Origin of the sequence: Streptomyces sp. DT190 (assembly GCF_049846985.1) — a bacterium.
Classification (GTDB): domain Bacteria; phylum Actinomycetota; class Actinomycetes; order Streptomycetales; family Streptomycetaceae; genus Streptomyces.
The window spans coordinates 92,994-308,590 of the sequence record NZ_JBNCNM010000008.1; the positions used below are offsets into that span (position 1 = coordinate 92,994).

General features: G+C 73.4%; 194 protein-coding genes and 3 pseudogenes (1 of these 197 only partly in view). 97 read left to right on the forward strand and 100 right to left on the reverse strand.

Features of this window, described 5'->3' with window-relative positions; all coding sequences use genetic code 11:
- Positions 1–987 (reverse strand): annotated as a pseudogene (locus tag ACPXCS_RS16545) (type III polyketide synthase); its annotated part reaches 81 nt to the left of the window's first position; the annotation flags it as partial.
- Positions 988–1,157: 170 nt separating this feature from the next.
- Between ACPXCS_RS16545 and ACPXCS_RS16550 the strand changes: the two are divergent.
- The gene (locus ACPXCS_RS16550) at positions 1,158–1,814 is read left to right on the forward strand and encodes a transcriptional regulator (protein WP_425950350.1); all 657 of its coding nucleotides are present in this window, start codon (positions 1,158–1,160) and stop codon (positions 1,812–1,814) included.
- A 10-nt stretch (positions 1,815–1,824) separates the two neighbouring features.
- On the opposite strand, the gene ACPXCS_RS16555 is transcribed toward ACPXCS_RS16550, so the two are convergent.
- The 5 genes from ACPXCS_RS16555 to ACPXCS_RS16575 form a co-directional block, all read right to left on the reverse strand.
- Entirely contained in the window at positions 1,825–2,061 is a 237-nt protein-coding gene (locus ACPXCS_RS16555; RefSeq protein WP_425950352.1) for a DUF6213 family protein, read from the reverse strand.
- A gap of 25 nt (positions 2,062–2,086) precedes the next feature.
- On the reverse strand, positions 2,087–3,472 hold the full coding sequence (locus ACPXCS_RS16560; protein WP_425950354.1) for an NADP-dependent succinic semialdehyde dehydrogenase: 1,386 nt from the start codon (positions 3,470–3,472) through the stop codon (positions 2,087–2,089).
- A 76-nt stretch (positions 3,473–3,548) separates the two neighbouring features.
- Positions 3,549–4,007, reverse strand: a complete 459-nt coding sequence (locus ACPXCS_RS16565; protein ID WP_425950356.1) for an NUDIX domain-containing protein — start codon at positions 4,005–4,007, stop codon at positions 3,549–3,551.
- The gene (locus tag ACPXCS_RS16570; RefSeq protein ID WP_425950357.1) at positions 4,004–5,542 is read right to left on the reverse strand and encodes an ATP-dependent DNA ligase; all 1,539 of its coding nucleotides are present in this window, start codon (positions 5,540–5,542) and stop codon (positions 4,004–4,006) included. The genes ACPXCS_RS16565 and ACPXCS_RS16570 overlap by 4 nt, the downstream gene beginning before the upstream one ends.
- 29 nt (positions 5,543–5,571) lie before the next feature.
- Entirely contained in the window at positions 5,572–6,501 is a 930-nt protein-coding gene (locus ACPXCS_RS16575; RefSeq protein WP_425950359.1) for an NAD(P)/FAD-dependent oxidoreductase, read from the reverse strand.
- A gap of 77 nt (positions 6,502–6,578) precedes the next feature.
- On the opposite strand from ACPXCS_RS16575, the gene ACPXCS_RS16580 reads away from it, so the two are divergent.
- From ACPXCS_RS16580 to ACPXCS_RS16605, 6 genes are all read left to right on the forward strand, one after another.
- Positions 6,579–7,151 carry a helix-turn-helix domain-containing protein gene (locus ACPXCS_RS16580; protein ID WP_425950361.1) on the forward strand — a complete coding sequence of 191 codons (573 nt, stop codon included), beginning with the start codon at positions 6,579–6,581 and terminating at the stop codon, positions 7,149–7,151.
- A 119-nt stretch (positions 7,152–7,270) separates the two neighbouring features.
- Complete coding sequence (locus ACPXCS_RS16585) at positions 7,271–8,236, forward strand: NADPH:quinone oxidoreductase family protein (RefSeq protein WP_425950363.1); 966 nt, start codon at positions 7,271–7,273, stop codon at positions 8,234–8,236.
- Positions 8,233–9,414, forward strand: coding sequence for an acyl-CoA dehydrogenase family protein (locus ACPXCS_RS16590; protein WP_425950364.1), 1,182 nt, complete (start codon positions 8,233–8,235; stop codon positions 9,412–9,414). Before ACPXCS_RS16585 ends, ACPXCS_RS16590 begins: the two co-directional genes overlap by 4 nt.
- Positions 9,411–10,484 (forward strand): acyl-CoA dehydrogenase family protein, encoded by a 1,074-nt coding sequence (locus tag ACPXCS_RS16595; protein WP_425950366.1) that lies wholly within the window; start codon positions 9,411–9,413, stop codon positions 10,482–10,484. The genes ACPXCS_RS16590 and ACPXCS_RS16595 overlap by 4 nt, the downstream gene beginning before the upstream one ends.
- A gap of 220 nt (positions 10,485–10,704) precedes the next feature.
- A complete protein-coding gene (locus ACPXCS_RS16600; protein WP_425950367.1) occupies positions 10,705–11,580 on the forward strand; it encodes a phosphatidylinositol-specific phospholipase C/glycerophosphodiester phosphodiesterase family protein in 876 nt (291 codons plus the stop codon).
- Positions 11,581–11,701: 121 nt separating this feature from the next.
- Positions 11,702–11,896: a hypothetical protein gene (locus tag ACPXCS_RS16605; RefSeq protein ID WP_425950368.1), complete on the forward strand. Its 195-nt coding sequence runs from the start codon at positions 11,702–11,704 to the stop codon at positions 11,894–11,896.
- A 121-nt stretch (positions 11,897–12,017) separates the two neighbouring features.
- Here ACPXCS_RS16605 and ACPXCS_RS16610 read toward each other — a convergent pair whose 3' ends face one another.
- The 6 genes from ACPXCS_RS16610 to xylB form a co-directional block, all read right to left on the reverse strand.
- Positions 12,018–13,253, reverse strand: a complete 1,236-nt coding sequence (locus ACPXCS_RS16610) for a phosphodiester glycosidase family protein (protein ID WP_425950370.1) — start codon at positions 13,251–13,253, stop codon at positions 12,018–12,020.
- 294 nt (positions 13,254–13,547) lie between these two features.
- A complete protein-coding gene (locus ACPXCS_RS16615; RefSeq protein ID WP_425950371.1) occupies positions 13,548–14,723 on the reverse strand; it encodes a bifunctional class I SAM-dependent methyltransferase/NUDIX hydrolase in 1,176 nt (391 codons plus the stop codon).
- Positions 14,724–14,726: 3 nt separating this feature from the next.
- Positions 14,727–15,122, reverse strand: coding sequence for a luciferase family protein (locus ACPXCS_RS16620; RefSeq protein WP_425950373.1), 396 nt, complete (start codon positions 15,120–15,122; stop codon positions 14,727–14,729).
- 95 nt (positions 15,123–15,217) lie between these two features.
- Positions 15,218–15,817: an N-acetylmuramoyl-L-alanine amidase gene (locus ACPXCS_RS16625; RefSeq protein WP_425950375.1), complete on the reverse strand. Its 600-nt coding sequence runs from the start codon at positions 15,815–15,817 to the stop codon at positions 15,218–15,220.
- A 236-nt stretch (positions 15,818–16,053) separates the two neighbouring features.
- Positions 16,054–17,193 carry an ROK family protein gene (locus tag ACPXCS_RS16630; protein WP_425950376.1) on the reverse strand — a complete coding sequence of 380 codons (1,140 nt, stop codon included), beginning with the start codon at positions 17,191–17,193 and terminating at the stop codon, positions 16,054–16,056.
- Positions 17,194–17,457: 264 nt separating this feature from the next.
- Positions 17,458–18,903 carry a xylulokinase gene (gene xylB / locus ACPXCS_RS16635; protein WP_425950378.1) on the reverse strand — a complete coding sequence of 482 codons (1,446 nt, stop codon included), beginning with the start codon at positions 18,901–18,903 and terminating at the stop codon, positions 17,458–17,460.
- A 129-nt stretch (positions 18,904–19,032) separates the two neighbouring features.
- Here xylB and xylA point away from each other — a divergent pair, with 129 nt between their 5' ends.
- Together xylA and ACPXCS_RS16645 are read left to right on the forward strand one after the other, a co-directional pair.
- A complete protein-coding gene (gene xylA / locus ACPXCS_RS16640; protein WP_425950379.1) occupies positions 19,033–20,199 on the forward strand; it encodes a xylose isomerase in 1,167 nt (388 codons plus the stop codon).
- Between the two features lie 218 nt (positions 20,200–20,417).
- Positions 20,418–20,783, forward strand: coding sequence for a hypothetical protein (locus ACPXCS_RS16645; protein WP_425950381.1), 366 nt, complete (start codon positions 20,418–20,420; stop codon positions 20,781–20,783).
- A gap of 1 nt (position 20,784) precedes the next feature.
- Here the strand turns inward: ACPXCS_RS16645 and ACPXCS_RS16650 are convergent, their stop codons facing one another.
- Entirely contained in the window at positions 20,785–22,200 is a 1,416-nt protein-coding gene (locus tag ACPXCS_RS16650; protein WP_425950382.1) for an SWF or SNF family helicase, read from the reverse strand.
- A complete protein-coding gene (locus tag ACPXCS_RS16655; protein ID WP_425950479.1) occupies positions 22,197–25,118 on the reverse strand; it encodes a DEAD/DEAH box helicase in 2,922 nt (973 codons plus the stop codon). The genes ACPXCS_RS16650 and ACPXCS_RS16655 overlap by 4 nt, the downstream gene beginning before the upstream one ends.
- A gap of 304 nt (positions 25,119–25,422) precedes the next feature.
- Here ACPXCS_RS16655 and ACPXCS_RS16660 point away from each other — a divergent pair, with 304 nt between their 5' ends.
- Complete coding sequence (locus ACPXCS_RS16660; RefSeq protein ID WP_425950384.1) at positions 25,423–25,605, forward strand: hypothetical protein; 183 nt, start codon at positions 25,423–25,425, stop codon at positions 25,603–25,605.
- A gap of 13 nt (positions 25,606–25,618) precedes the next feature.
- Here ACPXCS_RS16660 and ACPXCS_RS16665 read toward each other — a convergent pair whose 3' ends face one another.
- Both ACPXCS_RS16665 and ACPXCS_RS16670 read right to left on the reverse strand, forming a co-directional pair.
- The gene (locus tag ACPXCS_RS16665) at positions 25,619–26,476 is read right to left on the reverse strand and encodes a hypothetical protein (RefSeq protein ID WP_425950385.1); all 858 of its coding nucleotides are present in this window, start codon (positions 26,474–26,476) and stop codon (positions 25,619–25,621) included.
- 136 nt (positions 26,477–26,612) lie between these two features.
- The gene (locus tag ACPXCS_RS16670) at positions 26,613–26,909 is read right to left on the reverse strand and encodes a hypothetical protein (protein WP_425950386.1); all 297 of its coding nucleotides are present in this window, start codon (positions 26,907–26,909) and stop codon (positions 26,613–26,615) included.
- 98 nt (positions 26,910–27,007) lie between these two features.
- On the opposite strand from ACPXCS_RS16670, the gene ACPXCS_RS16675 reads away from it, so the two are divergent.
- Entirely contained in the window at positions 27,008–27,910 is a 903-nt protein-coding gene (locus tag ACPXCS_RS16675; RefSeq protein ID WP_425950388.1) for an oxygenase MpaB family protein, read from the forward strand.
- A 149-nt stretch (positions 27,911–28,059) separates the two neighbouring features.
- Here ACPXCS_RS16675 and ACPXCS_RS16680 read toward each other — a convergent pair whose 3' ends face one another.
- The gene (locus ACPXCS_RS16680) at positions 28,060–28,659 is read right to left on the reverse strand and encodes a class I SAM-dependent methyltransferase (protein WP_425950390.1); all 600 of its coding nucleotides are present in this window, start codon (positions 28,657–28,659) and stop codon (positions 28,060–28,062) included.
- A gap of 152 nt (positions 28,660–28,811) precedes the next feature.
- Here ACPXCS_RS16680 and ACPXCS_RS16685 point away from each other — a divergent pair, with 152 nt between their 5' ends.
- From ACPXCS_RS16685 to ACPXCS_RS16705, 5 genes are all read left to right on the forward strand, one after another.
- Positions 28,812–29,585 (forward strand): MHYT domain-containing protein, encoded by a 774-nt coding sequence (locus tag ACPXCS_RS16685; RefSeq protein WP_425950392.1) that lies wholly within the window; start codon positions 28,812–28,814, stop codon positions 29,583–29,585.
- 160 nt (positions 29,586–29,745) lie between these two features.
- The gene (locus tag ACPXCS_RS16690) at positions 29,746–32,298 is read left to right on the forward strand and encodes a nitrate- and nitrite sensing domain-containing protein (protein ID WP_425950394.1); all 2,553 of its coding nucleotides are present in this window, start codon (positions 29,746–29,748) and stop codon (positions 32,296–32,298) included.
- The gene (locus ACPXCS_RS16695) at positions 32,295–32,732 is read left to right on the forward strand and encodes a roadblock/LC7 domain-containing protein (protein WP_425950395.1); all 438 of its coding nucleotides are present in this window, start codon (positions 32,295–32,297) and stop codon (positions 32,730–32,732) included. Before ACPXCS_RS16690 ends, ACPXCS_RS16695 begins: the two co-directional genes overlap by 4 nt.
- 22 nt (positions 32,733–32,754) lie before the next feature.
- A complete protein-coding gene (locus ACPXCS_RS16700; RefSeq protein ID WP_425950397.1) occupies positions 32,755–33,165 on the forward strand; it encodes a DUF742 domain-containing protein in 411 nt (136 codons plus the stop codon).
- A 251-nt stretch (positions 33,166–33,416) separates the two neighbouring features.
- Positions 33,417–34,022, forward strand: a complete 606-nt coding sequence (locus ACPXCS_RS16705; RefSeq protein WP_425950398.1) for a GTP-binding protein — start codon at positions 33,417–33,419, stop codon at positions 34,020–34,022.
- Positions 34,023–34,038: 16 nt separating this feature from the next.
- Here ACPXCS_RS16705 and ACPXCS_RS16710 read toward each other — a convergent pair whose 3' ends face one another.
- Complete coding sequence (locus tag ACPXCS_RS16710) at positions 34,039–34,467, reverse strand: PPOX class F420-dependent oxidoreductase (RefSeq protein ID WP_425950399.1); 429 nt, start codon at positions 34,465–34,467, stop codon at positions 34,039–34,041.
- A gap of 104 nt (positions 34,468–34,571) precedes the next feature.
- Here ACPXCS_RS16710 and ACPXCS_RS16715 point away from each other — a divergent pair, with 104 nt between their 5' ends.
- From ACPXCS_RS16715 to ACPXCS_RS16725, 3 genes are all read left to right on the forward strand, one after another.
- Positions 34,572–34,985, forward strand: coding sequence for a roadblock/LC7 domain-containing protein (locus ACPXCS_RS16715; RefSeq protein WP_425950400.1), 414 nt, complete (start codon positions 34,572–34,574; stop codon positions 34,983–34,985).
- A gap of 272 nt (positions 34,986–35,257) precedes the next feature.
- Positions 35,258–36,277, forward strand: coding sequence for a DUF6397 family protein (locus tag ACPXCS_RS16720; protein WP_425950402.1), 1,020 nt, complete (start codon positions 35,258–35,260; stop codon positions 36,275–36,277).
- A gap of 255 nt (positions 36,278–36,532) precedes the next feature.
- Entirely contained in the window at positions 36,533–37,318 is a 786-nt protein-coding gene (locus ACPXCS_RS16725; protein WP_425950404.1) for an Fpg/Nei family DNA glycosylase, read from the forward strand.
- Between the two features lie 77 nt (positions 37,319–37,395).
- Here the strand turns inward: ACPXCS_RS16725 and ACPXCS_RS16730 are convergent, their stop codons facing one another.
- The 3 genes from ACPXCS_RS16730 to ACPXCS_RS16740 form a co-directional block, all read right to left on the reverse strand.
- A complete protein-coding gene (locus tag ACPXCS_RS16730; protein WP_425950481.1) occupies positions 37,396–38,292 on the reverse strand; it encodes a DMT family transporter in 897 nt (298 codons plus the stop codon).
- A 129-nt stretch (positions 38,293–38,421) separates the two neighbouring features.
- The gene (locus ACPXCS_RS16735) at positions 38,422–39,294 is read right to left on the reverse strand and encodes an acyl-CoA thioesterase (protein WP_425950406.1); all 873 of its coding nucleotides are present in this window, start codon (positions 39,292–39,294) and stop codon (positions 38,422–38,424) included.
- A 37-nt stretch (positions 39,295–39,331) separates the two neighbouring features.
- On the reverse strand, positions 39,332–41,845 hold the full coding sequence (locus ACPXCS_RS16740; protein WP_425950408.1) for a DEAD/DEAH box helicase: 2,514 nt from the start codon (positions 41,843–41,845) through the stop codon (positions 39,332–39,334).
- Between the two features lie 145 nt (positions 41,846–41,990).
- On the opposite strand from ACPXCS_RS16740, the gene ACPXCS_RS16745 reads away from it, so the two are divergent.
- Positions 41,991–42,785 (forward strand): metal-dependent hydrolase, encoded by a 795-nt coding sequence (locus tag ACPXCS_RS16745; RefSeq protein ID WP_425950409.1) that lies wholly within the window; start codon positions 41,991–41,993, stop codon positions 42,783–42,785.
- A gap of 124 nt (positions 42,786–42,909) precedes the next feature.
- On the opposite strand, the gene ACPXCS_RS16750 is transcribed toward ACPXCS_RS16745, so the two are convergent.
- From ACPXCS_RS16750 to ACPXCS_RS16765, 4 genes are all read right to left on the reverse strand, one after another.
- Positions 42,910–43,155 carry a type B 50S ribosomal protein L31 gene (locus ACPXCS_RS16750; RefSeq protein ID WP_010040933.1) on the reverse strand — a complete coding sequence of 82 codons (246 nt, stop codon included), beginning with the start codon at positions 43,153–43,155 and terminating at the stop codon, positions 42,910–42,912.
- A 35-nt stretch (positions 43,156–43,190) separates the two neighbouring features.
- On the reverse strand, positions 43,191–43,661 hold the full coding sequence (locus ACPXCS_RS16755) for a DUF5709 domain-containing protein (protein ID WP_425950411.1): 471 nt from the start codon (positions 43,659–43,661) through the stop codon (positions 43,191–43,193).
- Positions 43,662–43,854: 193 nt separating this feature from the next.
- The gene (locus tag ACPXCS_RS16760; protein WP_425950413.1) at positions 43,855–45,636 is read right to left on the reverse strand and encodes an ABC transporter ATP-binding protein; all 1,782 of its coding nucleotides are present in this window, start codon (positions 45,634–45,636) and stop codon (positions 43,855–43,857) included.
- Positions 45,633–47,438, reverse strand: a complete 1,806-nt coding sequence (locus tag ACPXCS_RS16765) for an ABC transporter ATP-binding protein (protein WP_425950415.1) — start codon at positions 47,436–47,438, stop codon at positions 45,633–45,635. Before ACPXCS_RS16765 ends, ACPXCS_RS16760 begins: the two co-directional genes overlap by 4 nt.
- Before the next feature lie 199 nt (positions 47,439–47,637).
- On the opposite strand from ACPXCS_RS16765, the gene ACPXCS_RS16770 reads away from it, so the two are divergent.
- Positions 47,638–49,242 (forward strand): peptide-N4-asparagine amidase, encoded by a 1,605-nt coding sequence (locus tag ACPXCS_RS16770; RefSeq protein ID WP_425950417.1) that lies wholly within the window; start codon positions 47,638–47,640, stop codon positions 49,240–49,242.
- 129 nt (positions 49,243–49,371) lie between these two features.
- Here ACPXCS_RS16770 and ACPXCS_RS16775 read toward each other — a convergent pair whose 3' ends face one another.
- On the reverse strand, positions 49,372–49,821 hold the full coding sequence (locus ACPXCS_RS16775; protein ID WP_425950419.1) for a MarR family winged helix-turn-helix transcriptional regulator: 450 nt from the start codon (positions 49,819–49,821) through the stop codon (positions 49,372–49,374).
- A 126-nt stretch (positions 49,822–49,947) separates the two neighbouring features.
- On the opposite strand from ACPXCS_RS16775, the gene ACPXCS_RS16780 reads away from it, so the two are divergent.
- Positions 49,948–51,750: an ABC transporter ATP-binding protein gene (locus ACPXCS_RS16780; protein ID WP_425950421.1), complete on the forward strand. Its 1,803-nt coding sequence runs from the start codon at positions 49,948–49,950 to the stop codon at positions 51,748–51,750.
- 43 nt (positions 51,751–51,793) lie between these two features.
- Positions 51,794–52,636, forward strand: coding sequence for an endolytic transglycosylase MltG (gene mltG / locus ACPXCS_RS16785; protein WP_425950423.1), 843 nt, complete (start codon positions 51,794–51,796; stop codon positions 52,634–52,636).
- A 52-nt stretch (positions 52,637–52,688) separates the two neighbouring features.
- Here mltG and ACPXCS_RS16790 read toward each other — a convergent pair whose 3' ends face one another.
- The 5 genes from ACPXCS_RS16790 to ACPXCS_RS16810 form a co-directional block, all read right to left on the reverse strand.
- Positions 52,689–53,765 carry an NAD(P)-binding domain-containing protein gene (locus ACPXCS_RS16790; RefSeq protein WP_425950425.1) on the reverse strand — a complete coding sequence of 359 codons (1,077 nt, stop codon included), beginning with the start codon at positions 53,763–53,765 and terminating at the stop codon, positions 52,689–52,691.
- A 40-nt stretch (positions 53,766–53,805) separates the two neighbouring features.
- Positions 53,806–54,834, reverse strand: coding sequence for an ABC transporter substrate-binding protein (locus tag ACPXCS_RS16795; RefSeq protein ID WP_425950427.1), 1,029 nt, complete (start codon positions 54,832–54,834; stop codon positions 53,806–53,808).
- 70 nt (positions 54,835–54,904) lie between these two features.
- Positions 54,905–55,645, reverse strand: a complete 741-nt coding sequence (locus tag ACPXCS_RS16800; protein ID WP_425950428.1) for an ABC transporter ATP-binding protein — start codon at positions 55,643–55,645, stop codon at positions 54,905–54,907.
- A complete protein-coding gene (locus ACPXCS_RS16805) occupies positions 55,618–56,487 on the reverse strand; it encodes an ABC transporter permease (protein WP_425950430.1) in 870 nt (289 codons plus the stop codon). The genes ACPXCS_RS16800 and ACPXCS_RS16805 overlap by 28 nt, the downstream gene beginning before the upstream one ends.
- A gap of 150 nt (positions 56,488–56,637) precedes the next feature.
- A complete protein-coding gene (locus tag ACPXCS_RS16810) occupies positions 56,638–56,721 on the reverse strand; it encodes a putative leader peptide (RefSeq protein ID WP_313884353.1) in 84 nt (27 codons plus the stop codon).
- A gap of 165 nt (positions 56,722–56,886) precedes the next feature.
- Between ACPXCS_RS16810 and ACPXCS_RS16815 the strand changes: the two genes are divergently transcribed.
- From ACPXCS_RS16815 to ACPXCS_RS16825, 3 genes and pseudogenes are all read left to right on the forward strand, one after another.
- Positions 56,887–57,309: a secondary thiamine-phosphate synthase enzyme YjbQ gene (locus tag ACPXCS_RS16815; protein ID WP_425950431.1), complete on the forward strand. Its 423-nt coding sequence runs from the start codon at positions 56,887–56,889 to the stop codon at positions 57,307–57,309.
- Between the two features lie 70 nt (positions 57,310–57,379).
- Positions 57,380–57,502, forward strand: a pseudogene (locus ACPXCS_RS16820) (substrate-binding domain-containing protein); the annotation flags it as partial.
- A gap of 278 nt (positions 57,503–57,780) precedes the next feature.
- A complete protein-coding gene (locus tag ACPXCS_RS16825; protein WP_425950483.1) occupies positions 57,781–59,187 on the forward strand; it encodes a cytochrome in 1,407 nt (468 codons plus the stop codon).
- 210 nt (positions 59,188–59,397) lie between these two features.
- On the opposite strand, the gene ACPXCS_RS16830 is transcribed toward ACPXCS_RS16825, so the two are convergent.
- Positions 59,398–60,003, reverse strand: coding sequence for a LuxR C-terminal-related transcriptional regulator (locus ACPXCS_RS16830; RefSeq protein ID WP_425950433.1), 606 nt, complete (start codon positions 60,001–60,003; stop codon positions 59,398–59,400).
- Positions 60,004–60,226: 223 nt separating this feature from the next.
- Between ACPXCS_RS16830 and ACPXCS_RS16835 the strand changes: the two genes are divergently transcribed.
- Positions 60,227–61,708, forward strand: coding sequence for an MFS transporter (locus tag ACPXCS_RS16835; protein WP_425950485.1), 1,482 nt, complete (start codon positions 60,227–60,229; stop codon positions 61,706–61,708).
- Positions 61,709–61,828: 120 nt separating this feature from the next.
- Here ACPXCS_RS16835 and ACPXCS_RS16840 read toward each other — a convergent pair whose 3' ends face one another.
- From ACPXCS_RS16840 to ACPXCS_RS16875, 8 genes are all read right to left on the reverse strand, one after another.
- The gene (locus tag ACPXCS_RS16840; RefSeq protein WP_425950434.1) at positions 61,829–64,735 is read right to left on the reverse strand and encodes an ATP-binding protein; all 2,907 of its coding nucleotides are present in this window, start codon (positions 64,733–64,735) and stop codon (positions 61,829–61,831) included.
- Between the two features lie 234 nt (positions 64,736–64,969).
- Positions 64,970–65,977: a (-)-alpha-amorphene synthase gene (locus ACPXCS_RS16845; RefSeq protein WP_425950436.1), complete on the reverse strand. Its 1,008-nt coding sequence runs from the start codon at positions 65,975–65,977 to the stop codon at positions 64,970–64,972.
- Positions 65,961–67,349 (reverse strand): cytochrome P450, encoded by a 1,389-nt coding sequence (locus ACPXCS_RS16850; protein WP_425950438.1) that lies wholly within the window; start codon positions 67,347–67,349, stop codon positions 65,961–65,963. Before ACPXCS_RS16850 ends, ACPXCS_RS16845 begins: the two co-directional genes overlap by 17 nt.
- 355 nt (positions 67,350–67,704) lie before the next feature.
- Positions 67,705–68,115 (reverse strand): DUF779 domain-containing protein, encoded by a 411-nt coding sequence (locus ACPXCS_RS16855; protein WP_425950440.1) that lies wholly within the window; start codon positions 68,113–68,115, stop codon positions 67,705–67,707.
- A 132-nt stretch (positions 68,116–68,247) separates the two neighbouring features.
- A complete protein-coding gene (locus ACPXCS_RS16860; RefSeq protein WP_425950442.1) occupies positions 68,248–70,323 on the reverse strand; it encodes a CocE/NonD family hydrolase in 2,076 nt (691 codons plus the stop codon).
- Between the two features lie 16 nt (positions 70,324–70,339).
- Positions 70,340–71,668 (reverse strand): ATP-grasp domain-containing protein, encoded by a 1,329-nt coding sequence (locus ACPXCS_RS16865; protein ID WP_425950444.1) that lies wholly within the window; start codon positions 71,666–71,668, stop codon positions 70,340–70,342.
- Positions 71,669–71,979: 311 nt separating this feature from the next.
- A complete protein-coding gene (locus ACPXCS_RS16870) occupies positions 71,980–74,400 on the reverse strand; it encodes a SpoIIE family protein phosphatase (RefSeq protein WP_425950445.1) in 2,421 nt (806 codons plus the stop codon).
- 119 nt (positions 74,401–74,519) lie between these two features.
- Positions 74,520–75,197 (reverse strand): GntR family transcriptional regulator, encoded by a 678-nt coding sequence (locus ACPXCS_RS16875; RefSeq protein WP_425950447.1) that lies wholly within the window; start codon positions 75,195–75,197, stop codon positions 74,520–74,522.
- Positions 75,198–75,294: 97 nt separating this feature from the next.
- On the opposite strand from ACPXCS_RS16875, the gene ACPXCS_RS16880 reads away from it, so the two are divergent.
- The 4 genes from ACPXCS_RS16880 to ACPXCS_RS16895 are packed head-to-tail and all read left to right on the forward strand — an operon-like array spanning position 75,295 to position 80,242.
- Complete coding sequence (locus ACPXCS_RS16880) at positions 75,295–76,515, forward strand: sarcosine oxidase subunit beta family protein (protein ID WP_425950449.1); 1,221 nt, start codon at positions 75,295–75,297, stop codon at positions 76,513–76,515.
- A gap of 13 nt (positions 76,516–76,528) precedes the next feature.
- Complete coding sequence (locus ACPXCS_RS16885) at positions 76,529–76,810, forward strand: sarcosine oxidase subunit delta (protein WP_425950450.1); 282 nt, start codon at positions 76,529–76,531, stop codon at positions 76,808–76,810.
- Positions 76,807–79,641 (forward strand): sarcosine oxidase subunit alpha family protein, encoded by a 2,835-nt coding sequence (locus ACPXCS_RS16890; protein WP_425950451.1) that lies wholly within the window; start codon positions 76,807–76,809, stop codon positions 79,639–79,641. The genes ACPXCS_RS16885 and ACPXCS_RS16890 overlap by 4 nt, the downstream gene beginning before the upstream one ends.
- A complete protein-coding gene (locus tag ACPXCS_RS16895) occupies positions 79,634–80,242 on the forward strand; it encodes a sarcosine oxidase subunit gamma (protein WP_425950452.1) in 609 nt (202 codons plus the stop codon). Before ACPXCS_RS16890 ends, ACPXCS_RS16895 begins: the two co-directional genes overlap by 8 nt.
- A 36-nt stretch (positions 80,243–80,278) precedes the next feature.
- Here the strand turns inward: ACPXCS_RS16895 and ACPXCS_RS16900 are convergent, their stop codons facing one another.
- Positions 80,279–80,941, reverse strand: coding sequence for a LysE family translocator (locus ACPXCS_RS16900; RefSeq protein ID WP_425950453.1), 663 nt, complete (start codon positions 80,939–80,941; stop codon positions 80,279–80,281).
- Positions 80,942–81,052: 111 nt separating this feature from the next.
- Between ACPXCS_RS16900 and ACPXCS_RS16905 the strand changes: the two genes are divergently transcribed.
- The 4 genes from ACPXCS_RS16905 (at position 81,053) to ACPXCS_RS16920 (ending at position 85,296) form a co-directional block, all read left to right on the forward strand.
- A complete protein-coding gene (locus tag ACPXCS_RS16905) occupies positions 81,053–81,505 on the forward strand; it encodes an Lrp/AsnC family transcriptional regulator (protein WP_425950455.1) in 453 nt (150 codons plus the stop codon).
- Between the two features lie 65 nt (positions 81,506–81,570).
- Complete coding sequence (locus ACPXCS_RS16910) at positions 81,571–82,227, forward strand: DUF5701 family protein (protein WP_425950456.1); 657 nt, start codon at positions 81,571–81,573, stop codon at positions 82,225–82,227.
- Between the two features lie 252 nt (positions 82,228–82,479).
- A complete protein-coding gene (locus ACPXCS_RS16915; RefSeq protein WP_425950458.1) occupies positions 82,480–83,994 on the forward strand; it encodes an MFS transporter in 1,515 nt (504 codons plus the stop codon).
- A gap of 324 nt (positions 83,995–84,318) precedes the next feature.
- Complete coding sequence (locus ACPXCS_RS16920) at positions 84,319–85,296, forward strand: pirin family protein (protein ID WP_425950459.1); 978 nt, start codon at positions 84,319–84,321, stop codon at positions 85,294–85,296.
- Positions 85,297–85,311: 15 nt separating this feature from the next.
- On the opposite strand, the gene ACPXCS_RS16925 is transcribed toward ACPXCS_RS16920, so the two are convergent.
- Positions 85,312–86,205, reverse strand: a complete 894-nt coding sequence (locus ACPXCS_RS16925) for an NAD(P)-dependent oxidoreductase (protein WP_425950461.1) — start codon at positions 86,203–86,205, stop codon at positions 85,312–85,314.
- A gap of 140 nt (positions 86,206–86,345) precedes the next feature.
- On the opposite strand from ACPXCS_RS16925, the gene ACPXCS_RS16930 reads away from it, so the two are divergent.
- The gene (locus ACPXCS_RS16930) at positions 86,346–86,942 is read left to right on the forward strand and encodes a TetR/AcrR family transcriptional regulator (protein ID WP_425950463.1); all 597 of its coding nucleotides are present in this window, start codon (positions 86,346–86,348) and stop codon (positions 86,940–86,942) included.
- Between the two features lie 10 nt (positions 86,943–86,952).
- Here the strand turns inward: ACPXCS_RS16930 and ACPXCS_RS16935 are convergent, their stop codons facing one another.
- The 3 genes from ACPXCS_RS16935 to ACPXCS_RS16945 all read right to left on the reverse strand — a co-directional run bounded on the left by ACPXCS_RS16935 (position 86,953) and on the right by ACPXCS_RS16945 (position 94,529).
- Positions 86,953–89,472, reverse strand: a complete 2,520-nt coding sequence (locus ACPXCS_RS16935; RefSeq protein WP_425950464.1) for a SpoIIE family protein phosphatase — start codon at positions 89,470–89,472, stop codon at positions 86,953–86,955.
- Between the two features lie 97 nt (positions 89,473–89,569).
- Entirely contained in the window at positions 89,570–93,838 is a 4,269-nt protein-coding gene (locus tag ACPXCS_RS16940) for a HAMP domain-containing protein (RefSeq protein WP_425970980.1), read from the reverse strand.
- Positions 93,839–94,139: 301 nt separating this feature from the next.
- A complete protein-coding gene (locus ACPXCS_RS16945) occupies positions 94,140–94,529 on the reverse strand; it encodes a VOC family protein (protein WP_425949257.1) in 390 nt (129 codons plus the stop codon).
- Between the two features lie 134 nt (positions 94,530–94,663).
- Between ACPXCS_RS16945 and ACPXCS_RS16950 the strand changes: the two genes are divergently transcribed.
- The 3 genes from ACPXCS_RS16950 (at position 94,664) to ACPXCS_RS16960 (ending at position 97,215) form a co-directional block, all read left to right on the forward strand.
- Positions 94,664–95,374 carry a VanZ family protein gene (locus ACPXCS_RS16950; RefSeq protein ID WP_425949255.1) on the forward strand — a complete coding sequence of 237 codons (711 nt, stop codon included), beginning with the start codon at positions 94,664–94,666 and terminating at the stop codon, positions 95,372–95,374.
- Between the two features lie 70 nt (positions 95,375–95,444).
- Positions 95,445–96,140 (forward strand): response regulator transcription factor, encoded by a 696-nt coding sequence (locus ACPXCS_RS16955; RefSeq protein WP_425949253.1) that lies wholly within the window; start codon positions 95,445–95,447, stop codon positions 96,138–96,140.
- Positions 96,133–97,215 (forward strand): sensor histidine kinase, encoded by a 1,083-nt coding sequence (locus ACPXCS_RS16960; protein ID WP_425949251.1) that lies wholly within the window; start codon positions 96,133–96,135, stop codon positions 97,213–97,215. Before ACPXCS_RS16955 ends, ACPXCS_RS16960 begins: the two co-directional genes overlap by 8 nt.
- Positions 97,216–97,239: 24 nt before the next feature.
- Here the strand turns inward: ACPXCS_RS16960 and ACPXCS_RS16965 are convergent, their stop codons facing one another.
- The 7 genes from ACPXCS_RS16965 to ACPXCS_RS16995 all read right to left on the reverse strand — a co-directional run bounded on the left by ACPXCS_RS16965 (position 97,240) and on the right by ACPXCS_RS16995 (position 105,035).
- Entirely contained in the window at positions 97,240–98,097 is an 858-nt protein-coding gene (locus tag ACPXCS_RS16965) for a hypothetical protein (protein WP_425949250.1), read from the reverse strand.
- A 322-nt stretch (positions 98,098–98,419) separates the two neighbouring features.
- A complete protein-coding gene (locus ACPXCS_RS16970) occupies positions 98,420–100,033 on the reverse strand; it encodes an MFS transporter (RefSeq protein ID WP_425949248.1) in 1,614 nt (537 codons plus the stop codon).
- A 252-nt stretch (positions 100,034–100,285) separates the two neighbouring features.
- Positions 100,286–100,765: a MarR family winged helix-turn-helix transcriptional regulator gene (locus ACPXCS_RS16975; protein WP_425949247.1), complete on the reverse strand. Its 480-nt coding sequence runs from the start codon at positions 100,763–100,765 to the stop codon at positions 100,286–100,288.
- A 201-nt stretch (positions 100,766–100,966) separates the two neighbouring features.
- Positions 100,967–102,478 (reverse strand): ATP-binding protein, encoded by a 1,512-nt coding sequence (locus ACPXCS_RS16980; protein ID WP_425949245.1) that lies wholly within the window; start codon positions 102,476–102,478, stop codon positions 100,967–100,969.
- Positions 102,475–103,179 carry a response regulator transcription factor gene (locus tag ACPXCS_RS16985; protein ID WP_425949243.1) on the reverse strand — a complete coding sequence of 235 codons (705 nt, stop codon included), beginning with the start codon at positions 103,177–103,179 and terminating at the stop codon, positions 102,475–102,477. The genes ACPXCS_RS16980 and ACPXCS_RS16985 overlap by 4 nt, the downstream gene beginning before the upstream one ends.
- Before the next feature lie 48 nt (positions 103,180–103,227).
- Complete coding sequence (locus tag ACPXCS_RS16990) at positions 103,228–104,124, reverse strand: ABC transporter permease (RefSeq protein WP_425949241.1); 897 nt, start codon at positions 104,122–104,124, stop codon at positions 103,228–103,230.
- Positions 104,121–105,035, reverse strand: a complete 915-nt coding sequence (locus ACPXCS_RS16995; protein ID WP_425949239.1) for an ABC transporter ATP-binding protein — start codon at positions 105,033–105,035, stop codon at positions 104,121–104,123. The genes ACPXCS_RS16990 and ACPXCS_RS16995 overlap by 4 nt, the downstream gene beginning before the upstream one ends.
- Before the next feature lie 349 nt (positions 105,036–105,384).
- Here ACPXCS_RS16995 and ACPXCS_RS17000 point away from each other — a divergent pair, with 349 nt between their 5' ends.
- Positions 105,385–106,767 (forward strand): DEAD/DEAH box helicase, encoded by a 1,383-nt coding sequence (locus ACPXCS_RS17000; RefSeq protein WP_425949237.1) that lies wholly within the window; start codon positions 105,385–105,387, stop codon positions 106,765–106,767.
- A 170-nt stretch (positions 106,768–106,937) separates the two neighbouring features.
- Here ACPXCS_RS17000 and adh read toward each other — a convergent pair whose 3' ends face one another.
- Together adh and ACPXCS_RS17010 are read right to left on the reverse strand one after the other, a co-directional pair.
- On the reverse strand, positions 106,938–108,455 hold the full coding sequence (gene adh, locus ACPXCS_RS17005) for an aldehyde dehydrogenase (protein WP_425949235.1): 1,518 nt from the start codon (positions 108,453–108,455) through the stop codon (positions 106,938–106,940).
- Between the two features lie 106 nt (positions 108,456–108,561).
- Positions 108,562–109,791 carry a GAF domain-containing protein gene (locus ACPXCS_RS17010; RefSeq protein ID WP_425949233.1) on the reverse strand — a complete coding sequence of 410 codons (1,230 nt, stop codon included), beginning with the start codon at positions 109,789–109,791 and terminating at the stop codon, positions 108,562–108,564.
- A gap of 282 nt (positions 109,792–110,073) precedes the next feature.
- On the opposite strand from ACPXCS_RS17010, the gene ACPXCS_RS17015 reads away from it, so the two are divergent.
- On the forward strand, positions 110,074–110,376 hold the full coding sequence (locus tag ACPXCS_RS17015) for a hypothetical protein (RefSeq protein ID WP_425949231.1): 303 nt from the start codon (positions 110,074–110,076) through the stop codon (positions 110,374–110,376).
- A gap of 328 nt (positions 110,377–110,704) precedes the next feature.
- On the opposite strand, the gene ACPXCS_RS17020 is transcribed toward ACPXCS_RS17015, so the two are convergent.
- On the reverse strand, positions 110,705–111,268 hold the full coding sequence (locus ACPXCS_RS17020; RefSeq protein WP_425949229.1) for a TetR/AcrR family transcriptional regulator: 564 nt from the start codon (positions 111,266–111,268) through the stop codon (positions 110,705–110,707).
- Positions 111,269–111,406: 138 nt separating this feature from the next.
- Here ACPXCS_RS17020 and ACPXCS_RS17025 point away from each other — a divergent pair, with 138 nt between their 5' ends.
- From ACPXCS_RS17025 to ACPXCS_RS17035, 3 genes are all read left to right on the forward strand, one after another.
- On the forward strand, positions 111,407–112,132 hold the full coding sequence (locus tag ACPXCS_RS17025; protein ID WP_425949228.1) for an SDR family oxidoreductase: 726 nt from the start codon (positions 111,407–111,409) through the stop codon (positions 112,130–112,132).
- 71 nt (positions 112,133–112,203) lie between these two features.
- Entirely contained in the window at positions 112,204–113,286 is a 1,083-nt protein-coding gene (locus ACPXCS_RS17030; RefSeq protein WP_425949226.1) for an aldo/keto reductase, read from the forward strand.
- 57 nt (positions 113,287–113,343) lie between these two features.
- Complete coding sequence (locus ACPXCS_RS17035; RefSeq protein WP_425949278.1) at positions 113,344–114,090, forward strand: SDR family oxidoreductase; 747 nt, start codon at positions 113,344–113,346, stop codon at positions 114,088–114,090.
- A 154-nt stretch (positions 114,091–114,244) separates the two neighbouring features.
- On the opposite strand, the gene ACPXCS_RS17040 is transcribed toward ACPXCS_RS17035, so the two are convergent.
- Both ACPXCS_RS17040 and ACPXCS_RS17045 read right to left on the reverse strand, forming a co-directional pair.
- Positions 114,245–114,733, reverse strand: coding sequence for a hypothetical protein (locus ACPXCS_RS17040; protein ID WP_425949277.1), 489 nt, complete (start codon positions 114,731–114,733; stop codon positions 114,245–114,247).
- Between the two features lie 312 nt (positions 114,734–115,045).
- On the reverse strand, positions 115,046–115,429 hold the full coding sequence (locus ACPXCS_RS17045; RefSeq protein ID WP_425949224.1) for a DUF5997 family protein: 384 nt from the start codon (positions 115,427–115,429) through the stop codon (positions 115,046–115,048).
- Positions 115,430–115,487: 58 nt separating this feature from the next.
- Here ACPXCS_RS17045 and ACPXCS_RS17050 point away from each other — a divergent pair, with 58 nt between their 5' ends.
- Complete coding sequence (locus tag ACPXCS_RS17050) at positions 115,488–116,339, forward strand: LysR substrate-binding domain-containing protein (RefSeq protein WP_425949222.1); 852 nt, start codon at positions 115,488–115,490, stop codon at positions 116,337–116,339.
- 123 nt (positions 116,340–116,462) lie between these two features.
- Here ACPXCS_RS17050 and ACPXCS_RS17055 read toward each other — a convergent pair whose 3' ends face one another.
- The 3 genes from ACPXCS_RS17055 to ACPXCS_RS17065 form a co-directional block, all read right to left on the reverse strand.
- Positions 116,463–117,230, reverse strand: coding sequence for a DUF4142 domain-containing protein (locus tag ACPXCS_RS17055; RefSeq protein WP_425949221.1), 768 nt, complete (start codon positions 117,228–117,230; stop codon positions 116,463–116,465).
- Between the two features lie 295 nt (positions 117,231–117,525).
- A complete protein-coding gene (locus ACPXCS_RS17060) occupies positions 117,526–118,212 on the reverse strand; it encodes an HAD family hydrolase (RefSeq protein ID WP_425949219.1) in 687 nt (228 codons plus the stop codon).
- 19 nt (positions 118,213–118,231) lie between these two features.
- Positions 118,232–118,708 (reverse strand): Lrp/AsnC family transcriptional regulator, encoded by a 477-nt coding sequence (locus ACPXCS_RS17065; protein ID WP_425949217.1) that lies wholly within the window; start codon positions 118,706–118,708, stop codon positions 118,232–118,234.
- A 197-nt stretch (positions 118,709–118,905) separates the two neighbouring features.
- Here ACPXCS_RS17065 and ACPXCS_RS17070 point away from each other — a divergent pair, with 197 nt between their 5' ends.
- Positions 118,906–120,396, forward strand: a complete 1,491-nt coding sequence (locus ACPXCS_RS17070) for an FUSC family protein (RefSeq protein WP_425949216.1) — start codon at positions 118,906–118,908, stop codon at positions 120,394–120,396.
- A gap of 427 nt (positions 120,397–120,823) precedes the next feature.
- On the forward strand, positions 120,824–121,849 hold the full coding sequence (locus ACPXCS_RS17075; RefSeq protein ID WP_425970983.1) for a lactonase family protein: 1,026 nt from the start codon (positions 120,824–120,826) through the stop codon (positions 121,847–121,849).
- A 390-nt stretch (positions 121,850–122,239) separates the two neighbouring features.
- Here the strand turns inward: ACPXCS_RS17075 and ACPXCS_RS17080 are convergent, their stop codons facing one another.
- From ACPXCS_RS17080 to ACPXCS_RS17095, 4 genes are all read right to left on the reverse strand, one after another.
- On the reverse strand, positions 122,240–123,163 hold the full coding sequence (locus ACPXCS_RS17080) for a sirohydrochlorin chelatase (protein ID WP_425949212.1): 924 nt from the start codon (positions 123,161–123,163) through the stop codon (positions 122,240–122,242).
- 110 nt (positions 123,164–123,273) lie between these two features.
- Complete coding sequence (locus tag ACPXCS_RS17085) at positions 123,274–124,275, reverse strand: N-acetylglucosamine kinase (protein WP_425949210.1); 1,002 nt, start codon at positions 124,273–124,275, stop codon at positions 123,274–123,276.
- Positions 124,272–124,949, reverse strand: coding sequence for a uracil-DNA glycosylase (locus ACPXCS_RS17090; RefSeq protein ID WP_425949209.1), 678 nt, complete (start codon positions 124,947–124,949; stop codon positions 124,272–124,274). The genes ACPXCS_RS17085 and ACPXCS_RS17090 overlap by 4 nt, the downstream gene beginning before the upstream one ends.
- A gap of 87 nt (positions 124,950–125,036) precedes the next feature.
- Entirely contained in the window at positions 125,037–126,194 is a 1,158-nt protein-coding gene (locus ACPXCS_RS17095; RefSeq protein ID WP_425949207.1) for a WD40/YVTN/BNR-like repeat-containing protein, read from the reverse strand.
- Positions 126,195–126,370: 176 nt separating this feature from the next.
- Between ACPXCS_RS17095 and ACPXCS_RS17100 the strand changes: the two genes are divergently transcribed.
- Entirely contained in the window at positions 126,371–126,955 is a 585-nt protein-coding gene (locus tag ACPXCS_RS17100; protein ID WP_425949205.1) for an Rv1733c family protein, read from the forward strand.
- 96 nt (positions 126,956–127,051) lie between these two features.
- Positions 127,052–128,410, forward strand: coding sequence for a cytochrome P450 (locus ACPXCS_RS17105; protein ID WP_425949203.1), 1,359 nt, complete (start codon positions 127,052–127,054; stop codon positions 128,408–128,410).
- 1 nt (position 128,411) lies between these two features.
- Here the strand turns inward: ACPXCS_RS17105 and ACPXCS_RS17110 are convergent, their stop codons facing one another.
- From ACPXCS_RS17110 to ACPXCS_RS17125, 4 genes are all read right to left on the reverse strand, one after another.
- The gene (locus tag ACPXCS_RS17110; protein ID WP_425949202.1) at positions 128,412–128,957 is read right to left on the reverse strand and encodes a hypothetical protein; all 546 of its coding nucleotides are present in this window, start codon (positions 128,955–128,957) and stop codon (positions 128,412–128,414) included.
- Positions 128,945–129,166, reverse strand: a complete 222-nt coding sequence (locus ACPXCS_RS17115) for a hypothetical protein (RefSeq protein ID WP_425949200.1) — start codon at positions 129,164–129,166, stop codon at positions 128,945–128,947. Before ACPXCS_RS17115 ends, ACPXCS_RS17110 begins: the two co-directional genes overlap by 13 nt.
- 335 nt (positions 129,167–129,501) lie before the next feature.
- A complete protein-coding gene (locus ACPXCS_RS17120; RefSeq protein WP_425949199.1) occupies positions 129,502–131,583 on the reverse strand; it encodes a HEAT repeat domain-containing protein in 2,082 nt (693 codons plus the stop codon).
- Positions 131,584–131,668: 85 nt separating this feature from the next.
- Positions 131,669–133,366 carry an acyl-CoA dehydrogenase family protein gene (locus ACPXCS_RS17125; protein ID WP_425949197.1) on the reverse strand — a complete coding sequence of 566 codons (1,698 nt, stop codon included), beginning with the start codon at positions 133,364–133,366 and terminating at the stop codon, positions 131,669–131,671.
- 76 nt (positions 133,367–133,442) lie between these two features.
- Here ACPXCS_RS17125 and ACPXCS_RS17130 point away from each other — a divergent pair, with 76 nt between their 5' ends.
- Complete coding sequence (locus ACPXCS_RS17130) at positions 133,443–134,201, forward strand: PaaX family transcriptional regulator C-terminal domain-containing protein (RefSeq protein WP_425949195.1); 759 nt, start codon at positions 133,443–133,445, stop codon at positions 134,199–134,201.
- Positions 134,202–134,273: 72 nt separating this feature from the next.
- On the opposite strand, the gene ACPXCS_RS17135 is transcribed toward ACPXCS_RS17130, so the two are convergent.
- Complete coding sequence (locus ACPXCS_RS17135) at positions 134,274–135,062, reverse strand: pectate lyase (protein ID WP_425949193.1); 789 nt, start codon at positions 135,060–135,062, stop codon at positions 134,274–134,276.
- A gap of 726 nt (positions 135,063–135,788) precedes the next feature.
- Between ACPXCS_RS17135 and ACPXCS_RS17140 the strand changes: the two genes are divergently transcribed.
- Positions 135,789–137,057, forward strand: coding sequence for an extracellular catalytic domain type 1 short-chain-length polyhydroxyalkanoate depolymerase (locus tag ACPXCS_RS17140; RefSeq protein WP_425949275.1), 1,269 nt, complete (start codon positions 135,789–135,791; stop codon positions 137,055–137,057).
- A gap of 72 nt (positions 137,058–137,129) precedes the next feature.
- On the opposite strand, the gene ACPXCS_RS17145 is transcribed toward ACPXCS_RS17140, so the two are convergent.
- Positions 137,130–138,209, reverse strand: coding sequence for an NADH:flavin oxidoreductase/NADH oxidase (locus tag ACPXCS_RS17145; RefSeq protein WP_425949191.1), 1,080 nt, complete (start codon positions 138,207–138,209; stop codon positions 137,130–137,132).
- Between the two features lie 90 nt (positions 138,210–138,299).
- Between ACPXCS_RS17145 and ACPXCS_RS17150 the strand changes: the two genes are divergently transcribed.
- A complete protein-coding gene (locus ACPXCS_RS17150) occupies positions 138,300–138,680 on the forward strand; it encodes an ArsR/SmtB family transcription factor (protein WP_425949189.1) in 381 nt (126 codons plus the stop codon).
- Positions 138,681–138,685: 5 nt separating this feature from the next.
- Here ACPXCS_RS17150 and ACPXCS_RS17155 read toward each other — a convergent pair whose 3' ends face one another.
- Complete coding sequence (locus ACPXCS_RS17155; protein ID WP_425949187.1) at positions 138,686–140,020, reverse strand: FAD-dependent oxidoreductase; 1,335 nt, start codon at positions 140,018–140,020, stop codon at positions 138,686–138,688.
- Between the two features lie 210 nt (positions 140,021–140,230).
- On the opposite strand from ACPXCS_RS17155, the gene ACPXCS_RS17160 reads away from it, so the two are divergent.
- Entirely contained in the window at positions 140,231–140,689 is a 459-nt protein-coding gene (locus ACPXCS_RS17160; protein ID WP_425949186.1) for a DUF6214 family protein, read from the forward strand.
- A gap of 520 nt (positions 140,690–141,209) precedes the next feature.
- Here the strand turns inward: ACPXCS_RS17160 and ACPXCS_RS17165 are convergent.
- From ACPXCS_RS17165 to ACPXCS_RS17180, 4 genes and pseudogenes are all read right to left on the reverse strand, one after another.
- Positions 141,210–141,857: pseudogene (locus ACPXCS_RS17165) on the reverse strand (TetR/AcrR family transcriptional regulator); the annotation flags it as partial.
- Positions 141,858–142,035: 178 nt separating this feature from the next.
- Entirely contained in the window at positions 142,036–142,731 is a 696-nt protein-coding gene (locus ACPXCS_RS17170) for a phosphatase PAP2 family protein (protein ID WP_425949184.1), read from the reverse strand.
- 77 nt (positions 142,732–142,808) lie between these two features.
- The gene (locus ACPXCS_RS17175) at positions 142,809–143,744 is read right to left on the reverse strand and encodes a M56 family metallopeptidase (protein ID WP_425949182.1); all 936 of its coding nucleotides are present in this window, start codon (positions 143,742–143,744) and stop codon (positions 142,809–142,811) included.
- A gap of 100 nt (positions 143,745–143,844) precedes the next feature.
- The gene (locus ACPXCS_RS17180; RefSeq protein WP_425949180.1) at positions 143,845–144,405 is read right to left on the reverse strand and encodes a DUF5134 domain-containing protein; all 561 of its coding nucleotides are present in this window, start codon (positions 144,403–144,405) and stop codon (positions 143,845–143,847) included.
- A gap of 150 nt (positions 144,406–144,555) precedes the next feature.
- Here ACPXCS_RS17180 and ACPXCS_RS17185 point away from each other — a divergent pair, with 150 nt between their 5' ends.
- Both ACPXCS_RS17185 and ACPXCS_RS17190 read left to right on the forward strand, forming a co-directional pair.
- Complete coding sequence (locus ACPXCS_RS17185; protein ID WP_425949178.1) at positions 144,556–146,220, forward strand: FUSC family protein; 1,665 nt, start codon at positions 144,556–144,558, stop codon at positions 146,218–146,220.
- Between the two features lie 209 nt (positions 146,221–146,429).
- Positions 146,430–146,909, forward strand: coding sequence for a MarR family winged helix-turn-helix transcriptional regulator (locus ACPXCS_RS17190; protein WP_425949274.1), 480 nt, complete (start codon positions 146,430–146,432; stop codon positions 146,907–146,909).
- Between the two features lie 37 nt (positions 146,910–146,946).
- Here ACPXCS_RS17190 and ACPXCS_RS17195 read toward each other — a convergent pair whose 3' ends face one another.
- The gene (locus ACPXCS_RS17195) at positions 146,947–147,708 is read right to left on the reverse strand and encodes a VOC family protein (protein WP_425949176.1); all 762 of its coding nucleotides are present in this window, start codon (positions 147,706–147,708) and stop codon (positions 146,947–146,949) included.
- 112 nt (positions 147,709–147,820) lie between these two features.
- Between ACPXCS_RS17195 and ACPXCS_RS17200 the strand changes: the two genes are divergently transcribed.
- Positions 147,821–148,153, forward strand: coding sequence for a hypothetical protein (locus ACPXCS_RS17200; RefSeq protein WP_425949174.1), 333 nt, complete (start codon positions 147,821–147,823; stop codon positions 148,151–148,153).
- Positions 148,154–148,524: 371 nt separating this feature from the next.
- Here ACPXCS_RS17200 and ACPXCS_RS17205 read toward each other — a convergent pair whose 3' ends face one another.
- Complete coding sequence (locus tag ACPXCS_RS17205; protein WP_425949172.1) at positions 148,525–148,917, reverse strand: VOC family protein; 393 nt, start codon at positions 148,915–148,917, stop codon at positions 148,525–148,527.
- Between the two features lie 72 nt (positions 148,918–148,989).
- Here ACPXCS_RS17205 and ACPXCS_RS17210 point away from each other — a divergent pair, with 72 nt between their 5' ends.
- Positions 148,990–149,529 carry a GNAT family N-acetyltransferase gene (locus tag ACPXCS_RS17210; protein WP_425949170.1) on the forward strand — a complete coding sequence of 180 codons (540 nt, stop codon included), beginning with the start codon at positions 148,990–148,992 and terminating at the stop codon, positions 149,527–149,529.
- Positions 149,530–149,532: 3 nt separating this feature from the next.
- Here ACPXCS_RS17210 and ACPXCS_RS17215 read toward each other — a convergent pair whose 3' ends face one another.
- Positions 149,533–150,216: a glycerophosphodiester phosphodiesterase gene (locus ACPXCS_RS17215; RefSeq protein WP_425949168.1), complete on the reverse strand. Its 684-nt coding sequence runs from the start codon at positions 150,214–150,216 to the stop codon at positions 149,533–149,535.
- A gap of 251 nt (positions 150,217–150,467) precedes the next feature.
- On the opposite strand from ACPXCS_RS17215, the gene ACPXCS_RS17220 reads away from it, so the two are divergent.
- From ACPXCS_RS17220 to ACPXCS_RS17240, 5 genes are all read left to right on the forward strand, one after another.
- Positions 150,468–151,865 (forward strand): DUF6421 family protein, encoded by a 1,398-nt coding sequence (locus tag ACPXCS_RS17220; RefSeq protein WP_425949167.1) that lies wholly within the window; start codon positions 150,468–150,470, stop codon positions 151,863–151,865.
- 41 nt (positions 151,866–151,906) lie between these two features.
- The gene (locus tag ACPXCS_RS17225) at positions 151,907–152,656 is read left to right on the forward strand and encodes an SDR family NAD(P)-dependent oxidoreductase (RefSeq protein WP_425949272.1); all 750 of its coding nucleotides are present in this window, start codon (positions 151,907–151,909) and stop codon (positions 152,654–152,656) included.
- Entirely contained in the window at positions 152,653–153,723 is a 1,071-nt protein-coding gene (locus tag ACPXCS_RS17230; protein WP_425949165.1) for a threonine aldolase family protein, read from the forward strand. Before ACPXCS_RS17225 ends, ACPXCS_RS17230 begins: the two co-directional genes overlap by 4 nt.
- A 123-nt stretch (positions 153,724–153,846) precedes the next feature.
- Positions 153,847–154,419 (forward strand): transglutaminase domain-containing protein, encoded by a 573-nt coding sequence (locus tag ACPXCS_RS17235; RefSeq protein ID WP_425949164.1) that lies wholly within the window; start codon positions 153,847–153,849, stop codon positions 154,417–154,419.
- A gap of 9 nt (positions 154,420–154,428) precedes the next feature.
- Complete coding sequence (locus ACPXCS_RS17240; protein ID WP_425949162.1) at positions 154,429–155,130, forward strand: B3/B4 domain-containing protein; 702 nt, start codon at positions 154,429–154,431, stop codon at positions 155,128–155,130.
- A gap of 19 nt (positions 155,131–155,149) precedes the next feature.
- Here the strand turns inward: ACPXCS_RS17240 and ACPXCS_RS17245 are convergent, their stop codons facing one another.
- Positions 155,150–155,878 carry a lysophospholipid acyltransferase family protein gene (locus tag ACPXCS_RS17245; RefSeq protein WP_425949160.1) on the reverse strand — a complete coding sequence of 243 codons (729 nt, stop codon included), beginning with the start codon at positions 155,876–155,878 and terminating at the stop codon, positions 155,150–155,152.
- A gap of 190 nt (positions 155,879–156,068) precedes the next feature.
- Positions 156,069–156,485 carry a DUF4395 domain-containing protein gene (locus ACPXCS_RS17250; protein ID WP_425949159.1) on the reverse strand — a complete coding sequence of 139 codons (417 nt, stop codon included), beginning with the start codon at positions 156,483–156,485 and terminating at the stop codon, positions 156,069–156,071.
- Between the two features lie 78 nt (positions 156,486–156,563).
- On the opposite strand from ACPXCS_RS17250, the gene ACPXCS_RS17255 reads away from it, so the two are divergent.
- The 4 genes from ACPXCS_RS17255 to ACPXCS_RS17270 all read left to right on the forward strand — a co-directional run bounded on the left by ACPXCS_RS17255 (position 156,564) and on the right by ACPXCS_RS17270 (position 159,578).
- Positions 156,564–156,977 carry a thioredoxin family protein gene (locus ACPXCS_RS17255; protein ID WP_425949271.1) on the forward strand — a complete coding sequence of 138 codons (414 nt, stop codon included), beginning with the start codon at positions 156,564–156,566 and terminating at the stop codon, positions 156,975–156,977.
- An 83-nt stretch (positions 156,978–157,060) separates the two neighbouring features.
- The gene (locus ACPXCS_RS17260; protein WP_425949157.1) at positions 157,061–157,552 is read left to right on the forward strand and encodes a flavin reductase family protein; all 492 of its coding nucleotides are present in this window, start codon (positions 157,061–157,063) and stop codon (positions 157,550–157,552) included.
- A gap of 219 nt (positions 157,553–157,771) precedes the next feature.
- Complete coding sequence (locus tag ACPXCS_RS17265; protein ID WP_425949156.1) at positions 157,772–158,560, forward strand: electron transfer flavoprotein subunit beta/FixA family protein; 789 nt, start codon at positions 157,772–157,774, stop codon at positions 158,558–158,560.
- Between the two features lie 55 nt (positions 158,561–158,615).
- A complete protein-coding gene (locus tag ACPXCS_RS17270; protein WP_425949154.1) occupies positions 158,616–159,578 on the forward strand; it encodes an electron transfer flavoprotein subunit alpha/FixB family protein in 963 nt (320 codons plus the stop codon).
- 57 nt (positions 159,579–159,635) lie between these two features.
- Here the strand turns inward: ACPXCS_RS17270 and ACPXCS_RS17275 are convergent, their stop codons facing one another.
- The gene (locus tag ACPXCS_RS17275) at positions 159,636–160,541 is read right to left on the reverse strand and encodes an endonuclease/exonuclease/phosphatase family protein (RefSeq protein WP_425949152.1); all 906 of its coding nucleotides are present in this window, start codon (positions 160,539–160,541) and stop codon (positions 159,636–159,638) included.
- 194 nt (positions 160,542–160,735) lie between these two features.
- On the opposite strand from ACPXCS_RS17275, the gene ACPXCS_RS17280 reads away from it, so the two are divergent.
- Entirely contained in the window at positions 160,736–162,037 is a 1,302-nt protein-coding gene (locus ACPXCS_RS17280) for a DUF6986 family protein (RefSeq protein WP_425949150.1), read from the forward strand.
- A 134-nt stretch (positions 162,038–162,171) separates the two neighbouring features.
- Positions 162,172–164,109: a protein kinase domain-containing protein gene (locus tag ACPXCS_RS17285; RefSeq protein ID WP_425949148.1), complete on the forward strand. Its 1,938-nt coding sequence runs from the start codon at positions 162,172–162,174 to the stop codon at positions 164,107–164,109.
- On the opposite strand, the gene ACPXCS_RS17290 is transcribed toward ACPXCS_RS17285, so the two are convergent.
- Complete coding sequence (locus ACPXCS_RS17290; protein ID WP_425949147.1) at positions 164,055–164,870, reverse strand: hypothetical protein; 816 nt, start codon at positions 164,868–164,870, stop codon at positions 164,055–164,057. The two genes, ACPXCS_RS17285 and ACPXCS_RS17290, sit on opposite strands and share 55 nt — an antisense overlap.
- 7 nt (positions 164,871–164,877) lie before the next feature.
- Positions 164,878–165,864, reverse strand: a complete 987-nt coding sequence (locus ACPXCS_RS17295) for a LacI family DNA-binding transcriptional regulator (RefSeq protein WP_425949270.1) — start codon at positions 165,862–165,864, stop codon at positions 164,878–164,880.
- Positions 165,865–166,137: 273 nt separating this feature from the next.
- On the opposite strand from ACPXCS_RS17295, the gene ACPXCS_RS17300 reads away from it, so the two are divergent.
- The 12 genes from ACPXCS_RS17300 (at position 166,138) to ACPXCS_RS17355 (ending at position 178,790) form a co-directional block, all read left to right on the forward strand.
- Positions 166,138–167,091, forward strand: a complete 954-nt coding sequence (locus tag ACPXCS_RS17300; protein ID WP_425949146.1) for an ROK family protein — start codon at positions 166,138–166,140, stop codon at positions 167,089–167,091.
- 56 nt (positions 167,092–167,147) lie between these two features.
- Complete coding sequence (locus ACPXCS_RS17305) at positions 167,148–167,624, forward strand: helix-turn-helix transcriptional regulator (protein WP_425949145.1); 477 nt, start codon at positions 167,148–167,150, stop codon at positions 167,622–167,624.
- 10 nt (positions 167,625–167,634) lie between these two features.
- Complete coding sequence (locus tag ACPXCS_RS17310) at positions 167,635–168,051, forward strand: VOC family protein (protein ID WP_425949143.1); 417 nt, start codon at positions 167,635–167,637, stop codon at positions 168,049–168,051.
- A gap of 102 nt (positions 168,052–168,153) precedes the next feature.
- Positions 168,154–170,550, forward strand: a complete 2,397-nt coding sequence (locus ACPXCS_RS17315; protein ID WP_425949141.1) for an ATP-binding cassette domain-containing protein — start codon at positions 168,154–168,156, stop codon at positions 170,548–170,550.
- 129 nt (positions 170,551–170,679) lie between these two features.
- The gene (locus ACPXCS_RS17320; protein ID WP_425949140.1) at positions 170,680–170,916 is read left to right on the forward strand and encodes a hypothetical protein; all 237 of its coding nucleotides are present in this window, start codon (positions 170,680–170,682) and stop codon (positions 170,914–170,916) included.
- A 66-nt stretch (positions 170,917–170,982) separates the two neighbouring features.
- Entirely contained in the window at positions 170,983–171,183 is a 201-nt protein-coding gene (locus tag ACPXCS_RS17325) for a hypothetical protein (protein ID WP_425949138.1), read from the forward strand.
- 144 nt (positions 171,184–171,327) lie between these two features.
- Positions 171,328–172,371 carry an NUDIX hydrolase gene (locus tag ACPXCS_RS17330; RefSeq protein WP_425949136.1) on the forward strand — a complete coding sequence of 348 codons (1,044 nt, stop codon included), beginning with the start codon at positions 171,328–171,330 and terminating at the stop codon, positions 172,369–172,371.
- Between the two features lie 306 nt (positions 172,372–172,677).
- Positions 172,678–173,709, forward strand: a complete 1,032-nt coding sequence (locus ACPXCS_RS17335) for an ABC transporter permease (RefSeq protein WP_425949135.1) — start codon at positions 172,678–172,680, stop codon at positions 173,707–173,709.
- 75 nt (positions 173,710–173,784) lie between these two features.
- Entirely contained in the window at positions 173,785–175,479 is a 1,695-nt protein-coding gene (locus ACPXCS_RS17340; protein ID WP_425949133.1) for an ABC transporter substrate-binding protein, read from the forward strand.
- A gap of 78 nt (positions 175,480–175,557) precedes the next feature.
- Positions 175,558–176,550, forward strand: coding sequence for an ABC transporter permease (locus ACPXCS_RS17345; RefSeq protein WP_425949131.1), 993 nt, complete (start codon positions 175,558–175,560; stop codon positions 176,548–176,550).
- Positions 176,551–176,577: 27 nt separating this feature from the next.
- The gene (locus ACPXCS_RS17350) at positions 176,578–177,678 is read left to right on the forward strand and encodes an ABC transporter ATP-binding protein (RefSeq protein ID WP_425949129.1); all 1,101 of its coding nucleotides are present in this window, start codon (positions 176,578–176,580) and stop codon (positions 177,676–177,678) included.
- A 26-nt stretch (positions 177,679–177,704) separates the two neighbouring features.
- Positions 177,705–178,790: an ABC transporter ATP-binding protein gene (locus ACPXCS_RS17355; RefSeq protein ID WP_425949128.1), complete on the forward strand. Its 1,086-nt coding sequence runs from the start codon at positions 177,705–177,707 to the stop codon at positions 178,788–178,790.
- A gap of 7 nt (positions 178,791–178,797) precedes the next feature.
- Here the strand turns inward: ACPXCS_RS17355 and ACPXCS_RS17360 are convergent, their stop codons facing one another.
- Both ACPXCS_RS17360 and ACPXCS_RS17365 read right to left on the reverse strand, forming a co-directional pair.
- Positions 178,798–179,499 carry an MBL fold metallo-hydrolase gene (locus ACPXCS_RS17360; RefSeq protein WP_425949126.1) on the reverse strand — a complete coding sequence of 234 codons (702 nt, stop codon included), beginning with the start codon at positions 179,497–179,499 and terminating at the stop codon, positions 178,798–178,800.
- A 61-nt stretch (positions 179,500–179,560) separates the two neighbouring features.
- A complete protein-coding gene (locus ACPXCS_RS17365) occupies positions 179,561–180,916 on the reverse strand; it encodes a dipeptidase (RefSeq protein WP_425949125.1) in 1,356 nt (451 codons plus the stop codon).
- 134 nt (positions 180,917–181,050) lie between these two features.
- On the opposite strand from ACPXCS_RS17365, the gene ACPXCS_RS17370 reads away from it, so the two are divergent.
- Positions 181,051–182,292, forward strand: a complete 1,242-nt coding sequence (locus tag ACPXCS_RS17370) for a geranylgeranyl reductase family protein (RefSeq protein WP_425949123.1) — start codon at positions 181,051–181,053, stop codon at positions 182,290–182,292.
- Here the strand turns inward: ACPXCS_RS17370 and ACPXCS_RS17375 are convergent.
- Entirely contained in the window at positions 182,276–182,725 is a 450-nt protein-coding gene (locus tag ACPXCS_RS17375; protein WP_425949122.1) for a nitroreductase family deazaflavin-dependent oxidoreductase, read from the reverse strand. The two genes, ACPXCS_RS17370 and ACPXCS_RS17375, sit on opposite strands and share 17 nt — an antisense overlap.
- A 316-nt stretch (positions 182,726–183,041) precedes the next feature.
- Here ACPXCS_RS17375 and ACPXCS_RS17380 point away from each other — a divergent pair, with 316 nt between their 5' ends.
- The 3 genes from ACPXCS_RS17380 to ACPXCS_RS17390 all read left to right on the forward strand — a co-directional run bounded on the left by ACPXCS_RS17380 (position 183,042) and on the right by ACPXCS_RS17390 (position 185,921).
- Positions 183,042–183,752: a TetR/AcrR family transcriptional regulator gene (locus ACPXCS_RS17380; RefSeq protein ID WP_425949120.1), complete on the forward strand. Its 711-nt coding sequence runs from the start codon at positions 183,042–183,044 to the stop codon at positions 183,750–183,752.
- 232 nt (positions 183,753–183,984) lie between these two features.
- Positions 183,985–185,208, forward strand: coding sequence for a sensor histidine kinase (locus tag ACPXCS_RS17385; RefSeq protein ID WP_425949118.1), 1,224 nt, complete (start codon positions 183,985–183,987; stop codon positions 185,206–185,208).
- Between the two features lie 47 nt (positions 185,209–185,255).
- The gene (locus tag ACPXCS_RS17390) at positions 185,256–185,921 is read left to right on the forward strand and encodes a response regulator (protein ID WP_425949116.1); all 666 of its coding nucleotides are present in this window, start codon (positions 185,256–185,258) and stop codon (positions 185,919–185,921) included.
- Here ACPXCS_RS17390 and ACPXCS_RS17395 read toward each other — a convergent pair.
- On the reverse strand, positions 185,882–186,166 hold the full coding sequence (locus ACPXCS_RS17395; RefSeq protein ID WP_425949114.1) for a DUF6332 family protein: 285 nt from the start codon (positions 186,164–186,166) through the stop codon (positions 185,882–185,884). The genes ACPXCS_RS17390 and ACPXCS_RS17395 overlap by 40 nt on opposite strands.
- Positions 186,167–186,235: 69 nt before the next feature.
- Positions 186,236–187,732, reverse strand: a complete 1,497-nt coding sequence (locus ACPXCS_RS17400; RefSeq protein ID WP_425949112.1) for an MFS transporter — start codon at positions 187,730–187,732, stop codon at positions 186,236–186,238.
- Between the two features lie 86 nt (positions 187,733–187,818).
- Between ACPXCS_RS17400 and ACPXCS_RS17405 the strand changes: the two genes are divergently transcribed.
- Positions 187,819–188,223, forward strand: a complete 405-nt coding sequence (locus ACPXCS_RS17405; protein ID WP_425949110.1) for a MarR family winged helix-turn-helix transcriptional regulator — start codon at positions 187,819–187,821, stop codon at positions 188,221–188,223.
- Between the two features lie 49 nt (positions 188,224–188,272).
- On the opposite strand, the gene ACPXCS_RS17410 is transcribed toward ACPXCS_RS17405, so the two are convergent.
- From ACPXCS_RS17410 to ACPXCS_RS17420, 3 genes are all read right to left on the reverse strand, one after another.
- Positions 188,273–189,001 carry a maleylpyruvate isomerase family mycothiol-dependent enzyme gene (locus tag ACPXCS_RS17410; RefSeq protein ID WP_425949108.1) on the reverse strand — a complete coding sequence of 243 codons (729 nt, stop codon included), beginning with the start codon at positions 188,999–189,001 and terminating at the stop codon, positions 188,273–188,275.
- Positions 189,002–189,044: 43 nt separating this feature from the next.
- Positions 189,045–189,923, reverse strand: coding sequence for an SDR family oxidoreductase (locus ACPXCS_RS17415; protein ID WP_425949106.1), 879 nt, complete (start codon positions 189,921–189,923; stop codon positions 189,045–189,047).
- 143 nt (positions 189,924–190,066) lie between these two features.
- Positions 190,067–191,287 carry an MFS transporter gene (locus tag ACPXCS_RS17420; protein WP_425949105.1) on the reverse strand — a complete coding sequence of 407 codons (1,221 nt, stop codon included), beginning with the start codon at positions 191,285–191,287 and terminating at the stop codon, positions 190,067–190,069.
- 86 nt (positions 191,288–191,373) lie between these two features.
- Here ACPXCS_RS17420 and ACPXCS_RS17425 point away from each other — a divergent pair, with 86 nt between their 5' ends.
- Entirely contained in the window at positions 191,374–192,852 is a 1,479-nt protein-coding gene (locus ACPXCS_RS17425) for a glutamate--cysteine ligase (RefSeq protein ID WP_425949104.1), read from the forward strand.
- Between the two features lie 5 nt (positions 192,853–192,857).
- On the opposite strand, the gene ACPXCS_RS17430 is transcribed toward ACPXCS_RS17425, so the two are convergent.
- From ACPXCS_RS17430 to ACPXCS_RS17440, 3 genes are read right to left on the reverse strand one after another with little or no spacing between them, the layout of a single operon-like run.
- The gene (locus ACPXCS_RS17430) at positions 192,858–193,970 is read right to left on the reverse strand and encodes a Gfo/Idh/MocA family protein (RefSeq protein ID WP_425949103.1); all 1,113 of its coding nucleotides are present in this window, start codon (positions 193,968–193,970) and stop codon (positions 192,858–192,860) included.
- Entirely contained in the window at positions 193,940–194,650 is a 711-nt protein-coding gene (locus ACPXCS_RS17435; RefSeq protein ID WP_425949101.1) for a ThuA domain-containing protein, read from the reverse strand. Before ACPXCS_RS17435 ends, ACPXCS_RS17430 begins: the two co-directional genes overlap by 31 nt.
- 51 nt (positions 194,651–194,701) lie before the next feature.
- Entirely contained in the window at positions 194,702–195,556 is an 855-nt protein-coding gene (locus tag ACPXCS_RS17440) for a class I SAM-dependent methyltransferase (RefSeq protein WP_425949099.1), read from the reverse strand.
- A gap of 74 nt (positions 195,557–195,630) precedes the next feature.
- On the opposite strand from ACPXCS_RS17440, the gene ACPXCS_RS17445 reads away from it, so the two are divergent.
- On the forward strand, positions 195,631–196,044 hold the full coding sequence (locus ACPXCS_RS17445; protein WP_425949098.1) for a helix-turn-helix domain-containing protein: 414 nt from the start codon (positions 195,631–195,633) through the stop codon (positions 196,042–196,044).
- Between the two features lie 176 nt (positions 196,045–196,220).
- Positions 196,221–197,243, forward strand: coding sequence for a LacI family DNA-binding transcriptional regulator (locus ACPXCS_RS17450; protein WP_425949096.1), 1,023 nt, complete (start codon positions 196,221–196,223; stop codon positions 197,241–197,243).
- On the opposite strand, the gene ACPXCS_RS17455 is transcribed toward ACPXCS_RS17450, so the two are convergent.
- Positions 197,240–201,271, reverse strand: coding sequence for a glycosyl hydrolase (locus ACPXCS_RS17455; protein ID WP_425949094.1), 4,032 nt, complete (start codon positions 201,269–201,271; stop codon positions 197,240–197,242). The two genes, ACPXCS_RS17450 and ACPXCS_RS17455, sit on opposite strands and share 4 nt — an antisense overlap.
- A gap of 208 nt (positions 201,272–201,479) precedes the next feature.
- On the opposite strand from ACPXCS_RS17455, the gene ACPXCS_RS17460 reads away from it, so the two are divergent.
- The 4 genes from ACPXCS_RS17460 (at position 201,480) to ACPXCS_RS17475 (ending at position 206,462) form a co-directional block, all read left to right on the forward strand.
- On the forward strand, positions 201,480–202,742 hold the full coding sequence (locus tag ACPXCS_RS17460) for an MFS transporter (protein ID WP_425949092.1): 1,263 nt from the start codon (positions 201,480–201,482) through the stop codon (positions 202,740–202,742).
- 35 nt (positions 202,743–202,777) lie between these two features.
- Positions 202,778–204,241 (forward strand): arabinose isomerase, encoded by a 1,464-nt coding sequence (locus ACPXCS_RS17465; RefSeq protein ID WP_425949090.1) that lies wholly within the window; start codon positions 202,778–202,780, stop codon positions 204,239–204,241.
- Positions 204,242–204,536: 295 nt separating this feature from the next.
- The gene (locus ACPXCS_RS17470) at positions 204,537–205,814 is read left to right on the forward strand and encodes a cation:proton antiporter (RefSeq protein ID WP_425949088.1); all 1,278 of its coding nucleotides are present in this window, start codon (positions 204,537–204,539) and stop codon (positions 205,812–205,814) included.
- 366 nt (positions 205,815–206,180) lie between these two features.
- Entirely contained in the window at positions 206,181–206,462 is a 282-nt protein-coding gene (locus ACPXCS_RS17475) for a DUF3040 domain-containing protein (protein WP_425949086.1), read from the forward strand.
- Positions 206,463–206,478: 16 nt separating this feature from the next.
- Here the strand turns inward: ACPXCS_RS17475 and ACPXCS_RS17480 are convergent, their stop codons facing one another.
- A complete protein-coding gene (locus tag ACPXCS_RS17480) occupies positions 206,479–206,979 on the reverse strand; it encodes a hypothetical protein (protein ID WP_425949085.1) in 501 nt (166 codons plus the stop codon).
- 261 nt (positions 206,980–207,240) lie between these two features.
- Between ACPXCS_RS17480 and ACPXCS_RS17485 the strand changes: the two genes are divergently transcribed.
- The 3 genes from ACPXCS_RS17485 (at position 207,241) to htpG (ending at position 210,901) form a co-directional block, all read left to right on the forward strand.
- The gene (locus tag ACPXCS_RS17485) at positions 207,241–208,086 is read left to right on the forward strand and encodes a hypothetical protein (protein ID WP_425949084.1); all 846 of its coding nucleotides are present in this window, start codon (positions 207,241–207,243) and stop codon (positions 208,084–208,086) included.
- Positions 208,087–208,217: 131 nt separating this feature from the next.
- Positions 208,218–208,919, forward strand: coding sequence for a class F sortase (locus ACPXCS_RS17490; protein WP_425949083.1), 702 nt, complete (start codon positions 208,218–208,220; stop codon positions 208,917–208,919).
- 86 nt (positions 208,920–209,005) lie between these two features.
- Positions 209,006–210,901 carry a molecular chaperone HtpG gene (gene htpG, locus ACPXCS_RS17495; protein WP_425949081.1) on the forward strand — a complete coding sequence of 632 codons (1,896 nt, stop codon included), beginning with the start codon at positions 209,006–209,008 and terminating at the stop codon, positions 210,899–210,901.
- A 20-nt stretch (positions 210,902–210,921) separates the two neighbouring features.
- Here htpG and ACPXCS_RS17500 read toward each other — a convergent pair whose 3' ends face one another.
- The 3 genes from ACPXCS_RS17500 to ACPXCS_RS17510 all read right to left on the reverse strand — a co-directional run bounded on the left by ACPXCS_RS17500 (position 210,922) and on the right by ACPXCS_RS17510 (position 212,527).
- Positions 210,922–211,173, reverse strand: a complete 252-nt coding sequence (locus ACPXCS_RS17500) for a twin-arginine translocase TatA/TatE family subunit (RefSeq protein WP_425949080.1) — start codon at positions 211,171–211,173, stop codon at positions 210,922–210,924.
- Positions 211,161–211,865 carry a hypothetical protein gene (locus ACPXCS_RS17505; protein WP_425949078.1) on the reverse strand — a complete coding sequence of 235 codons (705 nt, stop codon included), beginning with the start codon at positions 211,863–211,865 and terminating at the stop codon, positions 211,161–211,163. Before ACPXCS_RS17505 ends, ACPXCS_RS17500 begins: the two co-directional genes overlap by 13 nt.
- An 86-nt stretch (positions 211,866–211,951) precedes the next feature.
- A complete protein-coding gene (locus ACPXCS_RS17510) occupies positions 211,952–212,527 on the reverse strand; it encodes a TerD family protein (RefSeq protein ID WP_425949076.1) in 576 nt (191 codons plus the stop codon).
- 149 nt (positions 212,528–212,676) lie between these two features.
- On the opposite strand from ACPXCS_RS17510, the gene ACPXCS_RS17515 reads away from it, so the two are divergent.
- Complete coding sequence (locus tag ACPXCS_RS17515; protein WP_425949075.1) at positions 212,677–213,063, forward strand: BlaI/MecI/CopY family transcriptional regulator; 387 nt, start codon at positions 212,677–212,679, stop codon at positions 213,061–213,063.
- A gap of 6 nt (positions 213,064–213,069) precedes the next feature.
- Positions 213,070–214,017 (forward strand): M56 family metallopeptidase, encoded by a 948-nt coding sequence (locus tag ACPXCS_RS17520; RefSeq protein ID WP_425949073.1) that lies wholly within the window; start codon positions 213,070–213,072, stop codon positions 214,015–214,017.
- Between the two features lie 19 nt (positions 214,018–214,036).
- On the opposite strand, the gene ACPXCS_RS17525 is transcribed toward ACPXCS_RS17520, so the two are convergent.
- On the reverse strand, positions 214,037–215,044 hold the full coding sequence (locus ACPXCS_RS17525) for a sporulation protein (protein WP_425949071.1): 1,008 nt from the start codon (positions 215,042–215,044) through the stop codon (positions 214,037–214,039).
- Between the last annotated feature and the right edge of the window lie 553 nt (positions 215,045–215,597).

Here is a 215,597-nt window from a genome sequence, read left to right on the forward strand (position 1 = left end):
GCGCGCCCCGTGCTCGGGGCCGCCCTCGTCGAACAGCCGGCGCAGCGCGTCCAGGACGACGGCGCTGGCGATGTTGCCGTACTCGGTGAGCGTGGCCCGGCTGAAGCGGAAGGCGTGCGGGTCGACGTGCAGGAAGGTGCTGAGGTCGTCGAGGATGCGGGGCCCACCCGCGTGGACTATGTAGAAGTCCAGGTCGGTGGCGTCCCAGCGGTGGTCGGCGGCCAGGTCCTTCAGCGCCGGCGCGAGCGGCTCCATGGTGGCAGGCACCCGCTTGTCCAGCAGGAAGTGGAAGCCGGTCGCCTTCACGTCGTACATGATCCACTCTTCGGTCTTGGGGATCAGGTACGAACCGTTGCGCTCCAGGCTGACGCCCTCGCCGCCCCGGCCGCGGACCGCGGCGGCGGCGATGCCGTCGCCGAACAGGCCGTTGGACAGCAGCGAGCCGACCCCGATGTCGGTGGGCTGGTAGCACAGCGAGCAGAACTCGCAGGCCACGATCAGCGCGTTGGCCTCGGGGTAGGCCGTGCAGAAGTCGTGCGCCCGGTTGATCGCCGCGCCGCCGGCCGCGCAGCCCAGCTGGGCTATCGGCAGCTGCCGGGTGGTCGGGTCGAAGCCCATCTCGTTGATCAGCCACGCCGTGAGCGAGGGCATCATGAAGCCCGTGCACGACACGTAGATGATCAGGTCGACGTCGGTGGGCAGCAGCTCCGCGTCGTCGAGCGCCCGCTGGATGACCGCGGGCACCCGCGCCTTGGCCTCGGCCGCGTAGAGTTTGTTGCGGTCCTCGAACCCGGGGTGCTTGAGGGTTTCCTCGATGGGCTGCACGATGCGCCGCGTGCGCACGCCGGTGTTCTCGATCAGCCGGAGGGCCAGCGGCAGTTGGGGGTGGTCGGCGTGGCGCTCACGCGCCAGCTCAAGCGTCTCCTCCATCGTGATCACGTGCTCTGGAACGGACACCGAAGGTCTGCACAAAGTCGCCATGAACCGTGCCTGCTTTCGCCTCCCGGAAGGCCCTTCGCCCCCCGGTCAGAAGGTGGTTCACCTCTAGGGGTGGTCCACCCACGATCACCCCTCGGCAGGCCGACTTCGCGCGGGACTACTCCGTCTCGGGGACGCCGTGCCACCCTCGACCCGACCCCCTCACGACGGAGGAAGCGATGACGCACCCGGCCCAGGACCTCCTGCGGACCACCACGGCGGCCCTCGCCCCGGACCCCGGCGCCAACCCCCTCGTCCCCCGGATCGCCGACGGCACGGCCCCCCGCTCCACCCTCGCCGCGCTCGCCCTGGAACAGACCTGGGTGATCCCCGCGGACCGCCGCGCGTTCGAGCACCTGGCCCTGCGCTGCGAGGCCACCGATCCGCAGGCCGCGGCCTTCTTCACGGCGCTCGCGCAGGGCGAGGCGCTGGCGGGCGAGCGACTGGAGGCCTTCGCACGGGCCTGCGGCGCGCAGGAGGCGTCGTACGAACCGCTCCCGGGATGCCAGGCCTACCCCGCGTACGTCGCCTGGCTGGCCCTCAACGCCGCACCGGCGGACGTCGTCCTGGCCCTGACGGCCAACTTCTCGGCGTGGGGCGGCTACTGCGCGACCATCGCCGCCGCCCTGCGCGAGCACTACGGCTTCACCGACGAGGCGTGCGGGTTCTTCGACTTCTTCGCCGAGCCCGCACCCGACCTGGACCGGCTGGCGGAGGCGGCGGTGGGGGCGGCCCTGGACGCCGGGCGCCTCGACGAGCGGCGCGCACGCACCCACGGCCGCCTGCTCCAGACGTACGAGGCGATGTTCTGGACCGCCCTGGGCGAGACGTCCTAGGGACGCCCGGCTACGTCCCGCTCCCGCTGCTGTGCGCGATACAGGCCACATCGATGCGGTCGGCCAGCTTCGCCAGCTCGATGGTCAGAGCCGCCACCGTGTCCTCGTCGAGTCCCGACTCCCCGCCCTCCACCAGCCGCACCCACCGACCCCCCACGGTCCGCAAGAGCTTGCTCACATCCGCCGCAGCCACCTGCAGGGTCCCGCGGTCGTCGACGATCAGAGGCAGAGTCACTTCGCGGTTCACAGACGGGATCGTAGCCCCGCAACACTCACGCACCATGCCAAACAGTGGTGATGTTGCAGAACTCGCGGATTCCGTGCCCGGACAGCTCACGCCCGTACCCGGACCGCTTCACCCCGCCGAACGGGAACGCCGGATGCGAGGCCGTCATCCCGTTGAAGAACACGCCCCCGGCCTCCAGGTCCCGGACGAAGCGGTCCACCTCTGCCTCGTCCCGGGTCCACACGTTGGAACTCAGGCCGAAGGGCGAGTCGTTCGCGACCAGCACCGCCTCGTCCAGGTCGGCCACCCGGTACAGCGTGGCGACCGGTCCGAACGCCTCCTCCCGGTGGATCCGCATCTCGCGCGTGATGCCGGCGAGCACGGTCGGCGCGTAGTACCAGCCCGGACCCTCGGGCCGTTCGCCGCCGCACAGCACCTGGGCCCCGCCGCGCACCGCGTCGTCGACCAGCTCCTCGACATCGCGCAGGCCCTGCTCGCTGGAGAGCGGCCCCACCTCGGTGTCGTCGGACAGGGGGTCGCCGACCTTCAGCGCCCGCATGCCCGCGGCGAACCGCTCCGCGAAGGCGTCGTAGACGTCCGCGTGCACGATGAACCGCTTCGCCGCGATGCAGGACTGCCCGGTGTTCTGCACCCGCGCCGTCACCGCCACCTCGGCGGCCCGGTCCACGTCGGCGGAGGGCATCACGACGAACGGGTCGCTGCCGCCCAGCTCCAGCACCGTCTTCTTGATCATCTCTCCGGCGGTGGAGGCGACCGCGCGGCCCGCGGGCTCGCTGCCGGTGAGCGTGGCCGCCTTGACCCGCTCGTCGCGCAGGATCTCGTCCACGGCGGCGGAGCCGATCAGCAGCGTCTGGAAGCAGCCCTCGGTGAAGCCCGCCCGGTGGAACAGGTCCTCCAGGTACAGGGCGGTCTGCGGGACGTTCGAGGCGTGCTTGAGCAGACCGACGTTCCCCGCCATCAGCGCGGGCGCCGCGAAGCGCACCACCTGCCACAGCGGGAAGTTCCACGGCATGACCGCCAGCACCGGGCCGAGCGGGCGGTAGCGGACCCGGACGCGCGAGGCGCCGGAGTCCTTCACGTCGGAGTCGGCCGGTTCCTCGTCGGCGAGCAGCTCCTCGGCGTGGTCGGCGTACCAGCGCATCGCCTTGGCGCACTTCGCCGCCTCGGCCCGGGCCTGCCGGATCGGCTTGCCCATCTCGGTGGTCATCACGCGGGCGATGTCCTGCTGGTCCTCGTCCAGGAGGTCCGCGGCCCGGTGCAGCAGCCGGGCCCGCTCGCCGAAGGTCGTCGTCCGGTAGGTGCGGAACGTGGCCTCGGCGAGCCGGAGCCGGCGCTCGATCTCCTCCTCGCCCATGGCCTCGTACGTCTTGAGCGTCTCGCCGTTCGCCGGGTTGACCGTCGCGATGGGCATGGCTGACCTCCCTGGGAGCGGGCTGTGTCTCGACCCTCCCGCGCGGCGCGGCGGACCGCAACGCGGGAGCGTCTCCTCAGGGCGAGTGCTCCGCCAGGCGGTCGAGAAACGCCGCCTGGGCCGTGACGATCACCTCGCGGGCCCGGTCCAGCCCGAACCACGCCACCCGGTCCAGCTCGGGGAACTCCTGCAGGCGCCCGGAGCGCGGCGGCCACTCCATCCGGAACGTGCCGGGCACGATCGTCGCCGGGTCGAGGTCCGCCTCGACCGCCCAGGCCGTGACGATCTTGCCGTTGGTCTGCCGGACCTCCCCGAGGTCGAGGGCCCGCCCGTCGGGCGGGGGCAGCCCCAGTTCCTCCCGGAACTCCCGGCGGGCGGCGTCCCAGGCGGACTCGCCGGGCTCGTACTCGCCCTTGGGGACCGTCCACGCCCCCGCGTCGCGCCGGGCGAAGAACGGGCCGCCCATGTGGCCGAGCAGGACCTCGGGGCCGTGGTCCGAGGGGCGGAAGAGCAGCAGTCCCGCGCTGCGCTTCACGGCCTGACCTCCGGGTGGGCGGCCAGCAGCGTCTCGACGGTGTCGGCGTCCTCGGGGCGCTTGTCCTCGCGGTAGCGGATCACACGGGCGAAGCGGAGGGTGACGCCGGCCGGATAGCGGGTGGAGCGCTGCAGGCCGTCGTAGGCGATCTCGACGACGAGTTCCGGGCGGACCGTCACGACGTGGTCGCCGCTGGCGACGGCGAGCTGCTGGAGCCGCTCGGTCTGCCAGGTCAGCATCGCGTCGGTCATGCCCTTGAAGGTCTTGCCGAGCATCACGAGGTCGCCGTCGGCGGTGCGGGCGCCGAGGTGGAGGTTGGAGAGCTTGCCGGTGCGGCGGCCGTGGCCCCACTCCGCGGCCAGGACGACCAGGTCCAGGGTGTGCACGGGCTTGACCTTCAGCCAGGACGCGCCGCGCCGGCCCGCGCTGTAGGGGGCGTCGAGGGCCTTGGCGACGACGCCCTCGTGACCGCGCGAGAGGGTGTCGGCGAGGAACGCCTCCGCGGTGTGCGTGTCGTCCGGCCCGGACACCAGCGTGCGCCGCACCCGCATCGGCTCGGGGACGAGCCGGGCCAGCTCGGCGTGCCGCTCGGTGAACGGCAGGTCGAGCAGGTCGCGGCCGTCGACGGAGAGCGCGTCGAAGAAGACGGGCGAGACCGGGACCGCGCGGGCGGCCGTCGCCACGTCCGTGCGGGAACCGACCCGTCCGGCCGTCTCCTGGAACGAGCGGGGGCGCCCCTCCGCGTCGAAGGAGATCACCTCGCCGTCCAGGATGAACCGCTCCCCGCGCAACCCCAGCACCGCCGCCGTCACCTCGGGCAGCCGGCCGGTGATGTCGTCGAGGGTGCGGGTGTACAGCCGTACGGTGTCGCCGTCGCGGTGCACCTGGACGCGGATGCCGTCCAGCTTCTCCTCCACCGCGCAGGCGCCGAGCTTGTCCACCGCCTCCGCCACCGAGGAGGCGCTGTGCGCGAGCATCGGCAGCACCGGGCGGCCGACGGTGAGGCGGAACCGGTCGAGGGCGGCCGGGCCGTCCCTGAGCAGGGCCTCGGCGACCGCCTGGAGGGAACCGGCGAGCATCACGGCCCGCCGCACGTCCGCGCCCGGCGCCCCGGTCGCCTGGGCCAGGCCCTCGACCGCGACCGCGTCCAGCGCGCCCTGCCGGACCTCGCCGGTGAGCAGCCCGAGCAGGAACCGCTGCTCGTCCGCGGTGGCCGCGCCCATCAACTCCCCGACCAGCCGGGTGCGTTCGCCTTGCGATCCGGGGCCGGACACCTTGGCGAGCTCCGACAGCCGCGCGTCCACCTCCCGCACGGTCAGGCCCGGCTCCGCGGCCGGGTCGACCGCGCGGCCGAGCACCTTCCAGCCCACCCCGATCCGGCCCTGCGGCAGCCGCCCCGCCAGATACGGGATGACGATCGGCACGTCCTCCGCCTCGGCGTCCCGGAAGAGCTCCGCGAGCAGAGCCGTCTTCCGGGACCGCGCCGAGGTGGCGGCGACCTCCTGGGACACTCGGGCCAGCCGGTGCAGCAGCATGCAGTCATGGTGCACCGCGGGCGGTGCCTCTACACCTGGACCGCCGCGTCCAGGTCGCTCATCAGCAGGTCCCCGACGATCGCCGACGCCGCCCGGTACCCGCCGCTCGCCGCGTGCACGACCTGCTCGGCGAAGCCGATGGCGTTGCCCGCGGCCCACACGCCCGGCACGGTCGTCAGGCCGGTCGCGTCGACCACCGGGTAGGCGCCGAACGGCGTCTCGTGCAGGTCGGCGCCGAGCCGCTCCAGCAGACCCGTCTGCGGCACCGCACGCGGGGCGGTGAACAGCACCGAGCGGGCGTGCGTCGTACCGTCCGCGAGCCGGACCCCGGTGAGCCGGTCGTCCTCGACCACCAGCCCCGCGACCTCCCCGGGCACCACGTCGACCCCGGCGGCGGCGAGGCGGCGCAGATCGTCGTCGGACAGCTCCGCCTCGGCGACCGTGTGCAGGAAGAGCCGCACGTCCTTCGACCACTGCGACACCATCAGCGCCTGGTGCACGCTCGCCGGGCTCGTGGCGAGCACCCCGAACGGCTGGTCGCGCACCTCCCAGCCGTGGCAGAACGGGCAGTGCAGCACGTCCCGGCCGAACCGCTCGGCGACCCCGGGGACCGCGGGCAGCTCGTCCTTCAGCCCCGTCGCGACGACCAGCCGCCGGGCCCGCACGGTCCGGCCGCCGGCCAGCACCACGGTGAAGTCCTCGCCCCGCTCGACCCGCACCACCCGGTCCCGTTCCAGCTCGACGCCGTAGCGCGCGATCTCCTCCCGGCCGATCGCGAGGAACTCGGCGGGCGGCATGCCGTCCCGCGACAGGTAGCCCTGCATGTGCGCGGCGGGCGCGTTGCGCGGTTCGCCCGCGTCGACGACCAGCGTGCTGTGCCGGGCCCGCCCCAGCACCAGCGCCGCGGACAGACCCGCCGCGCCCCCGCCGACGACCACCACTGCGTACTTCTCGGTCATGTGACCACCTCCGCTGCCGAGCGTCGCTCCGGCGGTACGGTATTGACAAACGTGTTTGCCGAATCTGCAATACATCCATGACTACGGACGAGGTACTCGCGGGCGTCGGTCCCCGGCTGCGGCAGATGCGCAAGGACCGGGAGGTGACCCTGGCGGCGCTGTCCGAGTCCACCGGCATCTCCGTCAGCACCCTCTCCCGGCTGGAGTCCGGCCTGCGCAAACCCAGTCTGGAACTGCTGCTGCCGATCGCGCGCGCCCACCAGGTGGCGCTCGACGACCTGGTCGGGGCCCCGCCGGCCGGCGATCCCCGCGTGCGCGCGAAGCCGATCGTGATGTTCGGCCGCACCCACTGGCCGCTCACCCGCCAGCCCGGCGGCCTCCAGGCGTACAAGGTGCTCGAACCCCAGCGCAGCCTGGAGCCCGAACCGCGCACGCACGAGGGCTACGAGTGGCTGTACGTGCTGTCCGGGAAACTGCGCCTGGTGCTGGGCGAGCACGACGTGGTGCTCACCGCGGGGGAGGCCGCCGAGTTCGACACCCGGGTGCCGCACTGGTTCGGGTCGACGGGGGAGGGGCCCGTGGAGTTCCTCAGCCTGTTCGGGCCGCAGGGGGAGCGGATGCACGTACGGGCGCGGCCCAGGCAGTCGTGACGCACGCGATACCGGCGGGCCGGACTCTTCCGCGGAAGACGGTTCCCTGATCTGCAAGCGACCGCTTAGTATGCGAACCGACCCCGGTCAGACGAGGCAGTCCCCCGTGGAGGCACCGCATGCAGGCATGGCACGTGCACGAGAACGGCGAGCCGAGCGAGGTGATGCGGCTCGAGGAGGCGGAGCCGCCCACGCCCGGCGAGGGCCAGGTGCTGCTGAAGGTGCGCGCCGCGAACGTCAACTTCCCCGACGCCCTGCTCTGCCGCGGCCAGTACCAGGTCAGGCCGCCGCTGCCGTTCACACCGGGCGTCGAGATCTGCGGCGAGACCGAGGACGGCCGCCGGGTGATCGCCAACCCGGTGCTGCCCCACGGCGGCTTCGCCGAGTACGCCGTCGTCGACTCCGCCGCCCTGCTGCCCGCGCCGGACGCCCTCGACGACGCCGAGGCCGCCGCCCTGCACATCGGCTACCAGACCGGCTGGTTCGGCCTGCACCGCCGCGCCGCCCTGCAGTCCGGGGAGACCCTGCTCGTCCACGCTGCCGCAGGAGGGGTCGGCAGCGCGGCCGTGCAGCTCGGGAAGGCCGCCGGCGCCACCGTCATCGGTGTCGTCGGCGGCTCCCGGAAGGCGGCCGTCGCCAAGGAACTGGGCTGCGACCTGGTCGTCGACCGGCGCGCCGAGGACGTCGTCGCCGCCGTCAAGGAGGCCACCGGCGGCCGGGGCGCCGACGTGATCTACGACCCGGTCGGCGGCGAGGCCTACACCCAGTCCGCCAAGACCGTCGCCTTCGAGGGCCGGATCGTCGTCGTCGGCTTCGCCAGCGGCACCATCCCCAGCCCCGCCCTGAACCACGCCCTGGTGAAGAACTACTCGATCCTCGGCCTGCACTGGGGTCTGTACAACACCAAGAACCCCGCCCTCGTCCGGCGCTGCCACGAGGAGCTCACCGAACTGGCCGCACGCGGCGCGATCAAGCCGCTGGTCAGCGAGCGCGTGCCGCTCGACGGCGCCGCCGACGCCGTGCAGAGGGTCGCGGACGGCCGCACCACCGGCCGCGTCGCCGTCGTCCTGGAGGGAGCGGCATGACCGACGCCGAGGAACTGCGCCGCCGCACCCGCGCGTTGCTGGCCGCCCACCCGCCGGCCGGCACCGACCGGCTGGACTTCCTGCGGGCCCGCTTCGACGCCGGACTCGCCTGGGTGCACTACCCCGAGGGCCTCGGCGGACTGGGCGCGCCCCGCTCCCTGCAGGCCGTCGTGGACGCCGAGCTGGAGGCCGCCGGAGCCCCCGACAACGACCCGCGGCGCATCGGCATCGGCCTCGGCATGGCCGCGCCGACGATCCTCCAGTACGGCACCGAGGAGCAGAAGCGGCGCTACCTGCGGCCGCTGTGGACGGGGGAGGAGGTCTGGTGCCAGTTGTTCAGCGAGCCGGGGGCCGGATCCGACCTGGCCGCACTGCGCACCCGGGCCGTGCGGGAGGGCGGCCACTGGGTGGTCAACGGGCAGAAGGTGTGGACGTCCAGCGCGCACGTCGCCCGCTGGGCCATCCTCATCGCCCGCACCGACCCGGACGTGCCCAAGCACCGCGGCATCACCTACTTCGTCTGCGACATGACCGACCCGGGCGTCGAGGTCCGCCCGCTGCGGCAGATCACCGGCGAGGCCGAGTTCAACGAGGTCTTCCTCACCGACGTCCGCATCCCGGACGAACGGCGCCTGGGCGAGGTCGGCGACGGCTGGAAGGTCGCGCAGACCACGCTGAACAACGAGCGCGTGGCCATCGGCGGCATGCGGCTGCCCCGCGAGGGCGGCATGATCGGCCCCGTCTCCCGGACCTGGCGCGAGCGGCCCGAGCTGCGCACCCACGACCTGCACCAGCGGCTGCTGAAGCTCTGGGTGGAGTCCGAGGTCTCCCGCCTCACCGCCGAGCGGCTGCGCCAGCAGCTCGTCGCGGGCCAGCCCGGCCCCGAGGGCGCCGGCATGAAGCTGGCCTTCGCCCGCCTCAACCAGGAGATCAGCGGCCTGGAGGTGGAACTCCTCGGCGAGGAGGGCCTGCTCTACGACGACTGGACCATGCGGCGCCCGGAACTGGTCGACTTCACCGGCCGCGAGGCCGGCTACCGCTACCTGCGCTCCAAGGGCAACAGCATCGAGGGCGGGACCACCGAGGTCCTGCTCAACATCGTCGCCGAGCGCGTCCTCGGCCTGCCCCCCGAGCCGCGCACCGACAAGGACGTCGCCTGGAAGGACCTCGCCCGATGAGCGACCTGCTGTACGCGGAAGAGGAGGAGGCGCTGCGCGCCGCCGTCCGCGACCTGCTCACCGACCACTGCGACGCGCCCGGCGTCATCGCCCGCACCGAGTCGGACGCCCCGCACCACCGGGCCCTGTGGAAGGCCCTCACCGACGGCATGGGCCTGGCCGGACTGCTGGTGCCCGAGGCGCTCGACGGCCAGGGCGCCACCCACCGCGAGGCCGCCGTGGTGCTGGAGGAACTGGGCCGCGCGGTCGCCCCCGTGCCCTATCTGACGAGCGCGGTCGTCGCCACCGAGGCCCTGCTGGCCTGCGGCGCCGACGACCTGCTGCGCGACCTCGCGGCCGGGACGACGATCGGCGCCCTCGCGGTGGCCCTGAACGTCGCGCCGGGCGCCGCCCACCGCACCGCCCGGCACGAGGACGGCCTGCTGCACGGCGAACTGACCGGCATCGCCGACGCGGCCGTCGCGGACGTCCTGCTCGTCCCCGCCGACGACGGCGGCCTGTACGCGGTCGACGCCGCCGCCGCGACCGTCACCCCGCAGACCTCCCTGGACCTGACCCGGCCCCTGGCCACCGTCACCCTCGACGCGGTCCCGGGCCGGCTGCTGGGCGAGGCCGGACCCGCCGTCCACCGTGCCCTGCGCGCCGGAGCCGGACTGCTCGCCTCCGAACAACTGGGCCTCGCCGACTGGACGCTGACGGAGACCGTCCGCTACCTGAAGGAACGCAAGCAGTTCAACCGGCCCGTCGGCGGCTTCCAGGCGCTCAAGCACCGCCTCGCCCAGCTCTGGCTGGAGGTCGTCAACCTCCGCGCCGCCGCCCGCAACGCCGCCGACGCCCTGACGACCGGCGAGGACGTCGAGGTGGCGGTCACCGTCGCCCAGGCCTACGCGGCCACGGTGGCCGTCCACGCCGCCGAGGAGGCCCTGCAACTGCACGGCGGCATCGGCATGACGTGGGAGCACCCGGTGCACCTGTACCTGAAGCGGGCCAAGGCCGACTCGATCGCCTACGGCACCGCGGGCGCCCACCGGGAGGCACTGGCCCGGCTGGTGGACCTCCAGGCTCCCTGAACTCCACCCGGCCGCCTCACGGACACATCCGGCCGACACCGTACGCGGAAGCCCGCCCCACCCGGGGCGGGCTTTCCGCGTATGCGTCCGCCCCGGTGCGGCGAGGTGAAGTGAACGGACGGCGGCGGTCCGGCCAACTCCGCTCCCGGGCCTGCCTCTTGACGCTGCCGCGCGCCCATACTCACAGGGTTCCCGTACGGCACCTCCAGGGAGGCAGAGCATGGCCCTCACCACCCGCCGCAGAGCCCTCACCACCCTCGGCGCGGCCCTCGCGGGCTCGATCGCCCTTCCCGCGACTCCCGCGGGGGCCGGTGAACGAGGGCACCGGCCCCGCCCCTTGTGGCGCGCCCACGCCCACAACGACTACGAGCACCCGCGCCCGCTGCTCGACGCCCTCGACCACCGCTTCGGCAGCGTCGAGGCCGACATCCACCTCGTGGGCGACCAACTCCTGGTCGCCCACGACCCGGAGGACCTCGACCCGTCCCGCACCCTGGAGTCCCTCTACCTCGACCCGCTCGCGGCCCGCGTCCGGGCCAACCACGGCCGGGTTCACCGCGGCCACCGCGGACCGCTGCAACTGCTGATCGACATCAAGACCGAGGGCTCCTCGACCTACCTCGAACTCGACCGCCACCTGCGGCGCTACCGGCACCTGTTCACCACCTACGCCCACGGCCGCGTCCACCGCGGCCCGGTCACCGCCGTGATCTCCGGCGACCGCGCCGCCCGCGCCCCGATGGAGGCCCAGACCGTCCGGCGGGCCTTCTACGACGGCCGCCTCGCCGACCTCGGCAGCCAGGCCCCGGCCTCCTTCGTCCCGCTCATCAGCGACAACTGGACGCTCAACTTCACCTGGCGGGGCGTGGGCGCGTTCCCCGACGCCGAACGGCACAAGCTGCGGAGCATCGTCGACTCCGCCCACCGGCGGGGACAGCGGGTGCGCTTCTGGGCGACCCCGGACCTGCCCGGGCCCGCCCGTGACGCGCTGTGGGGCGAACTGCTCGCCGCCGACGTCGACCACCTCAACACCGACGACCTCGCCGGACTCGAGGCCTTCCTGGACGCCCGCCGGGCGGCTCCGGCGCGCACGTAGGTACGGGCCGGACACCACACGTTCGGCGGACAGGTCAGCCGCCCGGACGAACCCTCCGCTACGCCACACTTGCCGCCGAACGCCGTGAACCGGACAAGGCGGCGTGGCGGAGGAGTCGACGATGGCCATTTCCATCTCTGTGGTGCTGCTGCTGGTGATCCTGGCGGTGATCTTCCTGCGCACCGGCGGGCTGAAGGTCTCCCATGCGCTGGTGTGCCTGCTGCTCGGCTTCTACCTGGCGAGCACCAGCATCGCCCCCACCATCCACAGCGGCATCACGGCGACGGCGGAGATCGTCAGCAGCCTGCGGCCCTGACGCCATACCCCCTCGGGGCCCTTGGGAGCCTCGGGGGCCTTCATGGTCCCGCAGGACCCTCACGGTGCTCAGGGTCCTGCGGGGCCTCAGGTTGCTGTGGGGCCTCAGGTCCTGCGCGGCCTCACGGCCCCGAGAACACGCCGATGCCGTTCGCAACGGCCCGTTCGGCACCGCCGCTGGGATGGTTGCGCACCGTGACCGCGCTCGCGCCCGGCTTGCGGGCCACCAGCGTCGACGAGCCGCCGCCGTCCAGGCTGAACGCGTCGTCCGCGCCCAGTTTCCGCATGGTGTCCGCCACTTCGGCGATCGTGAGGCCGCTGCGGTAGGCGGCGGCCCCGTCCACCGCGAACAGCAGCACGCGCCGCCCGCCCTCGGCGATCCCCACGGCCGTGCGCACGGCCGACGCCGTGTCGTCCAGCCCCGCCAGCGGCTGCCCGCCCGCGAGGACCGGGTAACCGCCGAGCGCGGCGCGGTACGCCGCGCCGTCCGTGGCCGCCACGAGACGGTGCTCGACCTCGACCGCGGCCCCGGTGGAGAGCTTGCGCAGCTGCTGGGCGCCCGCCTCCCGGCCGACCAGCACCGTCGTCCCCGCGGCGATCGCTCCGCTGCCCGGGGCGTCGGCCGCCGCGACGACCTTGCCGTCGCGGACCGTCACCTCGTACGTGTCCGTGCTGCAGGGCGCGGCCCGGTCCGTGTCCGTACCGCAGGTGGCACGCACCCGGGAGACGGCACCCCACTCGGACGTGAACGCCCCGACCGAACCCACCGGCAGCGCGTACTGGTTGAGCCCGCCCAGCGGCAGCTGCCCCTCGGCCGTACGGACCGAGCCGTCCAGGGCCAGCCGGTCCAGCCGCGCCACTCCGTCCGTGCCGACGCCGAAGACGTCCTCGGTGGTCGTGCCGGGTGGCAGCGCCGGGCCGAAACGCTGGCCCTTCGGCACGGCCGCCTTGAGCGTCCGCCCGGCCGCGATCGCCGGGCCCACACTCGCCCCCGTCACCTCCACGCCCGGGTGCTGCGCCTCGCTGATGTTGAAGAAGTCGCCGTTGACACCGGCGACCGCTCCCTGGGCATCGGCCATCCGCGAGACCTGCGCCCGGGAGGCCACCGCCCCGGGATACAGCAGATCCACCTTCACCTGCGGGTTGCTCAGGTCGACCCGCACCACGTGCGCGTGCGTCACCCCCTTCGCCGCCTTGATGTCGAACTGCTCGTACGTGACGCCCGGCGCGACCCGCACGGCCTTCTGGACGGCGCCGGCCGGTGCCGCCCCCGCCAGGGCCGCACCGGCCAGCGCGCCGAACGCCGTGAGGAACGCCAGCACCGCTCTGCCCGCTCCGCGTCTGTGACGGCCTGTCATCGTGCCCCCTGATGTCTCGTCAGATGTCCGACACTCAGGGGCAGTGCACCAGACCGCGCCGGCCGGCGGGGTGGCCGAGCGCCGACAACGCGGGAACGGCTGAAAAAACGCACCCCTCCGGGTGCTTCAGCGGTCGCCCGTTCCGGTGCCGGCCGGGGAGCTTCAGCGCTCTCCTGTCCGCGTGCCGTACGGGAGGGAGGGATGCTCGGCGGTGGCGGTGGAGGTGGAGGTGGCGGTGGCGGTGGCGGTGGCGGTGCCGGTGGAGGTGGTCCGTGCCGGTGCCGGCCGGGGTGCTCAGTGGTGGTCTGTTCCCGTGCCGAACGGGGTGAAGAACGCCGGAGTGTGGTCGATCGGCGAAGCGGGGCGCCAGGTGGTGAGGGCCTGCGCGCTGCACACGAAGAGCTGCTCCGGCGGCCGGTCCAGGGCGAACCAGCGCCAGCGGCCCACGCTCTCCCCGGGCTGGTCCGAGGGCTCGCCCCGCCAGGCGGTGACCAGGGCGGGCACGGTCACCCGGACGACACCGCCCGCGTCGTCCAGGAGCGTCCCGAGCAGCCGGACGTCCTCGGGCCGGGCCGCCAGGCCGGTCTCCTCGCCGAGCTCGCGCACCACCGTCTCCTGCAATGACTCCCCGGGCTCCACCGTCCCGCCGGGCAGCTCCCACGTCCCGCGCCGGTGCCGCCCGAGCAGCAGACCGCGCGGCCCGTGCAGGATCGCGCCCACCCCGAGCGCCGCGTGCGCGACCGGTGGCTTGGCGACACGCGGCCGGGAGGAGACCCGGACCGGCCGCGTCACCCGGAAGAGCCGGTAGGACGCCCGGTTGCCCGGCTGGGGCGTGTCCAGCGTGTCGACCTGCTCCACCCGCAGCCCGTACTCGGTCAGCAGGTCCGTCCACACCTCGGTCGTGAGGACCCACATGTGCACCGTGACGTCCGGGCCGCCGGCCAGCCGCAGGGTCTCGGGCCGGGCGGCGACCCGGTCCGACGGCCCGTCACCCCGCGCGTTGGTGTGCAGCACCGTGAAGCAGAGCCTGCCCCCCGGCCTGAGCGCTCCCGCCAGGGCGGGCAGCAGCCGGTGCGGATCGATGTACGGGACGGCGTTCACGGAGTAGACGACGTCGTACGGCTCCGCCGTGCGCAGGTGCTCCACCGCGTCGGCCAGGACCAGCCGCAGCCCGGGCAGGGAGCCGTACCGGGCAAGGGCCCGCTCGTACTGGCCGGCCGAGGCGTCGACCGCGTCCACCAGCGCGCCGTGTGCCCTGACCAGATGGGCGGCCTGCCGGGCCGGACCGCACCCGAGGTCCAGCACCCGCCGCCCCGCCAGCTCCCCGAGCACCTCGACCCCGGGCCCCGCGCCCTCGAAGCCCCAGTCGACGCGGGCCGCCTCGGGCAGCACCGTGCCGCGTTGAAGGTGGTGGACGCCGTACCTGTGCCAGGCCTCGGCGTTGACGGCCTCGGGTGATCCGGTCGCCACCGCTCAGCCGCCCGCCACGGCGTCGCGCGGCAGCACCGTGACCCGGTGGAAGTTGCAGCCGGTGCCCTTCGGCTCGTCGGCCGCCGGGCGGGTCTGGTGGGCCTTGAGGGCGCTGCTGACCAGGGTGAGCAGCAGGTCGACGTCCGCCTCGCAGTCCAGGTGGACCGTCAGCCAGCACGAGCCGGGAACCAGGTGGATCGCGCTCGATCCGGACAGGTCGTAGTGGAAGCGCTGGATGGCCCGGCGGGTGAGGTGGAGGTCCACGTCCCGGTCCGAGTGGAAGTGGACGATCTCGTCGCGGACGGAACGGAGCGCCCGTCCGGTGCCGCAACTCGCCGGGCCCGCCGTCAGGTCGGGCCAGGCCTGCAGACGCTCCAGGGCGCGTCGGGCCAGAGTCATGACCCCATCGTCGCCTGCTCACCGCGCCGCAACCAGTGGTTGAGCGATTTGTAACCGGGACGTGAGGCACGAAGGCGGGGTCATCGCCCCGGCGCTCAAGCCGATTTGACCAGTCTGAGGTAGCGCTTCCAGTCCCAGTGCCGGCCCGGATCCGTGTGGTCGCTGCCCGGCACCTCGTGGTGGCCGATGATGTGCGCGCGGTTGCGGGGGATGTCGTACCGCGCGCAGATCGCCGCGGTGAGCCGGGCCGACCGCTCGTACATGGCGTCGGTGAAGTACCCGGGCCGGTCCACCCAGCCCTCGTGCTCGATACCGATGCTGCGGGTGTTGTAGTCCCAGTTCCCCGCGTGCCAGGCGATGTCGGCCTCGCGCACGCACTGCGCCACGTGCCCGTCGGAGGAGCGCACCACGTAGTGCGCGGACACCTTCTTGGCCGGATCGCGGAAGACGGACAGCGTGCCGGCGTAGGTCGTCTGCGCCACGTGGATGACCACGTAGTGCAGCGGGTGGGCGCGGGGGCGGTGCGACGGCGTGTAGTTGGCGCGCGTCGCCGGATGCCATGCCGCTCCGGGGTGGTCGACGGGCCGGGAGCGGGCCGCGGCGTGCGTGTCGGGAAGCAGGGCGAAGGGGACGGCGGCGAGGGCGGCTCCGGCGAGGAGGCCGCGCCTGCTGGGGAGGGAGGGTGTCCGGTCCATGATGGTGCCTTCCGGGTCCGGCGGTCAGGGCGTCAGGTGCTCGACTGCGGAGCGGCGGCCGGTGTGGTCGCGGCCCGCACGCATCAAGTTACGGCGCGTGACGGCCGGTCCGAAGGACACGATGCGTTTCGGTGGACGGGCGCGGGCTTGTGGACAACTCGCTCACCCGGCCGGGTGATTCCACCCACGTGACCCGGACTGCGTCCCGGTTTCCGGCCGTTGGCCGGCCGCTGTCGTCAGGCTCGCCCGGCGACGCCCGCCGGGTCGTCCAGCACCGCACGCACGACCGAGTGGGCCGCGCCGAGCAGCGGCCCCTCGGGGCCCAGCCGGGACACGGACACGGGACAGGCCGGGCCCGCGGTGCGCCGGGCCAACTCGTCCCGCAGGGCGGGCAGCAGCCAGGGCGCCAGCCCGGACAGCTCTCCGCCCAGCACCACACTCTCGGGGTCGAGGAGATTGACCGCGCCGGTCAGGGCGACGCCGAGCGCGGTGCCCGCGTTGCGCAGGGCCCGGCGGACGTCCTCGTCGCCCTCCGCCGCGCGTCCCGCGAGCAGCCCGACCCGGTCCTCGTCCGGCTCCAGGCCGGCGGCGCGCAGCACCGCCTCCTCACCGGCGTACTGCTCCAGGCAGCCGCGCCCTCCGCACCCGCACTCCGGTCCGTCCGGCCGGACCGGGACGTGGCCCAACTCGCCCGCGAAGCCGCGCGTTCCACGCAGCAGCCCGCCGTCCACCACGACCGCCGCGCCGATGCCGATCTCCGCCGACACGTGCAGGAAGTCGCGGGGGGTGGCCTCGCCGAGCCAGAGTTCCGCCAGGGCACCGAAGTTGGCTTCGTTGTCCACGGTCAGCGGGAGGTCCGCCGGCAGCAGCGCGCCCAGGTCGGTGTCGTGCCATTCGAGGTTCGGGGCGCGCACCACGGTCCGGGCGTCTCGCGCCACCAGGCCCGGTACGGCCACGGCGAGCCCGGCGGGCCACAGCCCTTCACCCTCCACCTCGGCGACGACCCGGTGGATCAGTTCGGTGAGCTCGGCGAGCACCGGTTCGGGGGCGCGGCCGCGGTTCGCGCCCTGGCGTATCACCCGTGCCCGGGTCGTGCCGCGCAGGTCGACGGCGCAGACCGCGAGGTGGTCGACGCCGACCTCCGCGCCGATCCCGGCCGGGCCGCGTCCGCTGACCGCGAGCGCGGAGCCCGGGCGGCCCACCCGGCCCGGCCGCTCGGGCCCGAGCTCCTCCAGCAGCCCCGAGCGGATCAACTCGTCGACGAGCGTGGACACCGCCGCCCGGGTCAGGCCGATCCGCGAGGCGACGGCGGCCCGGGACAGCGGACCCTCGGCGCGCACGGTGTGCAGGACACGGGCCAGATTGCGGCGGCGCATGCCCCGCTGGGTGTCGGGCAGCGCGCGCCCCGGCCCGGCGGGGTGGGTCTCGTGCGGCGAGCGTCCCGGGCCGGTGGGAGGGGGCTCGTGCGGCGAGCGTCCCGGGCCGGTGGGAGGGGTCTCGTGCGGCGAGTGTCCCGGGCCGGCGGGAGGGGTCTCGTGCGGCGAGCGTTCCGCCCCGTGGGGAGGGGTCTCGTGCGTCGAGTGTCCCGCCCCGTCGGGACGGGTCTCGTGCGGCGGTGCGGTCATGCCTGACGCCAGTCCTCAGTGGGTGTCGGTGGGCCGCTCCAGCAGCGGAGCCGCGTCGGAGAGTACCCCGGCGATCCTGTCCAGCGTCTCCTCGTCCCGCTCCACGGCGTCGAGCACCGGCCCGGCGGCCGTGTCCCACCGTCGGGCGACCGCCGCCGGGTCCTCGCCGGTCAGCAGCCCGGCAGCCTGCGCGGCGGCGCCCAGCGCCACCAGTTCCCTGGCCTCGGGCACCTGCACGGGACGACCCGACAGCCGCCGTACGGTGTCCTGCCACGCCCTGCCCCGGGCTCCGCCGCCGATCAGCAGCAGGGGTGCCGAGGGGTCGGCGTCCTCGTCGAGGACCAGGTCGAGCGCGCCCAGCAGGGAGTGGACGGCGCCGTCGTAGGCGGCCTGGAGCAGCTGGCCGGCGGTGGTGTCGTGGCGCAGGCCGTGCAGCAGGCCCGAGGCGTTCGGCAGGTTCGGGGTGCGTTCGCCGTCCAGGAAGGGCAGCAGGGTGACGGCCGTGCCCGGTTCGACGGCCTCGCGGTCCAGGCCCAGCAGCGTGGCGACGCGGTCGACGGCGAGCGTGCAGTTCAGCGTGCAGGCCAGCGGCAGCCAGTCGCCGCGGGCGTCGGCGAAGCCCGCCACCGTGCCGCTCGGGTCGGCCGGCCTGTGCCGCGACACGGCGTACACCGTGCCCGAGGTGCCCAGGCTCATCACCGGAGTACCCGGGCGGACGCCCAGGCCCAGCGCCGCCGCGGCGTTGTCGCCGGTGCCGGGCGCGACCAGGGTTCCCTTGGAGAACGGCAGGTCATGGCCGTCGCGCACGGTGCCCGCCACCTCGCCGGGCCGGACCACGCGGGGCAGCAGCGCCGGGTCGAGCCCCACGTGCGCCAGGATCTCCTCGTCGTACGCCTCCGTGCCCGAGGCCCACCAGCCCGTCCCCGAGGCGTCGCCGCGGTCGGTCGTGCCCTGACCCGTGAGCCGCTCGGTCAGGTAGTCGTGGGGCAGGCGCACCGCCCTCGTGGCGCGAACCGCCTCCGGCTCGTGCTCGGCCAGCCACGCCCACTTGGTGACGGTGAAGGAGGCGGCCGGGACGCTCCCGGTCCGCTCGGCCCAGAACTTCGCTCCGCCCAGCTCCTCCGTGAGGCGGCGGGCCTGCGGCGCCGAGCGCACGTCGTTCCAGAGCAGGGCCGGGCGCACCGGCTCGCCCCGGCCGTCCAGGGTGACCAAGCCGTGCTGCTGGCCGCCCACCGACACCGCGGCGGCCTCGTGTGCCGCCTCACCGCACTGGCGCAAGGCCTCGCGGAGCGCGTCCCACCACTGGCGCGGGTCGCTCTCGCGCCCGGCCCCGGAGGAGACCGTGTGCGACGCCTGGCCGCTCGCGACGACCCGGCCGGTGGCCGCGTCGACGACCAGCGCCTTCGTGGACTGGGTGGACGAGTCCACACCGACGACGAGCGGACCCTCGGCTGCTGACATCGGGCTTCTCCCTACTGCGCGTGGCACGTGTCTCCGTTCGGAGGCACGTTGTCTCTTCCCAGAGCGGTCCTCGCATACTAATTTGTAAATCGGCATGACGAATAGCCCCAACGAGCAAGGAGCCGCGGCATGAGCTACCAGCCCACCCCCGATGACAGGTTCACCTTCGGCCTGTGGACCGTCGGCTGGCAGGGACGGGACCCCTTCGGTGACGCCACGCGGCGTGCCCTGGACCCGGTCGAGACGGTGCAGCGCCTGGCCGAGCTCGGCGCCCACGGCGTCACCTTCCACGACGACGACCTGATCCCCTTCGGCTCGAGCGACACCGAGCGCGAGGCCCACGTCAAGCGCTTCCGGCAGGCGCTGGACGCCACGGGCATGAAGGTCCCGATGGCCACCACCAACCTCTTCACGCACCCGGTCTTCAAGGACGGCGCGTTCACCGCCAACGACCGCGACGTGCGCCGCTACGCGCTGCGCAAGACCATTCGCAACATCGACCTCGCCGCCGAGCTCGGTGCCCAGGTGTACGTGGCCTGGGGCGGCCGGGAGGGTGCCGAGTCGGGTGCCGCGAAGGACGTCCGCGCGGCCCTGGACCGGATGAAGGAGGCCTTCGACCTGCTCGGCGAGTACGTCACCTCCCAGGGCTACGACCTGCGCTTCGCGATCGAGCCCAAGCCGAACGAGCCGCGCGGCGACATCCTGCTGCCGACGGTCGGCCACGCCCTGGCGTTCATCGAGCGCCTGGAGCGCCCGGAGCTGTACGGCGTGAACCCCGAGGTCGGGCACGAGCAGATGGCCGGGCTGAACTTCCCGCACGGCATCGCGCAGGCGCTGTGGGCGGGCAAGCTCTTCCACATCGACCTCAACGGCCAGTCCGGCATCAAGTACGACCAGGACCTGCGCTTCGGCGCCGGTGACCTGCGAGCGGCGTTCTGGCTGGTCGACCTGCTGGAGTCGGCGGGCTACACCGGGCCCCGCCACTTCGACTTCAAGCCGCCGCGGACCGAGGACCTGGACGGCGTGTGGGCCTCGGCGGCGGGCTGCATGCGCAACTACCTCATCCTCAAGGAGCGCGCCGCCGCCTTCCGGGCCGACCCGGAGGTCCAGGAGGCCCTGCGCGCGGCCCGTCTGGACGAGTTGGCCCAGCCCACCGCGGCGGACGGCCTGCAGGCCCTGCTCGCCGACCGTTCGGCCTTCGAGGCGTTCGACGTCGAGGCGGCCGCGGCCCGCGGCATGGCCTTCGAGCGCCTGGACCAGCTGGCCATGGACCACCTGCTGGGCGCGCGCGGCTGAAGCGGCTCCGGTGGCCCTGTACGCGCGTTCGTGGTCCCCGGTGGGCCCGCACGCGCGCGTGCGGGCCCCGACCGGTCACGACGCCGGGCCGGCGGACGGGCCATTCCGGTGCATGGCGGTCCCGCCATGCACCGGAACCGTGCGGTCCGTGCCATGAGCGCGTATCAGCTTCCGCGCGCCCCTCCCGCGGCGGTCGGTACGCGGCGACTGTGGTCCGTATGGCCATGCCGCCCGTACCGCCTCACCCGCCCCGGTCTCCCCGGCGCCGGAATCCGCTGCTCCTGCTGCTGGCCGTGCTCGTGGCCGTCGCTGCCGTGTCCGTCGTGGTGCTGATGGCCTCGGGGCGGGACGACCCGCCGGACGACGAGCCGCCCGGAGCCGGTACGAGCAGCACGCCCGCGCCGTCCATCGGCATCCCCACGAAGTTGCCCAGCGAGCTGCCGACTCGTCTGCCCTCGGGCTTTCCGACGCGGCTGCCCAGCGAGCTGCCGAGTGATCTGCCGAGCGCGTTGCCGAGTGATCTGCCGAGCAATCTGCCCAGTGGGCTGGAGTCGCTCCTTCCGTCCCTGGGCCTCGGCGAGTGAGCTACTGCCCCGGAGCCGGAGCGGCCCCGTCACCGGCGGACTCCGCCGACGCCAGTGCCGTCGCCGGATCCTGGGCGGCGGCCCCCACGGGCTGCCAGCGGCCGCGCTCCTTGCGGTAGGGCCACCACCGGCCGTCCCGGCCCAGGCGCAGCTGCACCGGTGCGCCGACGGCCGTCCACCGGTTGGCCCGGGCCCGCAACTCGGGCCGTTCGTCCGGGTCCCAGGCCGTCTCCAGGGCGGCACGCGCGCGTGCCAGGGCTTCGCCCTCGACCCGCCACTCCTCGTCGAGGACGGACAGGGCGTCCACGCCGCCGTGGTGCCAGGCGCGCACGGCCGCCGCCAGTCCCTCCCGGCCGCGTCCCGAGCCGTCGGCGAGCCGGTCCGTCATCTCCCGGCCGGGAGGGGCCTGGTGCCCCACCGCCTGCTGCCCGGCGGCCGCCTGTGTCCCGGCGGCCGTCTCCTGTGCCTGTCCGGCGGTCGCCTTCTCCCTGCCGGTCGCCTTCTCCCTGCCGGTCGCCTTCTCCCTGTCGGTCGCCTCCTGCCCGGCTTCGCCCGCGGCCAGTCGTACGGCGTCCTGTGCGGGCGTCAACTCGGGCTCCCAGGCGCCCCGCAGCGCCTGGGCGAGCAGCCGATGGGCCCGTCCCGCGGTCCGCGCTGCCAGGAACTCCAGCGCGGCCGGATCGACGCCGGGCGCCGGCGCCGTCTCGGCGTCCAGTGAGGGCGGCGCCCCGGGTCCGTCGGGCAGGGCGGGCAGCCCGGGCAACGGCGGCAAAATGTCACCGGCGGCGTACGCCTCGGCGGCGTCCACGCCCTCCGCCCCGGGGGACTCCGCGGCCGACGCGCCGCCGCTGCGCCGGTGCAGGTCGCCCAGCACCCCGTCCTCGGGGCGTCCCCGCATCAGCAGCAGGACGAACGGGTCCTGGTCGAGCAGCCGCGCCACCTGGTAGCAGAGCGCCGCCGTGTGCCTGCAGTGGTCCCACGCCCCGCAGTCGCACTCCGGCTCCAGGTCGCCCAGGCCCGGCAGCAGGTCGACGCCCGCCGCCGCCGCGTCCTCGACCAGTTGCGGTGGCATCTCCCGGTCCAGCAGCGCCGCCACGTGCCCGGCCCGCTCCACCGTCATGTCCAGGAAGCGGTCCCACTGCCCGGGCGACAACTGCTCCAGCAGGACGTCGGCCCGGTGCGCCGTGTGGTCGCGGTCCTGGACGACCGCCGTCAGCCGGCCCGGACGTACCGACACCGCGCCGACCGCCCCCGCGCGGGCGAGCCTGCGGCCCGCCTTGAGCTGAGCGGAGTCCAGCGCCGTGTCCTCCAGCGCCTTCAGCCACGTCTGTCCCCACCAGGACTGCGCGAAACCACGCCCGCGCGCGGGCGGCAGCGCCGCGAACGTGCGCTCCGTGTCACCGTCGTACCGAGTCATCGCAGGTCCCCTCGCAGTGCGACCAGATCGGCCAGTTCCGCGTCCGTCAGCTCCGTGAGCGCCGCCTCGCCGGAGCCGAGGACCGCGTCCGCCAGCTCCCGCTTGCGGTGCAGCAGTTCCGCGATGCGGTCCTCGATGGTGCCCTCCGCGATGATCCGGTGCACCTGCACGGGCCGGGTCTGCCCGATGCGGTAGGCGCGGTCGGTCGCCTGCGCCTCGACGGCCGGGTTCCACCAGCGGTCGTAGTGCACCACGTGTTCGGCCCGGGTGAGGTTCAGGCCGGTGCCGGCCGCCTTCAGCGACAGCAGGAACACGGGCACCTCACCGTCCTGGAAGCGCTGGACCATGGCCTCCCGCTCGGCGACGGGCGTCCCGCCGTGCAAGAACTGCGAGGGCGTGCCGCGGGCGGCCAGGTGCCGTTCCAGGAGGCGGGCCGTCCGCACGTACTGCGTGAAGACCAGCACGCCCGCCCCCTCGGCGAGGATCGTGTCGAGCAGTTCGTCCAGCAGCTCCAGCTTCCCGGAGCGTCCGGCGACCACCGGCCGCTCCTCCTTGAGGTACTGCGCCGGGTGGTTGCAGATCTGCTTGAGGCCGGTCAGCAGCTTCACGATCATGCCGCGCCGGGCCATGCTGTCGGCGCCGGAGATGTCCGCGAGCGCCTCGCGCACCACGGCCTCGTACAGCGCCGTCTGCTCCGGCGTGAGCGACACGGCGTGGTCGGTCTCCGTCTTCGGCGGCAGTTCGGGGGCGATGCCCGGATCCGATTTGCGGCGGCGCAGCAGGAACGGCCGTACGAGCCGGGCCAGACGGTCCGCGGCGACCGGGTCCCGGCCGCCCTCCACGGCCTCCGCGTACCGCCTGCGGAAGGTGCCGAGCCGGCCCAGCAGCCCCGGCGTCGCCCAGTCGAGGATGGCCCACAGCTCCGACAGGTTGTTCTCCACCGGGGTGCCCGTGAGCGCCACGCGCGCGCGTGCCCCGATGGAACGCAGTTGCCGCGCGGTGGAGGAGTACGGGTTCTTCACGTGCTGCGCCTCGTCCGCCACGAGCATGCCCCAGGGCACCTCGGCCAGCCGGGCCGCGTCCAGACGCATCGTGCCGTACGTGGTGAGCACGAACTCCCCGTCGGCGAGGTCCTCCAGAGCGCGCCGAGGCCCGTGGAAGCGCCGCACGGGCGTGCCGGGCGCGAACCGCTCGATCTCCCGCTGCCAGTTGCCCATCAGGGACGTGGGGCAGACCACCAGGGTGGGCCCGGCGGACCGCGCGTCGGTCTGCCGGTGCAGGTGCAGCGCGATCAGCGTGACCGTCTTGCCCAGACCCATGTCGTCGGCGAGACAGCAGCCGAGGCCCAGCGACGTCATGCCCACCAGCCAGTTCAGGCCGCGCCGCTGGTAGTCCCGCAGTGTGGCCGCGAGGGCGGCCGGCTGGGCCACGGGCTGCTGTGCCTCGGGATCCGCGAGCCGCTCGCGCAGTGCCGCCAGCCAGCCGGTGGGCCGTACCTCGACCCGGTGGCCGTCCACCTCGGTCCAGCCCGTGAGGGCGGCGCTCAGGGCGTCCACCGGGGTGACCTTGCGGTCCTGCCGGGAGCGGGCGAGTGCCACCTCCCGGGGGTCGATCAGGACCCACTGGTCGCGCAGCCGTACCACCGGGCGCTTGGCCTCGGCGAGCCGGTCGAGCTCCGCGCGGCTCAGTCTCCGGTCGCCGAGTGCGAAGGACCAGTCGAAGGCGAGCAGCGCGTCGGCGGACAGGAACGACGGCACGGTGTCCGAGGAGCGGCCGGAACCCCGCTCGTCGCCGGAAGGGCCCACCTCCGCGCGCGTGGTGAACTCACGGGTCAGCTCCCTGGGCCAGTGCACGTCCACGCCGGCCGTCGCCAGGGCGCGGGCACCCGCGCCGAGGAGTTCGGTGACCTCGTCGTCGGCGAGGTCCACCGCGTCCGGCACCGTCGCCGACAGCAGGGGAGTGAGCGGGGCCCAGGCCCGGGCGGCCCGGCGCAGGGCGAGCAGGGCGTCCATCCGCGCGCGGGGGCCGAGGGCCTCGTCCGCGCTGCCTGCCCAGACGTCCGCGGCGTCCGCGACGAGTGCCGGATCGCTCACGCCGTGCACCTGCAGCACGGCCCGGAACGTCACGTCGGCGTCGAAGTCCTCGCCGACGTCGTCGGCCGTTCCCGTCAGGCCGTGCGCCTCGACGCGCAGCGACAGCCGCACGCCCGCGTCGAGACCCGCGGCGACGTCGGCGGCCCAGGGGCGCTGCCGGGGCAGATGCACCGGCTCCCGCGACGCGTAGGCGGGCCCGGCCGTCACCAGGGGCGCGGCGGGGGAGCGGGGCAGGGTGTCGGCCACGGCGTCGAGGAAGGCGCGCAGGAGCCGCTCCGGCTCGGGCAGCAGCAGAGGCCCGGCGCCGGGCAGTGGTGCGGCGCCGGGCAGCGGTACGGCGTGCGCCTCGGGAGGCATCGCGGCGGCGAGGTGGCGCAGGGCCTCGACGTCCTGGGCGCACAGCGGGCCCACGCGCCAGGCGTCGTGGTCGCCCGGCGACAGCCCCGGCAGCAGCAGTCCGCGTGCCACGAGGTGCAGGGCCTGCAGGGCGGCCGCGCCCCAGAAGACGGTGGAGCGGTGCCCCTGGCCGGTCACCCGCGCGCGGGTGAGGAGCGGCAGGGCCGCACCCACCGGCATCAGCAGGGCGGGCACGTCCAGCGCCTCGGCTCCGTCGCTGCCGGGCACGGCGACGGTGAGGTCCGTGACGGTGAGGTCCGTGACGGACGCCGGCGCGGCGCCCGCAGGGGGAGCGCCGTCGGGCCGCCAGAAGGCGACGGTGCCGGTACGGGCCGGGTCGCCGGGCACGAAGACAGCTCGGCAATCGGGCAACTCGGAGAGGTGGGAGTGAGCGGAGGAGGGTGCCGGGGGAGTCGACTGCTCGGCTATGGCTGATTCCTCAAATTTGACTAGTTGGCGGAGCGGCCGAGAGTACAGCACTTCGGGGTCGCGCGGGTAGGGAGTTGCTGTGAGGTGGGTCACTATGGATGCGCAGCGGTGTGTGCCGCGGCATCCCGCCGCGGTGGTGCGTGCGCGTTCCCGGCCGCCTGGGAGGGCGCCTCTCAGGGGTGCCTGTCAGGGTCGTCTTGGGGTCGCGCCTCAGGGATGTCTCAGGGGTGGCGCCGGAACCGCCGGAGTCGCGGGCCCGTTTTCATGGCAGAGAGCGGCGAGGGCCGCGAAGGAGGCGACAGTCATGTCGAAGAACGCCAAGATCGCCGCGGGTGGTGTGGCGGTCGGGCTCATCCTGATGATCTGGCTGCCCTGGTGGGCCGCGCTTCTGATCGTCCTGGGAGTCCCGGCCGCCGCCTACCTCACGCTGGATCCCGCACAGCGGCGCAGGCTGCGCCGCCTCAACCGCAAGGAGCTGGGCCGCTGACCGCCCGGTCCGTTCAGTTCGGCCGCACGGCCATCTTGTCGAGGGCGGCGAGCAGGCCCGGCAGCTCCGGCCCCCGGCCCACGGGCAGCACCTCGCCGGGCTCCTCGTCCAGGAGCACGAAGGCGATGTCGTCGGTCCTGGCCACCAGCGACCAGCCGGGGCCGTCCGCCCGCAGGGTCCGCGCGTCACCCGGCGCGAACGACGAGCGGACCCGGCCCAGAGGCGGGGGCGAGTCGATGTAGGTGCGGGCCTCCGCCAGGACACGCCGGATGCCGCTGTGACCGGGCTGCCCGCTCTCCCCTGCGCGGTCCGGGCCGCCGGCGGCCTCGCTCCCGTCGCCCGGAGTCGCCGCCGGCCCCGGCTGCGGAAAGGCGGCGTCGTCGACCTGGTCCCGCCAGGTCGCCCACTGCAGAGCGATCTCGTCCGCGCCCAGACGCCGCTGGGCCGGACCCCACACGCCGGTGTCCGGCGGAGTCAGCGGCGGCCGGTCGTCGGCCTCCGGGCCGGGATCGTGCGGCGCGGGCACGCCGGGAGCCGCGACGGCGACCGCGAGGGGCCAGCCGGGCAGAGCCGCGACCACCGTGCGCTCGTCGGGTGACAGCTCGTACTCCATGCCGCAGTCCCACGACGCGATCGCGACGGCCACCAGGGAGACGTCGTCGATGACCACGGTCCACCGGGCACCTTCGCCGTCCTGGCCGAGCACCAGCCCATAGCCGTCGGCGAGCGGCGCCAGGCCGAGCGCCGCGCACGCCTCCGGATAGTCGTCGCCCAGCACACTCGGGAACTTCGCCGGCGTCAGCAGCACCGCCGTGAGCACGTAGAGCGCATCGTCCGCGGCGGCGACGGCGTCCTCGTCCGTCCCGGCCATCCCAGCCTCCCCATCATTGGTCCATCGGCGCGCACCCTAGTGCGAGCGGAAGCCGCTTGTCACGACCTCGCAAGCGCACCCGGAGCTGCAGTTTTCCGGCGGACGGGGGCGAAACGGCCGTCCGGTGCCGGGCCCGTCAGGCCGCCGGCAGCCCCAGCAGCCCGCGCGCCACCGTCCCGGGCGCCTGGCCGCGCTCGCGCGCCAGAGCGACCACGGCCCGGCAGGCCAGCTCGTTCACGCCGAACGACAGCGCCTCCGGCGACACCCAGCCGGCCGCCTCGTCGGCCCGCTCCTGGTCGTCCTCCACGCTCGCCGTGACATAGACGGCAGCGGCCTCGAACAGGTTGTGCGGACGTCCGCCGTCACCGGCCTTCGGCTCCGTACGCAGTGCCTGAGCGACCCTTCCCCCGGCCTTGCGGAACCTGTCCCACATGCTGACCACCTTCCCCCAGCGCACCGTCCCCGCTCACCGTTCATCTCCCGGTCACCAACGTAGGGTTGGAGCTCCGCAGGCAGAAGGGGGACGGCACGGTGAAGCGTTTCGAACGGCTCGAACAGATCCGGAGGATGGACCCGTACCGCGAGGCCACGGAGATCTACCGGCTCAGTGTGGCGTACGAGTTCCCCTGGGACTTCGCCCGCTCCCTGGAACTGGCCCTCTACCGCACCTACGCCGTCCCGAGCATCGGCCGGCTGCTCGCCCGGACCGCGGAGCTCACGGACCGCACCCAGAAGCGCTACGACGACACCTCGCTGCTCCTGGACGCCGTCGTCGAGCACGGCTTCGGCAGCGAGCAGGGCAGGACCGCGATCCGCCGCATCAACCAGATGCACCGCAGCTACGACATCAGCGACGCGGACATGCGCTACGTGCTCTGCACCTTCGTCGTGATGCCGAAACGGTGGATCGACGCCTACGGCTGGCGCAGGATGTCACGCCACGAGACCGTCGCCGGTGTCGTCCACTACCGCACACTCGGGCAGCACATGGGCATCAAGGAGATCCCCGGGACGTACGAGGAGTTCGAGGCCTGCCTCGACGCCTACGAAGCGGCCCACTTCGCCTGGGACGAGGACGCCCGCCGCGTCTCGGACGCCACGCTCGCCCTGATGGCCTCCTGGTACCCGCGCCCGCTGCCGCCGCTGGTGCGCGCCACGACTCTCGCGCTGCTCGACGACTCGCTCCTCGAGGCCTTCCGCTACACCCCGCCCAGTGCCGGCACGCGTGCGTGGGTGCGCCGCGCGGTACGCCTGCGGGGGCGTGCCGTCCGTTTGCTGCCGCCCCGGCGCGCTCCGCACTTCGCCCGCCAGAACTGGGAGATCAAGGGCTACCCGAACGGCTACGAACTCGCCGAGCTGGGAACGCGGCCGGTCCCGGGCCTACGGGGCTGCCCGGTGCGGCACACGGGGGCGCCGGACGCCGGGGTGGGGTGAGAGGACGCTCGGTCTCGCGGAGGACAGAAGCTCGGTCTCGCGGACGGCTGGGGCCGGGCGCTCGGGGACGGCGGGGGCTCAGTCCTCACGGAGGGCCAGGGCTGAGCCCGGTGGACGGCGAGGGCTCGGTCCTCGCGGACGGCAGGGGCTCAATCTTCGCGCACGGCCAGGGCCAGGAAGCGGGACTCCTCGTCGACGTACGACGTCAGGCGCCACCCGGAACCGGCCAGCAGAGGACGGAGGTTGGGTTCCGCCCGCAGGTCTTCCGGGGTGAGCGGTCGGCCGTGGCGCGCCGCGAGGGCGGCCCTGCCGATCGGGTGGAACAGCGCCAGCACACCACCGGGACGCACCACACGCGCCAGCTCGCGCAGGTTCTCCGCCGGGCTCGCCAGATGCGAGACGAGCCCCGCCCCGAACACCGCGTCCAGCGACTGCGCGCGCAGCGGCAGTGCGGCGACGTCCGTGAGCAGCAGCGTCCCCTCCCGGTCCCGTCCGGCCCGTACGGCCTCCCGCAGCATGGCCGGAGTGAGATCGGCGCCCAGCACCACGCCCGAGGGCCCCACGGCGGCGCGCAGGGGCGGCAGGGCGCGGCCGGTGCCGCATCCGGCGTCGAGCACACGGTCTCCCGCCCGCAGGCCGAGCTCGGCGACCGCGGCGGCGTAGGCCGGGCCGTCGTCGGGGAACCGGCTGTCCCAGTCGGCGGCGCGGGCGGTGAAGAACTCCTGGACACGCGTCTGGTCGTCGCTCATGCACCGCATGATTCCTCACCGGCGCGGAGGACGCCTCAGTGCACACGTTCGAGCGTGACCCGATCGTTCCGATGCATCGCCGCGTCAGATTGCAACAGCTTTCGAAACACGCCCCCTTTGTGTGCCTCCGCCGGGTCTAGCGTCCCGGGGCCATGGGACACCTGGACCACGCCGCCCTGGGGTGGCTGACCCCCGCGCTGTCGTACGTGATGGCCTGCATAGGCGCCGCCCTCGGACTGCGCTGCACCGTCCGCGCGCTCGCCGCCACCGGGCGCTCGCGCCGCAACTGGCTCCTCACCGCCGCCTCGGCGATCGGCACCGGCATCTGGACCATGCACTTCGTGGCCATGCTCGGGTTCGGCGTCGCCGGCACCGGCCTCCGCTACGACGTGCCGCTCACGCTGCTCAGCCTGCTCGTGGCCATGGTCGTCGTCTGCGCGGGCGTCTTCGCCGTCGGTTACGGCCGTGACCGCGGCCGGGCGCTGTTCGTGGGCGGGCTCACGACCGGCCTCGGCGTCGCGAGCATGCACTACCTCGGCATGGCGGCCGTCCGCCTGCACGGTGACGTGACCTACGACCCGGCGCTCGTCATGCTCTCCGTCCTGATCGCCGTCGTCGCCGCGACCGCGGCGCTGTGGGCGGCGCTCAATATCAAGTCGCCCGTCGCGGTCACCCTCGCCTCCCTGATCATGGGCGCGGCCGTCAGCAGCATGCACTACACCGGGATGCTCGCGGTGAACGTGCGCGTGACACCCTCCGGGGACGTCCTGCCCGGGGCGGAGGCGATGCAGTTCATCTTCCCTCTGGCCGTCGGCCTCGGGTCCTACCTCTTCCTGGCCTCGGCCTTCGTCGCGCTGTCGCCGACGGCGGGGGAGCGGGAGGCCTCCGTGTCGGCCCAGCGACCGGTCGGGAGCGTCCCGCCCTAGGGCGGGGGGAGAGGGAGAAGCCGGCGCGGCTTCGGGCGGTCCGCGTCAGCGTCAGCCACGGGGACGCCGTCCGCGTCAGCCACGGGGAAGCCACGGCCGCGGACGATCCCCCCGGTCCGGACGGTCCGTCCCCCGACCCACACTCCCGAGCGAGGAGTCCATGCGTACACCCCGTAGGCCCTCCACCGACGGCGCAGAGGCGCCGCCCCCGCCCGTGCGCGGTCGCCGCGCGCATGCCGGACCACCGGCCGACGAGGGACCCGACGAGTTTTCCGGCACCGCGCGGGACGGGGCGTCCGCACGCGCGGAGCGGTGGCACATACGTCCGCGCACCGTGCGCGCCAAGATCGTCTGCCTGCTGATGGTGCCGGTGGTCTCCCTGCTGGCGCTGTGGGCCAACGCCACCGTCACCACCGCCCAGGACATCGCCCGGCTCCGGCAGGTGCAGCGTGTGGACGCCGCGGTGCGCGCCCCCGTCTCCGCCGCGGTCGCCGCTCTCCAGGCCGAACGCGCGGCCGCCGTGCGCCACGCCACCGACCCGTCCGCCGTACCGCCCGGCGAACTGGACGAACTCGCCCGGCGCACCGACCGGGCCGTCGCGCAGCTGCGGCTCGGGAAGAACGACACCGTCGCCGTCAGCGAGGCACTGCCCGACGGAGTCGCGCGCAGGCTGGAGGAGTTCGTCGCCGGAGCCGAGCAACTGCGCCCCTTGCGGACGGCGGTACGGGCGGGGGGCGTCGGCTGGGCGGAGACGTACGGCCGCTACACCCGGACCATCGGGGCGGCGTTCGGTGTCGGCGGCGCCCTCACCGGCATTCAGGACGCGGAACTGGGCTCCGACGCGCGCGTGCTGCTCGAATTCGCCCGCGCGGGCGAGGCGCTGGCGCAGGAGGACGCCGTCCTGGCGAGCGCCCGCCTGGACGGCACCCTCCACGGCGAACGGCTGCGGTTGTTCACCGGTGCGGTGGAACTCCGCCGCACCCTCACCGGCTCCGCCGTCGCCGATCTGCACGGCACCGAGCGCTCCGCCTGGGACGCCCTGGCCGGCAGCGACACCTACGCCGGACTGGTCACGGCCGAGGACGGGGTCCTCACCCGCGCTCCGGGGACCAGGGCGGTCGAGGCGGCTCCCGAGGACACCTGGAACACGGCGCACGCGCGCGTGCAGAACGGTATGCGGACGATCGAGGACGAGGCGGCCCGTGGCGTCGCGCGGCGGGCCGACCCGTTCACCCGAGGACTGCTCACTCCGGCCGGAGCCGCCGTGCTGTTCGGACTCGCCGCCGTCGCCGCCTCACTCGTCATCTCCGTGCGCATCGGCCGCGGCCTCGTGGTGGAACTCGTGAGCTTGCGCAACACGGCCCTGGAGATCGCCCGGCGCAAGCTCCCCGAGGCCATGCGGAAACTGCGTGCGGGCGAGGAGATCGACGTCCACGCCGAAGCACCGCCCGGTCCGCCCGCGGAGGACGAGACCGGCCAGGTCGCCGAGGCCCTCGGCACCGTCCACCGCGCCGCGCTGCGGGCCGCCGCGGAACGGGCCGAACTCGCCAGCGGCATCTCCGGCGTCTTCGTCAACCTCGCCCGCCGCAGCCAGATCCTCGTCCACCGGCAGCTCAGTCTCCTCGACAGCATGGAACGCCGCTCCGACGACCCGAACGAACTCAGCGACCTCTTCCGCCTCGACCACCTCACCACCCGCATGCGGCGCCACGCGGAGAGCCTGATCATCCTCTCCGGAGCGGCTCCCGGCCGGGCCTGGCGCATGCCCGTCTCCCTGACGAACGTGGTCCGCGCCGCCGTGTCCGAAGTGGAGGACTACGCGCGCGTGGAGGTACGGCAGCTCCCCGAGGCAGCCGTCGCCGGAGCCGCCGTAGCCGACCTCACCCACCTGCTCGCCGAGATCATCGAGAACGCCGCCCAGTTCTCGCCGCCCCACACGCGCGTGCGGGTCACCGGCGAACCCGTCGGCAACGGCTACGCCGTGGAGGTCGAGGACCGGGGGCTCGGCATGGGCAAGGAGACCCTCGCCGAGGCCAACCGCCGCATCGCCGAGTCCGAGGCACTCGACCTGTTCGACAGCGACCGGCTCGGCCTGTTCGTCGTCAGCAGGCTCGCCGCCCGGCACGGCGTCAAGGTCCACCTGAGGACCTCACCGTACGGCGGTACGACCGCGGTCGTGCTGCTGCCCACCGCCCTGTTGCACACCACGACGGCGGAACGACCCCGCGAAGCGGCGGCCCACACGCGGCAGCCCGGGGAACGCGTCCACACGCGCGTGCCCGAGGACGGCGCACCGTGGGACGCCGTCGATGCCCCGGCCGACCGGCGCGCCCTCGTGGCCCCCGTCCCCGCACCCGTGTCCGCACCCGCGGCTGCGGACACGACGGGTCGAGCCGAGACCACGCGTCACACCCCACCCCCAGGAGTCGCCACCTTGCGACTGCACCGCCCCCAGGAACAGCCCGACGCATCCGACGGCCTGCCGCGTCGCGTACGCCAGGCCAGCCTCGCCCCGCAACTGCGCGACGGACGACCCGAGGAGCCGCCCCCGGCTCCGGCACCCCGGGACGACGAACGCACACCCGAACTCGTGCGGGACCGCATGACGGCCTACCGCGACGGCTGGATGCGCGGCGGTGGCGGACGACCCGGCCGCGGAACCACTCCCCGCCCCGCGACGGGCGGCGACAGCAGTGAAGGAGACCGCGCATGATCCAGGACCCGAGCACGCACGCCGCCCGACGCTCCGGCGAACTCGACTGGCTGCTCGACGATCTGGTGCTCCGCGTGAGCGAGATCCGGCACGCCGTGGTGCTGTCCAACGACGGCCTCGCCGTGGGCGCCTCGACCGACCTGCGCCGTGAGGACGCCGAGCATCTCGCCGCGGTCGCCTCCGGGTTCCACAGCCTCGCCAAGGGGACGGGGCGGCACTTCGGCGTCGGCGGGGTCCGCCAGACGATGGTGGAGATGGACGAGGGCTTCCTCTTCGTGGCCGCCGCCGGCGACGGCTCCTGCCTCGCCCTCCTCACCGCCGTGACCGCCGACATCGGCCTCGTGGCCTACGAGATGGCCCTCATGGTCAAGCGCGTCGGCGAGCACCTCGGCACGGCACCCCGCGTCGGCGTGCGGCCACCCGCCGCCGGATGAGACGGGAGGGCGGTCCGCCGAGATGACCGAGGACATGACGGGCACCCCGCGCGAGCAGGGCAGCCAGTGGTACGACAGCGAGGCCGGCCCGCTCGTCCGCCCCTACGCCATGACGGGCGGCCGCACCCGGCCCGGGCCCACCGGCGTCCGGTTCGACCTGATCGCCCTGGTCACCCTGGACCCGGCCGCGCCCGCCGTGGACGACGCCCCACTCGGCCCGGAACACCGCGCCCTGATCGGCCTGTGCCGCACGGAGACCCAGTCGGTCGCCGAACTCGCCGCCGGCGCGGACCTGCCCGTGGGCGTGGTCAGGGTCCTCCTCGGCGACCTCCTGGAACTCGGCCACGTCACCGTCAGCCGCCCGGTGCCTCCGGCGCAACTGCCCGACGAACGCATCCTGCGCGAGGTGATCGAGGGGTTGAAGGCGCTGTAGACGAACCCGCAGCCGGCCGAAGCGTCCGCATCCGGCACGGACGAACCCGAACTCCGCGCGGGACGACTCGAACTCCGCGCGGGACGACTCGAACTCCGCGCGGGACGACTCGAACTCCGCGCGGGACGACTCGAACCCCGCGCGGGACGACTGGAACCCCGCGCGGGCGGAACCGAACCCCCGCACGAACAGACCCGCATCCCACCCGCAGGCACGGCACCCGTTGCCGGCCCTCCCGAGAGAAGTGATCCATGGTCTCCGAGCACTCCGACGCCGAGGACGGCGAGAGCGCCGCGCTGGCGTTGAAGATTCTGGTCGCCGGCGGTTTCGGGGTGGGCAAGACCACCCTGGTCGGCGCCGTCAGCGAGATCCGGCCGCTGCGCACCGAGGAACTCCTCAGCGAGGCGGGCCAGTCGGTGGACGACACCGACGGCGTGGACCACAAGAGCACCACGACCGTCGCAATGGACTTCGGACGCATCACCATCCGCTCCGGTCTGTCGCTCTACCTGTTCGGCACACCCGGCCAGGACCGGTTCTGGTTCCTGTGGGACGAACTGGCGCAGGGGGCGCTCGGTGCGGTGGTCCTCGCGGACACCCGCCGCCTGGAGGACTGCTTCCCCGCGGTGGACTACTTCGAGCACCGGCGCATCCCGTTCGTGGTGGCCGTCAACTGCTTCGCGGGCGCCCGGCGCCACGACGTCCCGGACGTCTCCCGCGCCCTCGACCTGGACCGGGGCACACCCGTCGTGCTGTGCGACGCACGTGACCGGGACTCGGGCAAGGAGGTGCTGATCCGGCTTGTCGAATACGCCGGGCGCATGCACACCGCCCGGCTCCTCGACTCGGTCGGCTGACCCGGTGACCGCGGGCTCAGTCCGCGACGCTCCGCTCCGCCAGGACCCGGTCGATCGTGACGCGCACGAGGAGTTCCCCCGGTACGCCGTTGCGGGCGCCGAACTCCTCGGCGCGCTCCTCGCCCATGTACCGGGCACCGATTCGCGTGGCCCAGAGTCTCGTCTCGTCGAGGTCCTCCGAGATCCGGGCACGGCCCGTCAGCACGACATAGGAGTAGGGCGGCCGGTCGTCGTCCACGCACAGGGCGACCCGGCCGTCCCGGGCGATGTTGCGCCCCTTCACGCTGCTCTTGCCGGTGTTGAACACCAGCTCGTCCCCGTCCAGCACGAACCAGATCGGGGTCACGTGCGGGCTGCCGTCGGCCCGGACCGTGGACAGTTTTCCGGTGCGGGTGCCGTGCGAGACGAACTCCCGCCATTGCGCGTCGGTCATCTTCTCTGCCATGGCTCCCATCCTCCTTGCCCCGGCCGCGGTCCTGGGGAAGGCTGGCGTGGAGATCCTCCGGCCAGGAGGAGAATCGTACGGGGAGAAAACGGGGAGATCGGGACATGGCGCAGAACCAGGGACTCGACTGGCTGCTGGACGACCTGACCGAGCGCATCCAAGAGGTCCGGCACGCACTGGTCCTGTCCAACGACGGCCTGGTGACGGGCGCGAGCACCGGACTGCGCCGCGAGGACGCCGAGCACCTCGCGGCCGTGTCGTCCGGCCTGCACAGTCTGGCCAAGGGCTCGGGACGGCACTTCGGGGCGGGCAGCGTCCGCCAGACGATGATCGAGTTCGACGACGCGGTGCTCTTCGTGACGGCGGCCGGCACCGGCAGCTGTCTGTGCGTTCTCAGCGGCGCGGAAGCGGACATCGGCCAGATCGCGTACGAGATGACGCTGCTGGTCAACCGGGTCGGCGAGCACCTCGACGTGGACGCCCGCCGGCCCGAACGAAAGCCGAGCACAGAGGCCTGACCTGCACGTTCTCCACCCCCGTGGAGTTATCCACAGGCCCGCCGCGAGGTGCGGGAAACCGGCTACGGTTTTTCCATCACGACCGCACACGGCGACCGACCATGGCGAGCGCACACGGTGACCGACCACGGCGAGCGCACACGGTGACCGACCACGGCGAGCGCACATGGCGACCGACCACGCCGACCCGCGCGACGGTCACCCACGCTTGGCCACCGCATGACGGTGACCGTGCGCGGCGCCGAGCCACTGACTCCACGGGGGAGACGACCATGTCAGGCACGATCGCGAAAACCGACCACCCCGCCTTCGGCCCGAGCCGGGCCGCCCGCGAACTCGACCTCAAGCGAGGCGACTTCGATCTCGCGGTGAACCTGGGACTCGTCCGCACCGTCCCGGACGCAGGCGGCGGAGTCCGACGCGTCACGCAGGCCGAACTCGACCGGCTGCGAGCCGCAGACGGATTCCCCGAGGGACTGCGGGAACGCGTCAGGACCACCGGCACCCACGAGGGCGCCGCACTCATGGAGATCGCGCCCACCAGGTTCACGAGCCTCGCCCGCTACGGCCTGCTGGTACCGGTACGCTTCTACCTCAACCGCTACCGGACGGTCGTCTGGCTGTATCTGGCGGAGGAGCTGCGGCAGTTCACATCCGAGGCGAGCAACGCCCGACTGCTGTCGGGGCGCTTGCCCCCGGAGATCCGGGACGGGCTGAAGGCGGGGCTGGATCGCCGCCCACGCAACTGGCGGGGACGCCACAGTGGATTCCTGCTGCGCCACGCGGGCGACGACCCGTGGGCTCACGCGGCATCCGTCGCCTCCCTCCTGGACCCCGCCGACGTCGCGGAAGTCGTCCAGGATCCCGACGAGCGAGCCCGACTGGACCGTCTGCGCCCTCGCCTCCCCGCCCACGGGGCGCCCGGCTCACCGGCGGCCGAGTTGGCCGGGACCCTCATGACGGCGAGCGAGCCCGACGAGGTGGCCTGGTTCCGTGCGGATCTGTCCCACACCTTGGTGAGGGCACGCAGGGAGTGCCCGTTTCCCCGACCGGTTCCCGCACCGACCGCGCCCGCGACAGTGACCGCGATCCCTACGGCCATTCCGACCGCGACCATGCCACCCGTCCCGGATCCGGTTCCGATTCCGGTACCGATTCCGGTGTCGGTTCCGGCGGCGAAACCGACATCACCCGCCGTGCAGCCCGCACCACCCCCCGCGACACCGAGGCCGACCGGCCTGCTGGGCCGCCTGCGGCGCAGAGGCCGCCGGCGATCCGCCACGAGCGCGTGAGCCGCCTCGCGGACGGGCAGGCTGCAAGTCCGGAGGCGGGCGACTCGCTTACTCGGCAGCCGGCGCGGTACACGGCTACGTGAGCCCGGGCGGTGGGCCGGGCAGGCCCCTGGTAAATCCTGCGTCTACTCCGTCGTCGCCCTGATCAATGCGCTCATGGTGCCGCGGACGTCCGGGCCACTGACGGCGGGGAAGCAACCCGGCCGGCGGCCTCGCCCCAAGTCGTCGGCGGGGCCGGAGGAAAGGGCGTCGGTCATGCCCGAGCTGCCCGATGTGGAGGGCTTCCGGCAGGTGCTCGACTCCTGTGCGACCGGCCGGGTGATCAGACACGTCGACGTGCGGGACCCGGGCGTCCTGCACGGGGTCGATGCCCGGGGACTGCGCGACGCGCTGGAGGGACGACGGCTCGGCACGCCCCGGCGGCACGGCAAGTGGCTGCTGGCCCGCACCGGCGGCCCCACCCTCGTCCTGCACTTCGGCATGACCGGCAGCCTGGTCTGCGCCCACGCCGAGGACACCGTCGAGGCTCATGATCGCGTCCTGTTCACGCTGGGCGGCGGTCGCCAGCTGCGCTTCCGTGACCAGCGCAAGCTCCAGGGCCTGTGGCTCGCCCACGACGAGCCCGAGGTCGACCGGCTGCTCGGGCGGCAGGGCCCCGACGCGCTGGTGGTGGACCGGGACGCGTTCGAGACGGTGCTCGGGGCCCGCCGCGGCCGGCTCAAGACGGTGCTCACCGACCAGTCGGTCCTCGCAGGTCTCGGCAACCTGCTGGCCGACGAGATCCTGTGGCGCGCGCGGCTGCGCCCCGACCGCCCGGTGGCCGGTCTGACCGAGTCCGACCGCCGACGCCTGTACCGGGAGATGCGGCGCACCTTGCGCGCCTCCGTCACGGCCGGTCGTGTCCCGCCGCGCGACTCCTGGCTCACCGGCCGCCGTGACGACCCCGACCCCGGCTGCCCGCGGTGCGGCACCGCCCTGAGCCGGTCACGGATGGCCGGCCGCGGCACGGTGTGGTGCCCGCGCTGCCAGCCCGAACCCTGACCCGCACCACCATCGGCACCACCATCGGTCCCGGCCCCGACCGGTCTCTCGCCGCCTCTCCCGATCCCGTCAAGCCCTCAGGGTGCGTCCACCGCACGCCGCTCCTCGTCCGGGGCCACCAGCGACTGGGTGAGCGGGATCCGCGCCAGCGCGAGGACCCCTGCGGCGATCAGCGCGACACCGAACAGCTGGGGCAGCAGCCACCAGCCCGAGCGGATCGTCTCCTCGTAGAGCAGGATGCCGAGGGCGAGGCTCACCAAGGCGTCACCGAGGGTGAGCGCGGGCTGGGAGGCGACCAGCGGGCCGGCCTGCATCGCGTTCTCCAGCAGGAACAGCGCGCACACCCCGGTCGCGGCGAAGGCGTACGTCTGCCAGGCGGTGAGGAATCCGGTGAGTCCTTGGTCGTCGAGGATGTGGGTGGCGGCCTTCATCAGGGCCGCGGTCACCGCGTAGCTGATGGCCGTCGCGGCACCCAGGCAGGCCGCCCGGGCGCGGCCCTCCGGTCGTCCGAGGGCCGCGAGGGTGAGGCCGACGACGGCGCCCGCGCAGACGGCGAGCGCGGGGATCCAGCGTTCCAGCTCCACATGGGTGCGATCGCCGGAGGGGGAGGCGGCGGCGAGGGCGATCGCCAGCCCCGCCACCACCACCGTCACGGCCAGCCAGCCCGAGCGCGGCAGCCGCCGGTGCATCAGCAGGGAGGCGACGACCAGGGTGAGCGGCAGTTCCAGCACGAACAGCGGCTGCACGATCGTCAGCGGTCCGGTCGCCAGGGCCAGCGCCTGGAAGACGGCGGCGCCGATCACCGTGACGATGCCGGCCAGCCAGACGGGCCGGCGCAGCAGATCGAGCATCAGCCCGGCCCGCAGGCCCTCGGAGCGTGGCACGGTCAGCGCCGCCTTGCGCTGCAACACCGTCGCGACGGCGTTGCTCAGGGCCGCGCAGACCGCGAACAGCACGGGGAGCACGGAGTGCAGCGTGGCCACCTCCCGGATCGGCGGGCGTGTGACGCCGGCTGGACCGTCTCCAGCCATGGTCACCGGATCCGGGCGCGGGCGCGATCGGAGCCGTCCGGCCGGGGCATCGCCCTGCCCAGTGGCCGCGCGTCAGCCCAGCTGCCGGAAGAGCCCCTCCTGCACGACCGACACCACCAGCCGGCCCTCACGGTCGTAGATCCGGCCGCGGGCCAGACCACGGCCGCCGACCGCGATGGGAGACTCCTGGTCGTACAGCAGCCAGTCGTCCGCGCGGAACGGGCGGTGGAACCACATGGCGTGGTCCAGCGACGCCATGTCGAAGCCCCGCGGCCCCCACAGCGGTTCGACCGGGATGCGGACGGCGTCCAGCAGGGTCATGTCGCTGGCGTAGGTCAGGGCGCAGGTGTGCACGAGCGGGTCGTCGCCGAGCGGCCCGACGGCGCGCATCCACACGGCGCTGCGCGGCTCGGAGTCCCGGACCTCCTCGGCGGTCCAGCGCAGCCGGTCCACGTACCGGATGTCGAAGGGCTGGCGGCGGGCCATCCGCTCCAGCTGCTCCGGCAGCGCCCCGAGGTGCTCGCGGATCTCGTCCGTCACCGTGGGCAGGGACTCGGGGTCGGGGACCTCGCGGGCCGGGGGCAGCTGGTGCTCGAAGCCGCCGTCCTCCGGCTTGTGGAAGGAGGCGGTGAGGTTGAAGATCGTGCGGCCCTGCTGCACGGCCGTGACCCGCCGCGTGGTGAAGGAGCGCCCGTCACGCACGTGCTCCACCTGGTACACGATCGGCACGCCCGGGCGGCCGGGGCGCAGGAAGTAGGCGTGCAGCGAGTGGACGGGGCGGTCGCCCTCCGTGGTGCGGCCGGCGGCGACCAGGGCCTGGCCCGCCACCTGCCCGCCGAAGACCCGCTGCAGGGACTCCTGCGGGCTGCGGCCGCGGAAGATGTCGACCTCGATCTGCTCCAGGTCGAGCAGGTCGACCAGCCGGTCGGCCGGGTTCGTCGTCATGGGTGGGATTCTCCTGTGCTCGCTGCTGCCCGGCCGGTCAGAGCTGGCCGACGTCGGTGACGCGCACGACCGCGCGGCCCTCCGCGTCCGAGGCGGCGAGGTCGACCTCCGCGCTGATGCCCCAGTCGTGGTCGCCGTTCGGGTCGTGGAAGATCTGCCGGACCCGCCACAGGGCGTGCGCCGGATCCTCCTCGATGACGAGGAGCTTCGGGCCGCGGGCGTCGGGGCCGGTGCCGAGGTCGTCGTACTCGTCCCAGTACTTGTCCATGGCCTCGCCCCAGGCGTCGGCGTCCCAGCCGGACTCCGCGTCCATCTCGCCCAGTTCCCGGACGTGGTCCAGTGCGGCCAGTTCGACGCGGCGGAACATGGCGTTGCGGACCAGGACGCGGAAGGCGCGCGCGTTGGCGGTGACCGGCTTGACCTCGTCGGCCTTCTCCTGGGCCTCCTCGGCGGTCATCTCCTCCGGGTTGGCCAGCTGCTCCCACTCGTCCAGCAGGCTGGAGTCGACCTGGCGCACCATCTCGCCCAGCCACTCGATCAGGTCCTGCAGGTCCTCGGACTTCAGGTCGTCCGGGACGGTGTGGTCGAGGGCCTTGTAGGCGCTGGCCAGGTAGCGCAGCACGATGCCCTCGGTGCGGGCCAGCTCGTAGTGGGACACCAACTCGGTGAAGGACAGCGCCCGTTCGTACATGTCCCGGATGACCGACTTCGGCGACAGCGGGTGGTCGCCGACCCAGGGGTGGCTCTTGCGGTACGTGTTGTACGCGTGGAAGAGCAGCTCCTCCAAGGGCTTCGGGTACGTGATGTCCTGGAGGCGCTCCATGCGCTCCTCGTACTCGACGCCGTCCGCCTTCATCTGCGCCACGGCCTCACCGCGCGCCTTGTTCTGCTGGGCGGCGAGGATCTGCCGCGGGTCGTCCAGGGTCGACTCCACGACGGACACCATGTCGAGCGCGTACGACGGCGACTCGGGGTCCAGCAGCTCGAACGCGGCGAGCGCGAACGTGGACAGCGGCTGGTTGAGCGCGAAGTCCTGCTGGAGGTCGACGGTGAGCCGGACGATCCGGCCGGTCGGGTCCGGCTCGTCGAGCTTCTCGACGATGCCGCCGTCCAGCAGCGAACGGTAGATGGCGATGGCCCGGCGGATGTGCCGCAGTTGCTGCTTGCGCGGCTCGTGGTTGTCCTCCAGCAGCCGGCGCATCGCCTCGAAGGCGTTGCCGGGGCGGGCGATCACCGACAGCAGCATCGTGTGCGTCACCCGGAACCGGGAGGTCAGCGGCTCCGGTTCGGAGGTGATCAGCTTCTCGAAGGTCTGCTCCGACCAGGCGACGAAGCCCTCCGGGGCCTTCTTGCGGACGACCTTGCGGCGCTTCTTGGGGTCGTCCCCGGCCTTGGCGAGTGCCTTCTCGTTCTCCACGACGTGCTCGGGGGCCTGCGCGACGACGAAGCCCTCCGTGTCGTAGCCCGCCCGGCCGGCACGGCCCGCGATCTGGTGGAACTCCCGGGCCCGCAGCGTGCGGACGCGGGTGCCGTCGTACTTGGTGAGGGCCGTGAACAGCACCGTGCGGATGGGGACGTTGACGCCGACGCCGAGCGTGTCCGTGCCGCAGATGACCTTCAGCAGACCGGCCTGCGCGAGTTTCTCCACGAGGCGGCGGTACTTGGGCAGCATGCCGGCGTGGTGGACGCCGATGCCGTGCCGCACGTAACGGGAGAGGTTGCGGCCGAACTTGGTGGTGAAGCGGAAGCTGCCGATCAGGTCGGCGATCTGCTCCTTCTCCTCCTTCGAGCACATGTTGATGCTCATCAGCGCCTGCGCGCGCTCCACCGCCTGCGCCTGCGTGAAGTGCACGATGTAGACGGGCGCCTGCCGGGCCTGCAGCAGGTCGGTCAGCGTCTCCGTGAGCGGCGTGTAGCGGTACTCGTAGGACAGCGGCACCGGACGGGTCGCCGAGCGGACCACCGCCGTGGGGCGGCCGGTGCGGCGGGTGAGGTCCTTCTCGAAGAAGGAGACGTCGCCGAGCGTCGCCGACATCAGCACGAACTGCGCCTGCGGCAGCTCCAGGATGGGGATCTGCCAGGCCCAGCCGCGGTCGCCCTCGGCGTAGAAGTGGAACTCGTCCATCACGACCTGGCCGACGTCCGCGTCCTTGCCGTCGCGCAGCGCGATCGACGCCAGGACCTCGGCGGTGCAGCAGATGACGGGAGCGTCGGAGTTGACCGAGGCGTCGCCGGTGAGCATGCCGACGTTCTCGGTGCCGAAGATCTTGCACAGCTCGAAGAACTTCTCCGACACCAGTGCCTTGATCGGAGCCGTGTAGAAGGTGACCTCGTCACGGGCCAGGGCCGCGAAGTGCGCACCCGCCGCGATCATGCTCTTGCCGGAACCGGTGGGCGTCGACACGATCACGTTCGCGCCGGAGACCACCTCGATCAGCGCCTCCTCCTGGTGGGGGTAGAGGGTGAGCCCCCGCTCGCCGGCCCACGACTCGAAGGCTTCGTACAGGGCGTCGGGGTCGGCGGTCGTCGGCAGCTGATCGATGAGGGTCACGCCCCCATCTTGCCCGGCCGGGTGCCCGAACCGGGAATCGGCTGCCGGCCGGAAGATCACGAACGCTACGCTGGGGCGCCGGTGACGCGTCCGCGCACCCGGCCAACTGGACAGCGGCACACGAGGAATGGGGCGGGCCACGGCCATGATGGGACCAGCACACTCACTGTCGGGCGCCGCCGCCTGGCTCGGGGTCGGTGCGGCCGTGGCCGCCGCCGGGCAGCCGATGCCCTGGCCGGTCCTCCTCGCCGGGGCGCTGATCTGCGCCGGAGCCGCCCTCGCCCCGGACCTGGACCACAAGGCGGCCACCATCTCCCGGGCCTTCGGACCGCTGTCGCGCTGGCTGTGCGAGGTCGTCGACAAGCTGTCGTACGCCGTCTACAAGGCGACCAAGAAGCAGGGTGACCCGCGCCGCTCGGGCGGTCACCGCACGCTCACGCACACCTGGCTGTGGGCGGTCCTGATCGGCCTCGGCACCTCGGTCGCGGCGGTCACCGGTGACCGCTGGGGCGTGCTCGCCATCCTCTTCGTGCACCTGGTCCTCGCCATCGAGGGACTGCTGTGGCGGGCGACCCGCGGCTCCAGCGCCGACGTGCTGGTCTGGCTGCTGGCCGCGGCCACGGCGTGGATCCTGGCGGGCGTGCTGGACAAGCCGGGCAACGGGGCCGACTGGCTGTTCACGGATCCGGGCCAGGAGTACCTGTGGCTGGGACTGCCGGTGGTGCTGGGCGCGATCGTGCACGACATAGGGGACGCGCTGACCGTCTCCGGCTGCCCGGTCCTGTGGCCCATCCCGGTCGGGCGCAAGCGCTGGTACCCGGTCGGGCCGCCGAAGTTCATGCGGTTCCGGGCGGGCAGCTGGGTCGAGCTCCGGGTCCTGATGCCGGCGTTCATGCTCCTGGGCGGGGTGGGCTGCGCGGCGGCCCTCAACGTCATCTGACCCCGGCAACGTCATCCGACCCCGGCAACGTCACCTGACCCCGGCAACGTTCATCCGACCCCGGCAACGTCACCTGACTTCGGCAACGGTCATCTGGCCCCGGGCGCCCACCGGCCTGCGGCGCTCACCCGCCCCCGTACCGCCGTTCGAACGCCGCGACCCGGCCCTCCGAGTCCACGGTGCGGGCCTTGCCCGTGTAGAAGGGGTGGCTCTCCGAGGAGATCTCCACGTCCACGACCGGGTAGGTCTCGCCGTCGTCCCACTCGATGGTCTGGTCGCTGGTCGCCGTGGACCGGGTGAGGAAGGCGTAGCCGGCGGCGCGGTCGCGGAAGACGACGGGGTGGTAGTCGGGGTGCTTGTCCTGCTGCATGGATGCTCCTCGGGCCGCTGGAATCGGTACTGCGGTCAGCCGGGCAGGGTGTCCTCGTCGACGATGTGCACGGCTGCCTCCTCGGCCGACGCCGCGGCGCCGTCGATGCCCACGTCCGTGGCGACCAGCGCGGCCTCCTCGTCCTCGTGGGCGCCCTCGTCCGGGGCGACGAGCCGGCCGGAGCGGGCGGCACCGACCTCGTTGTCCAGGAGTTCCCCGTCGCCGCCCGCCCAGTCCCCGAGACCGTCGCCGTCCTGGGCGGCGTCCTCCGGCAGCTCCTCGGCGAGCCGCTGGTCCAGCGTCTCGCCCCGCAGCCGCTCGGCCGCCGTCACCCCGAGGTGCTCGACGGCCCACGGCCGCTCGGGCGGGGACCAGCCACGGTCCAGGGGATCGTCGACGCCGTCGTACTCCAGGGTGTCCTCGGCGTCGAGCACCCCCGTGTCCTCCCTCTGCTCGTCCTGGTCCGGCTGGTAGACGTCGTCTCCCCAGCCGTCGGAGCTGTTCACGGATACCTCCAGGGGGTGGGGACGGGCCCGTCTGCCGGGGCCCGCGCCGGGCCGCCGCCGCAGGCATCGGCGCCGCCCGCGACCGACGGTCCCGGAGGGTTCCCCGTGCCGGTGCCTGCTTCCAGCCTTCCACCGAGGTTCGGGACCGCGCAACGCCACGGCGCCACCGGCGCCCGCACCCGTCCCGGCCCGCTCAGCCGTGCCAGGACCGCCACAGCGCCGCGTACGCCCCGTCCGCCGCGACCAGCTCGTCGTGGCTGCCCAGCTCGCTGATCCGGCCGTTCTCCACGACCGCGATGACGTCGGCGTCGTGCGCGGTGTGCAGCCGGTGGGCGATGGCGACCACCGTGCGGCCGTCGAGGACCCGGGCCAGGGAGCGCTCCAGGTGGCGGGCCGCGCGCGGGTCGAGCAGGGAGGTCGCCTCGTCCAGGACCAGCGTGTGCGGGTCGGCCAGCACCAGTCGGGCCAGGGCGATCTGCTGGGCCTGCGCCGGGGTCAGGGCCAGGCCGCCCGAGCCGACCTCGGTGTCCAGGCCGTCGTCGAGGGCCCGGGCCCAGCCGTCCGCGTCGACCGCGCCCAGCGCCGCCCACAGCTCGGCGTCGACCGCGCCGGTCCTGGCGAGCCGGAGGTTGTCGCGCAGGGAGCCGACGAAGACGTGGTGCTCCTGGTTGACCAGGGCCACGTGCGCGCGGACCCGCTCGGCGGGCATCCTCGACAGCTCGGCCTCGCCCAGGGTGATCCGGCCGTCCCGCGGCGCGTAGATCCCGGCGAGCAGCCGGCCCAGCGTGGACTTGCCCGCACCGGAGGGGCCGACCAGGGCCAGCCGGGTGCCGGGGGCGACCTCCAGGGACACCTTGCGCAGGACGTCGACGCCCTCCAGGTAGCCGAAGTGCACCCGGTCGGCGCGCACCTGGCGTCCCTCGGGCACCACCGCGGCGTCCCCGGCGTCCGGCTCGATGTCCCGGACCCCGACGAGCCGGGCCAGCGACACCTGCGCCACCTGCAGCTCGTCGTACCAGCGCAGGATCATGCCGACCGGGTCGACCAGCATCTGCGCGATCAGCGCGCCGGTGGTGAGCTGGCCGACGTCGATCCAGCCGTGCAGGGCGAACACCCCGCCGATCAGCAGGACCGCGGCCAGCACGGTCACGTGGGTGACGTTGATGACCGGGAAGAGCACCGACCGCAGCCAGAGCGTGTAGCGCTCCCAGGCCGTCCACTCCCGGATCCGCTGCTCCGACAGGGCGACCCGGCGCTCGCCCAGGCGGTGGGCCTCCACGGTCCGGCCGGCGTCCACGGTCTCCGCGAGCGCGGCGGCCACGGCGGCGTACCCGGCGGCCTCCGAACGGTAGGCGGCCGGCGCCCGGCGGAAGTACCAGCGGCAGCCGGCGACGAGCAGCGGCAGCGCGAGCAGCACGGCGAGTGCCAGCGGCGGCGCGGTGACGACCAGCCCGCCCATCAGCAGGACCACCCACACCACGCCGATCGACAGCTGCGGGACGGCCTCGCGCATCGCGTTGGCCAGCCGGTCGATGTCCGTGGTGATCCGGGACAGCAGGTCGCCGGTCCCGGCCCGTTCCAGCACGCCCGGCGGCAGCCCGACCGAGCGCACGAGGAAGTCCTCGCGCAGGTCCGCCAGCATCCGCTCGCCCAGCATCGCCCCGCGCAGCCGCACCTGACGGACGAACACCGCGTGCACGGTCAGGGCCGCCACGAACAGCCCGGCGGTGAGCTCGAGCCGCAGGTCGCGGGCTCCGTCGGAGACCCGCTCCACGAGCCCGCCCAGCAGCCACGGGCCGGCCATCGAGGCGAGGACGGCCGTGGTGTTGACGGCGACCAGCAGCAGGAACGCACGGCGGTGCCGCCGCAGCAGTTCGGCCACGTAGGCGCGGACGGTGGCCGGGGCGCCGACGGGCAGGGTGCTCGCCGTCGTCGGGGCCGCCGGGTCGTACGCCGGTGGCGCGACGCCGATCATGCCTTCTCCTCGATCTCTTCCAGTTCCTGCAGGACGTCCTTCAGGGCGACGGAACCGCCCGGTGCGACCTCGTCGGCCGTCTCGCGGGTGACCACGGCCCGGTAGCGGGGTTCGGTGTGCACCAGCTCGCGGTGGGTGCCCACCGCCACGACCTCGCCCTCGTGCAGGAACGCCACCCGGTCGGCGCGGTCCAGCAGCAGCGGGGAGGAAGTGAACACCACGGTCGTGCGCCCGGCGCGCAACGCCCGTACGCCCTGGGCGATCCGGGCCTCGGTGTGCGAGTCGACGGCGGAGGTCGGTTCGTCCAGGACGAGCACCTCCGGGTCGGTGATCAGCGACCGGGCGAGCGCGAGCCGCTGCCGCTGGCCGCCGGACAGGGACCGGCCGCGCTCGGTGATCCGCGCGTCCATGGGGTCGGCGGCGTCCAGCGAGCCCTGCACCAGCGCGGCCAGCACGTCGTCGCACTGTGCGGCTGCCAGCGCCTGCCGGGGCTCGACGCCGCCCGAGGCGGGTACGTCCAGCAGCTCGCGCAGCGTGCCCGACAGCAGCACCGGGTCCTTGTCCTGGACGAGGACGGCCGTCCGGGCGCTGTCCAGCGGCAGGTCGTCGAGCGGCACCCCGCCGAGCAGCACCGGCACGCCCTCCTGGGAGGGGTGCCCGCCCAGCCGTTCGGCCAGCCGGCCCGCCGCGTCCGGGTCGCCGCACACCACGGCGGTCAGCAGCCCGGCGCGCGCGAGCAGTCCGGTCTGCGGGTCGTACAGGTCGCCCGAGGGGACCTCGGCGCCGCGCGATCCGGCGGTGTCCGTGGCCCGCTCCAGCGACAGCACCCCCGCGGCCCGCTTGGCCGAGGGCCGGGAGAAGGAGTACGCCATGGCGATCTCCTCGAAGTGCCGCAGGGGATAGGTGAGGACCATCACCGAGCTGTAGACGGTGACCAGTTCACCGACGGTGATCCGGCCCTCGCGGGCCAGCCCCACCCCGTGCCAGACGACCGCGACGAGCAGCAGACCCGGCAGCAGGACCTGGATCGCGGAGATCAGGGACCACATCCGGGCGCTGCGCACGGCCGCGTGGCGGACCTCCTGGGAGGCGCGGCGGTAGCGGTCGAGGAACAGTTCCTCCCCGCCGATGCCGCGCAGCACGCGCAGGCCGGCGACGGTGTCCGAGGCGAGTTCGGTGGCGCGTCCGGCCTTCTCGCGCTGGGTGTCGGCGCGCCGGGTGGCGCGGGGCAGCAGTGGCAGCACGGCGAGCGCCAGCGCGGGCAGGCCCACGGCGACGACCACGCCGAGCGCCGGCTGGTAGACCAGCAGGGCGGCGCAGACCAGCACGATGGTGACGAGGGCCGCGGTGAACCGGGAGAGGGCCTCGACGAACCAGCCGATCTTCTCGACGTCACCGGTGGACACCGCCACGACCTCGCCGGCCGCGACGCGCCGCGTCAGCGCCGAGCCCAGCGCGGCGGCCTTGCGGGCGAGCAGCTGCTGGACGCGGGCGGCCGCCGTGATCCAGTTGGTGATGGCGGTGCGGTGCAGGAAGGTGTCCCCGACCGCGTTGCCGACGCAGGCCAGTGCCAGCAGGCCGCCCGCCAGGGCCAGTCGTGATCCGGAGCGGTCCACGACCGCCTGGACGGCGACACCGACGCAGAACGGCAGCGCGGCGACGGAGGCGAAGTGCAGCAGCCCCCAGGCCAGTGACTTCAGCTGACCGCCCAGCTGATTCCTGAAGAGCCACCACAGGAATCGGGGCCCCGAACGCGCGTCGGGCACGCCCGGGTCGGGATACGGAAGGTCTTGAATCTGCATGACGTCCCAGTGGCTCGTGTCAGGGGGATGGGGGGAAGGCGGAAGGCAGCAAACCGTGACAGGTTCGCGTCGCCGCGTGGTCGGAGGCAACAGGTTTTCCGTCCACCGATCGGAACCGGCCGACACGGGCGGGAACCGGGCCGCTCCGAGGGGCCGTTGCGCATTGCGCGGGCGCCGGACTCCCCGTAGAACACCGCCCATGAAGAGACGGATCGTCATGTCCATGCTTGCCGGAGCGACCCTCCTGGCGAGCACCCTCCCGGGGACCGGGCCCGCCCACGCGGCCGACGCCCCCGCCCACGCCGCCGACGCCCCCGCCGAGTTCGGCACCGACTGGCACGACCCCGTCACGGCCGCCCCGCCCGTCGAGAGGCCGTCCGGGAAGTCCTGCGACGTCACCGTCGCGCGGGCGCAGTTCCGTGACTTCACCCCCTACCGCGGCACGTACACCCCGCCCGAGGGCTGCGGCGACCGCTGGAGCAAGGTGGTGCTGCGGCTGGACGGCAAGGTGAAGGGGCGTCAGTACGACCGGCTCGGCCACCTCAGCATCGGCGGGGTCGAGATCCTGCGCACCTCGACACCGCAGCCCTCGCCCGACGGCATCGCGTGGTCCGTGGAGAAGGACGTCACGCGCTACGGGGACACCCTCCGCCGGAGCCAGGACGTCGAGATGCTCATCGGGAACGTCGTCGACGACACCTACACCGGCGTGCTGGACGTCGAGGTGACGCTGACCTTCTACCCGGGCCGCCCCGGCCCCGCGAGCCCCGACCGGGTCCTCACCCTCGACGGCGGCACCACCCTCACCACCCCGCGCAACAGCGAACGCGTCGTCGCCGAGGTGTACGCGACCGGCTCCGGCGGCGGCTGCGAGGAGTACTGGTACCTGAGCGTGCCCGACCCGGCGCCGTACTCCTGCCGGGCGGACCGCGGCCCCTACCGCGAGGTGCAGATCCGCGTCGACGGCCGGCTCGCGGGCATCGCCACACCCTTCCCGACCGTGTGGACCGGCGGCTGGTCCAACCCGTTCCTGTGGTACGTGATCCCCGGCCCGCGCGCCTTCGACGTCAAGCCGATCACCTACGACCTCACCCCCTTCGCCGGCCTCCTCAACGACGGCCGCCCGCACCGCGTCGAGGTCTCGGTCGTCGGTGTGCCCGAGGGCCGGGCCGGCTGGAGCACCCCCGTGAACGTCCTGGTCTGGCAGGACGAGCGGCGCGCACACGTCACCGGCGGGCTGACCGCGCACCGGGAGGGCGACCTCACCGGCTCCTCCTCCTACACGCCCGGTCCGGAGCACCGGGTGGACACCGAGGGCGCCCACCGCCTCACGGTCGCCGGTTACGTCGACACCTCGCACGGCCGCGTCCACACCACCGTCGGCCGCCGGCTCGCCCACACCTCCGCGCACCGCTGGACCGACGGCGAGACCGGCGACGCCCTCGAAGCGACCTGGACCGACGCCGAGTCGGTGAGCGTCGACGGCCGCACCACGCGTACGCACCGCACCTACACGATGGACGGCACGACCACCCTCGGCGCGGGCGACCGGCTGCGCACCGTGCTGACCCTCGGCGACCGCGCCACGACCGTCGAGACGCGCGGCGCCCGGCGCACCGGATGGTCACGGCTCGACGACACCTACACGGGGGACGCCACCTACACGGCGAACGTGCCCCGCGACCAGCGGCACGCGGTCGGCACCACGAGCGAGCGCCACCGGCTGTACGGCTCGCACGGCTGCCACGACCGCACGCTGACCACCGTGCAGGGGGTGCTCACCGAGGACCGCGCCCGCTGCTGACGCGCCGACACCGCAAGCCCGCACGCCCGCAAGCCCGTGTTTTGAACGGGCCGGCCGGTGCGGACGCGGGCCGCGGTCGCCGCCGGGCGGAACCGGCGGCGGCCGCGGCGGCTGCCGGATCCGACCGGGTCAGCAGGACTGCACGGGGGCGCCGTCGACGAGGGTGTCCAGCAGCTCCCCGAGCGCCTCGCGCTGATCCCCCGTCAGCGGCGCGAGGATCTCCTCCGCCGCCGACCGGCGCACCGCCCGCAGCTCGCGCAGCGCGGCCCGCCCGTCGTCGGTGAGCTCGATGCGGATCACCCGGCGGTTCGCCGGGTCCGGGACCCGCCGCACCTTCCCGCTCGCCTCCAGCCCGTCGACCAGCGTCGTCACGGCCCGCGGCACCACCTCCAGGCGCTCGGCCAGGTCGGCCATGCGCGGCGGCGAACCCCAGTGCGCGAGCGTGCGCAGCAGCCGGGACTGGGCCGGGGTGATGCCGAGGTCGCGCTGCTCCAGGTGCCGCTTCTGGATGCGGTGCACCCGGCGGGTGAGCCGCAGCAACTGCTCGGCGAGCAGGCCGTCGGAATCGGGCGTGGTCATGCGGGAACAATATCAGGATGATGTTCATTGTGAGTATAGGTAACAATGAGCTACGATCCGACCCGCCCCGGCGCCGGGGCCGCACCCGCCGCGGTCCCGCCGGCCCGACCACCTTCGAAGGAGCCCATGCATCCCGACCGTGAAGCCCCGTGGACCCCACCCGCCGGGGGGCAGGATCAGCCCCGGCAGGTCCGCCGCATCCTCCGGCTCTTCCGCCCCTACCGGGGCCGGCTCGCCGTCGTCGGCCTGCTGGTCGGCGCCGCGTCGCTGGTCTCGGTCGCCACGCCCTTCCTGCTGAAGGAGATCCTCGACGTCGCCATCCCCGAGGGGCGCACCGGCCTGCTCAGCCTGCTCGCCCTCGGCATGATCCTCAGCGCGGTCCTCACCAGCGTCTTCGGCGTGCTGCAGACCCTGATCTCCACGACGGTCGGCCAGCGCGTCATGCACGACCTGCGCACCGCGGTCTACGGCCGTCTGCAGCGCATGTCGCTGGCGTTCTTCACGCGCACCCGCACCGGCGAGGTGCAGTCCCGCATCGCCAACGACATCGGCGGCATGCAGGCCACCGTCACCTCCACCGCGACCTCGCTGGTCTCCAACGCCACCAGCGTCATCGCCACGATCGTCGCGATGATCGCCCTGGACTGGCGCCTGACCGTCGTCTCGCTGCTGCTGCTCCCGGTGTTCGTGTGGATCAGCCGGCGCGTCGGCAACGAACGCCGGAAGATCACCACCCAGCGCCAGAAGCAGATGGCCGCCATGGCCGCCACGGTCACCGAGTCGCTCTCCGTCAGCGGCATCCTCCTCGGCCGCACGATGGGCCGCTCCGACTCGCTGACCAAGTCCTTCGCCGACGAGTCCGAGGAACTCGTCGACCTGGAGGTGCGGTCCAACATGGCCGGCCGGTGGCGCATGGCGGTCATCACGATCGTCATGGCCGCCCTGCCCGCCGTCATCTACTGGACCGCCGGCATGGCCCTCCAGACGGGCGGCCCGGAGGTCTCCATCGGCACGATCGTCGCCTTCGTCTCGCTCCAGCAGGGCCTGTTCCGCCCCGCCGTGAGCCTGCTGTCGACCGGCGTGCAGATCCAGACCTCGCTCGCCCTCTTCCAGCGCATCTTCGAGTACCTCGACCTGCCGATCGACATCACCGAACGCCCCGACCCGGTCCGCCTCGACCGGATCAAGGGCGAGGTCCGCTTCGAGGCCGTCTCCTTCGGCTACGACGACCAGGGCGCCCCGGTCCTCGACGGCATCGACCTCACCGTCCCGGCGGGCGGCAGCCTCGCCCTCGTCGGTCCGACCGGCGCCGGCAAGTCCACACTCGGCTACCTGGTGCCCCGGCTCTACGACGTCACCGACGGACGGGTCACGCTCGACGGGGTCGACGTCCGCGACCTCGACTTCGACACCCTGGCCCGCGCGGTCGGCGTCGTCTCGCAGGAGACGTACCTCTTCCACGCCTCGGTCGCCGACAACCTGCGCTTCGCCAAGCCCGACGCCACCGACGAGGAACTGCACCAGGCGGCGAAGGCGGCCCAGATCCACGACCACATCGCGTCCCTGCCCGACGGGTACGACACCGTCGTCGGCGAACGCGGCCACCGCTTCTCCGGCGGGGAGAAGCAGCGCCTGGCCATCGCCCGCACGATCCTGCGCGACCCGCCGGTGCTCATCCTCGACGAGGCCACCAGCGCGCTGGACACCCGCACCGAAGCCGCCGTCCAGGACGCCATCGACGCCCTGTCGGCGAACCGTACGACCCTCACCATCGCCCACCGGCTCTCCACCGTCCGGGGCGCCGACCAGATCGTCGTCCTGGACGCGGGCCGGGCCGTCGAGCGCGGCACGCACGAGGAGCTCCTGGCGCGGGACGGCCGGTACGCGGCGCTCGTACGCCGGGACGCCCAACTGGAGCCGACAAGATGAAAATATGCCGGGTTTGTGGGGATATGCGGGTTACCGTGCCCGCATGCAGAAGAACACTCCGCCACGGAGCACGATTCGACTGACGCGCCGGGGCCGGATCGCCCTCGTCGTGACCGGGGCCGTCGTGGTCGGTACCGCCGTGGCGGTGCCGCTGCTGACCCTGGCGCCCGAGGAGGACCGCCGCCCCACCACCCTGGTGATCCCCGAGGGCTGGCGCGCCGGCCAGGTCTACGCCGCCGTCGACAAGGCCCTCGCCCTGCCCGCCGGAAGCACGAAGAAGTCCCTCGCGAAGGCGATGCTGAAGCTGCCGAACGACGCCGAGGGCAACCCGGAGGGATACCTCTTCCCGGCGACCTATCCGCTCCGGGAGAAGACGACGCCGGAGCAGCTCCTGCGGCTCATGGTCGACACGGCCAACCAGAAGTTCAACGGCGCTCCCATCGCCGCCGGGGCACAGCGCAACGCCATGAACGTGTACCAGGCCGTCACCATCGCCAGCATCGTCCAGGCGGAGGCGGGCACCCGCGCGGACATGGGCAAGGTGGCCCGGGTGATCTTCAACCGCCTGGAGCGCGGCATGCCGCTGCAGATGGACTCCACCCTCAACTACGCCCTGAACCGCTCCACCCTGCGGACCACGGCGAGCGACACCCGGATCGACAGCCCGTACAACTCGTACCAGCGCATGGGCCTGCCGCCGACCCCCATCGACAACCCCGGCGAGGACGCCGTGCGCGCCGCCGTCAACCCGCCCCCGGGCGACTGGCTCTACTTCGTCACGGTCCGCCCGGGCGACACCCGCTTCACCGCCGACTACCGCCAGCACACCCGCAATGTCGCCGAGTTCAACGCCCACCGCGCCAAGAGCCCGGCCCAGCGCCCCTGAGGAACGCGGGGAAGCGCCCGGCCGGCGCCGGACGAACCCCGGCCGAGGCGCGCTACGCCGCGGCCGGTTCCCGCTCCAGCAGCCGCCTGATGTCACGCACCGCCGCCCGGCCCGCGCGGTTGGCGCCGATCGTGCTGGCCGAGGGACCGTAGCCGACGAGGTGGACGCGGGGGTCGACGGCCGCGTGCGTCCCCGCCATGCGGATGCCGCCACCCGGACCCCGCAGCCGCAGCGGTGCCAGGTGGTCGAGGGCGGGGCGGAAACCGGTGGCCCACAGGATGACGTCGGCGTCGACGCGCCGGCCGTCGTCCCACTCCACCCCGTCCGGGGTGATCCGGTCGAACATCGGCCGCCGGTCCAGCACCCCGTCCTCGATGCCCTGCCGGATCGCGTCGTTCAGCGGCAGCCCCGTCACCGAGACCACGCTGCGGGGCGGCAGCCCCTCCCGTACGCGCTCCTCGACGAGGGCGACGGCCGCCCGCCCCGCCTCCTCGTCGAACGGCCCCTCGCGGAAGACCGGCGGGCGCCGGGTCACCCACGTCGTCGACGCGGCGTACGGGGCGATCTCCAGCAGGTGCTGCGTGCCCGAGGCGCCACCGCCCACCACCACGACCCGCTGCCCGGCGAACCCCTCCGGCCCCGGGTACTGCGCGGTGTGCAACTGCCGCCCCCGGAAGGTCTCCTGGCCCGGATAGCGCGGCCAGAACGGCCGGTCCCAGGTGCCGGTCGCGTTGATCAGCGCCCGCGTCGACCACACCCCGTCCGAGGTCTCCACCAGCAGCCGTCCGCCGGTGCCCTCACGCACCGCCCGGACGTCGACCGGCCGCCGCACCCGCAGGTCGAAGGTCCGCTCGTAGCGGTCGAAGTACGCGCCGATCACCTCGGCCGAGGGGCGCGCCGGGTCCGCGTCCGTGAGCTCCATCCCCGGCAGCGCGTGCATCCCGTGCACCTTGCCGTAGGTCAGCGACGGCCAGCGGAACTGCCAGGCGCCGCCGGGCCCGGGGGAGTGGTCCAGCACGACGAAGTCGCGCTCCGGCTCGAAACCGGATCGCCGCAGGTGATAGGCGCCGGCCAGACCGGCCTGACCCGCGCCCACGACGACCACCTCGACCTCGCGTGTGTTGTTCACGCTTCTACCAACCGTGCGAGGGCCGTGGATCTTCCCCGCGCTACGACCCCTCCGAGGGCCGGGCCGCCGAGGTCGACGGCGGCAGGTCACCGTTGAAACGGGTGTCGGTGAACGCGGCGAAGTCGACCTTGCGCGGGATGAGCTTCAGCGCGGTGAACGTGTCGGCGATCTCCTGCTCGGAGGCGATCAGCGGCTTGTCGACGGCGACCGCGATCCGGGTCGTGTACGTCCGCCGCACCGCCGCCAGCGCCACGTCCTCGGGCAGCCCGGTGTCCTTCGCCCAGACCTTCGCCCACTCCTCCTCGTGGTCGTACACCCAGGTGTAGGCGCGCCGCAGCCGCTCCAGGTAGTCGGCGACGGCGGCCGCCTTCTTCCCGTCCTTCAGCGCGGCCGGTGCGGCCACCTGGAAGGTGTGCCCGTTGGTCACCCCGTCGCCGTCGGTCAGCACCCGGCCGCTGCCGCCCTTGAGGATCTGCGAGGTGTACGGGTCCCACACCGCCCAGGCGTCGACCTTGCCGGCGGTGAACGCGGCGAGCGCGTCGGCGGGCTGGAGGTACGTGACCCGGACGTCGCTCAGGGTGAGCCCGGCCTTCTTCAGGGACGCGACCAGCTGGAAATGGGCGGAGGAGCCCTGGGCCACGGCGACCGAGCGCCCCTTGAGCTGCTCGGGGCGCTTCAGGGGCGAGTCGTCCGGCACGAGGACGGTGTCGCCCCTGGACGTGCCGTGCCAGGCCGCCACCACCTTGATCTTCGAGCCCGCCCCGGCCGCGAAGACCGGCGGGGTGTTGCCGACGCCGCCGATGTCGACGGCCCCCGCGTTGACGGCCTCCAGCAGGGGCGGACCGGAGGTGAACGTCGACCACTTGATCGTGTAGTCGAGGTCGTCCAGTTCCCCGGCGGCCCGCAGGACGGCCTCCGAGCCGCCCTTCTGGTCACCGACGCTCAGGGTGACCGGACCCCGGCCGTCGGTGCCGCCGTCCGACGTACCGGCGGCCGAGTTCCCGCCGCAGGCGGCGAGCAGCAGGGCCAGGGGGAGGAGCAGGGCGGCGGGGGCGAGGCGTCGTCGCATGGGGTTTCCGTTCGTGTGGGTCGTACGCCGGGGGCGTGCGCGGGGGACCTGCAGGGCCTTCGCGGGTGGTTCAGGCGGCCTCGGCGGCCGTCGCCTCGACACCGAGGCGTTCGAGGAGGCCGGCGCGCAGCGCGGCGAAGCGCGGGTCGGTGAGGTCGCGGGGCCGGTCGAGGTCGATCCGCTGCTCGTGCGCGATGACACCGCCGTCCATCACCAGGACCCGGTCGGCGAGCAGCACGGCCTCCTCGACGTCATGGGTGACGAGCAGCACCGCGCAGCCCCGGCGCTGCCACAGTTCGCCCACCAGCCGCTGGGCCTTGATGCGGGTGAGCGCGTCGAGCGCGCCGAACGGCTCGTCGAGCAGCAGCAGATCGGGCTCCCGCACCAACGCCCGTGCCAGGGAGGCGCGTTGGGCCTCACCGCCGGACAGGGTCTTGGGCCAGGCGTTCGAGCGGTGGCCGAGGCCGACCTCCTGGAGGGCCCGCTCGGCGACGGCGCGCTCGGGCCGGCCGGGCAGACCCAGTGTGACGTTGCGCCACACCCTCTTCCACGGCATCAGCCGCGGCGACTGGAAGGCGACGGCCTTGCGGCGCGGCACCAGCACGGTGCCCTCGATCTCGCGGTCGAGCCCGGCGAGGATCCGCAGCAGCGTCGACTTGCCGCAGCCGCTGCGCCCGAGCAGGGCCACGAACTCGCCCGGCCGGACGTCCAGGCGCAGGTCGTCGATGACGGCGCGCCCGTCGAAGGAGCGGGTGAGCCCTTGGACATGGACCGCCTGCGGGGTCACCGGCCGGTGAACGTCGGTCGCCATTGCAGCAGCAGCCTTTCGAGGGAGCGGACGACGAAGTCGGCCAGCAGGCCGAGGAAGGCGTAGACGACCAGGCAGACCACGATCACGTCGGTCCGCAGGAAGTCCCGCGCCTGCACCATGAGGAATCCGATGCCGGAGTCGGCGTTGACCTGCTCGGCGAAGACCAGCGCGAGCCAGGCGATGCCCAGCGAGTAGCGCAGCCCGGTCATCGCCCCGGGCAGCGCACCCGGCAGGACGACGTGCCGCACGAGCCCCCGGCGCGACAGTCCCAGGGACTCGCCGGCCTCGATCAACTGGGCGTCCACACCGCGGATCCCGGCGTAGACGTTGAGGTAGAGCGGGAAGGTCACACCGAGCGTGATGATGGCGACCTTGGGGGCCTCGCCGATGCCGAACCAGATGATGAACAGCGGGATGAGACCCACGAACGGCACGGTCCGCAGCATCTGCAGCGGCGCGTCCACGAGGTCCTCGCCGATGCGGAACAGCCCGGAGACGAGGGCGAGTCCGGTGCCGACGACCAGGCCGAGCAGCAGCCCGGCGGCGACCCGCCTGAGCGAGGTGCCCATGGCCGCGGGCAGCGAACCGTCGGCCACCATGTCCGCCGCGACCCGGGCGATCCGGCCCGGCGAGGCGAGGACGTCCGGGGGCAGCACACCGGTGCTGCTGAGGAGCTGCCAGAGCGCCAGCAGCAGGACGGGGCCGCTGGTGCGGCGCAGCCAGCGGGGGACACGGGTGCGGCGGGAGGAGGCGGGCAGCAGGGGCTGGAGGTCGGGATCGGAACCCGCTGCGGGCGGAGCGCCGGGTTTCGGTGAGGTGGGCGGGGCATGGCTGATGCTCATGAGGGCTCCACGGGAGGAGAGCGGGGCCGGACCGCGGGCACGCGGCACGCCTCGGACGTACGCCGGGCCGGCCGCACCGGCATCAGTGCCGGTCGGCGGGCAGGCGTGACGAAGGCGGGGAAAGGGAGATCAGAAGGGGGGAGAGGGGCGTCAGCGGCCGCGGCGACACGCGGCGGAGGCCACCCGCAGCAGGTCGATGTGACCGCGCGTGGTGAGCAGGGCTGAACGCAACATGCCGCAGAACCTAGCCAGATGGCATGCGCACGGTCAACGGGCGTCTCGATCAGTGGGACTCCCCGGGCTTTCCTGGACTCCCCTGGGACTTCCTCGCGGCTTCCGTACCGGAACACGGCCGGAGGGGTCCGGGTGCGGCCCGCCGGGTGCGTCAGGATGGAAGGCATGTCAGATGCCTTCACCACCCGAGTTCTGAACGTCACCACCGGCTCCGCCGAGAGGGTCGTCGACATCACCGGCGACTGCGAGTCCTTCCTGCGCGAGGCGGCCGCCGGCCGGGACGGACTGCTCAACGTCTTCGTGCCCCACGCCACGGCCGGCATCGCGGTGCTGGAGACGGGCGCCGGCAGTGACGACGACCTCCTGGCCGCGCTGCACACGCTGCTGCCCGCCGACGACCGCTGGCAGCACCGGCACGGCAGCCCCGGCCACGGCCGCGACCACGTCCTGCCGGCGCTCGTCCCGCCCCACGCGACCCTGCCGGTGATCGGCGGGCGGCTGGAGCTCGGCACGTGGCAGTCGGTGTGCCTGGTCGACACCAACCGGGACAACCCGGACCGCAAGGTGCGGCTGAGCTTCCTGGGCTGACACCCGGCACCCGGCCCCGGCACCCGACGGCCTGCAGCCGGCACCCGGCAGTCGGGTCCGGCCGGGCCCCGGCCGGCCGGTCAGCGGGTACGTGGCCCCCGTCCACATCGCGACGGCCCGCAACAGCGACGGCGCGACGAGCTGGGACCCGGCCGGCTACCGGGAGGACTACCGGGAGATCTGGGGGAGATGAGCCGCCCGGGGTGTCGATCCCTTCACCGAACATGCACGGATCCCGGCACCCCTCGCCCGCGTGAAGGCCGACCCCGCCACCCACAACATCCCCAGCCACCCGCGCAGTTCGGGCAGATACCGCAGGAAACCCCGTCCCCGCCGGACGGGATACGGCGCCGACTCGGATACCTCGCCCCCGTCGTCACCCGCACCTCGCCCCTGGGGTAGGGTCCCCACCGTTTCCGGCTACCGACTGGTGGTGTGCCGGTACAGGGCGTGTCGGAGGGCGGCAAGACGATGGACTCCCAGTGGGACGACGGCGGTTCCGTGGAACTGGACGACGCGCGGCTGGAGACGCTGAGTCCCGAACCGCTGCTGACCCGGGACTACGAGACGCGTCCCTCGCTCGTCTACGAGCGGCTGCGCCAGCGGCACGGCCCGGTCGCCCCCGTCGACCTGCTGGGCGTGCCCGCCTGGCTCGTCCTCGGCTACCGCGAGGCGCTCCAGGTGCTCCAGGACGACGAGGGCTGGCCCAAGGGGCTGGAGAACTGGCGGGCCCGCTCCGAGGGCCGGGTGCCCTCCGACTGGCCGCTCGGCCCCTCCCTGGAGGTCAACCACATCCTGATCCAGGGCGGCCCCGGCTACCGGCCGCTGCGCACCGCCTGGGACGCCGCCCTCAAGCCGTTCCAGGACCCGCGCCACCCGCAGGCCAAGCGCCTGAAGTCCGCCGTCACCGCCTACGCCGACGAGCTGATCACCCTGATCGGGCAGGGCGGCACCACCGGCGTGGCCGACCTGTCCGCCCAGTTCTCCCGGCCGCTGCCGCTGATGGTGGCCAGCCACCTGCTCGGCTTCCCCGGCTCCCAGGGCGACGACGCGCTGATGGACATGTGGCGCGTGCTCGACGCCGGACCGGACGCCGAGGCCGCCCTGGAGCGACTGCTGGCGACGCTCGCCGAACTGGGCGCGCAGAAGCAGCGCGAGCCCGGCGACGACTTCCCCTCCCACCTGCTGGCCGCCCACCCCGACCTGTCGCTGGACCACCTGGCCCGCGAGCTGTTCATGCTGCTCGGCATGACCTCCGACCACGTCGGCATCCTCATCTCCAACACCGTCGTGGAGGTCATCTCAGGCGAGAGCAGCGTGCGCGCCAGCCTCTCCGCCGGCATGGTCAGGGAGGCCATGAACCGCGTGGTCATGCGCAAGCCGCCGCTGGTGAACTTCGTCCCGCGCTTCGCGGCCGGGGACACCCCGCTCGGCGCGTACACCATCCGGGCCGGCGACCCCGTGTGGGTCTCCTCGGCCGCCGCGCACGCCGATCCGCTCTTCGCCGACCACGTCGCCTCCGGCACCACCATCAGCACCCGGGCGCACCTGTCCTGGGGGGCGGGGCCGCGCCAGTGCCCGGCCCGCGAGCTCGCCTCGACGGTCGCGGCGGTCGCGGCGGGGCGCGTCTTCGAGCGGTTCGACCACCTCGACCTGGCCCTGCCCGCCGACCAACTGCCCTGGCGCTCCTCGCCGTTCATGCGCGGCCTGCGCTCGCTGCCGGTGCGCTACGAGCTCGCCCGGGCGACCGCCCGACCGGCGGGGACGTCGGACGACCCGGCTCCGGAGGTGGCAGAGGAGGTCCTGCCCGACCCGTCGGCCCGGCAGCGCTCGTCGCTGTGGCGCTATCTCACGGGCCTGATCCGCGGCGGCCGCTGACCGGCGGCAGCCGGGCCGAACGCCCATCCGGCACCGGCGTTCCTCCCGGGTCCGCGGGTACGGTCTCACGCCGTACCGGTGACGAACGGTGCTGGTCCGCGGGCGCGCGGCTCTGAGATGCTCGGGTCAGATCCCGGGACAGGGCGTGAGGGCCCGCGAAGGCCGGGCAGGTACACCTCGATGACCTGCCCGGCCGTCCTCTGCGGGTGCTCACACCCAGCCGGACTCGGTGGCGATCCTGATCGCGTCGATGCGGTTGCGCCCGCCGGTCTTCCGGGTGATCGCCGACAGATGGTTGCGGACCGTCGCCACGGACAGGCACAGCCGCTCGGCGATCTCCCGCGTGGGCGTGCCGTCGGAGGTCAGCCGCAGCACCTCCACCTCACGCGGTGTCAGCGGGTTGGCGCCCGCGTCCAGAGCGGCCAGCGCGAACTCCGGGTCGACGAACCGCTGCCCCCGCACCAGCTTGCGCACCCCGTGGACCAGCCGGTCCGGCGGCGCGTTGGTGCTGATGACACCGGCCGCGTGCAGATCCAGCAGACGGCGCAGCCGCTCGGGTGTCGTGGAGGCCATCATCAGCAGCATCCGGCACTCCGGCAGCCGTTCCCGCAGCTCACCACGGACGGCGACCTGCTCGCCCGCCCCGGAGTCCACGTCGATCACGGCCACGTCGGGCCGGCACGCCAGGGCACGCGCCACCACGTCGTCGTCGCCGTCCGCCTCGGCGACGACCTCGATGTCGTCCTCACGGGACAGCAGGGCGGCGAACGCTCCCCGCACGAGACGGGTGTGCTGGACGAGCAGAACGCGGATCACGATCGGATTATCGCCGTCCACCCGGCGGATGTCCCTTCGGGAGACAGCCACGACAGGCACGACAGCCGTGCCGCACCCGCCCGGCCGCGGCGCGGCGCCCGCACGAGTGGTGAGGCCGGTGAGGCGGGCGTACCGTCGAACGGTGGACTCCGCAGGCAGCAGCCCGCAGCCGGCCGCACCACAGACGACCGCCACCAGGGAACCCGGTGGCGGCGGAAGCGCGATGGCGCTGTTCGTCATCGCCTCGTGCCAGTTGATGGTGGTCCTCGACATCACCATCGTGAACATCGCGCTGCCGCACATCCAGAGCGACCTGGAGTTCTCCACCACGAGCCTGTCCTGGGTGGTGAACGCCTACACCCTCACCTTCGGCGGTCTGCTGCTGCTCGGCGGCCGGGCCGGCGACATCCTGGGCCGGCGGCGCGTGTTCATCTTCGGCGTGCTGCTCTTCGTACTCGCCTCCCTGCTCGGCGGGTTCGCCCAGAACGCCGGCCAACTCCTCGGCGCCCGCGCCTTGCAGGGCGTCGGCGGCGCCATCGCCTCCCCGACGTCCCTGGCCCTGATCAGCACGACCTTCCGCGAGGGGCCGGAACGCAACCGGGCCTTCGGGGTGTTCGCCGCGGTCTCGGCCGGCGGTGGCGCCATCGGCCTGCTGGCGGGCGGGATGCTGGTGGAGTGGCTGAACTGGCGGTGGGTGCTGTTCGTCAACGTGCCCATCGGCCTGCTCATCGTGCTCGCCACGCCCAGGTGGATCCGGGAGTCCGAGCGCCACCCCGGGCGCTTCGACATCACCGGCGCGCTCACCTCCACCGCCGGCATGGTCCTGCTGGTCTACGGGTTCATCCGGGCCGCGCAGGACGGCTGGCGCGACGCGCTGACCCTGGCCTCGTTCGCCGGGGCCGTGGTGCTGCTGGTGGCCTTCGTCCTGATCGAGCGGCGTTCGAGACAGCCCATCACACCCCTGCACATGTTCGCCGACCGCAACCGCGCGGGCACCTACGGCATCATGCTCTGCCTCGCCGCCGCGATCTTCGGCATGTTCTTCTTCCTCACGCTCTTCGTGCAGAACGTACTGGGCTTCAGCCCTCTGCAGGCAGGCCTCGCCTTCCTGCCGGTCAGCGCGGTCATCGCCATCGGCGCCGGACTGGCCTCGCGGTTCCTGCCCGTGTACGGGCCCAAGCCCTTCATGGTGCTCGGGGCGATCCTGGCGGCGGCCGGACTGGCCTGGCTCACCCTGACCGACGTGCACTCCACCTATGCCGGCAGCGTCCTCGGGCCCATGCTCGTCTTCAGCCTCGGCATGGGCATGGAGTTCGTGTCCCTGACCCTCATGGCGCTCTCCAACGTGCGCACCGCCGAGACCGGCGCGGCCTCCGGCCTCCTGAACGCCACCCAGCAGGTCGGCGGCTCGCTCGGGCTGTCCATCCTGGTGACGATGTTCGGCACGGCCAGCGCGAACGAGGCGGACCGGCAGGTCCCGGACTTCCTCCAGCAGGCCACCCCGGCCGAGCGCCTGCGCTTTGAACGCACCGGGCAGCTGCCCAGACCGTGGTCGGACGAGGTCCTCACCGCCGGTGTGTCGGCCGCCTTCATCACGGCGGCGATCTTCACCGCCGTCGCCGCCCTGATCGCCCTGATCGTCATCCAGGTCCGCCCCTCCGACCTGGAACGCCTCAAGGGCGGAGCGGGCCCCGGCCCGATGTGAGACCGGCCCCCGACGGCTCCGGGCGCACCGGGTTCCGCTTCACCCGGCTGACGCCGCCGCACACCCTGATCCAGCACAGCGCGCGACCCCGCCGAGCGCCGGAGCGCGCAGCGCGGTGGGTCACCGTCCCGTCCGGGGGCAGGCGGCCAGTGCGTCGGCCAGACCCGTCGCGTCCGTGCCGAGCTTGCGGAACACGGACGACAGGTGCTGGCGTACGCCCTGCTCGGTGAGCTTCAGGTCCTTCGCGACCACCGAGGCCGGGTGGCCCTGGACCGTCAGCTCGGCCGCCCGGCGTTCCTGGGCCGTGAGCATGTCCGTGTGGGCGTAGCGGAGCGGGAGCGGACGCAGCCCGGCGGCGGACAGCTCCCGCCTGGCCCGTGCGGCCAGCCCTTCGGCGCCGCAGTGCACCGCGCCCTCCAGGCCCTGGTAGAGCCGGTCGGCGGCGTCGTGCAGACGGCCGTTGCGGGCCAGCGCGGCGCCGTGGCCGACCAGGGCGCGGGCCAGCTCGTACGCGGCGGGGGAACGCTGCAGATGGTCGACGGCCTGCGCGTGCAGTTCGAGCGCCGCCTCCCCGCCCGTCACCTCCGCCCGCACGCGCAGCGCCTGGCCGATCGCCGAGGCCGCGCCGAAGTCCCGGGCCCGCTTCACGGCGTCCTGCGCGTGCCGCACCGCCCGGTCGGGCGCGCTGCGGGACAGCGCCTTCGCCAGGCCCAGCTGCCACGGGCACCAGGCGGGGTTGCGCCAGTCCCGGCCCTCCAGCCACCCGCCCACCTCGGTCAGCCGCCCGGCCGCCTCCTCGGGCCGGCCCTCCGCCAGGAGCAGCTCGGCGTAGACGGTGCGCGGGTCGGGGTAGATGACGGCGTTCGGGATGACGTCGCCGTAGCGGTACCGGTCGGCGAGGCGGCGCGCCGCCACCACCCGGCCACGGGCCAGCAGCGTCTGGATCAGGATGCCGACGGCGAACCACTGGGCTGGCACGGCCCCCTCCACCCGGTCGGCGATGTCCAGTCCCTCCCGGACCAGGCTCTCGGCCTCGGCCAGGCTGCCCCGCCGGTACCGGATGTACGCGGACAGGGTCTGCCCCAGGGCCAGGTGGGAGCCGCGCCAGCCCTTGGACTCGCACTCGGCCATGCCCCTCGCGAACAGCTCCTCGGCCCGCCGCGGCTGGTCGCCGTACATGAACACCAGGGCGACCGAGACGGGCACCTCGAAGCCGCGGTTCTCGTCGGTCCAGCTCAGCCCGCCGTCCAGGGCCCTCTCGGCGTAGTCGAGGGCCTTCTGCCGGGGCTCGCCGCACATCATGGCGTCCCAGGCCCGCAGCCCGAGGATGTAGCGCTCCTCCAGCCGGCGGCCGGTGAGGTGGTCGGCCAGCCGGGCGAGCCTGCGCGAACGGCCGGCCGAGTCCTGCTCGTCGGTGCGGAACGCGCTCCAGACGAAGTGGTCGGCCTGCATCCGCAGCCGGATGCGGGGATGGGCGGCCGCCCGCCGCGCCTCCTCGGCCGCCACCGTCGCGGCCTCCGCCATCCGGTCCGTGTGGGCCAGCGCCTGGGTCAGCCGGTACACCATCGAGGCGCGCAGCTCGGGGTCGATGTCACCCTCCGCCAGCGCCTCCCGCAGGTGCGCGACGGTGGCCGTGGGCTCGATGAGGAAGGTGGCGCAGGCGAGTTCGTGCAGCAGCACGGCGCGCTCCTCCGGGAGCGGCGGCTCCTGCAGCGCGCGGTTCAGCAGCCGCCGGGCGGCCTCCGGGGCGCCGGAGTGCAGGTACTCCCGCGCGGCCTGCCGCAGGCAGGCGACGGCCTCGGTGCTGCCCTCGCAGGGCACCTCCAGCAGGTGCCGGGCCGCCGCCGCGGGACCGAGTCCGGCCGCGCGGACGGCCTCCGCCGCCGAGTTGTGCATGCCCTCGCGCAGGCTCGTCCCGATGGCCCGGTAGATCGTCGTGGCGATCGTCGGATGCACGAACTCCAGGCGGCCCCCGGGTCCGTCGCCGTCGGTCAGGATGCGGGCGGTGCGCAGCCTGTCCGTCGCCTCGGCCGCCGCCGTGCTGCCGATCGCCGCGATGCGGGCGGCCAGCTCCTGCGAGATGGCCTGGCCCAGCACGGCGGCCGCGTAGGCGAACCGGACGGTCGTGGTGCCGAACCCGTGGAGGCGCTCGATCAGGCCCGGCCCCGTCACCGCGGCGGCCAGATCACGCATGACGGGCAGGTCCGCGCCGGTGCCCCGCAGCCGGCGCTCGCCGAGCCGGATGGCGAGTTCGACGGCTTCGAAGGGGCTCCCGCCGGTGACCTCCCAGCACTCCTCGCAGAAGCCGTCCTCGGCCTGCTCGCCCACTTCGTCCCTGACGATCCGCGTCACGGCCGCGGCGCTCAGCGGCTCCAGGGCGTAGGGGCGGTGGCCCAGCTCGGCGGTGCCGAAGGGGTCGGCCTCCAGGGGCAGTTCGTCGGGCCGGTAGGCGACGACCATCAGCAGGGACAGGTCCACGGCCCGGGGCGCGAACGAGGAGAGCCAGGTCAGCGTCTCGGCGTCGGCCCAGTGCAGGTCGTCCAGGAGGAGGACCACGGGTGCCTTCTTGACCGCGAGACGGGTCATCACCCAGTCCAGGCCGTCACGGACCCCGGTCGGATCCGGCGCGTGGCCGCTGGGCCTGGCCACCAGGCCGAGCGCGGCGGCGACGATGTCGTACCAGCTGCCCAGGAAGGCGCGCAGTTCCGTCTCGTCCATGGCCGCCAGCGCGGGCTGGACGAGCTGGCGCACCACGTGGAAGGCCAGTTCCTGCTCGTTCTCCCCGCCCCGGCCCGACAGCACCGTGAAGCCCTCCGCCCGGGCCCGGTCGCGGGCCTCGGTCAGCAGGGCGGTCTTGCCCATCCCGGCCGGGCCGGTGAAGGCGAGCAGGCCGCCGCGCGGCGCCTGGGGCACGCCGTCGGCACGGTCGCGCAGGGCCCCCAGCGCCGAGTCGAGGGCCCGCAGCTCCTTGCGGCGCTCGAGCAACGGCCGTGACTCGGGCCGAGGTTGCCGCAGCTCATTCGCCATGTGCCGTACCGCTTCCTGTCGTCGGCCATCGGGAGGCAGCGCAGAGCGTACGCCCCCCGACAGGGCACTTGACCGGATTATGGGACGAGCGCGACGAAGAAGGGTGAATGACCCGCTGTCGCGGGTTGGAGTGCGGGCCACGCGGGTAGCGTGGCCCGAATGGGCGCCTTCCGGCCGGGCCGGCGGCGCCCCTCGTGTCAGCGGCCGCCCCTCACCCCGGGGCGCGGCCGCCCCTCACCCCAGGGCCGCGGGCGTTCCCGCGTCCGCGTACCGCGGCACGGTGCGGGACCAGTAGTAACACCCCCGGATCCAGCCGGCCATGCCTTCCACGTAGCCGACGCCCGAAGGGCTCAACTCCGGTGCGATCTCCTCGTACAGCCTCTCGAACTCCCTGATCGTCCGGTTGATCCGCCGAACGGCCAGGGTGACGGCCATCGGCAGGGGGCACTGGTGGGCTCGCTGGTAGGCGAGGGCCAGGTTGATCATTTCGCCCGCCCGTTGCTCCTTGACCGCGGAGAACAGGTCGGGGATCCACACCGCCGCGTCGGCCGACAGCCGGCTCAGATGCCGCATGAGCGGGTGGTGCAGTTCCGCGTCGGTCAGCTCGCACGGCTGCGCCGCCTCGCACAACGGGTGGAACGGCTCGACGCCCGCCGTGAGGGACCGTATCGAGGTGCAGATCCCGGACCGCACCGGCGACGGATGGGTCTGGGCCACCGCTTCGTACAGCAGGCCGTGCACGTACTCGCGGCTCCGGTCCGCCCAGCGTGCGGCCTGGGCGGGGGTGCACCGTTCGCGGACCTGCCGGTACAGGTCCGCGAGGGCCGCTCCGAGCGGGGTGCTCGGGGCCGCGCCGTCCGCCAGGATCGCGACGCTCTCGCACAGCATGGGCAGCAGCTCGCCCGGCCGGTGCCGCCCGACCTCCTCGGCGCGGTCGTCGTAGACGAACTGGTAGGCGATCTGCCGGGCCACGAGCCGCAGGATCCCGGGGTCGGCGTCCGGGCTGTTGAACGAGGCCAGCTCGGCGGGGCGGGTGAGGGAGATCATCGCCGCGACCCCGGGTTCCTCGCTCAGGCCGGTCGCGCGCAGCCAGTCGTCGACACCGGCGGTGGCCGCGGGCTCGTGCGGGTTGCGCCGGAAGGGGAAGGGCATGTGCAGGTGGGCGTCGATCAGCTCCACCAAGGTGCCGGGCGCCGCGCCGCCCGGCACCACGGCGGTGACGTCCTCATGCGCGGTGCACATCCTGGTCACCGTCCCTCCGGGCTTCGGACACCCCTGATGCCGCGGCCGGTGCCCCGGGAGACAGGGCGGTGGCCCGCGGTGCCGTGCCGTCCGGCGCGTCCCGCCGCGGTGCGCAGATCATCGTCAGGGAGCGCGGCCCCAGCGTCGCCCCGGGGCGCGGGGGAGCGACGGGGCCCGGCGGGTGGCGCAGCCGCCAGCGGCCGGCGAGGGTGGCGAGGGCCACCGTCATCTCGGCCAGGGAGAACAGGTCGCCGATGCACTTGCGGCTGCCGGCGGCGAACGGGACGAAGGCCCCGTGCGGACCGGTCGCCGTGCCGCCCTCCAGCCAGCGCTCCGGCAGGAACCGCTCCGGCTCGGGGAACGAGGCCGGGTCGTGATGCAGCAGGTAGGGGCTGTACAGGACGGTGGTACCCGGCGGCAGGCGGCGCCCGGCCAGCTGCGTCTGCCGCGTCGTGACCCGGGTGAAGAGCCAGCCGGGCGGTGAGTGGCGCAGCGTCTCGGTGAGGACGGCCCGCGTGTAGACCAGGCGCGGCAGGTCACCGGCTCCGGGTAAGCGCCCGGCGAGGACGGAGTCCACCTCCGCGTGCAGCCGCCGCTCCACCTCCGGGTGCTCCGCCAGCAGACCGAACGTGGAGGCGAGGCACATCGAGGGGCTCTCGGACCCGGTCAGCAGCAGCGACACCAACTGGTCGTGCACCTCCCGGTCGGTGACCGGCGTCTCCTCACCCTCCTGGTCGGCTGCCGCGAGCAGGAGTCCCAGCAGGTCGTCGCGGGGGGCTCCCCGGCGGCGCTGCGCCATCGCGGCGTCGACCAGCTCATGGGTCCGCTCGACCGCGCGCCGGTACCGGCGGTTGGCGGGGGTGGGAAGGCGGAACAGCGCGTCGATCGGGACGACCGTGCGGACGAACAGACCGCGGACGATGGCGGCGAGACAGCGCCGCACCTCGTCGGTGGCGGCCGGGCCGAGCGCGTCGGACAGCAGCACCCGGCTGATCAGCCGGGTCGTCAGCCCCAGCATCGCCGCGCTGACGTCGACGCGCTGCCCGGGGCGCCAGTCACGGCACAGCGACGCCGCCTCCTCGGCCATCAGGTCCGTGTGCGCGGCGACGGCGGCGGGGCGGAAGGTGGGCTGCAACAGCCGGCGCTGCCTGCGGTGCTCGGTGTGCGGGCAGGTCACGACGCCACCGCCCATCAGGGCGCGCAGCCTCTCGTACTGCGGACCCCCTTTGTCGAACGTGCGGGTGTCCCTCAGCATGTGGTGGACCAGCTCCGGGTGACAGACCATCCACGCGCGCCGGGGACCGAGGCGTATCTCGACCAGATCGCCGTGCCTGGGAAGAGAATTGAGAAACTCCAGCGGCCGGCGGAACAAGGCGATACCGTGGCCGATGGATGGGAATATGCCTGGAGCAGTACCGACCGTCCATGCCTGTTCCGGGTGCGGAACGCAGCCGTTCATCGCATACCACCTGCTTCGACTCGGCAGAAAAATGCGGTGCCGTTACACCTGCATGGCACTTGCACCATGTCCTGCCCAGTTCAGGTCGGCCGCCGACTTGACGAACCCTTTCTCCAGGGGGGCGCACGGGTGCACGCAGAAGCGCTGGGTGCCTCACTTCCGCAGCACGTCACGCGTCGACGACCCCATGCCGTCTCGACGTGGCGGGCGCGTTGCTGCGGAGCCGTCCGCGCAGGGCCCGCAGCCCTGCCGCACGCCTCCGCGGCGCCTACGCCCCGCCCGGCTCGTCCGCCCCGGTCGGCAGGGGCGGCTCCGACTCCACGCGTCGCAGTTCCTCGTCCGTGAGGAGCCGGGAGCGGAGCAGGAAGCGGACGCCCTCCGGGGCCTCCAGGGAGAAGCCGCTACCACGGCCGGGGACGACGTCCACGGTGAGGTGGGTGTGCGACCAGTACCGGTACTGGTCCGCGCTCATCCAGAACGGCACGTCCCCGGCGACGTGCCCCAGCAGGACGTCCGAGGCGCCGACCCGGAACTCGCCGCGCGGGTAGCACATCGGGGCGCTGCCGTCGCAGCAGCCGCCGGACTGGTGGAACATCACCGGGCCGTGCGTCCCGATCAGCCGCCGCAGCAGGTCCTCGGCGGCGGGTGTCAGTGCGACACGTGCTGTGCGCGTGGTCATGCGTTCCCTCCCTGACCGGACCGGCAACCGCCCGTCGAACGTACCCCCTCACGGGCCGGAACGGACCGGTGCGGACGGGAGGTTCCCGGCGCCCTCCGTGGCGTCCGCACCGGTCGCCGCTCCCGGCCGGCCTCACAGCAGGTCGCGCGGCACCTTCTCGTTCCAGGTGCGGGAGAACACCCGGCGCCCGGCCTCGTACGCGTCCAGCGTCGCGTCCACGAAGAAGTCCGTCTCGTCGCAGCTGAGCCGGGTGTGCGTCACCACCCGCGTGTCCCAGTCGTCGCGCCGGAACGTCATGGTCCAGGTGGACTCGCCGGCGGCCGAGGTGAAGTCGTCGGCGACCGCCGTGTACCGCTCGTGGGCCCGGCGGCCCGCCTCGATGCCGGTGTCCTCGAACCGGACCGTGCCCCGGTCCTTCACGATGTCCAGCTCCGCGTGGTAGCCGACCAGGTCCCGCTTGACCTCCCAGCGCTCCTCGGGCGGCGTGAGCTGACGGGTGGCGAGCGGGGGAGTGCCCTCCGGCTCACCGAAGGGCGAGGAGGGCACCTCGTCGGGTTCGTCGACGGGCCGCACCGGCAGCGTGAGCGTGCTGGAACCCTCGTGGACGCTGAGCAGCGCGGGCCTCGGCGGGGGCCACGCCAGCGGCCAGTACGACGTCGACAGCGAGAGCCGGACGCGGTGCCCCGGCGGGAACGCCTGCGCCACGCCGTTCAGCGGGATGGTCGCCCGGTACCGCCGCCCGGGCTCCAGCGGTTCGGGCGACTCCGTGCTGTCGCGGCGGGTGAGGTTGAGGATGCCGTACGACACGCGCGTGGCGGCGCCGTCGGGGCTCACGTCGGAGAGCCGCGCGGCCACCATCGCGACCGGCTCGCTCACCGACAGGTCGAGCTCCACCGTCGGCGAGCCGAGGATCTCCAGCTGCTCGGTCAGCGGCTCGCTGTCGAAGACCAGGGAACCGCCGTCCTCCTCCCGCTGGTCGTAGGGCAGGTCCGGCGGAGCGTTGTAGGAGGCCCACTTGCCCGCGAACTGGCCCACGGACAGCGGCGACCGCACGGTCATCGGCTCGCCGCCGGAACGCTCGGCGGTGCCGGGGCCGGTGCCGGTGTCCGTGGCGTCCGGGCCGTCCGGGTCCCGCGGGGGCCCGATGGTGTGCCGGGTGAGCGGGTGCGCGACCTCGCGGATGTGCGGGGAGGGCCAGTGCGGCTCGCCGACCCAGCGGCCCGGCCGCTCCTCGTAGGAGGTGGAGGGCGGCACGCTGTCCTGCATCCAGGTCCGCAGCATGGGCCCGTCCATGACGCCGTTGTCGACGCCCTTGAGCCAGTGGTCCCACCACCGCACGAGCTCCTGGAGGTAGCCGATCGCCGGGCCGGGCTCCCCGAGGTGGGGGAACTTGTGCGACCACGGGCCGATCAGCCCCTTGCGGGGCACGTCCAGGTGACCCAGCAGCCGGGTCACGGCGTTGGAGTAGCCGTCCGCCCACCCGCTGGAGGCCAGCACCGGGCAGCGCACGGCGGAGTAGTCCTCGCAGACGGAGGCGTGCCGCCAGTAGTCGTCGCGGCGCTGGTGGCGCAGCCACTGCAGCACCCACGGCTCGGTGTGCTCGAGACGCTCGTGCCACATCTCGCGCCAGCGTTCGCCGACCACGGCCGGATCGGGCGGGCAGGTGCCGTAGGCGAACATGGTGCCCGCCTCGGCGAGGTTGTCCGACAGCAGCGCTCCGCCCATGTAGTGCATGTCGTCGGCGTGCCGGTCGTCGGTGAAGGACGCGATGGCGATGGCCTTCAGGCTCGGCGGCCGGCGGGCCGCCACCTGCAGCGCCGCGAACGCGCCCCAGGAGATGCCCATCATGCCGGTGCCGCCGTCGCACCAGGGCTGCTCCGCCAGCCAGGCCAGCACCTCCTCGGCGTCGGCCTGCTCCCGCTCCAGGTACTCGTCGCGCAGCACGCCCTCGGAGTCGCCGGTGCCGCGCAGGTCGACACGGACGCAGGCGTAGCCGTGCCCGGCGAGGTAGGGGTGGTGGACCGAGTCCCGTACGGCCGTCAGGTCGCGCTTGCGGTACGGGATGTACTCCAGCACCGCGGGCACCGGCTCCGTGTCGGACGAGGTGGGGCGCCAGACGCGCGCCGACAGCCGGACCCCGTCGGACATCGGGATGGTGACGTGCTCCTCCTCCTTGGTCGCGTACGGCAGGTTGGTCACGTAACGCATGGAACCCACGTGCTCCTCACTCTCGCGCGGCGTCGGCGGGCTCGTCGTCGGCCTCGGGCGGGGCGTCCTCGAAGACGAGGCCCAGGGCGGCCACGCAGTGGTCGAACTTCTCCCGTAGCTCCTTCTCGTCGGACCCGCCGGTGTAGATGTGCGCCAGCTCGTAGCTGTAGCTGTCCTGGCCGGGCAGGTCCGAGAGCCGGTCGCCCGCCCCGGGGATCACCTCGATGCGCACGCCCGGGGTCTCCCGCTCGATGCGGTCGATCTCCTCGCGGCTCGGCACCCGGCGCACCACACCGTCGGTGAACCAGCGGTGGTACCACTTCGCGGCCATCGCGTACGGGCCCTCGCCGTGCGGCATGTGCGGGTCCTCACCGAGGGCCAGGCGCACCATGCAGTGGTGGTTGGGCACGCCGTCGACGTACTGGAACAGCTCCGCGTGCGACTGGGAGTGCCGGGGGTTGATCTCCAGCAGGTCGATCTGCTGCGTGTGCGGGTCGTAGAAGTACTCGATGCTGAAGGTGGCCGAGTCCATCCCGATCTGCCGCATCACCCGCTTGCTGACGTCGTGCAGCTGCGCGAGGACCGGCGGCGGCAGCGTCGAGGGGTACTGGTGGCGCAGGAAGCAGGAGGAGCCGGGGTAGTTGATGGAGTCCAGCACGCCGTAGACCGTGACCTCGCCCTGGTGGACGTAGCCCTCCACGGCGACCTGGACGCCCTTCATCGACTCCTCGGCCAGGCAGACCCGGCCGCCGACGCCGTCCATCTCCGGTGGCAGGTCGATGCGTTGCAGGATGTGCTCGAAGGGCCGGCCGATCCGGGAGATGCCCTCGCGGATCTCGGTGACGGCCTTGTGGAACTCCTCCTCGTCCGCGACGCCGAAGGCGAGTTCGGACGAGTAGGAGAGCGCGGGCTTGACCCACATCGGGAACGACAGGCCCTCGGGCGGGCGGAGCGGGTCGGCCGACAGGTCGACCCGGCCGAAGCGCGGGTGCCGGTCGGTGGCCTTCTGCTGTTCCAGCCGGCTCCAGTACTTGTGCTCGCACTTGACGACCGACTCCAGGCTGGTGCTGCGGGTGCCGTACCGCTCGCTCAGCATCGGCACGAGCGTGCTGACCGGGAAGTCCCAGTAGCCCACGATCGCGTCGATGCTGCCGTCGAAGGCGTCCAGCACGCCCTGCGCCTTGTCGAGCAGGGTGGGCAGGTGCACCTCGCCGACCTGGAGTTCCTCGATGGTCAGCAGCTGGTGAAAGCGCAGCCGTTCGGCTCCGGGGACCTGCCGCAGGGTGGGCAGGTTGGCTTCGTCGAGCCCGATCACGAAGACGTTCCTCACCGTCTCGTCCGACACGGCTCTCCTTCCGACATACGGCCCTGGGGCCGGGGATTGCAAGATCGTCGGAGTACCCGCTGTGCCTGCCGGCATGCCCCGGGCACACCACGCGGCCCGCCGGAGAGGGGGTACACGCCTGCCGCGCAGCCGGCCCCGCCGTACGACTCCGACGAGCAGCCGCGGCCCGGCCGTGGCGCTGCTGTCCGCTCGCGAAGGGCCGGCGTCGCCGTCGTCACGGCGTGATGTGGAGGGGCCTGGCCGGCGCTGTCCGCTGCTGACCGGCGGCGTCCCGGCGTGCTGCCGGGAGGCCGTGGAGCGGGCACCCCGGCTCAGGCCCCGGCGGGCAGCGGCAGTTCGGCCCAGATGGTCTTGCCCGTGACCGTCTGGCGGCTGCCCCACCGCTCGGCGAGCTGGGCGACCAGGAGCAGTCCGCGTCCGCCCTCGTCGAAGACGCGGGCCCGGCGCAGATGGGGCGCGGTGCTGCTGCCGTCGGAGACCTCGCAGATGAGGGCCGAGTCACGGATCAGCCGCAGCTCGATGGGGGAGTCGCCGTATCGCAGCGCGTTGGTGACCAGCTCGCTGACGATCAGCTCGGTGGCGAACTCCGCCTCCGCCAGGCCCCATTCGGCCAGCTGCCCGCCCGCCATCTTGCGGGCCCGGGCCACCGCCGCCGGCTCGGACGGCAGCCGCCAGGTGCGGACCTGCTCCCCGCCGAGCACGGCCGTCCGGGCCAGCATCAGCACGATGTCGTCGGCGGGACGGCCGGCCGGCACGGCGCGCAGCACCCGGTCGCAGGTCTCCTGCAGACTGCCGGCCGGGTCGCTCAACGCCCGGCGCAGCAGGGCGACCCCCGCCTCCACGTCGCGGTCGACCGCCTCGATCAGGCCGTCGGTGTAGAGGGCGAGCAGACTGTTCTCCTCCAGGAGCACCTCGGAGGCCTCGAACGGCAGCCCGCCGAGGCCGAGCGGCGGACCGGCCGGCAGGTCGAGGAGGCGGACCTCGCCGTCGGGCGTGACCAGGGCGGGCGGCGGATGCCCCGCGCGGGCCAGGGTGCAGCGCCGGGACACCGGGTCGTACACGGCGTACAGGCAGGTGGCGCCGATCTGCCCCGACGCCTCCTCGTCCCCGCGCGCCTCCGGGCCCTCCTCCCGGTCGAGCCGGATGACGAGGTCGTCCAGCTGGGTGAGGAGCTCGTCCGGGGCGAGGTCGACGTCCGCGAGGGTCCGCACGGCGGTCCGCAGCCGGCCCATCGTCGCCGACGCCTGGATGCCGTGCCCCACCACGTCGCCCACGACCAGGGCGACCCGGGCCCCGGAGAGCGGGATGACGTCGAACCAGTCGCCTCCGATGTCCGCTCCCGGCCCGGCCTGCGACGGCCCGGAACCGGTCGGCAGATAGCGGTAGGCCACCTCCATCGCCGCCAGCCGCGGGGGCCGCTCGGGCAGGAGGCTGCGCTGGAGCGCCAGCGCCGTGCGGCGTTCGCGGGTGTAGCGGCGGGCGTTGTCGACGCTCACCGCCGCACGGGCGACGATCTCCTCCGCGAGCAGCAGGTCGTCCTCGCTGAACGGCTCCGGCGTGCGGTGCCGCAGGAAGTGCACCAGGCCCAGGGTCACGCCCCGGGCGCGCAGCGGCACCATCATCACCGAGTGGATCAGGTGCCGGCTCATGGACTCCGCCCGGGCCGGGGAGGTGCTGAGCCATTGGCGCAGCTCCGGGTCACCCGGCCGGCGCCGGGTGGCGCGGCCCGCGGCCAGGGTCCGCAGCGGGAGCGTGCCCACCGGGTAGCGCGTCGCCTCACCGGCGGCGACCACCGACTCGGGGCAGTCCCGGAGCACCGACCGCTGCGCGGTGCGCCGCACCGTGACCGGTACGTCCGCCGGGAGGGGGCCCGGCTCCGCGCCCCGCGCCACCGACTCCAGCAGGTCCACCGTGACGAAGTCCGCGAATCCGCCGACGGCGACCTCGGCCAGCTCCTCGGCCGTCCGGGTCACGTCCAGGGTGCTCCCGATCCGCGCGCTCGCCTCGTTGAGCACCGCCAGCCGCCGCCGGGCCCAGTACTGCTCCGTCGTGTCGAACACGGTCGTGGACATGCCCTGCACGACGCCCCGCTCGTCCTTCAGCGGCGACAGGAACGTCGACCAGGCGTGCGGCCGGGTCTCGCCCGGGGCCTGGCTGTGGTGCTCGTGGAAGATGGTCTCGCCGGTGCGCAGCACCTCCCGCTGGAGCCGGTCGTAGGTGTCGAAGGGCGGGCTGGGCTGGATCTCCCACAGGGTGAGGCCCCGCATCTCCTCCTCGGTCCGGCCCATCACCTGCGTCATGACCTCGTTGGCGGCGACGAGCCTGGCCTGCCGGTCGTAGACCGCCACCGGCACCGGGAGCTGCAGCAGCGCGAGGTCCCACAGGGCCGTGGAGCTGGGCGCGGTCCGGCGGGCCAGGTGCGCCGGGGCGCTGCCGGTCACCAGCCACAGCCGCCTGCCGTCCGCGTCCAGCAGCGGCGTGCCCTGCAGCCGGACCACGACCCGGTCGCCGTCCCGGTGCCGCAGCGCGACCTCGCCGGACCAGCGCTGCCCGTCGGCCACGTGCCGTCGCGTGGACGCCGGGAGCGCGGCGGCCAGCAGCTCGGTGACGGGCCTGCCCACGACCTCGGCGGAGGCGTGCCCGAGCAGGCGGCGGGCGCCGTCGCTCCAGACCAGCACCGCCCCGTCGGTGTCCACGACCACCGCCAGGTCCTCAGGTACGCGTCCCTCCACGGTGCCTCCGGATCGACGCCTCGGCTGCTCACGATGTCCCTGCCCCGATTGTCCCGCGCCCGCCTGCGCGGGGCGCGTCCGCCGCGGGGACGCCGGTGACCGGCCCGTCGCCCGTCGCCTCAGACGACCGCGCGGATCGCCCGCTCGAACCCCTCGACGTGCTCGCGGGCCAGCCGTGCCGCCCGCTCCGGCTCGCCCGCGACGACCGCCTCGATCAGCGGTCCGTGCTCCCCGACGTGACCGGCCATGTCGGGCAGCCGGTCCAGGAACAGGCACCAGATACGGGTGGCGAGGTTGTCGTGGCGGACGAGGGTGTCCTCCAGATAGGGGTTGTGCGCGGCCGCGTAGATCGCGCGGTGCACCTCGAGGTCGAGCTGCATGAGCTCGGCGTCCCGCCGGCCGGGCGCCGGGTCGCCCAGCCGGGCGCGCAGGCCCGTCAGGACCTCCCGGTCCGCCGCCGTGGCGCGGCGCGCGGCCCGGGCGGCGGCCAGGGGCTCCAGCTCCAGGCGCACCTCGCAGATGTGGGCCAGGTCGGTGATGTTGACCTCGGTGGCGAAGGTGCCGCGCCGGGGGTAGGTCGTGATCAGCCGCTCGTACTGGAGCCGCTTGAGGGCCTCGCGCACCGGGGTGCGGCCGACGCCGAGGGACTGGGCCAGCTGCTCCTCGTGGATGGGCGCCCCCGGGCGGATCTCCAGCATGACGAGCCGGTCGCGGACGGCGCGGTACGCCCGTTCGGCGAGAGACGGCTCCCCGGCCCCGGGCACTGCGCCCCCGGGCTCGGTCGCCAGCTGCTGCATGAAGGCCCCCTTGACCGGTCGGACGAGCTCCCATACCGTACCGCACGGACTGATATATCAGTTGTGCATGAGTCGGCCGTCAGGATGGAGCCCCGGCATGACCGACCGACCGCCGCCCGAGCACCCCGACTTCCTGTGGCGCAACCCCGAGCCGCGCTCCTCCTACGACGTGATCGTCGTCGGCGGCGGGGGCCACGGCCTGGCCACCGCCTACTACCTCGCCAGGAACCACGGCATCACCGACGTCGCCGTGCTGGAGAAGGGCTGGCTGGCCGGCGGCAACATGGCCCGCAACACCACGATCATCCGCTCCAACTACCTCTGGGACGAGAGCGCGGCCCTCTACGAGCACGCCCTGAAGCTGTGGGAGCGGCTCCCCGAGGAGCTGGACTACGACTTCCTGTTCAGCCAGCGCGGCGTCCTCAACCTCGCCCACACCCTCCAGGACGTCCGCGAGGGCGTCCGCCGGGCGGGCGCCAACCGGCTCAACGGCGTCGACGCCGAGTGGCTGGAGCCGGACGAGGTCGCCGCGGTCTGCCCCGTCCTCGACGTCTCGTCCCGCCCCCGCTACCCGGTCCTCGGCGCCACCTTCCAGCCCCGGGCCGGCATCGCCAAGCACGACCACGTCGCCTGGGCGCTGGCCCGCGCCGCGGACGCCCTGGGCGTGGACCTGATCCAGGGCTGCGAGGTCACCGGCTTCCTCAAGGACGGCGACCGGGTCGTCGGCGTCGAGACCGACCGCGGCCGCATCCACGCGGGCCGGGTCGGCCTCGCGGCGGCCGGGCACAGCAGCGTGCTGGCGGAGCGGGCGGGGGTGCGGCTGCCCGTGCAGTCCCACCCGCTCCAGGCACTGGTCTCCGAACTGCACGAGCCGGTGCACCCGACCGTCGTGATGTCCAACCACGTGCACGTCTACGTCTCCCAGGCGCACAAGGGCGAGCTGGTGATGGGCGCGGGCGTCGACGCCTACAACGGCTACGGGCAGCGCGGCTCCTTCCACGTCGTGGAACGGCAGATGGCCGCCGCCGTCGAACTGTTCCCGGTCTTCGCCCGCGCCCATGTGCTGCGCACCTGGGGCGGCATCGTCGACGTCACCCCGGACGCCTCCCCGATCATCGGCCGCACCCCCGTGGCCGGTCTCTACGTCAACTGCGGCTGGGGCACCGGCGGTTTCAAGGCCACCCCGGCGGCCGGCTGGACCTTCGCGCACACCCTCGCCACGGGCGAGCCGCATCCCCTCAGCGCGCCCTTCGCCCTCGACCGCTTCACGACGGGCGCCCTGATCGACGAACACGGCGCGGCGGCCGTGGCCCACTGAGGAGGACACCACCGTGCTGCTGATCACCTGCCCCTGGTGCGGCCCGCGGGACGAGACCGAGTACCACTACGGCGGACAGGCCCACGTCCCGTACCCCGAGCATCCCGCCGAGCTCACCGACGAGGAGTGGGCCGCCTACCTCTTCTACCGCGACAACCCCGAGGGCGAGTTCGCCGAGCGGTGGATGCACGCCACCGGCTGCCGCCGCTGGTTCAACGTCCTGCGCGACACCGCCACCCACGAGGTGCTGACCTCGTACCGGCCCGACGAGCCCCGCCCCGGAGGGACCCGATGACCGACCAGCGCTTCCGGCTCCCGCACGGCGGCCGGGTGGACCGCGGCACCGTGCTGCGGTTCACCGTCGACGGACGGGAGCTGACCGGCCACCCCGGCGACACCGTCGCCTCCGCCCTGCTGGCCCACGGCCGCGTCGGGGTCGCCCCCTCGCTGTACCGCGGGCGCCCGCGCGGCATCGTCGCCGCGGGCGTCGAGGAACCCAACGCCCTGCTGCGACTCGACGGCCCGTGCGCGGAGAGCATGCTCCCGGCGACCACGGTCGAGCTGTACGACGGCCTGTCCGCCACCACCCTCTCCGGCAGGGGCCGGCTCGATCCGGCGCCCGACCCGGCCGTCCACGACAAGAAGTACGTCCACACCGACGTCCTCGTCGTCGGGGCGGGACCGGCCGGGCTGGCGGCCGCCGCCACCGCCGCCGGGTCCGGCGCCCGCGTCCTGCTCCTCGACGAGCAGCCGGAACCCGGCGGGTCCCTGCTGGCGGGCGGCCTCGACCGGGTCGCCGGGCTGCGCGCCGCGCTCGACGCCGCCGACGAGGCCGTCGTCCTGCCGCGCACCACGGCCTTCGGCTCGTACGACGACAACTACGTGCTGGCCCTCCAGCGGCGCACCGACCACCTGGGACCGGCCGCTCCCCAGGGCGTGTCCCGGCAGCGGCTGTGGCACATCCGGGCCCGCCGGGTGGTGCTGGCGACCGGCGCGCACGAGCGGCCGCTGGTCTTCGCCGGCAACGACCGGCCCGGGGTGATGCTCGCCGGGGCCGTGCGCACCTACCTCGGGCGCTACGGCGTCGCGGCGGGTTCGCGGGCCGTGGTGAGCACCACCGACGACAGCGCCTACGACACGGTCGCCGCCCTGCACGCCGCGGGCGTCGCCGTGGTGGCGGTCGTCGACGCCCGCGCCGAACGCTCCCCGCGGGCCGGCGAGGTCGCCGCCGCGACCGGCGTCCGGATCCTGACCGGCAGCGCGGTCGTCGGCACCGCCGGCCGGGAGCGGATCACCTCGGTCACCGTCCGGGGGATCGGCGCGGACGGCGAACTCACCGGGGCGGCGGAGTCGTTCGACTGCGACCTGCTCGCCGTCTCGGGCGGCTGGAGCCCGGTGGTGCACCTGCACAGCCAGCGGCAGGGCCGGCTGCGCTGGGACGAGGACCTGGTCGCCTTCGTCCCCGACGGAACCGTCCGCGACCAGTGGATCGCCGGCGCGGCCAACGGGACCTACGACCTCGACGCCTGTCTGGCCGAGGGCGCCCGCGCCGGGGCGCTGGCCGCGACGGAGGCCGGTTTCCCGGTGCCCGTACCGCCGCCCGCCGACCCCGTGCCCGGTGCGCCGACGCGGGCCCTGTGGCTGGTCCCCGGCACCGACGGCACCTGGGACACGCACTTCGTCGACTTGCAGCGCGACGTCACGGTCGCCGACGTGTGGCGGTCCACCGGCACCGGCATGCGCGGAGTCGAGCACGTCAAGCGGTACACCTCGCTGGGCACCGCCAACGACCAGGGCAAGACCTCCGGCGTCAACGCGATTGGTGTCATCGCCGAGGCCCTCGGCGGTTCCCCCGGCGGGATCGGCACCACGGCCTACCGGGCCCCGTACACACCGGTCGCTTTCGCCGCCCTGGCCGGCCGGGAGCGCGGCGAGCTGTTCGACCCGGTGCGCACGACCTCCCTGCACGGCTGGCACGTCGCGCACGGGGCGGTCTTCGAGGACGTGGGGCAGTGGAAGCGCCCCCGGTACTACCCCCGGCCGGGCGAGGACATGGACACGGCCGTGGCCCGCGAGTGCCGCGCCGCCCGTGAGGGCGTGGCGTTCATGGACGCCTCCACCCTCGGCAAGATCGAGATCCGCGGCGCCGACGCCGGCGAGTTCCTCGACCGCGTCTACACCAACGCCTTCAAGAAGCTCAGGCCCGGCACCGCCCGCTACGGCGTGATGTGCACACCCGACGGCATGATCTTCGACGACGGGGTGACCCTGCGTCTCGACGAGAACCGCTACTTCACGACCACCACGACCGGCAACGCCGCCGCGGTCCTGGACTGGCTGGAGGAGTGGCTGCAGACCGAGTGGCCCGGCCTGGACGTGCACTGCACCTCGGTGACCGAGCAGTGGGCGACGATCGCGGTGGTGGGCCCGCTCGCCCGCCGGGTCGTCGCCCCGCTCGCGCCGGACGTGGACCTGTCGGCCGAGGCGTTCCCCTTCATGGCGTTCCGCGAGACCACCCTGGCCGGCGGCGTCCCGGCCCGCATCTGCCGGATCTCCTTCTCCGGCGAACTCGCCTACGAGATCAACGTCTCCGCGTGGTACGGCCGGGCCGTCTGGGAGGAGGTGCACCGGACCGGGCAGCCGTTCGGCATCACCCCCTACGGCACCGAGACCATGCACGTGCTGCGTGCCGAGAAGGGCTACATCATCGTCGGGCAGGACACCGACGGCACCGTCACCCCGCAGGACGCGGGCATGTCCTGGGTGGTGTCGCAGCGCAAGGAGTTCATCGGCAAGCGCTCCCACTCCCGCGCGGACACCGCCCGCCCCGACCGCAAGCACCTGGTCGGGCTGCTGCCGAGCGACCGCACGACCCGGCTGCCCGAGGGCACCCCGCTGATCGCCCCCGACGTGTGCACTCGGACGGTGCCCGTGCCGATGCTCGGCCACGTCACCTCCAGCTACCACAGCCCGGCCCTCGGCCGCCCCTTCGCCCTGGCGCTGGTCGCCGGCGGACGGTCGCGGATCGGCCGGACCCTGCTCGCCCCGGTGGGCGCGGACCTGGTGCCCGTCGAGGTGACCGACTGCGTCCTCTACGACCCGGAAGGGACCAAGCGCGATGGCTGAGCCCACGACCGACCCGCGCGTGAGCCCCCTGGCGCACCTGGCGGAGCGGATGCGCGCCGCGGCCGTCACCGGAGCCCGGGGCGTCACGCTGACCGAGCTGCCGTTCCTCACCATGGTCGACCTGCGCGTCGCCCCGGTCTCCGATGCCGCCGAGCGTCTGGCGAAGACGCTGGGCGCGCGACTGCCGGACCATTGCGGCCACACCACCGCGTCCGGGCGCCACACCCTCTTCTGGCTCGGGCCCGACGCATGGCTGGTGCTGTCCGGGGCCGACGGGGCGGTCCTGACCGCCGAGATCCGGGAGGCGCTCGGGCCGGACCCGGGGTCGGTCGTCGACGTGTCCGCGCACCGCACCACCCTGGAGCTGAGCGGCCCCGGTGCCCGGCAGGTGCTGGAGAAGGGCTGCCCGCTGGACCTGCATCCCCGGGCCTTCGGACCCGGCCGGGCGGTGTCGACCACGGTCGGCTCCGTCGCCGTGCTGCTCTGGCAGGTGGACGACCGGCCGGCCTACCGCCTGTTCCCCCGCTCCTCGTTCGCCGACCACCTGGGGCGGTGGCTCGTCGACGCGATGGGCGAGTTCCGCGGTCCGCGGGTGCCCTGACGGCGGCTGCCGCGCCGCACGCGCCGCGGCGGACCGTCAGCCTCCCAAGCGCTCCGCCAGCAGCAGCCCCCCGATGACGATCATCAGCACACCGGAAGCCCGGGTGACGGCCCGGGCCACGGTGGGCCGGGCCCGCAGGACCGTGCGGGCGAGGACACCGACCGCGAGGTAGACGACGGCGCAGGCGGTCATGTGCAGGGCGCCGAGCAGACCCGTCTGCGTGGCCACCGGCCAGCCGCCCGCGGGGTCGATGAACTGCGGGAACAGCGAGAAGTACAGCAGCAGCGCCTTCGGGTTCAGACCGCTGGTGCCGGCGCCCTTGAGCATGACCCGCAGCCGGGAGGAGCCACCGCCGCCCGCACCGGGCCCCGTGTCCGCACAGGCCCCCGTGCCCGCCCTGGACCCGGGGGCCGCCAGCTCGGCGGGCCGGCGCAGCGCGTCCCAGCCGAGCCACACCAGGTAGCCGGCCCCGGCGACGGTCAGCGCGGTGAGCAGGGTCGCCGAGCCGGCCACGACCACCACCAGACCCGCCACGGCGAGCAGCGTGTAGCCCGCGTAACCGGCTACCAGCCCGGCGACCGCGGGCACGACCGACCGGTCCCGCAGGCCCGCCGTGATCGCGAAGGCCCAGTCCGCACCGGGCGTGACCACCAGCAGCAGATCCATGGCCAGGAAGGCCGCCAGCGTCGTCGTGTCCATGAAGCGATCCCTCTCACATGCCGTGGTGCGAGAGGAAGGCTAGGCCGGATCAGGGCGAAAGTGTTCCCTTCTTTACTCCATGATCGCGGAATGTGGGGCAGAATCTTCGCCATGGATGCCCTCGACCGGAAAATTCTCACCGAGCTCCAGCGGGACGGCCGTCTCACCGTCACCGAGCTGGCCGCCCGGGTGCAGCTGAGCGTCTCGCCGTGCCACCGCCGGCTGCGCGACCTCGAACGCGAGGGCGCGATCCGCGGGTACCGCGCGGTGGTGGACCCGGCCGCGGTGGGCCTGCACTTCGAGGCGCTCGTCTTCGCCACCCTGCGCTGGGAGGACGCCGACACCGTCGCCGCGTTCGAGGAGGGCGTCGCGGCCGTCCCGCACGTGCTGCAGGCCCAGCGGCTGTTCGGCGAACCGGACTACCTGCTGCGCGTCGCCACCACCGATCTGGCCGCCTTCCAGCAGCTCTACGACCAGCGCCTGGCCCGGCTGCCCGGCGTGCAGCGCCTGAACTCCACGCTGGTGATGAAGCACGTGGTGGACGACCGGCCGCTGCCCGCGTGAGGGGCGGGAACGGATCCCACGGCCCGCTCGTTGCGCAGGAGTTCGCCGCCGACCGAGGGAGCCCCGTGCCCGACACCCTGCCCGACCCGTTCACCGTCCTCCCCGCACTCCCGGCCCTGAGCGCGCAGGCCGAGCGGCTGATCGAGCTGGGGGTGCACGAGACCGCCGGGCTGTCCGCCGACGAGATCCGCTCCTTCGCCGCCGCGGCCGACGGTGACGGTGCCCTGCTGGCCGTCCACCCGGACCGGGCCCCGGCCTCCGCTCTCGCGCCCCTGCTGCGCCGCGCGGGCAAGCCGGGGTTCGTCGTCGCCGACATGCCGGACGTCGACGCGTTCACGCCCTGCGACGCCGTGCTGCCCGACGTCCCGCTCTACGTCGTCACCGGGGTCGACCGGGGCGACGGCCTGGCGAACCAGAGCCCGGCCGAGGCTCTGCCGGCGCTCACCGCGCAGGGCCGCACGCCGCTCGTGCTCACCGAGGGCATCCACTGGCTGCTGCAGCGGCCCGAGGTCCTGGAGCGCAACCGCTGCTTCATGACGATCGGCTCCCGCCTGCGCAAGGCCGGCGGCGGACTGGACGCCCGCACCCCGGCGATCTGGATCAGCAACGGCACCGGGCGGGACGGCCGCGAGCGCCGCGACGCCCCGAAGGTCGGCTGGTGCTGGTGGAACAACCGCCACACCTGGCTCGGCTTCGCCTCCGCGACAGACCGCAGGCCCTAGCACCGCCCCCCGGGGCGGGCCCGGCCGGAGCGGCTCAGAACCTGGGTTGGTCCCCGGCAGACGCCTGCACACTTCTCACGCGCTCAAACGGTCCCCTTCGCGCGGCGTCCGGCTGATCACCACGAGTGAGCGGGGGCGTCCGGGGCGGGCTGCCCGCTCGTGCGCGGTCGCGGCCGGGCCTCCGGTCGTGTGTGCTGGTGCCCTGGTGGGGAACCTGGTTCGCCGGGTCGGCCCCTGGCGAGAGGAGCGCATGTGACGGCATCGGCGCCGAGTGGCGGGAGCCAGGGCGCGCAGGAGAGCGACTACGAGCCGGAGCCGCGCCGCTGGCGGGCCCTGTGGGTGACCCTCGTGGCCGGCTTCATGAGCCTGCTGGACGTGTCGATCGTGGCGGTCGCCCTGCCCACGATCCAGCGGGAGCTGGACGCCTCCGCCGCGCAGGTGCAGTGGGTGGTGTCCGGATACGCGCTGAGCTTCGGCCTGGCCCTCGTCACCGCCGGCCGTCTCGGCGACGCGCTGGACCGGCGCCGCATCTTCCTGCTCGCCCTCAGCTGCTTCGTGCTGTTCAGCGCGGCCTGCGGGGCGGCGCCCAGCATCGCCCTGCTGGTGGCGGCCCGGCTGGCCCAGGGCCTGGCGGCCGGCTTCATGGCCCCGCAGAACTCCGCGCTCATCCAGCAGATGTTCCGGGGCGCGGAACGCGGACGCGCCTTCGGGTTCTTCGGCGCCACCGTCGGCATCTCCTCCGCGGTCGGCCCGCTCGCCGGAGGCCTGATCCTCGCGCTGGCCGACGGCCCCCAGGGCTGGCGGTGGATCTTCTACATCAACGTGCCCATCGGCATCCTCGCCGTGCTCCTGGGCCGCCGTCTGCTGCCCCGCACCCGGCGCTCCGGCCGGGAACACGTGGACCTGCCGGGGGTGGTGCTCCTCGGTCTCGGCGTCCTCGCGCTGATGTACCCGCTGGTGCAGGCGGAGGCCGGCGGCCTCACCCGTCTGTGGTGGCTGTTCCTCGTCGGCGCCGTCCTGCTGGTCGTCTTCGTCCTGTGGCAGCGCCGTCTGCTGGCCCGGGGCGCCCAGCCGCTGCTCGACCCGCGTCTGTTCACCACCGTGCGCGGCTACGCCGTCGGCGCCGGTGTCGGCACGCTCTACTTCATCGGCTTCAGCGGCATCTGGCTGGTCTTCGCCCTCTTCTACCAGCACGGGCTCGGCTTCTCACCGCTCCGCTCGGCCCTCGCCGTGACGCCCTTCGCCGTCGGCTCGGCCTGCGCGGCCGCAGTCTCCGGGCGGCTGGTGGACCGGCTCGGCCGGCTGCTGACCGTGGGCGGGCTCACCGGGGTGATCCTCGGCCTCGGCGGCACGGCCCTGCTGCTGCGCTTCGCGCCCCTCGACAGCGCGCCCTGGCTGGCCGCCCCGGCCCTGTTCCTCGGCGGTCTGGGCGGCGGCTGCGTGATCTCCCCGAACATCACCATGACCCTGCGGGACGTCCCCGTGCACATGGCCGGGGCGGCGGGCGGCGCGCTGCAGACGGGGCAGCGGCTCGGCGCCGCCGTGGGCACGGCCGCCCTGCCCGGCCTCTTCTACCTGGTCCTCAGCCATCGCGACGACGACTACCGCGGCGCCCTCTTCCTCGCCCTGGTCGCCGGCATCGTCGGCATGGCGGCGTCCCTGGCCCTCGCGGCGTTCGACTGGCAGCGCGACCGGCGCTCGCAGCAGCGGCACAACACCTGCCCGGACGACGTCGCCCACAGCCCGGTGCACGCCCGGCACAGCTGAACCCAGGGCAGCCCGTCGGACGGCGCCCGCCGGCGCACGGTGAACTCCTGCTCCCACCGGCACTCCGCGACCCGCACCGGAGCCGCGTCACAGGCGGGGGCGTCCCGGAACGCCCGTTCGCGCTCCAGCGCACCGCGCACCTGCACGGCGGACACCACCCCGGCGACCAGTGCCCCGACCGCGAACACCAGCCACACGACGGACCGAACCGCAGAGACCCCCGACGCTCCCACCGCTCCTCGGCCCCTCCCGCCGTTCCACCCCGTCCGCGCTGCGTGACATAGTAGTTGACGTGACAACCAGTGCGGAGGAGAGGTGGTCCCGGTGAGCAACGTGGAAACCGCGCCGGAGGCGCTGCGCTGCGGGGCGACCGCGGACGACGGCGCCTCGGCCCGGGCACCGCACGTCGAGGTGCTGTCCGCACGCGAGGTTCCGCTGGGCGGCCCGCGGGCCCTGCCCGTGCGCCGGACCCTGCCCCAGCGGGCCCGCTCCCTGATCGGCGCCTGGTGCTTCGCCGACCACTACGGCCCCGTCGACGCCACCGCGACGGGCATGGTCGTGCCCCCGCATCCGCACACCGGCCTGCAGACCGTGAGCTGGCTCTTCAGCGGCGAGATCGAGCACCGCGATTCCCTCGGCAGTCACGCCCTGATCCGCCCCGGCGAGCTCAACCTCATGACCGGCGGACACGGCATCGCCCACTCGGAGGTCTCCACCCCGGCGACGACCGTCCTGCACGGCGTCCAGCTGTGGGTGGCCCTGCCCGACGAACACCGCGACGCCGCACGGGACTTCCAGCACCACGCCCCCGAGCCGGTGCACGTGGACGGCGCCGGCGTCAGGGTCTTCCTGGGCTCACTCGCGGGCAGCACCTCCCCGGTGCGCACCTTCACGCCCTTGCTCGGCGCCGAGATCATCCTGGAACCCGGGGCGACGCTCACCCTCACCGTGGACCCCGCGTTCGAACACGGCCTGCTCGTCGACAGCGGGAACGTCCGCCTCCTCGACACCCTCCTGGCGCCGGCCGAACTCGGCTACGTGCCCTGCGGATCCGGCACCCTGACGCTGGCGAACGACTCCGGCACCCCCGCCCGGACGATCCTGCTCGGCGGGCCTCCCTTCGAGGAGGAGATCATCATGTGGTGGAACTTCATCGCCCGCTCGCACGAGGAGATCGTGCGGGCGCGCGAGGACTGGACGACGGGCACGCGGTTCGGCGTCGTCGAGGGCTACGACGGCGACCCCCTGCCGGCCCCCGCCCTGCCGAACATGCCGCTGAAACCGCGGGGCAGGGCACGCTGACCGCGCCGACGGGCCCTACGGCCGCGGCGTGACGGCGAGCGCGGCCGTCCGGGCCTCCAGGGCGTGCAGGACCGCCGCCATGTCCTCGGCGCCGTGGCCCCGCGCGACGGTCTCCTCGTAGAGGGCGTGGCAGATGTCGAGGAGCGGGGACGCCAGATCGGCCGCGCGGGCGGCCTCGGCGATCAGGCGGTTGTTCTTCAAAACGTCGGCGGCGGCCGCCTGGACCGCGAAGTCGCGCTCCAGCAGCTTCGGCGCCTTGACCCGGGAGACGGCGCTGGCCATCGGCCCGGCGTCCAGGACGTCCCGCAGCAGTCGCTGGTCGACGCCGTGCCGGCCCGCGAAGTGGAACGCCTCGGCGAGCCCCGTGACCAGCGTGATCAGGAACAGGTTCACCGAGAACTTCATCAGCAGCGCGCCCGGGACCGCACCGCACCCGAACGCCTCCCGGCACATCGGCGCGAGCAGCGGGCGCACGGCCGCCACGGCCTCGTCGTCACCCGCCAGCATCCCCACCAGCTCGCCCCGCTCCGCGGGCACGCGCGATCCCGACACCGGGGCCTCGACGTAACGCCCGCCCGCGGCACGGACGTCGTCCTGGAGGCCGCGCGAGTACTCCGCCGCGGTCGTGCCCATGTGGACGACGGTCCGGCCGGCGACGCGCGCCGCGAAGTCCGGGCCGCCCCGCCCCAGCACCGCGTCCACGGCGGCCTCGTCGGCCAGCATCAGGAACACCGTGCCGCACCGCCGGAAGACCTCGGCCGCGCTCGCGGCGACCTCGGCACCGGCGTCCCGCACCGGTGCGCACCGCTCCTCGGTCCGGTTCCACACCACCAGCCGCGTCCCGGCGCGGGCCAGGTTGAGCGCCATGGGCTGCCCCATCACCCCCAGGCCGACGAAACCGACGTCCACGACGCACCGCCTCTCCGGGCCCGCGCGGACCGGGCCGCCCCTTGCCGTCCTCGGCTATGACAGCGGTCATAGTAGCCGCCGTTATGACCCCGGTCATAGGGTGGCGCCGAAGCGGACGGACGCGGCGGTGGAGGTCGAGGATGGCGGTGGCCGAGCGGGGGCCGCGCGAGCGGATGGTGTTCAGCGCGGCCCAGCTGATCCGGCGCGACGGGGTCGTCTCCACGGGGCTGCGCGAGGTCGCCGTCGAGGCCGCGGCACCCCGCGGGTCGCTCCAGCACTACTTCCCCGGCGGCAAGACCCAGCTGGTCGACGAGGCCGTCGGCTGGGCGGGCCGCTACGCGGCGGGCCGGGTCGCGCGCTATCTGACCGCACTGCCCGAGCCGACCCCGAGCGGGCTGTTCGCCGCGATGGTGCGGCAGTGGACCGACGAGTACGAGGCCGCGGGCTTCGCCGGCGGCTGCCCGGTGGCGGCGGCCACGGTGGACTGCGCCGAGTCGGCCCCCTCCACCCGTCAGGCCGCCTCCGCCGCGTTCACCGCCTGGACGTCCGCGGTCGCCGCGGCCCTGGTCGAGACGGGCGTGCCCGGGGAACGGGCGGATCAGCTCGCCACGCTCATGATCAGCGCCCTGGAGGGGGCGATCCTCCTCGCCCGGGCCGAACGGGACGTCCGCGCCCTGACCACCGTGGCCCGCGAACTCGGCCCGCTGCTCGACGCGGCGGTGCGCGCCGAGGGCTGACCCGCCCGGGTCAGCCCACCCGGATGCCGATGATGCACGTGTCGTCGTCGGTGTCCGACTTGCTGTAGGTCAGCAGGCGGTCCAGCTGCTGGTCCAGCGTGCTGGGCGCCGAGCGCGCGGTGGTCAGCAGCTGGGTCAGCGACTCCTCCACGGGCCGGTCACGGCGTTCGATCAGGCCGTCCGTGTACATCAGCAGCGTGTCCTCGGGAGCGAGCTGCATCTCCTTCTCCTCGTACACGGCCTCGGGGACGGCCCCGAGCAGCAGACCCTTGCCCAGCGGCAGCGGAGCCGCCTCCGACTGCCGGACCAGCACCGGGGGCAGATGCCCCGCCCGGGCCCAGCGCAGCGTCCGCCGCGTCGGGTCGTACACCCCGCACACCGCCGTCGCGGTGACGGCGCCCGTCAGATGGTGGGCGACGACGTTCAGCCACGACAGCAGCTGCCCCGGCCCGGCACCGGTCACCGCCAGACCGCGCAGCGCGTTCCGCAGGACCACCATGCTGGTGGCGGCCTCGATGCCGTGCCCGGCCACGTCCCCGACGCACAGCAGCACCATGCCGGACGGCAGGACGACGGCGTCGTACCAGTCGCCGCCCACCAGCTGCTCGGTCTCCGCCGGGCGGTAGCGGACCGCCACCTGCAGGCCCGCCACCTGCAACGGCGCCTGCGTGGGGGGCATGATGGCGTGCTGCAGCTGCAGGGTCAGCCGGTTGCGCTCGGTGGCCTGCTGCTCGGTGTGCGCCAGCTGGTCGCGCGTGGCGGCCAGCGCCACCTCCGTCCAGTGCTGCGCCGAGATGTCCTGGCAGGCGCCGCGCACCAGGAGCAGCCGGTCGTCGGTGTCGAGCACGGGCTCGGCGACGATCCGGATGTGGCGGGTCACCCCGTCCGGCCGCTGCAGCCGGAAGGCCGCGCCGGCCGGGCGCCGGTGGTGCAGCAGCGTGCGCAGGAAACGGCGGATGGAGACGCCGTCGTCCGGGTGGGCGTGGGCCGGCAGCTCCTCCAGGGGCACCGGGGTGCTCGTCTGCGGGCGCCCGTAGAGGTCGAACAGCTGCCCGTTCCAGGTGATCTCGCCGGTCAGCACGTTCTCCTCGAAACCGCCGATCCGGCCGAGGCGCTGGGCGTTCTGCAGCAGGCTCGCCAGCCGCGCCGTCTCGTCCTCGATCCGCCAGAGCAGGAGCACCGAGGTGCCGTGCCGGCTGATGCTGATGTCCGCGATCGCCGACAGCGGCACCTGGTCGACGAGGGCGGTGAGGTTCATCCGCCGGGCCCTGAACGGCTCACCGGTGGCGTACACCCGCTCGACGCGCTGGAACAGCTCGCTCTCCCCGGCGGCCATCGGATAGGCCTCCAGCAGCAGCGCGCCGCTGACCACGGCCCGGGGCCGTCCGGCCGGGTCGAGGAAGCGGTCGTTGACGTGCTGGATGCGGAAGTCCACCAGATGCCCGTCGGCGTCCAGGTGCGGCACCAGGACCAGGGCGGGGTCGTGCAGCCCGTCGGCCAGGTCCATCAGCTCCGCGGCGTCCGGGACGACCCGCGGCTCCTGACTCCCGGTGGGCAGCGGCGTGTACGTCTCCAGCGTGTGCGCGCAGAGCTCGGCCAGTGCCTCCACCTGGCGCACGATCTGCGGGGGCTGCGGCTCCAGCGGCTCGGGCCAGGCGATCTCCAGCACTCCGTGGACGCGCCCGCCGGTGCCGGCGGGCAGGGCGGCCCGGCCGCCGTCCGGATGGTGGTGCAGCCCGATCGTGGGCAGCCCGGTCGCCTTCAGGGCGCTGATCCAGTGCCCCTCGCGCTCGACGAGGCCGCGCCGCGCCACCGTCACCACGTCCGGCGGGACGTAGCGCCAGCGCGTGGCCTCGGCGGGGGAGAAGCCGGCACTGCCCGCGAGGGTCAGCGAACCGTCGGGACCCGCGGCCCATATGGCCACGGCCACCGCGCCGAGCGGGCGCAGCGCCTGCTGGAGCAGGGCGTCGGCGACGGCCTGGGTGTCGTCCGCCGCCAGCACGCCGCTCTCGGCGGCCCGCAGGCGCACGGCGGCCGAATCGGCCTCCGCCTCGTCGGCGGCCTTGGTGGCGGCGAGGAACGCGTCGGTCACCTCGGACATCCGGTCCCGGGCGGCCTGGTTGATGACGTCGACGGCCAGTTCCAGCGGGCTGACCTGGGCCTGCTCGGCCAGCTCGGAGAGCTGGCGGGCGGCCTGGGCCGGTCCGCACTTCAGCCGCTCGACCAGGACGCCCTTGGCGAGCTCGATCAGGGCACGCCCCTCGGCCTCCGCCTGCGCGGCCCGCACCTCCCGGCTGAGCCGCTCCACGGTGGCCGCGAGCCGTCCCACCGGCGTCGCCGGCGACACACCGCCCAGCTCCGACAGCAGCTCCTCGGGGGACACCGCCGGCCCGTCGGAGAGCAACCACTGCTCGTCGGTCGCCGCCGGGGTCTCCTCCGTCGTCTCCGGCGGGGTGGAGGCCAGGCCGGCGAAGTCGCGCTGCGGCTCGTCGGCCTGACGCGGTTCGCTCGGCTGCTCGGACATGCTCACGGTGTGGATGCTCCTCGGCTTCAGCGCCCGGTGGCGCGGAACGGCTGGCCCTGCGGGGCGCCCGGCCCGCAGGCGTGCGGGTCGGGCGCGGGCGCGCTCATGAGGGCAGCCAGCGGCGGACGCAGGCCATGAGGTCGCGCGTGTCGACCGGCTTGGTGACGTAGTCGCTCGCGCCCGAGGCGATGCTCTTGTCCCGGTCGCCCGGCATCGCCTTCGCCGTGACGGCGATGATGGGCAGCTCCGCGTACTGCGGCATCTTGCGGATCTCCGCGGTCGCCGTGTACCCGTCCATCTCCGGCATCATCACATCCATCAGCACGAGCGCGATGTCCGGGTTGTTCACCAGCGCCTCGATGCCCCGCCGCCCGTTCTCGGCGTGCAGCACCCGGAAGCCGTGCAGCTCCAGGATCCCGCTGAGGGCGAAGAGGTTGCGCGCGTCGTCGTCGACGACCAGCACGGTGCGGCCCGCCGACGCGTCGTCGACCACCGGCGGCGTCAGCGCCTGCGTCTCCTCGGGCCGGACCAGGGACAGCACGTCCCCGGGCTCCTCGGCGGACAGGTGCAGGGCGATGCGCTCGCGCAGCTCGTCCAGGCTGGACAGCAGCTCCAGCGCCCCGCCGGCCGTGCGGGCCCGCAGCGTCTCGTCCAGGGCGACGTCCGCGGGGTGGCTGCTGTGCACCAGCACCGGCACGCTCGTCAGCGCCGAGTCGCCCTCCAGGGCCTGCAGGAACCGGGCCGCCTCGCCGTCGCCCATGCCGAGCTCCAGCACGACGCAGTGGCACGGGTCGGCCGCGAGGGCTCCGGCCGCCTCCTGGGCGCCGACGGCGGTGATGACGTCGACCGCGGGCCGTCCGCCGTCGGAGCGGCCGTGGGTCAGGTCGGCGACCACGCTCTCCGCGACCAGGGTGAGCAGACCGCGCGGGCGCTCCTCCACGACGAGCAGCCGCCGGGGCCGCGGCCCGGGCCCGATCTGGGGCACGGGCGCCGACTGCGACACCCCCTCCGGCAAGGCCTCTGCCGAGGCCCGCTCCGGCGTCCTGCCATGGTTGAGCAGCTCCTCGAAGTCGGGGCGGGCCACCGGCAGGAACAGCGTGAACGTGCTGCCCTGCCCGGGCGTGCTGTCGACCGTGACGGCGCCGCCGAGCAACTGGGCGATCTCCCGCGTGATGGACAGACCCAGGCCGGTGCCGCCGTACTTGCGGCTCGTCGTGCCGTCCGCCTGCTGGAAGGCGCCGAAGATGGTCTCCAGGTTCTGCTCGGGGATGCCGATGCCGGTGTCCTTCACCCGGAAGGCCACCACAGCACCACCCCGGACCACGCCCTCGGGCACCTCGTCGTCCGCCGCGGGCTCGATGCTCAGCTCCACGCCGCCCTGCTCGGTGAACTTCACGGCGTTGGACAGCAGGTTGCGCAGCACCTGGCGCAGCCGGGAGTCGTCCGTGAGCAGGTCGGCGGGCGCGCCCGGCGCGGTCGTGACGCTGAAGTCCAGGCTCTTCTGGGTCGTCATGGGCCGGAAGGTGGCCTCGACGTACTCGATGAGCTGGCGCAGCGCCACCCGCTCGGGCGCGACGTCCATCTTCCCGGCCTCCACCTTGGACAGGTCGAGGATGTCGTTGATCAGCTGGAGCAGGTCCGAACCGGCGGAGTGGATGATCTGCGCGTACTCGACCTGCTTGGGCGTGAGGTTGCGCGACGGGTTCTGCGCCAGCAACTGGGCCAGGATCAGCAGGCTGTTGAGCGGGGTGCGCAGCTCGTGGCTCATGTTGGCCAGGAACTCCGACTTGTACTTGGAGGCCAGCGACAGCTGCTGCGCCCGCGTCTCCAGCTCCTGCCGGGCCTGCTCGATCTGCAGGTTCTTCGCCTCGATGTCCCGGTTCTGGGCCACGAGCAGCGAGGCCTTCTCCTCCAGTTCCGCGTTGGAGCGCTGGAGCTCCTCCTGCTGCACCTGCAGCTCCGTGGAACGGGCCTGCAGCTCGACCGTGAGGCGCTGCGACTCCACGAGCAGCTCGTCGGTACGGGCGTTGGCCACGATCGTGTTGAGGTTGACGCCCAGGGTCCCCATCAGCTGCGCGAGGAAGTCGCGGTGGATCTGGGTGAAGGCCTTGACCGACGCCAGCTCGATGACGCCGAGGACCTGGTCCTCCACCACGATCGGCAGCAGCACCAGAGCCGTCGGCACGACCTCGCCGAGGCCCGAGGAGATGGTGACGTAGTCGGGCGGCAGCTCGTCCACGAGGATGGTGCGCCGGCTGCGGGCGGCCTGGCCGACCAGGGTCCGGCCGAAGGCGATACGGGTGGGCCGGGTGCTCTCCTCCGGGTAGCCGTAGGAGCCGACGAGCCGCAGCTCGGGGCCGTCCTCGCCGTCCTCGGCGAGGTAGAAGGCGCCGTACTGGGCCGACACCAGCGGCACCAGCTCGTCCATGATCAGCTCGGCGACCACGGGCAGGTCGCGGTGGCCCTGCATCAGGCCCGAGATGCGGGCCAGGTTGGTCTTGAGCCAGTCCTGCTCCTGGTTGGCCCGGGTGGTCTCGCGCAGGGACTCCACCATGGAGTTGATGTTGTCCTTGAGCTCGGCGACCTCGCCGGACGCCTCCACGTTGATCGACCGGGTCAGATCGCCCTCGGCGACGGCGCTGGTGACCTCGGCGATGGCCCGCACCTGGCGGGTCAGGTTGCCCGCCAGCTCGTTGACGTTCTCCGTCAGGCGCTTCCAGGTGCCCGAGACACCCTCGACCTCGGCCTGGCCGCCGAGGCGTCCTTCGGTGCCGACCTCGCGGGCGACGCGGGTGACCTCGTCGGCGAAGGCGGAGAGCTGGTCGACCATCGTATTGATCGTCGTCTTCAGTTCGAGGATCTCGCCCCGGGCGTCGACGTCGATCTTCTTCGACAGGTCGCCGCGGGCCACGGCGGTCGTCACCAGCGCGATGTTGCGCACCTGGCCGGTGAGGTTGTTGGCCATCGAGTTGACGTTGTCGGTCAGGTCCTTCCACGTGCCCGCCACGTTCGGCACGTGCGCCTGGCCGCCGAGGCGTCCTTCGGTGCCGACCTCGCGGGCGACGCGGGTGACCTCGTCCGCGAAGGCGGACAGCGTGTCGACCATGGTGTTGATGACCTCGGCGAGCGCGGCCACCTCGCCCTTGGCCTCGACCGTGATCCGGCTGGAGAGGTCGCCGCGCGCCACGGCGGTGGCGACCTGGGCGATGGAGCGGACCTGGCCGGTCAGGTTCGACGCCATCACGTTGACGTTGTCGGTGAGGTCCTTCCAGGTGCCGGACACGCCGCGCACCTGGGCCTGGCCGCCGAGGCGTCCCTCGGTGCCGACCTCGCGGGCGACGCGGGTGACCTCGTCGGCGAAGGCGGAGAGCTGGTCGACCATCGTGTTGATGGTGCTCTTGAGTTCCAGGATCTCGCCGCGCGCGTCCACGGTGATCTTCTGGGAGAGGTCGCCCTTGGCGACGGCCGTGGCGACCAGGGCGATGTTGCGGACCTGGCCGGTGAGGTTGCCGGCCATGAAGTTCACCGAGTCGGTGAGGTCGCGCCAGGTGCCCTTGACGCCCTTGACGTCCGCCTGGCCGCCGAGGCGTCCTTCGGTGCCGACCTCGCGGGCGACGCGGGTGACCTCGTCGGCGAAGGCGGAGAGCTGGTCGACCATCGTGTTGATGGTGCTCTTGAGTTCCAGGATCTCGCCGCGCGCGTCCACGGTGATCTTCTGGGAGAGGTCGCCCTCGGCCACCGCCGTGGTGACCTGGGCGATGGAGCGGACCTGGCTGGTGAGGTTGCCGGCCATGTGGTTCACGGAGTCGGTCAGATCGCGCCAGACGCCGGCCACGCCCGGCACCTGCGCCTGCCCGCCGAGGCGCCCCTCGCTGCCGACCTCGCGGGCGACGCGGGTGACCTCGTCGGCGAAGGCGGACAGCTGGTCGACCATCGTGTTGACGGTCTCCTTCAGCTGCAGGATCTCGCCGCGCGCGGGCACGTCGATCTTCTGCGACAGGTCGCCCTTGGCCACCGCCGTGGCCACCTGGGCGATGTCACGGACCTGGGTCGTCAGATTGCCGGCCATGGCGTTGACCGAGTCGGTCAGGTCGGCCCAGGTGCCCGAGACCCCCGGCACCTCCGCCTGCCCGCCGAGCGTGCCCTCGGTGCCCACCTCGCGGGCCACCCTGGTGACCTCGGAGGTGAACACGGACAGCTGGTCGACCATGCCGTTGAAGACCTTGGCGATGTCGCCCATGAGGCCGTCCGCGTCGTCGGGCAACCGGGTACCGAAGTCCCCGTCCCGTACGGCGGTCAGGCCGGCCAGCAGCCGCCGCAGCTCCTGGTCGCCCGGCACCACGTCGACGGCCCCGGTGCTGTCGCTGGTCATGCGCACCCTCGTTCCGCTCCCCAGAGCCCCCGTGAGGCCGGGGACTCGGAACTCCTCCGGACCGCGGCGGCGGCCCGGTTGTCGTGCTTGCATTTCCGCAGTCACGGATCTGCTCGATGAGAAATACGCCGCAGGCTAACCCACGTTTCGAGTCCCTCACAAAGCCTGCCCGGAACGGTCACCTCCGCACCCACACGGCCCAACCCGGGTGAGTCCCCACCCTCGGCGAAAACATGCCACGCCTCCCGGAGGAATTCTTCCGGGAGGCGGGAACAGGGGCTGCGCGACCGGCCCGGGACGCTCAGTCGAGGCAGAACTCGTTGCCCTCGACGTCCTGCATCACGAGGCAGGACTCGTTGTCCTCGTCGGCCGGCAGCAGCCGCACGCGGACCGCGCCGAGCTCGACCAGCCGGGCGCCCTCCGCCTCCAGCGCGGCCACGCGCTCTTCCCCCACCAGGCCGGTGCCGGCCCGCACGTCGAGATGCACCCGGTTCTTGACGGCCTTGCCCTCGGGCACCCGCTGGAAGTACAGGCGCGGGCCCGCCCCCGAGGGGTCGACGCACGCGGACCACGCCTGCTCGCCCTGCGCCTGCGGCGGTACGACGTACCCCAGCACCTCGCACCAGAAGCGAGCGACGCGCTCGGGCTGCGCGCAGTCGAAGGTGACCTGGAACTGCCTGATCGATGCCATCCGGCCAGCCTAGCAAGCAGGCCCTGCCGCTGAATTCCCCTGGCTGAGCGGCACGTTGGTGCCGGTCCTTGTATCGCGGGCGTATCGGGAACCGCATACGCCGTGGCAACGGCCCCCCGTCTGCAATGGGAGCCATGAATGCCGACACGTCCGAGTCAGCCCTGCTGCGCCGCACCCTGCGCATCGTGCTCCTCGCCCTGGCGGCCCTCGGCGCCGTGGGCGCCGGGTTCGCCCTGTGGCGGCCGCTCACCATGGCCGCTCCGGCCTGCATGGCCGGGCGGTGGCACGGCTGCTTCGACACGTTCAACGGCGTGCTGCTCATGACCGTGGTCACACTGCCGCTCGCCGCGCTGGTCGTGTGGGCGCTGGCCCGCCGCCGGCGGGCCGCCGGTGCCGCGTCACCGTGGCGGACCTCACTGGCCGAGGCGGGCCTGGTGCACGGGACGGTGCCGTTCGTGTGGATGACCATGATGCCGGGCGGCGCCGACCCGGACACCGTCCCCGCCCGGGTGAGCCTGGTGCCCCTGCGGGACCTGGCCACGATGGGGCCGCTGGGCATCGCCGGTAACCTGCTGATCTTCGCGGCGCTGGGGTTCTTCGCCCCGATGCGGTGCGCGGCGCTGGCGTCCGTGCCGCGGATCCTCGCGCTCGGGGCGGGCTGCTCGGCCCTGGTCGAGACGGCCCAGTACGTCCTGCGCCTGGACCGCGTGTCCTCCGTGGACGACGTCCTCGTCAACGCCACCGGTGCCGTGCTGGCCGCGCTGGCGTCCCGCCGCTGGTGGCGCGGCCCGGCGAAGGCGCCGTCCGGCGACCGGCCCGGTCCCGTCCTCGCGCGCTCGGGATGAGCCGCCGGGGCGAGGTGACCTGCGCCGGTCGCATACGCCGGCGATACGGCGGGCTGCCTAGGCTTCCGGCATGCGCGTACTGATCGTGGAGGACGAGCCCCACCTGGCCGAGGCCGTCCGTGACGGTCTGCGGCTCGAGGCCATCGCCGCCGACATCGCGGGCGACGGAGACACGGCCCTGGAATTGCTGAGCGTGCACTCCTACGACCTCGCCGTCCTCGACCGCGACATCCCCGGTCCCTCCGGTGACGAGGTCGCCCGGCGCATCGTCGCCTCCGGCAGCGGCATCCCGATCCTGATGCTCACCGCCGCCGACCGGATCGACGACAAGGAGAGCGGGTTCGAGCTGGGCGCCGACGACTACCTGACGAAGCCGTTCGACCTGCGCGAGCTCGTGCTGCGCCTGCGGGCACTGGACCGCAGGCGCGCGTACCTGCGGCCACCGGTGCGTGAGGTCGCGGGACTGCGTGTCGACCCCTTCCGCCGGGAGGTCTTCCGCGACGGGCGCTACGTCGCGCTCACCCGCAAGCAGTTCGCGGTGCTCGACGTCCTCGTCGCCGCCGAGGGCGGGGTCGTCAGCACCGAGGAGCTGCTGGAGCGGGCCTGGGACGGGAACGCCGACCCCTTCACCAACGCCGTCCGCATCACCGTCTCGGCGTTGCGCAAGCGGCTCGGCGAGCCGTGGCTCATCGCCACGGTGCCCGGCGTCGGCTACCGCATCGACACCGGCTCCGACGCCGCCCGTCCCGGCCCAGCGCATGCGTAGGCGCCCCGGGCTCAGCGCCCGGCTGAAGCTCACCCTCAGCTACGCCGGATTCCTCGCCGTCGCCGGTGCGCTGCTGCTGGCGGTGGTGTGGATGTACCTGCTGCGCTACGTGCCCGACAACAGCCGGGGCCTGCTCGGCATCTCGCCCAACCGCTACCTGCTGGTGCGCACCTTCGCCCCGGCGGCGGCCCTGGCGATGGCCTTCCTGCTCGTGTTCGGGCTCGTCGGGGGGTGGATCCTGGCCGGCCGGATGCTCGCGCCCCTGACCCGGATCACGGACGCGGCCCGGCTGGCCGGGAGCGGGTCGCTGTCCCACCGGATCCGCATGGAGGGCCGCCAGGACGAGTTCCGCGAGCTGTCCGACGCCTTCGACGCCATGCTCGGGCAACTGGAGTCGCACGTCGCCGAGCAGCGGAGGTTCGCCGCGAACGCCTCGCACGAACTGCGCACCCCGCTGGCCATCTCGCAGACGCTGCTCGACGTCGCGCGCAAGGACCCCACGCGGGACCGCGAGGAGCTCATCGAGCGCCTGCACGCCGCCAACACGCGCGCGATCGACCTGACCGAGGCCCTCCTGCTGCTCAGCCGCAGCGACGGCGGGGCCTTCGTCCGCGGCCGTGCCGACCTCTCCCTCCTCGCGGAGGAGGCGGCCGAGACGCTGCTGCCCCTCGCCGAGCAGCGCCGGATCAGGCTCGACGTCAGCGGCACGGCGACACCGGCGGGCGGCTCCGCCGAGCTGCTGCTGCGGATGGTGACCAACCTCGTCCAGAACGCGATCGTCCACAACCTGCCGGAGGGCGGCACGGTGACGGTCCGCACCGAGGCGCTGCCCGACGCGAGCGTCCTGCGGGTCGAGAACACGGGCCGGCCCGTGCCACCGGACCTGGTCCCCACCCTCACGGAACCCTTCCGGCGCGGAACGGAACGCGTACGCACCGGCGACCACGCCGGGGTCGGTCTGGGCCTGGCCATCGTCCACGGCATCGTCCGCGCCCACGACGGCACGCTCGACCTCGCGCCCCGCCCGGCCGGCGGCCTCATCGCCACGGTCCGCCTGCCCGTGGGGCCTTCGTAGGCAGCCTTCGTAAGCCCCTCTCCCTCAGGCCGTGATCGGCAGGTCCTGTCGGGCCCGTTCGAGGTCGTCCTCCCAGATCCACAGGCGGTGCTGGGGCGGCACGGCGTGGTAGCCGTACAGGCCCACCTCGGTCAGCGTCCGCAGGTCCACGCAGACGCGCTGGTAGGCCTGCCCGATGGTCTTGGCGGGGTCGGTCACCTCGCGCGCACCGAGTTTGACGCAGGCCCGGTACTCGTAGCCCAGCAGCAGGTCCTGCCCGAAGTCGGCCCAGGCGCCCAGCTGTTGGGTCCAGGCGGCGTCGGCCTCGTCCAGCAGCAGCCGCAGATCGGTGGCGGACGGTATGGAGGGGTAGATGAGGAAGGTCGCCGCCCACCCGAGGGCCACCATGTCCAGGTTGAACGTGCGCCGGCGCGGGTCGTCGCGCGGCGGCAGCGGATCCGAGGCACCGCCACCGAACCAGGGCGCGGTGTACGCCAGCAGGCGGCCGTTGCTCTCGACGAGCTCGCCGGTGGCGATCACGGCCAGTTTGCGCTGGGAGCCGTCGGGGCGGGTCAGGCGCGTGGCCACCATGTCGGCGTGGACCTCGGCGGCCGCCTTGCCCGCCGCCTGGTGCCGCTGTGCGGCGTCGGGGGTGATCCGGGAGACGAGGTGGTCCCGCAGGCCTTGCGGGAGCGCGTCGTAGGTACCGTCCTGCAGCCGCGTCCGGGTGCGGTCCAGAGCGGCCTGGGCGGTGGCGGGGGCGCCGCCGAACTCGCTCTCGGGGGTGTCGATGGACACCATCCGGATCGCCATGGCGATGTTCGGGGTGTCGCCGTCGGTGACGCTCAGGAATCTGTAGTCGTTGGCGGGCCGACTCGGGCCCACGAAGCCTAGATCTGTCATGGCACTGTCCGAGTTCTGGCAAGCGGCGCGGTCCATTGCAGAGTTGCTTCTCTTCATTCTCGGCCGCCGGAACGCCGCACGCCACCGCAGCGCGGACAGTTGGCGATTCAATCGCCCGGGGCCGCGGGCCCTTCGGCGGGCCGGGCGCGCACACAGCGCCGGCGTGGTGCGGCGCACGGCCAACTGCCGCCTGCGGCAAGGAGATCAGAGCAGCGTCCGGCCACGGGCGCCGGTGGTGCCGAGGGTGCGGCAGCGGACCGGGACGCCGCCGAGCCACGGGTTCGTGACGGCGGCGTCCGCGGTCCGCGGGGAGGGCGGAACGTCAGTGGCCGGTGCCGGCCGGGTCCGGCACCTCCGCTCCGTTCGCCTCGCTCCGGCCGCGCAGACCCAGCACCGCGAGAGCCGCGCCGACGAGGGCGAGGCCGCCGGTGACGAGGACGGCGGTGTGGACGCCGTTCATGAAGGCGGTGTGGCTGCCCTCGGCCACGGCGGCCCTGAGCTGCGCCGGCATCCCCTCCGAGACCGGGGCGACGCCCATGGCGACGGCGTCCTTCGCCTCCTCGAAGCGCGCTGCCGTCGCGTGCGGCACGCCCGCGTCGGTCAGCGAACCGGTGAGCGTGGCGCCGACGCGGCTGCTGATGAGCGAGACCAGCACCGACGTGCCGAGCGCGCCGCCGACCTGGAGCGAGGTGGCCTGCAGGCCGCCCGCGATGCCGCCGTCCTGGACGGGGGCGTTGCCGACGATCGCGTCGGAGGACGCGGACATCACCATGCCGACGCCGAGGCCGAGCGCGATGAAGGGCGGCCAGAGGGCGTGGTACGACGAGTCGGCGCTCCACCCGAGCATCGTGAACGCGGCACCGGCCTGGAGCACCATGCCGAGCGGCATCGTCAGGCGCGGGCCGAACCGCTCGGTGAGCTTGGCGCCGAGCGGCGAGGCCACCATGGAGGCGAGGCTCAGCGGCAGGGTGCGCACACCGGACTCGACGGGGGTGAAGCCGCGCACGTTCTGCAGGTACAGCATCACGAAGAAGATCACGCCGAGCAGGATGAAGAAGTTCAGCGCGGTGACGACCGTGCCGATCGTCAGGGCCGGGTTGCGGAACAGGCGCATCGGCAGCAGTGGGTGGGCGACGCGGGTCTCGTACCAGCCGAAGAGGACCAGGACGGCGGCACCCCCGGCGATCGCGCCGAGCGTGCCGGCCGAAGTCCAGCCCCACGTCTCGCCCTTGACGACACCGAAGACGACGGCGAGCAGCCCGAGGGCGAGCAGCACGACACCGGGAACGTCGAAGCGCCGGCCCGCCGCCGCCTCGTTCCTGGACTGCGGAAGGACCAGCAGGCTGAAGACGAGGGCGATGACGCCGATGGGGGCGTTGATGTAGAAGACGGACTCCCAGTCGACGTGCTCCACGAGCAGTCCGCCGACGATGGGCCCGAGCGCGGTGGAGACGGACGAGATCATCGCCCAGATGCCGACCGCCATGCCGAACTTGCGCGGCGGGAACACGGCCCGCAGCAGCGCGAGGGTGTTGGGCATGAGCATCGCGCCGAACACGCCTTGCACGGCGCGGAAGGCGATGACGCCCTCGATCGATCCGGCGAGGCCGATCGCGACGGACGCGACGGTGAAGCCGGCGACACCGATCAGATAGAGGGTGCGGCGTCCGAAGCGGTCGCCGAGCTTGCCGCCGAGGATGAGCGTGGCGGCGAGGGCCAGCAGGTACGAGTTGGTGACCCACTGCAGTTCGGCGGTGGTGGCGTTCAGGTCGCGGGCGATCTCGGCATTGGCGATCGAGACGACGGAACCGTCGAGGCCGACCATGAACAGGCCGAAGGCGACGGCGACCAGCGTCAGCCAGGGGTTGGCGCGCGGCCCGCCGGAGCGCGGTCCGGACGCGGGGGTGGGCGCTGTGGAGACAGCGGTGACAGACACGGGTGAGTTGTCCTCGGTACATGGGGCGCGCGGTGGGGGGCGCGTGGACGGAAGGGAAAGCTGCGCACCGGCGCGGCAGACCTGCCCCCGCCGTGTCGGCGGCAGGGGCGGGGGAGTGGCGTGGGCGGCAGATCCGGCCTCACCGCGGCAGCGGCGGGGCGGTTGGGGGAAGCGGCGAACCGACCGGTCAGCCGGACCGGTCAGCCGGACCGGTCCGGCGAACTGGTCAGGCGAACTGGTCAGCCGGACTGGTCAGGCGGACCGGTCGCGCAGGCGCCGGGAGAGAGCCCCGAGGGCGCCGAGCGCCGAGCCGAGGGCGTCGAGGTCGCCGTCGGTGAGGTGGCGCAGCGCGGGCGCGAGCTGCGCCGCCGCGATCTTCTCCACCTCGCCGATGCGCCGGCGCGCCAGAGCGGTGACGCACAGATGCGCCACCCGCTTGTCGGTGTCGTCCTGATGCCGCTCCAGCAGGCCCGCCTCGGTGAGGCGGGTGACCAGGGCGCTGACGTTGTTCGGCATCATGCGCAGCGCGTCGGCGGCCTTGTGGACGGTGGCGCCGTCGTGCTCGGCGACGTACTGCAGCAGGGCCAACTGCCGCTCGGGCAGCTTGGGATAGGGCAGCTCCCGGTCGATGAGCTGCTTGAGCTGCCGGTTCAGCGCGGGCAGGCAGGCCACGAGGCCGGCGGCCACCTGGTCGACGTCCCGGCTCTCACGAGCCTCGCTGCTTCCGGTCACGCCCGCACGTTACCTATGCAGAGAAACCTATGTCAACATACTGAATCCGGGTACGACCGGATCGCCCTCCACGCTGGTGGCTCCGGTCGCGTGGACCCGGCAACCCTCACCGCCCGGTTCTGGGCCCCGGCCCGGACCTCGCGCCAAGCCGGGGGGCGTGGCTGTCAGGGGGAAACGGTCGGGAACCGGTGACCGAAGCGGTCAGGAACCGGTGACCGGGCTGTCGGCGTGCAGCGGCAGCCGGATCCGGAAGGTGGCGCCCTTGTCGACGGCGGTGTCGACCTCGACGCGGCCGTGATGCGCGCTCACCAGGGAGTGCACGATGGACAGGCCGAGCCCCGCACCGCCGGTCGCCGTGCGGCCGCGGGCGGTGTCCGCGCGGTAGAAGCGGTCGAAGACGTGGGCGGCCTGCTCGGCGCTCATCCCCGGCCCCTCGTCGCCGAGTTCGAGGACCGCCTGACCCTCCAGCGTCCCCACGCCGATGCGCACCGGCGTGCCGGGCGGGGTGTGGGCGATCGCGTTGCCGACCAGGTTGGACGTCACCTGCCGCAGGCGCGCCTCGTCCCCGAGCACCGGGGCACGGCCGGGCGGGCCACCGCCGGGTCCGGTCAGTGTGACGGGGCGCTCGGGGGACAGGGCCCGCAGATCGTGCAGGGCGTCCGCGGCCAGGGTGCGCAGGTCCATCGGGGTCAGATGCAGCGTCAGCCCCGCGTCGGCGGCGGCCTGTTCGTCGAGACGGGCCAGCAATAGCAGATCCTCCACGAGGCGCACCAGCCGCGCCGCCTCGCCCTCGATACGGCTCATCGCCGCGTCGACGTCCGTGCGCTCGGGCATGCCGCCCATCCGGTACAGCTCGGTGAACCCCTTGATCCCGAACAGGGGGGTGCGCAGTTCGTGGCTGGCGTCCGCGATGAAGCTGCGCATGCGCTCGGTGGTGGCCGCCCTGGCCGCGTCCCCGGCCTCGATCCGCTCCAGCATGCCGTTCAGCGCGGCCGACAGACGGCCCAGTTCGGTGTGGGTGGCGGCCGGCTGCGGGACACGGCTGGAGAGGTCCCCGCCCGCGATGGCCGCCGCCGTCGTCTCGACGCGCCGCAGCGGCCGCAGCCCGGCCCGCACGGCGAACCAGGCGACGACGCCCAGCAGCACCAGCACCAGAGAGTCGATCACCAGCATCGACACGCCCAGGTGCCGGATCGTGGCATGCACGGGCGCCAGCGAACCGGCCACCACCACGGCGCCGGGCGCCGCGTCCGGGCGGCCGGCGCCGTCCGGCAGCACCGCGATCACCCGCCACGCGTCGCCACCGCCTCTCGCGGGCACCTGGAAGGGGCGCCCGGCGCGGGCCTCGACGGCCGCGCGGTCGAGCACCGGCAGCCGCGGGGCGCTGTCGGTGGCCACACGCAGCGTGTGCCGGACGCGGCCCCGGCCGTCGAGGTGGGCGACGAACACCTCACCGGTCAGCTCCCCCTCCGCGGCGCCGCGCGCCTCCGCCTGCCGTTCCCCGGCTGCCGGCGCCGACGGCAGCCGCGCGAGCACCGTGGCGGCGGTGCGCAGCCTCGCGTCCAGCTGCTCGACCAGCTGCCGCTGCAACAGCGTGACCAGCAGCGCGTTGCTGGCGAGCAGCGCGGCGACGACGAGCAGCAAGGTGAGGGACACCACCCGCCCCCGCAGCGACAGACGGCCGACCGGCCCCGACGGGACAGCGGCACTCATGCGCGCGGCCTGCGCAGCACGTAGCCGGTGCCGCGCACCGTGTGGATCAGCTTCGGCTCACTCGTGTCGATCTTGCGGCGCAGGTAGCTGATGTAGGAGGCGACGATGGAGTCGTCCCCGTCGAAGTCGTAGTGCCACACCTGGTCCAGCAGCTGATCCCGGGACAGGACCTGCCCCGCGTTCTCCATCAGCACGCGCAGCAGGCTGAACTCGGTGGGCGACAGCCGGACGGGGCGACCGGAGCGGGTCACCTGATGACTGCCGGGATCCAGCTCCAGGTCGTCGACGACCAGCAGTCCGCCACGGTGGTGGCCGCTGGTGCGGCGCAGCACGGCCTGGATGCGCAGGACGAGCTCCTCCAGGTTGAAGGGCTTGGTGACGTAGTCGTCGCCGCCGGCCCGCAGACCGCTGATCCGGTCCTCGGTCGCGTCCCGGGCGGTGAGGAAGAGGATCGGCGGGTGCTCGCGCCCGCCGGCCCCGGGACGCTCACGGCCCAGCCGGCGGGCGACCTCGAACCCGTCGAAGTCCGGCAGCATCACATCCAGGACGATCAGGTCGGGGCGCTGGTCACGGACCGCGTCCAGGGCCTGGGCGCCCGTCTCGGCCGCGCTCACCTCGAAGCCGGCCAGCTGCAGGCTGGCGGACAGCAGCTCCCGCAGCGTCGGCTCGTCCTCCACCACCAGCAGTCGCTGCGTCGTCACGGCACCCGTCCTCAATCGATGGTCCTCCGCCCTCACTGTCCCGTCCCGCTACGCGTCGCGCCTGCGGAAGACGACGAACGCCGCCGCCGTCAGGAGCGTCACACACCCGGCCATCACGCCCAGCCCGGCCCAGGGGCCCAGCAGTTCAGGATCCCGCACACTGGTGACGATCTGCCCGCCGGCGATCGGCGGCCAGTACGTCGACACCCAGTCGCTCATCCCGCCGGGCAGCGCCGGAGCGAAGGCCTGGACGATCAGCATCACGCCGAACAGGGTGGTCACCGTCGCGGTGGTGGAGCGGATCATCGTGCCCAGAGCCAGCCCGAAGAGCCCCGCCAGTGCCAGATACAGGCCGCCGCCGACGATGCCGCGCAGGGCCACGCCGTCGGAGAGCGCCAGATGCGGGGCACCCGCCCCGGACAGCGCCGCCTGCCCGGCCAGGAACCCGGCCAGCGACACCACGATCCCGACCGGCAGCGCCACGCCCACCAGCACCACGGCCTTGGAGGCCAGCACCCGCGCCCGGTGCGGCACCGACGTGAGGGTGGGCACGATGGTCCGCGCCCCGTACTCGGAGGTGACGGCCAGGCCGCCCAGCAGCCCCAGCGCGATCTGCGCCAGCAGATAGCCGCGCAGGCTGGTGGCCAGCGGATCGAACGCCCCGCGGTCCGCCGGGCTCATGGACGCGAAGTCGCTGCCGGCGGCCGAGCCGCTCAGCGACGCCAGCCCGATCGTGAACGCCAGCGTGCCCAGCACCAGGTACAGCGTCGACCGCATCGTACGGATCTTGATCCATTCGGCGTGCAGGCTGTGCCGGAAGGTCGTCCTGCCGTCCCGTGCCCGGCCCCCGGCCGCCCGGAGGCGCCGCATGCGTCCCTGGGCGGGGCGCCGCATGCGTCCCCGCGTCGCCGGTGTGGCGGACGGCTGCGTGGTGGTGCGGCTCATCGGCCCGTCTCCTTCTCCGCCCGGTACTCCACCGCGTCGCGGGTCAGCTTCATGAACGCCTTCTCCAGCGACTCCTGGCGCGGGGCGAGTTGGTGCAGCTCCACGCCGGCGGCCGCTGCCACGGCCCCGATCTCGGCGGCTTCCAGACCGGTCACGACCAGCGTGTCGGCGTTTTCGGCCCGTACCTGCGCCGCGGTGACGAGCAGGCCGCGCAGGACCTCGGCCTGCGGGCTGCGCACCACCACCTCGCGGGCGGAGTGCGCCGCGATGAAGTCCTTCATCGTCATGTCGGCGATCAGCTTCCCGCGCCCGATGACGAGGAGATGGTCGGCGGTCAGTTCCATCTCGCTCATCAGATGGCTGGACATCAGCACCGCGCGTCCCTCGGCGGCCATCTTCCGCATCAGGGCGCGGATCCACACGATGCCCTCCGGGTCCAGCCCGTTGAGCGGTTCGTCGAAGACCAGCACCGGTGGATCACCCAGCAGCGCCGCGGCGATACCCAGCCGTTGCCGCATGCCCAGCGAGTACGTCCCCGCCGGGCGCCGGCCCGCCTTCTCCAGCCCGACCTCCGCCAGCACCTCGGCGACCCGGCCGCGCGGAATGCCGTTGCCGGCCGCGAGCGCCAGCAGATGGTGCCAGGCGCTGCGGCCGGGCAGCACCGCCCCCGGGTCCAGCACCGCCCCGACCGCCTTCAGCGGGGCGGGCTGCCGGACGTACGGCCGCCCGCCCACGAGAGCGGTGCCCGACGTGGCGGCGTCCAGGCCCAGGACCATGCGCAGCGTGGTCGACTTGCCGGCGCCGTTGGGCCCCAGGAAACCGGTCACCGCCCCGGACCGGACCGTGAACGTCAGATCGTCCACGGCGAGGAGGTCGCCGTAGCGTTTCGTCAGACCCTGCACTTCGATCATCGAGACTCCGATCCGGTGACAGCGAGGCACACGAGGACCCGTGTGCGCAGCCCACTGTCGAGGACCGGTTTGAGCCGGAGCTGGACGAACATGTGCGCCTCATGACAACGGCACGCTCGTGACCTGCGGCGATCTCACCGGGGGCGCTCGGAGGGGCGGAGACTCCCACGAAACTCCCATGAAGCGTGCTGCCGCGGCGGCCGGACCGGCCGGGGACCCGGCGGCGCGCCCCGTGCTAACGTTGCCCGTTTGCAGCGTCGCCGTGCCGGTGCCCCTTCGGTGCCCCCGGCCGGCGGCCGCGTCCCCGCCGCGCCTTCCTCGGTACGGTCCCCTCGGAGGAAGGCTCATCGTGAGCGACACAGCACCCACCGACGCCACGGCCGTGCCCACCGCGGTGTCCTTCGCGCAACTGGGGCTGCCCGCCGGCATCCTGCGCACGCTCGACGAACGCGAGGTGACGGTGCCCTTCCCGATCCAGGCGGCGGCACTGCCCGACGCGCTCGCGGGACGGGACCTGCTGGGCCGCGGCCGCACGGGATCCGGCAAGACGCTCGCCTTCGGCCTCGGCCTGCTCGCCCGGACGGCGGGCCGGCACGCGCAGCCGAAGGAGCCGCTGGCGCTCGTGCTGGTGCCCACCAGGGAACTGGCGCAGCAGGTCGGTGAGGCGCTCACGCCGTACGCGCAGGCGCTGGGACTGCGGCTCACCACCGTGGTCGGCGGCGTGTCCATCGCCCGGCAGGCCGCCGCACTGCGCGACGGCGCCGAGATCGTCGTCGCCACCCCGGGCAGGCTGCACGACCTCGTCGAACGCAAGGGCTGCCGGCTGGGACGGGTCCGCATCGTCGTGCTGGACGAGGCCGACCAGATGTGCGACATGGGGTTCCTCCCGCAGGTCACCGAGCTCCTGGACCAGGTGCGCCCCGACGGGCAGCGGATGCTGTTCTCCGCCACCCTCGACCGCGACGTCGACCAGCTGGTGCAGCGCTACCTGCGCGACCCCGCCGTCCACTCCGTGGACCCCTCGTCCAGCGCGGTCCCCGCCATCGAGCACCACGTCCTCGTCGTGCACGGCCCGGACCGGTACGCCGTGACCACGGAGATCGCCGCCCGGGACGGCCGCGTCCTGCTGTTCCTGGACACCAAGCACGGCGTCGACCAGCTCACGCGGCACCTGCGGGCCAGCGGTGTGGCCGCCGCCGCCCTGCACAGCGGGAAGGCCCAGCCGCAGCGCACCCGGACCTTGGCCCAGTTCAAGGACGGGCAGGTCACCGCACTCGTGGCGACGAACGTCGCCGCACGCGGCCTGCACGTCGACGACCTCGACCTCGTGGTCAACGTCGACCCGGCCACCGACCCCAAGGACTATCTGCACCGCGCCGGCCGCACGGCCCGGGCCGGCCGCTCCGGCACCGTCGTGACCCTCGTCCTGTCGGCGCAGCGCCGCGAGACGAGTCAGGTCCTGGCGGACGCCGACGTCGTCCCGCGGGTCGCCAAAGTGCGCTCCGGCGAGGCGGAGCTGAGCCGGATCACCGGTGCCAGGACCCCGTCCGGCACACCTCTGGACGGCGGGCCGGCGGTGCCGCGCCCCAAGAACCACAACGTCCCGTTCCGCGGCCTGGGCAACAGCAAGGACCCCAAGGGCGGCTCCGGCGGCAGGGCGTCCCGCAAGAACAGCGAGGCCCGCAAGCTCGCGGAGGCCCGCAAGGCGGCCCGGGTACGCCGCTCCGGCTGACGCCGGCTTCCCGGACCGCCCGGGCGGCACGCGTCGTCCACGCTGCGCCTCGGAGACACGGCCCCGGCCGGCACGGAACTGCCGTTCCCGGTGCATGAGGCCGCCCAACTCTCCGCCACAACAGGGGAGTTGCGGTCATGGCGTGCCGCCCGCCTCGCCCCCGTGAGGTGTCAGAAGAAGCCCAGCTTCTTCGCCGAGTACGACACGAGCAGGTTCTTCGTCTGCTGGTAGTGGTCCAGCATCATCTTGTGGTTCTCGCGGCCGATGCCCGACTTCTTGTAGCCGCCGAAGGCCGCGTGGGCCGGGTAGGCGTGGTAGCAGTTGGTCCAGACGCGGCCGGCCTTGATCTCGCGGCCCAGGCGGTACGCCGTGTTGCCGTCGCGGGTCCAGACGCCCGCTCCGAGGCCGTACAGCGTGTCGTTGGCGATCTTCAGGGCCTCGTCTACCGAGTCGTAGGTGGTGACCGAGACGACCGGGCCGAAGATCTCCTCCTGGAAGATGCGCATGTCGTTGGTGCCGCGGAAGATGGTCGGCTCGATGTAGTAGCCGCCCTCCAGGCCCGGGACCGTCCGGGAGGAGCCGCCCGTGACGACCTCCGCGCCCTCCTTCCTGCCGATGTCGAGGTAGGAAAGGATCTTCTCGTACTGGTCGTTGCTCGCCTGCGCGCCGATCATCGTGGCCGGGTCCAGCGGGTCGCCGCCGACGATGGCCTTCGTGCGCTCGACACAGCGGGCCATGAAGTCGTCGTAGATCGACGAGGGGATCAGGGCCCGGGACGGGCAGGTGCAGACCTCGCCCTGGTTGAGGGCGAACATCACGAAGCCCTCGACGGCCTTGTCCAGGAAGTCGTCGTCGGCGGCCGTCACGTCGGGCAGGAAGATGTTGGGGCTCTTGCCGCCCAGTTCCAGCGTGACGGGGATGATGTTCTCGCTCGCGTACTGCATGATCAGGCGGCCGGTCGTGGTCTCGCCGGTGAACGCCACCTTCGCCACCCGCGGGCTGGACGCCAGCGGCTTGCCCGCCTCCACACCGAAGCCGTTGACGACGTTGAGCACGCCGGGCGGCAGCAGGTCGGCGATCAGCTCGACGACGTAGAGCAGGCTGGCCGGGGTCTGTTCGGCCGGCTTGAGGACGACGCAGTTGCCGGCGGCCAGCGCGGGCGCCAGCTTCCAGGCGGCCATCAGGATGGGGAAGTTCCACGGGATGATCTGACCGACCACGCCCAGCGGCTCGTGGAAGTGGTAGGCGACGGTGTCGGCGTCGATCTCCGCGATGCTGCCCTCCTGCGCGCGGACCACACCGGCGAAGTACCGGAAGTGGTCCACGGCCAGCGGGATGTCCGCCGCCAGCGTCTCGCGGACCGGCTTGCCGTTCTCCCAGGTCTCCGCGACCGCGATCTTCTCCAGATGCTGCTCGATGCGGTCCGCGATCCGGTTGAGGATGTTCGCGCGGTCCGTGGTGGACGTGCGGCCCCACGCGTCGGCCGCCCGGTGCGCGGCGTCCAGGGCGAGGTCGATGTCGGCCGCGGAGGAACGGGCCACCTCGCAGAAGACCTTGCCGGTCACGGGAGTCGGGTTCTCGAAGTAGCGGCCCTCCACGGGGGCCACCCAGTCGCCGTCGATGAAGTTGTCGTAGCGCCGGGCGAAGCTGACGATGCTGCCGTCGGTTCCTGGCTGCGCGTACACCATGGCGGCTCTCCTCGGGGCAGGGCGGGTGACGGCCACGCCGTCGTGACGCCCTCACTGTGCTCCCGGGAGGTTGGCGCAAGGTTGGCGCCCGCGGCGGGCCGTGGCGTCAGTCGCGCAGCGCCGTCGTCAGCCGGCCCGCCGCGAGCGCCCGGCGGGTGTCCTCCGGGCCCAGCAGCCGCAGCGCGTGCTCGTGGATCTCCGCGTCGTAGGGGGCCCGTTCGCCGTAGCGCAGGGCGTGCTCGGGGCGGGTGCTCGCCAGTGCGGCCTCCCGTACGGCCACGTCGAGGCGGGTGCGCCACTCCTCGATGCCGGGCGCCTCGGAGCGGGGGAGCAGCGGGCCGCCGTACAGACGCAGGGCGGTGTCCGTGTCGCCCTGCTCCAGCGCGCGCAGCACCTCCACGGCGTCGCAGGACACGGGGGTGGTGAGGGCGTAGCGGCGGGGTGAGACGCCGCCGCCGAGCGCGCGGCGCAGATGGGAGACCTCCGCCTTGAAGGTGGACGCGGTGACCGGCCGGTCGCCGTACAGCGCGGCGCGCAGCCGCTCCGGTGAGAAGCCGTCGGGTTCGAGGGCCAGCAGGGTGAGGATCTCCACCTGCCGCGGGCGCAGGGCGAGCTGCCGGCCCTCCCGCACGGCGTGCTCGGCGCCCAGGCAGGTCAGCCGCAGCCGGCCCGGCCGGGACGCCACCGCAGCCGTGCCGAGACGGGCCTCGATCGTCGAGACCAGCGTCCGTACGGTCGACATGGCCAGCGGGTGCGAGCGGTCCCAGGTGGTGGACAGGTCCAGGACGCCGAGGACGCGGCCGTCCGGGCCGTGCACCGGGGCGCAGTAGCAGACCCAGCCGTGCAGGGCCGACACCAGGTGCTCGGCCGAGAAGACCGAGCTGGGGCGGCCGGTGCGCAGGGCGAGGGAGAGGGCGTTGGTGCCCATGGCCTGTTCGTCCCAGCGGCCGCCCGGGGCGAAGTTGACGCGCTCGGCGCGACGGCGCATGGTCGCCCCGCCGCAGGTCCACAGGATGGTGCCGGACTCGTCCGTGACGGCCGTGACGAACCCGGCGTCCTCGGCGATGCTGCGCAGTTCGCCGGCGAGCTCGGACACCGGCCGGTACAGCGGTGAGGACGTCCAGCGCCGGTGGACCGGGCCCCCGTCGGTGACCGGGGCGCTGTCCCGGCCGGGGTCCACGCTGATCAGTGAACGCGCCCAGGACTCGGTCACCTCGTGGCGCAGCGCGGCGGTGCCGCCCGGCCGGGTGCCGGGGACGCTCAGCCGCGGCACCCAGCGGGACCACTCGTGCTCCAGCACGGCCCTGCGCTGTTGGAGGTCAGGGCGCTGTGACATGGCCTCTCCCTGCCGTCGTACCGGTTCTCGGCGTGAGTCAGTGTTACCGGATGCGCCCGGCCCGGTCGAGAAGCCCGGCACGGCCGGAAGCGGCCGCTGCCCGTGCCGGTGGCTCGAAAGCGGCCGAACGGCCGGGAATCGACCTCTGCTCTGAACGGGCGACCGCCTGACTGGATGTTTGTCCGGTGCCGGGGTGCCGCCGTCCGGGTGACGGGTTCACTCGACCCGACGGACGGCGTCCCACCCGCGTACCACCGGCGCGCGGCGGCCCGTTGCCCTGGCATGGACAGCACTGACACGGCGCGGCGCCTTCCCCGGAACGACGCCGCGCCCCGTCCGTACGCCGAGATCACCAGCGCCTACGCGGGCCACCCGCCGATCTACGCGGCCCTGGTGGCCGAGTGGGAGGCGAGAGGCCACACCGTGCCGGAGCACCGCGACGGCCAGTGGGTCTCCTTCGCCGCGCCGACCGAGAGCGAGACCTGGACCGCCGTCCCGTCGTGGACGACCGGCCCGCACCTGGGCCCGGTCGCGGTCTGCGGGCTCCACCCGGCCGCGGACCGGCCCGGCCCTGTTCGCGTATAGCTGCGGCGAACGGACATGTAGCGCACGGTGAGGCTCGGGACTGGAGCGGGCGCGAGGGCCGACGGCACAGTGATCGGCAGGCGCAGCGGTTCAGCTTCGAGGTTCACTTGCCGGACTTCCGGCGCGCCTGTGACTCGCCATGGTGCCGCTGACCCGCCCGCCGAGGCGCGAGGTCTCCCGTCTTCCCCCTCACCGCGATCGACGATCCAGACCTGACCTGGGGCGTGTCCACGCTGTCCTCACCGATGCCGGGCGCCACGACCACCACTGCCGCAGCCATGCCGTCCGGCATGGGCCGACGCCTCGCCGCCTCCCCCTGGCGTATCGCTCAGCGGGGCCTGAGTCCGTCGACGACGATGTCCAGCATGCGGTTCAGTTGGGGGCGCTGCTCGGGTGCGCCGGCCACGGAGAGCAGACCGGCGAGGATGCCGCCCACCTCGACCGGGTCGATGTCGCTGCGCAGTTCTCCTGCTGTGGCGCCGGCCTCGAGCACCATCGCCAGGACCTGCTGGACCTCGTCGCAGACCGGTCCGGTGCCGAAGCGGCCGGAAGCGCTCATGGCGACCAGGGCCTCGCAGATGCCGCGTCGTTCGCCGGCCCAGTCGGCGAATCGGAGCATCCACGCGTGGAGGGCCTCTGCGGGCGGCTTGGTGGCCAGCAGGGTGCGCGCGTCTTCGCGCAAGGGGCGGATCTGGTCCCGGTAGACCTCTTCGACCAGATCCTCTCGGGTGGGGAAGTGCCGGTACAGGGTGGCGTTCCCCACTCCCGCGCGTTTGGCGATCGCGTCCAGCGAGATCGGGCGTCCGGAGGCGAAGGCTTCGGCGGCCGTGGCGATCAACTGCTCGCGGTTGCGCTGCGCGTCGGCGCGCAGGGTGCTGCGTGGAGGTGTCATGACCTTCGCGATCGTGAGTGCTGGATGAGGCTCGGGAACGATTCGGGGATGTCCCCGGTTCAGTGTACGGTGAGGCAAACGGGGAGGTCCCCGATTACGGGTGGCCTCACGCATCGCTTCAGCGACGAAAGGTTTGCCATGCCCACAGCTCTCATCACCGGGGGGACGACCGGGATCGGCAGAGCGACGGCCCAGCTGCTGCACGCCCGCGGCTACCGGGTCGCGGTCACCGGACAGAATCCCGAATCCGTCGCGCGGGCGCAGTCCGAGCTCCCCGGTGACGTGCTCGTCGTCCGATCCGACGGGCGCGTGCTCTCCGACACCGACGCCCTGATGGCGGCGGTGTCCGCGCGGTTCGGATCGCTGGACCTGCTCTTCCTCAACGCCGGGATATTCCGTCCGGCACCGGTTGCCGAGGTGACGGAGGAATCGTTCGACGAGCACGCCGACCTCAACTTCAAGGGCCAGTACTTCACGCTCCAGAAGGCCCTTCCCCTCATGAACGACGGCGGCTCGATCGTGCTGACCGTCGGGATCGGATCCCGCCGCGGCACCCCTGGCGCCACGGTGGGAGCGGCGACACGCGGCGCGCTGCTCGCCATGCTGCCCTCCCTCGCGCTCGAACTGGCCCCGCGCAGGATTCGCGTCAACGCCGTGAGCCCCGGGGCCACCGACACCCCACTGCTCGGCAAGCTGGGGGTGCCCGAGAGCGGCCGGGACGCCATGCGCTCGAAGATCCCCTTCCGGCGCTTCGGAACCAGCCAGGACGTCGCGGAAGCAGTCGCCTTCCTCGCCTCGGACGCCGCCGGCTACATCACCGGCCAGGACCTCACCGTGGCCGGCGGCTACGGACTCGGCGCCTGAAACCCGGGCTGGCCGGCCACACCGATCCGCACCTTACGAACGCCACGAACCGCACCTCGCAGGAGAACACGATGGCACTCACTCTCGACACCTACCGGCTGCTGGGCCGTTCCGGACTCCGGGTCTCACCGCTGGCGCTGGGCACGGCGACCTTCGGCACCGAGTGGGGCTGGGGCGCCGAACGCGACGAGGCGCGCAAGCTCTTCGAGCGCTACACCGAGCTCGGCGGCAACTTCTTCGACACCGCCAGCACCTACACCAACGGCAGCTCCGAGCGGCTGCTCGGCGAATTCGCCCGCACCGACCGCGACAAGATGGTGCTGGCGACGAAGTACTCGACGCTGCGTCAGCCCGGGGACCCGAACTCCGGGGGTACCCACCGCAAGAGCATGCTGGCGTCGGTGGAAGCCAGTCTGCGACAGCTGGACACCGACTACATCGATCTGCTCTACGTGAACGTATGGGACTTCAGGACGCCGGTGGAGGAGATCCTGCGGAGCCTGGACGACCTGGTGAGGCAGGGCAAAGTGCTGTACGTGGCGATCTCGAGCGCCCCGGCCTGGCAGGTGTCGCGCATGCAGGCGATCGCCGACCTGCGCGGCTGGTCGCCTCTGGTCGCACTGGAGACCGAGTACAGCCTGATCGAGCGCACCGCGGAGCGTGACCTGATCCCGATGGCGTGCGAGATGGGACTCGGCGTGGTCCCCTTCTCCCCGTTGGGCGGCGGGGTGCTCACCGGCAAGTACAGCCGGGAGGACCAGAACCAGGCGGGCTCCGTCGCCGGCGAGACCGCCGGCGACCGCAAGAGCCTTAACGTCGCCCTGGGATGGGTCACCGACCGCAACCTCGCCATTGCCGATGTGGTGAAGGAGGTGGCCTCGGAGCTGGGCCGCACACCCGCCCAGGTCGCACTGGCCTGGACCCTGAACGCCCCTGGCGTGACGGCCCCCATCATCGGCGCCCGCACCATCGCGCAGCTGGAGGACAACCTGGGTGCTCTGCAGGTCGACCTCACTCCTTCCCAGCTCGCCCGCCTTGACGAGGTCAGCTCCATCGACCTCGGAAATCCGCACGACCTGCTCGCCAGCGAGCACATCCGCACGGTCACCACAGGCGACATGAGGATCGAAACCCTCGGCTCATTCGCTTCGTGAATGGCGACACCCGGATATGTCGACATGTTTTTGATGATGGAACGGGGCGACCTAGGTATGGGCAACTACAGCGACAAGAACGTGGTGATCACGGGTGGCAGCAGCGGCATGGGGCTCGCGCTGGCGGAGCTGCTGGTGCGAGGCGGAGCCCGTGTGGTGGTCACCGGCCGTTCTCAGGCCAAGCTCGACGCGGCACGCGAGCGGCTCGGCGAGAATGCCGTGACCGTCCGGGCGGATGTGGCCTCACTGGCCGACCTGGACATGCTCGCCGGGCGTGTACAGAGCGAGCTCGGCTCGGTCGAGGCGTTGTTCGTCAATGCCGGCATCTCACCCCTCACGCCCCTCGAGTCGACGACCGAGGACGTGTACGACGAGTTGTTCGCGATCAACGTCAAGGGCGCCTTCTTCACTGTGCAGAAGCTCGCTCCGCTGCTGAGCGCGAACGCCGGCATCGTCCTCACCACCTCGATCGCCAACGTCATCGGCATGGTGGACACCAGCGTCTATGCGGCCGGCAAGGCGGCGCTTCGCTCGATGGCCCGTACTTTCTCCCGGGAGCTGCTTCCGCGGGGAATCCGTGTCAATGCGATCAGCCCGGGCCCCATCGACTCGGGCATTCTGGAAACGATGAACTTGCCCAAAGAGGCCGCTGACCAGTTCAGGGCGGAGCGGACCGCGAGCAACCCCATGAAGCGCTACGGCACCGTCGAAGAGTTCGCCGAGGCGGCCGCGTTCCTCGCCTTTGATGCCACGTACACCACCGGCGTCGAGCTGGCCGTGGACGGCGGCGAGACCCAGCTCTGAGCTCGCCTGCCGTCCCGCCACGGGCGTAAGGCCCACTACCACGGCGGTTTCAACGGGGAGCTGCGACACGTGGTCGTGTGGATCAGGCCGCCAGCAGTTCCCTGCGGGCGCTCGGCTGAGGGCTCCGGCGGGCCCATGACCTCGGGCGTGCCTCTTACCAGCCGTCCGGCACCACCGGCTCCGCGCTGACCGGTGCCAGCACGGCGAGCGTGCCGGTGGCCTCGCGCAGAGCCGACTCCAGGGTGCCGGGCGCGTGCAGCGCACCGGTGCCGTCCGGCGGGACGAGCCACTCCAGACGGCCGGCGGGCCGGTACGGCGGCGGTACGGCGACCCAGGAACCCCGGCCGAGGTGCCGGACCCCGAACCCCACCCACTCGCTGACGGGATCCGGTGGCAGGAAGAACCCCACTCTGCGCGCGGCGGAGTCCACCAGGGTGGGGCCCGGTACCCCCAACGGGTCGCGCCACAGCAGATCCAGCGCGAGCAGACCCAGCCGGTCGGGCACGCTGAGGACGTCCCAGTACCGCCCGGCCTCCACGAGCGCCGTGCCCGTGCCGTAGTCCCACTCGCGCTTGCACTCCTGGGGGTCCGTGGCGGCCGCGGCGAGCCACTCGACGGCTTGCTTCCACATGACGCTCTGCATGGCCACCCCAGGCACAGTCGGCGGCGCCGCGGTGGCGCGCGCGGAACACGGGCCGGTGACCCGCGGGGTTCCGCGTGCCGCCCGGTCACAGCCATGGTCGTAGATATTTCTACGGGCTGGAAGGGGTGGCGCGGGCTGGCGTTTATGTCGGGCATGTCCCGGTCGAAAGGAGACGCGCGACGGAGCTGGACCGAAAGGGCCCGGTCAACCTCGGGCACGTCAGGGGTCGCCAGGACCCGGATGCGGCGGCCGGACACGGCAACGGCCCCCACCTGAGAGTCCGGTGGGGGCCGTCCGGGACGAGCGGCGAGTTCAGTCGTCGCGTTCGGCGTGCTTCTTCTTGATGCGGGCCGCCTCCTTGCGGACCTCGGCCTGGGTGGCGCGCTCCCGCACCAGCCACTCGGGGCTCTCCTGCTTCAGTGCCTCGATCTGCTCGGTGGTGAGGGCCTCGGTGACACCCCCGCGGGCCAGGCCCGCGATGGAGACGCCGAGCTTCGCGGCGACCACGGGGCGGGGGTGCGGGCCGTTGCGCCGCAGGTCCTGCAGCCACTGCGGCGGATTCGCCTGGAGCTCGTTCAGCTCGGCGCGTGAGACGGCACCCTCCCGGAACTCGGCGGGGGTGGCCTCGAGGTACACACCCAGTTTCTTCGCCGCGGTGGCGGGCTTCATCGTCTGGGTGCTCTGGTGCGACGTCATGGCATCCAGCGTATCGAGCGTGTGCACGACGCCTGACCACGGCCGGTAACCTGGCCAGGTGACAGGCTCGGAAGTTTCCCCCTCGTTCCGGCTCGTGTACGTCCCCGGGGTGATGCCCGACAAGTGGGTGCGCGTCTGGAACGGGCGGCATCCCGACGTCCCGCTGACCCTCACGCAGGTGCCCGCCGAGGCCGCGGCCGAACGCTTGCGGGGCGGGGAGGCGGACGCGGGCCTTCTCCGGCTGCCCGTGGACCGCACGGTCTTCAGCGCGATCCCCCTCTACACCGAGCAGACGGTCGTCGTCGTCCCCAAGGACCACCTGGTCACGGCGGTCGACGAGGTGATGCCGGACGATCTGTCCGACGACATCGTGCTGCACCCCCTCGACGACGTCCTCGACTGGGAGCGAGGGCTCCCCGGACGGCCGGCCCTCGAACGCCCCGCCACCACCGCCGACGCGATCGAGCTCGTCGCGGCGGGCATCGGCGTCCTGGTCGTCCCGCTGTCGCTCGCCCGCCTCCACCACCGCAAGGACCTCGCGCACCGGCCCCTCAAGGACGGCCCCGAGTCGACCGTCGCCCTGTCCTGGCCCGAGGAGGCGACGACCGACCAGGTGGAGGACTTCATCGGCATCGTCCGCGGCCGCACGGTCAACAGCACCCGGGGCCGCACGCAGCCCCCGGCGGACAAGGACGGGCGCACGCACAAGGCGGGCAAGGACGGGCGTACGGACAAGGCGTCCAAGGACGGAGTCCGCCGCAAGCCGGCGGCGGCCGGGAAGCCCGGTGCGAACCGGCGCGGCGGTGCCGCAGGCGGCACCTCGAAGGGCGGCACCTCGAAGGGGGGCGCATCCAAGGGCGGCGCATCCAAGGGCGGTGCCAAGCGGGGCCGGCCCCGCCGCCGCTCGTAGGCTGCCGGGACCGCCGACTGGGACCCCGCCCGGCGACTTCCACCCCCGGCGACTCCGTCCCGAGCGGCGGGGACCCTCACCTCGCGGGCGACCCGGGCCGCCCGCGGCTGTCCTCGCCCTTGCCTATCCCGCCGAGGGAGCGGGCTGCGGCTGCGCCGCGAACGACGGGTTGGGGGCGACGGTCTGGAAGTCCTTCAGGTCCTCGGGGACCGGCAGCACCCGGACCGGCGCGCCCGCCTGCGGAGGCGGCGGCGTCGTCTGGTCCTGGGGCAGCTTCGCCGGGGCGGTGATCTGGAAGGCGACCTGCTCGTGGTTGACCAGGCCGGTCTTCTCCAGGATCGTGATGTGGTCGAGCACGGTGTCATTGGTCTGGTCGGCGAGTTCCCGCACGAGGCTGTTACGGGTCGTCGCCCGGATCTTGGCGACGGTCGGGAAGATGGCTCCGTGTGCGACGCGCATGATCGTCACCGCCGTCGAGTCGAACTCCTTGCCGGTGGCGCCCTCCGCCGTCGCCACGAACTGCTGCTGCTGCGGGGAGGGCTCGTTCGGCAGGGTGATGCCCAGGTCGGTGCCGAGCTTGCGGCACGACGCGTCGAGGCGGCCGTGTCCCACCAGCAGGTGCTTGGCGACCTCCTTCATCGCCGGTGTCGTGCCCTTCGTCATCGCCATCTGCCCGAGCGGGTACTCCCACAGGCCCGCCGCGCGCACACGGACCACGAAGTCGCGGTCGGCCTCGGTCAGCGGACCCCATTGAGTGTTGGCGATGATGCGGTCCTGGCCGGAAGCCGCGTTCTGCACGCCCAGCATGCTGGGGTAGGCGAGCGCGGAGAGCGTAAGGATCAACGCACCGCCCACGAACGCGGTTCCTGCCGTGCTGCGCGAGATGCGCATCGTGCCTCCTGGGATGTGAACGGCCCAACACCCAGGGGTACGGATGACAGGAGCGAAACAATCACTTCTGCCGTAAAGATTTTCGTGTGACGTCCGCTACCCGGCGCGTGCGACGCGACGGCACCGGGCAGCGGACCTCCGCGCTTAAGGTGCGCGGAGCTGAGGGGGTGGGCGGGGCGACGTCGCGCTGCCCCTTCTGGCCCCGCGCCTGCGGGCCTGCGCCTGCGGCCCTGCGTCTGCGGGCCTGCGCCTGCGGTGCTTGAGGCACGCCGTCCACGGTGTTCTCCGCTCCGGGCTACGCCGTCCCGCACAGCCAGTCGAAGACCGCCTGCCCGCGGAACTCCGCCTGCCCGCCCCGCAGGAGTAGGCCCGCGGTGGCGAACTCCGGCGCGTCCGCCTGTGCCGGGACGTACGGGATCGCGATGCACCGCATCCCCGCCGCGTGCGCGGCGGCGGCGCCCGGGGCGGCGTCCTCCAGGACCACGCAGTCGGCCGGGGAGGCCCCGAGCCGGCGGGCCGCCTCGAGGAAGACGTCGGGGGCCGGCTTGCCGTGCGCGACCTCGTCCGCGGAGACCACGGTGTGCAGATGCGCGTCGAGCCCCGTCCCGGTGAGCACCGCCGCGATGGCCTCCGGGGACGAGCCGGAGGCCACGGCCATGGGGACGCCCTCGGCCGCCAGCAGTTCGACGAACATGCGCATCTCCGGGTAGGCGCGCGCGGCGCTGCGGGCCAGCTCCAGGTAGCGGCGGTTCTTCGCGGCGAGCAGTTCCTCCACCGTGGCGGGCAGCCCGTAGCGGTCCTTCCAGTCCGCGACCGTCTCCCGGGTGCTGATGCCGACGTACCGCTCGTGATCGGACCAGGTGAAGTCCCGGACCCCGTACGCGGCGAGGGTCTGACGGCCCGCCTCGTAGTAGTGGGGCTCGCTGTCCACGAGCGTTCCGTCGAGATCGAAGATGACCGATGTTCCGCGGAGCTTGCTCATGCCGTCATGGTCTCAAGGATCATCGGCGGGTCGACCGGCCGATCGACTCCACCAGCGGCAGCAGCCGGTGCGGCACCCGCTCGCGCAGGGCGACCTCGGTGCGGGTGCGCACGACCCCCGGCATGCTGATCAGCTTCTGGACGACGTCCTCCAGATGCCCGTTGTCCCGCGCCACGACCCGGGCCAGCAGGTCGCCGCCGCCCGTGATCGAGAACGCCTCGACGATCTCCGGCACCGCGGCCAGCTCGTCACCCACCTCGTCGAGGTGCCCCTGCGTGACCTCGATGTGCACGAACGCGAGCACCGGGTGCCCGAGGGCGGCGGGGGAGAGGGCCGGCGCCGTACCGGTGATCACACCGTCGCGCTCCAGCCGGTCGAGCCGTGCCTGCAGGGTGCCCCGGGCGACGCCGAGGATCCGGGCGTACTCCCGCACGCTCGTGCGCGGCTGTTCCAGCAGCAGCCGCAGGATGCGGGTGTCGAGCTCGTCCACGGGCATGCCGTGCCCTCCTCGTCCGTTGGCTCTGCGACGGCCGTACCGCGGCCGTCTTCGCTGTACCAATGGCCCAGTCTACGAGCAGCCTGTTGAGCCACTGGTGCCCGAGGTGCTGATATGGAGGCGTCGATGGCGCTGCGGACCCCGCGGCGCCTTTTTCATGCTCACTCCTGATCCAGGTGCGAAGGGGGCGGTAAGCGGTGCTGAAGAGGGTGTTCACGGCTCCGGATCCGGGGCGGACGCGGTTGCGGTTCGCCGCGCGTGCCGTGCTCGGCATCACGCTCGCGGTCGCCTTGTGCGCTCTCGCCGGGCACTCCCTCGCGGGGGCCGTCACCGGCGGTCTCGCCGCCCTGCTCGCCCTGTTCACCGTCACCGACGCCACGGTCCGCGGCCAGGCGGTCACCACCGTGCTGCTGCCCGCCGTCGGCCTGCCCGTGCTCACCGCCGCGGCCGAGCTCCACGACCACCCGGTCGCCCGCGACCTCACCTTCCTCGCCGTGGTCGGCGCGGGCGTGTACGCGCGCCGCTGGGGCCCGCGCGGGCACAGCCTCGGCGTGTTCGCGTTCATGACCTTCTTCGTTGCGCAGTTCCTGCACGCCACCTCCGGCCAGCTGCCCGAGCTGTACGCGGCGGTCCTGCTGTCCGTCCTGGCCGCGGCCGCGGTGCGGTTCGGCCTGTGGTGCTACGAGCGCCGCCTGCCGCCGGCCGTCGTGCCCGCCCCGCCGGGCGGTACCGGTCTGGCCCGGGTGACCACCCGCCAGGCGATCCAGGCGACCGCGGGAGCCGGCTTCGCGCTCGTCGTCGGGCAGCTGCTGTCCGGTCAGCGCTGGTACTGGGCCGTCGGCGCCACCTGGTGGATCTTCGTCAACACCACCTCGCGCGGCGAGACCCTGGTCCGCGGCTTCCGCCGGCTGCTCGGCACGGTCATCGGCATCGCCCTCGGCCTGGTCGTCGCCCTGCCCGTGCACGGCGACCCGGCCGTCACGGCCGCCCTCACCGCCCTCTGCGTCTTCGGCATCTTCTACACGGCCGCCGTGTCCTACACCTGGATGATGCTCTGGGTCACCCTGCTGGCCGGGCTGCTCTACGGCCTCCTCGGCGTGCTCAGCCCCGGCCTGCTCGCCCTGCGGCTCGCCGAGACCGGCGTCGGGGCCCTCGGCGCCGCGCTGGCCGTCGTCCTCGTCCTGCCCGTCACCACGCACAGCGTCACCGACGCCTGGATCCGGCGGGCCCTGCGCTGCGTGCACGCCTGCGCCGTCGAAACCGCCCGGCGGCTGGCCGGCGCGCCGGACGCCGATCCGGCCCCGCGCGTGGCCGAGCTGGAGCAGCTCCTGGCCCGGGTGCGACTGTCGGTCGCCCCGCTGGTGCACCCGCTGAACCCGATGCTCGGCCGCAAGCGCCGGGCCCGGCACGTCCTCGACCTCCTCGACGACTGTGCCCGGGAGATCCGCGGTCTGGTCGCCGCCGCAGCCGACCCGGAGGCCTCCCACGACGCCCGCCTCGCCACGGCCTGCCGACGCGTGGAGGCGGCGGTCGAGGCCCTGACCGAGGGCCGGGACATCGCCGTCCACGCGGACGGGCCGTCCGTGACGGAACCGGCGCTGGCCCACCTGCACGGACTGGAACGGGCCCTGGCCGAACTGGCCCGCCCCCTGCGCACGCCGTCGGGTTCGCCGCTGGTGGGGGCGTGAGTCTGCCGGGCGTGAGTTTCCGGGCAAGGTGATTCTCCTAACTCCGGAGCGGTACGCGCCCGGGCCAGGGCATGTCTCCGGACAGGGGGCGTGCCCGGGCCGACAGCCGTGTGAGCAGGAGACCGCGGAGCGGATCAAGCCAGGGTTCGCGGACGAGTGACGCTGCACGGGCGGACCGAGCTACGGCATTCACCGGCAGGCGCCCCTGTGTCGTCCCCGGACTCCTTGTGACGCCCTGGGCCGGCCCGAGCCGTCAGCCTGGGTCGGTTCGACCCCGCTCCCCGGCTCCTGGCCGCGCCCACGGCCCTTGATCGGCCCCTGCGCCGATCGGCCCCCGCACCTTGACCCGTTGGTCTAGACCGCGCATGATCGGCTGCGCGGTCCACCGGGACGGCACGGCACGGCACACGGGCGAGAGGGGTCAGCGGTGGCGGACGGCGGTCGGCAGCGGGCGTTCATCGGGTCGTTCACGGCGGCCGGCGGTCCCGGCATCGTGACCGCACAGGTCGACGCCACCGGCGCGCTGACCGTGCTGAGCAGCGTGGACGACGTCCCCGACCCCTCGTACCTGGCCCTCTCACGCGACGGGCGGACGCTGTACGCGGTCAGTGAGACGGCCCAGGGCGCGGTGGCCGCCTACCGCGTGAGCGGGGAGCGGCCCGAGCCGGCCGGTCCGCCCGTGCCGGTCGACGGCAGCGGGCCCACGCACCTCGGTCTCTTCGACGGGCACGTCCTCACCGCCAACTACGGCTCCGGCAGCGTCACCGCGGTCCCCGTGCACCCCGACGGCACCCTCGCCCCGGCCGCCTCCGGTGTGCTCCGGCACTCCGGCGCCGGTCCTCACACCCCGCGGCAGCAAGGCCCGCACGCCCACCAGGTGCAGTCCGACCCGAGCGGCCGCTGGGCCGTCAGCGTCGACCTGGGCACCGACTCGGTACGGGTGTGCACCCTGACGGACGGCGCGCTCGCCCTGCACCGGGAAACCGCCCTGCGGCCCGGCTCCGGGCCGCGTCACCTGGCCTTCCACCCGGACGGCACGCGCGTCTACGTCGTCAACGAGCTCAGCCCCACCGTCACCGCCGGCCGCTGGGACGCGGCCGACGGTGTTCTGACGCCGCTGACCGAGACCCCGGTCCTGCCCGGCGCCCCGGCGGGGGACGCCTACCCGTCGGGCATCGCCGTCTCGGCCGACGGCCGCTTCGTGTGGACCGCCACGCGCGGCGAGGACGTGCTGTCCGTGCTCGCGGTCGAGGGCGAGGTCCTGCGGCTCGTCGCCACGGTCCCCTGCGGCGGCCACTGGCCCCGCGCCCTGACGGCGTCCGGCGGCTTCCTGTACGTCGCGAACGAACGCTCGGGCGACGTGACCTGGTTCGCCGTCGACCCGCACACGGGGATCCCGCGACGGAGCGGCTCGGTGCCGGTGCCGGCGGCATCCTGCGTGATCCTCGACTGAACGGCCCCGACGACGGACCCTCGTCCCCGGCCGGGCCACGGGCCTCCCGGCCTGGCGACGGACTTCGGACCCCGGTTCGGCGGCGTTCCTCCGGTCCCTGTCCGGCGGCGGACCTTGGGCCGCGGCCTGGCGGCGGGCCTCCGGCCTCGGTCCGGCGGCGGGCCCGCCCCCCCCACACGGGCCTCGGCCCCACACGGGCCTCGGTCCCGTCCGGCGGCCGACCTCGGGCCCCAGCCCGGCTACGGGTCTCCGGCCTCGCCCCGGCGGCCGACCTCGGGCCCCAGCCCGGCTACGGGTCTCCGGCCTCGCCCCGGCGACGGACTCCGCCCTCGCCCCCACGACGAAGGCCCGCTCCGAGCCGGAGCGGGCCTTTTCGGTCGTGCCGGAGCGTCAGCGGACCGGCGCGCCCTGCGGCTGCTGCGGCGAGATGCCCAGCGCCGTCGTGTACTTGGCCAGGGCCAGCTTCCCGATCGCCGGGTACGGGCCGAGCGACTCCGAGGCGGAGCACTCCGCCTCCTTCGCGGCCTCCTCCACCAGACCCGGCTCGATCTCCGGGCCGATCAGGTACGGCGCGAGGGCCAGCTGCTGCGAGCCCGAGGAGCGCAGCTGCTCGGCCACGGAGGCGATGGAGCCCTCCTGGTCCAGGGCCGCCGCCATCACCGGCACGGCGAGGCGCGCGGCGAGCAGCATGCCGGTGATCCCGGCCGCCTGCACGGCCTCGTCACCGCCCACGGAGGCCAGGATGATGCCGTCCGCCGCGGTCGCCACCGTGAACAGCCGGGCGCGGTCGGCGCGGGCCAGACCGGCCTCGGAGAGCCGCACGTGCAGCGCCTCGGCGAGCAGCGGGTGCGGGCCGAGGACGTCCGTCAGCTCGGCGGCGACACGGCTCTCCATGAGGGCCTGGCGGACCTGGCGCAGCAGCGCGCTGTCCGGCCCCGCCAGCAGCGGCACGACGACGGCGACGGGGCCGTCGGGCTGCTTGACGTCCATACCGGCGGCGCGAGCCTGCTCGTAACGGGCCGTACGCTCCTCGGCGGTGTGCACGAGCACGGTCTGCAGCGTGGGGAACTCGGCGTTGTCCCCGTCCAGGTACCCGATCCGGGCGTCGAGGCCGGGGAGTTCGGAGCGGGCGATGCTCACGACCTCCTCGGCGAGGCTGCGCGTGGCGCTACTGGGCGTCCCCGGCACGGCGAGGACGAGCGCGGGCGCGCCCTCGGGAGCGACCAGCGGCTCGGGACGGCGGTGCCGTCCGGGCTGGCGGGGGCGCGGCATTCGTACGGGCAGGCCATCCGCGGGCCCAGTGGGGGAACTCATGGCGCCGCATGTTACTGGCTTCCTGGGCTCCCCTGTTCGGGGAGGGTGCAGGTGAGCGGTATCCGTCCTGTTTTGTCTGATGAGTTCCGCACGGTTCGGACGGGATCGGATCAATCACCCGATCCGTCACCCGGCACGGTGGCCACGGTCAGCAGCGACTCGTCACCCGGCAGCGTGAGCTGACCGGCACTGAGCTCGGCCGCCATGCGCACCGCACCGTCCAGCGGATCGCCCGCGGCCGGCACCCGCCGCGCCAGCGGGAGCCGCTCGGCCAGCGCCTCGTCCAGCGGGCCGAGCAGCGGGTCGCCCAGCCTGAACAGGCCGCCGGTGACGGCCACCCGGGCCGCAGCGCCCGCCGGGCACACGGCCGCGGCCGACTCGGCGATGTGCCGCGCGGCCGCACGCAGGATGCCCGCCGCGACCGGATCCCCGTCCGCGCAGGCCACCGCGACCCGGGGCGCGAACGAGGCGAGCACGGCGGGCCGGTCGGACCGCGGATACAACGCCCCCGGCAGCCCGGTGATCGGTCCGAACACCTCCTCGGCCTCCTCCAGCAACCGGTCCGAACCGCCCGCGCGCCCGTCATGGGCCCGCAGCGCGGCCTCGAGACCGGCCCGCCCGATCCAGGCACCGCCCCCGCAGTCGCCCAGCAGATGCCCCCAGCCGTCCGCACGGCGCCAGCCGGTCAGATCCGTGCCGATCGCGATCAGGCCGGTACCGCCGGCGACCACCGCACCCGGCCGCGGCCCCAGTGCCCCCACGTACGCGGTCACGGCGTCGGCTGCCAGCGCGACGGTCCGCACGCCCAGCTCACGGGCCAGGGCGCCCGGCAGTTCGGCGCGCAGCGCGGCACCGAGGGAGGCGAGCCCGGCCGCGCCGACGACGGCCGCCGTCAGCCGCACCGGCCCGGTCTCGGCGGTCAGGGCCCGCACCAGCGGGAGCAGTTGGGCCATGAAGTGGCCGGGGTCGATGCCCCGCTCACCCGTGCGGACCGGCTCCCCGGACGCGCATCGCGCGAGCGGCCCGCGCTCGGCGGTCCCGACGACGACCCGGAGCCCGGACCCGCCGGAGTCCACCGCGAGGAAACCGGAGCCCTCCGGCGCCACCGTCACGGCAGGCGCCAGTCCACCGGTTGGCCGCCCTGGCGGATCAGCAGGTCGTTGGCCCGGCTGAACGGACGGGAGCCGAAGAAACCCCGGTCGGCGGACATGGGGGAGGGGTGCGCGCTCTCCACGGAGGGCAGGTCGCCCAGGAGCGGACGCAGATTGCGGGCGTCACGCCCCCACAGGACGGACACCAGCGGCTTGCCCCGCCCGGCCAGGGCCCTGATCGCCTGCTCGGTGACCTCCTCCCAGCCCTTGCCCCGGTGGGCGCCGGGCTTGCGCGGGGCGGTGGTGAGGGCCCGGTTGAGCAGCAGCACCCCCTGCCGCGTCCAGGGCGTGAGGTCACCGCTGGTCGGCTGCGGCACGCCCAGGTCGGTGTGCAGCTCCCGGAAGATGTTGATGAGGCTGCCGGGCAGCGGCCGCACCTCGGGTGCGACCGAGAACGACAGGCCCACCGCGTGCCCCGGGGTGGGATACGGGTCCTGACCGACGATCAGGACCCGTACGTCGTCGAAGGGCTGCTGGAAAGCCCGCAGGACGTTCGGGCCGGCCGGGAGGTAGGTGCGTCCCGCGGCTATCTCCGCGCGCAGGAAGTCCCCCATCGCGGCGACGCGTTCGGCCACCGGTTCCAGGGCCTTCGCCCAGCCCGCTTCGACGATTTCATGCAAGGGTCGTGGTGCCACGGGCGTCACCCTACTGCCGTACGGGCAGTGTCGATCAACCGGTGGCCAACGCCCCCGTGCAACCGCGTCCCCCGCCTCATCCGCGTCTCAGCCGACGACCGCGGCCCGGACGCACAGCACGTCCGGCAGGTGCGCGGCGAGCTGCTGCCAGCTGTCGCCGTCGTCCGCCGAGGCGAACACCTCGCCGTTGCGGTTGCCGAAGTAGACGCCCGCCGGGTCCGCGTCGTCCGTGCACATCGCGTCGCGCAGCACCGTGCCGTAGTGGTCCTCCTGAGGCAGGCCCGCCGAGAGCGGCTCCCAGCTCTTGCCCGCGTCCGCCGTGCGGTAGACCCGGCAGCGGTGGTCGGCCGGGACCCGGTCGGCGTCGGCGTTGATCGGGAAGACGTACGCCGTGTCGCCGCGGTGCGGGTGCGCGGCCGCCGCGAAGCCGAACGTCGAGGGCAGGCCCTCGCCGATGTCCGTCCAGTGCGCGCCCGCGTCGTCACTGCGGTACACGCCCCAATGGTTCTGCAAATACAGCCGGTCCGGGTCCGCAGCGTCCCGGGTGACCTTGTGCACGCACTGGCCGAACTCCGGGTTCGGGTCGGGCAGGAACACCGCGGAGACGCCCGAGTTGGACGGCGCCCAGCTCGCGCCCCCGTCGAGGGTGCGGAACACGCCGGCCGTCGAGACCGCGACCGTCACCGCCTGCGGGTCGCGCACGTCGGTGAGCACCGTGTGCAGGCCCTCACCGCCGCCGCCCGGCACCCACTTCGACCGCGTCGGGTGCTCCCACAGGGGGCGGACGAGCTCGAACGTCTCCCCGCGGTCCTCCGAGCGGTACAGCGCGGCCGGTTCCGTGCCCGCGTACACCACGTCCGGCTCGGCGGCGGCCGGATGCAACTGCCACACGCGCTCCAGGGACGCCCCGGTGTCCTTGGGGAACCTCACGGCCGGGCGGGCCGGTTCCGTCCAGGTCCGGCCGAGGTCGTCGGAGTGGAACACGGACGGGCCCCAGTGCGAGCTGTCGCCGCCGACCAGCAGCCGTGGGGCCGCGGTGCGGGTGTCGACGGCGACCGAGTACACGGCCTGCGCGTTGAAGTACGGGGTCTCGTCGAACTCCCAGGCGCCACCGCCTCGCCGGCGCCCGATGAACAGGCCTTTGCGCGTGCCCACGGCGAGCAGTACCTCGGTCATGCCGATCACCTCCGCGGCGTCGTCCTCGACGCCTTCTCCTCGGACACGGGCCAGTCTGCACCCCACCACTGACAGTCACCTCCGCACGGTGCGTCGGCGCAGGTCAGGGCGGTGTCGCGGGCCGTCGCTGCGGCTTAGGACAGGTCGCCGCCGACGCCGGAAGTACGTGCAGTGAGCATCCGGGCGGCCGTGTCCGTATGGGGAGGACGGCGGATGGTCCCGCGCTGGTGAGGAGGATGCCTTCGATGGCGTTACGTGGTCCGCAGGTGTGGCTGTGGCGCTGGCGGCGCAACCCGCTCAAGCGCCGTGCCGACCGGATCGAGACCTGGGTCGTCCTGGGCGTGTGGACGCTCACCGTGCTCGTCGGGGTGTCGGCGGGTGCGGCCGTGAGCCGGTCGGTCGAGGACGGGCTGGCCCGGGAGCGCGCGGAATGGCGCCCCCTGGTGGGACACCTCACCGAGCGGGCCCCCGGCACGCCGGCCGGGAGCGGCACCACCTCCCGCGCCGACCGGGTGTGGGCCGAGGCGAGCTGGACCGCGGCCGACGGGTCCGCGCACTCCGGGCAGCTGAGGGTGCCGGCGGGCAGCGCCGCCGGCACCCCGGTGACCGTGTGGACGGACCGCGAGGGGCGCCAGGTGCCCCGGCCCGTCACCGCCTCCCAGGCCCGCATCCGGGCCGCTCTCGTCGGCGGGGCGGCAGGTTTCGCGGCTGCCGTCGTCCCCCTGGCCGGCGGCCGCGCCCTGCGCACCCGCCTGGAACGCCGCCGCATCGACCAGTGGGACGCCGAGTGGTCCCGCTTCGGACCCATGTGGGGGCGGACGACGGGCTGACACACCACCGCGTGGCCGACACCACGCCGGTCGCGTGCATGCCTGCACGCGGGGAATGGGCAGTGATCCAGGGCCATTCTCGTGAAGGGACCGACCGTGGACATCACCGCGTCTCCCCCCATACCCCGGGCGGCGGGCTCCCTGCCGTTCGTGGGTCACGCGATACCGCTCCTGCGCGACAACCTGGAATTCATCGCCTCCCTTCGCCGCGCCTACGGCCCCGTCGTCGAGATCACGCTGCAGCCCGGCATCCGCACCGTCATCGTCCAGGACCCCGGACTCATCCAGGACATGCTCAAGGACAAGACCCTCGACAAGGGCCGCTTCTTCGAGAAGATGGGCCAGCTGCTGGGCGACTCGGTGGTCACGGCGGCCGGCGAGGAGCACACCGGCAAGAGACGCCAGCTGCAACCCGCCTTCGCCCGCGGCGAGATCGCCCGCTACGTCGACATCATGCGCGACGAGGCCGACGCCGCCGTCGACGGCTGGGAGCCGGGCCGTACTCTCGACGTCCGTGAGGCGATGGTCGCTCTCTCCCTCGACATGCTCGCCCGGACCGTGTTCTCCGGCAGCCTCGACGACACGACGTTCCGCAGACTGCGCCGCGACCTGTCCGTGGTGATGAACGGCGTGGGCGCCCGCATCATGCTGCCCGACTGGGTGGAGCGGCTGCCGCTGCCCTTCAACCGCCGGTTCGACCGGGCTCGGGACGCCGTACGGGCCACCGTCCACCGCGCCGTCGACGACCTCCAGGCCGCCGGGCACGACACCGGCGACATGCTCTCCCTCCTGCTGCGCGCACGGGACGAGGAGACCGGTCGCCCGCTGACGGCGCATCAGATCTGTTCGGAGATCCTCACCTTGGCCGTCGCCGGCACCGAGACCACGGCCTCGGTGCTGTCCTGGACGCTGTACGAACTCGCCCGGCACCCGGACGTCGAGGCCCGCGTCCTCGCCGAGCTCGACGACGTCCTCGGTGGTGGACCGGTCACGTTCGAGGACATCACCCGACTCCCGTACCTGGGGCGGGTCGTCACGGAGGTGACCCGCCTGCACCACACCGGGTGGCTGGTGACGCGCCGCACGGTGGCGGAGACCCGCCTCGGGCCGTGGACCCTGCCGGCCGGCACCGAGCTGGCGTACTGCCAGCACGCCCTGCACCGCGATCCCGCCCTCTTCCCGAACCCACTGGACTTCGACCCCGACCGGTGGCTGGACAGCGCGCAGCCCCCGCCTTCGGGGGCGTTCCTGCCCTTCGGCGCGGGCAAACACCGGTGTATCGGGGACCGGTTCGCCCTGACCGAGCTGATCACGGCTGTGGCGACGATCATCAGACGTGTGCGGCTCGACCTCACGCGTGGCACGGTGGTCCGTCCGGTGGCACGGGCCACCGTGCGCCCCCGCACCCTGTTGATGACCGTGCGGCCCAGACGGCCGGAGGCCCGGGCGGGTTGAGTCAGGTCTGCAGGAGTGCTTCCGGCTTGAGGGCGAACTCCTCCAGCCCCTCGAGCACATGGGCCGAGCCGTCGAGGGCCTGCTGCACCGTGCGCAACGTGGCGGCGTAGCACCGCCGGTCCCGTTCCCGTTCCTCTTGCGGCAGTTGGGAATCCGTCAGCCCCGCCGCGGCCCGCAGCACCTCCTCCTGCCAGGCCGACATGTGCGACACGGTGGACTTCGCCACGGTCACGGACTCGGATCCCACGGTGAGTGTGAGGGAGAAGCCGTACAGCCAGGACTCGGATGCCACGTCCCCGGCCGGTCCCAGGGTGAAGGCCAGTGACTCGCCCTTGTGGGGGTCCACCTTGAAGAACACGGGCTTCACCAGCCGGTCGCCCGCCTTCACCCCGACCGGCACCTCCACGGGGAAGCGCACCTGGTCGATGTTGCCGCCACCCGTACGGGAGCACTGGTTCATGTCGCGAGCGGCGAAGAAGGTGAACTCCGCGGACTTCACATAGGCCGTCCAGAAGCCGCCGCTCTCGTCCCCGTTCAGCCCTGGCATCTCGGCACATCCAGTACGGAGGCCTTCTGCGCCGACAGGCGGTCGGCCTCGACCGTGAAGATCTGCACGTGTTTCAGGCTGGGGCAGGTTTTGGCGTCCGGCTCACGCCATCGGTCGGCCACGAGGGTGAAGCGCGATTCCCTGACAGCGACCTTGCGGACCTTCGCCCCCGTCCTGACCGCCTGTCCGTAGTCCTTCGGCGCGGGCATCCGGAGCAGCGTTCCGACCACTGCGGGGTCGGCGGCCGGGGACGCCCCGTCCAGCACGACGACGTGACTGAACGAACTCGCGTTGCGGCGTGAGCGGCAGCTCCACCCCCAGACCGGGGACGGATGAGTCGACGAGCTGGTCGCCCCACGCGACGAGTGCGGCCTCTGCCATCCCCGAGACCGTGTCCTCCTCCGAGCCGTCCGAACACCCCGAGCAGCCCGAGCACAAGGCCACCAGCGCCACTGCCGCCGCCACACGCGTCATAGCCGGTCCCCCCGAAGACAGGCCCCCGATGCCGTGTCCGGCACTGTGATGCGCACCAGGTGACTGGTCATCAGTTCTCACCGGGGACGTGAGTGTCACCGGGCCCCTGTCCCCGTCCCCGTCCCTGGTTGTGTCCGCGACCGTGTCCGTCCCCCGCCAGCGCCTTCCGGCACACCCGCATCAGCGCCAGGTCCGCGTGGATGCCCTGCCCACCCCGGTGCGCCAAGTGCCTGCGCGGAGAGACGAGTTCGGCGCGCAGCAGGTCGTGCAGGGGCGCGCCCGCCGGGCCCAGGGCCGCCACACATCCGGCGATCGCCGCCCGGGTGCGCGGCTGCTCCGCCCACGCCGAGCGCAGGACCGGGAACACCGGCTCCCCGTCGCCCGACACCCGCCACACCGCGCACGCGGCCGCCACCCGCTCCACCACGTCCTCGGAGCCGGTCAGACGGTGCAGCCCGGGCAGGGCCGCAGCCGCGGCCGGACCCAGCCGTGCGAGGGCGTCCGCAGCCGCCGCGCGGCGTGCTCGGCCGCCACCGGCGCCTGTCAACGCCCCGAGCAGGACGGGCAGTACGGCCTCCGGTTCGCCGGTGACGGACCAGAGCGCCTGCGCGGCGTCGACGGCGCAGTCGGTGCCCAGCAGGCGGCGCAGCTCCGGTATCGCCTCGTGCGCGGCGGCGCCGAACCCCGCCAGGGCACGGACCGCCGCCCCGGCCACGGTCTCGCCCGGCCCCTCGGGCAGGCCCCGCAGCAGGCGCACCACCGACGGCACCGACGCGGTGTCCTCCAGGGCGGCGAGCGCCACCAGCAGGGGCACGGCCCGCTGCCCCGCGCCGGGGCCGTCGAGCGGCACACGTGCCAGGCGTCGCCGCAACGCCGGGGCCAGCGGGGCGGCGGCCCGCCCCAGGTGGGGTATCACCAGCCCCAGATCGTCCGGTACGACCGGTCCCGCCAGCACCTCGGCCAGCACCGCGACGGCCCGTACGTCCCCGGTACCGGCCAGCGCGCGCAGCGGGCCGCCCAGGGCGGGCACGCCCCGCTCCCCGTACCGGACGCGCAGCGCGGGGCGATGGGTCACCAGGGCGTGCAGCGGGCCGGCGGCGGGCGCGGCCAGCTCGGACAGCTCCAGCAGGACGGCGACCGCCGCGTCGTGCAACCGGCTCTCTTCCGCGCCCACCTGCGTCCCGATGAGGACGACCGGCTCCGGGTGGACGTCCCGCCACTCGCGGAACAGCCCGGCCGCCATCCACACGGCGTTGCACCGGTCCAAGGGGTCCGGGCTGGTCAACTGCCCGCACAGCAGGGCCACCCGGTCGGCCACCCGGTCACCGAGACCGTGGTGCAGGGTCCGCAGCAGCCGGGCGCCCTCCTCGTCCGAGGGCCGCAGCCGCCGCAGCCGCACGGCGAGCGTGTCCGTACCGGGACAGCCGTACGGGTGGACCGCCCCGGTGCGCTGCCGGGATCTGTCCCTGAGCAGCCGGACGGCGGTCGCCACGAGGTCCGCCGGCAGCTCCCGCGGGGCGCAGGCGGCGAGCTGGCCCAGCGCGGCGAGCCGCAGTCCGGGGCCGTACGGGGGCCCGCTCAGCTCGGTCAGCAGACTCACCGCCTCGGCGGCACACGGGTCGCCGACGGAGCCGTACCGCTGGGCGAACCGGCCGAGGGCCTCGGCCAGGCCGAGCAGGACGTGGTCGTCCCGCTCGACCGCGACCCGTTTCCGCAGCAGGGCGAGCACCCGCGCGGGCGGGGTCACGTACCGCACGAGGGCGGGCAGGGCAGCCCGGCGCACCCGCGCGTCCGGGTCGCCGGCGAGCCGGACGAACACCTCGGCGCCGGCCCGCAGCGCGGCGCGGGCGCGGTCGGCGTAATCGGGGGAGGCTCCCTCCGCGCCACCGATGCTGACCAGCAGCTCCACCACCCCCGCCCGGTCCCGTACCTCCTCGCGGACGGCGAGCGCGAGGAGAAACGGAACACAGGCGAGGGTCGCGTCGTACACGTCCCCCCGGTGGTGCACGGCGCCGTACATCCCGTCGAGCGCGGTCTCCCGCTCGGCCGGGTCGGCGGAGGCCAGTCCCCGGAGTAATCCGGGCACGTCCTCCGCGCTGCCGTCCGCGTGGCGCAGCGAGGCCCAGTCGACCTCGTCGATCCCCCTGAACACGTTGTCCTCCCCAGGCAAGTGCCGACTGACGGGGAGTCTGCACCACGGCACCGACAACGAAGCGGAATCGGGCGGTGACTGTCCGCTAAGCGTGTGCGGGTTGGCCGATCGCCGCTCGGTCCCCGCCGGGCAGCGCCCGCCGCACGATCGCGCCGAGGTCCGCGGCGTCCGGCAGCGTGCCGAACGCGTGCCCCCAGTCGCCCCCGAGCCGGGTCGCGCAGAACGCGTCGGCGACCGCGGCCGGGGCGTGCCGGACGAGGAGGGAGGCCTGGAGCGTGAGCGCCATGTCCTCCACGAGGCGGCGGGCGGTCGTCTGCGACGCCCCGGACAGCCGGTCCTTGAGCCGCGCCACGGCCGCGTCCAGCCGGGCGTCCGCGCCCCGGGCCGCCGCGAGCTCGCCGAACAGGGCCTCGGCCGTGCCCGGTTCGCGGCTCAGCGCCCGCAGCACGTCGAGCGCGTTGACGTTCCCTGAGCCCTCCCAGATCGACAGCAGGGGAGCCTCGCGGTAGTGCCGGGGCATGCCCGAGTCCTCGACGTAGCCGTTGCCGCCGAGGCACTCCAGGGCCTCCGCGGTGAAGGCCGGCCCGCGCTTGGTCACCCAGTACTTGCCGACGGCCGTGGCGATCCGGCGGAACGCGGCCTCGCCCTCGTCGCCGCGGATCGCCCGGTCGGCCGCCCCGGCCAGCCGCAGGGTGAGCGTCGTGGCGGCCTCCGACTCCAGCGCGAGGTCGGCCAGAACGTTGCGCATCAGCGGCTGGTCGGCCAGGCGGGCGCCGAACGCGCTGCGGTGCCGCGCGTGGTGCCCGGCCTCGACGAGGGACTTGCGCATCAGCGCGGCCGACATCATCACGCAGTCCAGCCGCGTGCAGTTGACCATCTCGATGATGGTCTTCACGCCCTGTCCCTCGGGGCCGACCAGCCAGGCGACCGTCCCGTCGAACTCCGGCTCGGAGGAGGCGTTGGACCGGTTGCCCAGCTTGTCCTTCAGCCGCTGGATGCGGAAGGTGTTGCGGGTGCCGTCGGGCAGCACGCGCGGCACCAGGAAGCAGGACAGCCCGCCCGGGGCCTGCGCCAGCACCAGGAACACGTCGCACATCGGCGCCGAGGTGAACCACTTGTGCCCGCGCAGGGTGTACACGCCCGGCTCGGCGGTGGGTGTGGCCGTCGTGGTGTTCGTGCGGACGTCGGAGCCGCCCTGCTTCTCGGTCATCCCCATGCCCGCGAGCAGTCCGCGCTTCTCCGTCGGCACGCGCAGGCCCGGGTCGTACTCCCGGCTCGTCAGCAGCGGTTCGTAGACCTTGGCCAGGTCCGGCCGGCGGCGCAGGACGGGGACGGCCGCGTACGTCATCGACGTGGGGCAGCCGTGCCCGGCCTCGGTGTGCCCCCAGGCCAGCCCGCCCGCGGTCCGCGCGACATGGGCGCCGGGCCGGTCGTCCGCCCAGGGCGACGCCGCCAGCCCCTCGGCGACGGCGGTGCGCATCAGGTGGTGCCAGCTCGGGTGGAACTCGACCTCGTCGACGCGGTGGCCGTAGCGGTCGTGCGTGCGCAGCTCCGGCGCGTGGCGGTCGGCCAGTTCGGCCCACTCCTGCGCCTGGGCGCTGCCGGCCAGCCTGCCGAGCCGCCGCAGTTCCTCCTCGGCCCAGCCGGCGCCCTCCCGCCGCAGCCCTTCCAGCAGGGCGGTGTCCTCGGAGGCGTCGTAGGGGGTGAGGGGCGGGGCCTGGTTGGTGACGTCGTGCGTGGCGGGTCCGCCGTGCACCCGCTGTTCGTCCGGTGTCGCGACCATGCCCCGAGTGTTGCATCTCCTCTGCGATCGCATCAATAGTGCAACAACGCGGACCGGCCGCGTACAGTACGTGACCATGCCGATGAACGACCCGGCGCGGTCCGGCGCGCTCGATCCGCGTCCGCTGTCCGCGCGCTCGGTGGTACTGAGCCTGCTGCTCGGCACGCATCCCCCCGAGCTTCCCGTCAGGGAACTCGTGCGGCTGGTGGAGGGCTTCGGCGTCGGCGGCTCCACTCTGCGGGCGGCGCTCAGCCGGATGGTGGCCGCCGGCGACCTGTGCCGCACGGACACCGGCTACCGCCTCAGCGACCGGCTGCTGGAACGCCAGCGCCGGCAGGACGACGCCGTGCACCCGCGCACCCGCGCCTGGGACGGCGACTGGGAGATGGTCGTGATCACCGCGACCGGGCGCGGCCCCGCCGAACGCGCCGAGCTGCGGGCCCGGCTGACCGGCCTGCGGCTGGCCGAACTGCGCGAGGGTGTCTGGCTGCGGCCGGCCAATCTCACCCGCGCCCTCCCCGGTGATCTGGACCGGGTCGCCGAGTACTGCACGGCCCGCCCCGGCCGCCCCGCGGGCGAACTCGCCGCCTCGCTGTGGCCGTTGGAGGCCTGGTCCGCCACGGCCCGGGCGCTGCTCGACCACATCGCCCGCGCGTCCGGCCCGGCCGGCCGGCTCACCGCCTACGCGGCCGTCGTACGGCATCTGCTGGCCGATCCCGTGCTGCCGCCCGGCCTGCTGCCCGAAGACTGGCCCGGTACCGGGCTGCGTGCCGCCTACACCGCCTACCAGCGGGAACTGGCCGGAGAGGTACGCGCACGCGTGGGCGGCGCATGACGCCGGCGGCCGTGCGCGGCGCCCGCCGGGACGCTGCGCACGGCCGCCTTCACCGTGGGGGGCTGCTCGGGACTACCTGTAGGTGATGTCCGAGGCCGAGTACAGGCAGTTGGTGCTGTCGGGGCCGGTACCGACCGCGGTGTTGTTGTTGTACTTCTGGCAGGGGACGACCTTGCGGCTCGCGTCGTTGCGGATGGTGATGCCGCGCAGCGTCGCCACGTCGTTGCGGTTGACGTTGATGCCGACCAGCCGCGCGGTGCTGCCCGTGCCGGTCACGTCGATGGTGTTGAGGTTGACCTTGCGCGTGTACTGCGTGGAGCAGTCGCCGCAGGAGCGGTAGAGCGTCTTGAACTCCTGCACCGCGAAGTTCGAGATGTTCAGCGTGCCGCCGCCGTTGTGCTGGAAGACCTTGTCCGCCGCCTTCTTCGCACCGCCGCCGATCACGTGGTACGTGGCGCCGGTGCCGCCGCGGAAGGTGGCGGCGTCCTCGCCGACGTCCTCCCACCAGACGTTCTGCAGCGTGCAGCTGCCCTCGCAGTGGATGCCGTCGGCCGCCGGGGCGCCGAGGATGACGTTCTTGAGCACCGCGCCGTCGGAGAGCCGGAAGATCGGGTCCTGGCCCTCCTCCTGGCCGTCGCCGGCCAGTTCGCCGGTGCCGTAGTACCGCTTCATCCCGTAGTCCTTGGTGCCGGACACCGAGATGGTGGCCGAGGTCCCCTGGCTGCCGTTCGGCGTCGGCCAGGTGGCGGCGCTCGCCGTGGGCGCGTTGGTAGTCATGATCATGCCAACCGACAGGCCGAGGGTGGCCAGTGCGCCGGTCAGTGCGCGCCTGCGGGCGCGCGGTCGTGTCGCAGAAGTCATGTCCCGATTCCTTCTGTTCGATCGAGCGGTGGGGGTGTCGGGCTTCCCGGCGCCCGCGTCCGGCGTCACCGGATCGGCGACGGAGGGTGCGGGCCCGGCCGGGCAGCGGTAGGGCGGTGGGCGAGGGTGCCGGCCGGGGGATCTCGGTCGCGGCTCCGCCGAGATCGCCGCGCGCCGGCCCGGCCGCGTCAGCCGGTCACGGCCGCCCGGCCGCGCCCGCAGGGGCGGACGCTGCGGCGCCGGCCCGGGCGGGTCTCGCTGTGCGGGTGCGTGGGGGGCGAGTACGCATGCGGGGTGCGTCCCTTCGTGGTGCCTCATGGTGCTGATCGGTCATGTACATGAATGACGTTTGCCATGCTGTTCACCGCGCGCGCTGCGCATGACCCGGTCCGAAGGCCCACCCCGTCCTGTATGTGCACTTCTCCAGGGTGGCAGGGGGCTTCGGGCGCCTTCGCATGGCGGCGAGGTGGCGCTGCTGGGTCACACTGCTGAACGGAACGTAGGGGGTAAGCGCTTTCTAGTCAACGCCTCGCGCAGAACACATTCGGTCACTCCTGGTCACGGCGATGCGAGCGTGGGAGCGCTTCCATGGGAGCCATGTTCATGCCACCATGCGACCAGTTCCGACGAACCGCCGTACGACGTCCTGCGAGCCTCGCCTCACTCCGAAGGGACCCGGACGTGCCTGCCACCCCCCACTCCACGGCGAGCGGCCTCCCGCGATCGATGCTCCTCGCGCTCCTCGCCGCGCTGCTGTCACTGGCCGCCACCGCGCTGCCGGCCCCCGCGGCCGCCACAGGCGAGAGGGCCGTGCCCGCCGCCGCCCTCACCGAGGTCACGGACTTCGGCGCCAACCCCAGCAACCTGCGCATGTACCTGTACGTGCCGGAGAACGTGCGGCCGAAGCCGGCCGTCGTGGTCGCCGTGCACTGGTGCACCGGCTCGGGTCCGGACATGTACCAGGGCACCGAGTACGACACCCTGGCCGACCAGTACGGATTCATCGTGCTCTACCCGTCGGTCACCCGCAGCAGCAAGTGCTTCGACGTCTCCTCGCCCCAGGCCCTGCGCCGCGGCGGCGGCAGCGATCCCGTCGGCGTGAAGTCGATGGTGGACTGGGTGCTGCGCACCTACGACGCCGACAGCGGCCGGGTGTTCGCCACCGGCGTCTCCTCGGGCGCGATGATGACCAACGTCCTGCTCGGCGACTACCCGGACGTGTTCGCCGCGGGCGCCGCCTTCTCCGGCGTCCCCTTCGGCTGCTTCGCCACCACCGACGGCTCCGAGTGGAACAGCGCCTGCTCGGGCGGCACGCTGATCCGCACCCCGAAGGAGTGGGGCGACCTGGTGCGCGGCGCGTACCCCGGCTACAGCGGACCGCGCCCGCGCATGCAGATCTGGCACGGCACCGAGGACGACGTCCTGCGCCACCCCAACTTCGGCGAGCAGATCAAGCAGTGGACGAACGTGCACGGGGTGAGCCAGACGCCGGCCGCCACCGACACGCCCCAGTCCGGCTGGACCCGCACCCGCTACGGAGGCACGGGCGACCGTGCCCAGGTGGAGGCCATCAGCCTCCAGGGCGTCGGCCACAACCTCTACGCCCACGGCATGGCGTCCCGCGTGCTGACCTTCTTCGGTCTGGACGGCTCGGGCCCCGCTCCCCAACCGCAGCCCGGCGCCTGCCGGGTGACGGCCTCGGTGAACGCCTGGAACACCGGCCTGACCGCCTCCGTGACCCTCACCAACACCGGCACGACGACGGTCGACGGCTGGAAACTCGGCTTCACGCTGCCCGCCGGGCAGACCGTCACGGGCGGCTGGGGCGCCACGTACACACCGTCCTCCGGGACGGTGACCGCGGCGAACGTGTCGTACAACGGCACGCTCGCGCCGGGCGCCGGCGTGAGCATCGGCTATCAGGCCACCCACACCGGCAACAGTGCCGGTCCGGCCGCGTTCACGCTCAACGGGACGGCGTGCGCGGCCGGTTGACGGACCGCCCGGGTGCGGGCCCTGGCCGTCGCAGCCCGGCCTGCCGGGGCCGGACCCGCCCGTGGTGCCGGATCAGACCGAACGGTGGTACTGGTCCGGCACCCGCACCTCGCCGCCCAGCTCACGCGCCGCGTGCCGGGCCCACGAGGGGTTGCGCAGCAGCTCGCGCCCCAGCAGCACCGCGTCCGCCTCGCCGTTGGCCAGGATCTTCTCGGCCTGCTCGACGTCGGTGATGAGTCCCACCGCGGCGACCGGTAGATCCGTCTCGTTCTTCACCCGGGCCGCGAAGGGCACCTGGTAGCCCGGGCCGGTCGGGATGCGGGCGCCGGAGGCGTTGCCGCCGGTGGAGACGTCCAGCAGATCCACGCCGTGGGCCCGCAGGTCGGCGGCGAAGCGGACGGTGTCGTCGGGGGTCCAGCCGCCCTCGTCGAGCCAGTCGGTGGCCGAGATGCGGAAGAACAGCGGCTTGTCGTCCGGCCAGACCTCCCGCACGGCGTCGACGACTTCGAGCGCGAACCGGGTGCGGTTCTCGTACGAGCCGCCGTAGGCGTCGGTGCGGTGGTTGGAGTGCGGGGAGAGGAACTCGTTGATCAGGTAGCCGTGGGCGCCGTGCACCTCGGCGATCTCGAAACCGGCGGCGAGCGCGCGACGGGCGGCGGCCGCGAACTGCGCGACCACCTCCCTGATCTGATCGGTGCTCAGCTCGGCGGGGGCCGGGTGCCCCTCGTCGAACGCGATCGGGCTCGGCGCGACCGCGTTCCAGCCGTGGGCGTCGGGTCCGACCGGGCCGCCGCCCTTCCAGGGGCGCTCCGTCGACGCCTTGCGGCCGGCGTGGGCCAGCTGGATGGCCGGAACCGTGCCCTGCTCCGCGAGGAAGCGCGTGATCCGGCGGAAGGCCTCGACCTGTGTGTCGTTCCAGATGCCCAGGTCGTACGGGGAGATGCGGCCCTCGGGGGACACCGCGGTGGCCTCGACGATGATCAGGCCCGTGCCGCCGGTCGCCCGCGCGGCGTAGTGCGCGAAGTGCCAGTCCGTGGGGGCGCCGGCCTCCGGGCCCACCGGTGCCGCCGAGTACTGGCACATCGGGGGCATCCACACGCGGTTGGGGATCGTCACATCGCGCAGGGTGTAGGGCTCGAAGAGCGCGGTCACGGCGGACTCCATTCGTCACGGGGCCGGAGGTCGACTCGTACGATAGGCATCGTAGTACGGTGGATGTCAAACTACGATGGTTCTCGTACTATGGGATCCCCGAAGGAACTGGAGCCCGCCGTGACGTCCCCCGTCGTCAGTAGCCGTGATCTGCCGCATCCCGCGCGGGACGAGATCCGCCTGGAGGGGGTGCTGCACGCCCTGTCCGATCCGATGCGCCTGCGGATCGTGCGGGAACTCGCCGCCGGGCAGGGTGAGTTGTCCTGCTCCGACTTCGAGCTGCCCGTCACCAAGTCCACCACCACGCACCACTTCCGGGTGCTGCGGGAGAGTGGGGTGATCCGGCAGGTGTACCGCGGGACGGCCAAGATGAACGGGCTGCGGCGCGACGACCTGGAGGAGCTCTTCCCCGGGCTGCTGGACGCGCTCCTCGACGCGGCCGGGCGGCAGGCCGCCCGGCTGGGCGGCTGAGGCGTTCAGGAACGCGCGGCGTTCCGCAGCGACTGCCAGTCGGGGAGTTTGACCACGCCGCGTCCCAGTGACGCGCCCAGGTCCGCCTCCGCCCGCTCGATCGACTGCCAGCCCGCCCATTCCACCGGGTCGGCGCCCGCCGCGCGCAGGGCCGGAAGGGGATCGCCGGGGACCGTTCTCAAGGCGAGGGCGGGGGCGTCCTCCAGGAGCGACGTCGCGGTCTCCTTAGCGCAGGGGCGGTTCGTGCCGATCACCCCGGTGGGGCCGCGCTTGATCCATCCCGCCACGTACTCGCCCGGGGTGACCACGCCCTCGCGCAGCACGCGGCCGGACCGGTTCGGGACCGTGCCCGTGGCGGCGTCGAACGGGAGGCCCTCCAGCGCAACCCCCTGGTAGCCCACCGAGCGCAGCACGAGCTGCGCCTCGATGTCCTCGTGTCGGCCGGTGCCCGTCACGCCGCCGCTGCCGTCCGGGGCCGTCCGCTCGAAACGGACCGCGCCCACATGGCCCCGGTCGGCGAGCAGTTCGACCGGGCGCAGGAAGAAGCGCGGGTGGATCCGGCGCGGGGCGTCTGTGCGCGGTGCCCCGGCCCAGCCGCGCAGCACCTCGACGTTGCGGCGCTGCGGGGCCGGCAGCCCGGACGGGTCCCGGTAGCCCGGGTCCAGCGCCAGCTCCGCCGGTTCCACGGCCACCTCGGTCCCGGGCAGCGTGCCCAGCTCGCGCAGCTCCTTGGTGGTGAAGCGGGCCTGGGACGGACCACGCCGGCCGACCATGTGGATCTCGGTCACCCGGCTCGCCGCCAGCGTGGCGAGGGCCGCCTGCGGCATGTCGGTCGGGCTGAGCTCGGCCAGGCCCCGGGCCAGCATCCGCGTGACGTCCACGGCGACGTTCCCGACGCCGATCACCACGGCCGACCGGGCGTCCCGCAGGAACCCGTCGTCCACCGCGTCCGGATGGGCGCTGTACCAGGACACGAACCGCGTCGCCGACCAGCTGCCCGGCAGGTCCTCACCCGGGATGTCCAGACGGCGGTCCGTGGCGGCCCCGACGCAGTACACCACCGCGTGGTACAGCTCCCGCAGCCGCGCGGCCGGCACCCCGCCGGGCCCGACCTGCACGCCGCCGAGGAAGCGGACGCGGTCGTGCTCCAGCACCGCGCGCAGGTTGTTCTGCAGCGACTTGATCTTCTCGTGGTCCGGAGCCACGCCGTAGCGCACCAGCCCGTACGGGCACGGCAGCCGGTCCAGGACGTCGACGCGCACCTCGGAGTCCTGCTGGACCAGGCTCTGGGCGGTGTAGCACCCGCTCGGCCCGGAGCCCACGACGGCGACGCGCAGCACGGCGGAACTCCTCACCCGGGGGACCCCCGGCAAGTCCAGGAGAGCGCTGACTCCTCCAGCATCCCACCGGCCCGGCTCCGCTGACAGGGTGCTGTGCTCCACCCGGGGCGCGTGTCCGATCTGTATGGAATGTGATCATGCGGTTTCGTTCCGTATGTGCTGGAAGCAGCCTTTCTTAATCTTTCTGATCGCTCTCCGGTGGACGGCGCGGTGTCCGTGCGGCCCGCGTGGGAAGTGCGCGAGAACGAGGACGCCACGCGGTGGTTCGAGTTCCGGGTGGCCTTCCCGGACGGTGCCCGCGTCGACGCCCTGGCCGTCCTGGCCGGCGGGCGCGTCGGCGTGGAGGAGGTGTGCGCTCAGCCCGCCCTCTCCCTCGACGACCTGGGCGTGCTCGCCGACTGGATCGAGGAGGCACTGGCCGAGGCCTGCGGTGCGGCTCCGTTGCCGGAAGCGCACGCGAGCCAGGGGCGGCGGGCCCGGCCGGCCTGGCCGCGCGGCGCGGAGGGGCGCCGGCGGGTGGCGCAGGAGTACCACGCGGCCCAGCGGGACGGCACCGACCCGGTCCTCGCGGTGATGTCCGCGACGGGACACAGCCGCCGCGCCTCACTCCGGCTGATCGGCCAGGCCAGGGACGCGGGCTTCCTGACACCTCGCCATGGCCGCGGCTGAGGGGCGGACGCTGACGCCTGACGCCTGACGCGTGATGTCTGACGCCCGACGCCTGAAGCCCGACGCCTGAAGCCCGACGCCTGAAGCCCGACGCCTGAAGCCCGACGTCTGACGCGTGGCGCCTGACGCCTGACGCCCGACGCCTGACGTCTGACGCGTGGCGCCTGATGCGTGACGCGTGATGCCTGATGCTTGATGCCTGAACGCGTGATGCCCATGGGGCCCGCCGTTCGTGGCGCCCGGTGGCGCCGGTGTGGCCGCCGGGCCGTGTGCGAGGGGCGGGGCGCAGCTCGGCGGCGGCCGGGCGCGCAGCTCGGCCCCGGCCCCTCGCTGCGGCAGTCCGGAGCTACGGCCGGGCCTTCGGCTCCCGTTCCGTGCCGCCGGTGGTGGCAGCGCTCTCCTCCGCCGGCCCGGCCGCGGTCCGGTCGGCCGGCCCGGCCGCAGCGGTCCCGGCCGGGGCGTGGACGCCCTTCCCGCCCGCGGAACCGGCGGTCGCCGCCCCGGCCGTCTCCGTCTTTGCCCCCGTGGCGAAGAACCGTGACAGATCCGGGTCGCTCGGCCCGCCCGGCGTCGCGGTGTCCGGGGGGACGCCCATCTCCCAGTCCAGCCGGTAACGCTTGAACAACTCGGCCCGCAGGACCGGCACCGGCATCGGCACCCCCGGCACCAGGGCCGCGTACACGGCGCCCATCAGCAGCGCGCGCAACATCGGGTAGTCGCCGTCCACGTCCCGCGACCCGTGCCTGGCGACGGTGTCGCGCAGCAGTTCGGCCAGACGGCGCTGCTCCGGGCAGGGGACGAAGCCCTCGGCCTGCAGCAGTCCGGCCATGTGCTGGCGCATCAGCACCGGCCGGTCCCGGGCCAGGCCCAGGATCGCGTCGATGGCCCGGGCCATCCGCTCCCGGCCGTCCTCGGTGCGCGGCTCCCGCTCCAGCGCCTCCTCCAGCGTGCGGTGCATCAGCCGGTGCACGGCGGACTGCACGAGCTGGCGTTTGCCCGGGAAGTAGTAAGAGACCAGGCCGCGGGCGGACCCCGCGCGGTCGGCGATGTCACCGAGCGTCGTCGCGTCGAACCCGTGTTCGCCGACCAGCTCGACCGCCGCCTGCAGAAGCCGCTCCTTCGAACGCCTCCGCAACTCTTCATTGACCGAGGCGCTGCGCGGGGACATGCTGAAACTCCTGCGTTGACTGGCTGCCAGCCAACTATACTCAGGGCAACCGGTCCGGCCCATGGTGGCCGGTGCCGGTGATGCCGTCCGCCTCGGGCGACGCGGGGGATCGTCCGAGGCGGGCGAGCGCTCGCCCCGGTGGTCGCCCCGGGCTACTTCTCTCGGCGCTGCGATGGCCCTACGAGGCCTCGGTGCCGGTCCGCTCACGCGGCAGCCGGCGTTCATACACCCACACGGCCAAGGCCACCACCAGCGCGCCCAGCAGCCAGCCGCCCACCACGTCCGACGGCCAGTGCACGCCCAGCCAGACGCGGGTCAGCCCGACGCCCACCACGGAGACGACGCCCACGGCCAGAGCCGTACGCCACACGGCGGGGCTCACCCCGTGCCGGTGCAGCAGCCACAGCAGGAGGCCGCACACCACCGTCGCGGTCATCGCGTGGCCCGACGGGAACGCCGAGTAGTGCGCCGAGTCCACGGGGTCGGGCCACACCGGGCGGGGGCGGTCCACCGCCGCCTTCAGGCCCTGCTGCACCAGCGAGCCCAGGGCGACGGCCAGCCCCAGCCACAGTGCCGTCCAGCGCGCCGCGAGCCGTACCACCAGCCACACCACGACGACCGCGCAGAGCAGCCGCATCGTCCAGGGGTCCCACACCCAGTCGGTCAGAATGCGACACGCCTGGGTCAGGCCGGGGGCGTCGACCGCCCAGCGGTGGGTGGTTCTGGAGATGTCCCCGTCCGCGCCGATCAGCGGGCTCCATCTGGCCGCGACGAGGGTCAGCAGCAGGATCGAGCACGCGGCCAGGACGCCGGCGAGACCGGCGGTGGTGCGATGCTCCGGACGGGGCGGGGATGCGACGGACGGGGGGTGCATAAGGCGATCCTTGCCGAACCGGGGTGAGGGATCCAGTAAGAGGCGATCTCCGGCCCGGTACCGACGGATCCGCCTCGTCATCCCAGTGCCCGCAGCCCCGGAACGAATGCCACCAGCACCGGCACCACGGGCACCAGCGCGGCCGCGGCCGTCAGCCGCAGCCGCCGGGCAGCGGTCAGCCGGTCCGGGGGAGTGAGCAACCGGTGCACCCGCGCCGGGACATGGGCGTGCGGCGTCGGACACGGCCCGAACACGCCCCGGTGCTCATTGAGTTCCACCAGGGCCAGGGCCGTGGTGAGCCGGCCGAAGCGCCGGGAGGCCGTGTCGTCGGCGGCGAGTTCCACCAGCCGGTGCATCTCGTCGCGGAACGCCGCGAACACCGGCACCTGCGGGAAGCCGCCCGCGAGGGCGGCGGAGCAGTTCAGCAGCCAGTCGTGGCGGGCCCGCGCGTGCCCCTGCTCGTGCGCCAGCACGGCGTCCAGCTGCCGGCCCTTCAGGCGGCGCAACGCTGCGGTGGTGACGACCAGTTGGGGCGGAGTGCCGGGCAGCCACCAGGCGTCGGGACGGTCGCTCTCCAGGACCGTGAGCCGGCCGGACACGGCCACCTCGCCCGGCAGCAGCGGTGCCCGGACCAGCAGGTCGGCGCGGCGCCGGCGGCGCCGGGCGCGGGCCCGGCCGGTCTCCCGCACCAGCATCGCCGCGCTCCACAGCGCGCCGCAGGCCAGCGCGACCGCGGTGGTCGCCGCCCAGGGGCCCGCGGTGCCGAAGGCGTACGCCTCGACGACCCCGCGCGGAGCCGTCGCGAAGACGTGCCCGGCGACGGCGTGCCAGGCCGCCGCCGCGCTGAGCGTCATCGACAGCGCGCAGCACACCAGGACGGCCGCCACCACGCACTGCCACATCCACAGCGCCACGACCGGCTCCCGGTCGGGCCAGTCCGCCCGGGCGAGCAGCCGGGGGCCGGCCACGGCGGTCAGGGCGCCGAGCAGCAGCAGCGCCGCGGGGAGCATCATGCAGGGCAGCCTATGAGCGCGGCCCCGCTCACGGGTACGTCTCGCGGGGGCAAAGTGACGCAGGCAACGGATTCCGCAGGGGGTGGCGCACGCCGCCCCCTCACAGCGTCAGCAGCATCGCCACCATCGCGATCCCCATGGCCAGCCGGCAGGCACGCGCCAGCTCCGGCCGGTCGCCCCAGCCCGCGGCGTCACCGGCCCCGGCCCCGCTCCCGGCCAGCGCCCCCACCGGCACCAGCCGGACGCCGCTCAGCAGCACGTATCCGGCGAAGTAGAGCAGCAGGGCCCCGGTCAGCAGCGGGACACCCGAGCCGTCCCGGCCGTGCCCGTGGGCGGGGGAGCCGGCCATGACGACGGACATGTAGACCATCGCGGCGGCCCCCACCAGGTGGTGCAGGTGATGAGCGCCGGACCGCGCCGCCCACAGCGCGTGCAGGCCCGCCGCGCCGAACACGACCGCGTAGGCGGGCCAGGCCCACGGCGGCGGCGTGAACACCGCGGCGGGCACCGCCATCACGGCCATCCCGAAACCCATCAGCGCCTCGCCGCCCGCGCCGCGCCGCTGCTCCCCGCCCCCGCTGCGCATCCGCACCAGGCAGTAGGCGCCGGTCACCGCGCAGAGCGCCACCAGCAGCCAGCCGGACGATGCCGGTCCGTGCACGCGCACCTCCCCGCTCGACAGTCGGTCATTCGATGCCCGGCCCGTGCGGCGCGCACGCGAGCGCAAGGGGGTACACGAGGAGCATTCGACGGAGCACGGCAGGTCAGGCCATACATTTTACGAGTAAAACACCTGTTAACCTTGTGCCTCATGAGCAGTGTGCCCCCCACCCCCGCCTCCCCGCCCGCGCGGCGCCTGCCGCTGTCCGGCGTGCTGCGCCTCGGCCGGCCCTCGGACATCTGGTTCAAGCCCGCGCTGAGCGTCGTCGCGGCGATCGCCCCGCCCAACCTCACGCTGCTCGCGCTCGGCCGGCTCGACCTCGCGATGTACACCATGGCCGGATCCCTGTGCGCCCTGTACACCCACAACCGGCCCTACGCCGCCCGGGCCACGGCCCTGCTGTGGGTGGTGCTCGGCATGCTCGGCGGGCTCGGCGCCGCCCTCGTCGCGGCCTCGCTGACCCGCAGCGCCGTGGTCCTGGTCACCGTCGGCGCGCTGCTGGCCGCCGCGCAGAAGGTGCTGTGCGACGCGACCCGGGTCGGCCCGCCCGGCAACGTCGTCCTGACGTTCGTCAGCTCGGCCTCGCTGTTCGCGCCGCAGACCCTCGACCGGGTCCCCGGCCATCTGGCCCTCGCCGCCGTGACCGGCGCCTGGGCCTGGCTGGTCTGCATGGCCCCCGCGCTCCTGCGCCCGCACGGCCCGGAGCGCCGCGCCACCGCGAGCGCCCTGCGGGCCGCCGCCGCGTACGCCGACACGGGCGGCGCGGGGGAGGGGCACGCCCGGGCCCGCGCCGCGGGCTACGCCGCCGTGCAGGCCGCCTGGCAGTCGCTGCTGTCCACCCGCGCGCCGTCCCGTACCCGGCGCGCCCTCGAACGGCTGGTGGTACGGGCCGAGGTCGCCCTCGCGGCACCGGCGGACGCCGACGCCGGCCGGTTGCGCGGGTGGGCCGGCTCGCTGCGCTCGACCGGGCCCGTCCCGCACGCCGGACTGCCACCGGCCGCGGCGGACGAACTGCTCGGAATCGACTCCACGCGCTCCCCGTGGGCCCGGCTCGGTCCGCTGACCCCGCTCGCGGCGCGCACCGCGCTGGGCTGCGCGCTCGCCGGATACGCCTCCCTCGCGCTCGGCATCGGCCGCCCCTACTGGGCCCTGGTCACGGCCGCCTCGCTCTACCAGGCGAACATCGCCCTGACCTGGAGCCGGGCGGTTCAGCGGGTCGTGGGCAACGTGCTCGGGGTGCTCGTCTTCGCGGCCGTCGTGCCGCTCGCCCACCTGGGCGGAGCGGCCCTGGTGCTGTGCTGCGTGGCGTTCAGTTTCGGCGCCGAGGCGCTGATCAGCCGCAACTACTGGCTGGGCAGCGTGTGCGTGACGCCCATGGCGCTGCTCATCACCGAGTTCGGCGGCCGGCAGCGGCCCGGCGCGCTCATGACCGAACGGGTCGTGGACACCGCCGTCGGGGCGCTGGTCGGTTTCCTCGCCGCCGTGGCGGTCACCGACCGGCGGGCGGGCGACCGGGTGGAACACGCGCTGACGGCCGCCGACCGGGCCCGCGAGCACGCCGCCCGGCTGCTGGCCGAGCCGGACCCCGCGACGGCCGAGCTGGCATCGGCCCGCCGGCGACTCGCCGTCGCCCTGGCCGATCTGCGGGCCACCGCCGACGCCGCGGCCGGGGATTGGTGGCAGCGTGCCCTGCCCCAGGAGCGGGTCGTGTCGGCCGAGCAGTCCGGACACCGTACGCTCGCCGCTACGGCACGACGCCAAGGGCTGCTCCCGGACCGCGGTCCGGACACGGAGACGGAGGACGCACGGCCATGACGCCGACGCAAGGACCATTTCCCACGGGTCCCGGCCCGCGATCGGCGACGGGAGCGGCGCGGGCGGGGCAGGAGCACCTCCCCGCCGAGCCCGGCACCGGCCCCGCGCGGGACCGGGACCTCGGCGAGACCCGCCCGGCGCGGGCGACGTCGGCGGGGGAGGAGGGCGGGGTTCCGGCGGTCCGGCGGGCCGACACCGTCTCCGCCGTCGTGCGGCAGTGGCGGACCGTGCACCCCGGCCTCGACACGGGCCCCATGGAGATCATCGGGCGGATCAACCGCTGCGCCGCGCTGCTGCAGCAGGCCGAGGACGCCCCGCTGCGCCGGGCCGGGCTGAGCCGCCCCGAGTTCGATCTGCTGGGCGCGCTGCGCCGCACCGGGCACGAGCTGACGCCCGGGGAGCTGGCCCGGGAGACCTTCTCCTCGGGTGCGGCCGTCACCAAGCGCCTCAAGCAGCTGACCGAGCGCGGCCTGGTCGAACGCCGCGGCGACACCCGCGACCGCCGGGTCGCCCACCTGCGCCTCACCGACGCCGGCCGGGACCTCGTCGACGGCATCCTGCCGGCCCAGCTCGCCTACGAGAGCGCCGTGCTGTCCGGCCTGGACGGCCCCGAGCAGGGCGAACTGTCGGCCCTGCTCGGGGAGTTGCTCACACAGCTGGAGGGCAGGCTGGGCGCGCTGCGGACGTGAGGCGCGCACCCGCGGGCGGCTCGCCCACCGCGTCGGGTCAGAATCCGTCACCGGCCCGGTACACCCCGAACATCGCCCCCTGCGGATCCCGCAGCACCGCGATGCGCGGCCCGTCGGGCACGGACGTCGGCACCATCAGGACGGTGCCGTGCCGCTGTACGACGGCGGTCGTGGCGTCCACGTCCGCCACGGCGAAGTACGGCAGCCAGTGCGCCGGCACCTCCGGCGGGAACTTCTCGTCCATCGTCACCATGCCGCCGAAGTCGGCCCCGCCGACGCCCCACTGGGTGTAGCGCTCCCCGCCGCCGACGGTCCACCCGAACACGCGCGTGTAGAAGGCGACGGCCCGGCCGGGATCCCGGGTGAACAGCTCCACCCAGCCCAGCGCGCCCGGCGCGTTGAACAGTCCGGCGCCCGCGAAGGCCCCCGCCTGCCACAGCTGGAACACGGCACCGTCCGGATCGGCGGCCACCACGAGCCGGCCCAGGTCGAACACGTCCGACGGGCCGGACAGCACCTCCCCGCCGGCCTCCGTCACCGCTCGGGCGGCGCCGTCCGCGTCGGTCACGGCGAACGACACGGTCCAGGCGACCGGCTGTGACGGCTCGTACAGCGGCGTCAGCGCGGCCACCGCGTCCCGGCCGAGGTGCGCGACGGTGTAACCACCCGCCTCCTGACGCGGGTCGGCCTCGGGCCGCCAGCCGAACAGCCGCGTGTAGAACCGCCGGGCGGCCTCCAGGTCGCTGGTCCCCAGCTCGGTCCAGCAGGGTCCGCCCGTCACCGGTGCGTCGAGCTTCATGGCGTTCCTTCCGCAGGGAACCCCCCGCAGCACGCTAAGCCGCCGCCGGTGTCCCCTGCCATCCGGGAAAACCCACCGGTGTCCCGTGCGGTCCCGGGCGCAGTCGCACCGCGTGGCGGCCTCCCGCTTCTTCACCCCGTCCCGGAGACAGCCATGCCCGCGCCCGGGGTGCGCCTCTTCCGCCGAGCACGGCGCGCACATCGTCGCCGCCGCCCATCTGCCTCGCCACCGCGCCGACGCCGAGGCCGGTGCGGACCACCGGGGCGCAGCGGGGATCGACTGGTTCGCGCACCGTCCGGCGGCGCCCCTCCAGCCGGATTCCGAGCGGGCCGCCGGCCTGCTGACGCGGGCGTGCCCGCAGCGCCTCGACCGCCGGAACGCCCTTGTCCGTCTCGCCGCCGGGCCATTGCCCGCCCCGCTGGTCCACGGACTGCCCCGCGACTGACATCCGTGCTCTGTACGACCGCGCGGGCTTCCGGCACGTCGGCGACACCGAGGTCGTCTTCATCGCCCGGGCGGGCGGCAGGGTGCTCGGGTTCGTGGAGATCGACACGGCCGTGCCTGCCCCGGACGCCATGCCCGCGCGTCAGGTCCCGCCGGTAGCGGCGACCTGCGCGACGAGCCCGCCGGAGCCGGCGCCGGCCTGGGGCACCGGCTGCCGGCCCGGGCCTTCGACCGGCTGCGCCTGTGCGGCGCCGGCCGGCTCGGCACGTACGAGCCGGCCGCTGACAGCGCCGCCGTCGAGCCGCTCACCGGTGCCGGCCGGCGTGAACCGACGCGCGCCGACCGGGGCGGGGAGCACCGCCCCGCAGGGCCTCAGATGCCGGGCCGGTAGCGGATCGGGTGGTCGGCCGGGACCTCCACCAGCACGATCGGCGTGCCGTCGGGGTCCGCGATCCACATCTCGACCAGACCCCAGGGCTCCTTGACCGGCGGCCGCACGATCTCCACGCCCTTGGCCCGCAGCTCGTCCCGGGCCGCCGTCACGTCGTCGACCTGGAGCCACAGCCGCACGGACGGCGCCGCCGGGGTCTCGGACCGCCCCGAGACCTCGAGGAAGCCGCCGCCCATGAAGTAGACCGTGCCGCGTTCGGGCCCGGTGCCGAACTCCCGGTAGACGGCGAGGCCGAGCTGTTCACCGTAGAAGGCCCGGGACCTCTCCGGGTCGGTGGGGCGGAGCAGGATCCGGCTGCTGAGTACATGCACCATGCAGCGGAGCCTAGTGGCGGGGTTACGCTCATCCCTGCCCGAGCCGCGCCCAGGACACGGAGACGTACGCCCATGGACACCCTCGCCACCGGACTGACCTTCCGCGACGCCGCCGACGCCGACGTGGACGAACTGGTCGCGCTGATCGAGTCGGCCTACCGGGGTGAGGCCAGCCGGGCCGGGTGGACCACCGAGGCGGACATCCTGGAGGGGCAGCGGACCGACCCGGAGGGTGTGCGGGCCGTCATCAAGTCGCCGGACAGCCGGCTGCTGACCGTGGAGCGGGAGGGGCGGATCGTCGCCTGCTGCCAGCTGGAGCACCGCGGTGACCACGCCTACTTCGGGATGTTCGCGGTCAGCCCGGCCCTCCAGGGCGGCGGCCTCGGCAAGGTGATCATCGCCGAGGCCGAGCGGCAGGCCCGCGCGACCTGGGGCGTGACGGAGATGCACATGACCGTGATCTCCGTCCGCGACGACCTCATCGCCTGGTACGAGCGCCGCGGCTACCGGCGTACGGGCCGGACGACCCCCTTCCCCTACGGCGACGAGCGCTTCGGCATCCCGCAGCGCGACGACCTCGAGTTCGAGCTGCTGGTCAAGGAGCTCGGCTAGCCGTCAGGCCGTGAAGCGGCCCGTGCGCTTGATGTCCGGGTGGTCGGTGGTGGCGCCGTCCAGACCGAACGCCCGGACCAGGCGCAGGTGGTCCTGCGTGTTCACCACCCAGCCGATGATCCGCAGGTCGGCCTCGCGGGCGCGCTCCACGATCTCCAGGGTGAGCCGCCGGATGTTCAGGCAGACGGTCTCGGCGCCCACCGCGCGGGCGCGGTCCACGACGTCCGTGCCGTAGCGGCTGGCGATCAGCGCCGTGCGCACTCCCGGCACCAGTGGCTTGATCTCGGCGATCGCCTCGTCGTGGAACGAGGACACCTCCACCCGCCCGGCCAGCTCCCGCTCGTTCATCACCCGCGCCAGGGCCCGCGCCGCCCGCGCGTCCTTGATCTCGGCCTGGAGCGGTGCCTGGACGGCCTCCAGGACCTCCTCGAAGACCGGCACCCGCTCGCCCTGCCCCGCGTCCAGGGCCCGCAGCTCGGCGAGGGTCTTCTCGGCGATCGGCCCGGTGCCGTCGGTCGTGCGGTCCACGTCCGTGTCGTGCATGACGACGAGCGCGCCGTCCTTGCTGAGGTGCAGGTCCAGTTCGATGGCGTCGAGACCGGCCTCCTGGGCGGCGACGAAGGACCGGAGGGTGTTCTCGGGCTCCACACCCATGACTCCGCGGTGACCGATGGTGAGGAAGTTCAAGACGCGACTCTCTTCCGTCGACAGGCGGCAGCAGGGGGGCCGCAGGGCCCACCCGACCGTATCGTCGGCGCCCACCCCTTGCAGAGAGTGAGGGCATGGTCGGCGCGGGTACGGGCACAAGCGTGACCGACAGGAAAAAGTGCGGTGAAGCCCGGGGTCATGCAGGATAATTTCCTGAGGTGGCCCTTGCTGGGAGGAACCTCGTATGTATACGGTCTGCGTACGTGAGATTCTCCCGTGGAGGATGGGACATGACGGAAATTCTTGTGCAGGTGGGTTCGGAGGACGGGGTTCCTCCCGTGGCCAGGGTGGTGGAGCACCCGGCATGGCCCGTGCTCAAGGATGCCGTGGAGCGGATCCGGCCATGGCAGTCCAAGGACGGGTCGATCGACTTCGACGCCGAGGACGCGCCCGACCCGGCCGACGCCGAGCTCGCCGTCCGGCAGGTCGCCGACGCGGTCCTGGAGCTCTCCCCGCTGCTCCCGCACGACCAGGCGTACCACGAGGCCCTCGCCAAGGACCTGACCCGCTGGGCCGACAGCGGCTTCCAGGTGCCCGACTTCCTGGACTCGCTGCTCGCCTTCCAGCCGGCGCGCCACCGCAGGGACGGCCTGCAGCACCTGGTCGTCTTCCCGATGTACACGCAGAACGGCAACCCGGACCGCAACCTCGAAGCGGTCGTGCTGCGCATGGTGTGGCCGGACTGGCTGGCCGAGCTGGAGCGCACCCGCTACGACAACCCGCTGTTCTGCGGCATCAAGTTCGAGGACTTCACGTCCGGCTACGACACCAACTCGGCCGTGCTGTTCCCGGAGACGATCGCCGTGCGCGAGGCGCCGGAGCGGTTCACCTGGGGTGGCATCTTCTGCGACCGCGAGGCCGCCCGCTTCCGTCGCGTGACCGACGCCGCCGTCGACATCCTGGGCCTGGAGCTGCCCGAGGACGTCGCCGCGATGGTCCACGACCAGAAGCGCTGCGAGGAGGCGTTCGTCCTGTGGGACATGGTCCACGACCGCACCCACAGCCACGGCGACCTGCCCTTCGACCCGTTCATGATCAAGCAGCGCCAGCCGTTCTGGATGTACGGCCTGGAGGAGCTGCGCTGCGACCTGACCGCCTTCAAGGAGGCGGTGAAGCTGGCCGCCGAGGGCGTGCCGCAGGCCCGTGACGTCCAGGTCGCGGTGCTCTTCGACCGCATGTTCCGCTTCCCGGTCACCGGCGAGCGCGTGCGCAACTACGACGGTCTCGGCGGCCAGCTCCTCTTCGCCTACCTGCACAAGCACGACGTCGTCCGCTGGACCGACAACAAGCTCACCATCGACTGGGAGCGCGCCCCGCAGGTCACCAACCAGCTGTGCGGCGAGATCGAGCAGCTGTACCGCGACGGCATCGACCGGCCCAAGCTCGTCCACTGGTTCGCCGGGTACGAGCTGGTCTCCACGTACCTCTCCCCGCACCCGGGCTCCAAGTGGGCCAAGGGCCCCGACGCCCTGGACCTGACGCAGCCCCCGCGCAAGCTCGTCGATGACGTGCTTCCGGACGAGTTTCCGCTGAGCATGTTCTATGAGGCACTGTCCAAGAAGCTGAAGCATGTGATCGCCTCCACCAAGGGCATCACGGCGGACGGCGCCGAGCGGATCGCCGCGTGAGCGATCGGCGTACCGAGAACACTGCACAGGAGGCGAAGGACATGGCGGGGAACGGGGCGCTCAGCGGTGCGGTGATCGCGGTGGCCGGTGCGGGTGGACCCGCGGGCCGGGCGGCGCTGCTCAGACTGGCCGAGGCGGGAGCGACCGTCATCGGCTCGGACAACGACCCGGAGCGGCTGGCGGAGGCGGTGGACGCGGCGAGCTACGCGACCGGCGGCGCCACCGTCACCGGCGACACGGTCGACCTGCTCGACCTGCAGGCCACCCGCGACTGGGCCACCCGCATCGAGAAGGACTTCGGCCGCGTCGACGGCCTGGTCCATCTCGTCGGCGGCTGGCGCGGCAGCGAGACCTTCACCAGGACCAGTCTCGACGACTGGGACTTCCTGGAGATGCTGCTGGTGCGCACCGTGCAGCACACCTCCCTCGCCTTCCACGAGGGCCTGCAGCGCAGCGACCGCGGCCGGTACGTGCTGATCAGCGCGGCCGGCGCCAGCAAGCCCACGGCGGGCAACGCCGCGTACGCCGCGGGCAAGGCGGCCGCCGAGGCGTGGACGCTGGCCATGGCCGACTACTTCCGCAAGGCGGGGGGTCCCGAGGGCCCGACCTCGGCGGCTGCGATCCTGGTGGTGAAGGCACTGGTGCACGACGCGATGCGCGCCGAGCGCCCCAACGCGAAGTTCGCGGGCTTCACCGACGTCAAGGACCTGGCCGAGGCCATCACCGAGGTCTGGGACAAGCCCGCCGCCGAAGTGAACGGAAACCGTCTGTGGCTCACCGAGAAGCCGTGAACCCGCCGAAGACCGACGCCCGCCGCCACCACGACCCCGACGTCCGCGGTTTCGCCAGCGACAACTACGCCGGCGCCCACCCGGAGGTGCTCGCCGCCCTGGCCCTGGCCAACGACGGGCACCAGGTCGCCTACGGCGAGGACGCCTACACCGAGAACCTGCAGAGCGTCGTGCGCAGCCACTTCGGGGCCACGGCCGAGGCGTTCCCGGTCTTCAACGGCACCGGCGCCAACGTCGTCGCGCTCCAGGCGGTCACCGACCGCTGGGGCGCGGTGATCTGCGCCGAGAGCGCGCACATCAACGTCGACGAGTGCGGCGCACCCGAGCGGGTCGGCGGTCTGAAACTGCTCACGGTCCCCACGCCCGACGGCAAGCTCACGCCCGAGCTGATCGACCGGCAGGCGTACGGCTGGGACGACGAGCACCGCGCGATGCCGCAGGTCGTGTCCATCACCCAGGCCACCGAACTGGGCACGGTCTACACGCCGGACGAGATACGGGCCCTGTGCGAGCACGCCCACGCGCACGGCATGAAGGTGCACCTGGACGGCTCCCGGCTGGCCAACGCCGCCGCCACCCTGAACGTCCCGATGCGGACGCTCACCGACGTCGCCGGCGTCGACATCCTGTCCCTGGGCGGCACGAAGAACGGCGCCCTCTTCGGCGAGGCCGTCGTCGTGCTGAACCAGGACGCCGTCAGCCACATGAAGCATCTGCGCAAGCTGTCGATGCAGCTCGCCTCGAAGATGCGGTTCGTGTCGGTGCAGCTGGAGGCCCTGCTCGCCCGGGACCTGTGGCTGCGCAACGCCCGGCACGCCAACGAGATGGCCCAGCGCCTCGCCGAGGGCGTGCGGTCCGTGCACGGGGTGGAGATCCTCTACCCGGTGCAGGCCAACGCGGTCTTCGCCCGCCTGCCCCACGACGTGAGCGAGCGCCTGCAGCAGCGGTTCCGCTTCTACTTCTGGGACGAGACCGCCGGTGACGTCCGCTGGATGTGCGCCTTCGACACCACCGAGGACGACGTGGACGCGTTCCTCGCGGCGCTGAAAGAGGAGATGGCCCGCTAGCCGTCCGCCGTGACGGTGGGGGACACGACGTCCCCCACCGTTTTCGGGGGCTCTATGCATAAGTATGCTGACAGATGGAAATTGATTGACCGGCTCGGCGATCACTCCCTATGCTCTGCGCGCATGCAGCTGATCCAGGAAAACCCCGACCTCTCCGCCTACTTGGCCGCCGACGAGGTGATCGACCATCACCACCCGCGCGTGCGCGAGACGGCTGCGGAGCTCGCCCGCGATGTCGCCGACTCGTATGAGTATGCGCGCGCGGCCTTCGAGTTCGTGCGCGACACCATCACGCACTCGCAGGACGCCGGCGACCCCCGCGTCACCTGGCGGGCCTCCGACGTCCTGGAGCAGCGCACCGGCGTCTGCTACGCCAAGGCGCACGCGCTGGCCGCGCTGCTGCGGGCCGAGGACATTCCGACCGCGCTGTGCTACCAGAAGTTCGAGCAGGTGCACGGGCTGATCGCCGTACGGTTCCACGGCGCCTGGCACCGGCAGGACCCCCGGGGCAACAAGCCCGGCGTCGACGCGCAGTTCTCCCTGGGCGGGGAGCGGCTCGCCTTCACGCCCGATCCGTCGTCCAATGAAGTGGACTACCCAGTCCTGTATGCTGCACCACACCCGGCGGTACTGGACGCTCTCCGAGCGGCACCCGACCGGCCGTACCTGTGGCAGACGCTCCCCACCGCACTCTGAGGCCCGACCATGACGCTCACGCTCACCGTGTCCGACGACGTCCGCGCTCTCGCGCCCGGTTTCACCCATGTCGCGATCGAGGCGCACGGCCTGGTCAACGGGCCGAGCACCGACGCCAGCGCGGAACTGCTGGACGACGCGGCCCGCCGGCTCGCGGCCCGGCTGGACGGCCGCGCCCCGCACGAGGATCCGCACATGGCGGCCTGGCGCGCGGCCTACACGGCCTTCGGCTCGAAGCCGTCCCGGACCCGCAACTCCGCCGAGGCCCTGGCCAGACGAGCCCTGACGGACGCCGGGCTGCCCCGCATCAACCTGCTCGTCGACCTCTACAACGCCGTCAGCGTCGCCCGTCTGATCCCGGTCGGCGGCGAGGACCTCGACCGCGTCCAGGGCGGCATGCGCCTGGTGCGGGCCACCGGCACGGAGGACTTCGTGACCGTCGCCGGCGGCGAGGAGGCCGTCGAGCACCCGGACGCGGGCGAGGTGGTGTGGTGTGACGACGCGGGCGTGACCTGCCGCCGCTGGAACTGGCGCCAGGGACCGCGCACCCGGCTCACCGAGCGGACGACCTCGGGCATCTTCCTGCTGGAGAGCATGGCGCCGATGCCGGTCGCCGACGTGGAGGCGGCCGCCGAGGAGCTCGCCGAACTGCTGCGGACCTTCAATCCGGGCGCGGACGTCGAGGTACGCGCTCCGCAGTCCGCGGCCTGAGCCGCGGCCGCCCGGGGGGTCAGTGCGCCTCGGCCGCCCGCACCTGCTCCGGCGTCGGAGCCGTGCCGCCGAGGTGGGCCGGCATCCACCAGGTGTCGTCCGGGCCCTTCGGGCGGACGGGGTAGGCGCGCTGGGCGGCCTCCAGGAGCTCCTGGACCCGCTCGCGCACCTGACGCGTGATGGCGCCGGCGTACTTGTCGCGGGAGGCCTCGATCGCCTCGCCCACCCGGATCGTGATGGGGGTGTGGCTGCGCTTGAAGTTGCGCGGGTGGCCCTTGGTCCACAGTCGCTGCGTGCCCCACACCGCCATCGGGATCAGCGGGACGCCGGCCTCCTGCGCCAGGCGCGCGGCACCGGACTTGAAGCTCTTCAGCGTGAACGACTGCGAGATGGTCGCCTCCGGGAAGACCCCGACGATCTCGCCGGACCGCAGCGAGTCCAGGGCGTGCGCGTAGGCGGCCTCGCCCTGCTTGCGGTCGACGGGGATGTGCTTCATCCCGCGCATCAGCGGACCCGAGATCCGGTGCCGGAAGACGGACTCCTTCGCCATGAAACGCACGAGGCGCTTCTGCGGCAGCGCCGCCAGCCCGTTGAAGACGAAGTCCAGGTAGCTGATGTGGTTGCTGACCAGCACGGCGCCGCCCGAGCGCGGGATGTTCTCCGAACCCTGACAGTCGATCTTGAGGTCCCACACCTTGAACAGCGTGCGGGCGAAGCCGACGACGGGACGGTAGACGAGCTCTGCCATGGGCGGTTCGGACCCTTCCTGCTCTGCCTGGGAAGGGATTCCCAGCGGACAAGTTACGCAGCCGTAGGTTTACGGCTCGTCGCAGATGGTGCCCCAAGAACGGCCGGGTAGCCAGTCCTCGTGCCCGTGGGGGGCGAGATTCTCGTCACGTCGCCTCCCATGGACCCCACCTCGTGCTTTTACGCCCGCATTACTCCACGCGCACCGTGACGCGCCGCAGGAGCAGGTATCCCTCGCAGCCCAGGCAATACCCGAATGCCGCATTCAGGAAGGCCGCCGCGAGCGCCGCGCCGGTCGCCGCGAGTCCGAGCCAGCCGGGGCCCAGGGTGTAGCCCACGAGCCCGAGCCCGGCGCAGAGCAACCCCACCGCCTGGGCGAACCGGGGCGGTTCGGGCGCCTCGAACACGGTCGGCGGCCCGAGCCGGGGCCGGACGACCCGGGCGAACAGCAGGCCGTACGGCGACCGGCGCACCCCGCCCGCCGCGCCCAGCAGGAACGCCAGTGTCTGCCACGCCAGCAGCCAGGCGCTCCCCGTGACCAGGACGACCGCCAGTACGACGGTCGTGACGGCCGCGCCGAAGCGCGGCCCCCTTGCATCGATGTCCATGGGAACCAAGCATTCCGCAGCCCGGGGCGGTCGCGGGGCCGGGAATCTTTGCGGTCTCGTGAACGCTTGCAGCAGGTGATGACCGGAGTGGTGGTGTGCGTGGCGGTGCTCGCGGCGGCGAGCGCCTACGGAGTGCTGCACAAGCGGCGGAGCGGGAGAGTGCGGGTGCGCGGGCGGGACGAGGACAAGCGGCTCGGTGCGGCGGAGCTGGGCACCCAACTCGGCGAGCGGGCCACGCTCGTGCAGTTCTCCAGCGCGTTCTGCGCCCCCTGCCGGGCGACCCGGCGGGTCCTCGGCGAGGTCGCCGCACTGGTCCCCGGCGTGACCCACGTGGAGATCGACGCCGAGGCGCACCTGGACCTGGTGCGGCGCCTGGACATCCTCAAGACCCCGACCGTGCTGGTCCTGGACGCCGACGGCCGCGTGGTGCGGCGGGCGGTCGGGCAGCCGCGCAAGGCCGACGTGATCGCCGCGCTGGGGGAGGCGGTGTGAGGGACACGGCCCCGTCAGTGAGTCATCTCCCACCTCACGGAACGAACTTGACTGCGCCAACCATTTATCGTCAGCCTGACCCCATGCCTGCGGACCTCCTCACCACGACCGACCTGCTGCGCTCGGTCTTCCGGCGGCACGCGGCGGGCGTCGCCGTCATCACCGCCCGTGGCGAAGCCGGTCCGGTGGGCTTCACCGCCACCTCCCTCACCTCCGTCTCCGCCGAGCCGCCCCTGCTCTCCTTCGGCGTCGGCACCGGTGCCTCCAGCTGGCCCGCGATCGCCGAGGCCGACCACGTCGGCGTCCACGTCCTCGGCGAGCACCAGCAGGAACTGGCCGCCACCTTCGCCCGCAGCGGAGCCGACCGCTTCGGCGCGCCCACCGCCTGGCGGGAGGGGCCCGAGGGAGTCCCCGTGCTGGACGGCGTGCTCGCCTGGCTGGTCGGCCGCGTCGTGACGCGCGTACCGGCCGGCGACCACCGCATCGTGATCGCCGAGGTCGTGCACGGCGACCCCGTCGGCAGCGGCCGCCCCCTCCTCTACCACCAGGGACGTTTCCGGCGTCTCGGGGAGTGAGCCGGGGCTCGACCCGGGCTGCGTGACCGTCGAGTTCCGGTTACGCTGCGTTGCGAAGGTCACAGTTCAAAGCGCTTGCTTAGCGGGAACGAAATCTGTGTACTGACGAGTAATATTTCGCTCGGAGCGTGGGTGGCCCCGACCGGGATCGGCCGCTTGAGGCGCCTATGCTGCCTGCAAGAGGCAGCCGAGAAATGACGATGCAGTAGGAGAGCCGGCGTGAGCTTGAGGATCGTTGTCACTGTGAAGTACGTGCCCGACGCCACTGGCGACCGGCACTTCGCCGATGACCTGACCGTCGACCGGGACGACGTGGACGGTCTGCTCTCCGAGCTCGACGAGTACGCGGTCGAGCAGGCGCTGCAGATCTCCGAGAACTCCGACGACGACGTGGAGATCACCGTGCTGACGGTGGGTCCCGAGGACGCCAAGGACGCCCTGCGCAAGGCGCTGTCCATGGGCGCCGACAAGGGCATCCACGTCGAGGACGACGACATCCACGGCACCGACGCCATCGGCACCTCCCTGATCCTGGCCAAGGCGATCGAGAAGGCCGGCTACGACCTGGTCATCTCCGGCATGGCCTCCACCGACGGCACCATGGGCGTCGTCCCCGCGCTGCTCGCCGAGCGCCTGGGCGTCCCGCAGGTCACCCTGCTCTCCGAGGTCTCGGTCGAGGGCGGCACGGTCAAGGGCCGCCGTGACGGCGACGCCGCCTCCGAGAACCTGGAGGCCTCCCTGCCGGCGGTCGTCTCCGTGACCGACCAGTCGGGCGAGGCACGCTACCCGTCCTTCAAGGGCATCATGGCGGCCAAGAAGAAGCCGGTGGAGTCCTGGGACCTGTCCGACCTCGACATCGAGGCGGAGGAGGTCGGCCTGGAGGGCGCCTGGACGGTCGTCGACGGCGCGGCCGAGCGCCCGGCCCGTACCGCGGGCACGATCGTCAAGGACGAGGGCGAGGGCGGCAAGCAGCTCGCTGAGTTCCTCGCGGGCCAGAAGTTCATCTGAGCCCCGCATCCGCTGACCGCCCCTCATCTTTCGCAAGCAGGAGAGAAGAAGTCCCATGGCTGAAGTTCTCGTCTACGTCGACCACGTGGACGGTGCCGTCCGCAAGCCCACCCTGGAGCTGCTGACCCTGGCCCGCCGCATCGGCGAGCCGGTCGCCGTCGCGCTGGGAGGCGGCGCCGGTGACACCGCCGCCGCCCTCGCCGAGCACGGCGCGGTCAAGGTCCTCACGCACGACGCCGCCGAGTACGCCGACTACCTGGTCGTACCGAAGGTCGACGCCCTCCAGGCCGCGGTCGAGTCCGTCTCCCCGGCCGCCGTGCTGATCCCCTCCTCCGCCGAGGGCAAGGAGATCGCCGCCCGGCTGGCGCTGCGTCTGGGCTCGGGCATCATCACCGACGCCGTCGACCTGGAGGCCGGCGACGAGGGCCCGGTGGCCACCCAGTCGGTGTTCGCCGCGTCCTTCACGACCAAGTCCCGTGTCTCCAAGGGCACCCCGGTCATCACGGTCAAGCCCAACAGCGCCGCCGTGGAGGCCGCCCCGGCCGCCGGCACGGTCGAGGCGCTGAGCGTGTCCTTCTCCGCGCAGGCCACCGGCACCAAGGTCACCGGCCGCACGCCGCGTGAGTCCACGGGCCGCCCGGAGCTGACCGAGGCCGCGATCGTCGTCTCCGGCGGCCGTGGCGTCAACGGCGCGGAGAACTTCGCGATCATCGAGGCCCTCGCCGACTCCCTCGGCGCGGCCGTCGGCGCCTCGCGTGCCGCGGTGGACGCCGGCTGGTACCCGCACACCAACCAGGTCGGCCAGACCGGCAAGAGCGTGTCGCCGCAGCTGTACATCGCCTCCGGCATCTCCGGCGCGATCCAGCACCGCGCCGGCATGCAGACCTCGAAGACCATCGTCGCGATCAACAAGGACGCCGAGGCCCCGATCTTCGACCTCGTCGACTACGGCGTCGTCGGCGACCTCTTCGACGTCGTCCCGGCCCTGACCGAGGAGATCAAGACCCGCAAGGGCTGATCCGGCCCGGCTGCGACAGGCCCCCGCGACCGTGCGCACGGTCGCGGGGGCCCGTCGTCATCCCAGGGTCATCGAGGCCTGCACCGGCAGGTGGTCGCTCGGGTACGTCCCGTCCAGGCTGAAGGTGTTCATCCGGGCCCAGTGCGTGGTCACCCCGGGGGTGGTGAGTATCCAGTCGATGCGCCGACCGCCGGGTCTCGGCCCCCGGTAGCCGTGGTACGTCCCGTACGCGGGACCCCGCGAGGCCGCCGTGTCCCAGGTGTCCACCAGTCCGATGTCCAGCAGGAGGTCGTACACCCGGTTGTCGTGGGCGGCCGCGTTGAAGTCGCCGGTGACGACGACCGGCAGCGACCGGTCCCAGCCGGCGATCGTCTCGCCGATGAGCGCGGCGGAGCGCTCCCGGGCGTACTGGCTGACGCTGTCCAGGTGGGTGTTGAGGACGTAGAAGTTCCGTCCCCCCTGGGCGCGATCGGCGAAGCGGACCCAGGTCACCATGCGCAGCCAGTCCGCGTCCCAGGTGTTCGAGGCGATCGTGTACGGGGTGCCGGACAGCCAGAAGTGATCGAACTCGACCGGCTCCAGCCGGTGGGTGTCGTAGAAGATCGCCATGAACTCGTCCTTGCTGCCGCCCCCGCGTCCGATGCCGATCCAGTCGTAGTGCTCGCCGAGATCCGCCTCGATCGTGCGCAGCTGCTGGTAGAGCCCTTCCTGGGTGCCGATGACGTGCGGGCGCTCGCGGCGCAGCAGCTCTCGCATCACCGGCCGGCGCACGGACCAGCGCGGTGTCTCGTCGACGATGGTGGCGAGGCGCACGTTGAACGTCATGACGTCCAGGGCGCCCGCGTGCTCGCCGGCGGCGGCGGACCGGGTGGGGCCCGCGGTGGTGAGCAGCGGTCCCGGGACAGCGGCGGCGGCCGCCGCCTTGAGCCCGTGGCGGCGTGTCACTCCGACCTCGTTCGGCACGTGATCTCCCTCCCCTTTCGCGTCAGGATGAAGCCTGCCTGCTGTATACGGAAGAAGAGGGCGGGTTTGCGGCGACCGATGCGCACGGTGGGGGGCAATCCACTTCGGGACGGTGTTGACCAGGCCGAGGTCGGCCGATAACTTCGCTCTACGGATTGTTGATTCCGTAAAGCGGAAAACAGGAGGGTCTCGGAATGGGTCAGGGCCAGCAGGAGAAGGTGACGACGAGCCTCGCGGGTGCCGTCAGCGAGGAGATCAGCGCCTCCCTCGCCCCGGTCGACGCCGAACTGGCACGCCGCTACCCCGGAGACCCCGGCACCCGTCAGCCCGTCCACACCGTCTACGTGCCCGGCGACGTCTTCGCCGCCGACACCGTCCGCTCCTGGGGCGACCGGGCCCTGGCCGCCCTGGACGAACACACCCCGGACGCCGCCTCCTTCGCCGCCGTCCTCGGTCTGCCCGAGGAACTCGCCGGGCCCGTCCACGCACGCGTGCGCGCCAAGCTGGAGCGCGAGCCCATCGAGGACCTGCGTGTCGACTTCGAGGACGGCTACGGCAACCGGCCCGACGCCGAGGAGGACGGGGCCGCCGCCCGCGCCGCCCGGATCATCGCCCAGGCGTATGCCGAGGGCACCGCGGCCCCCTACATGGGCATCCGCATGAAGTGCATGGAAGCGCCCGTGCGCGCCCGCGGCATCCGCACCCTCGACATCTTCCTCACCGGCCTGATGGAGGCCGGCGGCCTGCCCGCCGGGCTGGTCCTCACCCTGCCGAAGGTGACCTACGCCGAGCAGGTCACCGCCATGGCGCGGCTGCTGGACGCCTTCGAGAAGACGCACGGCCTGGAACCCGGCCGGATCGGCTTCGAGATCCAGATCGAGACCAGCCAGTCCATCCTCGCCGCCGACGGCACCGCCACCGTCGCCCGCATGATCCAGGCCGCCGAGGGCCGCGCCACCGGACTGCACTACGGCACCTTCGACTACAGCGCCTGCCTCGGCGTCTCCGCCGCCCACCAGGCGAGCGACCACCCCGCCGCCGACCACGCCAAGGCCGTCATGCAGGTCGCCGCCGCCGGCACGGGCGTGCGGGTCTGCGACGGCTCCACCAACGTCCTGCCCGTCGGCCCCACCGAGAAGGTGCACGCCGCCTGGCGCCTGCACTACGGCCTCACCCGCCGCGCCCTGGCCCGTGCCTACTACCAGGGCTGGGACATGCACCCGGGCCACATCCCGACCCGCTACGCGGCCGTCTTCGCCTTCTACCGCGAGGGGTTCGAGCAGGCCGCCGCGCGCCTGGCCCGCTACGCCAACCGCACCGCCGGCGACGTCATGGACGAACCCGCCACCGCCAAGGCGCTCAGCGGTTACCTGCTGCGCGGCCTGGACTGCGGCGCCCTCGACATCGGCGAGGTCGCCCGGCTCACCGGCCTGACCCGGGCCGACCTGGAGAGCTTCGCGGGCCCCCGGCGCGGGGACCTGACGGCGTCCGCCTGAGGCACGCGGGCCGGAGCGTACCGGCCCTGTCACAGCCGTCACCACGGGCTGTCGGCGTCACCGCTGCCCCGTAGTCTGTACGCCACATACGGACGTGGCGGTGGATCCGGTGGGGTCACGGGAACGGGGCAGTGGTGTCGACGGGGGAGTACGGGCAGGCGGACGGGGCCGGCCGGCTGCTGGCGGGCAGGTACCGCGTCACGGCCCAGCTGGGGCGCGGCGGCATGGGCGTCGTGTGGAAGGCCCTCGACGAGGTCCTGGGCCGCGAGGTCGCCGTCAAGGAACTGCGCACCTACGCCGACGCGGCTGGCCCCGAACTGGCCGCCCTGCAACTGCGGATGCAGCGCGAGGCGCGTGCGGCGGCCCGGGTCCGCCACCCCGGCGTCATCGCCGTCCACGACATCGCCGAGGTCGACGGACGCCCGCTCATCGTCATGGAGCTGGTGGACGGGCCGTCCCTGGACGACGTCCTGCGCGACCGCGGCACCCTGGACCCGCGCGAGGCCGCCGGGATCGGCGCGAAGGTCATGGAGGCGCTGGCCGCCGCCCACCGGGCGGGCGTCCTGCACCGGGACGTGAAACCCGGCAACATCCTGCTCGACCGCTCGGGCCGGGTCGTCCTCACGGACTTCGGCATCGCCACCATGGACGACCCGGGCGACGGCTCCGCCACACACCTCACCCGCAGCGGTGAACTCGTCGGCTCCCTGGACTACCTGGCCCCCGAGCGCGCGCAGGGCGCCGACCCGGGCCCCGCGTCCGACATCTGGGCCCTGGGCGCCACGCTGTTCGCGGCCGTGGAGGGCGCCTCGCCCTTCCGCCGCACCTCCACGTTCTCCACGCTCACCGCGATCGTCAGCGAGCCGCTGCCCGAGCCGCGCCGCGCCGGCCCGCTCGCCCCGGTCCTGCAACGCCTGCTGGACAAGCGACCGGAGGCCCGCCCGGAGGCCGGCCAGGCCCGCGCACTGCTCCAGGCGGTCGCGGACTCGGGCGGCACCGACACGCCGACGTCGACCCTGCGGGGCCCGGTGGCTCCGCTCCCGCGCCCCGAGACGGAGCGCAGTGTGCCGGCGGTGCCGCCGGGGTTCGGACCGCCGCAGCCGCTTCCCGCGGACACCGCCGGACCGCACGAGAGCCAGGGCACGCCCGCTTCCGGTCCGGCCGCGGCCCTCGGTGCGGCCGGGGCGGCGGGCGCGGCGGGCCAGGGCGGACCGGGAGGCGGCGAGCAGGGCCCGTACGGCGGCCCGCCGGCCGTCCCGGACCCCGGCCCGCGGGATCCGCACGGCTCAGGCTCCGGCACCCGGGGCTTCGGCCCGGACGACGTGAGCGGCAGCGCCCCGACCGGTCCGGTGGCCCCCGGCCCCCGCCGCGGCAGGACCCGCGTGCTCCTCGTCGCCGCGGCCGTCACCGTCGTCCTCGCGGCCGCCGGCACCACGGCCGCCCTGCTCGGGGACGGGGACGGCAAGGCCCGGGGCGCGCAGACCGGCGCCTCCGGCGCCGCGTCCTCCGCACCCGGCCGCACCGACGGCGCGAACGCCCCGGAGCCCACCCAGCAGGGCGACGAGAAGGGTGACGCCAAGGGCGGGAGCCCGTCCGCGAAGCCCGGGGACGGGGACGACAAGGAGACCGAGCCCTCCGGCCGGCCCTCCAGCCCGGCCCCCGACAAGTCCTCCGGGGGCGGCACCGACGGCGGCACGTCCGCGGGCACCTCAGGCGGCGGCACCGACGGCGGCACGTCCGCGGGCACCTCAGGCGGCGGCACGACCGGCGGCGGCACGAGCACCCCGGCCGCGGCCTGCCACGCCATCGGCGACGGCAAGTACAACTGCCACGTCTGGAAGACCGCCGACTCCTACACCGCCTCCGGCACCAAGGTGGGCATCCTCAACGCCGGCACCAACTACTTCTACTGCCAGCAGAACCTCGGCCGCCGCGAGACCTCCGGCGAGTGGACCAACGTCTGGTGGGCGAAGACCGACGACGACAGCGGCAACACCGACGTCTGGGTCAGCGACGTCTACGTCAAGGGCGGTGACAACGACGCGCCCGTCCCCGGGCTCCCGCTCTGCTGACGGCGCGCCGAGGCCGCCGCGTACCGCTCGAGCCCGGAGGCCGTCACCAGCTTCTCCTCGATGAACAGCCGCGTGCCCCGCTCGCACAGCCGCCGGTCGGCGCGGGCCCGCGCGCAGAACTCCTCGGGCACGACGCCGAACAGCTCCCGCAGGCGCGGCAGCGCGACGAGCAGTTCGGTGAGCAGTACGCGCTGGCCCGGGTGGGTGCGCGGCGCGCCGGTGCCGTCGTGCAGCACGCCGTGCCGGTTGACGTAGGCGTACGCCCCGGGCAGCCGCGTGCCGTCCGCGAGGTCGAACCGCACGTCGGGCGCGGGCAGCCAGGCCCGGTCGAAGTTGCCGCCCGGCACCGGCACGCCCTCGCTCGCGTCGATCACCGCGAGCTGCTCGGCGTCCAGCCAGAGCACGAACAGTTCCCGCACCGTGTCCGGGGCGCCGACCGGAGAGGCCGACACGTACCCCATGCGGCTCACATGCGCGGAGACACCGGCGTCGACGCCCGTCACCCGGGCCTTCACCATGGGCAGCGGCGTGCTGATCCCGAACTCCCGCATCTTGTGCCGCAACTGCCCAGGACAGCCGTTGGAGCCGATGGCGAGGACGGGCGTGCGGTCGTCGTACACCAGCCGCTCGGGCGGCAGGAAGCAGTCCCCGTCGAGGATCCCCGAGTCGGCGGGCCACGCGCCCGGATACAGCAGGGGGTGTTCGCGCGGCACCTCGGCGAGGCCGAGCGCCCGCAGTGTCCGCTCCTGGTGGACGGCCATGAGCCGCTCAGTCCGCCGGCGGGATCTCGCCCGAGCCGCGGGTGATCAGCCGGGTCGGCAGCTCGATGCGCTCGGGGGTGACCAGGCCGCCGTCCAGCTGCCGGAAGAGACGTTCCGCCGCGGTGCGGCCGAGGTCCGACGCGTCCTGGGCGACGACCGTGACGCCCGGTTGCAGCAGGTCGGCCAGCTCGATGTCGTCGAAGCCGACGAAGGCGACCCGGCGGCTCTGCTCGGCGAGCACCCGGATCACGGTGACCGTCACCCGGTTGTTGCCCGCGAAGATCGCGGTGACCGGGTCCGGGCCCGACAGCATCTCCTCGGCGGCCCTGCGCACCCGCTCGGGGTCCGTGACCCCGAGGGACATCCAGGAGTCCGCCACCGGTATGCCCGCGTCCTCCATCGCGGCCCGGTAGCCGCGCAGCCGCTCGGCGGCGGTGTGGATGCGGGGCATGTCGCCGATGAAGCCGATCCTGCGGTGGCCGTGCGCGATGAGGTGGGCCACGCCGTCGCGGGCGCCGCCGAAGTTGTCCGACAGCACCACGTCGGCGTCGATGTGACCGGCGGGGCGGTCCACGAACACCGTGGCGACGCCCGCCTTGAGCTCCGGCTCCAGGTAGCGGTGGTCGTCCCCGGCCGGGATCACCACCAGTCCGTCCACCCGCCGCGCGCACAGGGCCAGCACCAGCTCCTGCTCGCGCTCGGGGTCCTCCGCGCTGGAGCCGTTGATCAGCAGGGCGCCGTGCGCGCGGGCCACCTCCTCGACCGACCGGCTCAGCGGCCCGTAGAACGGGTCCGCGAGGTCCTCCAGGACCAGGCCGATGCTCGCCGTGCGGCCCTTGCGCAGCACCCGCGCGCTGTCGTTGCGGCGGAAACCGAGCGCGTCGATCGCCTCCTGGACCCGCCGCTCCGTCTCCGGTGTGACCCCCGGCTCCCCGTTCACGACGCGCGAGACCGTCTTGAGACCGACCCCGGCACGGGCGGCGACGTCCTTCATCGTCGGGCGGTTGCCGTAGCGCGTGGCGGATCGGAGGTGGGTCTGGGGCACGGTGCGGTGTCCTGTCCTGTCGTCCACGGGGATGCGTCGGAGCTGCGTTTGTATGAGGATGTGGCGTCGAGCATAGAGCCTGGACAACGTTGTCAGGCTCGGGAGAGACTGTCCACCGCAAACTCCGGACCGGCGCACCGTCGCGGGACCGGTCTGCGGTTTGCCCTGCCCGATGGCTTTTCACGGCGTTTTTCTCATGGTTGACGGGGAGATCCGACACTGATGCACACCGACCTCGTGGCCGCGCTCGACATCGGCGGCACCAAGATCGCCGGCGCTCTGGTGGACGGCGACGGCCGGATCCTGGTCCGCGCCCAGCGGCCGACGCCGTCGCGGGAGGACGGCGACACCGTGATGCGGGCCGTCGAGGAGGTGCTCGGCGAGCTCACCGCGTCGCCGCTGTGGCAGCGTGCCACGGCGGTCGGGATCGGCAGCGCGGGGCCCGTGGACGCCTCGACGGGGACGGTCAGCCCGGTGAACGTGCCCGGCTGGCGCGACTACCCCCTCGTCGCCCGGGTCCGGGCCGCGGCCGGGGGCCTGCCCGTGGAGCTGATCGGCGACGGCGTGGCCATCACGGCGGCCGAGCACTGGCAGGGCGCCGCCCGCGGGCACGACAACGCGCTGTGCATGGTGGTCTCCACGGGCGTCGGCGGCGGGCTGGTGCTCGGCGGACGGCTGCACCCCGGTCCCACCGGCAACGCCGGGCACATCGGCCACATCAGCGTCGACCTCGACGGCGACCTGTGCCCCTGCGGCTCGCACGGCTGCGTGGAGCGCATCGCGAGCGGCCCCAACATCGCACGGCGCGCCCTGGAGAACGGCTGGCAGCCCGGCCCGGACGGCGACACCAGCGCCGCCGCGGTGGCCGCCGCCGCCCGGTGCGGCGACCCCGTGGCCGTCGCCTCCTTCGAGCGGGCCGCCCAGGCCCTGGCCGCCGGGATCGCCGCCACCGCCACCCTCGTGGAGATCGACATCGCCGTCATCGGCGGGGGAGTGAGCAAGGCCGGCGACCTCCTGTTCACGCCCCTGCGCAAGGCACTGCGCTCCTACGCGACCCTCTCCTTCGTCCAGGGCCTCACCCTGGCACCGGCCCAGATGGGCACCGACGCCGGTCTGGTGGGCGCGGCGGCGGCAGCGCTGACCCGGCGTGCGGACGCGGCGGCCGCGGGGGTCTGAGACCCGGCAGGAACGTTCAGGCAGCCGGGGAGGGTTCTGTCCCGGGAACCGGCCGGATGTCCGTGCGATGTGGCACGATCGCCCGTGTGAGCAGCAGCAGACCCGCCTCGGCGCAGCGGCTGAGCGACCTCGCCCGGCTGCGCCGGGTGAAGGACCGGATCGACCGGGAGTACGCGCAGCCGCTGGACGTCGAGGCGCTGGCACGGGGGGTGCACATGTCGGCGGGCCATCTCAGCCGCGCGTTCCGTCAGGCGTACGGCGAGTCGCCGTACAGCTATCTCATGACGCGCCGCATCGAGCGCGCGATGGCGCTGCTGCGCCGCGGCGACCTCAGCGTCACGGAGGTGTGCTTCGAGGTCGGCTGCTCCTCGCTCGGCACCTTCAGCACCCGCTTCACCGAGCTGGTCGGCATGCCCCCCAGCGCCTACCGGCGGGAGGCGGCCCGGGCGACCGCCGGGATCCCCTCGTGCGTCGCGAAGCAGGTCACCAGACCGGTCAGGAATCGAGAAGCGCCCGCCGCGGGCCGAAACTAGCGTGAGGGCCATGGACCTCACCATTCACGCCAGCTTCCTGCCGCACGACGACCCGGACGCCGCCCTGGCGTTCTACCGCGACACCCTCGGCTTCGAAGTACGCAACGACGTCGGGTACGAGGGCATGCGCTGGATCACGGTCGGCCCCGTCGGTCAGCCCGGCACCAGCATCGTGCTGCACCCGCCGGCCGCCGACCCCGGCGTCACCGACGACGAGCGCCGCACCATCACGGAGATGATGGCCAAGGGCACCTACGCCGGCATCGTGCTGTCCACCGCCGACGTCGACGGCGTCTTCGAGCGGCTGCAGGCGGGCGACGCCGAGGTGGTGCAGGAGCCGGTGGACCAGCCCTACGGCGTCCGCGACTGCGCCTTCCGCGACCCCGCGGGCAACATGGTCCGCATCCAGCAGCTCAAGGGCCAGTGACAGCCCTCCACGCAGTACGCACCCCGCGCCGCGCCCCCGAGGGCCGGCGCGGGGGAGGAGATCGTCCGAGCGCGGCAGCCCCGCCCGACAGATGGAGCCACCATGAGCAAGGCCACGACGACGGACAGACGGTCGCCCGGGCCGCACCTCGCCGACAGCCATGACGTGATCCGCGTGCACGGCGCGCGCGAGAACAACCTCAAGGACGTCAGCATCGAGATCCCGAAGCGCCGGCTGACCGTCTTCACCGGAGTCTCCGGCTCGGGCAAGAGCTCCCTGGTGTTCGACACCATCGCGGCGGAGTCCCAGCGGCTGATCAACGAGACCTACAGCGCCTTCCTGCAGGGCTTCATGCCCAACCGGGCCCGGCCCGAGGTCGACGTGCTGGACGGTCTCACCACCGCGATCGCCGTCGACCAGCAGCGCATGGGCGGCGACCCCCGCTCCACGGTCGGCACCGCCACCGACGCCAACGCCATGCTGCGCATCCTCTTCAGCCGGCTCGCCGAGCCGCACATCGGCCCGCCCAGCGCCTACTCCTTCAACACCGCCTCGGTCAGCGCGAGCGGCGGCATCAGGGTCGAGCGCGGCGCCGAGAAGACCAGGACGGTGAAGGCGACCTTCTCCCGCACGGGCGGCATGTGCACCCGCTGCGAGGGCCGCGGCAAGGTCTCCGACATCGACCTCACCCAGCTCTACGACGACTCCAAGTCGATCGCCGAGGGCGCGTTCACCATCCCCGGCTGGAAGTCGGACAACGTCTGGACCGTCGGCCTCTACGCCCAGTCCGGCTTCCTCGACCCGAACAAGCCGATCAGCCGGTTCACCAAGAAGGAGATGCAGGACTTCCTCTACGGCCAGCCGACCAAGGTCAAGGTCAACGGCGTCAACCTCACCTACGAGGGCCTGATCCCGAAGATCCAGAAGTCCTTCCTGTCCAAGGACAAGGAGGCGATGCAGCCGCACATCCGGGCCTTCGTGGAGCGGGCGGTCACCTTCACCACCTGCCCCGAGTGCGACGGCACCCGGCTGACCGAGGCGGCCCGCTCGTCCAGGATCGGCCGGGTCAGCATCGCCGACGCCTGCGCCATGGAGATCAGGGACCTGGCCGAGTGGGTGCGGGGCCTGGCGGAGCCGTCGGTGGCGCCGCTGCTCACCGCGCTGCAGGGCACCCTGGACTCCTTCGTGGAGATCGGCCTCGGCTACCTCGCGCTCGACCGGCCGGCCGGCACCCTCTCGGGCGGCGAGGCACAGCGCGTGAAGATGATCCGTCACCTCGGCTCCTCGCTCACGGACGTCACCTACGTCTTCGACGAGCCCACCATCGGTCTGCACCCGCACGACATCCAGCGGATGAACGACCTGCTGCTGCGGCTGCGGGACAAGGGCAACACGGTCCTCGTCGTGGAGCACAAGCCGGAGGCCATCGCCATCGCCGACCACGTGGTCGACCTGGGCCCCGGCGCCGGAACGGCCGGCGGCACCGTCTGCTTCGAGGGCACGGTCGAGGGGCTGCGCGCCGCCGACACCGTCACCGGCCGGCACCTCGACGACCGGGCGCGGCTCAAGGAGACGGTCCGCAAGCCCACCGGGGCGCTGGAGATCCGGGGCGCCTCGGCCAACAACCTGAAGGACGTCGACGTCGACATCCCCCTCGGGGTGCTGACCGTGGTCACCGGCGTGGCCGGCTCCGGCAAGAGCTCCCTGCTGCACGGCTCGCTCCCGGCCGAAGCGGACGTGATCTCCGTGGACCAGAGCCCGATCAAGGGCTCGCGCCGCAGCAACCCGGCGACGTACACCGGGCTGCTCGACCCGATCCGCAAGGCCTTCGCCAAGGCCAACGGTGTGAAGCCGGCCCTGTTCAGCGCGAACTCCGAGGGCGCCTGCCCCACCTGCAACGGCGCCGGTGTCCTCTATGTCGACCTCGGCATGATGGCCGGCGTCGACACGCCCTGTGAGGACTGCGAGGGCAAGCGGTTCCAGGCCTCGGTGCTGGAGTACCACCTCGGTGGCCGCGACATCAGCGAGGTGCTCGCGATGTCGGTGACCGAGGCGGAGGAGTTCTTCGGCGCCGGCGAGGCCCGCACCCCGGCCGCGCACCGGATCCTGGAGCGGCTCGCCGACGTCGGGCTCGGCTACCTCACCCTCGGCCAGCCGCTCACCACGCTCTCCGGCGGCGAGCGGCAGCGGCTGAAGCTGGCCACGCACATGGCCGACAAGGGCGGTGTCTACGTGCTCGACGAGCCGACCACGGGTCTCCACCTCGCGGACGTGGAGCAACTGCTCGGCCTGCTCGACCGGCTCGTCGACGCCGGGAAGTCGGTCATCGTGATCGAACACCACCAGGCGGTCATGGCGCACGCCGACTGGATCATCGACCTGGGCCCGGGCGCCGGCCACGACGGCGGCCGGATCGTCTTCGAGGGCACCCCGTCCGACCTGGTGGCGGACCGCTCGACGCTGACGGGGGAGCACTTGGCGGCGTACGTGGGGGTGTGAGGGGGCGGCCTGCCGGGCCGGCACGTCGCTCAGGGCGTGCCGTGGGGGTGTGGGCCGTCGTGCCCGGGGCGTCGGCCGAACGGACCCCTCCGGGGAGCGCCCGGGGCCGGCCCCGCGCACCCTGGTGGCATGGCGTCCGTGAAACCCGTCGTGGTCTACCCGCCCGCCGCGGACGGCGGCCGGCGGGTCCGTGTGGACGACCAGTTCCTCGGCATCGCCTACGGGCTGCTGGACATCGCCGAGTTCCTGCGGCGCGCGGGGATCGAGGACGCCGACGAGGCCTACGTGACGGCCTCGGGGCTGATCGAGTGGCGCGGCGGCGGCCCGGACACCTGGGACACCGGCTCCGCCGGCGACCTCGCGTGAGGACGCTCTTCGCCCGGTCGTACGCGCCCGCGTGACCCCGGAGCGGGTCAGGCCGTTGTGCCGGGCATGAAGAAGCGCAGCATGCTCGCCATCGCCTCCCTCGCCACCGGTTTCGTCGTCGCCGCGGTCACCCCGTCGCACGCCCTGACGGAGAACCTGGGCACCCTCAGCGTGGACGACACCCTCAAGACGCTCGACGAGACGGTCGCCAAGGACAGCCTGTCGCTGGACCGGGAGGACGGCAGCCAGGAGAAGGAGAAGGGCTGACGAGCCGCCCGGCCCAGACCGACGGCGCCGGCGCCCCCGCACACGGGGGCGCCGGCGCCGTCGTCACGCGCCCTCAACTGGGGCTGGTTTCCGTGGCAGGGTGGAGCGGGCAAGCCTCAGGGGGCCAACAGAAGAGGGGGACCTGTGACCGTCGTCTGGATCAACGGCGCGTTCGGTGCGGGAAAGACCACCACCGCACAGGAACTGATCGAACTGATCCCGAACAGCACGCTCTTCGACCCCGAGGTCATCGGCGGAGCGCTCCGGTACCTGCTGCCACCGAAACACCTCGCCGAGGTCGGCGACTTCCAGGACCTGCCGATCTGGCGCCGGCTCGTGATCGACACCGCCGCCGCGATGCTCGCCGAGCTCGGCGGGACCCTCGTGGTCCCCATGACCCTGCTGCGCCAGGAGTACCGCGACGAGATCTTCGGCGGACTGGCCGCGCGCAGGATCGCCGTCAGCCACATCCTGCTCGCCCCGGCCGAAACGATACTGCGGGAGCGCATAGCGGGCCGTGAGGTACCGCCCGACCTGCCCGACGGCGAGCTTCGAATACGCCAGTGGTCCTTCGACCACATCGAGCCCTACCGCACCGCCCTCGCGTCCTGGCTCACCGCCGACGCCCACCCCGTCGACACCAGCGACCTCACCCCGTACCAGGCCGCCGCCCGCATCGCGGAGGCCCTGCACAGCGGCTCCGTGCCCGTCTGCGACATCGTGCAGACGCCGGAACCCACCGCCGAGACGCTCGCCGCCGGTGTGCTCCTCTTCGACGAACAGGACCGCGTGCTCCTCGTCGATCCCACCTACAAGGCCGGCTGGGAGTTCCCCGGCGGGGTCGTCGAACCGGGCGAGGCGCCCGCCCGCGCCGGGATGCGCGAGGTCGCCGAGGAGACCGGCATCCGCCTCGACGAGGTGCCCGGGCTGCTCGTCGTCGACTGGGAGCGTCCCGTGCCCCCCGGCTTCGGCGGCCTGCGCCTGCTCTTCGACGGCGGACGGCTGGACTCCGCGGAGGCGGGGGAGTTGCTGCTGCCCGGACCGGAGCTGCGCGGCTGGCGGTTCGTCACCGAGGAGGAGGCCGCTGAACTGCTGCCGCCCGTGCGCTACGAGCGACTGCGCTGGGCCCTGCGGGCACGTGAACGCGGAGCGGCGTTCTACCTGGAGGCGGGAGTCCCGGTCGGCTGACGCCCGGGTCCGGTACCCGCGTCCTTTACCCGGCCCGGGGGATTCCGGGGGAAACGCAGAAGAAAACGCCCCAGGAGCCACTCCTAAGCGATTCCCAAGGAATCTCCCGCACTCCGTCACGCGGCGGGTCAGCACATTCCCCGCTTTCGTCAACACTTCTCCAGGACCGCAAACAATCCCTTTTCCGGCCCCGGTACGGCTTGACCGGACTCGCGCGCCATTGCGAAAGTCCGCAGAGTCTCAGGCGGACATCACGCCCGCCGCCCAATTTCCTTGCCCCAGGGGCAGATCCGGGATGTCCGTACGATGACCACGCAACACCAGCCGGTCGACACCGGCGGCGGCACCGCGCTGCCGACCGAGCCGTCGACGCACAGTTCCAGACCCGGCGGCACGGTCGTCGCCGGCCGCTCACCGGCCCGGATGGCCTGGAGACGCATCAGGCGGGACAAGGTCACCCTGGCCGCCCTGGTGGCCACCTTCCTGTTCGTCGCCGTCGCCCTGCTCGCGCCGGTCCTCACCGCGGTGACCGGCTGGGGACCGATCACCCCGGACAACAAGGCGATCAACCCGGACACGGGCAATTTCCCCTACGGATCGCTGGGCGGAATCAGCGCCGGGCACCTGCTCGGCGTCGAACCGGGCACGGGATACGACCTGTTCGCCCGGGTCGTCTACGGCCTGCGGACCTCCCTCTGGGTGGGATTCGCCTCCGCCGGGCTGTCCACCGCCGTCGGAGTGGTGGCCGGTCTCGCCGCCGGTTATTTCGGCGGCTGGGTCGACTCGCTGCTGTCGAGGGTCATGGACGTCATGCTGGCGTTCCCGCAACTGCTGTTCATCATCGCGCTCACGCCGGTGCTCCAGAGTGCCCTGCAGACCGACAGCCACGGCGGCACCGACGAGAACCTCCGCCTGCTCGTGCTGGTCCTCAACATCGCGGTCTTCGCCTGGGCGTACACCGCCCGGCTGGTGCGCGGGCAGGTACTGTCCCTGCGCGAGCGGGAGTTCGTCGACGCGGCCCGGCTGATGAGCGCCGGCCGGCGGCACATCCTGTTCCGGCAGCTGCTGCCCAACCTGTGGGCGCCGGTCCTGATCTCCTTCGCGCTTGCCGTCCCGCAGAACATCACCACCGAGGCGGCCCTGTCGTACCTGGGCGTGGGCGTCATCCCGCCCCACCCCGACTGGGGATCCCTGCTGTCGGACGCCTCCCAGTTCTTCTTGCAGGACCCCCTGTACCTCTTCGTGCCCGGCGTCCTGCTCCTGCTGCTGGTCCTGGCACTCAACCTCCTCGGGGACGGCGTCCGCGACGCCCTCGATCCCCGCGCCCGGCGCGGCTGACCCGCCACCCCCCGAGCATCGGCCCGGCGGGCCCGCGAACGGCCGCCGAGCCCGTAGCGAGAACGGAGATTCCCCATGACGCGCACCACGCGCAACACGCGCAGATCGCGCACGGTCGCTCTCACGGCCACCGCCGCACTGATCGTCCTGGGAGCCACCGCGTGCGCAGGCTCCTCCGGCACCGGCGGCACCGCCGGCAGCGGCACACCCGGCAAGGGCGGCACCCTGACCGTCCTGGACAAGGCGGACTTCGACCACCTCGACCCCCAGCGCGTCTACACGACCGAGGGTTCGAGCATGGACGAGGAGATCGTCCGGACCCTCACCGGCTGGGACGAGACGGGATCGGCCCCGAAGCTGGTCGGCGACCTGGCCACCGACACCGGAACACCCAGCGAGGGCGCCACCGTCTGGACCTTCCACCTCCGGCACGGTGTCAAGTACCAGGACGGCACCGAGGTCACCGCACCCGACGTCAAGTACGGCGTCGAGCGGTTCTTCTCCTCCGACATCAACGGCGGGCCGCCCTACGCGGCCCAGTGGCTCGTCGGCGGCGCCGGCTACAAGGGCCCCTACCAGGGCAAGGAACTCGGCTCCATCCGGACGCCGGACAAGTACACGATCGTCTTCCACCTGAACCAGCCGGTGGCCGACTTCAACGAGACCACCGCGATGACCGGATGGGCCGCCGTGCCCAAGGCCCACGACACCGGCTCGACGTACGACACCAAGGTCTGGTCCGACGGCCCGTACATGATCAAGTCGTACACGAAGAACAAGGAACTCGTCCTCACCCGGAACCCGCACTGGTCCCGGTCGACCGATCCGATACGGCAGCAGAACGTCGACGAGATGGATGTGCGGTTCGGGCAGGACGAGTCGGCCATCGACCAGCAGATCAAGGCCGACGCCGGGACGGCCCGGACGTCGATCCAGCAGTGGCCGATCGCCGGCTCCGACCTGGCCCAGCTCGCCAACGACCCCGCGCTGAAGAGCCGTTACTACAAGATCCCGGCGCCCGGCATCAACTACCTGGCCATCAACACCACCCGCGTGAAGGATCTGAGGGTCCGTCAGGCGATCGAGTACGCCATCGACAAGACCACGGTCCGCGGTGCCTTCGGCGGTTCGGCCTACGGCGACTACGCCACGACGATGCTGAGCCCCGGCATCGGCGGCTACCGGAGGTTCAACCTGTACGGCTCGAACCCGGCCGGCAACCTCGCCAAGGCCAAGGAGCTGATGCGGCAGGCCGGCAACCCCGGGCCCACCCTGTCGATCGCCGTGGAGAACACGCCCACCCAGGAACACTTCGCCGACGCGGTGAAGACCGCGCTGGAGCGCATCGGCATCCACGTCAACATCTCCCCGATCGACGCGGCCAGTTACTTCAGCACCGTCAACAACACCAAGAACCAGTACGACCTCACCTGGGGCGACTGGATCGCCGACTGGCCCAACGCCTCCACGGTGCTGCCCACGCTCTTCGACGGCCGGCTGATCAGGAAGAACCCGCAGGCCAACCAGGACCTGTCCTACCTGAACGACCCGAAGGTCAACGCCCTCATCGACAAGGCCGCCACGATGACCGACGTCGCACAGCGCAACGCCGCCTACGGGCGGATGGACCAGCAGATCCTGAAGGACGCCGCCGTGGTCCCGCTGATGTACATGAACTTCAGCGACATGTCCGGCTCCGCGGTCGGCGGAGTCGTCCCCGACACGATCCTGGCCGAGCCGAGCCTGGTCCACGTCTACGTCAAGCACTGACGGACGCCCTCCCTCCCACCCCCGCCGGCGGCACCGGCCGCCGGCGGGCCTCCCCCTCACGGCAGGTTCCGGCACCCCATGTTTCGTTACCTCATCAGACGCCTCCTGGCAGCGGCCCTGATCATGCTGGTGATCACCACGATCACCTTCTTCATCTTCTTCGCGCTGCCGTCCGACCCCGCCCTCCTCGCCTGCGGGAAGACCTGCTCCCCCTCCCGCCTCGCGGAGATCAAGCACGCGCTGGGCCTGGACCGGAGCTACCTGACGCAGTACTGGGAATTCTTCAAGGGGCTCTTCGTCGGCCGCGACTTCGGCGACCAGAGCGTCCTCATCCACTGCGCGGCGCCCTGCCTCGGCGTCTCCTTCCAGACCGACACCCCCGTCCTGACCACCCTGCTGTCGGACTTCCCCGCGGACCTCTCCCTCGGGCTCGGCGCCGCCGTGGCGTTCCTGGTCCTCGGCGTCGGCCTCGGCACCGTCGCGGCGGTGCGCCGGGGCAGGGCCGCCGACAAGGCGGCCGTCGGACTGGCCCTGTTCGGCGTGTCGGTGCAGATCTACTTCATCGGCCTGCTCCTGCTGTACCTCTTCGTCGACAGGTTCCAGATCCTGCCGACGTCCGGCTACACCCCGATCACCGAGGACCCGGCCGGCTGGTTCCAGGGACTGATCCTGCCGTGGACCACCCTGGTCATCGTCTACCTCGCGATGTACACCCGGCTCACCCGCTCCTCCATGCTGGAGGTCTTCGCCGAGGACTACATGCGTACCGCCCGCGCCAAGGGCCTGCCCGCCGCCACCGTCGTCCTCAAGCACGGACTGCGGGCCGCCATCACCCCGATCATCACCATCTTCGGCATGGACGTCGGCTCCCTGATCGGCGGCTCCGCGGTCATCACCGAGTCCGTGTTCGGCATCAACGGCATCGGCAAGCTCGCGGTCGACTCCGTGCAGAACTCCGACCTGCCGGTCATCCTCGGCACCACGCTCTTCGCCGCCACGTTCGTCGTCCTCGCCAACGTCGTCGTCGACCTGGTGTACGGCCTCGTCGACCCGCGCGTGCGTCTCGCCTGAGCCCCTCTCCGCACCTTAGGAACACCCGTGTCCGTTCAGACCTCACCGCACCCCGCGGACCTCGCGCCCGCCCCCGCACCCTTCCTCGACGTTCGCGACCTCAGGGTGCACTTCCCCACCGAGGACGGCCTCGTCAGGTCCGTCGACGGCGTCTCCTTCACGCTGGACAAGGGCCGCACCCTCGGCATCGTCGGCGAGTCCGGCTCCGGCAAGTCGGTGACCTCACTCGCCCTGCTCGGACTGCACAAGGGCACCCGCGCCCGGGTCGGCGGCGAGATCTGGCTGGAGGGCAGGGAACTCGTCTCCCTGCCCGAGGCCGAGATGCGCGCCCTGCGCGGCCGCACCGTCTCCATGATCTTCCAGGACCCGCTCTCCGCGCTGCACCCCTTCTTCAGCGTCGGCTCCCAGATCGCCGAGGCCTACCGCGTCCACCACGACGTCACCAGGAAGGAGGCCAGGGACCGCGCGGTGGAGATGCTGAAGCGGGTCGGCATCCCGCAGCCCGAACGCCGCGCCCGGGACTACCCGCACCAGTTCTCCGGCGGCATGCGCCAGCGCGCCATGATCGCCATGTCCCTGGTCTGCGACCCCGCCCTGCTCATCGCCGACGAGCCCACCACCGCCCTGGACGTCACCGTCCAGGCGCAGATCCTCGACCTCATCGGCGATCTCCAGGAGGAGTTCGGCTCCGCCGTCGTCATCATCACCCACGACCTCGGCGTGGTCTCCGACGTCGCCGACGACATCCTGGTCATGTACGGCGGCCGCCGCATCGAGTACGGCACCACCCGCGAGGTGCTCAAGGATCCCCAGCACCCCTACACCTGGGGTCTGTTGCGGTCCATGCCGCACCTCACGGGCGACGTCGGCGAACGCCTCGACCCGATCCCCGGCACCCCGCCGAGCCTGATCGACCTGCCCGGCGGCTGCGCCTTCCACCCCCGCTGCACCCACAAGGGCCGCGTCCCCGACGGACGGTGCACCCGGGAGCGGCCCGAGCTGCGCCTCCTCGCCGGCAGCGCGCGGCACCTCGCCGCCTGCCACCTCACCGACGCGGCCAAACGGGAGATCCGCGGCGGCGGGACCGGCCCGGACGGCGACGCCGCGACCACCCGGACCGCACCGTGACGGCGGCGGACGAAAGGGAGCAAGCCATGAGCACCACCCAGCCCGTGACCGGGCCGGACACCGAACGCCGCATGGGTGAAAGCCTGCTGGAGGTACGCGGACTGCAGAAGCACTTCCCGCTGCGGCAGGGCATCGTCTTCCAGCGGCAGATCGGGGCCGTCCGCGCCGTCGACGGCATCGACTTCTCGGTCGGCCCCGGCGAGTCGCTCGGCCTGGTCGGCGAGTCCGGCTGCGGCAAGTCCACCACGGGACGCCTCGTCACCCGCCTGCTCGAACCCACCGGCGGCTCCGTCGTGTTCGACGGCGAGGACATCACCCACCGGCCGCCCGGACGCCTGCGGGAGGCCCGCCGCAACCTCCAGATGATCTTCCAGGACCCGTACTCCTCGCTGAATCCCCGGCACACCGTCGGCACCATCGTCGAGACACCGATGCGGCTCAACGGCATCAACCCGCCCCAGGGCCACAAGAAGCGCGCCCAGGAACTCCTGGAGACGGTCGGTCTCAACCCCGAGCACTACAACCGCTACCCCGACGAGTTCTCCGGCGGCCAGCGCCAGCGCATCGGCATCGCCCGGGCCCTCGCCCTGCGCCCCAGACTGATCGTCGCCGACGAGCCCGTCTCCGCCCTGGACGTCTCCATCCAGGCCCAGGTCGTCAACCTGCTCCAGGACCTGCAGCGGGAGTTCGGCATCGCCTTCGTCTTCATCGCCCACGACCTCGCCGTCGTACGGCACTTCTCCGAACGCGTCGCCGTGATGTACCTCGGCAGGATCGTCGAGGTCGCCGACCGGGAGTCCCTCTACACCCGTCCCCGGCACCCCTACACCCACGCCCTGCTGTCCGCCGTCCCCGACGCCGACCCGGACGCCACCGAGCGGCGCGAGCGCATCCGGCTGGCCGGGGACGTGCCCTCACCCGTCGACCCGCCCTCCGGCTGCCGCTTCCGCACCCGCTGCTGGAAGGCCCGGGACACCTGCGCCACCGAGACACCGCCCCTGGTGCGCGTGGCGGGCAGCCCCGCCGGCCATCTCACCGCCTGTCACTTCCCCGAGGAACCGACGGTCGCGGCCCGTGCGCAGGACATCGTCCTGGACCCGGCGCTCGGATAGCCGCGGCTCAGCTCCGGGCCGCCGTCCGCAGCGCGCGGGACGCCCGGGCCGTCACCGGCTCCCCGTGCCCGAAGCAGGCCACCTCCGCGCCGAGTTCGGCGAGCCGCCCGCACGCGGTGAGGACCTGGTCGCGGTCGAGGTTGAACACGCCGGGGATCACCGAGCCGTCCACGGGCGACACCGCGACCGTGTCACCCGTGAACAGCACGCCGTGGAGGGGGAGATGCAGCGCGATGCTGCCGTGCGTGTGCCCGGGCACGTGCACGACGTGCGCCCCGCCGCCGAGGTCGAGCACCTCGTCGCCGGCCAGCTCAGTGACCTCGGCCGGCCGGGCGAACCCACCCTCCGGCAGGAGCCGCACGGCCCGCTCGTGCAGCGGCTGCTCCCAGTCCTCGAACACGGGCTCCGGGCCGCGCGCCGGACCCCGTACGAACGGCGCGTCCAGCCGGTGCGCCAGGACCTCCGCACCGCTGAGCGCGGCGAACTCGCCCGCCCCGCCCACGTGGTCCTCGTGGAAGTGCGTGAGCACGATCCGCCGTACGGCCCGCGGATCGGAGCCGAGCGCGCTCAGCACTCCGGCGATCAGCGCCCCGGAGCCCGCCGGGCCGGCGTCGATCAGCGTCCACTCGTCCCCGTCGCGCCAGAGATAGGCCAGGCCGACGGCGAAACGCAGCAGACGCAGGCGGGGGAGCAGCTCGATGACGTCCATGGGACGACCGTAGAGAAGGCCCTCGTCCGCGGACGAGGGCCTTCTGCCGAGGGCAGAGCCGTCAGCTCGCCGCGTAGTTGCGCAGGAACAGCGCCTCCGCCACCGACAGCCGCTCCAGCTCCTCGGGCGACACGCTCTCGTTCACCGCGTGGATCTGCGCCTCCGGCTCGCTCAGCCCGATCAGCAGGATCTCCGCCCGCGGATAGAGGGCCGCGAGCGTGTTGCACAGCGGGATGGAACCGCCCTGACCGGCGTACTGCATCTCCTGCCCCGGGTACGCCACGGCCATCGCGTCGGCCATCGCCTGGTAGGCCGGGCTGGTGGTGTCGGCCCGGAAGGCCTGGCCCTGGCCGATCTGCTCGGTGCGCACCCGCGCACCCCACGGCGTGTGCGCCTCCAGGTGCGCCTGGAGCAGCTTGGTCGCCTCGGCCGCGTCCACGCCCGGCGGCACCCGCAGGCTGACCAGCGCCCGGGCGCTCGCCTGCACCGACGGTGTGGCGCCGACCACGGGCGGGCAGTCGATGCCGAGCACCGTCACGGCCGGCCGCGCCCAGATGCGGTCGGCGACCGTGCCCGACCCGATCAGCTCCACGCCGTCCAGCACCTTGGCGTCCTGCCGGAACTGCTCCTCCGCGTACTGCAGCCCGTCCCAGGACGCGTCCGAGGCCAGCCCGTCGACCGTCGTCGAGCCGTCCTCGGCGCGCAGCGAGTCCAGCGCGCGGATCAGCGCGGCCAGCGCGTCGGGCGCGGCCCCGCCGAACTGGCCCGAGTGCAGGTTGCCCGCGAGGGTGTCGACGCTCACCCGCACCAGCGTCATGCCCCGCAGGGTGGAGGTGACGGTCGGCAGGCCGACCCGGAAGTTGCCCGCATCGCCGATGACGATCGTGTCGGCCTCCAGCAGTTCCGGGTGCTCCTCGGCGTACCGCTCCAGGCCGCCCGTGCCCATCTCCTCCGAGCCCTCGGCGATGACCTTCACGTGGACCGGGACGCCGCCGTTCGCCTTCAGCGCGCGCAGCGCCAGCAGGTGCATGATCACACCGCCCTTGCAGTCGGCGGCGCCCCGCCCGTACCAGCGTCCGTCCCGCTCGGTCAGTTCGAACGGCGGGGTCGTCCAGCCGGCCTCGTCCAGTGGCGGCTGCACGTCGTAGTGCGCGTAGAGCAGGACGGTCTTCGCTCCGGCCGGGCCGGGCAGATAGCCGTAGACCGACTGCGTGCCGTCCGGGGTGTCGAGCAGCGCCACGTCCTGGAAGCCCTCGGCGCCGAGCGCGTCCGCGATCCAGCGCGCCGCGCCCTCGCTCTCGCTGCGCGGGAACTGCTCGAAGTCCGCCACCGACCGGAAGGCCACCAGTTCGGCGAGCTCCTGCTGCGCCCTGGGCATCAGCGAGGCGACGGTCCCGGCGACCGGATGCGACGACATGGGCACGCTCCTTGTGGGTGCGACGTTGTAGCGGTGAGTGCTGTAGATCCTCCCACAGCGGTCTGTGACCAGGTCGGCCGTAGGATGCGGGAGACAGCAGCAGCGGGCGGCTTGATCGGGAGCAGTAGACCATCGTGAGCAGCGAGAACTCTTCGGCGGACGACGTGCGGCAGGTGTGGGACGTCGTCGTGGTGGGCGCGGGACCCGCGGGCGCTTCGGCCGCGTACGCGGCGGCGGTCGCCGGGAGACGCGTGCTGTTGCTGGAGAAGGCCGAGCTGCCGCGCTACAAGACGTGCGGCGGCGGCATCATCGGCCCCTCACGCGACTCGCTGCCGCCCGGCTTCGAGCTGCCGCTCAAGGACCGGGTGCACGCGGTGACGTTCTCGAACAACGGCCGCTTCACGCGCACCCGGCGCTCCCGGCAGATGCTGTTCGGGCTGATCAACCGGCCCGAGTTCGACCAGCAGCTCGTCGAGCACGCCCAGAAGGCCGGCGCCGAGCTGCGGACGGGCGTCACGGTCCAGCGGGTCGAGCAGCACGGCTCGGCGGTGCCGGACCGGCGCACGGTCGCGGTCGTGCTGCAGGGCGGCGAGGTCGTGCTGGCGCGCGCCGTGGTCGGGGCGGACGGCAGCGCCAGCCGCATAGGGGCGCACGTCGGGGTCAAGGTCGAGCAGGTGGATCTCGGTCTGGAGGCGGAGATCCCGGTGCCGGAGACCGTCGCCGAGGACTGGAAGGGGCGGGTGCTCATCGACTGGGGCCCGATGCCCGGCAGTTACGGCTGGGTCTTCCCCAAGGGCGACACGCTGACGGTCGGGGTCATCTCGGCGCGCGGCGAGGGAGCCGCGACCAAGCGGTACCTGGAGGAGTTCATCGGGCGCCTCGGCCTCGCCGGGTTCGAACCGAGCATCTCCTCCGGGCATCTGACCCGCTGCCGGGCCGACGACTCGCCGCTCTCGCGCGGCCGGGTGCTGGTGTGCGGTGACGCGGCCGGGCTGCTGGAGCCGTGGACCCGCGAAGGCATCTCCTTCGCGCTGCGCTCCGGCCGCCTGGCGGGGGAGTGGGCGGTGCGCATCGCCGAGGCGCACGACGCCGTCGACACGCGCCGCCAGGCCTTGAACTACGCCTTCGCGGTCAAGGCCGGGCTCGGGGTCGAGATGAGCGTCGGCAAGCGGCTGCTGACGGTGTTCGAGCGCCGTCCCGGGCTGTTCCACGCGGTCCTGACGGGTTTCCGCCCGGCCTGGAAGGCGTTCAAGGAGATCACCCAGGGGTCGACGACCCTGGGCGAGATCGTCCGCACGCATCCGCTGGCCCAGCGGGCGCTGACCGCGATGGACCGCCGTCCGGCGGCGGGCGGCGAGGTCAGCGCGCCGGAGTGATCTCGAAGACCGGGTGGTCGGGGGCGATGCGGCGCAGCTCCGCCTCCGGGGAGTCGGGGCCGACGCCGTTGAAGAAGACCCCGACCTCCGCCTTCCAGCGCTTGAGGTAGGCGCGCAGGATCGGCGCCTTGTCGGCGTCGGGCACCTCGGTGGCGGTGAACGGGTCGACGTTCCTGCCGAGGTGCAGCTCACCGCCGCCCGCCGCACGCATGTTGTGGGTCCACTGGACGTGTCCGCGCGGGGCGACGAGGTACCGCCGGCCGTCCAGGGTCAGCACGTTGACCGGGGTGGTGCGCCACTGGCCGCTCTTGCGTCCGCGGACGGCGAGGACCCGGGAGCCCCAGACGCTGATGCCGCGCCGGGTCAGCCAGGCGACCAGGCGGTTGAGCACGTGGACGGTGAACCAGCCGGGCTTCTTGACGTGTGCGGACATGGGTCCCCCAGGGTGTGTGACGGAGCGGTGCGGTCGCGGTGCCCGCGGGTGAGCGGGGTTGCGGCTGAGTGCGGCTTTCGCGGTACGGCCGTGAGCGCCGCTCTCGTTTGTGAGCACTGCTCTCGCCCGTGGTGTGGTCAGTCTGCCCGAGATCGGTGCTCCGGAGCAAGAGCAGTGCTCTCATTTGTGCGCACCGTTCTCGTTTTCGGTCACTGTTTCGTTTGCGGGCGCCGCTCTCGTTTGTGTGCACCGCTCTTGTTTGAGCGCACTGCTCTGGTTTGTGTGCACCGCTCTCCTTTCATGGCACACTCCCCGCATGAGCACCGCACACGGCGCCCGAGCCCGGGCCAGGTTGGAAGTCACCGCGGCCATCAAGGACGAGGCGCGCAGACAGCTCGCGGCCGAAGGCGCCGCCCGGCTCTCCCTGCGGGCCGTGGCCCGGGAGCTCGGCATGGTCTCCTCCGCGCTGTACCGCTACTTCCCCAGCCGCGACGACCTGCTGACCGCTCTCATCATCGACGCCTACGACTCCCTCGGCGAGCGGGCCGAGGCGGGGCACCGGGCCGTCGCCGGTGCCGGACCCGCGCAGCGGTGGACCGCCGTGTGCGAGGCGGTGCGGGAGTGGGCCCTCGCCCACCCCCACGAGTACGCGCTCATCTACGGCTCTCCCGTCCCCGGCTACACCGCGCCCCAGGCCACCGTCCCGGCTGCCGCCCGCGTCGGCCTGCTGCTCATCGGCATCGCCCGCGACGCCCACCGCGGTCTGGGTCTGGCCCGCCCCTCCCTGCCGGCCGAGCTGCGCCCGGAGGCCGAGCGCATGGCCGCCGACCTCGCCCCGGACCTCCCGCCCGAGACGGTGACGGCCCTCGTCGCGGCCTGGGCGCAGCTGTACGGGCTGGTCGGGTTCGAGGTCTTCGGCCAGTTCAACCGGCTGGTGGAGAACCGGGAGGCCTTCTTCCGGCAGGCGGCGGGACAACTCGCCCAGGGGGTGGGGCTGGTGTATCCGCAGCGGGGGCCGGCTTCTTAGCGCCTGAGGCCTCCGCCCCTCCGGCACCCCGCCCCTCCGGCACCCCGCCCTTCCGGCACCCCGCCCTTCCGGCACCCCGCCCTTCCGGCGGCCCGCCGGCCGCCGTTTCGGCGCGCCGCCCCACCGTCGAGGTGCCGAGTGTCTCCAGGCGCCGCCTACTCCCCCCGAAGTACGCCTGATCACCACACCCGGAGGACGCCCCGGCGGGAAGGGGGCGTCTAGCGTGGCCGGTATGGACGAGCAGCGTGCGCGGGGCGGTCCGCCGCGGTGGTGGCGGCACGGGCCTCCCTGGTGGGACCGGCCGGTGGACGCGGAGCGCGCACCCCGGTGGCCCTGGCGGTCCACCGCCGCTGTCACCGTCTTCGTCCTGGCCGGCTCGCACTTCGCGGCGCACGGGCAGCAGGGCGAACGGGCCGCCCTCGATCCCTTCGCACGGGTGCTGCTGGTGCTGGCCGCGGGCCTGCTGCTGTGGCGCAAGCGGTACCCGGTGGCCGTGGTGTTCGGCACGGCCGGTGCCGTCCTGGTCTACCTCGGGGCCGGCTATCCGTACGGGCCGGTGCTCCTCACCGTCGCGCTCGCGTGCTTCAGCGCGATCCTCGCCGGCCACCGCCGGGCGGCCTGGGCGGCGATGGGGACGCTGTGGGCCGGGCACGTGCTGGTGGCGCACTGGCTGTACCAGTGGCTGCCGCCGTCGGGGGACTCCGCCGCCTCCTGGGGCGCGGAGGTCGTCGTGGCGACGTGGGTGGTGGCGATCACGGCGGTGTCGGAGTTGTTCCGGGTGCGGCGGGAGCAGTGGGCCCGCGAGCGGGCCGAGCGCGCCGCGGCCGCCCGGCGGCGGGCCGACGAGGAGCGGCTGCGGATCGCCCGGGAGCTGCACGACGTGCTGGCGCACAGCATCTCCGTCATCAACGTGCAGGCGGGTGTCGGCCTCGCGCTCCTGGACAGCGACCCGGAGCAGGCCCGCTCGGCGCTCACCACGATCAAGGCCAAGAGCAAGGAGGCGCTCGGCGAGGTGCGCCAGGTGCTCGACACGCTGCGCGCGCCCGGTGCCGCGCCGCGGGCCCCGGCGCCCGGCCTCGACCGGCTGCCCGAGCTGGTGGAGCAGGCGGCGAGCGCGGGCCTCACGGTCGAGGTCGAGGGGGCACCGCCGCACCTCGCGCCCGGCACCGACCTCGCCGCGTTCCGGATCCTGCAGGAGGCCCTGACGAACGTCGTACGGCACTCCGGCTCGCGGTGCGCGCGGGTGCGCCTGACGCACGACGCGGACGTGCTGCGCCTGCGCGTGGACGACGACGGGCCCGCGACCGGCGCAGAGGCGGGCGGCGGCGGCAACGGGCTGGCCGGCATGCGGGAGCGGGCCGCCGCGCTGGGTGGCACCATCGAGGCGGGACCCCGCCCGGACGGCGGTTTCCGGGTGCTCGCCGTACTGCCCCTCAGGGCTTCCGCCGGCCGCTGAGCCGCATCTCCCACCACGTCATCGCCCACCACGTCAGGAGGACGACGGTGATCCGCGTACTGCTCGCCGACGACCAGTCACTGGTCAGGGCCGGGTTCCGGGCGCTGCTCGACGCGCAGCCCGACATCGAGGCGGTCGCGGAGGCGGCCGACGGCGAGGAGGCCGTGCGGCTCGTCCGTGAACGGCGGCCGGACGTGGTCCTGATGGACATCCGCATGCCCGTGCTCGACGGCCTGGCCGCCACCCGGCGGGTCACCGGGGACCCGGACCTGCGGGACGTGAAGGTCGTCATGCTCACCACCTTCGAGCTCGACGAGTACGTCTTCGAGGCGATCCGCTGTGGCGCCTCGGGCTTCCTGGTCAAGGACACCGAGCCGGACGAACTCCTGCGCGCCGTGCGGGCAGTGGTCGCGGGGGACGCGTTGCTCTCGCCGGGGGTGACGCGGCGGCTGATCGCCGAGTTCGCGGCCCGCTCCAAGGAGCCCGCGGCGGCCGACGCCCTGGGCCGGCTCACCGAGCGGGAGCGTGAGGTGATGGCCCTGGTCGGGATCGGCCTGACCAACGAGGAGATCGCCCGCCGCCTGGTCGTCAGCCCGCTCACCGCCAAGACCCACGTCAGCCGCACGATGGTGAAGCTCGGCGCCCGCGACCGGGCCCAACTGGTCGTGCTCGCCTACGAGTCCGGGCTCGTGCGGCCGGGCTGGCTGGGCTGACCCGCCGTGCGGAACCGCAGCAGCACACTCACGACCCGGGCGCCGAAAAGGAGGGGCGCGAGCACGATCCCGGCGTTCACCAGCAGCGTCTCCGCCGTGTCCGGGAGGTCGAACAGGAGGGCGGGCCCGGCCACGGCGCCGAAGACCACGGCCGCGGCGAAGGCGGCGCTGCACAGCGCGTATCCGATCTCGACGGTGATCGCGTCCCGCTCGGCCTGACTGCGCCGCCCCCCATGACCGGTCATGCCGCGAGTCAAACAGCTGTGTGCCCGGCGGGCAAGGCAGCCCGCCGGGCACACGCAGAGGCGGTCCCCCTAGTCGCGTACGGCGACGCGCTCCGCCTCCTTCGGGGTGGACACGGCCGGGGTGGACACGGCGACCACGACGGACGGCCGGTTCCGGCGGGTCCACAGGCCGGTGAGGGTGATCAGCAGGCCGGCGAGGGCGATGAGTGTGACGACCACCAGGCCGGGCCGGTAGCTGTCGAGGACGGCCTGCGGGGAGGCGCCGCCGCCCTCGGGGGAGTTCGCGGTCACCACCGCCGTCACCGCGGCCAGGAAGATCGCGCCGCCCACCTGGACCGAGGTGTTGAGCAGCCCGGAGACCATGCCCTGCTCGTGGTCGTCGACGCCGTTGGTGGCCTGGATGTTGAGCGAGGGGAACACCAGGGCGCAGGCAGCGCCGATGAGCAGCATGCTCGGCAGGATCACCGCGGCGTACACCGGGTCCAGGTCGACGCGCAGGAACAGCGCGTAGCCGACGACCATGAGCGCGAAGCCCGCCGCGATCAGCCGCTGGGTGCCGAACCGGTCGACGATCGAGCCGACCTTCGTCGAGGACGCCGCCACCAGCGCGCCCGCGGGCAGGAAGGCGAGCGCGGTGTGCAGCGCCGACCAGCCGAGCAGGGACTGCATGTAGAGCGTCGCGAGGAACTGGAAGCCGACGTAGGAGCCGAAGAAGGTCATGGCGCCGAGCTGGGCGCGGATCTGGCTGCCGGAGCGCAGCACGCCGAGCCGGATCAGGGGACCGGGCGAGCGCCGCTCGACCAGGACGAACGCGGTCAGCAGCACGGCCACGGCGAGGAAGGACAGCAGCGTGCGGGCCGACGCCCAGCCCGTCTCGGGTGCCTGCACGACGGTGAAGACCAGCAGCAGCATCGACGCGGTGCCGAGGACGGCGCCGGGGATGTCGTAGCCGTTGTGGTCCTTCTCGCGTGCGCTGCGCGGCAGCAGCTTGAGGCCGGCGACGAGCGCGATCAGGGCGATGGGCGCGGGCAGCAGCATGGTGAGGCGCCAACTGGCCTCGGTGAGCAGGCCGGACAGGACCAGGCCCATGGAGAAGCCGGTGGCCGCGCAGGTGGTGTAGATGGCCAGCGCCCGGTTGCGCAGCGGACCCTCGGGGAACGTCGTGGTGATGATCGACAGGCCCGCCGGGGCGGTGAAGGCCGCGCTCAGGCCCTTGATGAAGCGGCTGGCGATGAGCAGCGGGCCGGAGTCGACGAGACCGCCGAGCAGCGAGGCCAGCGCGAAGACGCCCAGGGCCACCAGGAAGACCTGGCGCCGGCCCAGCAGGTCGGCGGTGCGTCCGCCGAGGAGCAGCAGGCCGCCGTAGCCGAGGATGTAGCCGCTGACGATCCACTGCAGCGAGGAGGTCGACAGACCGAGGTCGGCGCCGATGGACGGCAGCGCGACGCCGACCATCGACACGTCCAGCGCGTCGAGGAACATCGCGGCGCAGAGCACCAGGAGGGTGCCCCAGAGCCTGGGGGTCCAACGCCCGCCGGACGGAGGGGTGGTGAGCGGAGAGGTCATGCCGGAGACACTACATGCGCATGCATGAGATGCAAGCGCATTTAATTCAGGTGCAACAATTCGGGCTCTCTGTTACGGTGCCGCGCATGGCGGCGGAACAGGCCGGACGGGCCGGACAGGAACTCGTGGGACGGTGGCGGGACATCCTGGCGCTGCACGCGCGCACCCAGGGCGAACTCGACCGCGCGCTGCACGGCCACGGCCTGGGCGCCAGCGACTTCGAGGTGCTGGACGTCCTCGCCCGCCGCCGGACGCCGAAAGGGACTCCCGCCTACCGCGTGCAGGAGATCGCCGAGCGGGTCCACCTGAGCCAGAGCGCCCTCTCGCGGCTGATCGCCCGCCTGGAGAGGGACGGGCTCGTCGAGCGCTGCATGTGCCCCGAGGACCGGCGGGGCGTACGGGTCTCCCTCACGGCCGCGGGGCGCGCGCTGCACGGCGAGGTGCTGCCCGTACAGCGCGCGGTGCTGGAGCGGATGCTGGCGGACGGCTGATCCGCGATGCCCGGCGGCGGGCAGGCGGCCACCGTGGAGACGGGGCGCTTCAGATCGCCGACGTCCGGTGCCACAGATCGGCGAGCGCCCGGTCGCCCGTGACCGACGGCAGGGGAGCCCGGTTCCACAGGGCCAGGTACAACTCCCCGGCGGGTCCGGACAGTTCGCACTCGGCCTCCCCGGACGCGCCCCGCTCGGTGACGGGCGGCTCCGGGGACAGCCGTACGGTCCACACCGCGTCGGTGTCGTCCGTGCGCACGCGCAGGACTCGCGGCCCGGGGGTGCGCACCCGGCTGCGCGCACGGGCATGGAAGCCGCGCAGCAGTTCGTCGATGCCGTCCGTCGCGAACTCCGGGGTGACGGCGGTCTGTTCGCCGCCGCGCGCCGACTCCGCGTCGAACCGGTGCACGGCCGTCTCGTGGGCCTGCCGCCGCGTCCAGAAGGCCAGCGGCGACGGCGCGGGCAGGAAGGCCCAGCACTCCAGGTCGGGTGCGGCGGCGGCCAGGGCGTCGACGAGACGGGCGTGGGCGTCGCGGTACCAGGCCACCAGCTCCGCCCCGTCGATGCCGGTGGGTTCGGTCAGGGGGCGGCGCTCGGTGTGCCGCTCGGTGATGTACGAAGCGGCCCAGCGATGCACCGCCCCCGTGTGCCGCAGCAGGTCGCTCACCTGCCACCGCGGGCAGGTCGGCACCTTCGCGTCCGTGCCGGCCTGCTCGGCGGCCGCGGCCAGCAGCATGCCCTCGGTCTGCAGCGCTCGTAGGAACTCGGCGGTCTCCATGGCGCCGAGTCTGCCGTACGGGGTGCGCGCCCCGCGCCGGGTTTTACGGCAGCGGCGTACCGCCCGTGGCGTTGACGATCTCGGCGGTGATGTACGACGCCTCCTGCGAGGCAAGGAAGACGTACGCCGGTGCCATCTCGGCGGGCTGCGCGGGCCGTCCGATGGGTGCCTGCTTGCCGAAGGACCGGGTGTCCGGCAGCGTCGCCGGGATCAGCGGCGTCCACACCGGACCCGGGGCCACGGCGTTGACGCGGACGCCCCGGTCGATCACCATCTGCGCCAGGCCCTGCGTGAACGTGACGATCGCGCCCTTGGTCATCGCGTAGTCCAGCAGGTGCGGACTGGGCTTGTAGGCCTGCACGGACGTGGAGTTGATGATGCTGCCGCCCTCCGGGATGTGCGGCAGGGCCAGCTTGCACAGCCAGAACATGCCGTACAGGTTCGTGCGCAGCACACGGTCGAACTGCTCGGTGGAGATCGCCTCGATGCCGTCGGGCTGCGACATCTGGTACGCCGCGTTGTTCACCAGGACGTCGATCCGGCCGAACTCGTCCACGGCGCGCTCGACCAGCGCGCGGCAGTTGTCCTCCTCGCGGATGTCGCAGGAGACGGCGACGGCACGCCGGCCGGCCTCCTCGACCAGCCGGGCGGTCTCGGCGGCGTCGTCCTTCTCGTCGTCGAGGTGGGTGAAGAGCACGTCGGCTCCCTCACGGGCGAACGCCAGGGCGACCGCCCGGCCGATCCCGGAGTCCCCGCCGGTGATCACGGCCTTGCGGCCCTCGAGCCGGCCGCTGCCCCGGTACGACTCCTCACCGTGGTCCGGGGGCGGGTCCATGGGCCCCGTCCAGCCCGGGTGCGGCTGGTCCTGGGAGGGAAACTCCGGGTTCGGGTGCTGCTCGCCGGGGTGCTGCTGTTCGGTCACGGGTCTTCCTCCTGGTGATGACGTACGGCCCGGTGATCACGTCGGGCGTGGCCCACGGGTACCCAGGATCACGGCGGTGCCGATCTCCGCGGCGGGGAAGACCCCGCCCCGGGCCGCCGTTCACCCGGACGGCGGTGTCCGGGTCATCCGCCGGCCCGGCGGGCGGCCGTCCCCACCAGCGCCCCGACCACCGCCGCCACCCCGGCCAGCAGCGCCACGCTGGTCAGCGCGGCCGGCAGCGTGAACCAGTCCGCCATGAAGCCGATGGCGGGAGGGCCGAGCAGCATGCCGCCGTAGCCCAGGGTGGAGGCCGTGGCGACGCCGCTCGGCCCGGCCAGGGCGCCGGCGCGCTCCACCGCCACGGGGAAGAGGTTCGCGAGGCCGACGCCCGTGACCGCGTAACCGAGCAGGGCCGCCCACAGGGAGGGGGCCAGGGAGCCGAGGAGCATGCCGGCCGCCGCGGTGGTGCCGCCGGCGACGACGGTCCGGGTCCGCCCCAGGCGTTCCAGAAGGGTCGTGCCGGTCAGCCGGCCCACCGTCATCGCCAGCGCGAAGCAGGAGTAGCCGGCGGCCGCGGCGCCCGCGGAAGCTCCCAGGTCCTGTTCCAGGTGCAGGGCGCCCCAGTCGGCCAGCGCGCCCTCGCCGTACGCGGTGCATCCGGCGATCAGGCCGAAGACGAGCACCAGGGCGCGGGTGCGGCCGTCCAGCCGGCGTGGCGCGTCGTCCTTCGGCCCCTCCCGCGCCCGCTCCGGCGGCGCCGGGGGTTCGGCCCGCAGCAGGATGGGGCCCACGGCGGCCGTCACGGCCAGCCCGACGGCCGTGAGCAGCAGCAGGTGCCGGGTGGGGGAGAGGGACCCCGCGACCAGGCCGCCCAGACCGGCGCCGACCATGCCGCCGAGACTGAACGCGGCGTGGAAGCTCGGCATGATCGGCCGCCGCAGCACGGCCACCAGCTCGACCGCGGCGCTGTTGAAGGCGACGTTGATCCCGCCGTACGCGGCGCCGAAGAGCAGCAGGACGAGTCCGAGCGCGAGGGCGGAGTGGGTGAGCGGGGGCAGGGCGACGCTGAGGGAGAGCAGGACCGCGCAGACGACGGTGACCCGGTGGTTGCCGTAGCGGCGGCACAGCCGCCCGGTGAGGGTCATCGTGACGACGGCTCCCGCGGAGACGCCCAGCAACGCGAGGCCCAGGGCGCTGGCGGAGGCGTTCGTCTGCTCCTTGATCGCGGGGATCCGGACGACCCAGCCGGCGAAGACGAACCCGTCCAGGGCGAAGAAGACGGTGAGGGCGGCCCGCAGGCGGGTGAGGGAGTTGCCGTCGCCCGGCACGGCACTGTGCGTTCGGGATTTGTTTATCTGCGGCACAAACTCAGGCTAGGTGGGTGCGGGGTCGAGGACAAGGTGCGAGGCTTGGACGGTACGCATCCGCCGAAGGAGCTCCGGAGGGCACGATGGGACGTGACGTGCCGGCCCTGGTGTTCACGCGGGAGGACCGCCGCCGGTACCGGGAGAAGATGCACACCGATCTCGAGGTGCTGGCGCACATGCTGCGCGAGTCCGGTTTCGAGAGCGAGCGTCCCCGGGTCGGGCTGGAGATCGAACTCAACCTCGTGGACGACCACGGGCTCCCGGCGATGCGGAACACCGACGTGCTGCGGGCGATCGCCGACCCGGCCTGGTCCAGCGAACTGGGCCGCTTCAACCTGGAGATCAACATCCCGCCGAGGGAGCTGACGACCGGCGGACCCGGCGACTGGGAGCGGGCCATCCGCGACGCCCTCAACCACGCCGAGGACCGCGCCTCCGCGGTGGGCGCCCACCTGATCATGGTGGGCATCCTGCCGACGCTCGGCGAGCCGGACGTCAGCGGGGCCGCCCTCTCCGGGGACCCCCGCTACCGGCTGCTCAACGAGCAGATCTTCGCGGCACGGGGCGAGGACCTGCGGATCAGGGTCGACGGCGTGGAGCGCCTGTCGACGTACGCCGACACCATCACCCCCGAGGCGGCCTGCACCAGCACCCAGTTCCACCTCCAGGTCGCCCCCCGGGAGTTCCCGCAGTACTGGAACGCCGCCCAGGCCATCGCGGGCGTGCAGATCGCCCTCGCGGCGAACTCGCCCTTCCTGTTCGGCAGGGAACTGTGGCGCGAGACCCGCATCCCCCTGTTCGAGCAGGCCACCGACACCCGCCCCGAGGAGATCAAGGCGCAGGGCGTCCGGCCCCGAGTGTGGTTCGGGGAGCGCTGGATCACCAGCGTCTTCGACCTCTTCGAGGAGAACGTCCGCTACTTCCCGGCCCTGCTGCCGCTGTGCGAGGACGAGGACCCGCAGCGGGAACTCGACAACGGCCGGGTCCCGCAGCTGGGCGAACTCACCCTGCACAACGGGACGATCTACCGCTGGAACCGCCCCATCTACGCGGTCACCGACAGCGGTCCGCACCTGCGCATCGAGAACCGGGTCCTGCCCGCCGGGCCCACGGTGGCCGACATCATCGCCAACGGCGCCTTCTACTACGGCCTGACCCGCGCCCTGGTCGACGAGGACCGGCCGGTGTGGACACGGATGTCCTTCTCGGTCGCCGAGGAGAACCTGCACACCGCGGCGCGGGACGGCATCGACGCCCGCCTGTACTGGCCCGGCGTGGGCGAAGTACCCGTCACGGAACTGGTGTTGCGCCGCCTGCTGCCCCTGGCCCACCGGGGCCTGGAACTGGCCGGCCTGGACGCCGCGTGGCGCGAACCGCTGCTGGGCATCATCGAGCAGCGCTGCGTCACCGCCCGCAACGGCGCGCTGTGGCAGGCGGAGATGGTGCACCACCTGGAGAAGGCCGGCCTCTCCGACCGGCGCGAGGCGCTGCGGCAGATGACCAGGACGTACATGGACTACATGCACATGAACGCGCCGGCGCACACCTGGCCGGTGGACTGACGGGCTCACGCGGTCCCGGCCGTGGACCGGCTCCGCCAGTCCGCGGCCGGCGTCAGCGGTACGGGCGGAGGCACCGCCGCGGACGTCGTCACCTCCACGCGCCGCCCCTCGGCCGCCGAGCGCAGCAGGGCGGTCATGGTCTCCAGGACGTGCAGGGCGACCTCACCGTTCGCGCGCTGCCCCCCGGCGGTGAGGAAGTCCAGCAGGCCGACGCCGCGTGCCCCGTCCTCGTAGCCCGCCGACACGGGCAGGGCGCGCCACCCGGTGTCGCCGAGGGCGTGCAGCCGGACCTCCCCGTCGAAGCGGTTCGGGTCCGGGACCGACAGGCTCGCCGTCTCACCGTGCACCTCGATCGGGGCCGCCGTGGTGGCCACCCCGTCGAAGCTCGTCGTCAGGGTCGTCAGCGTCCCGCCGGCGTGCTCCAGGACGCCCGAGACATGACTGTCCACCTCGACCGGGATGCGCTCGCCCGCGCGCGGCCCGGACCCGATGACGCGCTCGGCGCGCAGCCGGCCGGCCGCCCCGGTCACCGCCCGTACCGGGCCCAGCAGATGGACCAGGGACGAGAGGTAGTAGGGGCCCATGTCCAGCAGCGGGCCGCCGCCGGCCGTGTAGTAGAAGTCGGGGTGCGGGTGCCAGCGTTCGTGGCCGGGCGTGACCATCGCGGCCGAGGCGGACAGGGGCCGGCCGATGGTGCCCGCCGCCACGGCCGCCCGGGCCGTCTGGACTCCCGTGCCCAGCACGGTGTCCGGCGCGCAACCCACCCGGACGCCCGCGGCCGCGGCGGCCGCCATCACGGAACGGGCCTCCTCCAGGGTGGCCGCGAGCGGCTTCTCGCCGTAGACGTGCTTGCCGTGGGCGATCGCCCCGAGGGCTATCTCCGCGTGCGCCGCCGGTGTGGTGAGGTTGAGGACCGTGTCGACGTCCGGGCTGCTCAGCAACTCCTCGACCGTCAGCGCCTCGGCGCCGGGCAGGGCGGCGGCGACCGCGGCCGAGCGGGAGGCGTCGAGGTCGGCGACCGCGGTGACGCGCACGGCGGGATGGCCGGCCAGCGTGTCCAGATAGGCGCCCGAGATGACCCCGAGCCCTACGACGCCGACGCGGTGCGCGTCGCCCACAGCATGCCCCTTTCGATGATGGTCCGGACGGCGGGATGCCGCAGCACGTCGAGACTGTGCCCGGGGGTCGTCACCACGATCCGCCCGGCACCCCAGCGGCGCGTCCACACCGCAGGCGAGGTGACCGGCCGATGCCAGGGCTCCCACGCCCGGACCGGGTGCGTGGTGGTCGCCAGGACGTCGATGAGGTCGTCGTGCAGCACCCAGTACTGCTCGGTGCGCAGCTCGAAGTCGTCGATGCCCGCGGTGACCGGATGGGCGCGGCCGGCCTCGGTGAGGGCGATGGTGTGCGGCAGGAAGTTGTCCGCCGCCTCGCCCCGCCGCTCGCACGGTTCCTTGCCGGGGTGGGTGGCGAACTGGCCGCCGACCAGGTGGAGATAGTCGGCCGAGGCCCGGAACGAGTCGGCGATGCCGCCGTGCCAGCCGGTGAACCCGGTGCCGGCGACGACCGCCGCACTCAGTCCCGCCAGTTGCTCGGGCGTGATCTGCGACATCGTCACGCACTGCACGACGAGGTCGGTGCCGGCCAGCTCGGCGGTGTCGGCGTAGACGTCGGTCGATTCCTCGACCCGGACCCTGTATCCGTTGTCCCGCAGGAACGGCAGGAACAGCTCGGTCGCCTCGACCGGCTCGTGGCCTTCCCAACCGCCTCGGACAACCAGCGCTCTCTTCTGCGTCATCGTGATCTCACTATGCGCGGGGCGCCCCCGCTCCGAAAAGAGGGCAGAGTGTCACGAAAGTTTCGCGGGCACGGCCCGCGCGGAGACCTCCCAGCAGGCCCCGGTGAAACGGACCTCCGGACCCCGCACGAAGGGCTCGAACGCGGGCCGGACCGCGTCGACGACGCGCGCCCGGGTCTCCTCGTCCGCCTCGGGCAGGATCATGCCGAGCGGACCGAGCCGGGTGAAGTACCGGACGAGTTCCTTCTCGGGCAGGGTGCAGACCACGTCGACCGGCCGCAGGTCGATCCCGGCCCAGCCGCTCTCCGCGAGGATCCGGTGGACCCGCTCCGGGTCGGCGAAGGCGAACTGCCCCGGCTGGTCGGGCCGGCGCGGCGGAAGGTCCGGCACGAAGGGCGCGGCGGCGCGCTCGGCCGTCGTCATGAACGGGTTCTCCTCCGGGCCGCGCCACACCACGAGCCGCAGCGCCCCGCCGTCCTTGACGGCACCCCGGAGGTTGGTGAACGCCCGGACGGGATCGCTGAAGAACATCACGCCGAAGCGGGAGACGACGGCGTCGAAACCGGCCGGCTCGAACGGGTACTCCTGGGCGTCGCCCTGCACGAAGGACGCCGGCACGCCCTCCCGTTCCGCCCGTTCCCGGGCGGCGCCGATCATCGGCCCGGAGAGGTCGATGCCGACGCAGTGGCCGGCCCGCCGTGCGACGGCCCGGCTGACACCGCCCGTGCCGCACCCGACGTCGAGCACGCTGCCCGCCTGCTCCGCCGCCACGGCCTCGACGAGCAACTCCTCGAAGGGCCGGAACATCCCGTCCAGCACCTCCTGCAGATCCACCCAGGCGTGGCCGGCCGGGCCGTTCCAGCGGGCCGCCTGCTCGTCGTCGCTCCTGCGCGGGGTGTCCGTCATCGTCTCTCCTTGTGCTTGCCCTCGTCCGACGGGGATGACAGCGTTCTACTTCAAGTCGACTTGAGGTCAAGGCAATGACGGAGCTGGACATCGCCGAGGTGGCGCAGCGCGCGGGGGTGCCCGCCTCGACCCTGCGGTACTACGAGGAGAAGGGGCTGATCGCCTCCACCGGCCGGCGCGGCCTGCGCCGCCAGTACGATCCCGGCGTGCTGGAGCGGCTGGCGCTGATAGCGCTGGGCCGCACGGCGGGCTTCTCGCTCGACGAGATCGCCGGCATGTTCGCGCCGGACGGTCGGCCGCGCATCGACCGGCGGATGCTGACGGACAAGGCGGAGGAGCTGGACCGCAGGATCCGCGAACTGGGCGCGCTGCGCGACTCCCTGCGGCATGCCGCCGCCTGCCCGGCGCCCAGCCATCTGGAGTGCCCCACCTTCCGCCGGCTGCTGGACGAGGCGACGGCGCCCGGGCGGCGCGCGCCGGGCCGCTGACCGGCGGCACACCCCGCCGCCGTGCCGGCCGGGGCGGGTGACCCGCGTGTCCGGCCCTGCCCCCTCGTCCCCGAGCGCTCACCCGGCCCCACCCGGTAAAAACGTTCCACGTTATACTTGCGGCGCCCAGGGAAGGCCACCGTCGTGCCTGGTCGCACGGCCGCAACTGCGAGGGGGTGGACGCCATTCCGGCACGCCCCGCCCGCATCCAGGACGTCGCGGCAGCAGCGGGTGTCTCGGTCTCCACGGTGTCGAACGTGCTCAACCGGCCCGAGCGCGTCAACGCCCGGACCGCCGAGCGCGTCCGCGTCGCCGTCGCCGAACTCGACTACGTCCCGCACCCGGCAGCCGCCGGACTGCGCACCGGACGGGCCAGCGCGATCGGGCTGGTGCTGCCCGACGTCACCAACTCCTTCTACGCGCGCATCGCCCGGGGCGCGGCGGACGCGGCCTACGACCACGGCTACTCCCTGGTCCTGTGCCACAGCGGGGACGACCCGGAACGCGAGCAGGGCTACTTCAACATGCTCGCCGGGCAACGGGCGGTCGGCGTGGTCGTCGTGCCGCTCGGCGCCGACCCGGGCCGGCTGGCCCGGCTGCGCGAACGGGGCATCCCGCTCGTCCTGGCCGACCGCGCCATGCCCGACCGGGAGGGCTGCTCGGCCTCCGTCGACGACATCGCCGGCGGCCGCATCGCCGTACAGCACCTGCTCGACAGCGGGGCGCGCGACATCCTCGTCGTCAACGGCGAGCGCGGCATACGCCAGTGCGCCGACCGCTACCAGGGCGCCCGGCAGGCCGTGCGCAGCAGCCGTGCGGCGCGGCTGGACCAGGCCGTCGCCGAGCGGATGACCGTCGCCCACGGCACGGACATCGCCCGCGGCCTGAAGGAACTGCCCGACGGGGTGTTCTGCACCAACGACTTCCTCGCCGCCGGGGTGTGCAGGGGCCTGTCCGAACGGGGCGTGCGCATCCCCGAGGACGTCCAGGTGGTCGGCTACGGCGACCTCGACATCGCCGATTTCGGGGCGACCACCCTGACGACGGTCCGCCAGCCGGTCGAGGACCTCGGCCGGGCGGCCGTGGAGATGCTGCTCGACGAGATCGAGGCCCGGGCGGACCACGTCCACGAGACCCGCGTCTTCGCGCCGGACCTGGTGCTGCGCGAGTCGACCCGGCCGCCCGGCGACACGGCCTAGTCGGGGATCCGCAGGGCCACCGGACCGAACAGCCCCGACGACAGCTGGGACGCGAAGGCCCACTGTGTCGGTGTCGCCTCCGCGAGATACGGCGCCAGCGTCCCCCGTACGGTCACCTCCAGCCGTACCGTCCGCCCGGCCGCGCCGCGCAGCGGGAACCGGTACGGCGCGCAGAACGCCTCCCCGGCGAACTCCCCGTCCACCGCCACCTCCACACTGCCCCGCACCCGCCCCAGGTCGAGCACCGGATCGCCCCCCGGCGGCACCCGGAGCTCCCGCTCGTACGTCACGCCCCCGCTCCAGCTGCCCAGGCCCAGCTCCCGCCAGTCGCCCAGCGGCAGCGGCGCCGGTACGGTCCGCACCCGCACCGGCCCCCGCCAGGCGGAGCCGCCCCGCAGGAACGCCGTGGGCTCGGTGACCACCTCGACCAGGGTGGGCGCGGGCAGGGGTTCGCCGAGCGTGAGCCGGTCGCCCGCCAGGGCGGTCTCCTCGCCGTCCCCGACCCGCACGCGCGCGTGCAGCGCCGACGGCAGGTGGAGCGACACCGTTCCCGGCGGCACGGTGAACCGGAAGCGCTGCGGCGCCGCGTGGACGTCGTCGGAGGCCCGCGACGGCCAGACGGCACCGCCCGCGACCGGCCGGCCCGTGAGCCACGCGGTGCCGGGCAGTGGATGCGGCCGTACGGCGGCGTGGCAGTGCCGCAGTTCCCCGCGCCTGCGCTCGTCCTCCACGGTCCGGCCCCGCCAGCTCCCCGTCCGGGCTTCCCACCCGGCGCCGCCGACCAGGGCCGTCGTCTGCGCGCCCGACCCCGCCACCAGGTCGACGAAGACCGCGTCCCCGGTGGCGGTGACGACCTCCAGCGTGTGCTCGCCCGGCCCGAGCACCGGTGTGTGGCGGAAGAACATCGGTACGGCGCCCCAGTCCGCCTCGTAGTACTCCACCTTCTCCTGACGCGCCACCACGTCCCCGTCGATCAGCACCGTGACCGCCGACGCGGCCCCCACGACGAGCACGGCCGGGGCGTCTCCGGCCGGGACGCGCAGGCGCGCGCGGTAGGTCACCGGGCCGTCCGGCCGCACTCCGTCGGGCAGGCGCATGAACCGCGGCCGGCGACCGAGCCCGCCAGGATCGGACAGGCAGAAGAAGCTCCCGAGCGGTGTGCCGCCGGTCGCGGAGATCGTGGTCGGCCGGTCCTGGGCGCCGGAGAGCTCGTACTCCAGGACGTTCCGCTCGCGGACCACGGTGACCGGGGCGGAGGCCAGGTACCCGCCCTCCGTGGCCAGCGGTTCGCCGTTCCACCACACCCGTTTGACGGCCTCCGCGCCCACGTGCAGCTCGGCGGGCCCCCGCCGGCCGGTCTCCACGATCGCCCGGACCCGGGCCGCCGAATCGCCGCCCGGCACGGGCACCGCCACGAACTCCTCGTTCACCAGTCCCTTCGTGCCCAGCAGGCCGCCCTGCTCCGGTGCGCCGCGGCTCGCCGAGTACACGGCCGTGGACCAGCCCGACTCCGGTGGCGCCAGCGGAAGTTCACCGGCCAGGACCAGCTCCGCGCGCGCGGCGTCCAGCGGCTCGGGGGCCTCGCCGGCCGGCACCGGGGGCAGCACCCGGACGCGATGGCCGTAGGTGGCCCGGGTCCGCTCCCACCCCGCGCCCTCGGACCACTCCATGGTCCAGATCTGCGGCTCGTCCACGGACGTACCCGCGGGCAGCGCGAGGTCGCCCCAGGTGTTGTCCAGGGTGGGGACGAGCCTCCCGCGCCAGCCGCCCGACAGGTCGACGGCCCGCCCGGGCGACTGCCGCGCGTCCGGCACGGGCGTCTCGCTGCCCTCGCGCCAGACGAGCAGCACCGCGGGGGCACCTTCCAGCGGCACCTCCACGACCGAGACGGCGCGGCCGCCGCGGCCCTCGCCGCCGCCCTCGCCGTTGCCGTGTTCGCTGCAGTTGCCGTTGCCGTTGCCGTTGCCGTTGCCGTTGCCGTTGCCGTTGCCGCTGCCGTCGCCGTCGTCGGAGACCGTGACGCGCGCGGTGCGGCGGGAGCCGGTCGCCGGGTTCCACACCTCGGCCTCGGCGACCCGGGCGCGCACGGTCACGGCCGACGTGCGGGCGGCTGCCGGGGCGGGCCCGGGCCGCAGCGGGTGCGGGCCGATCTCCGGGAAGGCCGCCGTGACCAGGGCCACCCCCTCCTGCCCCCGCCGCCGTACCAGCAGCGGCACCTCACCCGTCGCGTACCCGGCCGCGTCGGCCACCGCCACCGCCGCGGCCTGCGGATCGGGCACCCGCTCCAGCCGGGGATGGGCGGACAGCGCGGCCACCACGGAGTCGTCCCCGCACCGGCCCGCCGCCGTCCGGGGCGGGCGCCCCACGACCACGACCCGCCCGCCCGCGTCGAGCAGTCCGGTCAGCCGGCGCGCCGTCGCCTCCTCCAGCACGCTCGCCGACGGCAGCAGCACCACCCGGTACGCCAGGTCCCTGATCCGCAGGGCGCCGTCGCGGGTCTCGGCGCGCCGCACCGAGTCGTCGTCCACCACGTCGAAGGAGATCCCGTGCCGGTCCAGGGAACCGGCGTGCGGGGCCAGCCAGTTGTTCGTGCCGCACAGGTCCAGGTAGTGCCGCTGCGTCTCGTCGGCGGCGGCGTGGCCCGCGCCCAGCCGGCCGTCGCCGAAGTGCCGCACGGGCGCGTCCAGCGGCAGCAGCGCCTGCAGCGTGGCCGTGGGGTACAGCACCGCCACGTCGGCCGCGTAACCGCCCCACGACATGATCGAGCAGATCCGCGCCACGGCCCGGGAGAAGGCCGGGTACTGCGCCCAGTACGGCTGGCGCCAGTCGGTGGACGGCGGCGCCCACTCGAACCAGCCACCCGCGGTGCCGAAGTAGCTGGCGTGCGGGTTGTACAGGTTGGCGCCGCTGCGCAGGAACGGCAGCAGCCAGGCGTAGGTGTCCTCCAGCGTGCCGCCCCAGCCCGAGGAGTGGAACGCCTCGATCCACACCCGCTCGTGGCCGTAGAGGTGCGCCATGGAGGAGTGCACCTTGGCGTCGCCGTGGTGGTCGCTGCCCGCCGCGCCGTACCAGCGGTGGGTGCGGAAGTAGTCGGTGTAGAGCTGCGTCGACTGGGCCGGGTAGCCCGCGCGCGCCGGGTGGCTCTGGTCGCTGCCCAGCAGCAGGCCCCGCTGCCGGTGCCACTCGGCGAGCGGCCGGAACAGCGCCTCCTCGGTGAGTTCCGCCCGTACCGCGTAGTAGTCGGCGCGGACCTTCTCCCGGGGCACCCCGGCGTCCGTGCCGAACAGCGCGGGCAGCAGGTCGAGCAGGTCGTATCCCCGCCGGGCACGGAACTCCTCGGCGAAGCGGCGGCTCCAGGCGTTGGTGCCGGGCAGCTCGTCCTGGAAGCTGCCCGCGACGACCGTGCCCAGGTACTCGGGGACCCGGCGGTCGTACTCGTGGTGGACCGCGTCCATCAACAGGCCGACGGCGTACGGGTCCAGGTAGTCGAACGCGGTGGGGACGGTCGTGACGAGCCGCACCCGCGACCCGTCCGGTGCGTCCACCCGCCCGTCGCCGCCGAGGCCGAGGCGCCGGCCCCGCGCGCCGTACGCAGCGAGCGGGGTCTCCGCCTCGCGCAGCCCCACCGCGCCCTGGGAGACCCGCACCTCCCGGCAGCGCAACGCGCGCCCCACCGCCTCGGGGTGACGCCGTGTCACCTGCCCCTGCACATTGGCGCCCGAGAAGCCGATCTGGTCGTAGAACCACAGCCGGGTGCCCAGTCCGGCGGCGATCTCGCAGGCGTCGGAGAAGCGGGCCCACCACTCCTCACCGAACCAGGCGGGGTCGTCGGCCCGGGCGCCGAAGGCCGGGCCGGCCGGGGCCAGGTTGATGATCACGAGGTTGTGGACACCGCCCCGCGCGAACGCCCGCAGCTGCCAGGCGAGTCGCTCACGGGTGACCTTCGCACCCGACCACCACCACAGGGGAGTGGGGCCGAACGCCCGGGGCGGGTCCTCGAACAGCTGCCGCAGCGCGGGGGAGAGCACGGAGGCGGTCCTTCCCCTAAAACGTTTTCAGGCCTCCTTCACCGTAGGCGAGCTGGAGAAGTCCCGCCAGGGCCGGGACCGGCAGGGTCCGGGACGACGGCACGCCACGCATCCGTGCGGGACACCTTGTTGCAACGTTTTCGGCGCCCTATATTCACTGCGACCAGGCCCTCGGAACCGCGCTGTCACCGGACGACGGAGTCGCCTCATGGCCGGTACCCGCCCCATCCCCGCACCGCTCTGGAAGGCCGCCGCCCTGTCGGGCATGGCCTCCTATCTCGACGCCGGGCTGATCGTGAGCATCTCCGTCAACCTGGCGATCTACCGCGACAGTTACGACATGGGCGTGTGGATGGCCGGGGCGATCAGCGCGATCGTCACCGGCTGCATCGCCGTCGGCTCCCTCGTGGGCGGACGGCTCGCCGACCTCTTCGGCCGCCGCCGCGTCTACAACTGGGACATCTTCTGCTTCGCGCTCGGCGCGGTCGTCATCACCCTGGCGCCGGACGACATCACCCTGCTGATCGGCGTGCTCGTCGCCGGGCTCGCGGCGGGCGCCGACCTGCCGACCTCCCTGGCGGTGGTGTCGGACGCCGCCCCCTCCTGGGCCCGGGGCAGACTCGTGGCGTTCACCCAGGTCATGTGGATGCTCGGCATCGCGGTCGCCATCTTCCTCGGCTTCGTCCTGTCCACCACCGGCATGATGGGGGCGCGGCTCATCACCGGGCAGCTGGCCGTCGCCGCCCTCGTCACCTGGGGCCTGCGCTCCCGGCTGAGGCTGCCGGCCGGGCAGGAGCCGGGCGGCACCGATCCGCGGGACGCTCCGGAGGGCGTCCCGCTGACGCACGTGTGGACCCGCGCCGCCCTGCTGCCCATGACCGCGACGTTCGTCTTCTACGTCACCTGGGGTCTCGGCGCCAACACCTTCGGGCAGTTCGGCACCTATCTGCTCGTCACCGTCAGCGACGCCTCGCAGAGCCTCGCCACCGGCATCAACCTGGCGTTCATCCCCATCGGGGTGCTGCTCACCTTGGCCTTCGTCCGGGTCGCCGACACCCCCTGGCGCGACCGGCTCTTCCACGTGGCCGCGGTCGTGCAGATCCTCGCCTTCGTCATCGCGTCCCTCACCGCCGGGGCCCTCGCCGGCATGCTCGTCTTCTTCGTGCTCTACCAGCTCTCCAACCCCTTCGCCGGCGAGGCCAACTACAAGGTGTGGTCGCAGCTCACGCTGCCCGCCGACACCCGCGGCACCACGCAGGGCCTCACCTACGCGCTGTCCCGCGGGGTGTTCGCGGTCGCCGCGTTCTTCACCCCCGCCCTCGCCGACCACAGCCCGGCCGTCCTGCTCTGGACGATCACCGCCTGCATGACGGCAGCGGCGTTCGCGGGCGTGTTCATCATCCGCGTCCTGGTACCGCGCGCCCCCGGTGCGGTGCCCGGCCCCGCGGACCTGCGCGTCCCCAGCCCCTGAACCGCAGCCGACCGACCCGACAAGGAGCCCCGACCATGGCAACGACCGCGGACCGCACGGCCGGACGGGCCGCCGCCCTGCACGACCTGCTGCCGCCGGTCACCCGGCGCCCCACCCGCATCGGCCTGGTCGCCGGCGGACTGGGCACCTACTGGCCGCAGTTCCCCGGACTGCTCCCGCAACTGAAGGAGTCCGCCGCCTATGTCGCCGAGCGGTTCCGCGCCATGGACGCGGAGGTGACCGACGCCGGTTTCGTCTCCGACGCGCAGGAAGGAGCCCGCGCCGCCGAGCAGTTGCGCCGTGCCGACTGCGACCTGATCGTGCTGTTCCTGACCACGTACCTCACCTCCTCGATGGTGCTGCCGATCGCCCGGCGCGCGCACACGCCCGTGCTGGTCGTCGACCTCCAGCCGACCGAACGGATGGACCACTCCTCCTTCGACACCGGGGCCTGGCTGGCCTACTGCGGGCAGTGCCCCGTCCCCGAGGTCGGCAACGTCTTCCGGCGCGCCGGCATCCCCTTCCGGTCGGTGTCGGGCTGGCTGCGGCAGGAGTCCGCCTGGCGGCGCATCGAGCGGTGGATCCGGGCCGCACACGTCCGGGCGGCGCTCCGGCACGCCCGCCACGGCCTGATGGGGCACGTGTATCCCGGCATGCTCGACGTGCAGACCGACCCGACGCTGCTGTCCACGACGTTCGGCTCGCACGTGGAGGTGCTGGAGTTCGACGACCTGCGGCACCGCGTGGAACGGGTGACGGAGGCCGAGACGCGGGAGCGCATGGGGCTCGCCCGGCGGATCTTCACCCTGGACGACAGCGTGGACGAGGAGGACTTCGCCTGGGGCGCGACCGTCTCGGTCGCCCTCGACCGGCTGGTGGCGGACTTCGGACTCGACAGCCTCGCCTACTACCACCGCGGCCTGGACGGCGAACTGCACGAGCGGCTCGGCGCCGGCATGATCCTCGGCGCCTCCCTGCTCACCGCCCGGGGCGTGCCCGCCGCCGGCGAGTACGAACTGCGGACGTCCGTCGCCCAGCTGGCCTCCCAGAGCGTCGGCGCGGGCGGCTCCTTCACGGAGATCCAGGCGCTGGACTTCGAGGACGGCGTGGTGGAGATGGGCCACGACGGACCCGCCCACCTCGCGCTCGGCTCCCGCGACCCGCTGCTGCGCGGTCTCGGCGTCTACCACGGCAAACGCGGCTGGGGCGTGAGCGTCGAGTTCGACGTCCGGCACGGTCCGGTCACCCTGCTGGGCCTCGGCCAGGACGCCGATGGCAGCCTGGTCTTCGTGACCTCCGAGGGCACCGTCGTCCCGGGGCCGCTGCTGGCGATCGGCAACACCACCAGCCGGGTCGACTTCGGCCGCGACCCCGGCGAGTGGGTCGACGCCTGGAGCGCCACCGGGGTGGGCCACCACTGGTCCCTCGCGGTGGGCCACCACGCCACGGACTTCGAGGCGGCGGCGAGCCTGCTGGGCATCGGGCACCGGCACGTCTGACGGGACCGCCGGGTGGACCGGAACACCCGAGGGGGCGGGACGGCAGGACGGGACCGACGGGGGATCGGACCACGGGGGCATGGGTGCCGTGCCCGCCCGGATATGGGTGCCGTCACCGATGGTGACGGGGCCCGCGCCCGTGTGAGGCTGGCAGAGTCGCCCGAGCCGACGGCCGAAGCCGTGCGGTGTGCGACGCCACCCCGACCCGTGAGACCGCCCTGCCAAGGAGGAGCCCTTATCCGTCCCCGCACGCAGAAACGATCCGCCCGTCGCGCGTCCACGAAGGCGGTGACCCGTGGGACACGCTGACAGCCTGCTCGCCATGGGCGGCGCCTTCCTCGCCGCCGCCTTCCTCGCCCGTCTCGGCGGCAGAATCGGCCTGCCGACGATCCCGCTGTTCATGCTCGCCGGCATCCTGCTCGGCCCGCACACCCCCGGCCTGGTCATCGTCGAGGACGCGCACGACTTCGAGATGCTCTCCGCGCTCGGACTGGTGCTGCTGCTGTTCTACCTGGGTCTGGAGTTCCATCTCGACGACCTCAAGAGCGGCGGCCGGCGCCTGCTGACCGCGGGCGGCATCTACCTGCTGCTCAACGTCGGCGCGGGCCTGGCCTTCGGCTTCGCCCTGGGCTGGGGGGTCCGCGAGGCCCTCGTCCTCGCCGGTGTCCTCGGCATCTCCTCGTCCGCCATCGTCACCAAGATCCTCATCGACCTGGGCCGCATCGGCCGTCCCGAGACGCGGCTCATCCTCGGCGTCATCGTCGTGGAGGACATCTTCCTCGCCCTGTACCTCGCCGCACTCCAGCCGGTCATCAGCGGCGCCCAGGGCGTCGGCGACATGGTCCTGCAGGGCGCCAAGGCCTTCGGTTTCCTGCTCGCGCTGGCCGCCGCCGCCCGCTACGGCACCCGGCTGGTGGGGCGGCTGATCGCGACCCGCGACAACGAACTGCTCGTCATCAGCTTCCTCGGCGCGGCAGTCCTGGTGGCCGGCGTGGCCGAGGTCCTCGGGGTCGCCGACGCCATCGGCGCGTTCATGGTCGGCCTGATCCTCGCCGGCACACCCTCCGGGCCCCGCATCCGGGACCTGGTGCATCCGCTGCGCGACGCCTTCGCGGCCATCTTCTTCTTCGCCTTCGGCCTGTCCATCGACCCCGGCGACATCCTGTCCGTGGCCGGACCGGTCGCCGCCGCGGCCGCGCTGACCGTGGTCATGAACGTCGCCGCCGGCCTCCTCGTGGCCCGCGTCTACCGCTACGGCACCGAGCCCGCCGCCGAGATCGCCACCACCCTCGTCGCCCGCGGGGAGTTCGCGCTCATCCTGGCCGCCATGGCCGCCACCGCCGGACTCGACGCCCGCCTCGCCCCCTTCATCGCCGGGTACGTCCTCGTCCTCGCGGTCCTCGGCCCCATCGCCGCCGGACGCGCCCACCTGCTCGCCCGTGCGCTCCGGGCCGGCCAGGGCCTCCTGCCCGGCCGCACGGCACCGTCGTACGACCGCGGTCCGGACCCGGCGGACGACATCCCGGCCGCAGGCGCGTCCTCCGTGCCCGAACCCGCCGAGGCCGAGCGCTGACCTTCCGTTTCGCGGTTCCGCGCCGCCCGCCGAGGGTCCGCAGGGCCGGGGCCGCCGCCGGCGCTCCACCACCGACGGCGGTGTGTCCTGAGGTCCGGCCCCGCCGCCATCGGTGACGAGACCCATTCGTGGCCCGAACACCCGCCCTGCCGCACGGCGTTCGTGGGGTGCGGGCACCGGGAAGGATGGGGGCAGGGCCTGATGGCGGACGCCTCTGGAGGGGGGAGACGCTGTAGCCCGGGTGGGACGGCGGCGGCAGGCCGTCCCCCCACCACCGCACCGGCGCGGGGTCCGGCACCCCTGGACGTGTCATGGCCCGAGCCGTGCCCTGGCCCCCAGCGCTGCCGGGTTCCGGAAGGAGACGCCGTGCACCCGTCCGAAGACGAACGTCTGGTCGATCTCGCAGCGCGTCTGGAGCGTGAGGACCCCAGATTCGCCCGGGCCCTGCGGTCGGGCCGCCCGGTCCGGCCCCGGGAGTACCGGCGCACCGGAGCCTGGTGGGGTCTCGCCCTCGGCGTCGCCGTCCTCGGGTCGGGCATCGCCTGGTCGCAGGGCCTGCTCATCGCGTCCGGGCTGGTCCTCGCCGGACTGGCGGCCCAGCTGGTCGACCCGGACCCGGCCCGCCCGGGGCACCGGGGGCCCGGGTAGCGGCCCGGGCCCGGCGCTACAGCCCGGCCCACTTGCGCAGCAGCGCCTCGCGCTCCTCGCGCGCGGGGGTCCCCTGCGCCGCGTGCTCGCGGCCCCACGCCAGGAGATCGGCCAGGTCGGCACCGCCCCCGGCCAGCCGCCGCAGGAGAGCGGTGGACAGCTCGTACTCCGAGGGCAGGTAGATCCCTCCCGAGACGGCCGCGTGCGCGTCGGCCAGGACGGTCTCCCCGGCCGTCGCCACCTCCACGGTGAAGGCCGGCGGCAGCTCCCCGTCACCCGTCACGGCGACGAGCGCGGCGTCGAACGCCATGGACGCCAGCCTCCGCACGCCCGAGCGCACCGGCACGTCGTGCGTCTGGATGCGGACCACTTCGTCCCAGGTCCAGAACCTGCCCCCGTCGACGCCGGGCATCGCCACGCCGTCCTCGGTCAGCCGCACCCCGGAGTCCGCCGTCACGGGCGCGGCCCCCACATGCACCGAGTCCTCGCCGATCCAGAACAGGCCGACCATGGCCATGAGCGCCTCCCGCTGCGGTCGGGGGCCTGCGGATACGCCCCCGTGTCGCCGTAGGAGACGGTGCGCGGGGGCCTCGGGTTGCGGATCCGCCGAGGTGGCCCGCCGGGGGCGGGGATGCCGCCGTCAGGGTGGGGCCGTAACCCGTGTGATCGCCCCGGATGGTGGGACGGTCCGGCATGACTGACGGTGGTTCACGTCGAGACCGGGTCTCGTGAGCTGGCGCGGCGTCAGCTGCCCGGTCGGCGACGGAAGGACTCACCGATGCGCTCTGCCCGCATGCTGCTCGCGACGGCCACGGCCACGGCCGCCCTCGCGATCGCCGCACCCACCGCCTTTGCCGACGCGACGGGTGACCGGGACCACGACACGACTTCCTACAGCAAGGAGCACCACAAGGACGGCAAGCATCACGAGCCGCGCGGCGGGATGCACACGGGCGGCGGAGCGCTGACCGGGCTCACCGCGGACGACGACTGGAACCACGACAAGGACGGCTACGGCGACCACCGTGACGACGAGGGCAAGCACGAGGAGCACGGCAAGGACGGTGGGCACGACGAGGACTCCTGGAACGGCAAGCACGACCGGCACGACGAGCACGGCAAGGACGGCCGGCACGACAAGCCGCACGGCGGGATGCACACGGGCGGCGGCGCCCTGGCCGCGGTGAACGCCGCCGACGACTGGGACAACCCCGACGCCGAGGACCCCTGGGGCGACAAGCAGGAAGAGGACGCCTACGGCGACAAGCAGAACGAGGGCGGCAAGCAGGACGAGGGCGGCAAGCACGAGGAGAACGGGAAGCACGAGGAGAACGGCAAGCACGAGGAGAACGGCAAGCACGAGGAGAACGGCAAGCACGAGGAGGGCAAGCACGAGGAGGGCAAGCACGACGAGAACGGCCGGCACGACGAGCACGGCAAGGACGACCACGAGAAGGGCTCCTGGCACGGCAAGCACGACAAGCCGCACGGTGGCATGCACACCGGTGGTGGCGGGCTGGCCGGTGCGCCGGGCGTGACGGCCGGCGGCCTCGCGGTGCTGGCGGTGGCCGGCACGGGCCTGTACGCGCTGCGCCGCCAGCGGGCGTCGCAGGGTGCCGCATGACGGCTGCCTGACCCGACAAGCCGCCGTGGCCGCCGCACGCCCTTCGCGCGTCGCGGCGGCCCGGCTCGTCCTCCCGCGGGTCGCGCCCGCTGCCGCGCCCGACCCGCCGTGCCCGAATGAGGTGGTCCCCGATGGCAGCCAGTCCCGACTCCCCGGCCGAGCCCGGCCCCGCACCGAAACGACGGCGGCTGCGCACCGCCGTGACGGCGGTCTGGGTCGCGGCCGCGCTCCTGCTGACCGCGCACCTGGTCTCGGGCCGCGCCGGGTCCCCGGACGCCGGCGGTCCGCCGCACGCCCCGCCGGCCACCGCCTCCGCTGCGCCCGACGCGCACGCCGCCCCCGCGGCGCGGCCGTCCGCCGCGTCCGAGGCCGCCCCGCGCCTGCCGCGGTCCGAGCCGGTCCGCCTGCTCATTCCGAAGATCGCGGTCGACGCGCCCTTCACCGACCTGGCCATCGGCCGGTCGGGACAGCTCGATCCGCCCCCGCCCGACGACACCAACCTCGTGGGCTGGTACGCCAAGGGCCACTCGCCCGGCGAGACGGGCACCGCGATCATCGCCGGGCACGTGGACACCACGACCGCGCCCGCGGTGTTCGCCCGGCTGGGCGAGCTGAAGAAGGGTGACCGGTTCCACGTGCGGCGGGCCGACGGCAGCAGGGCGACCTTCGTCGTCGACCACAAGGAGTCCTTCCGCAAGGACGCCTTCCCCAGCGAGCGCGTCTACGGCGACACCCCCGACGCCCAGGTCCGCCTGATCACCTGCGCCGGTTCGTACGACCGTCAGGCCCGGGACTACACCGAGAACCTCGTGGTCTTCGCCCACCTCGTCTGACTTCGGGTCCCCCGGCCTGACTTGGTGTTTTACAGTGACTGCCACCAGTTCAGGCCACGGTGCGACCTGTGAGGTATTCGCAAACCATGACGACCGAAACGTTTGAGTTCCAGGTAGAGGCCCGTCAGCTGCTGCAGCTGATGATCCACTCGGTCTACTCGAACAAGGATGTCTTCCTGCGTGAACTCGTCTCCAACGCCTCCGACGCGCTGGACAAGCTGCGTCTGGAGAAGCTGCGGGACGACGCGCTCGACGCCGACGTGTCGGATCTGCACATCGAGCTCGACGTCGACAAGGAGGCCCGCACCCTGACCGTGCGGGACAACGGCATTGGCATGTCGTACGACGAGGTCGGGCAGCTGATCGGGACCATCGCCAAGTCGGGCACGGCCACCCTGCTCAAGGAGCTGCGCGAGGCCCAGGACGCGGCCGGGGCCGAGGGGCTGATCGGCCAGTTCGGCGTCGGCTTCTACTCGGGCTTCATGGTGGCGGACGAGGTCACGCTGGTCACCCGCAGGGCCGGGGAGGACCAGGGCACCCGCTGGAGCTCGCGCGGCGAGGCCACCTACACCCTGGAGCGCGTCGACGACGCCCCGCAGGGCACCTCCGTCACCCTCCACCTCAAGCCCGCCGACCCCGAGAACCAGCTCCACGACTACACCTCCGAGTGGACGATCCGGGAGATCGTCAAGCGGTACTCGGACTTCATCACCTGGCCCATCCGGATGGTCCCGGCGGCCGCCGACGGGGAGGACACCCCCGAGCCCGAGACGCTGAACTCCATGAAGGCCCTGTGGGCCCGCTCGCGCGAGGAGGTGTCCGACGACGAGTACCACGAGCTGTACAAGCACATCAGCCACGACTGGCGCGAGCCGCTGGAGACGATCCGGCTCCAGGCGGAGGGCACCTTCGAGTACCAGGCGCTGCTGTTCGTCCCCGCGCACGCGCCGCACGACCTGTTCACCCGTGACTTCAAGCGCGGCGTGCAGCTGTACGTGAAGCGCGTCTTCATCATGGACGACTGCGAGGCGCTGCTGCCGCCCTACCTCCGCTTCGTCAAGGGCGTCGTCGACGCGCAGGACCTCTCCCTGAACGTCTCGCGCGAGATCCTCCAGCAGGACCGGCACATCCGGATGATGCAGCGCCGGCTGACCAAGAAGGTGCTGTCCACGGTCAAGGAGATCATGACCAAGGACGCCGACCGCTACGCCACCCTCTGGCGGGAGTTCGGCACGGTCCTGAAGGAAGGCCTGGTCACCGACTCCGAGAACCGCGACGCCCTGCTCGCCGTCGCCTCGTTCGCGACCACGCACGGGGACGAGCCGACCACGCTCGCCCAGTACGTCGAGCGGATGAAGGACGGCCAGGAGGACATCTACTACCTCACCGGCGAGTCCCGGCAGAGCATCGAGAACTCCCCGCACATGGAGGCGTTCCGGGCCAAGGGCATCGAGGTCCTGCTGCTCACCGACGCGGTCGACGAGGTCTGGGTCGACGCCGTCGGCGAGTACGAGGGCAAGAAGCTGCGCTCCGTCGCCAAGGGCGAGCTCGACCTGGACGCCGAGGAGGCGGAGAAGGCCGGCGAGGAGCGGGAGAAGCAGGCCGAGGAGTACGCCGGCCTGCTCGGCTGGATGCGCGAGCAGCTCGACGAGGAGATCAAGGAGGTGCGCCTGTCGACGCGGCTCACCGTCTCCCCGGCCTGCGTCGTCTCCGACGCGCACGACCTGACCCCGGCCCTGGAGAACATGTACCGGGCCATGGGCCAGGAGGTGCCGCGCACCAAGCGGATCCTGGAGCTCAACCCGGGCCACCCGCTGGTGAAGGGCCTGCAGCAGGCCTACCAGGAGCGCGCGGACCGTACGGAACTGGCCGAGTCCGCGGAGCTGCTCCACACCCTCGCGGTGCTCGCCGAGGGCGGCCAGCCGAAGGACCCGGCGAAGTTCGTGAAGCTGGTCGCGGACCGTCTGGAGCGGACGCTGTAGCCGTCACGCCGCCCGGACGGTCAGCGCCGGTCCGGGGCGTCCCCCGCCCGCGCGCCGGGCGGGGGCGTGCCGGTGCCCGGCGGGACGACCTCGCCCTGGACCACCCGCGGCGCGGGCGCCGTCCCGGCCTCCTCGTCCTTGGCGGCGCGGGCCTCGGCCTTGAGGATGCGGGCCGCCTTGCCGGCCGAGCGTGACAGCTCGGGGAGCTTCTTGATCCCGATGACGGCTATGACGACGATGAGGATGATCGCGAGCTCGCTCAGTCCGAACACGGTGTCCTGTCCTTTCTCGCCCGGGCCGGGCACGGCGTGAGCGTATCGGCCGGGGAGCGCGGTGTGATCGCCGCCTCGGGACGCGGGGCGAGCGGGTGGCGCGGGTGCGGCCGCACGCCGTGGTCGAGCAGCGCCCGACGCCGGACCCGGCGGGCCCGCTCCACCCGGTCCGGGGCCGGAGGGACCGCGTCGTGGCGCAGGGCCGTGCGCAGCGGGGCGGCCGGGGCGGCGAGGCCGGACAGCGCCGCGACGAGGGCCGGGGTCCAGCCGGCCGCGGCGAGGGTGCCGGGCGCGCGGGCCGCCCGCAGGACGCCGCCGGCCAGGAGCAGCTGCGCAAGGCGGCCGTCGCGGCGGGCCAGCTCGCGGGCGGCGAGACGGACGTGCGGGCGCGGCGGAGGTGCCCGCCACGAGGGGGTGAGCACCGCGAGGGCCGGCAGCGGACCGCCCCCGCCGCCCGGCGGGTTCTCCCCGCGGGCCGCCTCGCGCGGGGCGGGACAGACGCGGTACGGCTCGGCGGCGGCCGCCGCGAGGGTGCCGGGCCGGGCGAGGGCGTCGGCGCTCAGGGGCGCGGCGGTCCGGCCGCCCGGATCCGCCGCGAGCGCGTCGCGGACGTCCGCGGTGCCGAGCGCCGGGTCCACCGCCGCTGCGAAGTCCGCGTGGCCCTCCGGCCGGAGGCGGGGCGGGTGGGTCACAGGGTCTCCTGGCCGGTCGTCGGGCAGGGCACGTGGGGAGGCCGGGCCCCGGCAGGTGCCGGGGCCCGGTGGCGTCGGCGTCCGGGTCAGACGCCGACGCCGAAGTCGGAGGCGATCCCGGCCAGTCCCGAGGCGTAGCCCTGGCCGACGGCGCGGAACTTCCACTCGGCGCCGTGCCGGTAGAGCTCGCCGAAGACCATCGCGGTCTCGGTGGAGGCGTCCTCGGACAGGTCGTAGCGGGCGATCTCCTGGCCGCCCGCCTGGTTGACCACCCGGATGAAGGCGTTGCGGACCTGGCCGAAGCTCTGGCCGCGGCTCTCGGCGTCGTGGATGGACACCGGGAACACGATCCGGTCGATCTCGGCGGGCACGGCGGCGAGGTCCACCCGGACGCTCTCGTCGTCGCCCTCGCCCTCGCCGGTGAGGTTGTCGCCGGTGTGCTCCACCGAGCCGTCGGGGCTCTTGAGGTTGTTGTAGAAGACGAAGTGCAGGTCGCTCGGGACCTTGCCGGACGCGTCGAGGAGCAGCGCGGAGGCGTCGAGGTCGTAGTCGGTTCCGGTGGTGGTGCGCACGTCCCAGCCCAGACCGACCAGGACCGCGGTGAGGCCGGGCGCCTCCTTGCTGAGCGAGACGTTGCCGCCCTTGGACAGGGAAACTCCCACGGGGTACTCCTTGGTGACGTGTGCGGTGGTGGTGTGTGCGGTGGTGTGCCCCTGAAATCTACAGCACTGTAGAAGATGGTGGGGCCGGTCCGGCGGATCTATACGATGTGCGCACGGACAACGCAGGGCGGCACGAGGGAGGCAGGGCGGTGACGGATCCCCGGCAGCGTCCCCGGCGGGGACAGGGCGAGCTGGAGGCGCTGGTGCTGTCGGCGCTGCGGGAGGCGGACGGTCCGGCGACGGCCGGCTGGGTGCAGGAACGCCTCGGCGGCGACCTCGCGTACACGACGGTGATCACGATCCTGACCCGACTGCTGGGCAAGGGCGCGGTCACCCGGGAGCGGGTCGGCCGGTCCTTCGCCTGGACGCCCGCCTCCGACCAGGCGGGCCTGGCCGCGCGGAAGATGCGCAAGGTGCTGGACGCCGAGAGCGACCGCGAGGCCGTGCTGGCCAGCTTCCTCACCGGCCTCGGTCCGGACGACGAGCGGCTGCTGCGGGAGCTGCTGGATCAGGCCCACGGCGAGGGGGAAGGCTGAAGCCTCATGGGGGTCTTCGTCTTTCTGCCGCTGGTCCTGCCGCTCACGGCCTGGCCGGTCGCGCGCCTCGCCGAACAGCACCTGCATCCGCGCACCGCGACCCGGCTGCTCACCGCCCTGGCCGTGGTGCTCACCCTGTGCAGCACGGTGTGCCTCGGCCTGGTGATGGTGGTGGGCACCGCCCAGCTGCCCGGCAACCCGCTGCCCGACGGCTGGTCCGACCCCGAGGTGCGGGCGGCCGTGCCGTACGACGAGATCGTGGGCAAGGCCGCCATCCCCGCGCTGTGCGCCGTGCTGGTGGCCTGCGCCCGGACCCTGGGGCGGCACGCCCTGGTGCGGCGCCGGGCCCACCGCGCGCTGGCCGGGCTGCCCGACACGGAGGTGGCCGTCCTGCCCGACGCCGCCCCCTACGCGTACGCGCTGCCCGGCCGCCGTGCCCGCCGGGCCCGGGCCGGCCGTGTCGTGGTGACCACCGCCCTGCTGGACCGGCTGGCGCCGGCCGAGCGCAGGGCCCTGTTCGCCCACGAGCGGGCCCATCTGGCCGGCCGGCACGACCGCTTCCTGCTCGCCGTGCGGCTCGCCGCCCGGGCCAACCCGTTCCTGCGGCCGCTGGGCACCGCCGTGGCGTACACGGCGGAGCGCTGGGCCGACGAGGAGGCGGCCCGGGCGATCGGCAGCCGCCGCACGGTGGCCCGGGCCATCGGCACCGCCGCGCTGCTCTCCCGGGGCACCCCGGCGCCGACACTCGCGGGACTGGCCGCGCCCGGGCCGGTGCCGCGCCGGGTGGCGGCACTGCTCGGCCCGGCACCGGCGGCGCGCACCTGGCCTCCGGCGTTCACCTCGGTCGGGCTGGCCGTGTGGGGCGCGGCGGCCGGGACGGCGGTGTCGGCGATGTCGTCGGCGAACTCGGCGGTGACGATGGTGTTCATCCTGTACGCGGCGACACCCCTGTGAGAGGCCTCACGGGCGGGCCTCAGCCCTCCTCTGCCTCTTCCTCCTCCTCGCCCTCGGCGAAGTCCCCGACCTCGTCGACCACTTCGGCCGCCACCATGCCGCCGGCGATCCCGACCGCCAGACCGGCCGCGCCCACGGCGACAGAGGTGCCCGTGCCGGGGCCGGAGCGGTGGCCGTCGTGGTGGTGGCCGTCGTGGTGGTGGCCCTCGGGGCCGTGGCCGTCCGGGCCGTACGCGGCCGGGGAGCCGTAGGACGCGCGGTGTTCGACCAGTTGACGGACCCAGCCGTCGACGAGCGCGGCCGGGTCCTGGTGCTCCACCTGCTCGTGGGTGACCGTGAAGCGGGTGAGCGCGTCGTGGCCGGGGGACAGCAGGCCGCCGCGCCGGTCCGCCTCCAGCACCACCTCCAGGCCGCCGGGGTTCGCCAGGAAGGTCAGCTCGATCTCGGAGACCCGGTGCGCGTACCCGGGCGGCGGGAGGAGCTCGATCTCCTGGTAGAAGGGCAGCCGCTGGCCCGAGCCGCCGATGCGCCCGTACTCCAGGTCGGCCGACCGGAAGGTGAAGCCGAGCTCGCCGAAGCCCTCCAGGACCGCCTCCTGCGCGGGGAGCGGCGCGACGTCCAGCCGGTCCAGGTCCCCCTTGTCCTTCGCGCCCGCCACCGACAGCTCGGTGCGCACGCCGAGGACGACGCCCATGCTCTGGCCGCGCAGCTCGGTGACCGGCGTCTCCCAGGGCACGGTCACGCCGAACGGCACCTCGCGCTCCTCGCCCTCGGCGAGCCGGAAGCCGCCGCCGACGGTGAAGCGCTCGAAGGCGACGACGCCCTCGCTCTCGCCGCCCTCGTGTTCGGCCTCGACCCGGGCCACCAGTTCCAGGGTGATGTGCTCGATGTCGAAGCCGGCGTCGCCGCCCTTGAGCCGGACCCGGCCGGCGAGCGTGCCGCCGGGCCGGACGGGGGCGGGGTCGAGCACCGTGTCGACCGTGGGGCCGCCCACACCGAGCGCGCCGAGCAGTCGTTTGAACACCATGGTGGCGTCCACTCCTTCACAGGGGAGGGCTGTCGCAGGGAGCCGTATTTCTACAGCTGTGTAGAAGTGTAGCCGGTTCGGCGCGGCGTCCGTCAGGTCCCGCGGGGCACGGGCGGGCACGCCTTCGTCCGGGGCGCATCCTCCCGGCGACCGGTGGGTCCGGACGCCGTATCGCTCGTGGACCGGCGGCGGACGCGTCCCGCCGCCCCTCCTGTCGAGCCGGGGGCCGCTGCTGCCGTTCGGTGCCGTCGGTCGCGACCGCGCGGATGCGCAGGGTGTCCTCGCTCACCGGGTCCTCCACGGGGCGTGCGGGGGGACCGCAGGGGCGCGGACGCGTCCTGCCGGGCAGACGGCGCGGGGATGCCGGTGTAACGTCCCCGCCGCCTCACCTCTGCCGAGCGGCGTAAACCGCCTGGCCGGGCGGGTGTAGCGCGGATCACACCCCCCGGGGGGGGGGGGGGGGGGCCGCCCCCCCCCCCCCGGCCGGGTCAGCCGCCGCTGACGGTGAGGTTGTTGGTGGTGAAGTTCAGGCCGCCGGCCGAGGAGGTGATCT

Excerpts from the sequence above, each read along its gene's own strand:
- ACPXCS_RS16550 (WP_425950350.1), top strand. The coding sequence starts at position 1,158 with ATGACGCACCCGGCCCAGGACCTCCTGCGGACCACCACGGCGGCCCTC.
- ACPXCS_RS16560 (WP_425950354.1), bottom strand. The coding sequence starts at position 3,472 with ATGCCCATCGCGACGGTCAACCCGGCGAACGGCGAGACGCTCAAGACG.
- ACPXCS_RS16570 (WP_425950357.1), bottom strand. The coding sequence starts at position 5,542 with ATGCTGCTGCACCGGCTGGCCCGAGTGTCCCAGGAGGTCGCCGCCACC.
- ACPXCS_RS16575 (WP_425950359.1), bottom strand. The coding sequence starts at position 6,501 with ATGACCGAGAAGTACGCAGTGGTGGTCGTCGGCGGGGGCGCGGCGGGT.
- ACPXCS_RS16580 (WP_425950361.1), top strand. The coding sequence starts at position 6,579 with ATGACTACGGACGAGGTACTCGCGGGCGTCGGTCCCCGGCTGCGGCAG.
- ACPXCS_RS16585 (WP_425950363.1), top strand. The coding sequence starts at position 7,271 with ATGCAGGCATGGCACGTGCACGAGAACGGCGAGCCGAGCGAGGTGATG.
- ACPXCS_RS16590 (WP_425950364.1), top strand. The coding sequence starts at position 8,233 with ATGACCGACGCCGAGGAACTGCGCCGCCGCACCCGCGCGTTGCTGGCC.
- ACPXCS_RS16595 (WP_425950366.1), top strand. The coding sequence starts at position 9,411 with ATGAGCGACCTGCTGTACGCGGAAGAGGAGGAGGCGCTGCGCGCCGCC.
- ACPXCS_RS16600 (WP_425950367.1), top strand. The coding sequence starts at position 10,705 with ATGGCCCTCACCACCCGCCGCAGAGCCCTCACCACCCTCGGCGCGGCC.
- ACPXCS_RS16605 (WP_425950368.1), top strand. The coding sequence starts at position 11,702 with ATGGCCATTTCCATCTCTGTGGTGCTGCTGCTGGTGATCCTGGCGGTG.
- ACPXCS_RS16610 (WP_425950370.1), bottom strand. The coding sequence starts at position 13,253 with ATGACAGGCCGTCACAGACGCGGAGCGGGCAGAGCGGTGCTGGCGTTC.
- ACPXCS_RS16620 (WP_425950373.1), bottom strand. The coding sequence starts at position 15,122 with ATGACTCTGGCCCGACGCGCCCTGGAGCGTCTGCAGGCCTGGCCCGAC.
- ACPXCS_RS16625 (WP_425950375.1), bottom strand. The coding sequence starts at position 15,817 with ATGGACCGGACACCCTCCCTCCCCAGCAGGCGCGGCCTCCTCGCCGGA.
- ACPXCS_RS16630 (WP_425950376.1), bottom strand. The coding sequence starts at position 17,193 with ATGCGCCGCCGCAATCTGGCCCGTGTCCTGCACACCGTGCGCGCCGAG.
- xylB (WP_425950378.1), bottom strand. The coding sequence starts at position 18,903 with ATGTCAGCAGCCGAGGGTCCGCTCGTCGTCGGTGTGGACTCGTCCACC.
- xylA (WP_425950379.1), top strand. The coding sequence starts at position 19,033 with ATGAGCTACCAGCCCACCCCCGATGACAGGTTCACCTTCGGCCTGTGG.
- ACPXCS_RS16645 (WP_425950381.1), top strand. The coding sequence starts at position 20,418 with ATGGCCATGCCGCCCGTACCGCCTCACCCGCCCCGGTCTCCCCGGCGC.
- ACPXCS_RS16650 (WP_425950382.1), bottom strand. The coding sequence starts at position 22,200 with ATGACTCGGTACGACGGTGACACGGAGCGCACGTTCGCGGCGCTGCCG.
- ACPXCS_RS16660 (WP_425950384.1), top strand. The coding sequence starts at position 25,423 with ATGTCGAAGAACGCCAAGATCGCCGCGGGTGGTGTGGCGGTCGGGCTC.
- ACPXCS_RS16665 (WP_425950385.1), bottom strand. The coding sequence starts at position 26,476 with ATGGCCGGGACGGACGAGGACGCCGTCGCCGCCGCGGACGATGCGCTC.
- ACPXCS_RS16670 (WP_425950386.1), bottom strand. The coding sequence starts at position 26,909 with ATGTGGGACAGGTTCCGCAAGGCCGGGGGAAGGGTCGCTCAGGCACTG.
- ACPXCS_RS16680 (WP_425950390.1), bottom strand. The coding sequence starts at position 28,659 with ATGAGCGACGACCAGACGCGTGTCCAGGAGTTCTTCACCGCCCGCGCC.
- ACPXCS_RS16685 (WP_425950392.1), top strand. The coding sequence starts at position 28,812 with ATGGGACACCTGGACCACGCCGCCCTGGGGTGGCTGACCCCCGCGCTG.
- ACPXCS_RS16690 (WP_425950394.1), top strand. The coding sequence starts at position 29,746 with ATGCGTACACCCCGTAGGCCCTCCACCGACGGCGCAGAGGCGCCGCCC.
- ACPXCS_RS16695 (WP_425950395.1), top strand. The coding sequence starts at position 32,295 with ATGATCCAGGACCCGAGCACGCACGCCGCCCGACGCTCCGGCGAACTC.
- ACPXCS_RS16700 (WP_425950397.1), top strand. The coding sequence starts at position 32,755 with ATGACCGAGGACATGACGGGCACCCCGCGCGAGCAGGGCAGCCAGTGG.
- ACPXCS_RS16705 (WP_425950398.1), top strand. The coding sequence starts at position 33,417 with ATGGTCTCCGAGCACTCCGACGCCGAGGACGGCGAGAGCGCCGCGCTG.
- ACPXCS_RS16710 (WP_425950399.1), bottom strand. The coding sequence starts at position 34,467 with ATGGCAGAGAAGATGACCGACGCGCAATGGCGGGAGTTCGTCTCGCAC.
- ACPXCS_RS16715 (WP_425950400.1), top strand. The coding sequence starts at position 34,572 with ATGGCGCAGAACCAGGGACTCGACTGGCTGCTGGACGACCTGACCGAG.
- ACPXCS_RS16720 (WP_425950402.1), top strand. The coding sequence starts at position 35,258 with ATGTCAGGCACGATCGCGAAAACCGACCACCCCGCCTTCGGCCCGAGC.
- ACPXCS_RS16725 (WP_425950404.1), top strand. The coding sequence starts at position 36,533 with ATGCCCGAGCTGCCCGATGTGGAGGGCTTCCGGCAGGTGCTCGACTCC.
- ACPXCS_RS16735 (WP_425950406.1), bottom strand. The coding sequence starts at position 39,294 with ATGACGACGAACCCGGCCGACCGGCTGGTCGACCTGCTCGACCTGGAG.
- ACPXCS_RS16745 (WP_425950409.1), top strand. The coding sequence starts at position 41,991 with ATGATGGGACCAGCACACTCACTGTCGGGCGCCGCCGCCTGGCTCGGG.
- ACPXCS_RS16750 (WP_010040933.1), bottom strand. The coding sequence starts at position 43,155 with ATGCAGCAGGACAAGCACCCCGACTACCACCCCGTCGTCTTCCGCGAC.
- ACPXCS_RS16760 (WP_425950413.1), bottom strand. The coding sequence starts at position 45,636 with ATGATCGGCGTCGCGCCACCGGCGTACGACCCGGCGGCCCCGACGACG.
- ACPXCS_RS16765 (WP_425950415.1), bottom strand. The coding sequence starts at position 47,438 with ATGCAGATTCAAGACCTTCCGTATCCCGACCCGGGCGTGCCCGACGCG.
- ACPXCS_RS16770 (WP_425950417.1), top strand. The coding sequence starts at position 47,638 with ATGAAGAGACGGATCGTCATGTCCATGCTTGCCGGAGCGACCCTCCTG.
- ACPXCS_RS16775 (WP_425950419.1), bottom strand. The coding sequence starts at position 49,821 with ATGACCACGCCCGATTCCGACGGCCTGCTCGCCGAGCAGTTGCTGCGG.
- ACPXCS_RS16780 (WP_425950421.1), top strand. The coding sequence starts at position 49,948 with ATGCATCCCGACCGTGAAGCCCCGTGGACCCCACCCGCCGGGGGGCAG.
- mltG (WP_425950423.1), top strand. The coding sequence starts at position 51,794 with ATGCAGAAGAACACTCCGCCACGGAGCACGATTCGACTGACGCGCCGG.
- ACPXCS_RS16795 (WP_425950427.1), bottom strand. The coding sequence starts at position 54,834 with ATGCGACGACGCCTCGCCCCCGCCGCCCTGCTCCTCCCCCTGGCCCTG.
- ACPXCS_RS16800 (WP_425950428.1), bottom strand. The coding sequence starts at position 55,645 with ATGGCGACCGACGTTCACCGGCCGGTGACCCCGCAGGCGGTCCATGTC.
- ACPXCS_RS16805 (WP_425950430.1), bottom strand. The coding sequence starts at position 56,487 with ATGAGCATCAGCCATGCCCCGCCCACCTCACCGAAACCCGGCGCTCCG.
- ACPXCS_RS16810 (WP_313884353.1), bottom strand. The coding sequence starts at position 56,721 with ATGTTGCGTTCAGCCCTGCTCACCACGCGCGGTCACATCGACCTGCTG.
- ACPXCS_RS16815 (WP_425950431.1), top strand. The coding sequence starts at position 56,887 with ATGTCAGATGCCTTCACCACCCGAGTTCTGAACGTCACCACCGGCTCC.
- ACPXCS_RS16825 (WP_425950483.1), top strand. The coding sequence starts at position 57,781 with ATGGACTCCCAGTGGGACGACGGCGGTTCCGTGGAACTGGACGACGCG.
- ACPXCS_RS16835 (WP_425950485.1), top strand. The coding sequence starts at position 60,227 with ATGGCGCTGTTCGTCATCGCCTCGTGCCAGTTGATGGTGGTCCTCGAC.
- ACPXCS_RS16840 (WP_425950434.1), bottom strand. The coding sequence starts at position 64,735 with ATGGCGAATGAGCTGCGGCAACCTCGGCCCGAGTCACGGCCGTTGCTC.
- ACPXCS_RS16845 (WP_425950436.1), bottom strand. The coding sequence starts at position 65,977 with ATGTGCACCGCGCATGAGGACGTCACCGCCGTGGTGCCGGGCGGCGCG.
- ACPXCS_RS16855 (WP_425950440.1), bottom strand. The coding sequence starts at position 68,115 with ATGACCACGCGCACAGCACGTGTCGCACTGACACCCGCCGCCGAGGAC.
- ACPXCS_RS16860 (WP_425950442.1), bottom strand. The coding sequence starts at position 70,323 with ATGCGTTACGTGACCAACCTGCCGTACGCGACCAAGGAGGAGGAGCAC.
- ACPXCS_RS16875 (WP_425950447.1), bottom strand. The coding sequence starts at position 75,197 with ATGCAGCAGCTGGCGACCGAGCCCGGGGGCGCAGTGCCCGGGGCCGGG.
- ACPXCS_RS16880 (WP_425950449.1), top strand. The coding sequence starts at position 75,295 with ATGACCGACCGACCGCCGCCCGAGCACCCCGACTTCCTGTGGCGCAAC.
- ACPXCS_RS16890 (WP_425950451.1), top strand. The coding sequence starts at position 76,807 with ATGACCGACCAGCGCTTCCGGCTCCCGCACGGCGGCCGGGTGGACCGC.
- ACPXCS_RS16895 (WP_425950452.1), top strand. The coding sequence starts at position 79,634 with ATGGCTGAGCCCACGACCGACCCGCGCGTGAGCCCCCTGGCGCACCTG.
- ACPXCS_RS16900 (WP_425950453.1), bottom strand. The coding sequence starts at position 80,941 with ATGGACACGACGACGCTGGCGGCCTTCCTGGCCATGGATCTGCTGCTG.
- ACPXCS_RS16905 (WP_425950455.1), top strand. The coding sequence starts at position 81,053 with ATGGATGCCCTCGACCGGAAAATTCTCACCGAGCTCCAGCGGGACGGC.
- ACPXCS_RS16930 (WP_425950463.1), top strand. The coding sequence starts at position 86,346 with ATGGCGGTGGCCGAGCGGGGGCCGCGCGAGCGGATGGTGTTCAGCGCG.
- ACPXCS_RS16940 (WP_425970980.1), bottom strand. The coding sequence starts at position 93,838 with ATGACCAGCGACAGCACCGGGGCCGTCGACGTGGTGCCGGGCGACCAG.
- ACPXCS_RS16945 (WP_425949257.1), bottom strand. The coding sequence starts at position 94,529 with ATGGCATCGATCAGGCAGTTCCAGGTCACCTTCGACTGCGCGCAGCCC.
- ACPXCS_RS16950 (WP_425949255.1), top strand. The coding sequence starts at position 94,664 with ATGAATGCCGACACGTCCGAGTCAGCCCTGCTGCGCCGCACCCTGCGC.
- ACPXCS_RS16955 (WP_425949253.1), top strand. The coding sequence starts at position 95,445 with ATGCGCGTACTGATCGTGGAGGACGAGCCCCACCTGGCCGAGGCCGTC.
- ACPXCS_RS16960 (WP_425949251.1), top strand. The coding sequence starts at position 96,133 with ATGCGTAGGCGCCCCGGGCTCAGCGCCCGGCTGAAGCTCACCCTCAGC.
- ACPXCS_RS16965 (WP_425949250.1), bottom strand. The coding sequence starts at position 98,097 with ATGACAGATCTAGGCTTCGTGGGCCCGAGTCGGCCCGCCAACGACTAC.
- ACPXCS_RS16980 (WP_425949245.1), bottom strand. The coding sequence starts at position 102,478 with ATGAGTGCCGCTGTCCCGTCGGGGCCGGTCGGCCGTCTGTCGCTGCGG.
- ACPXCS_RS16990 (WP_425949241.1), bottom strand. The coding sequence starts at position 104,124 with ATGAGCCGCACCACCACGCAGCCGTCCGCCACACCGGCGACGCGGGGA.
- ACPXCS_RS16995 (WP_425949239.1), bottom strand. The coding sequence starts at position 105,035 with ATGATCGAAGTGCAGGGTCTGACGAAACGCTACGGCGACCTCCTCGCC.
- adh (WP_425949235.1), bottom strand. The coding sequence starts at position 108,455 with ATGGTGTACGCGCAGCCAGGAACCGACGGCAGCATCGTCAGCTTCGCC.
- ACPXCS_RS17010 (WP_425949233.1), bottom strand. The coding sequence starts at position 109,791 with ATGTCACAGCGCCCTGACCTCCAACAGCGCAGGGCCGTGCTGGAGCAC.
- ACPXCS_RS17015 (WP_425949231.1), top strand. The coding sequence starts at position 110,074 with ATGGACAGCACTGACACGGCGCGGCGCCTTCCCCGGAACGACGCCGCG.
- ACPXCS_RS17020 (WP_425949229.1), bottom strand. The coding sequence starts at position 111,268 with ATGACACCTCCACGCAGCACCCTGCGCGCCGACGCGCAGCGCAACCGC.
- ACPXCS_RS17025 (WP_425949228.1), top strand. The coding sequence starts at position 111,407 with ATGCCCACAGCTCTCATCACCGGGGGGACGACCGGGATCGGCAGAGCG.
- ACPXCS_RS17030 (WP_425949226.1), top strand. The coding sequence starts at position 112,204 with ATGGCACTCACTCTCGACACCTACCGGCTGCTGGGCCGTTCCGGACTC.
- ACPXCS_RS17035 (WP_425949278.1), top strand. The coding sequence starts at position 113,344 with ATGGGCAACTACAGCGACAAGAACGTGGTGATCACGGGTGGCAGCAGC.
- ACPXCS_RS17040 (WP_425949277.1), bottom strand. The coding sequence starts at position 114,733 with ATGCAGAGCGTCATGTGGAAGCAAGCCGTCGAGTGGCTCGCCGCGGCC.
- ACPXCS_RS17045 (WP_425949224.1), bottom strand. The coding sequence starts at position 115,429 with ATGACGTCGCACCAGAGCACCCAGACGATGAAGCCCGCCACCGCGGCG.
- ACPXCS_RS17055 (WP_425949221.1), bottom strand. The coding sequence starts at position 117,230 with ATGCGCATCTCGCGCAGCACGGCAGGAACCGCGTTCGTGGGCGGTGCG.
- ACPXCS_RS17060 (WP_425949219.1), bottom strand. The coding sequence starts at position 118,212 with ATGAGCAAGCTCCGCGGAACATCGGTCATCTTCGATCTCGACGGAACG.
- ACPXCS_RS17065 (WP_425949217.1), bottom strand. The coding sequence starts at position 118,708 with ATGCCCGTGGACGAGCTCGACACCCGCATCCTGCGGCTGCTGCTGGAA.
- ACPXCS_RS17080 (WP_425949212.1), bottom strand. The coding sequence starts at position 123,163 with ATGAGTTCCCCCACTGGGCCCGCGGATGGCCTGCCCGTACGAATGCCG.
- ACPXCS_RS17100 (WP_425949205.1), top strand. The coding sequence starts at position 126,371 with ATGGCGTTACGTGGTCCGCAGGTGTGGCTGTGGCGCTGGCGGCGCAAC.
- ACPXCS_RS17110 (WP_425949202.1), bottom strand. The coding sequence starts at position 128,957 with ATGCCAGGGCTGAACGGGGACGAGAGCGGCGGCTTCTGGACGGCCTAT.
- ACPXCS_RS17115 (WP_425949200.1), bottom strand. The coding sequence starts at position 129,166 with ATGCCCGCGCCGAAGGACTACGGACAGGCGGTCAGGACGGGGGCGAAG.
- ACPXCS_RS17125 (WP_425949197.1), bottom strand. The coding sequence starts at position 133,366 with ATGGTCGCGACACCGGACGAACAGCGGGTGCACGGCGGACCCGCCACG.
- ACPXCS_RS17130 (WP_425949195.1), top strand. The coding sequence starts at position 133,443 with ATGCCGATGAACGACCCGGCGCGGTCCGGCGCGCTCGATCCGCGTCCG.
- ACPXCS_RS17135 (WP_425949193.1), bottom strand. The coding sequence starts at position 135,062 with ATGACTTCTGCGACACGACCGCGCGCCCGCAGGCGCGCACTGACCGGC.
- ACPXCS_RS17140 (WP_425949275.1), top strand. The coding sequence starts at position 135,789 with ATGCTCCTCGCGCTCCTCGCCGCGCTGCTGTCACTGGCCGCCACCGCG.
- ACPXCS_RS17150 (WP_425949189.1), top strand. The coding sequence starts at position 138,300 with ATGGGATCCCCGAAGGAACTGGAGCCCGCCGTGACGTCCCCCGTCGTC.
- ACPXCS_RS17170 (WP_425949184.1), bottom strand. The coding sequence starts at position 142,731 with ATGCACCCCCCGTCCGTCGCATCCCCGCCCCGTCCGGAGCATCGCACC.
- ACPXCS_RS17175 (WP_425949182.1), bottom strand. The coding sequence starts at position 143,744 with ATGATGCTCCCCGCGGCGCTGCTGCTGCTCGGCGCCCTGACCGCCGTG.
- ACPXCS_RS17185 (WP_425949178.1), top strand. The coding sequence starts at position 144,556 with ATGAGCAGTGTGCCCCCCACCCCCGCCTCCCCGCCCGCGCGGCGCCTG.
- ACPXCS_RS17195 (WP_425949176.1), bottom strand. The coding sequence starts at position 147,708 with ATGAAGCTCGACGCACCGGTGACGGGCGGACCCTGCTGGACCGAGCTG.
- ACPXCS_RS17205 (WP_425949172.1), bottom strand. The coding sequence starts at position 148,917 with ATGGTGCATGTACTCAGCAGCCGGATCCTGCTCCGCCCCACCGACCCG.
- ACPXCS_RS17210 (WP_425949170.1), top strand. The coding sequence starts at position 148,990 with ATGGACACCCTCGCCACCGGACTGACCTTCCGCGACGCCGCCGACGCC.
- ACPXCS_RS17220 (WP_425949167.1), top strand. The coding sequence starts at position 150,468 with ATGACGGAAATTCTTGTGCAGGTGGGTTCGGAGGACGGGGTTCCTCCC.
- ACPXCS_RS17225 (WP_425949272.1), top strand. The coding sequence starts at position 151,907 with ATGGCGGGGAACGGGGCGCTCAGCGGTGCGGTGATCGCGGTGGCCGGT.
- ACPXCS_RS17235 (WP_425949164.1), top strand. The coding sequence starts at position 153,847 with ATGCAGCTGATCCAGGAAAACCCCGACCTCTCCGCCTACTTGGCCGCC.
- ACPXCS_RS17240 (WP_425949162.1), top strand. The coding sequence starts at position 154,429 with ATGACGCTCACGCTCACCGTGTCCGACGACGTCCGCGCTCTCGCGCCC.
- ACPXCS_RS17245 (WP_425949160.1), bottom strand. The coding sequence starts at position 155,878 with ATGGCAGAGCTCGTCTACCGTCCCGTCGTCGGCTTCGCCCGCACGCTG.
- ACPXCS_RS17250 (WP_425949159.1), bottom strand. The coding sequence starts at position 156,485 with ATGGACATCGATGCAAGGGGGCCGCGCTTCGGCGCGGCCGTCACGACC.
- ACPXCS_RS17255 (WP_425949271.1), top strand. The coding sequence starts at position 156,564 with ATGACCGGAGTGGTGGTGTGCGTGGCGGTGCTCGCGGCGGCGAGCGCC.
- ACPXCS_RS17260 (WP_425949157.1), top strand. The coding sequence starts at position 157,061 with ATGCCTGCGGACCTCCTCACCACGACCGACCTGCTGCGCTCGGTCTTC.
- ACPXCS_RS17270 (WP_425949154.1), top strand. The coding sequence starts at position 158,616 with ATGGCTGAAGTTCTCGTCTACGTCGACCACGTGGACGGTGCCGTCCGC.
- ACPXCS_RS17280 (WP_425949150.1), top strand. The coding sequence starts at position 160,736 with ATGGGTCAGGGCCAGCAGGAGAAGGTGACGACGAGCCTCGCGGGTGCC.
- ACPXCS_RS17290 (WP_425949147.1), bottom strand. The coding sequence starts at position 164,870 with ATGGCCGTCCACCAGGAGCGGACACTGCGGGCGCTCGGCCTCGCCGAG.
- ACPXCS_RS17295 (WP_425949270.1), bottom strand. The coding sequence starts at position 165,864 with ATGAAGGACGTCGCCGCCCGTGCCGGGGTCGGTCTCAAGACGGTCTCG.
- ACPXCS_RS17300 (WP_425949146.1), top strand. The coding sequence starts at position 166,138 with ATGCACACCGACCTCGTGGCCGCGCTCGACATCGGCGGCACCAAGATC.
- ACPXCS_RS17305 (WP_425949145.1), top strand. The coding sequence starts at position 167,148 with ATGTCCGTGCGATGTGGCACGATCGCCCGTGTGAGCAGCAGCAGACCC.
- ACPXCS_RS17310 (WP_425949143.1), top strand. The coding sequence starts at position 167,635 with ATGGACCTCACCATTCACGCCAGCTTCCTGCCGCACGACGACCCGGAC.
- ACPXCS_RS17315 (WP_425949141.1), top strand. The coding sequence starts at position 168,154 with ATGAGCAAGGCCACGACGACGGACAGACGGTCGCCCGGGCCGCACCTC.
- ACPXCS_RS17320 (WP_425949140.1), top strand. The coding sequence starts at position 170,680 with ATGGCGTCCGTGAAACCCGTCGTGGTCTACCCGCCCGCCGCGGACGGC.
- ACPXCS_RS17325 (WP_425949138.1), top strand. The coding sequence starts at position 170,983 with ATGAAGAAGCGCAGCATGCTCGCCATCGCCTCCCTCGCCACCGGTTTC.
- ACPXCS_RS17335 (WP_425949135.1), top strand. The coding sequence starts at position 172,678 with ATGACCACGCAACACCAGCCGGTCGACACCGGCGGCGGCACCGCGCTG.
- ACPXCS_RS17340 (WP_425949133.1), top strand. The coding sequence starts at position 173,785 with ATGACGCGCACCACGCGCAACACGCGCAGATCGCGCACGGTCGCTCTC.
- ACPXCS_RS17345 (WP_425949131.1), top strand. The coding sequence starts at position 175,558 with ATGTTTCGTTACCTCATCAGACGCCTCCTGGCAGCGGCCCTGATCATG.
- ACPXCS_RS17355 (WP_425949128.1), top strand. The coding sequence starts at position 177,705 with ATGAGCACCACCCAGCCCGTGACCGGGCCGGACACCGAACGCCGCATG.
- ACPXCS_RS17360 (WP_425949126.1), bottom strand. The coding sequence starts at position 179,499 with ATGGACGTCATCGAGCTGCTCCCCCGCCTGCGTCTGCTGCGTTTCGCC.
- ACPXCS_RS17365 (WP_425949125.1), bottom strand. The coding sequence starts at position 180,916 with ATGTCGTCGCATCCGGTCGCCGGGACCGTCGCCTCGCTGATGCCCAGG.
- ACPXCS_RS17375 (WP_425949122.1), bottom strand. The coding sequence starts at position 182,725 with ATGTCCGCACACGTCAAGAAGCCCGGCTGGTTCACCGTCCACGTGCTC.
- ACPXCS_RS17380 (WP_425949120.1), top strand. The coding sequence starts at position 183,042 with ATGAGCACCGCACACGGCGCCCGAGCCCGGGCCAGGTTGGAAGTCACC.
- ACPXCS_RS17385 (WP_425949118.1), top strand. The coding sequence starts at position 183,985 with ATGGACGAGCAGCGTGCGCGGGGCGGTCCGCCGCGGTGGTGGCGGCAC.
- ACPXCS_RS17395 (WP_425949114.1), bottom strand. The coding sequence starts at position 186,166 with ATGACCGGTCATGGGGGGCGGCGCAGTCAGGCCGAGCGGGACGCGATC.
- ACPXCS_RS17400 (WP_425949112.1), bottom strand. The coding sequence starts at position 187,732 with ATGACCTCTCCGCTCACCACCCCTCCGTCCGGCGGGCGTTGGACCCCC.
- ACPXCS_RS17405 (WP_425949110.1), top strand. The coding sequence starts at position 187,819 with ATGGCGGCGGAACAGGCCGGACGGGCCGGACAGGAACTCGTGGGACGG.
- ACPXCS_RS17410 (WP_425949108.1), bottom strand. The coding sequence starts at position 189,001 with ATGGAGACCGCCGAGTTCCTACGAGCGCTGCAGACCGAGGGCATGCTG.
- ACPXCS_RS17425 (WP_425949104.1), top strand. The coding sequence starts at position 191,374 with ATGGGACGTGACGTGCCGGCCCTGGTGTTCACGCGGGAGGACCGCCGC.
- ACPXCS_RS17435 (WP_425949101.1), bottom strand. The coding sequence starts at position 194,650 with ATGACGCAGAAGAGAGCGCTGGTTGTCCGAGGCGGTTGGGAAGGCCAC.
- ACPXCS_RS17440 (WP_425949099.1), bottom strand. The coding sequence starts at position 195,556 with ATGACGGACACCCCGCGCAGGAGCGACGACGAGCAGGCGGCCCGCTGG.
- ACPXCS_RS17445 (WP_425949098.1), top strand. The coding sequence starts at position 195,631 with ATGACGGAGCTGGACATCGCCGAGGTGGCGCAGCGCGCGGGGGTGCCC.
- ACPXCS_RS17460 (WP_425949092.1), top strand. The coding sequence starts at position 201,480 with ATGGCCGGTACCCGCCCCATCCCCGCACCGCTCTGGAAGGCCGCCGCC.
- ACPXCS_RS17465 (WP_425949090.1), top strand. The coding sequence starts at position 202,778 with ATGGCAACGACCGCGGACCGCACGGCCGGACGGGCCGCCGCCCTGCAC.
- ACPXCS_RS17480 (WP_425949085.1), bottom strand. The coding sequence starts at position 206,979 with ATGGCCATGGTCGGCCTGTTCTGGATCGGCGAGGACTCGGTGCATGTG.
- ACPXCS_RS17485 (WP_425949084.1), top strand. The coding sequence starts at position 207,241 with ATGCGCTCTGCCCGCATGCTGCTCGCGACGGCCACGGCCACGGCCGCC.
- ACPXCS_RS17490 (WP_425949083.1), top strand. The coding sequence starts at position 208,218 with ATGGCAGCCAGTCCCGACTCCCCGGCCGAGCCCGGCCCCGCACCGAAA.
- htpG (WP_425949081.1), top strand. The coding sequence starts at position 209,006 with ATGACGACCGAAACGTTTGAGTTCCAGGTAGAGGCCCGTCAGCTGCTG.
- ACPXCS_RS17520 (WP_425949073.1), top strand. The coding sequence starts at position 213,070 with ATGGGGGTCTTCGTCTTTCTGCCGCTGGTCCTGCCGCTCACGGCCTGG.
- ACPXCS_RS17525 (WP_425949071.1), bottom strand. The coding sequence starts at position 215,044 with ATGGTGTTCAAACGACTGCTCGGCGCGCTCGGTGTGGGCGGCCCCACG.